234 protein-coding genes, 3 pseudogenes and 1 other annotated feature (1 of these 238 cut by a window edge) are annotated in these 230,686 nt (G+C 40.9%); of the genes and pseudogenes, 64 read left to right on the forward strand and 173 right to left on the reverse strand.

The window, feature by feature from the left end; genetic code table 11:
• The 6 genes from JNG37_RS04985 to JNG37_RS05010 form a co-directional block, all read left to right on the forward strand.
• On the forward strand, nucleotides 1-191 hold a 191-nt coding region (locus JNG37_RS04985), incomplete at its 5' end, for an LPXTG cell wall anchor domain-containing protein (protein WP_202848238.1).
• Between the two features lie 113 nt (nucleotides 192-304).
• On the forward strand, nucleotides 305-460 hold the full coding sequence (locus tag JNG37_RS04990) for a hypothetical protein (protein ID WP_187321593.1): 156 nt from the start codon (nucleotides 305-307) through the stop codon (nucleotides 458-460).
• 97 nt (nucleotides 461-557) lie between these two features.
• On the forward strand, nucleotides 558-737 hold the full coding sequence (locus JNG37_RS04995) for a hypothetical protein (RefSeq protein ID WP_158454847.1): 180 nt from the start codon (nucleotides 558-560) through the stop codon (nucleotides 735-737).
• Between the two features lie 350 nt (nucleotides 738-1,087).
• On the forward strand, nucleotides 1,088-1,939 hold the full coding sequence (ylqF, locus tag JNG37_RS05000) for a ribosome biogenesis GTPase YlqF (protein ID WP_158454849.1): 852 nt from the start codon (nucleotides 1,088-1,090) through the stop codon (nucleotides 1,937-1,939).
• Complete coding sequence (locus JNG37_RS05005) at nucleotides 1,926-2,699, forward strand: ribonuclease HII (protein WP_158454851.1); 774 nt, start codon at nucleotides 1,926-1,928, stop codon at nucleotides 2,697-2,699. The genes ylqF and JNG37_RS05005 overlap by 14 nt, the downstream gene beginning before the upstream one ends.
• A gap of 2 nt (nucleotides 2,700-2,701) precedes the next feature.
• Nucleotides 2,702-3,712 (forward strand): YdcF family protein, encoded by a 1,011-nt coding sequence (locus JNG37_RS05010; protein WP_158454853.1) that lies wholly within the window; start codon nucleotides 2,702-2,704, stop codon nucleotides 3,710-3,712.
• A 37-nt stretch (nucleotides 3,713-3,749) separates the two neighbouring features.
• Here JNG37_RS05010 and JNG37_RS05015 read toward each other — a convergent pair whose 3' ends face one another.
• Nucleotides 3,750-4,061, reverse strand: a complete 312-nt coding sequence (locus tag JNG37_RS05015) for a rhodanese-like domain-containing protein (protein ID WP_158454855.1) — start codon at nucleotides 4,059-4,061, stop codon at nucleotides 3,750-3,752.
• A 135-nt stretch (nucleotides 4,062-4,196) separates the two neighbouring features.
• Between JNG37_RS05015 and JNG37_RS05020 the strand changes: the two genes are divergently transcribed.
• The 5 genes from JNG37_RS05020 (at nucleotide 4,197) to JNG37_RS05040 (ending at nucleotide 9,658) form a co-directional block, all read left to right on the forward strand.
• Entirely contained in the window at nucleotides 4,197-4,775 is a 579-nt protein-coding gene (locus JNG37_RS05020; RefSeq protein WP_158454857.1) for a sugar O-acetyltransferase, read from the forward strand.
• Nucleotides 4,753-5,703, forward strand: a complete 951-nt coding sequence (locus JNG37_RS05025) for an ROK family protein (protein ID WP_158454859.1) — start codon at nucleotides 4,753-4,755, stop codon at nucleotides 5,701-5,703. Before JNG37_RS05020 ends, JNG37_RS05025 begins: the two co-directional genes overlap by 23 nt.
• A 41-nt stretch (nucleotides 5,704-5,744) precedes the next feature.
• Nucleotides 5,745-6,587: a DNA-processing protein DprA gene (gene dprA / locus JNG37_RS05030; RefSeq protein WP_158454861.1), complete on the forward strand. Its 843-nt coding sequence runs from the start codon at nucleotides 5,745-5,747 to the stop codon at nucleotides 6,585-6,587.
• Between the two features lie 118 nt (nucleotides 6,588-6,705).
• A complete protein-coding gene (topA, locus tag JNG37_RS05035) occupies nucleotides 6,706-8,799 on the forward strand; it encodes a type I DNA topoisomerase (RefSeq protein ID WP_158454863.1) in 2,094 nt (697 codons plus the stop codon).
• 91 nt (nucleotides 8,800-8,890) lie between these two features.
• Nucleotides 8,891-9,658: an HAD family hydrolase gene (locus JNG37_RS05040; RefSeq protein WP_158454865.1), complete on the forward strand. Its 768-nt coding sequence runs from the start codon at nucleotides 8,891-8,893 to the stop codon at nucleotides 9,656-9,658.
• Between the two features lie 487 nt (nucleotides 9,659-10,145).
• On the opposite strand, the gene JNG37_RS05045 is transcribed toward JNG37_RS05040, so the two are convergent.
• Nucleotides 10,146-11,015: an acyltransferase gene (locus JNG37_RS05045; RefSeq protein ID WP_158454867.1), complete on the reverse strand. Its 870-nt coding sequence runs from the start codon at nucleotides 11,013-11,015 to the stop codon at nucleotides 10,146-10,148.
• Between the two features lie 268 nt (nucleotides 11,016-11,283).
• On the opposite strand from JNG37_RS05045, the gene trmFO reads away from it, so the two are divergent.
• From trmFO to JNG37_RS05115, 14 genes are all read left to right on the forward strand, one after another.
• Entirely contained in the window at nucleotides 11,284-12,618 is a 1,335-nt protein-coding gene (trmFO, locus tag JNG37_RS05050) for a methylenetetrahydrofolate--tRNA-(uracil(54)-C(5))-methyltransferase (FADH(2)-oxidizing) TrmFO (RefSeq protein WP_158454869.1), read from the forward strand.
• Between the two features lie 107 nt (nucleotides 12,619-12,725).
• Nucleotides 12,726-12,959: a type II toxin-antitoxin system RelB family antitoxin gene (gene relB, locus JNG37_RS05055; RefSeq protein WP_158454871.1), complete on the forward strand. Its 234-nt coding sequence runs from the start codon at nucleotides 12,726-12,728 to the stop codon at nucleotides 12,957-12,959.
• Nucleotides 12,952-13,230, forward strand: coding sequence for a type II toxin-antitoxin system RelE family toxin (locus JNG37_RS05060; protein ID WP_158454873.1), 279 nt, complete (start codon nucleotides 12,952-12,954; stop codon nucleotides 13,228-13,230). The genes relB and JNG37_RS05060 overlap by 8 nt, the downstream gene beginning before the upstream one ends.
• A 72-nt stretch (nucleotides 13,231-13,302) precedes the next feature.
• Nucleotides 13,303-14,319, forward strand: coding sequence for a DNA glycosylase AlkZ-like family protein (locus tag JNG37_RS05065; protein ID WP_158454875.1), 1,017 nt, complete (start codon nucleotides 13,303-13,305; stop codon nucleotides 14,317-14,319).
• 102 nt (nucleotides 14,320-14,421) lie between these two features.
• Nucleotides 14,422-15,246: an alpha/beta hydrolase gene (locus JNG37_RS05070; protein ID WP_158454877.1), complete on the forward strand. Its 825-nt coding sequence runs from the start codon at nucleotides 14,422-14,424 to the stop codon at nucleotides 15,244-15,246.
• Nucleotides 15,247-15,281: 35 nt separating this feature from the next.
• The gene (locus JNG37_RS05075) at nucleotides 15,282-16,028 is read left to right on the forward strand and encodes an esterase family protein (protein WP_158454879.1); all 747 of its coding nucleotides are present in this window, start codon (nucleotides 15,282-15,284) and stop codon (nucleotides 16,026-16,028) included.
• A gap of 12 nt (nucleotides 16,029-16,040) precedes the next feature.
• Entirely contained in the window at nucleotides 16,041-17,207 is a 1,167-nt protein-coding gene (locus tag JNG37_RS05080; protein WP_158454881.1) for an ATP-grasp domain-containing protein, read from the forward strand.
• A gap of 139 nt (nucleotides 17,208-17,346) precedes the next feature.
• Nucleotides 17,347-17,487: a hypothetical protein gene (locus tag JNG37_RS05085; protein WP_015646829.1), complete on the forward strand. Its 141-nt coding sequence runs from the start codon at nucleotides 17,347-17,349 to the stop codon at nucleotides 17,485-17,487.
• A gap of 12 nt (nucleotides 17,488-17,499) precedes the next feature.
• Entirely contained in the window at nucleotides 17,500-17,889 is a 390-nt protein-coding gene (locus tag JNG37_RS05090; protein WP_158454883.1) for a NisI/SpaI family lantibiotic immunity lipoprotein, read from the forward strand.
• 8 nt (nucleotides 17,890-17,897) lie between these two features.
• Nucleotides 17,898-18,650: an ABC transporter ATP-binding protein gene (locus tag JNG37_RS05095; RefSeq protein WP_024407069.1), complete on the forward strand. Its 753-nt coding sequence runs from the start codon at nucleotides 17,898-17,900 to the stop codon at nucleotides 18,648-18,650.
• Complete coding sequence (locus tag JNG37_RS05100; protein ID WP_158454885.1) at nucleotides 18,651-20,621, forward strand: FtsX-like permease family protein; 1,971 nt, start codon at nucleotides 18,651-18,653, stop codon at nucleotides 20,619-20,621.
• Nucleotides 20,622-20,715: 94 nt separating this feature from the next.
• Complete coding sequence (locus tag JNG37_RS05105; protein ID WP_158454887.1) at nucleotides 20,716-21,381, forward strand: response regulator transcription factor; 666 nt, start codon at nucleotides 20,716-20,718, stop codon at nucleotides 21,379-21,381.
• Entirely contained in the window at nucleotides 21,378-22,319 is a 942-nt protein-coding gene (locus tag JNG37_RS05110) for a sensor histidine kinase (protein WP_158454889.1), read from the forward strand. The genes JNG37_RS05105 and JNG37_RS05110 overlap by 4 nt, the downstream gene beginning before the upstream one ends.
• 75 nt (nucleotides 22,320-22,394) lie before the next feature.
• Nucleotides 22,395-23,903 (forward strand): phosphohexomutase domain-containing protein, encoded by a 1,509-nt coding sequence (locus JNG37_RS05115; RefSeq protein ID WP_158454891.1) that lies wholly within the window; start codon nucleotides 22,395-22,397, stop codon nucleotides 23,901-23,903.
• A gap of 62 nt (nucleotides 23,904-23,965) precedes the next feature.
• Here JNG37_RS05115 and xerS read toward each other — a convergent pair whose 3' ends face one another.
• The 7 genes from xerS to JNG37_RS05150 all read right to left on the reverse strand — a co-directional run bounded on the left by xerS (nucleotide 23,966) and on the right by JNG37_RS05150 (nucleotide 30,075).
• Nucleotides 23,966-25,036, reverse strand: a complete 1,071-nt coding sequence (gene xerS, locus JNG37_RS05120) for a tyrosine recombinase XerS (RefSeq protein WP_158454893.1) — start codon at nucleotides 25,034-25,036, stop codon at nucleotides 23,966-23,968.
• Nucleotides 25,037-25,180: 144 nt separating this feature from the next.
• On the reverse strand, nucleotides 25,181-25,702 hold the full coding sequence (locus JNG37_RS05125; RefSeq protein ID WP_158454895.1) for an AAA family ATPase: 522 nt from the start codon (nucleotides 25,700-25,702) through the stop codon (nucleotides 25,181-25,183).
• A gap of 64 nt (nucleotides 25,703-25,766) precedes the next feature.
• A complete protein-coding gene (locus tag JNG37_RS05130; protein ID WP_158454898.1) occupies nucleotides 25,767-26,507 on the reverse strand; it encodes a DUF3307 domain-containing protein in 741 nt (246 codons plus the stop codon).
• 3 nt (nucleotides 26,508-26,510) lie between these two features.
• Nucleotides 26,511-27,179, reverse strand: a complete 669-nt coding sequence (locus JNG37_RS05135; protein WP_158454900.1) for a SatD family protein — start codon at nucleotides 27,177-27,179, stop codon at nucleotides 26,511-26,513.
• A gap of 193 nt (nucleotides 27,180-27,372) precedes the next feature.
• Nucleotides 27,373-28,947: a signal recognition particle protein gene (gene ffh, locus JNG37_RS05140; protein ID WP_158454902.1), complete on the reverse strand. Its 1,575-nt coding sequence runs from the start codon at nucleotides 28,945-28,947 to the stop codon at nucleotides 27,373-27,375.
• Between the two features lie 10 nt (nucleotides 28,948-28,957).
• Complete coding sequence (locus tag JNG37_RS05145; RefSeq protein WP_158454904.1) at nucleotides 28,958-29,290, reverse strand: putative DNA-binding protein; 333 nt, start codon at nucleotides 29,288-29,290, stop codon at nucleotides 28,958-28,960.
• Nucleotides 29,291-29,376: 86 nt separating this feature from the next.
• Complete coding sequence (locus JNG37_RS05150; RefSeq protein WP_158454906.1) at nucleotides 29,377-30,075, reverse strand: GntR family transcriptional regulator; 699 nt, start codon at nucleotides 30,073-30,075, stop codon at nucleotides 29,377-29,379.
• 256 nt (nucleotides 30,076-30,331) lie between these two features.
• Here JNG37_RS05150 and guaA point away from each other — a divergent pair, with 256 nt between their 5' ends.
• Nucleotides 30,332-31,882, forward strand: a complete 1,551-nt coding sequence (guaA, locus tag JNG37_RS05155; RefSeq protein ID WP_158454908.1) for a glutamine-hydrolyzing GMP synthase — start codon at nucleotides 30,332-30,334, stop codon at nucleotides 31,880-31,882.
• 310 nt (nucleotides 31,883-32,192) lie between these two features.
• Entirely contained in the window at nucleotides 32,193-32,951 is a 759-nt protein-coding gene (locus JNG37_RS05160) for a hypothetical protein (RefSeq protein WP_158454910.1), read from the forward strand.
• A gap of 390 nt (nucleotides 32,952-33,341) precedes the next feature.
• Here JNG37_RS05160 and JNG37_RS05165 read toward each other — a convergent pair whose 3' ends face one another.
• The 10 genes from JNG37_RS05165 to JNG37_RS05210 form a co-directional block, all read right to left on the reverse strand.
• Complete coding sequence (locus tag JNG37_RS05165; RefSeq protein ID WP_158454912.1) at nucleotides 33,342-34,133, reverse strand: DUF6287 domain-containing protein; 792 nt, start codon at nucleotides 34,131-34,133, stop codon at nucleotides 33,342-33,344.
• On the reverse strand, nucleotides 34,126-34,905 hold the full coding sequence (locus JNG37_RS05170; protein ID WP_158454914.1) for an SDR family NAD(P)-dependent oxidoreductase: 780 nt from the start codon (nucleotides 34,903-34,905) through the stop codon (nucleotides 34,126-34,128). Before JNG37_RS05170 ends, JNG37_RS05165 begins: the two co-directional genes overlap by 8 nt.
• 67 nt (nucleotides 34,906-34,972) lie before the next feature.
• A complete protein-coding gene (locus tag JNG37_RS05175) occupies nucleotides 34,973-35,578 on the reverse strand; it encodes a lysozyme family protein (protein WP_187321599.1) in 606 nt (201 codons plus the stop codon).
• Nucleotides 35,575-36,549, reverse strand: a complete 975-nt coding sequence (locus JNG37_RS05180; protein WP_158454918.1) for a nucleoid-associated protein — start codon at nucleotides 36,547-36,549, stop codon at nucleotides 35,575-35,577. The genes JNG37_RS05175 and JNG37_RS05180 overlap by 4 nt, the downstream gene beginning before the upstream one ends.
• On the reverse strand, nucleotides 36,549-37,808 hold the full coding sequence (gene glyA / locus JNG37_RS05185) for a serine hydroxymethyltransferase (RefSeq protein ID WP_158454920.1): 1,260 nt from the start codon (nucleotides 37,806-37,808) through the stop codon (nucleotides 36,549-36,551). The genes JNG37_RS05180 and glyA overlap by 1 nt, the downstream gene beginning before the upstream one ends.
• A 118-nt stretch (nucleotides 37,809-37,926) precedes the next feature.
• Nucleotides 37,927-38,529 (reverse strand): L-threonylcarbamoyladenylate synthase, encoded by a 603-nt coding sequence (locus JNG37_RS05190; RefSeq protein WP_158454922.1) that lies wholly within the window; start codon nucleotides 38,527-38,529, stop codon nucleotides 37,927-37,929.
• Nucleotides 38,516-39,349, reverse strand: coding sequence for a peptide chain release factor N(5)-glutamine methyltransferase (prmC, locus tag JNG37_RS05195; RefSeq protein ID WP_158454924.1), 834 nt, complete (start codon nucleotides 39,347-39,349; stop codon nucleotides 38,516-38,518). Before prmC ends, JNG37_RS05190 begins: the two co-directional genes overlap by 14 nt.
• Nucleotides 39,349-40,428 carry a peptide chain release factor 1 gene (prfA, locus tag JNG37_RS05200; protein WP_015646857.1) on the reverse strand — a complete coding sequence of 360 codons (1,080 nt, stop codon included), beginning with the start codon at nucleotides 40,426-40,428 and terminating at the stop codon, nucleotides 39,349-39,351. The genes prmC and prfA overlap by 1 nt, the downstream gene beginning before the upstream one ends.
• 504 nt (nucleotides 40,429-40,932) lie before the next feature.
• Nucleotides 40,933-41,508, reverse strand: a complete 576-nt coding sequence (locus JNG37_RS05205; protein ID WP_158454926.1) for a thymidine kinase — start codon at nucleotides 41,506-41,508, stop codon at nucleotides 40,933-40,935.
• A 384-nt stretch (nucleotides 41,509-41,892) separates the two neighbouring features.
• Complete coding sequence (locus JNG37_RS05210; protein WP_238336268.1) at nucleotides 41,893-43,197, reverse strand: excalibur calcium-binding domain-containing protein; 1,305 nt, start codon at nucleotides 43,195-43,197, stop codon at nucleotides 41,893-41,895.
• Nucleotides 43,198-43,313: 116 nt separating this feature from the next.
• On the opposite strand from JNG37_RS05210, the gene JNG37_RS05215 reads away from it, so the two are divergent.
• A complete protein-coding gene (locus JNG37_RS05215; RefSeq protein ID WP_002934978.1) occupies nucleotides 43,314-43,496 on the forward strand; it encodes a 4-oxalocrotonate tautomerase in 183 nt (60 codons plus the stop codon).
• 28 nt (nucleotides 43,497-43,524) lie between these two features.
• On the opposite strand, the gene JNG37_RS05220 is transcribed toward JNG37_RS05215, so the two are convergent.
• The 13 genes and pseudogenes from JNG37_RS05220 to JNG37_RS05275 all read right to left on the reverse strand — a co-directional run bounded on the left by JNG37_RS05220 (nucleotide 43,525) and on the right by JNG37_RS05275 (nucleotide 59,410).
• The gene (locus tag JNG37_RS05220) at nucleotides 43,525-43,896 is read right to left on the reverse strand and encodes a hypothetical protein (RefSeq protein WP_187321594.1); all 372 of its coding nucleotides are present in this window, start codon (nucleotides 43,894-43,896) and stop codon (nucleotides 43,525-43,527) included.
• Nucleotides 43,893-45,236 (reverse strand): MATE family efflux transporter, encoded by a 1,344-nt coding sequence (locus tag JNG37_RS05225; protein ID WP_158454932.1) that lies wholly within the window; start codon nucleotides 45,234-45,236, stop codon nucleotides 43,893-43,895. The genes JNG37_RS05220 and JNG37_RS05225 overlap by 4 nt, the downstream gene beginning before the upstream one ends.
• Nucleotides 45,237-45,328: 92 nt before the next feature.
• Nucleotides 45,329-46,312, reverse strand: coding sequence for a GMP reductase (gene guaC / locus JNG37_RS05230; protein ID WP_158454934.1), 984 nt, complete (start codon nucleotides 46,310-46,312; stop codon nucleotides 45,329-45,331).
• Nucleotides 46,313-46,603: 291 nt separating this feature from the next.
• Nucleotides 46,604-47,227, reverse strand: a complete 624-nt coding sequence (gene nth, locus JNG37_RS05235) for an endonuclease III (RefSeq protein ID WP_158454936.1) — start codon at nucleotides 47,225-47,227, stop codon at nucleotides 46,604-46,606.
• A gap of 182 nt (nucleotides 47,228-47,409) precedes the next feature.
• Nucleotides 47,410-47,649: an LPXTG cell wall anchor domain-containing protein gene (locus JNG37_RS10075; protein ID WP_449276437.1), complete on the reverse strand. Its 240-nt coding sequence runs from the start codon at nucleotides 47,647-47,649 to the stop codon at nucleotides 47,410-47,412.
• Between the two features lie 131 nt (nucleotides 47,650-47,780).
• Nucleotides 47,781-52,254, reverse strand: a pseudogene (locus JNG37_RS05240) (S8 family serine peptidase); the annotation flags it as partial.
• A 177-nt stretch (nucleotides 52,255-52,431) separates the two neighbouring features.
• Nucleotides 52,432-53,502, reverse strand: a complete 1,071-nt coding sequence (locus JNG37_RS05245) for an ABC transporter substrate-binding protein (protein ID WP_158454938.1) — start codon at nucleotides 53,500-53,502, stop codon at nucleotides 52,432-52,434.
• Nucleotides 53,502-54,272 carry an ABC transporter permease gene (locus JNG37_RS05250; RefSeq protein ID WP_158454940.1) on the reverse strand — a complete coding sequence of 257 codons (771 nt, stop codon included), beginning with the start codon at nucleotides 54,270-54,272 and terminating at the stop codon, nucleotides 53,502-53,504. The genes JNG37_RS05245 and JNG37_RS05250 overlap by 1 nt, the downstream gene beginning before the upstream one ends.
• The gene (locus tag JNG37_RS05255; RefSeq protein ID WP_158454941.1) at nucleotides 54,272-55,072 is read right to left on the reverse strand and encodes an ABC transporter permease; all 801 of its coding nucleotides are present in this window, start codon (nucleotides 55,070-55,072) and stop codon (nucleotides 54,272-54,274) included. The genes JNG37_RS05250 and JNG37_RS05255 overlap by 1 nt, the downstream gene beginning before the upstream one ends.
• Nucleotides 55,056-56,210 (reverse strand): ABC transporter ATP-binding protein, encoded by a 1,155-nt coding sequence (locus tag JNG37_RS05260; RefSeq protein WP_158454943.1) that lies wholly within the window; start codon nucleotides 56,208-56,210, stop codon nucleotides 55,056-55,058. Before JNG37_RS05260 ends, JNG37_RS05255 begins: the two co-directional genes overlap by 17 nt.
• A gap of 17 nt (nucleotides 56,211-56,227) precedes the next feature.
• Complete coding sequence (gene murB / locus JNG37_RS05265; RefSeq protein WP_158454945.1) at nucleotides 56,228-57,136, reverse strand: UDP-N-acetylmuramate dehydrogenase; 909 nt, start codon at nucleotides 57,134-57,136, stop codon at nucleotides 56,228-56,230.
• Nucleotides 57,137-57,258: 122 nt separating this feature from the next.
• On the reverse strand, nucleotides 57,259-58,122 hold the full coding sequence (gene thrB / locus JNG37_RS05270) for a homoserine kinase (protein ID WP_158454947.1): 864 nt from the start codon (nucleotides 58,120-58,122) through the stop codon (nucleotides 57,259-57,261).
• A 1-nt stretch (nucleotide 58,123) separates the two neighbouring features.
• Nucleotides 58,124-59,410 (reverse strand): homoserine dehydrogenase, encoded by a 1,287-nt coding sequence (locus JNG37_RS05275; RefSeq protein ID WP_158454949.1) that lies wholly within the window; start codon nucleotides 59,408-59,410, stop codon nucleotides 58,124-58,126.
• A gap of 92 nt (nucleotides 59,411-59,502) precedes the next feature.
• Between JNG37_RS05275 and JNG37_RS05280 the strand changes: the two genes are divergently transcribed.
• The gene (locus tag JNG37_RS05280; protein WP_158454951.1) at nucleotides 59,503-60,456 is read left to right on the forward strand and encodes a polysaccharide deacetylase family protein; all 954 of its coding nucleotides are present in this window, start codon (nucleotides 59,503-59,505) and stop codon (nucleotides 60,454-60,456) included.
• Nucleotides 60,457-60,534: 78 nt separating this feature from the next.
• Here JNG37_RS05280 and JNG37_RS05285 read toward each other — a convergent pair whose 3' ends face one another.
• The 3 genes from JNG37_RS05285 to JNG37_RS05295 form a co-directional block, all read right to left on the reverse strand.
• Nucleotides 60,535-61,686, reverse strand: coding sequence for an iron-containing alcohol dehydrogenase (locus JNG37_RS05285; RefSeq protein WP_027971286.1), 1,152 nt, complete (start codon nucleotides 61,684-61,686; stop codon nucleotides 60,535-60,537).
• 164 nt (nucleotides 61,687-61,850) lie between these two features.
• Nucleotides 61,851-62,846, reverse strand: coding sequence for a YhdH/YhfP family quinone oxidoreductase (locus JNG37_RS05290; protein ID WP_158454953.1), 996 nt, complete (start codon nucleotides 62,844-62,846; stop codon nucleotides 61,851-61,853).
• Between the two features lie 186 nt (nucleotides 62,847-63,032).
• Complete coding sequence (locus tag JNG37_RS05295; protein ID WP_158454955.1) at nucleotides 63,033-63,371, reverse strand: ATP cone domain-containing protein; 339 nt, start codon at nucleotides 63,369-63,371, stop codon at nucleotides 63,033-63,035.
• A gap of 128 nt (nucleotides 63,372-63,499) precedes the next feature.
• Here JNG37_RS05295 and pepF point away from each other — a divergent pair, with 128 nt between their 5' ends.
• Nucleotides 63,500-65,290, forward strand: coding sequence for an oligoendopeptidase F (gene pepF, locus JNG37_RS05300; protein ID WP_158454957.1), 1,791 nt, complete (start codon nucleotides 63,500-63,502; stop codon nucleotides 65,288-65,290).
• Nucleotides 65,291-65,313: 23 nt separating this feature from the next.
• Here pepF and JNG37_RS05305 read toward each other — a convergent pair whose 3' ends face one another.
• The 15 genes from JNG37_RS05305 to JNG37_RS05375 all read right to left on the reverse strand — a co-directional run bounded on the left by JNG37_RS05305 (nucleotide 65,314) and on the right by JNG37_RS05375 (nucleotide 79,559).
• The gene (locus JNG37_RS05305; protein WP_158454959.1) at nucleotides 65,314-65,922 is read right to left on the reverse strand and encodes an alpha/beta hydrolase; all 609 of its coding nucleotides are present in this window, start codon (nucleotides 65,920-65,922) and stop codon (nucleotides 65,314-65,316) included.
• Complete coding sequence (locus JNG37_RS05310) at nucleotides 65,915-66,877, reverse strand: VOC family protein (RefSeq protein WP_238336269.1); 963 nt, start codon at nucleotides 66,875-66,877, stop codon at nucleotides 65,915-65,917. Before JNG37_RS05310 ends, JNG37_RS05305 begins: the two co-directional genes overlap by 8 nt.
• Before the next feature lie 131 nt (nucleotides 66,878-67,008).
• A complete protein-coding gene (locus JNG37_RS05315; protein WP_158454961.1) occupies nucleotides 67,009-67,344 on the reverse strand; it encodes a Lin0368 family putative glycerol transporter subunit in 336 nt (111 codons plus the stop codon).
• A 12-nt stretch (nucleotides 67,345-67,356) separates the two neighbouring features.
• Entirely contained in the window at nucleotides 67,357-67,710 is a 354-nt protein-coding gene (locus JNG37_RS05320; RefSeq protein WP_158454963.1) for a Lin0368 family putative glycerol transporter subunit, read from the reverse strand.
• A 94-nt stretch (nucleotides 67,711-67,804) separates the two neighbouring features.
• On the reverse strand, nucleotides 67,805-69,634 hold the full coding sequence (glpO, locus tag JNG37_RS05325) for a type 1 glycerol-3-phosphate oxidase (protein WP_158454965.1): 1,830 nt from the start codon (nucleotides 69,632-69,634) through the stop codon (nucleotides 67,805-67,807).
• Between the two features lie 21 nt (nucleotides 69,635-69,655).
• The gene (gene glpK / locus JNG37_RS05330; RefSeq protein WP_158454967.1) at nucleotides 69,656-71,167 is read right to left on the reverse strand and encodes a glycerol kinase GlpK; all 1,512 of its coding nucleotides are present in this window, start codon (nucleotides 71,165-71,167) and stop codon (nucleotides 69,656-69,658) included.
• 207 nt (nucleotides 71,168-71,374) lie between these two features.
• Nucleotides 71,375-72,847 carry a helix-turn-helix domain-containing protein gene (locus JNG37_RS05335; protein ID WP_158454969.1) on the reverse strand — a complete coding sequence of 491 codons (1,473 nt, stop codon included), beginning with the start codon at nucleotides 72,845-72,847 and terminating at the stop codon, nucleotides 71,375-71,377.
• Entirely contained in the window at nucleotides 72,847-74,181 is a 1,335-nt protein-coding gene (locus JNG37_RS05340; RefSeq protein WP_158454971.1) for an FAD-dependent oxidoreductase, read from the reverse strand. The genes JNG37_RS05335 and JNG37_RS05340 overlap by 1 nt, the downstream gene beginning before the upstream one ends.
• Nucleotides 74,182-74,733: 552 nt before the next feature.
• Complete coding sequence (gene dapA / locus JNG37_RS05345; RefSeq protein ID WP_158454973.1) at nucleotides 74,734-75,669, reverse strand: 4-hydroxy-tetrahydrodipicolinate synthase; 936 nt, start codon at nucleotides 75,667-75,669, stop codon at nucleotides 74,734-74,736.
• Nucleotides 75,670-75,677: 8 nt separating this feature from the next.
• Nucleotides 75,678-76,046, reverse strand: coding sequence for an ACT domain-containing protein (locus JNG37_RS05350; protein WP_158454975.1), 369 nt, complete (start codon nucleotides 76,044-76,046; stop codon nucleotides 75,678-75,680).
• A gap of 88 nt (nucleotides 76,047-76,134) precedes the next feature.
• Nucleotides 76,135-77,211: an aspartate-semialdehyde dehydrogenase gene (locus JNG37_RS05355; protein WP_105209030.1), complete on the reverse strand. Its 1,077-nt coding sequence runs from the start codon at nucleotides 77,209-77,211 to the stop codon at nucleotides 76,135-76,137.
• 281 nt (nucleotides 77,212-77,492) lie between these two features.
• Nucleotides 77,493-77,780, reverse strand: coding sequence for a DUF1905 domain-containing protein (locus tag JNG37_RS05360; protein WP_158454977.1), 288 nt, complete (start codon nucleotides 77,778-77,780; stop codon nucleotides 77,493-77,495).
• Nucleotides 77,781-77,788: 8 nt separating this feature from the next.
• Nucleotides 77,789-78,442, reverse strand: a complete 654-nt coding sequence (locus JNG37_RS05365) for a DNA alkylation repair protein (RefSeq protein WP_158454979.1) — start codon at nucleotides 78,440-78,442, stop codon at nucleotides 77,789-77,791.
• A complete protein-coding gene (locus tag JNG37_RS05370; protein WP_158454981.1) occupies nucleotides 78,432-78,941 on the reverse strand; it encodes a GNAT family N-acetyltransferase in 510 nt (169 codons plus the stop codon). Before JNG37_RS05370 ends, JNG37_RS05365 begins: the two co-directional genes overlap by 11 nt.
• On the reverse strand, nucleotides 78,942-79,559 hold the full coding sequence (locus JNG37_RS05375) for a DUF5052 family protein (RefSeq protein WP_158454983.1): 618 nt from the start codon (nucleotides 79,557-79,559) through the stop codon (nucleotides 78,942-78,944).
• A 351-nt stretch (nucleotides 79,560-79,910) separates the two neighbouring features.
• Between JNG37_RS05375 and JNG37_RS05380 the strand changes: the two genes are divergently transcribed.
• The gene (locus tag JNG37_RS05380) at nucleotides 79,911-80,687 is read left to right on the forward strand and encodes a DUF6261 family protein (RefSeq protein WP_158454985.1); all 777 of its coding nucleotides are present in this window, start codon (nucleotides 79,911-79,913) and stop codon (nucleotides 80,685-80,687) included.
• A 66-nt stretch (nucleotides 80,688-80,753) separates the two neighbouring features.
• Here JNG37_RS05380 and JNG37_RS05385 read toward each other — a convergent pair whose 3' ends face one another.
• Nucleotides 80,754-82,070, reverse strand: a complete 1,317-nt coding sequence (locus JNG37_RS05385) for an FAD-containing oxidoreductase (RefSeq protein WP_158454987.1) — start codon at nucleotides 82,068-82,070, stop codon at nucleotides 80,754-80,756.
• Nucleotides 82,071-82,252: 182 nt separating this feature from the next.
• Here JNG37_RS05385 and JNG37_RS05390 point away from each other — a divergent pair, with 182 nt between their 5' ends.
• On the forward strand, nucleotides 82,253-83,062 hold the full coding sequence (locus JNG37_RS05390) for a PrsW family glutamic-type intramembrane protease (RefSeq protein WP_158454989.1): 810 nt from the start codon (nucleotides 82,253-82,255) through the stop codon (nucleotides 83,060-83,062).
• A 44-nt stretch (nucleotides 83,063-83,106) separates the two neighbouring features.
• Here JNG37_RS05390 and JNG37_RS05395 read toward each other — a convergent pair whose 3' ends face one another.
• Nucleotides 83,107-84,777, reverse strand: coding sequence for a formate--tetrahydrofolate ligase (locus tag JNG37_RS05395; protein WP_158454991.1), 1,671 nt, complete (start codon nucleotides 84,775-84,777; stop codon nucleotides 83,107-83,109).
• Nucleotides 84,778-84,979: 202 nt separating this feature from the next.
• Here JNG37_RS05395 and JNG37_RS05400 point away from each other — a divergent pair, with 202 nt between their 5' ends.
• The 4 genes from JNG37_RS05400 to JNG37_RS05415 all read left to right on the forward strand — a co-directional run bounded on the left by JNG37_RS05400 (nucleotide 84,980) and on the right by JNG37_RS05415 (nucleotide 88,584).
• Nucleotides 84,980-85,666, forward strand: a complete 687-nt coding sequence (locus JNG37_RS05400) for a phosphopantothenate--cysteine ligase (RefSeq protein ID WP_158454993.1) — start codon at nucleotides 84,980-84,982, stop codon at nucleotides 85,664-85,666.
• Between the two features lie 4 nt (nucleotides 85,667-85,670).
• Nucleotides 85,671-86,216 carry a phosphopantothenoylcysteine decarboxylase gene (gene coaC / locus JNG37_RS05405; protein ID WP_158454995.1) on the forward strand — a complete coding sequence of 182 codons (546 nt, stop codon included), beginning with the start codon at nucleotides 85,671-85,673 and terminating at the stop codon, nucleotides 86,214-86,216.
• Nucleotides 86,206-86,775: an ECF transporter S component gene (locus tag JNG37_RS05410; RefSeq protein WP_158454997.1), complete on the forward strand. Its 570-nt coding sequence runs from the start codon at nucleotides 86,206-86,208 to the stop codon at nucleotides 86,773-86,775. The genes coaC and JNG37_RS05410 overlap by 11 nt, the downstream gene beginning before the upstream one ends.
• Before the next feature lie 90 nt (nucleotides 86,776-86,865).
• Nucleotides 86,866-88,584 (forward strand): phospho-sugar mutase, encoded by a 1,719-nt coding sequence (locus tag JNG37_RS05415; protein WP_158454999.1) that lies wholly within the window; start codon nucleotides 86,866-86,868, stop codon nucleotides 88,582-88,584.
• Between the two features lie 596 nt (nucleotides 88,585-89,180).
• Here the strand turns inward: JNG37_RS05415 and mutY are convergent.
• From mutY to JNG37_RS05455, 8 genes are all read right to left on the reverse strand, one after another.
• Nucleotides 89,181-90,335, reverse strand: a complete 1,155-nt coding sequence (mutY, locus tag JNG37_RS05420) for an A/G-specific adenine glycosylase (RefSeq protein ID WP_187321596.1) — start codon at nucleotides 90,333-90,335, stop codon at nucleotides 89,181-89,183.
• A 102-nt stretch (nucleotides 90,336-90,437) separates the two neighbouring features.
• The gene (locus JNG37_RS05425; protein ID WP_158455001.1) at nucleotides 90,438-90,854 is read right to left on the reverse strand and encodes a PaaI family thioesterase; all 417 of its coding nucleotides are present in this window, start codon (nucleotides 90,852-90,854) and stop codon (nucleotides 90,438-90,440) included.
• A complete protein-coding gene (locus JNG37_RS05430) occupies nucleotides 90,847-92,571 on the reverse strand; it encodes an ABC transporter ATP-binding protein (protein ID WP_158455003.1) in 1,725 nt (574 codons plus the stop codon). Before JNG37_RS05430 ends, JNG37_RS05425 begins: the two co-directional genes overlap by 8 nt.
• Nucleotides 92,568-94,292 (reverse strand): ABC transporter ATP-binding protein, encoded by a 1,725-nt coding sequence (locus JNG37_RS05435; protein ID WP_158455005.1) that lies wholly within the window; start codon nucleotides 94,290-94,292, stop codon nucleotides 92,568-92,570. Before JNG37_RS05435 ends, JNG37_RS05430 begins: the two co-directional genes overlap by 4 nt.
• Before the next feature lies 1 nt (nucleotide 94,293).
• A complete protein-coding gene (gene pta / locus JNG37_RS05440; RefSeq protein WP_158455007.1) occupies nucleotides 94,294-95,280 on the reverse strand; it encodes a phosphate acetyltransferase in 987 nt (328 codons plus the stop codon).
• Nucleotides 95,281-95,300: 20 nt separating this feature from the next.
• Nucleotides 95,301-96,194 (reverse strand): RluA family pseudouridine synthase, encoded by an 894-nt coding sequence (locus JNG37_RS05445; protein WP_158455009.1) that lies wholly within the window; start codon nucleotides 96,192-96,194, stop codon nucleotides 95,301-95,303.
• Nucleotides 96,195-97,013, reverse strand: coding sequence for an NAD kinase (locus JNG37_RS05450; RefSeq protein WP_158455011.1), 819 nt, complete (start codon nucleotides 97,011-97,013; stop codon nucleotides 96,195-96,197).
• The gene (locus tag JNG37_RS05455; protein ID WP_158455013.1) at nucleotides 96,997-97,668 is read right to left on the reverse strand and encodes a GTP pyrophosphokinase; all 672 of its coding nucleotides are present in this window, start codon (nucleotides 97,666-97,668) and stop codon (nucleotides 96,997-96,999) included. Before JNG37_RS05455 ends, JNG37_RS05450 begins: the two co-directional genes overlap by 17 nt.
• 186 nt (nucleotides 97,669-97,854) lie before the next feature.
• Between JNG37_RS05455 and JNG37_RS05460 the strand changes: the two genes are divergently transcribed.
• The 6 genes from JNG37_RS05460 (at nucleotide 97,855) to JNG37_RS05485 (ending at nucleotide 101,977) form a co-directional block, all read left to right on the forward strand.
• Nucleotides 97,855-98,433, forward strand: a complete 579-nt coding sequence (locus tag JNG37_RS05460; RefSeq protein WP_158455016.1) for a CYTH domain-containing protein — start codon at nucleotides 97,855-97,857, stop codon at nucleotides 98,431-98,433.
• A 109-nt stretch (nucleotides 98,434-98,542) separates the two neighbouring features.
• Nucleotides 98,543-99,520, forward strand: coding sequence for a ribose-phosphate diphosphokinase (locus JNG37_RS05465; protein ID WP_158455019.1), 978 nt, complete (start codon nucleotides 98,543-98,545; stop codon nucleotides 99,518-99,520).
• A gap of 8 nt (nucleotides 99,521-99,528) precedes the next feature.
• A complete protein-coding gene (locus JNG37_RS05470) occupies nucleotides 99,529-100,644 on the forward strand; it encodes a cysteine desulfurase family protein (RefSeq protein WP_158455022.1) in 1,116 nt (371 codons plus the stop codon).
• A gap of 1 nt (nucleotide 100,645) precedes the next feature.
• Nucleotides 100,646-100,993: a DUF1831 domain-containing protein gene (locus tag JNG37_RS05475; protein WP_158455025.1), complete on the forward strand. Its 348-nt coding sequence runs from the start codon at nucleotides 100,646-100,648 to the stop codon at nucleotides 100,991-100,993.
• A 2-nt stretch (nucleotides 100,994-100,995) separates the two neighbouring features.
• Nucleotides 100,996-101,196 carry a DUF4649 family protein gene (locus JNG37_RS05480; protein WP_158455028.1) on the forward strand — a complete coding sequence of 67 codons (201 nt, stop codon included), beginning with the start codon at nucleotides 100,996-100,998 and terminating at the stop codon, nucleotides 101,194-101,196.
• Between the two features lie 145 nt (nucleotides 101,197-101,341).
• Nucleotides 101,342-101,977, forward strand: coding sequence for a redox-sensing transcriptional repressor Rex (locus tag JNG37_RS05485; RefSeq protein ID WP_158455031.1), 636 nt, complete (start codon nucleotides 101,342-101,344; stop codon nucleotides 101,975-101,977).
• Here JNG37_RS05485 and radC read toward each other — a convergent pair.
• The 3 genes from radC to gyrA are packed head-to-tail and all read right to left on the reverse strand — an operon-like array spanning nucleotide 101,974 to nucleotide 105,912.
• The gene (radC, locus tag JNG37_RS05490) at nucleotides 101,974-102,666 is read right to left on the reverse strand and encodes a RadC family protein (RefSeq protein ID WP_158455034.1); all 693 of its coding nucleotides are present in this window, start codon (nucleotides 102,664-102,666) and stop codon (nucleotides 101,974-101,976) included. The two genes, JNG37_RS05485 and radC, sit on opposite strands and share 4 nt — an antisense overlap.
• 56 nt (nucleotides 102,667-102,722) lie before the next feature.
• Nucleotides 102,723-103,466, reverse strand: a complete 744-nt coding sequence (locus JNG37_RS05495) for a class A sortase (protein WP_158455342.1) — start codon at nucleotides 103,464-103,466, stop codon at nucleotides 102,723-102,725.
• A 1-nt stretch (nucleotide 103,467) separates the two neighbouring features.
• Nucleotides 103,468-105,912 carry a DNA gyrase subunit A gene (gene gyrA, locus JNG37_RS05500; protein WP_158455037.1) on the reverse strand — a complete coding sequence of 815 codons (2,445 nt, stop codon included), beginning with the start codon at nucleotides 105,910-105,912 and terminating at the stop codon, nucleotides 103,468-103,470.
• A gap of 190 nt (nucleotides 105,913-106,102) precedes the next feature.
• Here gyrA and JNG37_RS05505 point away from each other — a divergent pair, with 190 nt between their 5' ends.
• Nucleotides 106,103-107,086 carry an L-lactate dehydrogenase gene (locus tag JNG37_RS05505; protein ID WP_158455040.1) on the forward strand — a complete coding sequence of 328 codons (984 nt, stop codon included), beginning with the start codon at nucleotides 106,103-106,105 and terminating at the stop codon, nucleotides 107,084-107,086.
• A 34-nt stretch (nucleotides 107,087-107,120) separates the two neighbouring features.
• On the opposite strand, the gene JNG37_RS05510 is transcribed toward JNG37_RS05505, so the two are convergent.
• The 9 genes from JNG37_RS05510 to JNG37_RS05550 form a co-directional block, all read right to left on the reverse strand.
• Complete coding sequence (locus JNG37_RS05510) at nucleotides 107,121-107,654, reverse strand: dihydrofolate reductase family protein (RefSeq protein WP_158455043.1); 534 nt, start codon at nucleotides 107,652-107,654, stop codon at nucleotides 107,121-107,123.
• 621 nt (nucleotides 107,655-108,275) lie between these two features.
• Nucleotides 108,276-109,229, reverse strand: a complete 954-nt coding sequence (locus JNG37_RS05515; RefSeq protein WP_158455046.1) for an ABC transporter permease — start codon at nucleotides 109,227-109,229, stop codon at nucleotides 108,276-108,278.
• A 1-nt stretch (nucleotide 109,230) separates the two neighbouring features.
• Nucleotides 109,231-110,292 carry an ABC transporter permease gene (locus tag JNG37_RS05520; RefSeq protein ID WP_158455049.1) on the reverse strand — a complete coding sequence of 354 codons (1,062 nt, stop codon included), beginning with the start codon at nucleotides 110,290-110,292 and terminating at the stop codon, nucleotides 109,231-109,233.
• Nucleotides 110,285-111,820, reverse strand: a complete 1,536-nt coding sequence (locus JNG37_RS05525) for an ABC transporter ATP-binding protein (RefSeq protein WP_158455052.1) — start codon at nucleotides 111,818-111,820, stop codon at nucleotides 110,285-110,287. The genes JNG37_RS05520 and JNG37_RS05525 overlap by 8 nt, the downstream gene beginning before the upstream one ends.
• Nucleotides 111,821-111,954: 134 nt before the next feature.
• Complete coding sequence (locus JNG37_RS05530; RefSeq protein ID WP_158455055.1) at nucleotides 111,955-113,016, reverse strand: BMP family lipoprotein; 1,062 nt, start codon at nucleotides 113,014-113,016, stop codon at nucleotides 111,955-111,957.
• Nucleotides 113,017-113,099: 83 nt separating this feature from the next.
• A complete protein-coding gene (locus JNG37_RS05535; RefSeq protein WP_158455058.1) occupies nucleotides 113,100-113,489 on the reverse strand; it encodes a cytidine deaminase in 390 nt (129 codons plus the stop codon).
• On the reverse strand, nucleotides 113,476-114,138 hold the full coding sequence (gene deoC / locus JNG37_RS05540) for a deoxyribose-phosphate aldolase (protein ID WP_158455061.1): 663 nt from the start codon (nucleotides 114,136-114,138) through the stop codon (nucleotides 113,476-113,478). The genes JNG37_RS05535 and deoC overlap by 14 nt, the downstream gene beginning before the upstream one ends.
• A 15-nt stretch (nucleotides 114,139-114,153) precedes the next feature.
• Nucleotides 114,154-115,431: a pyrimidine-nucleoside phosphorylase gene (locus JNG37_RS05545; protein ID WP_158455064.1), complete on the reverse strand. Its 1,278-nt coding sequence runs from the start codon at nucleotides 115,429-115,431 to the stop codon at nucleotides 114,154-114,156.
• A complete protein-coding gene (locus JNG37_RS05550; protein WP_158455067.1) occupies nucleotides 115,428-116,018 on the reverse strand; it encodes a class I SAM-dependent methyltransferase in 591 nt (196 codons plus the stop codon). The genes JNG37_RS05545 and JNG37_RS05550 overlap by 4 nt, the downstream gene beginning before the upstream one ends.
• Nucleotides 116,019-116,126: 108 nt before the next feature.
• Here JNG37_RS05550 and coaA point away from each other — a divergent pair, with 108 nt between their 5' ends.
• Both coaA and rpsT read left to right on the forward strand, forming a co-directional pair.
• Entirely contained in the window at nucleotides 116,127-117,047 is a 921-nt protein-coding gene (gene coaA, locus JNG37_RS05555) for a type I pantothenate kinase (protein WP_158455069.1), read from the forward strand.
• Nucleotides 117,048-117,105: 58 nt separating this feature from the next.
• Entirely contained in the window at nucleotides 117,106-117,354 is a 249-nt protein-coding gene (rpsT, locus tag JNG37_RS05560) for a 30S ribosomal protein S20 (RefSeq protein ID WP_187321597.1), read from the forward strand.
• 103 nt (nucleotides 117,355-117,457) lie between these two features.
• Here the strand turns inward: rpsT and JNG37_RS05565 are convergent, their stop codons facing one another.
• The 65 genes from JNG37_RS05565 to JNG37_RS05885 all read right to left on the reverse strand — a co-directional run bounded on the left by JNG37_RS05565 (nucleotide 117,458) and on the right by JNG37_RS05885 (nucleotide 176,599).
• On the reverse strand, nucleotides 117,458-118,855 hold the full coding sequence (locus JNG37_RS05565) for a sensor histidine kinase (protein WP_158455075.1): 1,398 nt from the start codon (nucleotides 118,853-118,855) through the stop codon (nucleotides 117,458-117,460).
• Entirely contained in the window at nucleotides 118,845-119,519 is a 675-nt protein-coding gene (locus JNG37_RS05570) for a response regulator transcription factor (protein ID WP_158455078.1), read from the reverse strand. The genes JNG37_RS05565 and JNG37_RS05570 overlap by 11 nt, the downstream gene beginning before the upstream one ends.
• A gap of 121 nt (nucleotides 119,520-119,640) precedes the next feature.
• Complete coding sequence (locus tag JNG37_RS05575) at nucleotides 119,641-119,994, reverse strand: hypothetical protein (protein ID WP_158455081.1); 354 nt, start codon at nucleotides 119,992-119,994, stop codon at nucleotides 119,641-119,643.
• 245 nt (nucleotides 119,995-120,239) lie between these two features.
• Nucleotides 120,240-120,896 (reverse strand): phosphate signaling complex protein PhoU, encoded by a 657-nt coding sequence (gene phoU / locus JNG37_RS05580; RefSeq protein ID WP_158455084.1) that lies wholly within the window; start codon nucleotides 120,894-120,896, stop codon nucleotides 120,240-120,242.
• A 44-nt stretch (nucleotides 120,897-120,940) separates the two neighbouring features.
• Nucleotides 120,941-121,699, reverse strand: coding sequence for a phosphate ABC transporter ATP-binding protein PstB (pstB, locus tag JNG37_RS05585; RefSeq protein ID WP_158455087.1), 759 nt, complete (start codon nucleotides 121,697-121,699; stop codon nucleotides 120,941-120,943).
• A gap of 11 nt (nucleotides 121,700-121,710) precedes the next feature.
• Nucleotides 121,711-122,514, reverse strand: coding sequence for a phosphate ABC transporter ATP-binding protein PstB (pstB, locus tag JNG37_RS05590; RefSeq protein WP_158455090.1), 804 nt, complete (start codon nucleotides 122,512-122,514; stop codon nucleotides 121,711-121,713).
• Nucleotides 122,515-122,539: 25 nt separating this feature from the next.
• On the reverse strand, nucleotides 122,540-123,424 hold the full coding sequence (gene pstA / locus JNG37_RS05595) for a phosphate ABC transporter permease PstA (protein WP_158455092.1): 885 nt from the start codon (nucleotides 123,422-123,424) through the stop codon (nucleotides 122,540-122,542).
• Complete coding sequence (pstC, locus tag JNG37_RS05600) at nucleotides 123,414-124,331, reverse strand: phosphate ABC transporter permease subunit PstC (protein ID WP_158455095.1); 918 nt, start codon at nucleotides 124,329-124,331, stop codon at nucleotides 123,414-123,416. The genes pstA and pstC overlap by 11 nt, the downstream gene beginning before the upstream one ends.
• Nucleotides 124,332-124,333: 2 nt before the next feature.
• A complete protein-coding gene (locus JNG37_RS05605) occupies nucleotides 124,334-125,203 on the reverse strand; it encodes a phosphate ABC transporter substrate-binding protein PstS family protein (protein ID WP_158455098.1) in 870 nt (289 codons plus the stop codon).
• A 136-nt stretch (nucleotides 125,204-125,339) separates the two neighbouring features.
• Entirely contained in the window at nucleotides 125,340-126,644 is a 1,305-nt protein-coding gene (locus JNG37_RS05610) for an RsmF rRNA methyltransferase first C-terminal domain-containing protein (RefSeq protein ID WP_158455101.1), read from the reverse strand.
• Nucleotides 126,629-127,402, reverse strand: coding sequence for an inositol monophosphatase family protein (locus JNG37_RS05615; protein ID WP_158455104.1), 774 nt, complete (start codon nucleotides 127,400-127,402; stop codon nucleotides 126,629-126,631). Before JNG37_RS05615 ends, JNG37_RS05610 begins: the two co-directional genes overlap by 16 nt.
• The gene (locus tag JNG37_RS05620; protein WP_158455107.1) at nucleotides 127,392-127,670 is read right to left on the reverse strand and encodes a UPF0223 family protein; all 279 of its coding nucleotides are present in this window, start codon (nucleotides 127,668-127,670) and stop codon (nucleotides 127,392-127,394) included. The genes JNG37_RS05615 and JNG37_RS05620 overlap by 11 nt, the downstream gene beginning before the upstream one ends.
• An 8-nt stretch (nucleotides 127,671-127,678) precedes the next feature.
• Entirely contained in the window at nucleotides 127,679-128,080 is a 402-nt protein-coding gene (locus tag JNG37_RS05625) for a Spx/MgsR family RNA polymerase-binding regulatory protein (protein WP_158455110.1), read from the reverse strand.
• Between the two features lie 88 nt (nucleotides 128,081-128,168).
• Nucleotides 128,169-128,903 (reverse strand): potassium channel family protein, encoded by a 735-nt coding sequence (locus JNG37_RS05630; RefSeq protein ID WP_158455113.1) that lies wholly within the window; start codon nucleotides 128,901-128,903, stop codon nucleotides 128,169-128,171.
• The gene (locus tag JNG37_RS05635) at nucleotides 128,900-129,820 is read right to left on the reverse strand and encodes a bifunctional riboflavin kinase/FAD synthetase (protein WP_158455116.1); all 921 of its coding nucleotides are present in this window, start codon (nucleotides 129,818-129,820) and stop codon (nucleotides 128,900-128,902) included. The genes JNG37_RS05630 and JNG37_RS05635 overlap by 4 nt, the downstream gene beginning before the upstream one ends.
• Before the next feature lie 35 nt (nucleotides 129,821-129,855).
• Nucleotides 129,856-130,731 (reverse strand): tRNA pseudouridine(55) synthase TruB, encoded by an 876-nt coding sequence (truB, locus tag JNG37_RS05640; protein ID WP_187321600.1) that lies wholly within the window; start codon nucleotides 130,729-130,731, stop codon nucleotides 129,856-129,858.
• 93 nt (nucleotides 130,732-130,824) lie between these two features.
• Nucleotides 130,825-132,078, reverse strand: a complete 1,254-nt coding sequence (locus JNG37_RS05645; RefSeq protein WP_158455121.1) for a DUF2130 domain-containing protein — start codon at nucleotides 132,076-132,078, stop codon at nucleotides 130,825-130,827.
• 23 nt (nucleotides 132,079-132,101) lie between these two features.
• Nucleotides 132,102-132,557 (reverse strand): SRPBCC family protein, encoded by a 456-nt coding sequence (locus JNG37_RS05650; RefSeq protein ID WP_158455124.1) that lies wholly within the window; start codon nucleotides 132,555-132,557, stop codon nucleotides 132,102-132,104.
• 76 nt (nucleotides 132,558-132,633) lie between these two features.
• Nucleotides 132,634-133,083 carry a VOC family protein gene (locus JNG37_RS05655; RefSeq protein ID WP_158455127.1) on the reverse strand — a complete coding sequence of 150 codons (450 nt, stop codon included), beginning with the start codon at nucleotides 133,081-133,083 and terminating at the stop codon, nucleotides 132,634-132,636.
• 71 nt (nucleotides 133,084-133,154) lie between these two features.
• The gene (ldcB, locus tag JNG37_RS05660) at nucleotides 133,155-133,922 is read right to left on the reverse strand and encodes an LD-carboxypeptidase LdcB/DacB (protein ID WP_158455130.1); all 768 of its coding nucleotides are present in this window, start codon (nucleotides 133,920-133,922) and stop codon (nucleotides 133,155-133,157) included.
• Between the two features lie 10 nt (nucleotides 133,923-133,932).
• Nucleotides 133,933-134,628, reverse strand: a complete 696-nt coding sequence (locus JNG37_RS05665; RefSeq protein WP_158455133.1) for a YjjG family noncanonical pyrimidine nucleotidase — start codon at nucleotides 134,626-134,628, stop codon at nucleotides 133,933-133,935.
• A gap of 65 nt (nucleotides 134,629-134,693) precedes the next feature.
• Nucleotides 134,694-136,058: an AAA family ATPase gene (locus tag JNG37_RS05670; RefSeq protein ID WP_158455136.1), complete on the reverse strand. Its 1,365-nt coding sequence runs from the start codon at nucleotides 136,056-136,058 to the stop codon at nucleotides 134,694-134,696.
• 15 nt (nucleotides 136,059-136,073) lie between these two features.
• Nucleotides 136,074-137,105, reverse strand: a complete 1,032-nt coding sequence (locus tag JNG37_RS05675) for a hypothetical protein (RefSeq protein ID WP_158455139.1) — start codon at nucleotides 137,103-137,105, stop codon at nucleotides 136,074-136,076.
• 2 nt (nucleotides 137,106-137,107) lie between these two features.
• Complete coding sequence (locus JNG37_RS05680) at nucleotides 137,108-137,746, reverse strand: hypothetical protein (protein ID WP_158455142.1); 639 nt, start codon at nucleotides 137,744-137,746, stop codon at nucleotides 137,108-137,110.
• A 64-nt stretch (nucleotides 137,747-137,810) separates the two neighbouring features.
• Nucleotides 137,811-138,587 carry a nucleotidyltransferase domain-containing protein gene (locus tag JNG37_RS05685; protein WP_158455145.1) on the reverse strand — a complete coding sequence of 259 codons (777 nt, stop codon included), beginning with the start codon at nucleotides 138,585-138,587 and terminating at the stop codon, nucleotides 137,811-137,813.
• 527 nt (nucleotides 138,588-139,114) lie between these two features.
• Nucleotides 139,115-139,717, reverse strand: coding sequence for a hypothetical protein (locus JNG37_RS05690; RefSeq protein ID WP_024411247.1), 603 nt, complete (start codon nucleotides 139,715-139,717; stop codon nucleotides 139,115-139,117).
• A gap of 225 nt (nucleotides 139,718-139,942) precedes the next feature.
• A complete protein-coding gene (locus JNG37_RS05695) occupies nucleotides 139,943-140,842 on the reverse strand; it encodes an AraC family transcriptional regulator (RefSeq protein ID WP_024412812.1) in 900 nt (299 codons plus the stop codon).
• 525 nt (nucleotides 140,843-141,367) lie between these two features.
• Nucleotides 141,368-141,982: a relaxase family protein gene (locus JNG37_RS05700; RefSeq protein WP_202848239.1), complete on the reverse strand. Its 615-nt coding sequence runs from the start codon at nucleotides 141,980-141,982 to the stop codon at nucleotides 141,368-141,370.
• A gap of 251 nt (nucleotides 141,983-142,233) precedes the next feature.
• Nucleotides 142,234-142,407, reverse strand: coding sequence for a cysteine-rich KTR domain-containing protein (locus JNG37_RS05705; RefSeq protein WP_002779755.1), 174 nt, complete (start codon nucleotides 142,405-142,407; stop codon nucleotides 142,234-142,236).
• 51 nt (nucleotides 142,408-142,458) lie between these two features.
• Nucleotides 142,459-144,378: a tetracycline resistance ribosomal protection protein Tet(O) gene (gene tet(O) / locus JNG37_RS05710; RefSeq protein WP_014636291.1), complete on the reverse strand. Its 1,920-nt coding sequence runs from the start codon at nucleotides 144,376-144,378 to the stop codon at nucleotides 142,459-142,461.
• A 366-nt stretch (nucleotides 144,379-144,744) separates the two neighbouring features.
• Nucleotides 144,745-145,119: a TnpV protein gene (locus JNG37_RS05715; protein WP_001140406.1), complete on the reverse strand. Its 375-nt coding sequence runs from the start codon at nucleotides 145,117-145,119 to the stop codon at nucleotides 144,745-144,747.
• 51 nt (nucleotides 145,120-145,170) lie between these two features.
• Nucleotides 145,171-145,368: a relaxase/mobilization nuclease domain-containing protein gene (locus tag JNG37_RS10080; protein WP_024407616.1), complete on the reverse strand. Its 198-nt coding sequence runs from the start codon at nucleotides 145,366-145,368 to the stop codon at nucleotides 145,171-145,173.
• An 18-nt stretch (nucleotides 145,369-145,386) separates the two neighbouring features.
• The gene (locus JNG37_RS05725) at nucleotides 145,387-146,739 is read right to left on the reverse strand and encodes a recombinase family protein (RefSeq protein ID WP_158455344.1); all 1,353 of its coding nucleotides are present in this window, start codon (nucleotides 146,737-146,739) and stop codon (nucleotides 145,387-145,389) included.
• Complete coding sequence (locus tag JNG37_RS05730; RefSeq protein WP_024412678.1) at nucleotides 146,642-147,883, reverse strand: recombinase family protein; 1,242 nt, start codon at nucleotides 147,881-147,883, stop codon at nucleotides 146,642-146,644. Before JNG37_RS05730 ends, JNG37_RS05725 begins: the two co-directional genes overlap by 98 nt.
• Before the next feature lie 224 nt (nucleotides 147,884-148,107).
• Complete coding sequence (locus tag JNG37_RS05735) at nucleotides 148,108-149,577, reverse strand: LysM peptidoglycan-binding domain-containing protein (RefSeq protein WP_024412679.1); 1,470 nt, start codon at nucleotides 149,575-149,577, stop codon at nucleotides 148,108-148,110.
• A 6-nt stretch (nucleotides 149,578-149,583) separates the two neighbouring features.
• Nucleotides 149,584-149,979 carry a phage holin family protein gene (locus JNG37_RS05740; RefSeq protein WP_014636353.1) on the reverse strand — a complete coding sequence of 132 codons (396 nt, stop codon included), beginning with the start codon at nucleotides 149,977-149,979 and terminating at the stop codon, nucleotides 149,584-149,586.
• Nucleotides 149,957-150,325, reverse strand: coding sequence for a hypothetical protein (locus tag JNG37_RS05745; protein WP_024412680.1), 369 nt, complete (start codon nucleotides 150,323-150,325; stop codon nucleotides 149,957-149,959). The genes JNG37_RS05740 and JNG37_RS05745 overlap by 23 nt, the downstream gene beginning before the upstream one ends.
• 5 nt (nucleotides 150,326-150,330) lie before the next feature.
• Nucleotides 150,331-150,537, reverse strand: a complete 207-nt coding sequence (locus JNG37_RS05750; RefSeq protein ID WP_024412681.1) for a hypothetical protein — start codon at nucleotides 150,535-150,537, stop codon at nucleotides 150,331-150,333.
• Between the two features lie 12 nt (nucleotides 150,538-150,549).
• On the reverse strand, nucleotides 150,550-155,031 hold the full coding sequence (locus JNG37_RS05755) for a phage tail spike protein (RefSeq protein ID WP_029180493.1): 4,482 nt from the start codon (nucleotides 155,029-155,031) through the stop codon (nucleotides 150,550-150,552).
• The gene (locus tag JNG37_RS05760; protein WP_029180492.1) at nucleotides 155,031-155,753 is read right to left on the reverse strand and encodes a phage tail protein; all 723 of its coding nucleotides are present in this window, start codon (nucleotides 155,751-155,753) and stop codon (nucleotides 155,031-155,033) included. Before JNG37_RS05760 ends, JNG37_RS05755 begins: the two co-directional genes overlap by 1 nt.
• Entirely contained in the window at nucleotides 155,750-158,608 is a 2,859-nt protein-coding gene (locus JNG37_RS05765) for a phage tail tape measure protein (protein WP_099809780.1), read from the reverse strand. Before JNG37_RS05765 ends, JNG37_RS05760 begins: the two co-directional genes overlap by 4 nt.
• A 182-nt stretch (nucleotides 158,609-158,790) precedes the next feature.
• On the reverse strand, nucleotides 158,791-159,210 hold the full coding sequence (locus tag JNG37_RS05770) for a hypothetical protein (RefSeq protein ID WP_024407624.1): 420 nt from the start codon (nucleotides 159,208-159,210) through the stop codon (nucleotides 158,791-158,793).
• Nucleotides 159,211-159,220: 10 nt separating this feature from the next.
• On the reverse strand, nucleotides 159,221-159,790 hold the full coding sequence (locus JNG37_RS05775) for a major tail protein (protein WP_024376948.1): 570 nt from the start codon (nucleotides 159,788-159,790) through the stop codon (nucleotides 159,221-159,223).
• Between the two features lies 1 nt (nucleotide 159,791).
• On the reverse strand, nucleotides 159,792-160,118 hold the full coding sequence (locus JNG37_RS05780; protein ID WP_044688770.1) for a hypothetical protein: 327 nt from the start codon (nucleotides 160,116-160,118) through the stop codon (nucleotides 159,792-159,794).
• A gap of 6 nt (nucleotides 160,119-160,124) precedes the next feature.
• Nucleotides 160,125-160,493: an HK97 gp10 family phage protein gene (locus tag JNG37_RS05785; RefSeq protein WP_044688771.1), complete on the reverse strand. Its 369-nt coding sequence runs from the start codon at nucleotides 160,491-160,493 to the stop codon at nucleotides 160,125-160,127.
• The gene (locus tag JNG37_RS05790) at nucleotides 160,486-160,824 is read right to left on the reverse strand and encodes a head-tail adaptor protein (RefSeq protein ID WP_099809781.1); all 339 of its coding nucleotides are present in this window, start codon (nucleotides 160,822-160,824) and stop codon (nucleotides 160,486-160,488) included. Before JNG37_RS05790 ends, JNG37_RS05785 begins: the two co-directional genes overlap by 8 nt.
• Nucleotides 160,824-161,081, reverse strand: coding sequence for a head-tail connector protein (locus tag JNG37_RS05795; protein WP_044688773.1), 258 nt, complete (start codon nucleotides 161,079-161,081; stop codon nucleotides 160,824-160,826). The genes JNG37_RS05790 and JNG37_RS05795 overlap by 1 nt, the downstream gene beginning before the upstream one ends.
• Nucleotides 161,082-161,083: 2 nt before the next feature.
• A complete protein-coding gene (locus JNG37_RS05800) occupies nucleotides 161,084-162,289 on the reverse strand; it encodes a phage major capsid protein (protein ID WP_158455148.1) in 1,206 nt (401 codons plus the stop codon).
• An 18-nt stretch (nucleotides 162,290-162,307) separates the two neighbouring features.
• On the reverse strand, nucleotides 162,308-163,003 hold the full coding sequence (locus JNG37_RS05805) for a head maturation protease, ClpP-related (RefSeq protein ID WP_158455151.1): 696 nt from the start codon (nucleotides 163,001-163,003) through the stop codon (nucleotides 162,308-162,310).
• Nucleotides 162,996-164,279 (reverse strand): phage portal protein, encoded by a 1,284-nt coding sequence (locus JNG37_RS05810; protein WP_158455153.1) that lies wholly within the window; start codon nucleotides 164,277-164,279, stop codon nucleotides 162,996-162,998. The genes JNG37_RS05805 and JNG37_RS05810 overlap by 8 nt, the downstream gene beginning before the upstream one ends.
• A 57-nt stretch (nucleotides 164,280-164,336) precedes the next feature.
• Nucleotides 164,337-164,714, reverse strand: coding sequence for a hypothetical protein (locus JNG37_RS05815; protein WP_238336271.1), 378 nt, complete (start codon nucleotides 164,712-164,714; stop codon nucleotides 164,337-164,339).
• Nucleotides 164,715-164,775: 61 nt separating this feature from the next.
• Nucleotides 164,776-166,368, reverse strand: coding sequence for a terminase large subunit (locus tag JNG37_RS05820; RefSeq protein ID WP_099832204.1), 1,593 nt, complete (start codon nucleotides 166,366-166,368; stop codon nucleotides 164,776-164,778).
• A complete protein-coding gene (locus JNG37_RS05825; RefSeq protein WP_024414194.1) occupies nucleotides 166,365-166,838 on the reverse strand; it encodes a phage terminase small subunit P27 family in 474 nt (157 codons plus the stop codon). Before JNG37_RS05825 ends, JNG37_RS05820 begins: the two co-directional genes overlap by 4 nt.
• A 282-nt stretch (nucleotides 166,839-167,120) precedes the next feature.
• Complete coding sequence (locus tag JNG37_RS05830) at nucleotides 167,121-167,333, reverse strand: DUF4314 domain-containing protein (RefSeq protein WP_063077092.1); 213 nt, start codon at nucleotides 167,331-167,333, stop codon at nucleotides 167,121-167,123.
• A gap of 1 nt (nucleotide 167,334) precedes the next feature.
• Nucleotides 167,335-167,583 carry an Nmad4 family putative nucleotide modification protein gene (locus tag JNG37_RS05835; protein WP_158455348.1) on the reverse strand — a complete coding sequence of 83 codons (249 nt, stop codon included), beginning with the start codon at nucleotides 167,581-167,583 and terminating at the stop codon, nucleotides 167,335-167,337.
• A gap of 96 nt (nucleotides 167,584-167,679) precedes the next feature.
• Nucleotides 167,680-168,933, reverse strand: a complete 1,254-nt coding sequence (locus JNG37_RS05840; protein ID WP_158455156.1) for a site-specific DNA-methyltransferase — start codon at nucleotides 168,931-168,933, stop codon at nucleotides 167,680-167,682.
• Nucleotides 168,905-169,366: a helix-turn-helix domain-containing protein gene (locus JNG37_RS05845; RefSeq protein ID WP_158455159.1), complete on the reverse strand. Its 462-nt coding sequence runs from the start codon at nucleotides 169,364-169,366 to the stop codon at nucleotides 168,905-168,907. Before JNG37_RS05845 ends, JNG37_RS05840 begins: the two co-directional genes overlap by 29 nt.
• 299 nt (nucleotides 169,367-169,665) lie before the next feature.
• Nucleotides 169,666-170,031 carry an HNH endonuclease gene (locus JNG37_RS05850; RefSeq protein WP_158455162.1) on the reverse strand — a complete coding sequence of 122 codons (366 nt, stop codon included), beginning with the start codon at nucleotides 170,029-170,031 and terminating at the stop codon, nucleotides 169,666-169,668.
• A gap of 24 nt (nucleotides 170,032-170,055) precedes the next feature.
• Nucleotides 170,056-170,427, reverse strand: a complete 372-nt coding sequence (locus JNG37_RS05855; RefSeq protein ID WP_158455165.1) for a hypothetical protein — start codon at nucleotides 170,425-170,427, stop codon at nucleotides 170,056-170,058.
• A 32-nt stretch (nucleotides 170,428-170,459) separates the two neighbouring features.
• Nucleotides 170,460-171,497: a methionine adenosyltransferase gene (metK, locus tag JNG37_RS05860; protein ID WP_158455168.1), complete on the reverse strand. Its 1,038-nt coding sequence runs from the start codon at nucleotides 171,495-171,497 to the stop codon at nucleotides 170,460-170,462.
• A 47-nt stretch (nucleotides 171,498-171,544) separates the two neighbouring features.
• Entirely contained in the window at nucleotides 171,545-171,727 is a 183-nt protein-coding gene (locus JNG37_RS05865) for a DUF6900 domain-containing protein (RefSeq protein WP_024412697.1), read from the reverse strand.
• A 194-nt stretch (nucleotides 171,728-171,921) separates the two neighbouring features.
• Complete coding sequence (locus tag JNG37_RS05870; protein ID WP_158455170.1) at nucleotides 171,922-172,398, reverse strand: hypothetical protein; 477 nt, start codon at nucleotides 172,396-172,398, stop codon at nucleotides 171,922-171,924.
• Complete coding sequence (locus tag JNG37_RS05875; RefSeq protein ID WP_024412699.1) at nucleotides 172,391-173,767, reverse strand: SNF2-related protein; 1,377 nt, start codon at nucleotides 173,765-173,767, stop codon at nucleotides 172,391-172,393. Before JNG37_RS05875 ends, JNG37_RS05870 begins: the two co-directional genes overlap by 8 nt.
• Nucleotides 173,748-174,029, reverse strand: coding sequence for a VRR-NUC domain-containing protein (locus JNG37_RS05880; protein WP_024412700.1), 282 nt, complete (start codon nucleotides 174,027-174,029; stop codon nucleotides 173,748-173,750). Before JNG37_RS05880 ends, JNG37_RS05875 begins: the two co-directional genes overlap by 20 nt.
• Nucleotides 174,030-174,313: 284 nt before the next feature.
• Complete coding sequence (locus JNG37_RS05885) at nucleotides 174,314-176,599, reverse strand: phage/plasmid primase, P4 family (RefSeq protein WP_158455172.1); 2,286 nt, start codon at nucleotides 176,597-176,599, stop codon at nucleotides 174,314-174,316.
• Nucleotides 176,600-176,876: 277 nt separating this feature from the next.
• Between JNG37_RS05885 and JNG37_RS09985 the strand changes: the two genes are divergently transcribed.
• The 5 genes from JNG37_RS09985 (at nucleotide 176,877) to JNG37_RS05905 (ending at nucleotide 181,165) form a co-directional block, all read left to right on the forward strand.
• Nucleotides 176,877-177,011 carry a hypothetical protein gene (locus JNG37_RS09985; RefSeq protein ID WP_257209395.1) on the forward strand — a complete coding sequence of 45 codons (135 nt, stop codon included), beginning with the start codon at nucleotides 176,877-176,879 and terminating at the stop codon, nucleotides 177,009-177,011.
• Nucleotides 176,986-177,309: a hypothetical protein gene (locus JNG37_RS05890; protein WP_024376924.1), complete on the forward strand. Its 324-nt coding sequence runs from the start codon at nucleotides 176,986-176,988 to the stop codon at nucleotides 177,307-177,309. Before JNG37_RS09985 ends, JNG37_RS05890 begins: the two co-directional genes overlap by 26 nt.
• Nucleotides 177,302-178,423 carry a DUF2800 domain-containing protein gene (locus tag JNG37_RS05895; RefSeq protein ID WP_099832214.1) on the forward strand — a complete coding sequence of 374 codons (1,122 nt, stop codon included), beginning with the start codon at nucleotides 177,302-177,304 and terminating at the stop codon, nucleotides 178,421-178,423. Before JNG37_RS05890 ends, JNG37_RS05895 begins: the two co-directional genes overlap by 8 nt.
• Nucleotides 178,424-178,427: 4 nt before the next feature.
• On the forward strand, nucleotides 178,428-178,976 hold the full coding sequence (locus tag JNG37_RS05900) for a DUF2815 family protein (protein ID WP_024376922.1): 549 nt from the start codon (nucleotides 178,428-178,430) through the stop codon (nucleotides 178,974-178,976).
• 233 nt (nucleotides 178,977-179,209) lie between these two features.
• Complete coding sequence (locus JNG37_RS05905; protein WP_158455174.1) at nucleotides 179,210-181,165, forward strand: DNA polymerase; 1,956 nt, start codon at nucleotides 179,210-179,212, stop codon at nucleotides 181,163-181,165.
• A 35-nt stretch (nucleotides 181,166-181,200) separates the two neighbouring features.
• Here JNG37_RS05905 and JNG37_RS05910 read toward each other — a convergent pair whose 3' ends face one another.
• Together JNG37_RS05910 and JNG37_RS05915 are read right to left on the reverse strand one after the other, a co-directional pair.
• Nucleotides 181,201-181,770, reverse strand: a complete 570-nt coding sequence (locus JNG37_RS05910) for a hypothetical protein (RefSeq protein WP_024412704.1) — start codon at nucleotides 181,768-181,770, stop codon at nucleotides 181,201-181,203.
• A 333-nt stretch (nucleotides 181,771-182,103) separates the two neighbouring features.
• Nucleotides 182,104-183,927 carry a hypothetical protein gene (locus JNG37_RS05915; protein WP_024412705.1) on the reverse strand — a complete coding sequence of 608 codons (1,824 nt, stop codon included), beginning with the start codon at nucleotides 183,925-183,927 and terminating at the stop codon, nucleotides 182,104-182,106.
• A gap of 275 nt (nucleotides 183,928-184,202) precedes the next feature.
• Between JNG37_RS05915 and JNG37_RS05920 the strand changes: the two genes are divergently transcribed.
• From JNG37_RS05920 to JNG37_RS05940, 6 genes are read left to right on the forward strand one after another with little or no spacing between them, the layout of a single operon-like run.
• Nucleotides 184,203-184,892 (forward strand): helix-turn-helix domain-containing protein, encoded by a 690-nt coding sequence (locus JNG37_RS05920; RefSeq protein WP_014636311.1) that lies wholly within the window; start codon nucleotides 184,203-184,205, stop codon nucleotides 184,890-184,892.
• 2 nt (nucleotides 184,893-184,894) lie between these two features.
• Nucleotides 184,895-185,122 (forward strand): hypothetical protein, encoded by a 228-nt coding sequence (locus JNG37_RS05925; RefSeq protein ID WP_014636310.1) that lies wholly within the window; start codon nucleotides 184,895-184,897, stop codon nucleotides 185,120-185,122.
• On the forward strand, nucleotides 185,112-185,240 hold the full coding sequence (locus JNG37_RS09990) for a hypothetical protein (RefSeq protein ID WP_014636309.1): 129 nt from the start codon (nucleotides 185,112-185,114) through the stop codon (nucleotides 185,238-185,240). Before JNG37_RS05925 ends, JNG37_RS09990 begins: the two co-directional genes overlap by 11 nt.
• 4 nt (nucleotides 185,241-185,244) lie before the next feature.
• Nucleotides 185,245-186,660 carry a Y-family DNA polymerase gene (locus tag JNG37_RS05930; protein WP_014636308.1) on the forward strand — a complete coding sequence of 472 codons (1,416 nt, stop codon included), beginning with the start codon at nucleotides 185,245-185,247 and terminating at the stop codon, nucleotides 186,658-186,660.
• The gene (locus JNG37_RS05935) at nucleotides 186,657-187,025 is read left to right on the forward strand and encodes a hypothetical protein (protein WP_014636307.1); all 369 of its coding nucleotides are present in this window, start codon (nucleotides 186,657-186,659) and stop codon (nucleotides 187,023-187,025) included. Before JNG37_RS05930 ends, JNG37_RS05935 begins: the two co-directional genes overlap by 4 nt.
• A complete protein-coding gene (locus JNG37_RS05940) occupies nucleotides 187,012-187,311 on the forward strand; it encodes a DUF5960 family protein (protein WP_014636306.1) in 300 nt (99 codons plus the stop codon). The genes JNG37_RS05935 and JNG37_RS05940 overlap by 14 nt, the downstream gene beginning before the upstream one ends.
• 117 nt (nucleotides 187,312-187,428) lie before the next feature.
• Here JNG37_RS05940 and msr(D) read toward each other — a convergent pair whose 3' ends face one another.
• The 11 genes and pseudogenes from msr(D) to JNG37_RS05995 form a co-directional block, all read right to left on the reverse strand.
• Entirely contained in the window at nucleotides 187,429-188,892 is a 1,464-nt protein-coding gene (msr(D), locus tag JNG37_RS05945) for an ABC-F type ribosomal protection protein Msr(D) (protein WP_014636305.1), read from the reverse strand.
• 119 nt (nucleotides 188,893-189,011) lie between these two features.
• Nucleotides 189,012-190,229 carry a macrolide efflux MFS transporter Mef(A) gene (mef(A), locus tag JNG37_RS05950; RefSeq protein WP_014636304.1) on the reverse strand — a complete coding sequence of 406 codons (1,218 nt, stop codon included), beginning with the start codon at nucleotides 190,227-190,229 and terminating at the stop codon, nucleotides 189,012-189,014.
• A 386-nt stretch (nucleotides 190,230-190,615) separates the two neighbouring features.
• Nucleotides 190,616-190,786 (reverse strand): hypothetical protein, encoded by a 171-nt coding sequence (locus tag JNG37_RS05955; RefSeq protein WP_002941306.1) that lies wholly within the window; start codon nucleotides 190,784-190,786, stop codon nucleotides 190,616-190,618.
• 390 nt (nucleotides 190,787-191,176) lie between these two features.
• Entirely contained in the window at nucleotides 191,177-192,850 is a 1,674-nt protein-coding gene (locus JNG37_RS05960; protein WP_158455176.1) for a recombinase family protein, read from the reverse strand.
• Between the two features lie 503 nt (nucleotides 192,851-193,353).
• Nucleotides 193,354-193,788, reverse strand: a complete 435-nt coding sequence (locus tag JNG37_RS05965) for a hypothetical protein (protein WP_105120727.1) — start codon at nucleotides 193,786-193,788, stop codon at nucleotides 193,354-193,356.
• A 222-nt stretch (nucleotides 193,789-194,010) separates the two neighbouring features.
• Complete coding sequence (locus JNG37_RS05970; RefSeq protein ID WP_029177191.1) at nucleotides 194,011-196,149, reverse strand: heavy metal translocating P-type ATPase; 2,139 nt, start codon at nucleotides 196,147-196,149, stop codon at nucleotides 194,011-194,013.
• A gap of 19 nt (nucleotides 196,150-196,168) precedes the next feature.
• Nucleotides 196,169-196,306: pseudogene (locus JNG37_RS10085) on the reverse strand (CopY/TcrY family copper transport repressor); the annotation flags it as partial.
• A gap of 8 nt (nucleotides 196,307-196,314) precedes the next feature.
• A complete protein-coding gene (locus tag JNG37_RS10090; protein WP_018381136.1) occupies nucleotides 196,315-197,757 on the reverse strand; it encodes a multicopper oxidase family protein in 1,443 nt (480 codons plus the stop codon).
• 17 nt (nucleotides 197,758-197,774) lie between these two features.
• Nucleotides 197,775-198,224 (reverse strand): CopY/TcrY family copper transport repressor, encoded by a 450-nt coding sequence (locus JNG37_RS05985; RefSeq protein ID WP_018381135.1) that lies wholly within the window; start codon nucleotides 198,222-198,224, stop codon nucleotides 197,775-197,777.
• A 457-nt stretch (nucleotides 198,225-198,681) separates the two neighbouring features.
• Entirely contained in the window at nucleotides 198,682-199,020 is a 339-nt protein-coding gene (cadX, locus tag JNG37_RS05990; RefSeq protein ID WP_000711078.1) for a Cd(II)/Zn(II)-sensing metalloregulatory transcriptional regulator CadX, read from the reverse strand.
• Between the two features lie 12 nt (nucleotides 199,021-199,032).
• Nucleotides 199,033-199,647 (reverse strand): CadD family cadmium resistance transporter, encoded by a 615-nt coding sequence (locus tag JNG37_RS05995; protein WP_024389446.1) that lies wholly within the window; start codon nucleotides 199,645-199,647, stop codon nucleotides 199,033-199,035.
• Between the two features lie 110 nt (nucleotides 199,648-199,757).
• Between JNG37_RS05995 and JNG37_RS06000 the strand changes: the two are divergent.
• A pseudogene (locus tag JNG37_RS06000) lies at nucleotides 199,758-199,871 on the forward strand (IS3 family transposase); the annotation flags it as partial.
• Nucleotides 199,872-201,111: 1,240 nt separating this feature from the next.
• Nucleotides 201,112-202,584 (forward strand): plasmid recombination protein, encoded by a 1,473-nt coding sequence (locus tag JNG37_RS09890; RefSeq protein ID WP_024378623.1) that lies wholly within the window; start codon nucleotides 201,112-201,114, stop codon nucleotides 202,582-202,584.
• Between the two features lie 38 nt (nucleotides 202,585-202,622).
• Here JNG37_RS09890 and rlmD read toward each other — a convergent pair whose 3' ends face one another.
• The 5 genes from rlmD to aroA all read right to left on the reverse strand — a co-directional run bounded on the left by rlmD (nucleotide 202,623) and on the right by aroA (nucleotide 208,324).
• Nucleotides 202,623-204,257 carry a 23S rRNA (uracil(1939)-C(5))-methyltransferase RlmD gene (rlmD, locus tag JNG37_RS06010; RefSeq protein WP_158455178.1) on the reverse strand — a complete coding sequence of 545 codons (1,635 nt, stop codon included), beginning with the start codon at nucleotides 204,255-204,257 and terminating at the stop codon, nucleotides 202,623-202,625.
• A gap of 85 nt (nucleotides 204,258-204,342) precedes the next feature.
• Nucleotides 204,343-205,710 carry an LCP family protein gene (locus JNG37_RS06015; RefSeq protein ID WP_158455180.1) on the reverse strand — a complete coding sequence of 456 codons (1,368 nt, stop codon included), beginning with the start codon at nucleotides 205,708-205,710 and terminating at the stop codon, nucleotides 204,343-204,345.
• Between the two features lie 15 nt (nucleotides 205,711-205,725).
• Nucleotides 205,726-206,553, reverse strand: a complete 828-nt coding sequence (gene pheA, locus JNG37_RS06020; protein ID WP_158455182.1) for a prephenate dehydratase — start codon at nucleotides 206,551-206,553, stop codon at nucleotides 205,726-205,728.
• Complete coding sequence (locus tag JNG37_RS06025; protein ID WP_158455184.1) at nucleotides 206,544-207,035, reverse strand: shikimate kinase; 492 nt, start codon at nucleotides 207,033-207,035, stop codon at nucleotides 206,544-206,546. The genes pheA and JNG37_RS06025 overlap by 10 nt, the downstream gene beginning before the upstream one ends.
• 8 nt (nucleotides 207,036-207,043) lie before the next feature.
• Nucleotides 207,044-208,324 carry a 3-phosphoshikimate 1-carboxyvinyltransferase gene (aroA, locus tag JNG37_RS06030; protein WP_158455186.1) on the reverse strand — a complete coding sequence of 427 codons (1,281 nt, stop codon included), beginning with the start codon at nucleotides 208,322-208,324 and terminating at the stop codon, nucleotides 207,044-207,046.
• Between the two features lie 260 nt (nucleotides 208,325-208,584).
• Here aroA and JNG37_RS06035 point away from each other — a divergent pair, with 260 nt between their 5' ends.
• Genes JNG37_RS06035 through aroB form a run of 4 tightly spaced genes read left to right on the forward strand, consistent with a single transcriptional unit; the run spans nucleotide 208,585 to nucleotide 212,634 of the window.
• Complete coding sequence (locus JNG37_RS06035) at nucleotides 208,585-209,607, forward strand: 3-deoxy-7-phosphoheptulonate synthase (protein ID WP_158455188.1); 1,023 nt, start codon at nucleotides 208,585-208,587, stop codon at nucleotides 209,605-209,607.
• Nucleotides 209,608-209,616: 9 nt separating this feature from the next.
• Entirely contained in the window at nucleotides 209,617-210,642 is a 1,026-nt protein-coding gene (locus JNG37_RS06040; RefSeq protein ID WP_158455190.1) for a 3-deoxy-7-phosphoheptulonate synthase, read from the forward strand.
• 42 nt (nucleotides 210,643-210,684) lie between these two features.
• A complete protein-coding gene (locus JNG37_RS06045) occupies nucleotides 210,685-211,554 on the forward strand; it encodes a shikimate dehydrogenase (protein ID WP_158455192.1) in 870 nt (289 codons plus the stop codon).
• Between the two features lie 12 nt (nucleotides 211,555-211,566).
• Complete coding sequence (gene aroB, locus JNG37_RS06050) at nucleotides 211,567-212,634, forward strand: 3-dehydroquinate synthase (RefSeq protein WP_158455195.1); 1,068 nt, start codon at nucleotides 211,567-211,569, stop codon at nucleotides 212,632-212,634.
• 141 nt (nucleotides 212,635-212,775) lie between these two features.
• On the opposite strand, the gene JNG37_RS06055 is transcribed toward aroB, so the two are convergent.
• The 9 genes from JNG37_RS06055 to JNG37_RS06095 form a co-directional block, all read right to left on the reverse strand.
• Nucleotides 212,776-213,576, reverse strand: coding sequence for an ABC transporter ATP-binding protein (locus tag JNG37_RS06055; protein ID WP_158455197.1), 801 nt, complete (start codon nucleotides 213,574-213,576; stop codon nucleotides 212,776-212,778).
• Between the two features lie 9 nt (nucleotides 213,577-213,585).
• Nucleotides 213,586-214,479, reverse strand: coding sequence for an ABC transporter permease (locus tag JNG37_RS06060; protein ID WP_158455199.1), 894 nt, complete (start codon nucleotides 214,477-214,479; stop codon nucleotides 213,586-213,588).
• Between the two features lie 50 nt (nucleotides 214,480-214,529).
• On the reverse strand, nucleotides 214,530-215,504 hold the full coding sequence (locus JNG37_RS06065) for an ABC transporter substrate-binding protein (protein WP_158455201.1): 975 nt from the start codon (nucleotides 215,502-215,504) through the stop codon (nucleotides 214,530-214,532).
• A gap of 24 nt (nucleotides 215,505-215,528) precedes the next feature.
• Nucleotides 215,529-216,488, reverse strand: coding sequence for an ABC transporter substrate-binding protein (locus JNG37_RS06070; protein WP_158455203.1), 960 nt, complete (start codon nucleotides 216,486-216,488; stop codon nucleotides 215,529-215,531).
• A 464-nt stretch (nucleotides 216,489-216,952) separates the two neighbouring features.
• Nucleotides 216,953-217,291 carry a YlbF/YmcA family competence regulator gene (locus JNG37_RS06075; protein WP_158455205.1) on the reverse strand — a complete coding sequence of 113 codons (339 nt, stop codon included), beginning with the start codon at nucleotides 217,289-217,291 and terminating at the stop codon, nucleotides 216,953-216,955.
• 9 nt (nucleotides 217,292-217,300) lie between these two features.
• Nucleotides 217,301-218,404: a prephenate dehydrogenase gene (locus tag JNG37_RS06080; protein WP_158455207.1), complete on the reverse strand. Its 1,104-nt coding sequence runs from the start codon at nucleotides 218,402-218,404 to the stop codon at nucleotides 217,301-217,303.
• Between the two features lie 8 nt (nucleotides 218,405-218,412).
• A complete protein-coding gene (gene aroC, locus JNG37_RS06085) occupies nucleotides 218,413-219,579 on the reverse strand; it encodes a chorismate synthase (RefSeq protein WP_158455209.1) in 1,167 nt (388 codons plus the stop codon).
• Nucleotides 219,580-220,254, reverse strand: a complete 675-nt coding sequence (gene aroD / locus JNG37_RS06090) for a type I 3-dehydroquinate dehydratase (protein WP_158455211.1) — start codon at nucleotides 220,252-220,254, stop codon at nucleotides 219,580-219,582. It lies immediately after the preceding gene.
• A complete protein-coding gene (locus tag JNG37_RS06095; RefSeq protein WP_158455213.1) occupies nucleotides 220,251-221,414 on the reverse strand; it encodes a class I SAM-dependent rRNA methyltransferase in 1,164 nt (387 codons plus the stop codon). Before JNG37_RS06095 ends, aroD begins: the two co-directional genes overlap by 4 nt.
• A gap of 120 nt (nucleotides 221,415-221,534) precedes the next feature.
• Here JNG37_RS06095 and JNG37_RS06100 point away from each other — a divergent pair, with 120 nt between their 5' ends.
• Nucleotides 221,535-223,715 carry an LTA synthase family protein gene (locus JNG37_RS06100; protein WP_158455215.1) on the forward strand — a complete coding sequence of 727 codons (2,181 nt, stop codon included), beginning with the start codon at nucleotides 221,535-221,537 and terminating at the stop codon, nucleotides 223,713-223,715.
• Nucleotides 223,716-223,854: 139 nt separating this feature from the next.
• Here JNG37_RS06100 and rplT read toward each other — a convergent pair whose 3' ends face one another.
• From rplT to JNG37_RS06125, 5 genes are all read right to left on the reverse strand, one after another.
• The gene (gene rplT, locus JNG37_RS06105) at nucleotides 223,855-224,214 is read right to left on the reverse strand and encodes a 50S ribosomal protein L20 (protein WP_024531755.1); all 360 of its coding nucleotides are present in this window, start codon (nucleotides 224,212-224,214) and stop codon (nucleotides 223,855-223,857) included.
• Between the two features lie 42 nt (nucleotides 224,215-224,256).
• Entirely contained in the window at nucleotides 224,257-224,457 is a 201-nt protein-coding gene (gene rpmI / locus JNG37_RS06110; protein WP_012027223.1) for a 50S ribosomal protein L35, read from the reverse strand.
• Between the two features lie 24 nt (nucleotides 224,458-224,481).
• Complete coding sequence (gene infC, locus JNG37_RS06115) at nucleotides 224,482-225,003, reverse strand: translation initiation factor IF-3 (protein ID WP_158455217.1); 522 nt, start codon at nucleotides 225,001-225,003, stop codon at nucleotides 224,482-224,484.
• A 25-nt stretch (nucleotides 225,004-225,028) separates the two neighbouring features.
• Nucleotides 225,029-225,158: a sequence feature (ribosomal protein L20 leader region), on the reverse strand.
• A 26-nt stretch (nucleotides 225,159-225,184) separates the two neighbouring features.
• Nucleotides 225,185-225,862 (reverse strand): (d)CMP kinase, encoded by a 678-nt coding sequence (gene cmk, locus JNG37_RS06120; RefSeq protein WP_158455219.1) that lies wholly within the window; start codon nucleotides 225,860-225,862, stop codon nucleotides 225,185-225,187.
• A 9-nt stretch (nucleotides 225,863-225,871) separates the two neighbouring features.
• The gene (locus JNG37_RS06125; protein ID WP_158455221.1) at nucleotides 225,872-226,384 is read right to left on the reverse strand and encodes an SAG1386/EF1546 family surface-associated protein; all 513 of its coding nucleotides are present in this window, start codon (nucleotides 226,382-226,384) and stop codon (nucleotides 225,872-225,874) included.
• Between the two features lie 46 nt (nucleotides 226,385-226,430).
• On the opposite strand from JNG37_RS06125, the gene JNG37_RS06130 reads away from it, so the two are divergent.
• Complete coding sequence (locus tag JNG37_RS06130; RefSeq protein WP_158455223.1) at nucleotides 226,431-226,628, forward strand: ferredoxin; 198 nt, start codon at nucleotides 226,431-226,433, stop codon at nucleotides 226,626-226,628.
• Here the strand turns inward: JNG37_RS06130 and JNG37_RS06135 are convergent.
• From JNG37_RS06135 to JNG37_RS06150, 4 genes are all read right to left on the reverse strand, one after another.
• Nucleotides 226,617-227,105 (reverse strand): EbsA family protein, encoded by a 489-nt coding sequence (locus tag JNG37_RS06135; protein ID WP_158455225.1) that lies wholly within the window; start codon nucleotides 227,103-227,105, stop codon nucleotides 226,617-226,619. The two genes, JNG37_RS06130 and JNG37_RS06135, sit on opposite strands and share 12 nt — an antisense overlap.
• Nucleotides 227,106-228,438: 1,333 nt before the next feature.
• On the reverse strand, nucleotides 228,439-229,584 hold the full coding sequence (locus tag JNG37_RS06140) for a glycosyltransferase family 4 protein (RefSeq protein WP_158455227.1): 1,146 nt from the start codon (nucleotides 229,582-229,584) through the stop codon (nucleotides 228,439-228,441).
• Nucleotides 229,577-230,407 carry a glycosyltransferase gene (locus JNG37_RS06145; RefSeq protein ID WP_158455229.1) on the reverse strand — a complete coding sequence of 277 codons (831 nt, stop codon included), beginning with the start codon at nucleotides 230,405-230,407 and terminating at the stop codon, nucleotides 229,577-229,579. The genes JNG37_RS06140 and JNG37_RS06145 overlap by 8 nt, the downstream gene beginning before the upstream one ends.
• Nucleotides 230,404-230,686 carry the end of an oligosaccharide flippase family protein gene (locus JNG37_RS06150; protein ID WP_158455231.1) on the reverse strand. Its footprint extends 1,130 nt past the window's final position, so only the last 283 of its 1,413 coding nucleotides appear in the window; the start codon falls outside the window, past its right edge — the gene reads right to left on this strand; the stop codon is at nucleotides 230,404-230,406. Before JNG37_RS06150 ends, JNG37_RS06145 begins: the two co-directional genes overlap by 4 nt.

Consider the following 230,686-nt stretch of genomic DNA (forward strand, 5'->3'; position numbering starts at 1 on the left):
CAAACCAAGCGCCTAAACAGGTAGCCTTGCCAGCAGCTAGCTTACCAACCAGTCAAAAAGAAAGCAGTAAGTCTGATGCCAAAACACTTCCAAACACAGGAAGTCAGGAACAGATGGCGATGACTGTCTTAGGAACTGTTGGACTATTAGCAGGTCTAGGTCTAGCAAGTCGACGCAGACAAAAGAAATAGACAGAAAGAGAAGGAATTTCCTTCTCTTTTTACTTGAATAAGGCAGTGACTCTTGTTATACTATTTTTAGAAAGGTGATGTAAATATGAAAAAGAAGATGAAATAGGATTGGTTTGCCAGGTTATCGCTCAGCAAGTGATGGCGGCATTGTTTATACTCCAAAGGGGAACTATATTGTATCAATTATGTCCAATGCAGACGGGCGACTAGGCTTACTAAACCCAACTGTTTCAGCCCTTCATGCTATTCACCAACAAATCAAACCCTAATTTTGTTTTTGAAAAAATAATGTAACAATTCTGAAAAGCATAAATTCTTTACAACTTATTTGCGGTATGTTAATATATAAACGTATGGAGATAAGTTATGAAAAAAGAAGATAGTAAAGAATTAAAGTACATTGATAACCGAAGAATGGAGCTGGAAGCACGTTTATCTGCCTTGAGAAATCAACGAGGCTACTTGGGCAAGGAAATTGCTAAGCTTGCAGCAGATTTGAACTCACTTAGCCAGAGAGCCGATTCACTTAGAAAGAGAAGTGGTTAATTGTCTCAGAAGAAGCTCTTCTTGCTTACCTTGAGAAGATTGAAAAGATCGATTTAGAAGCTCCTATTCGGCAAATAACAGAAGATGAAACGTTATTAGAACAGGTAAAAGCACTTGGAAACGGAACCTATCCAGTTTCAAGCGGAGCTTTTCGAGTGGTCGTAAAAGATAACATCGTCATCAATATATTGTTAAATGAAACAGAGTCATAGGAATTGTTACATACTAAGCCGCAATTTGCGGCTTTTTTGTATTGGATAAACATATTTTCTTTTCACTTTTGAACATGGTATAATAGTAAGATAAGGAAAAAGTATGTAAATACAAGTGAAAGAGGAGGAAAACGTTACATGGCAATTATTCAATGGTTTCCGGGCCACATGTCAAAAGCTCGCAGGCAGGTGCAGGAGAACATCAAGCACGTTGATTTCGTGACTATTTTGGTCGATGCCCGCTTGCCCCTATCCAGCCAAAACCCTATGCTGACCAAGATTGTTGGCAACAAGCCCAAGCTAATGATTCTCAACAAGGTCGATTTGGCAGACCCTGTTCGTACCAAAGAATGGCAGAGCTACTTTGAAGGTCAGGGCATTCGTACCCTTGCTATCAACTCAAAAGAGCAAGCGACGGTGAAAAAAGTGACCGACGCAGCCAAGAGTTTGATGAAAGACAAGATTGAACGCCTCCGCGAAAGAGGGATTCAAAAGGAGACCCTGCGAACCATGATTATCGGTATTCCAAACGCTGGAAAATCCACCCTCATGAACCGTCTGGCTGGAAAGAAAATCGCCGTAGTCGGCAACAAACCAGGTGTGACCAAAGGCCAACAGTGGCTCAAGTCCAACAAGGACCTTGAAATCCTTGATACACCAGGTATTCTCTGGCCTAAATTTGAGGACCAGGAAGTTGGACTTAAGTTGGCTCTGACTGGTGCGATTAAGGACCAGCTCTTGCCTATGGACGAGGTCACTATTTTTGGTTTGGACTATTTCAAGGCCAACTATCCAGAACGCCTGCAAGAACGGTTTAAGGGTATGGATTTGGAGCAGGAAACGCCTGAACTCATTATGGACTGGACCAAGAAATTGGGCTTCCGTGATGATTATGACCGTTTCTATAGTCTATTTGTCAAGGACGTTCGAGACGGGCGTTTGGGCACCTATACATTGGATAAGGTGAGTGACTTAGATGGCAACGATTAAGGAAGTGTCTGCTCTGCTGGCTCAGGTGGACAGTCTAGACAACCCTGTCTGGGCGGAACTAGCTCAGGATGAGCGAGCAGGTGTCCAGTCTGCTATCAAGAAACGCCGTAAGGAGCTGGAAAAAGAAGCAGCTGAAGACGCTCGCTTAGAAGCTATGCTATGCTACGAAAAAGCCCTTTATGAAAATGGGGTAGAGTTAATCGCTGGTATCGACGAAGTCGGCCGGGGGCCTTTAGCAGGTCCTGTGGTGGCAGCTGCGGTTATCTTGCCCAAAGGGTGCAAAATCCGCTACCTCAACGACTCCAAGAAAATCCCCAAGTCCAAGCACGAGTCAATCTACCAAGAAGTCATGGAGCGGGCGCTGGCAGTCGGTGTAGGTGTCAAAAATGCAGCTGTCATCGACCAGGTAAACATCTACGAGGCGACCAAGTTAGCTATGTTAGAGGCTTTGGGAAAGCTGAACCAAGAGCCTGAACATCTCTTGATAGATGCAATGAAGTTGGATACCTCCATACCGCAAACCTCTATCATCAAGGGGGATGCCAACAGCCTTTCTATCGCAGCGGCCTCTATCGTGGCCAAGGTGACGCGGGATAAGATGATGGCGGATTATGACAAGGAGTTCTCAGGCTACGGCTTCGCCAAAAATGCAGGCTATGGAACGGCAGAGCATTTGGAAGGCTTGAACAAGCAAGGCATCACGCCCATTCACCGCAAAACCTTTGAGCCCATTAAGTCTATGGTAGCAGGGGGAAACTAGTCTTGACGGTCTTTTTCTGCTTATTTTTAGCGGCTATCGGTTTGTTTGCTCTCATCTATTTCTGGGAGCGGCGGTCGATTTTTATCTCACTGTTTGCCTTGAACATCCTCGTCTGGGCCTTGGCATGGATTATCTCGACAGGCATTCTCGAAAACAATGAAATCTTGCGCTTGCTGGCTATAGCCGTGGCGATGGTGCTTTTTTTAGCCTTATTAAGTGGTCCATTTGTCCTGCTTTTCACGCTTTATCTAAATGGCTTTCAGATTTTGAAGAGAGAAGGGGTTCGCTTCCATAATTTCCTATCCATGGGACTGGCGGTCGCCCTGACTTTCTATCTCTTCATCGCTCCCTTTGTGGTTCAATCCCTTTCAGGTATCAGCTTTTTCAACATGCTGTTCGTCTACGTTGGTTTTTTGGTGTCCTATGCCATTATTATCAGCATGCTCTATACCACGTCTAGCTTTGTCAATTTGGTCAATCTCTTCCCAGGAAAGCTTGATTATGTCGTGGTCTTAGGTGCTGGCTTAATTGGTGACAAGGTAACGCCACTCTTGGCTTCGCGGATTGAAAAAGGCATAGCGATCTACCAGAAACATCCTGGCAGCAAGCTTATCATGTCAGGCGGACAGGGTCCTGATGAACTCCTGGCAGAGGGGCAGGCTATGGCTAATTATGCCTTGGAACAGGGGATTCCTGCGGAAGATATTGTGATAGAAAACCAATCAACCAATACCGAGGAAAACTTGAAATTTTCCTATGCCCTGATGAAACCTGGTTGTCGCTTTGCCCTTGTAACCAATTACTATCACGTTTTCAGAGCTCTGCTATTGGCACGACAATTGAAAATCAAATGTATCGGATACGGCGCAAAAACCAGATTTTATTTTAGCCTTAATGCCTTCATTCGGGAATTTGTAGGCTATGTGGTCATGAGCCGAAAGGCGCATTTGGTATTTTTGAGCATCGTGTCAGCCCTTTATCTGATTGGAGTGATCATCAGTTTAATGCATTAAAAAACAGCCTCTAGCTACATGTCTAGAGGCTATCATTTTATTTAGAGATAGGGCCTTGCCATGCTTCCATACCTTGAGAGAAGGAGTAGGCTGAGTAACCTTGCTCCAACAGGATGTTGTTGGCTTGCTGGCTTCTCTTCCCAGTCTTGCAGATTAGGTAATAGGTCCTAGACTTGTCAGCCTGAAATTTGTCCAAACTTGTAAGTGGGCAATTGATGGCTTGAGGATGGTGACCTCTTACAAATTCATCTGGATCTCGAACATCTAGCAGAACAGCTTGTGGATTTTCAAGCACGTCTGTTAAGCTCTCTAGGGGAAGGGAGTGCAGTTCTGGTGAGAATACTGTCATGGAATGCTTGTCCTTTACATCTTGAAATTAGAAAAAGAATACCAAATTGAGATGTTACTTGTCAAGTTGAGACTTGACAGGCATTGGGGGAGTGTGTAGGATAGATGTAAATCAATAGCTTTAAAGGATGGAGATATGGTAACAGAAAAAGAAAAGATGATTGCAGGAGAATTTTATATTGCAGCTGATGCGGAGTTGAGAGAAATGCGCTCCTTTGCCCGCCAACAGATGAAGCAATTTAACGCTGAACTTGATGGTCAAGTCCGTTCAGAGCAATTGAAAAGCTGGTTGGGGACTACGGGTAAGCGCATCTATATGGAGCCGAATTTCTATTGTGACTACGGCAGCAATATCCATGTGGGTGAGGATTTTTACGCAAATTTTAACTGTACTATGCTAGATGTTTGTCCCATTACCATCGGGAAAAATGCTATGTTAGGTCCCAATGTGCAGCTGCTGACACCCTTGCATCCCTTGGACCCTATTGAACGTAATTCAGGAGTGGAATATGGCGCCCCAATTACCATTGGAGATAACTTCTGGGCTGGTGGCGGTGTGACAATTTTGCCTGGCGTGACCTTGGGAAATAACGTTGTCGTTGGTGCAGGTAGTGTCGTTACCAAATCATTCGGAGATAATGTTGTTTTAGCAGGTAATCCAGCAAGGATTTTGAAGGAGATTAGGAGCAAGAATGAACCATTGTCTAGCCATTGATATTGGTGGAACATTCATCAAATACGGACTTATCGACCAAACTGGACTGATTCTGGAACAAGGAAAGGAGAAGACCCCTCCAACTATTGAGGAATTTTGGCAGATGCTTGAAAACATCATAAGTTCTTATCAGGATTCCGTCAGCGGGCTTGCGATTGCTTGCCCAGGTAATATCGACACTCAAAACGATAGTGTCAAAACAGGGGGCTTAATCCCTTATCTGAGAAATATTCCCTTGGGTCAACGCCTGATGGAAACTTTTGCGTTACCTGTTGAAGTTCTGAATGATGCGGATGCCGCTGGTCTGGCAGAGGCAAAGAGTGGCGTTTTGAAAGATTGTCATTGTGGTGCTGTGCTTGTTCTGGGGACAGGTGTCGGTCTTGCTTTGGTATCAGATGGGCAATTAGTCAATCTTGCCCAGTTACCAGGAAAGGACTTTTTTCATGGGCCCTTGGCAACTGTTGAAGCGAAGGAAACGAGCAAGCCTTTGCAAGATTTAGGGCAAATTCTGGGCCTTCATTGGCGTGGGATCAAAAGCTTGGTAGCCAATTCAGGATCTGCAGTTCAGTTTATTCGCCAAGCCAGTCACCAATTGGCATTGGAGCAGGAAGACGGTAAAGAAGTTTTCCATCAGTTAGAGTCGGGACAGGATTCGTTGTTGCAAGAAAGTTTTACAAACTACTGCAAGGAAATTGCATACTTAATTGTCAATCTCTGTCTTTTGTTGCAGCTGGAAACCCTGGCCATTGGTGGAGGAATCAGTCAGCAAGAACGTTTGATTGAAGGGATTAACCAGGCTTTTGATGAGATTGTAGCAACAGAGCAATTGAGCTTTCAAAGGCAGCCGAATTTTACGATTCAAGCCTGCCGTTACCAAAATGAAGCAAATTTACTGGGAGCATTCTATCATTTTCAAGAGACAGTTTAACTGTTTCTTTTTTTATTGCGAATTAAAAGATAGGAGGTCATATGAACAATTTCGAACTATTTAAACTAAAGATGGCTGGTCTCAGCAATTTGCAACTCAACCGCCTCTTGGCTGCTTACCAAGATTCTACTAAAAAGATCAGTTTAAAAGCAATCTGTCACATTTTAGACTTGAAGAAACCCAGTCTTTTCATGGAAAACTACCATTCTTTGGATAGCAAGGAATGCCGCAAGCTGTTTCAACGTTTTCCTTCCTTTTCAATTCTTGACGATACTTATCCCTTAGAATTGAAACAGATCTACAATCCCCCTGTCTTGTTGTTTTATCAAGGAGATTTGAGTTTGTTGAACCGTTCTAAGATTGGTATTGTCGGCTCTCGAAAAGCCAGCCCAGAAGGGGTCAAGTCAACTGAAAAAATCATAAAAGAACTCCAAAATCAATTTGTGGTAGTCAGTGGATTGGCTCGAGGGATTGATACGGCGGCCCATATGGCTTGTTTGAAGAATGGTGGCAAGACCATCGCAGTGATTGGTTCTGGTTTGGACCAGTATTATCCCAAGGAAAACAAGGCCTTACAGGACTATCTATCCAAGCACCATTTGGTTTTGTCAGAATATCCCGCAGGAACCCAGCCCTTGAAATTTCATTTTCCTGAGCGCAACCGAATCATCGCAGGGCTATCTATGGGGGTGATAGTTGCAGAAGCTCGCTTACGGTCTGGAAGTTTGATTACCTGTGAACGAGCCTTGGAAGAAGGTCGGGAAGTATTTGCTATTCCTGGTAGTATTTTAGAGCAAAATTGGCTTGGATGTTTGCAATTGATAAAAGAAGGGGCAAACTGCATTACATCAGGCATTGACGTGATCAATGAACTAAAAAAATAAAACAAGTTCTCCTATAGGAAAATAAAAATCTTGACAGGCTAGAAAAAATAGTTTATTCTTTTTGAGGTCCTAGAGTTTTATAAGAAGGTATTCTAGAAATTAGTCAAAAGGAATTAAAATGGCAACGAAAACAGCAACTAAGAAAAAAGCAAGCCCTAAAAAGAATTTGGTCATCGTAGAGTCGCCTGCCAAGGCAAAAACGATTGAGAAGTATTTGGGACGGAACTACAAAGTAGTGGCATCTGTTGGACATATTCGTGACTTGAAAAAATCCAGCATGTCGATTGATTTTGAAAATAATTATGCCCCAGAGTATATCAATATTCGAGGAAAGGGTCCTCTAATTAATTCCCTGAAAAAAGAAGCTAAGAATGCCAAACAAGTCTTTCTGGCGAGTGACCCGGACCGTGAAGGAGAAGCAATTTCCTGGCATTTGGCTCATATCTTGGGCTTGGACGAGGCAGACAAAAACCGTGTAGTCTTCAATGAAATTACCAAAGATGCTGTAAAAAATGCCTTCAAGGAACCACGCGCTATTAACCATGATTTGGTTGATGCTCAACAAGCGCGCCGTGTCTTAGACCGTATCGTAGGCTATTCTATTTCACCTATTTTATGGAAAAAAGTTAAGAAAGGTTTGTCAGCTGGCCGTGTGCAATCCGTGGCTCTGAAGTTGATTATCGATCGTGAAAATGAAATCAACCAGTTTAAGCCTGAAGAATACTGGACAATTGATGTAACCTTTAAGAAGGGCAGCAAGAAATTCCAAGCATCCTTCTATGGGTTAGATGGTAAAAAAGTTAAGGTTGAAAACAATGAGCAAGTGAAGGAAATCTTGGCTCGCATACAAGGGAATGATTTCTTGGTAGAGCAGGTTGAGCGTAAGGAACGCAAACGAAATGCTCCGTTGCCTTATACCACATCAACCTTACAGATGGATGCGGCAAATAAGATTAATTTCCGAACCCGTAAAACCATGATGATTGCCCAGCAACTTTATGAAGGAGTTAGCCTTGGAACAGGTGGTTCGCAGGGTCTGATAACCTATATGCGTACCGATTCGACCCGTATCAGCCCAATTGCCCAGAGTCAGGCAGCTGAGTTTATTACAGAACGATTTGGTGCTACCTATTCCAAACATGGCAGTAAGGTGAAAAATGCTTCTGGTGCCCAGGATGCGCACGAAGCCATTCGTCCATCTAATGTTTACCTAACACCAGAATCTGTTGCCAAATACTTGGACAAGGACCAAATTCGTCTGTACACCTTGATTTGGAACCGCTTTGTAGCTAGCCAAATGGCAGCGGCCGTTTTTGATACCATGAGTGTTCGTTTAGGTCAAAATGGTGTGCTCTTCGCAGCGAATGGTAGCCAGATTAAGTTTGACGGCTACATGGCAGTTTATAACGATGCAGATAAAAACAAGATGTTGCCAGATATGGAAGCTGGTGATACTGTCGTACGGACTACAACAAATCCAGAGCAGCACTTTACACAACCACCAGCTCGTTATTCAGAGGCAACCTTGATCAAGACCTTGGAAGAAAATGGAGTTGGTCGTCCATCAACCTATGCACCAACCATTGAAACCATTCAGAAACGCTACTATGTCAAACTGGCAGCCAAGCGCTTTGAACCAACCGAATTGGGAGAAATTGTCAATAAATTAATTGTTGAGTTTTTCCCTGACATCGTCAATGTGACCTTTACAGCTGAAATGGAACAGAAATTGGATGATGTCGAAATCGGCAAGGAAGAATGGCAAAAAATTATTGATGGCTTTTACCAATCCTTTAAAGTGGAGCTTGAGAAGGCAGAAGCTGAGATGGAAAAAATCCAGATCAAGGATGAGCCAGCTGGTTTTGATTGTGAGGTTTGTGGACATGAAATGGTCATCAAGCTAGGTAAATACGGTAAATTTTATGCTTGTAGTAATTTCCCTGACTGCCGTAATACCAAACAAATCACCAAAGAAATCGGCGTAACCTGTCCAGACTGTCAAAAAGGTCAGGTTATCGAGCGCAAGAGCAAACGTAATCGTCTCTTCTACGGTTGCGACCGTTATCCTGAATGTGAATTCACTTCTTGGGACAAGCCAGTTGGTCGTTCCTGTCCAAAATGTGACCATTATCTCGTAGAGAAGAAGGTCCGTGGCGGAGGCAAACAGGTTGTCTGTCCCAATGGAGATTACGAAGAAGAAAAAGTAAAATAAACTATTTAACTGCTCCTAAAAAGGGGCAGTTTTTGTTGAAATTTTCTTGAAAGATAGTATAATAACAATTGTAAAGAAGAGGTGATAAGATATGAAAGCTTATAAACATTATATTTTTGATTTCTATGGAACCTTAGTCGATATTGAAACGGATGAGGGAAAACTGGAACTCTGGGAAAAGATTGCAGCTCTTTACCAAGCCTTTGGCGCTTCCTATCGTCCACGACAGTTGCGCTCTGCCTTTCAACGATTGGCGGCTGAGCAAGAAGAAAGACTCTTGCAGACAGGTCCTTATCAGCATGTCGAAATTGATCTAGAAGAGGTATTTCAAAATTTGCTAACGGTATCGGACACCGATGGTCTCTCTAATCTTAGACCCCAAGACTTAACAACTTTTGGTCAAACAGTTGGAGCCATGTTTCGTATACTTTCTCGAGAGAAATTGGAGGCATATCCCAATACTCTCAGCAGTTTGAATGCCTTGAAAAAAGTAGGAGCCAAGCTCTATATTTTATCCAATGCCCAACGTGTCTTCAGTCAGGCTGAAATGGAGTTGACAGGTTGTGCTAGCTTGATGGAAAAAATCTATATGTCATCAGACTTTCGTATAAAAAAACCAGAGCCTGCTTTTTTGGAATTACTTTTGGAAGAGCAACAAGTCAAGATGGATGAGGCGGTCCTTGTTGGCAATGATTTGACGACGGACATTGCTATTGCACAGGAGCTTGGGATGGATGCAATTCTCTTGAATACCTTTCCTTACTCGCAAGAGGAGATTCAAGCTTTTCGAGATTTAGGCTGGAAATTTGAAGTCGTCGAGGATATTTCTGAACTTGTCTCTTCTCATGGGCAAGAGTAACAGTTACAGCTTTTAATTGCTGCAAGATAGATAAAACTGCTTTCCGATGAACTGAATCTTAGTAGGAAGACTACAGGAGACTGGTCATTTAAATTTTATAATAAAATGGGATGTATTTTTGACAATATTGGCTATACTAACCTTAGTACGGTAGAAAGTGGAGCGTTTGATATCAAAAACATTCTGAAAAGATGGATATTGTGAACCGCCCCCCAAAAGTTAGTTTTTTCTGTCTAACTTTTGGGGGGCGGTTCAATTTCGTCACTATTCAATATTATTTATAACAAAAAATGATGGTGTTGGTCTTGAACTTTGATAAAAAATTATCTCTAATTGGGATACTTGAGATAATCAACTTGTCTTTACACAACATTTCCTCATTTTATGGTTAATCTGAGTTTAAGATATGAAATGTTTTGGGTTTAGCATGTATTAATTAGAACAATGTGTAAAGCTAAAAAAAATATCAGAGATAAATGCTAGTAAGTTATTCATTGAATTTAAGACCAAAAGTTTCTTTTATGGCCTCTACCATCTTTTCAGGAGAATCACTTGAAAAATATTTGATACGAGAATCGGATTGATGCGCTACCGTATCAAATGCAAAAACCGGTTTAGATAGAGATAGAGCTTGCTGAACAATATTATCAACCTCGGCTCCCTCGTTGATATCTAAATAACAACCGACTTGTTGTAAAAGAGAAACTGTACGCTCTGGACCACTAAAACGTGTATAGAGATGACAGTTAGCAAACCGATTATAAGCCATAAGTGTTTCAGATATATTTGTTGGAGCAGCGATATGAAAATCAACTTCCGGTAATTCTTCTAATAAGTATGATAAATGTTCAATTTTATCTGAAAAAGTGAGAATCGCAACTTGATAAGGAGACTGATAACGAGTCTTTATGATATTGCCAGTTCCGTGTATTGTACTATTGGAAGGAATATCTTTAGTGACTACTGTCCCTGCACCAATAATTACATTGTCCCCAATTGTCACTCCCTTCGTAATGACTGCATTAGCTCCTATCCAACAATCTTTTCCAATACTTACATTGGCTTTTGTGATTCCCCAGTGATCAATATGGTAACTAGAATAAAGATGATCTTGATCATAGATTCGAGCACCATCTCCGATCATTGTTCCGCTACCAATACTAATGGAATGAGCACAACGAATGGTACAATGTTCATTGATAAAGACACTATCTCCTAATTTTAATTGTGCACCAGGAAAGACATCTAAACTCGAAAAACTTCGCATTTCTACCCATCGTCCAATCTCCAATTTGGCGCTAGGATGAATAGTTATTGAATGAAAATTTCCCACAAAACGAATTGAATTTTCTGACATGTTGTTTTTCCTATCGAATGTTATTTTTAAAAATTAAAGCAGCGATGGTCATTTATTATTAAGTCGATATTCTAGACGTAAGCTACATTTAAATCATATCATATTACTGATACTTTGACAAACTGGTAAAACAGGAACGAGATGGATTTTAATGATAACATTTTTCTCTATTTTCTGATATACTAGATAGGTTAAAAAATTTAGAAAGGTTCTGTTTTGGGTCATTCCCAATCAGTAGTCAGATTTTCTGGCTAGAGGTATTAGTTTCATGTCTCAAACCCACATTAACGTTATCGGAGCTGGCTTAGCTGGCTCAGAAGCTGCTTATCAGATTGCCAAACGTGGCATTCCTGTCAAACTCTATGAGATGCGTGGTGTCAAGCCGACTCCTCAGCACAAGACCGACAAGTTCGCCGAGTTGGTTTGTTCCAACTCTTTCCGAGGCGATAGTTTGACCAATGCTGTCGGTCTGCTCAAGGAAGAAATGCGTCGCTTGGATTCCATTATCATGCGAGCTGGTGAGGCCCACCGTGTGCCTGCTGGCGGTGCTATGGCTATGGACCGTGAGAATTTCTCTCAAGCAGTCACAGATGAAATTCACAATCACCCGCTGATTGAAGTCATTCGTGGCGAGATTACAGAGATTCCTGAAGATGCCATTACAGTTATTGCGACGGGGCCTTTGACGTCTGACGCCTTGGCGGAGAAGATTCACGCCCTCAACGGTGGCGATGGTTTTTACTTCTACGATGCGGCAGCACCGATTGTCGACAGCTCGACCATTAACATGGACTTGGTTTATCTTAAGTCCCGTTATGATAAGGGAGAGGCTGCCTATCTCAATGCTCCGATGAACAAGGAGCAGTTCACCGCTTTCTATGAAGCCTTGATTTCAGCCGAGGAAGCACCTCTTAACTCCTTTGAAAAAGAAAAATACTTTGAAGGCTGTATGCCCATTGAGGTCATGGCCAAACGTGGTATCAAAACCATGCTCTATGGCCCGATGAAGCCAGTTGGTCTGGAATACCCAGAAGATTACAAGGGCCCACGTGATGGCGAATACAAGACACCTTACGCAGTTGTGCAACTCCGTCAGGACAACGCAGCAGGTAGCCTTTACAACATTGTTGGCTTCCAAACTCATCTCAAGTGGGGCGAGCAGAAGCGGGTCTTCCAGATGATTCCAGGACTTGAAAATGCGGATTTTGTCCGCTACGGCGTAATGCACCGCAATTCCTACATGGATTCGCCAAACTTATTGGAACAGACCTTTGCGACCAAGAAAAATCCTAATCTTTTCTTTGCAGGTCAAATGACAGGAGTAGAAGGCTATGTCGAGTCTGCTGCCTCTGGCTTAGTGGCTGGTATCAACGCTGTTCGCCGTTTCCGTGGTGAAGAGCCGGTCATCTTCCCGCAAACAACAGCCATCGGAGCTCTGCCATTCTACATCACCCACACCGAAAGCAAGCACTTCCAGCCTATGAATGTCAACTTTGGTATCATCAAGGAGCTGGACGGACCGCGTATCCGCGACAAGAAGGAGCGTTACGAGGCAATAGCAGAGCGTTCCCTCAAGGACTTGGAAGAGTTTTTGGCTTACTAAGATATTTAGACTACCATCAGACACCTTCGGGTGTCTTTTTGCTAATATTGACATTTTGGGGAGTTCAGGTTATACTGTTTACAGAGTAAACATTCGGAGGTGTCAATATGCATACTCTTTCAAAACCTATTGCAGTGCGATTTGATGAAGATTTGGTCCAGTTGATTGAAGAAGTGTCTGCTGGTCAGCACATGACCAAGACGGACTTCATTCGAGAAGCTGTTTTAGAGAAATTAGAAGATATGTACGATCTTGCCAAGGCAGAAAAAACCTACAAAGAGTGGGCTGACAGCAGTAAGAAAACCTATAGTCACGAAGAAATGATGAAGCGCTATGGCTAAGTATCGCGTGGACTATGCCCCAAGTTTCTTTGAAGATATGGATAAGCTCGACAAGGGAACCAGTCGGCAGATTGCTAGGTGGATTGATAAACATTTAGTGGATGTGGTCTTTCCGCGTTCTCCTGGAAAGTATCTGACGGGTCATTTAGCGGGCTATGTCCGCTTCCGTGTTGGGAACTATCGTATCATTGCTGTGGTTGATGAAGGAGAATTGGTCTTGCTCAATCTCCATGTCGGACATCGCTCCGATATTTATAAGAAGTTGAAATGAGAGAATTTCATAGCAGACACCTTCGGGTGTCTTTTGTGTTATACTGGGATTAGAAAAGCGAAGGAGAAATGAATGAATCACCATACTTGGAAGGGGATTATCCTGAAGAAACAGGGCTTATTAAAACCTCAATCTGTTCAGCAAATCTGCCAAAACCTCAATGGTTTGCAGGCTCAGTTTCAGCCCTATGTTCATGTCGGATTTCGCAACCGTATGACAGCGGAGGATTTCCATGAGGGTAGCTGGCAGGAGGAGCTGACTCGTCAGTGGTCCATTCGGCGAACGGTCCATGCCTATCTCAAGTCGGAAATTCCCCTCTATATCCACGAGGGGCGGCTGGCCAGCACTGAATACTTAAAGACAGAAGGACGGGACGGGTTTAGCCCACAGACCAAGCAGAAATATCACCAGCTGATTTTAGAAGCCCTTGAGGAAGGTCCTATGACCCGCGAGGAGCTCAAGGCCCTTTGCCGTGCGAAAAAGATGACGCAGGAAGAGGAGAAGCAGGTCTTTAGTGCCTGGGGCGGCCTCTTTCGCTACATGGTCGAGCGTGGGGAAGTCTACCAAGAGTACGGAGCCAAGCGTTTTCATCGTCTGACAGACTTTCAGCCTCTTTCTCGGGAAAAAGCAGAGCTGGAAATCGCTCGACGGTATTTTGCAGGTTTTGGACCTGTCAGCCTAGCCGATGCCCGTTACTATTTCAAGGAAAATAAATCGACAGTCCTAAATTGGATGAAGCAATTAGACTTGAAAACCCTTGAAGTGGCTGGGGAAGAACGTTTTTATCTGGGAGAGTTGAAAGAAGCTCAACTGCCTGACTGCCTCTTCATAGCAGGATTTGACCAACTCTTACTAGGCTATGAAAAGAAAGCCAATCCCTTTTTTGACCCCAAGTATATCCGCCAGATTTATACACTGACAGGCATTGTCAAACCCGTTGTTTTCTACAAGGGACGCTTGGTTGCGACCTGGCGACGAGATAAGGACAGGATTGAACTGGCAATCTTTGAAAATCTGACCAGTCGTGAACAGAAAGAACTGGAATGTTACCGTCAAGTCAACGAGGAACGCTTAAAAACGGAGCATTAATTGTTCGGAAAATCCGAAAATTGCAAATAAATAACTAAATTTTCTGAATATTTCATAAAAACTATGATATAATACTGGAAATACAGTGAGAAAGAGCTAGAAATGAACAAATCTTACTTTTATTTAGATATGAAAACCCATGAATTGCAGGTCCCTTATCTCAAGCAAAATCGCCGTGTTCGTGTCCTTTTGCCAAAGAACTACGAAGAAGATACAGACAAACGCTATCCTGTCGTTTATTTTCATGATGGACAAAATGTTTTGTATAGCAAGGAGGCCTTTTCAGGCCATTCTTGGAAGGTGATTCCAGCCATCAAGAGAAACCCAGACATTAGCCGCATGATTGTGGTGGCCATTGATAACGACGGCTACAACCGTATGCATGAGTATTCCGCTTGGAAATACAGTGAAACTAGCATTCCTGGTGTCCAGTTTGGCGGCAAGGGAACGGAGTATGCGGAGTTTGTCATGGATGTAGTCAAGCCCTTCATTGATCAAAATTACCGTACCAAGTCTGACAAGGCCCACACAGCTATGATCGGCTCATCCTTGGGAGGCAATATCACCCAGTTTATGGGCCTAGCCTATCAGGACCAGATTGGTTGTCTGGGAGTCTTTTCATCAGCTAACTGGCTTCACCAAGAAGCTTTTGATCGTTACATTGAGCGTCAAAACTTGGACAGGGACCAAAGGGTTTATATCTATGTTGGGACAGAGGAAGCAGATGACACTGATAAAACGCTCATGGCTGGCAATATTAAACAAGCTTACATCGATTCTTCTCTGACCTATTATCGACAGTTGGTTGCAGGAGGTGTTGATTTGGACAATTTAGCCCTTGAAATTATCTCAGGTGCCATTCACAATGAAGAAGCCTGGGCCCAATACCTACCAGATTGCCTGCGTTTTTTGAGCGAGAAATGGTAAAAAGTAGAAATTAGAAATTAGTTAGGAGAAATGCTATGCATGTTGAATTTTTAAGTCATTGGTCAGGTAATCTTGGCAGAGAAATGAATCTAAATCGTTATGGTCACGCAGGGATTCCTGTTGTTGTCTTTGCTTCATCAGGCGGATCTTACAACGAATATGCTGATTTTGGGATGATTGAAGCTTGTCGTGGCTCGATTGAAGCTGGTCAAGTTCAGTTCTTTACTTTAACCAGTTTTGATACAGAAAGCTGGTTGGCAGATTGGAAATCTATTCACGATAAGGCTGAGGCTCACCGTGCCTATGAACGATATGTGATTGAAGAGGCTGTACCATTTATCAAGCATAAAACTGGCTGGTTCGATGGTATGATGACAACTGGTTGCTCAATGGGGGCCTACCATGCCTTAAACTTCTTCCTGCAACATCCAGATGTTTTCACAAAAGTTATCGCCCTTTCAGGTGTCTATGATGCTCGTTTCTTCAACAACAATCAAGACTATGGCAATGATGATGTCGTTTATCAGAACTCACCATCTGACTATATCTGGAACCAAAACGACGGTTGGTTTATTGATAAATACCGACAGGCTGATATTATCGTCTGCACAGGTTTGGGCGATTGGGAACAAGACGGTCTGGACTCATTCTACAACCTAAAACGTGCCTTTGAAGAGAAGAATATCCCAGCTTGGTTTGATACTTGGGGAACAGATGTGGCCCACGATTGGGTTTGGTGGAGAAAGCAAATGCCATTCTTCCTTCATTCTATCGGACTATAAGGAGTTTTGCCTATGAATTATCTTGTAATTTCACCTTTTTATCCAGAAAATTTTCAACCATTCACCATTGAATTGGCTAAAAAAGAAGGCGTTACGGTTCTAGGTATCGGGCAAGAACCATACGATCAATTGCCTGAAGAACTTCGTAATGCCTTAACAGAATACTTCCGTGTTGAAAATCTTGAAAACTTGGATGAAGTCAAGCGTGCAGCAGCCTTTCTTATTTACAAGCATGGTCCAATCGATCGAGTGGAATCACACAATGAGCACTGGTTGGAAAATGACGCCGCACTCCGTGAACAATTTAATATCTTTGGAGCTAAGCCAAAACACCTGAAGAAGACAAAGTTCAAGTCTGAGATGAAAAAATATTTCAAAAAAGCAGGTGTTCCTGTTGTGCCAGGTATGGTTGTCAAATCGGAGAAAGACATTGATAAGGCTGTTAAGACAATTGGCTTTCCAATGATTGCCAAGCCTGACAATGGTGTTGGAGCATCAGGTACCTTTAAATTGACCAAAAAAGCTGATTTGGAGACCTTTAAAGAGGCTTGGGATGGACAAACAGCCTATTTCTTTGAGAAATTTGTCAACTCAAGCATTATCACAACCTACGACGGATTGGTGGACAGCAAGGGAAATGTTGTTTTCGAAACAGGTTTGACCTATGTTCATACTCCTCTGGAACTGATGTTGTCTAGAAAGGACAATGCTTACTTCATCGAAAAAGAACTAGATCCAAAATTAGTAAAATATGGTCGCGCGATTATCAAAGCCTTCGGTATGAAAGAGCGCTTCTTCCACATCGAATTCTTCAAGAACGGTAAAGATTATATCGCGATTGAATACAACAATCGTATGGCAGGTGGCTTCACTGTAGAAGCTTACAACTATGCGCATTCTATCGACCTTTTCCGTGATTATGCCAATGTAGTGACAGGTGGAACAGTTGAAGAGCGTAGATTTGAACCTCAATACTGCTTAGTAGCAACTCGCCGAGATACGACCGAATATGTTCATTCAGCAGATGACATTCATCAACGATTTGCTGGCAAGATTAAAACCGTCAAACGCATGCCAGATGCCTTTGCAGAGCTGCAAGGAAATGATGCTTATCTACTTGTGACGGAAAGCAAGGAAGAATTAGACGATATGATTGCCTTTATTGGTAAAACAAAATAGACTAGATTAGAAGACGCCAGAAATGGTGTCTTTTTTTCTTTCCTTACAAAGCTGTAAGTTTTTTAATCAGAACTGTAAGAGAGCGCAGGTGGAATATTTCCTATAATAGACTCATAAGAAATAGAAAGAAGGAAATAACATGTCATTCAAATTTTTACAAGCAAAGAGAATCGAAGAAAAGGTATTCTCAGAAAAAGAGAAAGCTGAACTCATGGAACAAGCCTTGTTCTTAGAAGAGCTCGCCCATGATTTGCAAAGTATAAGATTTATGGCATACTAGAGGGAAGAAACTATGAAACAGAAAGTATTTGGCATGCTGGCTTTTGGCAGTATAATGCTAACCGCTTGTTCTTCCTCTTCAGCAGGCCTTAGCTTTGACGAGAGTTATCAAACCTTTCATTACAAGGGAAAAGACTATGCCGTTAGCAAACAGGAAGTTGCCGAAGATAGTGTTCAAGGAACAGAAGTTCAGTTTATGGAATGGCCTGTTGTCAAAGAAGAAGGGGCAGTGAAAAAGACAGTATCCTTGAATAATCTCTATATAACCACTAGCAATGACTGGGCCATCGGTGTCCAGGATGGTTATTATAAGGTGGTTTTAGAAGATAATATTGCTGAATCAGACCGAATCGACTATCAAGCATTACTTGATGCAGTTGATTTATCCAAAGAAAACAATTAGGAGTTTGTATGTTATTAGAAATCAATCATTTAGAAAAAGTTTACCGCACGCGCTTTTCAAAAGAGGAAACTCGTGCCTTGCAAGATGTGGATTTTAAGGTAGAGGAAGGCGAGTTTATCGCCATCATGGGTGAAAGTGGTTCTGGTAAGACGACTTTGCTCAATATTCTAGCAACCCTGGACAAGCCGACGAGGGGTTCTGTTATTTTAAACAATCAGGATATTACGAAAATCAAGGAAAGCAAGTTGGCAGATTTCCGTTTGCGTAACCTAGGTTTTGTCTTCCAAGATTTTAATCTCTTGGACACCTTGTCCATCCAAGACAATATCTTTTTACCTCTGGTATTGGCCCGTACCAGCCATGAGGAAATGGAAAAACGGTTGAAAGTTTTGGCACCAAAACTGCGGATTCAGGATTTGCTGAAAAAACGTCCTTTTGAACTATCTGGTGGACAAAAGCAGCGCGTGGCCATTGCCCGTAGTTTGATTACTCAGCCACAGATTGTCCTAGCGGATGAGCCGACGGCTGCCCTAGATTACCGCAATTCGGAAGACTTGCTGAATTTGTTTGAGGACATCAACTTAGATGGACAAACCATTCTCATGGTAACCCACTCAGCCAACGCAGCCAGCCATGCCAAACGGGTTCTTTTTATCAAGGACGGTCGGATTTTCCACCAATTGTACAAGGCAGGTAAGAGCAATCAAGACTTTGCCAAGGAAATTTCGCTCAATATGTCTGCACTTTTAGGGGGTGAGTAGATGTTTTACCTCAAACTTGCTGGACAAAATATCCGAAAATCTATGGGTGTGTTTGCTCCCTTTGTTTTAGCCAGTCTGGTCCTCTTTACCTTGATTTGTTCTATGTTCTTGCTTATGCTGAGTCCAGTCATGAAAACCATGGGAACAGGTGCCGTGTCTATCGGGCTGGGTGTCGTTGTATTGACCATTTTCTCGCTGATTATGGAAATATATAGCTTTAATTTCCTCATGCAACAACGGACTAGAGAGTTCGGTCTCTACAATATGCTGGGGATGAACAAGAAGAAGGTGGCCTTGGTTGCCAGTATTGAATTGTTTTTCATCTTCCTCTTGGTTATTGTGCTAGGTTCTGCATTAGCAGGTGTATTTTCAAATGTTCTCTACTTGATTTTTGTGAATTTGACCAATTATAGTGACTTACACTTTAGTATTTCACCTCTGGCATTTGTCCTCACGGCCTTGCTCTTTGCAGGCATCTTCTTCATCTTGGAATTGCTGGCTATTCGGACTATTGGCAAGACCAGTCCGCTGATTTTATTCCGAGCTAGTGAAAAAGGTGAGAAGGAGCCACGTGGGAATCTCCTCTTGGCTGCTCTCGGTGTCCTTAGCCTAGGTGTTGGATACTACCTGTCAGTTTCTTCTCAATCGGCAGGTCTGGCTGTTATTTATCGTTTCTTTATCGCTGTACTCTTTGTCATTGCGGGGACCTATCTGTTCTACATTAGCTTTATGACTTGGTATTTGAAGGCTCGGCGGAAAAACAAACGCTATTTCTACACGCCAGAGCATTTTATTACTACATCGCAGATGATTTTTCGGATGAAGCAACACGCAACGGGTTTGGCTAATATCACACTACTTGCGGTCATGGCCTTTGTGACCATTGCGACAACGACATCCCTCTATACAGGTATGGCAAATATGACCAGTGGACTTTATCCAAAGGAAACATCCATTACCTATCCTGTTGCGGATAGGAGTCAGGGTGAAATGGCCTTCCAGCAATCGGTGCTCAGCCATTTTCCGGAAAAAGCGGAAGATAGCCTGACCTATATGACCTACCAAGCTGGTCTGGTCTATGATGGTGGGAGTGAGATTGTCATCAATCCAGAAACTATTGCCAATCCAGACTTTAGCAAGATGGCCGTTACCTACTTCATCAGCCAAGATGATTTCAGGAAGTTGGGCAATGACTTGCCAGAGCTGGCTGCCAATCAAGTTGCCTTTATGCGTCCGAGTGAAATGCCGTCGTTAGAGAAAGTCACTTTGGGAGATAGTACTTTCGAGAATGTAGGCAATCTTGATACAGCTATTTTCCCTGATATTACTAATACGCTCAATGCTGCTGTTATGGTGGTTAGTGATGATAGTGTTCTTGAAACCATTCGCAGTTACTATGAAGCAAATAATCCACAAGGTTATCAAGTCAGCATGGATTACCGTGTCTTTACCGACTTGACCAATGAGGAAGTTGCCTCTCTTGGAGAGCAGTCTGGGGATATCTATCATATTCTGGATGAAAATGGGGAATATCTTGGAAATGTTATGCAAAAAACAGACTTTAATAATATGCTCATGGGCTTCACAGGTGGGTTCCTCTTTACAGGCTTCTTGTTGGGTATTAGTTTCTTGCTAGGTGCTGCCTTGATTATCTACTATAAGCAGTATTCAGAAGGTCATGGGGACAAGAAATCCTACAAGATTTTACAGGAAGTGGGTATGAGCCAGCAGGCTGTCAAGAAAACTATCAACTCTCAAACGCTTTTGGTCTTCTTCATGCCACTGGCTATGGCGACCCTGCACTTTGTCGTCGCCCTGGTCATGCTCAAACAAATGTTGATGATGTTCGGTGTGGTTTCTTCCAGCATGATTTACACGGTTAGTGGTATTACATTGCTTGCAGTTGCCTTGATCTACTTTGTCATCTACAAGTGGACCAGTCGAACCTATTATCGTATTATTGAACGATAGCAGAAGTCTCGCTTATGCGGGATTTCTTGCTTTTTATAACTGCATCAGTAAGGGCAATTAGGACAAGTAATGATGTATTTGGTACAATATTAGTATGAAAAAAGAGAAGATTTACATTGTTGAAGATGATGAGATGATTGTCCAGCTCTTGAAACAGCATTTGGGAAAATCTTATCAGGTAGAAAGTGTGCAGAATTTCCGAGCTGTCAGTCAGGAAGTGGCGGAACTCAAACCAGACTTGGTGCTGATGGACATTAGCTTACCCTATTACAACGGTTTTTACTGGACGACGGAAATCCGTAAAACCATGACTATGCCAATTATTTTTATCTCCTCTAGCGATGATGAGATGAATGCGGTCATGGCTATGAACATGGGAGGCGATGATTTTGTTTCCAAGCCTTTTTCACTAGGGATTTTGGATGCCAAAATCGGTGCCTTCCTGCGTCGAGTCAATCAATTCAGCAAAACAACTGACTTGTCTATTGACCAATTCCAGCTTAGTTTGGATGGGCGTTTTTCACGCGAATCGGAACAGGTTCAATTGTCTCCTACAGAAACCAAGATTTTATCCACCTTACTAGAAAGACAAGGGCAGATTGTCAGCAAGGAAGAACTCTTGGAAAAACTCTGGGAAAATGAAGAATTTATTGACCAGAATACCCTCAATGTCAACATGACTCGTCTGCGTAAGAAGGTGAGTGAAGTGGGATTTGACCGTATTCATACTGTTCGTGGCGTGGGGTACCTGGTCAAATGATAGCAAAATTTATCCGAGAATACCGTAGTTTTTACTTCACCTATCTGGTCTTGGCTGGTAGTTTTATCTTGCTCTTTTTACTTTACAAACTGCCCTCCGAATTTCTGCAAAACGCTCTGCTATTGTCCCTAACCCTCTTGATCCTACTGACTGCAGGGCTTTTCTGGAAGTTTCGCAACCGCATGAGAGCCTTGGAAGACTACGTCCATGAAGAAGCTCTGCCCCTGCTTAATAAGCCTGTGGACCTTGCCTATCTCAACTTGATTGAAGCGGATAAGGAGGCGACGCGGGAGCAGCTCTTGGATTATAAGTCGCGGGAAGAGGACCTGCAAGCCATGGTCAAGCTGTGGTCCCATCAGATGAAAGTGCCTTTGGCTGCCCTGTCTTTGATGAGCCAGACTGATAATCTCAACCAGCAGGATGTCAATCACCAGCTCTTACGCTTGGACAATTATATGGCAAATCTACTCAATTACCTCAAACTAACCAACCATGCCAGCGATTTTCGTTTTGAGCAGGTGGAAGTGAGAGAAGTGGTGGTCGATTTGGTCAAAAAATACCGCAATCAGTTCTTGCAAAAAGACATTTCAGTGACTATCGATGGAAATTGGCTACTGAAAACCGACAGAAAGTGGCTCAGTTTTGCCCTATCACAGATCATAGACAACGCCCTCAAGTACAATAAGACTGGTGGTAAGGTGGCCATTGAATTGAATGGGGGAATTTCCATTTCCGATACGGGAATTGGGATTCTGGCAGAAGACCTTCCACGCCTATTTGATGAGGGATTTACAGGTTTTAATGGCCGTGAACACCAAAAAGCGACAGGTTTTGGGCTCTATCTGACCAAGCGGGTCTTGAATCAGTTGGAACTAGCTATTTCCGTGGAAAGTCAACTGGAAGTTGGTACAACTGTAAGCATCACTAAAGTACAGTAAAAGCTGTGCTTTTTTCGTTTTGAAACCGCTTCGAAAATATGATATACTAAATTCAGTTTGAATTAGGAGGTTACTATGTCCCACCATCACGTCTTGCAAAATGGATCAGATATTCGTGGCATTGCTATCGCTACAGACGAATATGCTGTCAATCTCACTCCACAAGCCACCAAGGAAGTGGTTCGCGGACTTATTCATTGGCTAACTCAGAAGCCAGAACTGGCGCAGGCCTATCAAAAAGGGCAATTGACCATCGGTATCGGTCGAGATAGCCGCCTCAGCGGTCCAGACTTGGTTTCAGCCTTTACAGAAGAAGCCGTTCGTCTGGGGGTTCAGCTGATTGACTTTGGCATGGCCACTACGCCAGCTCTCTTCATGAGCACCCAGTATCCTCAGTTCAAGTGCCACGCTGGCGTCATGATTACCGCTAGCCACCTGCCCTATTATTTCAACGGCATTAAGATTTTTTCGGAAAATGGCGGAGCGGAGCACGAAGATATTGACTTCATCCTCTCGCATAGTGAAGACTTGCCAGCTTCCTCCCTTGGAAGTGTCACCAGTGCTGACCTGATTACGCCTTATGCCCAAGACTTGGTTGGTAAAATTCGTACCGCCTGTGGTGGACAAGAAAAACCACTGACAGGTCTTAATATCATCGTCGATGCTGGAAACGGTGCAGGCGGATTTTTTGCTGAGAAAGTTTTGGCAGAATTGGGAGCAGATACCACAGGCTCGCAATTCCTAGACCCAGACGGAACCTTCCCAAACCATGTTCCAAACCCAGACAACAAGGAAGCGATGGAAAGCATTCGTCAGGCCGTCTTGAAGCAAGGGGCAGATCTAGGCATTATCTTTGATACCGACGTTGACCGTGCCGCCCTGGTCACCAAGTCAGGAGAAATTCTCAACCGTAACAACCTGATTGCCGTTCTCAGCCAGATTGTCCTAGCTGAACATCCAGGAACCAGCATTGTGACCAATTCCCCGACAACTGAACACCTGAAAGTCTTTATAGAAAGCCTGGGCGGCAAACAAATTCGCTATATTTCAGGCTACCGTAATGTCATCAACCGTGCTATTTTAGCCAACCAAGAGGGAATTGATTGCCAGTTGGCTATCGAAACTTCTGGACACGCTGCCTTTAAGGAAAATTACTTCCTTGATGACGGAACCTATGTGGCGGCTAAGATCCTCATGCTCTTACCAAAACTGCAAGTGGAAGGCAAGTCCTTGGACGACTTGATTGCCCAGCTTAAACAACCGCTGGAAACCCAAGAAGTGCGTTTCAAACTAGAAGCGGTAGACTATCGAGCACTGGGTGAACAGGTTATTGCTGACCTCCGCCAAACCAGTCTCGAAGGCTTTGCTTTTAACCCAGAGAATGAAGAAGGAGTGCGGTTTGACCTGACTGAGCCTTATGGTGACGGCTGGCTCTTGCTCCGCATGAGCCTCCACGAGCCACTCTTGGTCTTGCAGGTGGAGAATGACCAGGCTGGCTATATTCCTGCTGTTCTGCGTACACTCTCAACATTTTTGGAACAGTACCCAGCAGTCAATCAGGACAAATTGAAAGCATTGCTATGATTGAAAACACGAGTAAGCTCAAACTTACTCGTGTTATTTTACATAATTTGTTTTACGTAACATCACAATTGATCCAGTGCATTTTTCTGCTCATCTTTGACGATATGGGTATAGAGGTCGGTGACCTGGGTATTGGCGTGACCCAGCTGGTGACTGACCAGAACTTGCGACTTGGTGGCGTCGTAGAGCCGTGTTGCCAAGGTATGACGGAGTTTGTGGGGTGTCACACGTATCTTGAAATCCGCAGAGTACTTAGCCACCATTTTTTCAATAGAAGAAGCGTCGATACGATTAGGCAGACCACGGTATTCAGACAAGAAGAAGGCTGTATCCGTTTTTTCAGCCTTGTAGCGTTGCTGACGGATGCTTATATAGGCTTCCAGATAGGGTTTGGCAAAGCCAGCTACATTGACCGAGTCCCGTTTGCCCCCCTTACGCGTCACCTCGATGATCATCATATTGAGGTTTACATCTCGAAGGTCCAAATTCACCGCCTCTGACAGACGGACTCCAGAAGCCAAGAGAAGTGCCAGAATCGCCAAATCCCGCTCCTTATTTTTCTGGAAGGATGAGAGGGCACGTTTGGATAACTTTACCTGGTATTCTTTATCAACATAGTCCAAGAACTCCATCGTTTCATCTCCCAAAAAGAGCTTTTGCTTGATATTCTCCGCCCGCGCTGCCAAGGTTTCCTTCTTCTTCTTGGTGGACACCTTCTTCATGACATTGCGATAGAAGTAGGGCTCGCCCTGCTCATTTTCCACTTCTTCGGTTAAATACTTGAAGAGACTAGAAAGGGCCGAGAGGGTACGGTTAATGGTGGTCTGCGACACACCATTCTGCGTGGTATTGGCGTTCAGCAAGGGACGCTCTCGCAGATATAGAATAAAGGCCTCCATATCTTTCTTGGTCAGATGTTCCAGAATATCCAGCGGAATGTCAGCAATCCGTTCAACAGCGACTAAATCTGAATCCTGTAACCACTCAAAAAAACGACGGTATTCTTTTAGATATTCGTACAAGGTTGTAAAACTGTAGGGCACAGACATCTTGGACTGATAATATTCCAAGACATACCAAGGCATGATTTCCTTCAGTTGCTCAATTTTTTCCAATAATAATTCGCGACGCATGATGTTCTCCTGATTTTAGCTATATGAGTAGTATAGCATAATCTTTTATAAGTTTCAAGAAAATTATAGTTTTTCGGAAAGATGTATATAGGATATTTGTACTATATAACCAAAAAAATTTTAATAACATTTCAAAAATCTACATTATTTCAAGGTAAACTCACTGAGCATTAGAATCTCCTTCGCAACCTCTTCTGGCTTCAAACTGTCTGTGTTTAACCTTTGCCCCGGAATATGACTTTCAAAAGCTTTTAAACAAACATCAAGATGCCTTTTGGCCCAGATGTTGTCTTCATTGACTCGATTATCTAAACGTTCTAAAATGGTTGTTTTGTCAGCTAACAAAATATAATGTTTCAAAGGAATCTTATCCTTTATCAATTGCTGAATAATCTCATGATAATATTCTTTCTTATAGATTGTCATGGGAATAATAATAATCTTATCAGTTTTAGACGCTAAATCAAATACTATTTTATAAGTAATCTGTCGCCAAACGGAATAATCTTGAAAATCTTCAGGACATACAGTCTGAGGTAATTGATGTTGTAAGAAATCACCTAGTAACTCGGGATCATAGAGATATGAGTTTTCTATTCGTTTGTGTAATATATTTGCTAAAGTAGTCTTTCCGACACCGAATGGGCCGTTTAACCAAATAATCATATAGTTTTCCTTTCTATTTTTACAAAAAAAGTTTACACAAAATAAATTATGTAAACTTTTTCTTTTATAAAATCAATAAAACATATAATACTAGGACACTAATGATACTAAATAGCGAACCAATTAAATAGTATTCAGCAAAGGCTTGGCTTTTGGATATTTTATCATAGCGTGCGATGGACTTTGCTGTAAATACCAGTCCGATAGCTGTGTATTGGCCTAGAAGCAGAAAAATTCCCATTATGAGGCGCTCCAATTGACCAATCAAGGCTCCTGCACCTGTCACTGTCTGCTCTTCTTCTCCTTCCACTACCTGATATTTGCTAAAGTAGAGTTTGAAAAGAATATTGACGGGCTTGCTGATCAGGAGGATAAAAAGGATTTGCAGGAGGATATAATTTGGTTCAATCCAGAGTGAGTGTGAAGCGACATTGACACTGATAGTGTGATAAAGAATGATGATAGAGATGATATGTAGCAATTGATCAGCTAAGAATGCTCCAGCTTCCCAGGAGTCCTTTATCCAATGGTGTTTGTTGAGAAAATATTTGACATAGTCTATCGCAAGATGGCTCAGCCAAACTTGAAAAAATAAATCTCCGTTTTGAACGGGGGTAAGTAAGGCTAGAATAAGAAGAGGGATAGCAACAATGAAAAGATGCATGAAAAGAGCTTTCAACTGAAGCTTTTTAGCATCTGCCAGTGCTTGACTTTGGAAGGTGAAATCACTTAAAAAGTGAGCAATAAGCAAGGCGGTTAAAACTGGATGTTGAATAAGATAGCTAGAAATAACTGAAAATGACATGCTTTACCCTTCTTTCTGACTGAGCTGGAGAATCAAATTCATGGCAGTTTGACGATTACGCAGGTAGAGTTTGATTCCACTGGATTTCAAACGTTTGGTAAAGGCGCTTTGAGTGAGTTTCATTTTCTCAGCAATTGGCTTTTGTGTGAAATCTTCTTGATAGATTTTTTGGGAGATTAAGGTTTCAAACAGATCCGTTTGTGAACGATTCCAGGCAGCTTTGATGAAATCGCTAGAAGTTAGCAAGGGGTTGATCACACGATCGATTTGCTTGTATTCAGATGAAAATGCAATTTTGCTGGTGCCATAGTCATGGTTGTCGTGGATAAAGTCAATAGCCTTGCGTGCTTCCCAATAAGCTGGACCATCTGCTCCAATGCTTAGCTTGGGATCGATAGCTGTTAGAATCTCACCCAAACCAATTCCAAATCGAATCTCCACCTCATCACGAAAGGCTAATTGGATTTGGTCAATCATCAAAAAGATATAAGGGTTAGGCTTGCATAAAGCTTGAAATTCATCTCCCTTTGTAATGGTAAAAGGTGATGCGAAGTCCGGAGCGAAGGAATGATTGATTCTATTCAGCTGTTGTTTTAGCCGCTCTTGAATACTAGAGCGGTTGGAAGTCTGTTTTGAATTGACAATATCTCCTATTATTGCGATATAATTCATAACTTGTCCTCCGTTTTCTATTATATTTCCATTATAACGGACAATGTAAATATTGTCCACCGAAAGGGACATTTTTAATTATTTCCGTTATAACGGAAAGTAATTGGGCTCGAAAATGATTTTTTCTGCTTTGCTACTCCTATTTTATATTGCTGTATCTTACTTCTTCGAATAAAAAGTAAAAAAGAAGAGATTATTTTCTCTTCTTTTTTGCTTTCTTGATTTTATTGGCTTGGCGTTTCATGGCTTGTTTCATAGCAAACTCGCCGATTCTACCTTTCAGACCGCCTCCAAACATTTGGGACATGTCAGGCATACCAGCCCCTCCCATCAGTTGGCTCATATCCGGCATGCCTGCACCGCCCATCATATCTTCAAGAGCAGACATATCCATACCGTTCATGTTTGGCATGTTTTTAGGGAGATTATTTGGGTTGATTCCCATTTGTTTCATCATTTTGTTCATGTCGCCTGACATGACACCCTGCATCATGGTTTTCGCTTGGTTGAAATCCTTGATAAATTTATTGACTTCGACAAAGCTATTTCCAGAACCGTTAGCAATACGACGGCGACGGCTAGGTGTCAACAAATCAGGATTTTCTCGTTCAGCTGGTGTCATAGAAGATACGATAGCTCGTTTTCGTGCAATTTCACGCTCATCAACTTTCAAGTTGGCAAGGGCCGGATTACCAGCCATACCTGGAATCATCTTCAACAAGTCTTCCATTGGTCCCATATTCTGAACTTGGTCCAATTGATCGATGAAATCGTTGAAATCAAAGGTATTTTCACGCATTTTTTCAGCGAGTTCCAATAATTTTTTCTCATCGTATTCTTTGCTGGCTTTTTCAATCAAGGTCAGCATGTCACCCATGCCCAGAATACGCGAAGACATACGGTCTGGGTGGAAGGTTTCGATGTCTGTGATTTTTTCACCAGTACCGGTGAATTTGATTGGCTGACCAGTAATGTGACGGACAGACAAGGCTGCACCACCACGTGTATCGCCGTCAATCTTGGTCAAAATCACACCAGTAATAGCCAGTTGATCATTGAATTCACGCGCAACGTTGGCAGCTTCCTGACCAATCATGGCATCGACGACTAAGAGGATTTCATTTGGCTGAGCAAACTCTTTGATTTCTCTCAATTCGGCCATAAGGGCTTGGTCAATCTGCAAACGGCCGGCCGTATCAATCAAGACATAGTCATTGTGATTGGCTTTAGCTTGCTCCAGACCTTGACGAACGATTTCTAGGGCAGGGACTTGATTGCCCAACTCGAATACAGGTACATCAATTTGTTGACCAAGGGTCTTCAACTGGTCAATGGCAGCTGGACGATAAATATCGGCAGCAATCAAGAGTGGACGGGCATTCTCTTCCTGCTTGAGTTTATTAGCCAACTTACCTGTGAAGGTCGTTTTACCAGCACCCTGTAGACCCGCCATCATAATGATAGTTGGAATTTTTGGTGATTTGATAATTTCTGAAGTTTCAGAGCCTAATACAGCCGTCAGTTCTTCATCAACGATTTTGATGATTTGTTGAGCAGGGTTCAGAGTGTCAATGACTTCATGACCAATAGCACGTTCACGTACTTTCTTGATGAAATCTTTTACAACTGGCAAGGCAACGTCGGCTTCTAGCAAGGCCAGACGAATTTCCTTGGTTGCTTCCTGAATATCACTCTCAGAAATTTTTCCCTTACGGCGAAGGTTTTTAAAGACGGATTGTAGACGCTCCGTTAAGCTTTCAAATGCCATTTTCTTCTCCTTAATCGCGATTATCTATACTGGACAAAATCAATAATTTTTCTTTTAAAGCCTCATCATCTGAGTAAGCTTCTAAAAGTTCATCCAAAATTTGACTCCGGACTACATAATCAGAGTACATATGCAGTTTCATTTCATAATCCTCTAATAACTTTTCGGTCCGTTTGATATTGTCATAAACAGCTTGACGGCTTACTTGAAATTCTTCTGCGATCTCAGCTAAACTATAATCATCCGCATAGTAGAGCTCGATGTAATTCATCTGCTTGTCTGTTAGTAAGGCAGCATAGAATTCAAATAAGGCGTTCATTCGGTTGGTTTTTTCAATTTCCATAAGATTTATTATACCAAAAATCTCTTCTCTTGATAACTTTTCAAATCAGTTTCTTATTTTGTTTACATAATTTTTGTTATGCAACATCAATTGTTCTCCAGGTAGAACTCAAAACGCTCCCCGACATACTGACTATTGACAAATTCAAAAGCCTGACCATTTTCCAAATAGGAAACTTGGCGCAATGCTAGGATAGGATGGTTTTTTGAAATGTGCAACAGCTTGGCAATTTTGTCATTTGCAAGGCGGGCATAAATGGTTTGCTGAGTTTTCCCAAGTTTAAAGCCGTTTTTGGTTAGGGTTTTATAGAACTGATTGGTGACCTCTTCTTTTTTCATGTCTTGGATAAGCCGAGCGGGAATACTAGCTACTTCATAGACAACCGGAACCGCATCCGCAAACCGCACGCGCTCCATTCGTATCACAAACTCTCCTTTTTCCAAGCCCAATAAGTCAATCTCTTTTTCATTCGGTTTTGTTTTAACGAAAGACAGGACACGACTTGAAGGTTCTTTTCCCTGAAGTTGGACAATTTCAGAAAAAGAGGTCGTTCCGCGCATCTTTTCTTGAACACGGGTATTGGCAACATAGGTTCCTGATCCAACTTTTCGTTGCAACACACCTTCTTCTACTAAGAGGGTAATTCCCTGGCGCAAGGTCATACGGGAAACACCAAATTCTTCTGCCAAATCTCGTTCACTCGGCAGTCTTTGGCCGATGGCCCAAATGCCCTGATCAATTTGTTCCTTAATTTTATCGTGAATCGTTATATAAGCTGCTTTCATCCTGGCTCCTTTATCTCTTCTATTTTATCAAAAAAAATACATTTTAACTAGAATTTCCCAAAATCATCCTCAAATAGAGTTGTCGAAAACTTTCTTAAAATATTTTGTGATACAACCGCAATTTCCGAACAAATAAAAAACATATTTCCTACTTCGATAGGATTTACATGTTTTATAGCTTCTTGTGGAAAATAGTCTGGATTTATGTTAGAATAAAAAACATACATTTAAAATTTTCAAAAGGAATGAGGACAGAATGACTAAACAAGATGTTCAAAAGATTATTGTTCTGGATTACGGTAGCCAGTACAATCAACTCATTTCACGTCGTATTCGTGAATTTGGGGTCTTTTCAGAATTGAAAAACCATAAAATTACAGCTGAGGAAGTCCGTGCCATCAATCCAATTGGTATCGTTCTTTCAGGTGGACCAAACTCTGTGTACGCAGAAAATGCCTTTGATATTGATCCAGAAATCTTCGAATTAGGTATTCCTATCTTAGGGATTTGCTACGGTATGCAGTTAATTACCCATAAATTGGGAGGTAAGGTTGTTCCTGCTGGTGAGGCTGGAAATCGTGAATATGGTCAATCAAATCTTCAACTGAAGACTGAATCAGCGCTTTTTGCTGGAACACCAGAAGAGCAACTTGTACTCATGAGCCACGGTGATGCAGTAACTGAAATCCCTGCTGACTTCCACTTGGTTGGTCTTTCTGCTGACTGTCCTTTTGCTGCTATTGAAAACACAGAACGCCGTATCTACGGTATTCAGTTCCACCCAGAAGTTCGTCATTCGGTTTATGGAAATGATATTTTGAAAAACTTCGCATTTGGTATCTGTGGTGCTAAGGGCGACTGGACAATGGAAAACTTCATTGAAACAGAAATCGAAAAAATCCGTCAAACAGTCGGTGACAAGAAAGTCTTGCTCGGTTTGTCAGGCGGTGTAGATTCATCAGTTGTTGGTGTCCTTCTTCAACGTGCCATTGGTGACCAGTTGACTTGTATCTTCGTTGACCACGGACTTCTTCGTAAGAATGAAGGCGATCAGGTTATGGAGATGTTGGGTGGCAAGTTTGGTCTCAATATTATTCGCGTTGACGCTGCTAAGCGTTTCCTAGACCTGCTTGCTGGCGTATCTGACCCTGAGAAGAAACGTAAAATCATCGGTAATGAATTTGTTTACGTCTTCGACGATGAGGCGAGCAAGTTGACTGATGTTGAATTCTTAGCGCAAGGAACACTTTATACCGATATTATCGAGTCAGGAACGGATACTGCTGAGACAATCAAATCTCACCACAACGTTGGTGGACTGCCAGAAGATATGCAGTTCAAGTTGATTGAACCGCTCAATACTCTCTTTAAGGATGAAGTTCGTGCCCTCGGTACCGCTCTTGGTATGCCAGATGAGGTCGTGTGGCGCCAACCATTCCCAGGACCAGGCCTTGCCATTCGTGTCATGGGTGAAATCACTGAGGAAAAACTTCAAACCGTTCGCGAATCTGACGCTATCTTGCGTGAAGAAATTGCCAAAGCGGGTCTTGACCGCGATGTTTGGCAGTATTTTACGGTCAATACTGGCGTTCGCTCCGTAGGTGTCATGGGTGACGGTCGTACCTACGACTACACCATCGCCATCCGTGCGATCACTTCTGTTGACGGAATGACTGCTGACTTTGCCAAACTACCATGGGAAGTCCTTCAGAAAATCTCTGTCCGTATCGTAAACGAAGTCGACCACGTCAACCGCATCGTCTATGATATCACAAGTAAACCACCAGCAACAGTTGAGTGGGAGTAAAACAGTCTGGGGATAGACTGTTTTACCCGACGCCTGAAAACAAGAAAGTGTCGCAAGCCTGGGGAGAGGCTCTATCAGCCGGTCCATCAAGACTGTTTTACCCGATGCCTAAAAATGAAAAAGCATCGTTGCCTGGGGAGAGGCTCTATCAGCCAGTCCATCAAGACTAATTTACCCAATGCTTAAAAAGTTGTAAGCCGATAGAAAGTCTATTTTCTATGGGCTTATTTTTTATAAAAACTGATTTATATCTACTTGTCTCCTTTATTTTCATATGATAATATATAAGTGTAGAAAGGTAGGGGTTCTTATGCAAAAAAATTGGAAAAAGCTTGCTTTAGGATTTCTTATCATTGGTTTAGCTGGTTTTGGTCTTCACTGGTTCGGCCAAGAACAAAATCGGTTACTAAATGAGCAGTTTGTTCCCTTGAATCTACGGATTATTGATGACTTGGGGACTAAGATTGATGCTATTGGTGGTCCGCAAAATCCGAGAATTATTGAATTTCTACAGCGAGATGACCAGACTGCGATTAGCCAACGAATCAGTGCTGCTTCTGACGAAACACGGAAAACAGCTAAGGCTGATAGTCTGACTCAGAAAGAATGGATTGTTCTCTATCCGCAAACTCGTACTAGCCCTTTTGAAAATGCGACTTCTTACGCAGTTATGAGAACAAATATCAAGGCAGACGGTCTCCAAGTGACGACAAGCCAAGAGGAGGAATTGGAAATCTTTTATGAAAAGACTGATGAGAGCTTACTGACCCTTGAGGATTTGATTGCAGACAAGGATATTTTTCGTGCTCAATTAGAGAAGGTTTTGGTATCATCTTCTACTGCAAGTGTTGCTGCTCAAAAAGTCAATGAGGAACTCATCAAAACATTTGCAGCAGATGATTGGTCTGATATTTCCTTTCGATATGAACAACAAAGCCTTGTGTTACCAACAGCTATTATCTCTATGTCTGCTTTTGTAGAGAGTTTGAATGACACCTATTTTTCAGAGCAGACTTTGGCAGTATTTCGATCCCAAACTTCTTCTGCAACTATAATTGATTATCCATAAACTCTTTTTCGGTAGGTCTTTCTTAATTGCCGTCTCGACTATCTCCGTGGACATTTATCTGGTAGTCTTGGAGCGGGACGGATATTTTCTAGATAGCTGGAAGGCAATTGCTATCCAATATGCTGGCTCGTCTGGATTTTGTAGTCCACGACCACACCGCAATCAAAGCAATCTCAGGTTTTAACTGATGCAGTCTGACTCTAGCATTTTCTTGGTCTGCTACACGGTCAAAACTCCGAAAAATAGGAACAGTACAATCTGCAATTGTTTGGGAGACTTATATGTAAAATAGGACGATATTTACTTGAAAGAACTAAAAAAGACGATGCTCTCTGAATGTGAGAACATCGTCTTTTATCTACACCAGTCTTTCTAGCAATATTAGAAAGCTCAAGGTGTATAAAGTAGTTGGTTGTTGTCTCCGTAAATCACACCGTTTTGATAGACCCAGATTAGACTACCATCGGAACCTTGTAGGAGATTGTATGGAACTGATTCTGTGCGAGTGTAGTTTCCTTCTAACACGATCCAAGCCTTGTCACCGATTTTCTCAGTCGCATAATCAATGCTGACCTGTCCACTTTCAAGTGTCACACCGGTTTCCAGGTTGCTTTGAGAATGGGGGAGAGCGGTTGGTACACGATAAAATGGATCAAAGTTTTCAGTTGAGAGAACGTTTTGCGCTCCAAAAAGTCGGTCTTTTGTTTGGTCAGAAGGATCAGAACCATCTGCAAAAAATTCAGACGGGATAGCCATCCCTTTAGGGACTAGTACCAAAGCATAGCCTCCAACGCCAGAACTAGCTTGCACACTGGTTGTCAATAAACCATTTGACCATACAAACTCACCTGACCAAAATGAATCTTCAGATACAAGGCCAGTTTGGTCAAATACCAATACGTTTCCTTGGCTGTTCATCCATGTTCCCGCCAGACTAGAAAAATCTCCAGCGGCAATTGCATCTAAATCTAATGCCGTATCCATTTGAGTTTCTGAGCTACTAGATGACGTTAATGAGCTAGTCGTAGAAGTCGCTTCAGTACTGCTAGTAGTTGTTTGTGAACTTGTTTGGCTGGTTGAAGAACTGCTGCCACTTTCTTGCTTGGAAGTCATGCTGCAGGCAGTTAAAAAGAGACTAGCCAGTAGAGACAGACTCAAAGTTTTTACAAAGGGTTTATTCATACTTGTTCTCCTTCTCTTCACGATGGATTAAAAAACCAGTAGCTTGTTGGCGCGCCATAATGGTCATATCAGAAATTTGTACATGTGCCGGTTGATTGACGACAAAAAGAGCACAATTTGCGATATCCTCTGCCTGTAAGGCCTCGACACCTGCATAAACTGACTTTGCCCTTTCTTGATCACCTTTGAAACGAACTTGGCTAAAATCTGTCTCAACAATGCCAGGTTGTAATGTCGTCACCTTGATATTGGAGGCCATGGTATCAATCCGAATCCCATCACTAATAAAACGTACAGCTGCCTTGGTGGCCGTATAAACAGCAGCACCAGCGTAGGCGTAAATCCCCGCTGTTGAACCGATATTGATGATATGTCCCTGATTTTTCTCCACCATTTTTGGTAAAAACTGGCGTGTCACAGCTAATAGCCCACGAACATTGGTGTCGATCATGATCAGACTATCGTCCAAACTACTATCCTGATAGGGTTCTAGGCCAAGAGCTAAGCCGGCATTGTTTATCAGAATGTCAATTGACCCATGTTGAGCTAAAATAAGAGATGAAACCTCTTTAACAGCTTCAATCTGAGTGACATCGAGCTGGTAAACCCAAACATCATTTGAAAATTGCGCTTCTAACTCTGATTTTAAGGCCTCTAACAGTTCTAAGCGGCGTCCTAGTAAAATCAATTTGTCACCATTTGCGGCAAAGGTTTGAGCCATCGCTCTTCCAATACCACTAGATGCACCTGTAATGAGCACTGTCCGATTCATTCAATCACCTCTTTCATTAGTATTATAGCACATTCCACAAAAAAGCGGGATAATCCCGCTAATCAAGTTATATAAACAACTTCATAAACCGAATGAGGTACTGGTTGAATTCAACTTGTCGAGAATAGTAGATATTTCCGCCATTCACATACAACTTTCCCCCATTTAGCACCGCTATCGGGTGGTAATAGGTATAGGTCTCACCATCAGAATTTCCTAGACTAGGAGCAACGATGGTAAGGGAATAGTTCTTTGATAATTCGATAGTATTTTCACCACCATTTGCAGCAACATAAGAAATATAGCCTGGACCATAATTATAGGCTTGCACCGCTGTCCAACTGTCCACATTAGCAGCTTCTGCTGCTGCAATCATCTGATTGAGATAAGCTACTCCTACTTGGATACTTTCTCTACTATCTGTAATGGTATTTGTCGTCCCTGTTTCAGCTTCACTAGACTGCATGACATCTGCCTTCAGCCCCTTTGTTTCTGTATATATCATTGCCAGAATCAAGTCTTCACTTGCCGGACTTTGGCTTGAAATCAATACTTCTTGTACAGTGCTTTGAAAGCTCAGAACCTGTTTCACGTTTGTACGAATCACATAAAACTGATAGGCTAAGAAAACAAGGACGACAAGAAAAATCGTTCTTGTTATTTTTTTCATTATTTTGTTTGAATATCCTCTATATTTTTAATTAGGATGGAGTAGGTTCCATTATCATTTTGAATGAACTCAACCGCTTCTGCATCCTGGTAAACAGCATTTGGTACTAAGAGTTCTATACCATTTGACAAGGAGAGTTTTTGATTTTCAAATTTTTTGAGTTGACGGCTAGAGTCAATCTCTTCGAACGTAATAGGCTCTGGCACTACTTCCTTTAGTTCATCGACAAAAGACAGTCGAGCTGTTAAATTTTGATCAAACAACTGGTCTGCCAATTTTTCAGGTGAAAGTGCATTTTCTTCCTCTAAATGATTGAAAATAGCAGCCTTAACCTTGGATTGAAATTGAAAATCATCCTGATTGAACTTTTCAGCGATTTTTTGGGCTGTTTGCTCTACTGCTTTAATAGATTTTTTAGCAGAAATACGAGGATTATCCTGTAACAAATTATCTGAAAAATAGTGAAGAAAGGCACCGTTGTATTTAATACGTTTTTCAATCAAATGGTATTTGAGTGTTAAACGGTTCAAAATAAATGCCTCGTCTGGAGCGGATCCAGCACTAGGCAAATTATTTTGAGTGAGCGTATAAGGATTTTGGCTGTCAGTTTGCGAATGTACCAGATTCTCTCGTAAGGCAATGCGCATAAATGCCAGGTGTTCTTGACCATTTTTCTCAAAATGAACAAAAATCAAATCATTTGTTTTGAGATTTTCAGATACAGAAAACTCTTCTTTCCAGACTTGGGCAATTTTTCTCGAACTTTCCAATAAATCATCAGTCAATAAGTCCAAGAAAGGACTTTCAGCTCCAAGTTGGCCAGTTTTAGCTTCATCTGAATAAACACGTTCAATTTTCTTGCGAAGATACTCCTCAATTTTTGGAGTAATTTGTACAAAATCGTCTGCCAAATTAAGCTCTGTATCATCAGGGGAAAATTGGTGTATAATCGCTTGTTTAATATAAATATCCATTAATCCAATTCATATAGAGGGAAGCGGTCTGTCAAAGCACGAACTTCTTGACGAACTTCTTCTAGAACGGCTTCATTTTCTGCATTTTCAAGGGCTTTGATTGTCAACTCAGCAACCTTGCGAGCCTCCTCTACTCCAAAACCGCGAGCAGTAATGGCTGCAGAGCCAACACGGATACCACTTGTTTTGAATGGTGAGAGTTTTTCGTAAGGAATTGAGTTTTTGTTGAGAGTGATGTTCACTTCATCCAAGAGATGTTGTGCAACCTTACCGTTCTCAACAACTTTTGTCACATCTACCAAGAAGAGATGGTTGTCTGTGCCGCCTGTGATGACCTTGAAATTAGGGTTGGCAAGGAAGACTTCTGCCATGGCCTTACTGTTGTCAATAATTTTTTGAGCATAATCTTTAAAGGCTGGGTCCAATACTTCCTTGAAGGACACAGCTTTTGCAGCAATAACATGCTCAAGTGGACCACCTTGGATACCAGGGAAGATAGCTGAATTGATTTTCTTGATAAGGGCTTCATCGTTGGTCAAAATCAAACCACCACGAGGTCCACGAAGAGTTTTGTGGGTTGTTGTTGTTGTGATATGAGCGTGAGGAACTGGGTTTGGATGGAGACCAGCAGCTACAAGACCTGCAATATGGGCCATATCAACCATCAATTTTGCACCAACAGCATCAGCAATTTCACGGAATTTAGCGAAATCAATGGTACGGGCATAAGCTGAAGCACCTGCAACAATCAATTTTGGCTGCACTTCTTTTGCCTGCTCTAGAATTGCATCGTAATCCAGCAAACCTGTCTCTTCGTCTACATTGTAAGCAACGAAGTTATAGGTTTGACCAGAGAAGCTAACCGCAGCACCGTGAGTCAAGTGACCACCTGCTGACAAGTCCATCCCCATAACTGTATCGCCTGGTTCAATCAAGGCCATGTAAGCGGCACAGTTGGCTTGGCTACCTGAGTGTGGCTGAACGTTGGCATACTGAGCACCAAAGATTTCCTTTGCACGTTCAATGGCAAGGCTTTCGATGACATCAACGCATTCTGTACCACCATAGTAACGGCGGCCTGGATATCCTTCAGCGTATTTGTTGGTCAAAATAGAACCTTGAGCAGCCATAACTGCTTTTGAAACAACGTTTTCAGACGCGATCAACTCGATATTATATTGTTGGCGTTTTTCTTCAGCTTGAATAGCATCCCAAACTTCTTTGTCGAAATCTTTGAAGTCAACTTTGTCAAAAATCATGTGCGGTACTCCTTTGTAAGTGCTTGATAAAGCGATATTGTAATTTGTCAGATTCATATCCCAAATGCTTGTAAAAACGATGGGTTTGTTTACGGTGTTCAGCTGGAAGTAAGTAAATTCAATCCTCAAATTCTATTTCAGGGATAGCAGCTTGGATTTCTTCCTGGCTAATACTGCCTTGACGGAGAATTCTAGCTTTTGGTCCTGAAAGATCTAAGATGGTTGAATCAATTCCAGTCAAGGCCTTGTCATCGGCTATCCCTTCCAATTTTTCGGAGAATTGTGATAGAAGTTTAGTAAACTCCTTACCACTTTCTTGTCCTGAAACATTAGCTGATGGTCCAATTAAGGGACCCGTTTCTGCAATCAAACGTAAAGTTTTTTCGTGCTTTGGAAGACGAAATCCAACGGTATCCAGACCAGAATTAACCCAAAAAGGAACCTTTTTGTTCGCTTTCAGGATAATCGTTAGTGGTCCTGGCATAAACCTATTATACAGTTTCTCCAGAAAATGGGGTGGATTTTGACTGAAAAAATAGATATCGTTCAGATTTGAGACATTTAAGTTCATTGCCTTGTCCCTAGGGCGCTGTTTCAACTGATAGACACGATTGACCGCCTCTTCATTTAAGGCTTGAGCAAAGAGTCCGTAGACTGTCTCAGTCGGCAAAACCACGGCTCCACCATTTTCAAGGATTGTTCGGAGTTTATCCATTGTCATCCGCGACGACCTTTCTATCCTGTCCAAATTGGTCTTTGAGGACTCGAATTCGCTTTTTGGGGAAATGCAGAGCGAGTAAGTCAGTTAGGTCTTGCCCTTGCTTGTAGCCAATTTCAAAGTAGAGTTTCCCATCCTCTTTCAAAAAAGCCCCTGCTTGCTCCGCAATTTGTCTATAGATAGCCAGACCATCTTCTTCCGCAAATAAGGCTAGATGTGGCTCAGAAGTCAATACATTGAGTCCAACTTCATCTGTGTCACCTGGTGAGATGTAGGGCGGATTGGAAACAATGATGTCAAATTGCCCTGTCACTGCTTGCAAGACATCCGATTCTAGAAAGTGAACAGAGACTTGGTTGGTTCTTGCATTTTCCTGAGCCACTGCTAGGGCATCCTTTGAAATATCAACCGCAACCACTTCCCAATCAGGTCTAGCTTTTGCAAGGGAAATAGCTATGGCACCGCTTCCTGTACCGATGTCTAAGATACGCAAACCTGCTCTACTATTTTCCTGCAAAATCAAATCAACTAATTCTTCCGTTTCAGGTCTTGGAATCAAGACTCGCTCATCCACCGCAAACTCCAAGCCATGAAAATCAGCCTTGCCGATAATGTACTGGGCAGGTCGGTGTTGGGAAAGTTGCTGAAAAATCGCATCAATCTCTTCTTTGTCAGTCGGTGTGACTTCCTGACGGAGCAGGAGGAGAAATTCCGTAAAGTTCAGTCCCTTTAAGCCACGAAAGGTGAAGGACAGGGATTCTGCCTCTTCACCGATTGCGACTAATTGTTCTTCGTATGCTGCAAATAATTGAGCGTAATTCATTATTTGTTAAGCTCTTCTAGTTTTTGCGTCTGATCGTAAAGTACAAGAGCATCTACGACTTCGTCCATCTTACCTGACAAGATAGTATCCAGCTTTTGCAAGGTCAAGCCGATACGGTGGTCTGTCACACGGTTTTGTGGGAAGTTGTAAGTACGGATACGCTCTGAACGGTCACCAGTACCAATGGTTGATTTACGCTCTGCATCCTGCTCATCTTGGGCAATCTGTGCAAAGTGGTCTGCAACACGGGCACGGATGATCTTCATGGCCTTTTCACGGTTTTTCTGCTGGGTCCGTTCTTCCTGCATCTCTACTTTAATGTTGGTTGGCAAGTGAACGATACGCACGGCAGTTGCAACCTTGTTGACGTTCTGTCCACCAGCACCAGATGCGTGGTAAATATCGACACGAAGATCTTTTGGATCGATGTCGTATTCCACTTCTTCCACTTCTGGCATGATGAGAACGGTTGCTGTTGAGGTGTGGACACGACCTTGGCTTTCTGTCACAGGGACACGTTGGACACGGTGAGCTCCTGATTCATACTTGAGTTTTGAATAAACGGATTGACCAGAGACCATGGCCACCACTTCCTTGATACCACCGACACCATTATAAGAAGCCTCCATGACTTCAAATCGCCAACCTTGACCTTCTGCATACTTTTGGTACATGGTCAAAAGGTCGCCAGCGAAGAGGGCGGCTTCATCACCACCTGCGGCACCACGGATTTCCAAGATGATGTTTTTGTCATCATTAGGGTCTTTTGGTAAAAGAAGGATTTTGAGCTTTTCTTCGTAAGCCTCTTTATCAGCCTTAGCTTGTTTGAGTTCTTCCTTAGCCATTTCCTCCAAATCAGCATCTCCAGAAGATTCTTTAATCATCTCTTCTGCATCGACAATGTTTTGAAGTACAGTCTTATATTCGCGGTAGGCTGTTACTGTATCACGAGTTGCAGCTTCTTCCTTAGACAACTCCATAAAACGCTTGGTATCGCTGACCACATCAGGGTCAGACAACAATTCACCAAGTTCCTCGTAGCGATCTTCCACCGCTTGTAATTGATCGTAGATGTTCATAATTATAAGATATTAAGGGCGTTAAACGAACAAAGCAAAAATAGGAGTTTTGATGAAGGACGAAAGCGTCCTAGGAAAAACTATCTTTTTTGCACAGTTCGTAGCCCGTATTCAGTTCCTTTCTAAATATTTGACCGAACACACTTCTAGTTAGCTTGTAGGGCGTGTTCATTTCCTTTCTGTAATATGTAGGTCATGAAACAGGCACAGTTCGTAGCCTGTATTCAATTCCTTTCTAAATATTTGACCGAACACACTTCCGGTTAGCTTGTAGGGCGTGTTCAGTTCCATTAAGATATTAATGCCGTTAAGCGACTCAAAGGAAATTAGGAATTCTGTCGCAGAAACATTGGTTTCTAGGCAGAATTATCTATTTCCACAGAGTCGTAGGCATATTCAGTTCTGTTCTAATTGTCACAGGAATCAGCTAGAACTGGCACAGTTCCTAGCCCGTATGCAATTATTCCAAAATCGTGTCTTCAACAATCGATTTATAACCTTGGGTTACAATTCAATCTCCGGTGAAAAGTAATGTTTGCGGCAAACTGGAATGTAGGTTTCATTTCCACCGATTTGAATCTGGGCACCTTCATAGGTTGGCTTGCCGTCTTGTGTTCGCAACACCATAGTCGCTTTTTTGGAACAATACTGGCAGATTGTTTTAATCTCATCCAATTTATCAGCCAAAAGCAACAAATGTTTAGAGCCTTCAAAAAGCTCATTGCGGAAATCATTTTTCAAACCAAACGCCATGACTGGTACACCTAGTTCATCCACCACTCGTGCCAAGTCATAGACATGATGACGGCGGAGAAATTGCGCTTCATCAATCAAGACACAATAGGGACGTGGCTCCATCTTTTCGATATAGCCAAAAATATCCATCTCATCGTCAATGGCCACAGCCTCTCTTCTCATACCGATACGGCTGGAAACAACGCCAAAGGCATCACGAGTGTCCAAGGCAGAGGTCATGATGACAACAGGCTTGCCTTGCTCTTCGTAGTTATGGGCTACTTTAAGAATTTCAATGGTTTTTCCAGAATTCATCGTCCCATATTTATAGTATAATTGAGCCACTTTTCACTTTCCAATCTTAAAATTTCACTCCTTCCATTTTATCATAATTTGACCATTTAGGAAACAGAAAAACAAGCTCGTTTTGAGCTTGTTTGATATTAAGACCAGGGTAATGATAAGAAATTTCCGACACACTCAAAAATGATTTTTGCTGCCTTTGGTTTCCACTTATAGAGCATGACACATCCATAGATTAAGCTGAGGAAGGAAAAGGTGATTAATAAAGGTCCTTCCCATATAGTTTGGTAAAAAACAGTTATCACTAGATACAAAAATAATACAGCCAGTAAGAAGGATAAAATCATACGATATTTATAGGCCATGAGTAATCCCTCCTTATAAGGATAGTATAACAAATGATGTGAGCGCTGACAACGCATTTTCCTATTCGCAACCAATCCCGTCACCATCTCGGTCCAGATGGGGCGCATAACCAGGATCACCGATTCGAACTGGCGCTGCTCCTGCATTTCGAGCAGCTGTACAGTTTTTATAATAAACACTTTGAGAAGGGGCTTGGGCAAACTGTTGAATCTGGCTAGCTTGTTGACTTGCTACTGCGGCTTGTTTAGCCTCCTCAGCAAGTCTAGCTTCTTCCTTTTTGCGGGCTTCTTCAGCAATTGCTTTTTCCGCAGAATAATAGCGAATTGTCACCTTGCTTTCTTTCTTAAATACCGTTTCGGTAGTCTCAGATAGGACTTGGCCATCTATCGTAATAGAAGATAGAGTATCGTGTCTGGAAATATCAGCTGTTTCTTCTTTTTCAAGTTGAATTTTTGAAAAACCAGCTTCTTCCAGTTGCTTTTTGACATCGGAACCTTTTGCAGCTGGTGCTATAGTTGGTAGTTTGGCAAAGCTAGATGAGTCAGAAAAACGTAGTTTGACCAGACTGTTATTTTTGAGAACCAGTTCTGCTTGGTTTTCGAAATCATAGTCAATACCATCTAAGGTAATAGAGAGAATTTGACCATGCTTTGAAAGATCCTTCTCTTCCACGCCTTCAAACTGAAGATTGTTGAATCCTGCATCTTTGAGAATTTTCTCCGCGTCCTTTTTTTGTTGTTTTAATTGCAGAGTTTTAGGAACAACTTTATTGTCTTCACTGACATCATAATAGCGTATAAAGACAGGCAAAGAACTGGAATAAAAATAGTCTGAGTTATAGGTATAATTACCGATTGTAATGGATTCCACCAAGTCAATCTTTTCTTCATTTCCATTTTTTGGAAGTAAGATGGCTTCAAGCTCCAAATCTGTAAACCCTTCGTTTTTAAAAGTTTGTTCAATTTGCTGGACTTTTTTGTCAAATGAAATGGCTATTTCTTTGGCATCGCCTTTGGCGACATGGTAAAAAATGGTAATCGGAGTAGATTTAAAAACAGTCCCCTCTTGCCAGATGGTATCTTCACTAACAACCCTATCGACAACTTCACTCTCAAAATATTGCCCGTATTCTAAATCTGGCATTTCTATTTTCTGAATGTTTGTGAAACCAGCATCTTCATACAGTTGAATAGCAGACTCAATCTGTTGACCATAGACTAGATCTCTCTTTGGCAATTCTGCAAAAAAGAAGGCATTTCCAGCCATAGCTGTGACAGCAACTGCTCCTATGCCTAGACCGGTTTTCTTATTGACTACTTTTTTCAACAAGCTTTTTTTCTGAGTATATCTAAATTCTTGTTCCATATAACCACCTCTGTTACATTAATATTATAACTTAAAAAAGTCCTAGACGCTATCCTTTCTACCATTTTTTTGAATTCCATGTTATACTATGCTTATCTTATTCAAAGGAGTAACTTATGCCATTTGTACGAATTGATTTATTTGAAGGACGCACGGAAGAACAAAAAATTGCTCTGGCGCGTGAAGTGACCGAAGTTGTATCTCGTAATACCAACGCACCCAAAGAAGCAATCCATGTTTTTATCAATGATATGCCTGAAGGAACCTACTACCCACAAGGCGAAATGAAACGAAAATAAGAAAATCCAGAAAGAAATTTCTGGATTTTTAGTTTGTTAAGATGGTATCTAAGTTGGATGGTAATTCAAGGGTGTATTGGTAAGGTTTCATCAAAAATGTTTTTTGATTTTTTTCATACAAATAGTAAGTCTCTTCCTCCACTTCCAACACCAGCAGTCGGTCAGGATTACTTGGCTGATCAGTTGCACTGGCATTATTGAAGAAATAGGGTTTGGTAGATTCCAACTGAAGCAAAAAGAGCTGGGCATCTTTTCCAGATAGTTCCTTAACAAGCTGGTTATTTTCTGTCAAGACAAGAGATTGGGAATTGGGTAGATCAACCGACCATTTGACTTGGCTAAAAATCAGCAGGGTTACAAGAATGATGAGACATAAATAGAAAGTGAATGATTTTTTCATAAACCAGACTCCTTTTGAATCCATTTTAATCGTAAGCTAAGACTAATACCGCAACAGAAAATACCGGTTATCAGACCAATCCAAAAAGCTTTTGGACCAAGTTTTAGCCAGGCATCTAGGAACCAAGCAAGGGGAAAGGTGATGGACCAGTAAGAGACCAATCCTAAAACGAAAGGAACGCTAGTATCCTTGTAGCCACGCAGGATTCCTTGAATAGGTGCCGTGAAGGCATCTGCTAATTGGAAAAAGAGAGCAAAAGTGAGGAAATTAGCCGTTAACTGGATAAAGTCCGCTTCTTGACCATAGAGGCTGGCCACCCATTGACGATTGAAATACAAAAAGGACAGGGTTAAACAAGCGAACATCAAGGCAGTCAACCGTCCAATCCGAGTATAGGAACGCACCGATTCACCATCACTTGCACCGATTTCATACGAAATGACAATCGGCAATGTCATAGACACACTCAAAGGAAAGGCATAGAGCAAAGTCGCAAAATTCATGGCTGCCTGGTGAGCAGCAATGGTCAAAGATGAATAGTTTGACATGTAAAGACCGACAACTGCAAAAATCGCAACTTCTGCAAAAACTTGTAAACCAATCGGTAAGCCAATACTCAGGCCTTCTTTAATCCATTTTTTATGGATAGGCGTCCATTTCCAAATCGAAAATGATTGAATGGTCGAGTGAAACTTGGTCACTAAGAGAATGATGATCAATAGACACCAGTAAGCAAGACTTGTACCCAGACCAGCACCTGCTCCACCGAGGGCTGGAAGCCCCATTTTCCCATAAATCAACAAATAGTTAAAAAGAGAATTCAAAGGCACCAGCAGCAACATTAGGTACATGGACAGTTTTGTAAGGCCTATGCTATCAAAAAAAGAGCGACAGATACTGAACAACAGAAAGGGAGGCAGTCCAAATGCCATGTAAAAAAGATAGGTCTCTGCTACCTGTCTAACTGCTGTTTCTAGTTGCAGATTGGCTAAAAACGGCCGAGCCAAAAAGAGCAGACAGGTTAAGAAGAAAATGGACAGCCCAATTCCGATATAAACAAAGGAATGAAAAATCGTCCGAACCTTTTCCTTATCTCCCTTACCCAATTCTTGCCCAACCATAGGAATCAGGGCAGAGACAATTCCGGTTAAGAAGGAAAAAAGTGGATTCCAAAGACTGGTTGCCATAGAAACACCTGCTAAATCGGTCGTGCTAAAACGGCCCGTCATCATGGTGTCTATAAATGAGGCAGAAAAATTTGCAAATTGATAGATTAAGATTGGAATAAAGAGTTTGAGAAAGAGGCCCCAACGCTCTCTAGTATTGCCAGTTTTATACATAATATCTCCTTATTTTATCGTTTCTATTGTAACAAGCCTAGAAAAAAAGTGCAAATCAAAGACGGACTCTTTTGGGTCCGTCTTCACCTATATTAAATAGAATCACCATTCCAGATTGAATTTTTCACGATGACATAGTCCACGTGTTTCAAGCTGGTAATATCACGACCACCTGCATAGGAAATAGAGGATTGCAAGTCCTGTTCCATTTCTACTAGAGTGTCTTTCAAGTGTCCCTTAGCTGGCAAGAGAATTTTCTTTCCTTCAACGTTTTTGTAGGCACCTTTTTGATATTCAGATGCGGAACCGTAGTATTCCTTGAACTGTTTGCCATCCACTTCTACCGTTTTACCTGGACTCTCGATATGACCTGCAAAGAGCGAGCCAATCATGACCATGCTAGCGCCGAAACGGATCGATTTGGCAATATCTCCGTGGGTACGAATACCGCCATCCGCAATAATTGGCTTACGAGCAGCTTTTGAACACCAACGAAGGGCAGCCAGCTGCCAACCGCCAGTACCAAAACCAGTCTTGACCTTGGTAATACATACCTTACCAGGCCCAATACCAACTTTTGTTGCATCTGCACCAGCATTTTCTAGTTCACGAACTGCTTCTGGAGTACCGACATTACCAGCAATGACAAATGTCTCAGGCAATTCTTTCTTGATATGCTTGATCATCTTAATGACACTATCAGCGTGCCCATGCGCAATATCAATGGTAATAAACTCAGGTGCGTCAGCTTTTAAACTAGAAACAAAGTCGTACTCATAGTCTTTTACACCAACCGAAATGGAGGCAATTAAACCTTGGTCATGCATGCGCTTAATGAAGGGAATTCGTCCCTCTTCGTCGAAACGGTGCATGATGTAAAAGTAGCCATCTTTCGCCAACATCTCTGCCACATCTTCATCCAAAATCGTCTGCATGTTGGCAGGGACAACTGGCAATTTAAAGCTGTATTTTCCAAGAGTTACAGATGTATCTGCCTCCGCACGGCTATTGATGATGCATTTATTAGGAATCAACTGGATATCTTCGTAGTCAAAAACAGGTGTTTCATTAAACATGGCTTTCTCCTCAGTTCGTTTTTTAATGATTTTCTACATAAGAAAGGCATATTTGTTCGCCTTTCCTAAACCAACATCTAGAATTATATCTTATTGTTTGTGTTTTGTCAATATCAAAGACTATTTGTGATGTAATATTCGTTTTTATGAAAAATATTCAAATAGAATCAAACCAAACATTCGTATAGTTTCGTTTTGATAGTATTTTTCTAGAAAAATTTAAAAAATGTTCTGATTTAGCTAGTCATTTCTTACAAGAAAACGAAAAAAATCTTCAAAAACTGAAGATTTTTAATCAAATTCATATAATTGTGGAAATTTATCACAGTCAGGATTTTTTGGATGGCAGACTTCTCGTCCAAAATAAATCATAGCCTGATGGGCTGGGAGCCACAATTCTGGTGGCAAGACTTCCATGACCCGCTTCTCAGTTTCCAAAGGAGTCGCTGACTTTTTGACAATGTCGTGGTGTTTACAAATGCGTCCCACATGGGTATCAACTGCGAAGGCAGGAATGCCAAATCCAACACTCAACACTACGTTAGCCGTTTTTCTACCAACTCCAGCCAAGGCTTCTAATTCCTCACGAGTTTGAGGTACAATGCCATCATGTCGATCCAATAACTGCTGAGCACATTCTTTCAAAAATTTGGCTTTATTACGATACAAGCCCAAACGAGAAATGTAGGGCTCGATGTCCTTTACTTCTGCTGCTGCCATAGCCTGGGGTGTTGGGAAAGCTGCAAATAAACCAGGGGTGGCCTTGTTAACGGCAGCATCCGTTGTTTGAGCAGACAAGAGCACTGCACAGACTAATTCAAAATGATTGCGGAAATCCAAACTTGGTTGGGCATCGGGATAGAGTGCGATAATTTCTTCAATAACTTTTCTAGCTCGTTTCTTTGATAATACCATGTCATACTCTTTCTAGTTTTTTACTATTATATCATGAATTCCTAGTGAGAAAGTTCCTTAGTGTTTGTATTTTCAATAGAATCTGCATGACTTGTTTTTTCAAATCCTAGAAAAAACCTAGCCAGACTTGTGACTAGGTTTCTCCAAGGAAATATTCAAATTTCTCATTGATAAACTTGATTTTATTTCATTTCTTTTTTCTTTGCAAAACTAAATCCGATGACGAACAATCCAGCAAGACCAAACAGACTCCATGAGATTGTCTGGGTTTGACCTGTCCTTGGCAATTGAGCTTTGGACTCACTTGAAAGATCTGGAGTTGCTGCCACTTTCCCAGCCCTTGGCACTACTGGTGTCTGAGGTACAGAACCTTGCTCTTTTTGGTTGGTTGGGAGAGGTTGTGGTTTAGTCTCAGGAGTCACTGGCGGACTAGTTGGTGCATCAACTGGAGCTGTTGGTTGTTTAGTCGTATTGGTCGTTACGACATCTTCAGGTGGTGTTTGAACACCTGTCGTTGGTTTTGTTGGTGTTTCAACTGGTGCTTGATTGCCGCTGTTGTTTGAACTTGCAACACCATCCAAAGCATCCTGAGCCGCTTTAAGACTTGCAAGAGCTTGATCGACCGCACTTTGTGTCGCCGTCGCATCTGCTAAGACTGCTTGAGCAGCTTCAACAGCCTGATCATAAGCTGTTTTGCGTAGGTCAGTAGCATTGAGATACTTGGCATCTGTTGCTTTCAAGACTGATGCTACTGCAACTAGATTACGCAAGTTTGTATAATCAGTTGCTTGACCGTCTAAATTAGATTTTGCCTGATTCAAGTCAGCTAATGCTTGATCGACAATTTCTTGGGTTACGTTTTCACTTGCTACTACCAATTGTGCAGCACGCAAGAGGGTATCATAGGCAACTTGTTTGGCTGGGTCTGCATTATAGTAAACAGCTTCCTTACGAACTTCATCATAGCGAGTGATTTCTGCAACCAAGGCGCTTGTGTCTGTTGCAAGACCATTTAGTGCAGCTTTAGCTGCCAAAAGATTTGCGAGCGCAGCATCTACTTCTGACTGATTGTGTTTTGCAGCAACAACTGCTTGGGCATTTGCGAGGGCTGTGTTATAGGCATCTTGTAAAGTAGTATCTGCATTGTAGTAAGCTGCTGTTTTCTCGATGCCTTCTAGCAAGGCGATATTGGATAATAAGCCTGTTTTGTTGATCAAGGTCAATGTTTTTACATTGCGTTTGTTATCAAGGACAGTTACACTCAAGTCTTCCAAAAATTCATAGCCAGTTGGAAGATTTGCTGCCAGTGTGTAAGAGCCAACAGGGACAAATTTTCCAAAGTCTGTTGTAGAGTATTTCGCATTTGGAAGTGCAATTAGTTGACCTGTTTCAGTTACCAAAGCAAGACTTGTTCCAGCTGGTAAGTTTTGGTCCACATCGACAAAAAGACTAGCTTTTTCCAACAAGTTAACGTAGAAATTCACAGCCGCAGTGCTATTTTCTTCAGAAATTGTAACCGTTACGCTAGTTTCCCCTGCCACAGTTGACCATTCTGTATCATAAAGGAAGAGGTCAAAGGTGTATGTACCAAATGGCAATTTCAGGATAGTATCATCACCTGCATAGCGAGGTAGTTCTGTCACAATTTTACCTGTTTCATCCTTGACAGAGTAAGAATAGGTAATCGGTGTTGGAGCATTGGTTGCTTGGTCTAGGAGGTTGACAGTGACCAACCCAAGATTGTTTCCAATGCTAATCAAATCCGCTACTTTTGCAGATACAAGGTTGCCAGCAAAATCTTCAACGGTGTAGTAGAATTTGGAAATATCAGCCAAGTCAAGTGGCAAGGTAAAGGTGCCATCTGCATTTTGGGCAACAAACACCTTGTTGTCTGTGACAACAACCTGACCATTTTCGTCCAGATCAATAGCCATTGTTAAACCAGCATCATTGGTTGAAAGGTAGAAAACTTGCTCTCTAAAAATGCCAGACAGACCATTTTCAACTGCTTGACGTGGATCAAACACTTGACTTGTTTCATCGTATGTTGCAGTTGTAATTACTGGCGCCTGACGGTCAATGATGACATCAAATGCCATTGTTTGAACATCTGCACCTGGAACTTCTGAATAGTAGGTTAAAACGTACTGATAGCGTCCGTCTTCTAAATCATTCCCCTCTTGGTCTGTTCCAGCCCACTCTGTCGGATAGACAATCGTTGATTTTGGATTTTTTGGATCCCCACTAAAGTAGTTTTTCTCTCCATAGTCAGGTTCACTTGTCCAAAGAGGTGTTTTACGTTCAGTATCATCTGCAGCATAAACAGAAGCTACTAATTCCGTATAGTTTCGAAGAAAGACACCTTTAAAAGCCAAGGAATCCTGGTTATTGTCTCCGTTTGGAGAAATTGCCAAATGCGGTTTCCCGTTTTCATCTAACTCAAGAACAAAATAGCCAGCTTCATTCTTAAAGGTTCCAAGTGTCTTAATGGCAAGATCTGTGCGTTCATCGGTTGAATAAATCAGTTCTGAACTACTTGTGACAAGACCTGTATAATGATGAGTGCTATCAACTGTTAATGGCTCTTCAGCAACTGGCTCAAAATAGAAACCACCTTTTCCATCTGCGATGAGGTTATAGATTGGTTCTTCAAGTACAGGAAGGTTTTGGAAAGCTCCTTTAAAGCCGACATAAGGGATGCTGACAACATCGACGCCATCAACTTGATCTGTGAAACGAACAAAGCCTTCTAGGTAGTAACCATTTGGCATTAATTGAGACAATTCTTGTGCAAAAGCACTAGCGTCCAAGGAAATAGTGACAGTAGTTGAACTATTTGCTTTTACTGTAACAGTCTGGCCTGCAGTTCTTTCCAGCAATCGCGGTGTCAAACTAAAGGAACCATTCGCTACCGTATCTGTGTTCAAATCCGTTACATAGGTAAAGCTCTTATCTTGGTCTGTGATATTGTGCAAGGTCACTTCAAAACTGAAACTATCTGCTACATTTCCAAGCGTAATACTGCTGTAGCCGTCAGTCCCTGTCAAATAGACACCATTCGAAATGGCTGCGGCCGTATCAAGAATACCTGCACCTTGCTGTCTTGGAGAAGTGTAGGCTTGAGTCTCAGTGTTGAAATGTGCTTTGGCAGTAGACATAAGCAAATGTTTGACCAAGGCTTCAATTTCCTGAGCAGACTTTTCTGGATAGGCTTGCAAGAGGTATTGTTTAACAAGAACTGCCGCACCAGCAACGTGAGGAGCCGCCATACTAGTTCCGTTCATGCTACTGTATTCATTGTCATTGATGGCTGCATAGATTGAACCACCTGGAGCCGCTAAATCAGGTTTCAACTCACCATCAGCAGACAAGCCCCAGCTTGAAAAATCAGACAAGATCCCTGCCTCTGGGTTTGGTTTCTTATCAGATTGATTGTTAAATTGAATTTGGTACTGATTCGCAGCAAGTGCTTCTCCGAATTCATATGGAATAAAGATCGATGGAATTGCAATGGCAGTATCATCAAGGGACATGCTGACATTTGCTTCTCCTGGTCTGCTGTTGTAAATAACAACACCGATTGCTCCTGCTGCTGTTGCATTGGCAATTTTTTCAGAGAAGGTGATGGAACCTCGTTTTATCAGGGCCAATTTACCAGTTAAGTCTAGTCCGTTGAAGTCATCAGCTTGACCCAAACCAGCAAAAACATAATCATATGATTTACCAATTTCGAACTTAACCGGGCTCATTTCAGGGTTGTTGAAGGAACTTTTGCCGTTGTTTAATTCTGCATTGTTTTCAAGACCGATGATATTGATGACTTGGCTGCTCACGGTTGTATTGTTATAAGATGCAACTGAAATCGCATCACGAGCAGTAGATGGGTTACCAACCAAACCATAGTCAGGATTTTCAACTGCTGGATTGGCATGTCCAGAACCAAATGTCCCGTCATTACCAGCCGCAATGACAACTGTCACACCTGCTTTTCGAGCGGCAGCAATGGCAGCATCAACAGTTGCATCCATGTTGACCACGGAACCATTTGCACCACCAAGACTGAGGTTGATACTGTCAGCACCTAATTTGACGGCATCTTCAATCGCTTTTACATAAAGTGCTGGACCTGTTGTTGACTTAAGATCAGAGAAAACACGCATGAACATCACTTGTGCTTCAGGAGCAACACCATAAATTAATTCCCCGCCATTTGGGATAGTTGGGTTTCCTGCAGCAATACTGGTTACGTGCATACCGTGTGATGTTTTATCAGCTTCTTTCAATACTGCGTTGACATCCACATAGTTGTAACCAAAGATGACTTTTTCACTAAACCATTCACCATAGTTAATGCCTGCGGCTGCTTTAGCAGCTTCTAGTTCTTCTTTTGTGCTATATTTTGCCTTGCTAGCATCTGTCAAATGCAGCACATCATGTTCGACATCCAAGCCAGAATCGATAATTGCAACGACAGTTCCTTCTCCCTTGTAGCCATTGTTCCAAACTTCAGGTACGGTGATAATGGTGTTACTGTCGATATTTTGTGGCTTTTCAGTTGACGGATTAGATACAGCAGAATCTGTTGCTGTATCAACAGAACTAGAGACTGATTCTGGAGTAACTTCATTACTTTCAGCAGTCGCAACAAGTGCTGTTGTTTCTTCAGCGGTTTCTGTTACAGCTGTTTGAACGACAGTTGTTTCAGTAGAGACAGGACTAGTTACTGTTTCTGTTGCTACTTCTTCAGCAGGAGTAACATCTGTTGAGGCGTTTGCCTCTTCAAGAACAGGTAGAGTGTTAATTTCAGTCGACTCAGTAACAGTCGTTGTTGTCCCAGTTGTAGTTTCAGTAACTGCTTGGCTCTCCGTTCCTGGTGAAAGACTAGTTACCGTTGCTTCAGATGAGGAAATTTGACCTTGTTCTGCCGCCAAAACGCTTGGCCCTCCAAACAAAAATACCGCACCCAAAAGAACGGACACAGCCCCTATTTTATATTTACGAAGTGAGAATCTCTCTTTCTTTTTCATGTAATCTCCTCCTATAATTCTCCTTTTTTATTGGCTGAACCAATATATATAGTTAAACATAAAATAGAAGGTATTTCAAGTATTTTCTGAATATTCAGCATTATCCAACATTTAGAACGTTCCATAGTTTTTAACTATACCCTAACACCAAAAAAAGAACCAATACTGGTTCTTCTCCTATTTGCGATACATTTTAAACTGAAGGAAGAGGTCATTATAGGCTCCTAGGAGCTTGGCTCCAAGGTTATCGTAGACTTCCATATTCTTCATGGTTTCTTCCGAAGGATAGAAGGCTTCATCATTTTGTGTTTCCTCATCCAGCATGGCTTTAGCCTCAGGAATCGGTGTTGAATAGCCTACATACTCCGCATTACGGTAGGCATTTTCTGGACGAAGCATAAAGGAGATAAAGGCATGTGCCCCATCAATGTTCTTGGCTGTTTTTGGTATAACCATATTGTCAAACCAAAGGTTAGAACCTTTTGATGGAACAACGTAACGTAGGTTTTCATTTCCATCGAGCATCTCGCTAGCCTCTCCAGAGAAGCTAACGGCAACGGCTGCTGCATCTTGGATCATGTAACCTTTGATTTCATCGGCTACGATTGCCTTAACATTTGGAGTTAAGTTATAGAGATGATTAGCAGCTTCTTCTAGATCGGATAGACTTTTTGAATTCAGACTATATCCCAAGGATTGGAGTCCAAAACCCATCACCTCGCGCACGCCATCAATTAGCATGATATTATCACGGTATTCCTCTGACCAGAGATCCTCCCATTCTTCAGGGGCATTTTCCACCATGGTTTCATTATAAACAATCCCCAAGGTTCCCCAGAAGTAAGGGACAGAGTAGTCATTTTTCTCATCAAAGCTGAGTCCCATAAATTGCGGATCAATGTTTTCCATGCCAGTGATTTTCGACTTGTCTAATGGAATCAACATGTCTTCTTCAATCATTTTAGAAATCATATACTCTGATGGAACAGCTAAATCATAGGTTGTGCCACCTTGCTTAATCTTAGTATACATGGCTTCGTTGGAATCAAAGGTTTGGTAGTCAACCTGGATTCCTGTCTCGGCTGTAAATTCTTCCAAAAGAGTAGGATCAATGTAATCACCCCAATTATAAATCACCAACTTGTCAGTTGTGCCTTGTGTTGATTGCTCCTCTAAGTTTTGACTAATTGCCCACAAAGCAAGAATAATCACCACTACGCCTGCTAGGAATGAATAAAGTCGTTTCATTATTCCGCCTCCTTTTCACGCGAGATAAAATAATAGCCCACCACTAACAAGATTGAAAAGAGGAAGACAAGAGTTGACAGGGCATTGATTTCCAAAGAAATCCCCTGACGAGCTCGGGAGTAAATCTCAACAGAAAGGTTTGAATAGCCATTTCCCGTCACAAAAAAGGTAACGGCAAAGTCATCCAAGGAATAGGTAAAGGCCATAAAGTATCCTGCAATAATAGCTGGGGTTAGATACGGCAACATGATTTCTCGCAGCATCTGAAACTGGGTAGCTCCCAAATCATAGGCAGCAGATACCATATCCGCATTCATTTCTTTTAGACGAGGCAAGACCATCAACACCACAATCGGAATGGAAAAAGCGATATGGCTGAGTAAAACAGACACAAAGCCCAATTGGAAGCCAATCATAGTAAAGAGAATCAAGAAACTGGCACCAATCATAACATCGGGCGCTACCATCAGGATATTATTGATAGACAAAAGAGCATTTTGAAAACGAGGACGAGCCTGATGGATATAAATTGCTCCAAAAGTACCAATAATCGTCGCAATCAAGGAACTAGTGAAAGCTAGGAAAAAGGTTTGTGCAAGGATAAGCATCAAACGCTTATCCCCCAGCATGGAAGAAAAATAATCCAAGGTAAAACCAGTAAACCCGTTCATGTCACCGCCTTCGTTGAAGGCATAAGCTATCAAGTAAAAAATAGGAAGATAGAGGACAAGAAAGGCTACCGTGAGATAAATTTTTGCAAATTTCTTCATTATTTTTTCCTCTCTTTCGTTAACCACATGGTAAAGAGCATGGCCACAATTAAGACGACACCAATTGTAGAGCCCATTCCCCAGTTTTGTGTTGTGAGGAAGTGTTGCTCAATAGCCGTTCCCAAGGTAATTACGCGGTTTCCTCCAATCAAGCGTGTCAGCATAAACAAACTTAAACTTGGAATAAAAACTGCCTGCACACCTGAACGAACGCCATTCATAGAAAGAGGGAAAATCACTTTAGTAAAGGTTTGCCAAGAAGTCGCACCTAAATCCCGACTGGCATTGATAAGATTTGGGTCCAAATCATCTAGCGCATTAAAAATCGGTAAAATCATAAAGGGAATTTCAATGTAGGCTGCTACTGCTATGAAAGAAAAATCTGTAAAGAGAATCTGCTGGGCACCAATGCCGACAAACTCCAAGAAGGAATTTATCGAGCCATTTTGACCAAAAATCCCGATGAAGGCATAGGCTTTCAACAAGAGATTGACCCAGGTCGGTAAAATAATCAACATCAGCCACAACTGCTTATGCTTGAGTTGCGTCAAAAAATATGCAGTTGGGTATGAAACAAGCAAGGTGACCAAGGTGATAATGCCTGCATAGAAAATCGAGTTGAAACTCATACGCAAGTAAGTCATGTTTGGAGAGTTGAAATAACTCGCGTAGTTAGCCAGGGTCAAATTTCCATCCAAGTCAAAAAATGACTTGTAGATGATTAAGACAACTGGAGCTAAGACAAAGAGGAAAACCCATAGAGCATAGGGAATAGCAAACAGTCTAGAGGTTTTCTTCATTTCTCTCCTCCTCGATGGCATTGATCAAGCCATCTTCGACTTCTTCAATTTCCACATACTCTTCAATACGAGCATCAAATTCTTCTTCCGTTTCGTTGAGACGCATGATATGGATATCTTCTGGCTCGAAGTCAAGCCCGATTACTTCTCCGACAATGGCCTTACGAGTCGAGTGAATCATCCATTCATTGCCTAAATCGTCATAAGCGATGATCTCATAGTGAACGCCACGGAAAAGCTGGGTATCCACTTTTACCTGCAACTTCCCTTCTTCTGGTAGAGTAATCTGCAAATCTTCTGGACGAATGACCACTTCGACCTCTTCATTTGGTCGCATACCACCATCGACCGCCTCAAAGCGTTTGCCATTGAATTCTACGAGGTAGTCTTCAATCATACGACCAGGCAAAATATTGGATTCTCCAATAAAGGTTGCAACAAAGTGGTTGATCGGTTCGTCATAAATATCAACTGGTGTCCCAGATTGGACAATCTCACCTTCATTCATGACAAAAATCCAGTCACTCATGGCAAGGGCTTCTTCCTGATCATGGGTAACAAAGACAAAAGTAATGCCTAATCGTTGTTGGAGTTCACGCAATTCATACTGCATTTCCGTACGCAATTTCAAATCCAAGGCAGACAAGGGCTCATCTAGTAAGACAAGACGTGGTTGATTAATGATGGCACGAGCAATAGCCACACGTTGACGTTGACCACCCGACAGTTTCTGAATCGAACGCTTCTCGTAACCCGAAAGACGGACCATTTGCAAGGCTTCCGTAACTCGGCGTTCAATTTCTGACTTATCTACCTTTCGCAACTTCAAAGGAAAGGCCACATTTTCAAATACTGACATATGTGGGAAAAGGGCATAAGACTGAAAAACGGTATGCACATCACGTTTATTGGTTGGAAGATCGTTGATACGTTGACCATCTAGGAAAATATCGCCAGAACTCGCATCCAACAAGCCAGCAATAATGTTCAAAATGGTTGATTTTCCAGAACCAGACGCACCCAATAAGGTATAAAATTTTCCTTCTTCTAATTCAAAGTTAATATCCTTGAGAACGGTTGTGCCGCTATCTTCAAAAACTTTTGAGACATTTTTAAATTCAATAATTGGTTTTTTCAATTTTCATCAATTCCTTCTTAATTGGCCGACGAATCCTCACCGATGATGCGGACTTCTCTTTCTAACACGATGCCAGATTCTTTTTCAACAACAGAAATCACGTGGGCGATCAAGTCTTCATAATCTTTGGCAGTACCATTGTCCACATTGACCATAAATCCGGCATGTTTTTCAGATACTTCAACACCACCGATTCGGTAACCTTTTAGACCGGCCTCCATAATCAATTGACCAGCAAAATGACCAAGCGGACGCTTGAAGACAGAACCGCAAGATGGCCATTCCAATGGTTGTTTTAACTCACGTAAATGCGTTAGACGATCCATTTCTTGTTTAATAACCGTGTGATTACCTGGTTTCAAAGCAAACTTGGCAGATAAAACAATGGCACCATTTTCTTGTAAAATAGACGAACGGTAGCCAAAACGCAAATCACGTCCATCCAAAGTTTCAACATATCCAGCTGGAGTCAAAACTTGGGCGGAAACCAAGATATGCGCAATCTCCCCACCATAGGCACCTGCGTTCATATAAACAGCACCACCGACGCTTCCTGGGATACCACAAGCAAACTCAAAACCTGAAAGCGAATGGAACAAGGCTACTTTAGTTGTTTCGATCAAATTAGCTCCTGCTTCTGCTTCAATTGTATAACCAGAAACGGTCACAGACTTGAGTTCATCCATTCGGATGACAAAACCACGAATGCCCCCATCTTTTACAATGATGTTGCTGGAATTTCCCAAAACCATCCAGGGGATCTGTTCACGATTAGCAAATTCCACGATCCGTACAATCTCATAGCGATTGCGTGGAAATGCTAAGTAATCTACTGCTCCCCCTACTTTAGTATAGGTGTAGTCTTTCAACGGCTCGTCGAAACGAATATCGATTCCTTCAAGTTCTTGCCTGATTTTATCTTTCATATTACATCTCTTTTCAAAAAATAGAATATCTAACACATTATACCAAACTTTGGTATGAATTTCCATCCTATTTCCCTCCTTTCTCATTAGACCAAAAGAAAAATCCACCGAGGTGGACTTTCTTATGCTTGGATCTGGATGCCTTCTTGGTCAACTTCAAGGACATGGAGGCTACCATCTAGTTGTAGAGCAGTAATTTTCTCCGAAATACTCTCCAGTTTTTCTTTGGCTGCAAGGACCATGACAGTTGGGCCTGCACCAGAAAGATAGGTCGCATAGGCCCCTTCTTCATGACCAATTTGTTTAATTGGGTAGAATTCTTGAACCAATTTTTGACGAAAAGGCTCATGGAACATATCGGATTCAATAGCCTTACCAGCCGTTTCAATATCCCCTTTTAAAAGGGCTGCAACTGCCACGTTTGCAATACTACTGGCAGCAACGGCTTTCTTGGCTGATAATTGACTAGGCAAGACACCGCGACTTTCACTTGTGCGCAAGGGGTAATTTGGAATGAAGGCAAGAAAACCTGTCTCAGGAAAATCTGCCACAACTGCTGCTACCTTTTTATTGACATAACTTGAAATCACCAAATTTCCATAAATAGCTGGCGCTACGTTGTCAGGATGGCCTTCTATTTCAGTCGCAATGATTAACTTTTCTTCATTTGTCAGTTGTAGATTTCCAAGTTGATTTGCCAGTTCAATACCAGCAACAATGACAGAACTAGATGAACCAAGTCCTCGAGCTAGAGGAATATCACTGGTCATCTTGAGCCGATGGGGTTGCAAATTTTTACAAACCTTCAAAGCGGTTTTTATCAATAAATTGTTTTGGTCATTTGGCACGTATTCCAAGTTGTGTTCGATTGCCCATTGGTCTGCCGGTTCAAGGATGTCGATATGCAGATACTTGCTCAAGGCAACACCTACTGAGTCAAAACCAGGACCAATATTGGCACTGGTTGCAGGTACCGTAATTCTCATATTAATCCCCCAAAACTTTGAAGGTATTTTGAACTTCAACAGCTTCTGCTGTAGCTAGTTTAGCTTGCACATTTTCCAACTGAGTTTTACTCATTGCGTGAGTAACAATGACTACACGTGCCTGGTCTCCAAGTGAAGCAGCTTGCAAGATTTGTTTAAAGGAAATGGATTCGCTATTGAAGATTTCAGCCAAGCGAAGCAAGGTACCTGTCTTATCAGGCGCTAAGATGGAGAAATAGTATTCACTTACGACATCTTCAGGTTTGGCCAACTGAAGAGGACGGCTGTATTCATTAAAGGCTTTGCCGACGGTCTTATCATTCAAACGACGAACGATTCGAACGATATCTGCCACAACACTTGTTGCGGTTGGCTTTTGACCTGCTCCCGGTCCGTAGTACATGGACTCGCCAATTCCGATTGATTCCACAAAGACGGCGTTCATAACCCCGTTGACACTTGCAAGAGGGTGTGATTTTGGTAAGAAGGTTGGAGATACTTCGGCAGCAATACCTGAGGTGGTTTCTTGAATATCACCCACGAGTTTAATAACGTAGCCCAGCTCTTGCGCTACTGCTACATCTTCTGGTGTGATTCCTGAGATGCCCTTGTGTGCAACTTGTTCAAAATCAATGGTCATACCAAATGCAAATTGACTCAAAATCACAGCCTTATAAGCCGCATCAATTCCTTCAACGTCATTGGTTGGGTCTGACTCTGCATAACCCAATTCCTGAGCTGTTTTTAAGGCTTCATCATAGGTCCATCCTTCGTCGACCATTTTAGTCATCATGAAGTTTGAAGTACCATTCAATACTCCAAGAACGCGAGTAACCTTATCAGAAGTAAGCGAATTTGCCAAGGTCCGCAAAATTGGAATACCGCCAGCGACTGCTGCTTCATAATAAAGAGCTACCCCATTATTTACTGCCAATTCGCGCAATTCACTACCATGAACAGCTAACAAGTCCTTGTTTGCAGTAACAACATGTTTCCCTGCTTCTAATGCTCGGCTAATGAAGGTTTTAGCAGGCTCGATACGGCCCATTAATTCTACAACGATTTGAATTGTATCATCAGATAGAATATCATCAATATTGGTTACAAAATGATAATCATGTCCAGCTGCAAGCAATCGCTCTTTTTCCGCTTGGTCTTTCACCAAAACCTTTGCAACTTGAATGTTTTCTTGAGCAGCTTGTTGAATTTTCTCAGTATTTTCCTTCAACAAATACGGAACGCCACTCGCTACCGTTCCAAAGCCTAAAAGGGCAATATTAATTGTCATAAATACTCCTTAAAATCTATTTTTCCCATTATAGCACAAATTTTTAGAAAATTCTGCTACAATAGATTTAAGAATAAATATAGGAGGAAAAAATGACCGCACCGCACACACGATCCAGTCGCAGACGCAGGAGGAAAAGCAGCCCCAAACTTGGCCTTTGGTTTAGCATGCTCCTCAGTCTTTTATTTATCCTTGGAACCATGATTCTTTTTATCAAAGGTATCAGCCTTTTCAGGCAGGATAGTCAAGCAAGCACACCCATCTCTAGTTTTTTAACGAGCTCAACCACAAGTGAATCCCAAGCGAGTACTAGTCAAGATGACAGCACAAACTCTTCTGATATTCCTTGGGAGCAACAAGCAGAGCCGGTTAAAGTTCCCATTCTTATGTATCATGCCATTCATGTCATGTCTCCTGAAGAAAGTGCCAATGCAAATTTGATAGTGGATCCAACTACTTTTGAAACCCATCTCCAAGCTTTGCAGGAAGCTGGTTATTATAGTTTGTCTCCCGAAGAAGCCTATAAAGTGTTGACGGAAAATGTCTTGCCTGCTGGAAAAAAAGTGGTTTGGTTGACCTTTGATGACAGCCTCTGGGATTTTTATGATATTGCCTATCCGATTTTGAAAAAAAATAAAATGAAGGCTACCAATAATGTCATTACAGGTCGGACAGAAAGTGGTATGGCCGGACACCTCACACTTGACCAATTGAAAGAGATGCAAGCAAATGGCATGTCCTTCCAAGGACACACCGTGACACATCCTGATTTGGAATACTCGAGTTTAGAGGACCAGACTAGAGAACTTCAACTTTCCAAGACCTACCTAGACACCAATCTCAATCAAGATACCCTTGCAGTGGCCTATCCAGCTGGACGATATTCAACTGACACCTTATCCATCGCTGAAAGTATAGGTTACAAGTTGGGCGTCACTACCAATGAAGGGCTTGCTTCGGCTGCTGATGGCTTACTCAGTCTCAACCGTGTCCGCATCCTACCAACCACCACTCCTGAGACACTCCTACAAACAATTGCACAGTAAGATGAATAAACAAAAATAGCACCCCAATTTTGAGAGTTGGGGTGCTTTTTTTCATCAAAATCTATAACAAATAGTCATCTAGAAGAGTTCTTTATAGAAGGCAATAGTTTCTTCCAGTGTCGGCATAAATGGATTGCCTGGTGCGCAGGCATCGATCAAGGCATTCTTGGAGAGGTATTCAAAGTCGAAGTCTTCTTCTTTGATATCCAACTCAGTCAGTTTTTTCGGAATACCGACTTTGGCAGACAGTTCTTCAATTTGAGCGATTGCATAGTCTGCACATTCCTCATCAGATTTGCCTGCGATGTCTAGACCCAAAGCTTTTGCGACATCACGGAAAGCTGCTGGAACACGTTTGGCATTTTCACGCTCGATGATTGGCAAAATCATAGCACAGCAGACACCATGTGGTAAATCATATACAGCCCCCAACTGGTGAGCCATAGAGTGAACATAGCCTAGACCAGCATTGTTAAAGCTCATACCTCCAAGGAAAATTGCATGAACCATAGCCTCACGGGCTTCGATATCCTGACCGTTTTCAACAGCACGAGGCAAATATTCCTTGATCAGTTCAATAGCACCCATAGACAGTTTCTTAGTCACACCATATGCTCCTGGAGTTACTAGAGCTTCAATTGCATGGGTCAAGGCATCCATACCCGTTGCTGCAGTTAAAGCTGCTGGCTTGGACAACATGAGTTCAGGGTCATTGACAGACATGACAGCCAAGCTGTTTTTATCCACCATAACCATTTTAACCTTGCGGTCTTCATCGGTGATGACATAGTTAATGGTGATTTCAGCTGAAGTACCTGCTGTCGTGTTGATTGCTACTACAGGCAGACCTTTTTTCTCGGACTTATGCAAACCTTCGTAGTCCTGAGGCTTACCACCGTTTGTTGCCATAATGGAAATACAGCTTGCCGCATCCTGTGGAGAGCCGCCACCAACCGAGATAATAAAATCACAGTCATTTTCCTGCAGAACAGCTAGTCCGTCGTAGACATTTTTACAGGTTGGGTTTGGGTCCACATGGCTGAAGACCACATAATCTACACCTGCTTCATCAAGCGGCTTGGTTACTTTGGGTAGAATGTCGCTTGTCAACAAAAATTCATCCGTTACAAGCAAGGCTTTTTTGTAGCCCAGTTCTTTGACATAGCCACCAATTTCATTGACACAACCACGACCAATTAAGTTGACCGCTGGAACATAAAAAGTTGCCATAGCAAAACCTCCATTTAATATATATTATTATGTTTTTCTACACTATTAGCATACACCTTTTTCCTAGTTTTATCAATTAATATGTGAAATTTTTCTCATTTGTTTTTTCCAAAAAAAGAAAGAAGGCAAACAGCTCCTTCTTTCTCTTGCTTAATAGAAAACAACTAGAATACCACAATGGTACGCCCCAAATGTCTACCTTCTTTTAGTTCTTGAATAACATTTGGCAATTCTTCCAAACGGATTTCATTATAGGTTAAATTGTCACAAATGTTCCATTCAGAAGCAAATTTCTCCCAGACCTTACAGCGTTTTTCATGACTGATTTGAACAGAATCAATACCCAAAGCCTGGACACCTCGTAAGATAAATGGAAGAACGTTGGTTGCAACTTTTACGCCAGCAGCATTTCCACATAGACTAATTGCCCCATCATAGTCAATTTGCGGAATGAGATGCGAAACAACATCTCCTCCAACTGTATCCAATACGTAATCATAGATTCCTTTTAAGAGGAGAGGATTTTCTTTTAAGAAGATCTGCTCTGGTTTGATAATATCCGTTGCCCCAAGTTTTCGAACCAACTCATCCTGGTTATCTTTACGTGTTAAAGCTGTTATTTGTGGATAGCCAAGGTGCTTCAAAATAGCCAAGGCCACACTTCCAACTCCACCACTTGCACCTGTCACTAAGAGCCGAGGTGCATTTTGGGGCTTCATACCAGCATTTTCCAAAGCCAATACAGATAGGCCAGCTGTCAATCCTGCAGTCCCAATAATCATTGCATCCTTCATACTAAGGCCAGCTGGCAAGGGAACTACCCATTCATGAGGAATTCGAGCGTATTGAGCAAAACCACCCGTGTGAGACATCCCCATCTCATAGCCTGTAACCAATACTTCTTGTCCAACTGAAAAATCAGGAGAATCGGACGAAACAACCACTCCAGCTAGATCAATACCTGGAATCATAGGATAGTTTCGAATAACACCAGCATTTTTCTGAACAGCAAGCATGTCTTTGTAATTGACTGAACTATAAGCAACTTTTATAAGGATATCACCTTGATGTAAATCATCCAAACCGATGGTTTTTGGGCCAAAAACCAAGGTATCTCCTTGCTCTTCTACGACCATTGCTGTAAAAGTATCTTGCTTCATTTTACTGTCCTCCATTAAAGTTGTTACCTGACTTAATTGGTATTTTCAACCAAAAACTCTATACTATCATTATAAAAGGAAAATGATGATATTTCCATATGCTAAACTCCAAGAATTCCTTATAGAAATCCATTAGCCCAACTTATAGAAAAAACGACCAACTATCCGTTGGACGTCTTCTATGAATTAACGAATTTGCTCAAAACTCAAGTGAACAATAATTTTATCAGCATAGCCATTGCGTTCCAAATCACGCTGCAATCGATAGGAAATATAATGTTCCGCAATCGTGATATAACCCGCATCCAAGAGACGATGCTCCACCAATGATTGCACCATACTAATGGTTGGACGTTCAGTATGAGCCTCTTCCAAGTCTAGTACAACTTTTTTGGTGACTTGGGCAAGGTTTTTACGCCAGTTATCATCGATAACGTAGACTGTTTGAGCAGCCTTGATGATGGCTTGATAAATCTTATCTGGATTAAATTCTACAACTTCGCCACTTCGTTTAATGACTTGCATAAGGAGCTCCTTTCTGGTTTTCAGTAAACCCTTTCACACTTCTATTATCTAGGTTTTCTGAATTTTTGTCAAGTTTATTTTCATAAATATGATATAATAATGGAGAATACATGAAAAAGGAGAAACATATGACATCTGCAATGCCAAAACGTCAAGAAATTGATGTTCAATTAACTTGGAATACAGATTTGCTCTTTCCAAGCCCTGAAAATTACAAAGAAAACTTGGTAGCTTATGCGGAACAAGTTGCTGCTTTTGAAACTAACTTCAAAGGAAAATTAGCGGACAAGGAAATCATTGTTGCTGCTCTGGCGGAATACGAAAAATTGGTTATTCTTGATAGCAGACTTTCCCACTATGCCTTTTTACCACTTGAAGTTGATAAAATGAATACGGACCTAGCCAGTCTTGCCAACGAATATGACCTCGTATCTGCCAAAGCTCGTCCTAAACAAGAATTTCTCTATTCAGAACTGGGGCAATTAGATGAGACTGTTCTACTTGAATTAAAAGAGGAACAACCAAAATGGGCAGCATTCTTTGACAGCGTTCTTCGTGACAAACCTCATCAACTCCACCCGCTTCAAGAAGAATTGCTAGCAAACTTCGCCCCAACTTTTGGTCAGCCATATAATAACTACGGTGTGACCAAGTTTGAAGATATGACCTTTGATAACTTCGAGGCAAATGGTGAAACACTTGGGAACAGCTATGTACTTTTTGAAAATGATTATGAAATCAGTCACGATACCGAAATCCGTCGCAATTCTGCCGCTGGTTTCTATTCTACCTTGAAAAAATACAAGAACACCACTGCCGCAACCTATTTGTCTCATATCAAAAATGAACAAATCGAAGCTCGCTTGCGTGGTTTTGACAGCACTATCGACTTCCTCTTACATCGTCAAAACGTATCACGTGATCTCTTTGACCGTCAAATTGATGTTATCATGAAGGAATTGGCTCCTCACATGCGTCGCTATGTCAAACTGGTTGCCAAAGCTCATGGCTTGGACAAGATCACACACGCTGACTTGAAAATCAGTTTGCCTTCTGAATACAATCAACGCATTACTCCAGAAGAATCCAAACAATTCTTGATTGACTGCTTGGGCCTTCTTGGAGAAGATTATGTGAAAATGATTGAACAATCATTTGATGAGCGTTGGATTGACTTTGCTCAAAACGAAGGTAAGGCTACTGGTGGCTTCTGTGCTACTCTTTATGATGGACCATCTTACATCTTACTTTCATGGACAGGTTTGATGAACGAAGTCTTGGTGTTAGCTCACGAATTGGGACATGCTGGTCATTTCCAATTAGCTAAGAAACAAAGCGTCCTCTGCTATGATCCATCCCTCTACTTCATCGAGGCACCTTCTACTGCAAATGAAGTCTTGACATGTAACACCCTTTTGAAAAACAACCAAGACCCTGGCTTCCAGGCTTACTTGATTAGCGAGTTGATCAGCCGTACTTACTTCCACAACATGGTCACTCACTTGCTTGAAGCAGCCTTCCAACGTGAAGTCTACACTCGTTTGGACAATGAAGAATACCTCAATGGTGATATTCTCTGCCAAATCAAGTTGGATGTCATCAAGGAATTCTGGGGTGAAGACTTTGAAATCGGTGACGATGCAGGTCTTATCTGGATGCGTCAACCGCACTACTACATTGGCTTGTATCCATATACCTACTCAGCTGGTTTGACCATCGGTACGGCTATGGCTAAACAGCTAGAAGAAAATCCTGAAGAAGTTGTTGAAAAATGGTTGGAGACCCTCTCACTCGGTGCAAGTCTTTCTGCCCAAGACCTTGCTAAACACGCAGGTGTCGACGTTTCGACTGACCAACCACTCAAAGAAACCATCGCCTATGTTGGTTCGCTAGTTGACAAACTTGAACAACTGATCTAAAACAAATCACCTAGTCTTTCTGACTAGGTGATTTGTTCGTCCCTGTACCATTGAATGAGAACTTCTTTTTCAGGCTCTGTCAAAAAATGCCCGCCATTAAATTGCCGTAAGGTCAAGTTTTCAAAAGCATGTATCTTCCAAGCCTCACAAAGCTTTTCCAACTCTTTCAGATTCATCATCTCATCATTTCGACCTGCTGTCATTAGAATAGGAAGCTGGGAAGAAATGATTGGAAGCGGATAAGAGAGGGCAGATGGATGGAGCAAGAGAACTTGATTGACTGATTCAATCCCCTTTGCCAACAAGCCCATGACAAAATTGGCTCCATTTGAAAAGCCAATCAAACTGATTTTATCATAGCTCGTCAAATCTCTTTCCCGCCAGTTTTGAAAAAAATCCTGGATGCGCTCTTCAAAATCCTCTTGATCGAGCTGACCATTGATAAGCGGTTTGAAAAAGCGTCTCATTCTTCCCTGGTCTGACCAGGTTCCTTGAAACGATAGGATACTGGCAGATGGGTCCAAAAGCTTCCTCATAAAAAGCAAAGAGGTTTCATCGCCACCAGTCCCATGAAAAAAGACCAATAAATGACGATTTTCCCCCTGAAGATAATATTCTTTCATTTTATTCATACCGTTCTGCCAAGCTACTTTCAATATCTGCCCGATTTTCTTCAAGAAAAGTCGGTAGAAAAAGCGGTATCTGATCTAAGAGCTCCTTTTGCTGAGGAATAGGAGCTTCACGGTGACCAAATGCAGTCGCTATTTCAAACATCAGGTAGTTTGGGGCACGATAATAGAGCGAATGCATGAAATCACGGTTGATAATCCCCGTGTGAGGACGCTCCATCAGATTTAAACGTGTTACTAAATCTTCTAAATCAGAATGATCCTCTACCCCAAATGCAATATGATGGATACTTCCCACCCCCATCACACTGATAGGTGCCTCGAGATCCAAAATCAAATCAAGTCTATGGTGAAAATCATTATCAAAACCGACTGTCAAAACCTGTTGTCCCTGATAAACAAAAGACTCTTCCTCTTTAAATCCATATAATTCTACAAGCTGTTTTCTTAAGGATTCAACTTCTCGAATTCGCATTTGTAAACCAGCAATACCAAGAATAGCATGTTCTTGTGGCACTTCTGATTCTTTAGAAGGAAACATCCTCTCTATTGCTACTTCATGATAGGTAAAACCTAGTTCTTGTCCATCACCATCTTGGAAAAACAAGATCTCTCTTTTTCCAAATACCTGTATTCCAGAATGCTCGACACCAAAAGAGTCCAATCGCTCCATCCAATAAATAAGACTGGCTTGGTCTGGAACTAAAAAAACGGTTCGTTCTAAGGCGTTCGAACCAGGCCGTCTAGCAGGACTATTGGGCATATCAAAAATGGTAAACTCTGTGCCAATTCTCCCCTTTTGGTCACCAAAAAAGAGATGGTACATGTTAGAATCTTCCTGATTGACTGTTTTGAGGATCAAATCCATTCCCAAAATACGGTGATAAAAGTCATAGGCTTGGTAGATATTTCCAACCAAACTAGAGATATGATGAATACCTGTATTGTTCATGTTCATTCCTTCTTTCTGAAATCATTTTATCACTAGCTAAAGACAAAGGGAACAAAAACGCTCAAAAAAGCCTGGATCTAGTCCAGACTTCTATACTATTCATTTCCACAATTGAAAGGATTCAGCTACTTATAGGCCTATAAAATGAATGAGAGGAGCAAACCGCCAATCAAACCACCAACAACTGCTGCTAGAATGTTTCCTTTGGCTTTTCCAATTTTTCCACCTCTTGCAACCGATGCCACAAAGACGCCAACACCAGCTGCAAGTCCCATATCGACCCAAGCATCACCAGATTGGGTCATTAAACCAACTCCATGATTCAAGGTCCAGATAGTACCAACAATCATGGCTGCTGCTACCCAACCACCGATCGGTCCCCAGCTATCCACCATTTTTCCCCACATCATTCGAATGACGAAGGGAAAGATAAATGCACCAACAACTGTTGCAATTGCTTGTTGAATTGTCATCACAGCTCCTCCTTAATCTTTTTCCATATCTTCTTCAACTTTTGCTGCTACCAATCCACCCAAAACTGCTCCGACTAGGACCAAAAGGATGGTTGGTAGTGAATCTACCACACTGCCAAAACCATGCAGAAAGGCATCACGGAAAATTCCGCACAAGGCAATTCCTAATCCCATATCAACAAATGCTGAATCTGGATCATGTTTGATTAAGCCAAGATAATGGTTCATAAACCACATAGGACCTATAATAATAAATGCAGCAAAGTAGCCACCTGCGATACCATAGGCATTTGCAAAAGCACCCCATACACTCATAACAATCATACCGGCAATCATATAGCCGATTGTAGAACGTAAAAATTTCATTCTTCCTCCTCCAACTTCTATTCGTCAGCTAGGCTAACAATTTCTTTGACCTTGATTTCCTAGCGGATTCGAAATCACTTCCTTTTCCAGTATATTATTTTTCTTTTAGATAGGTCAAATCATTCTTATTTAGAGTAGCTATAAGCAAAGCTTCTTGTTGTGCTACTTCTTCTGTCGTCCAACCGTAGTAAGCTGCCATTTCTTTCAAAATGTCTGGTGCTACCGCATCCAGTTGTTCCCGCATAAAGAGCATGTAGTTGGTGCGACGAAGAAGATAGTCAACTGCAGTCAAGGTCATCTCTTCTTTCATGGCATAATGAAGAGAAAGCAAATCACGTTGATTAAGGTCAGACACAGCCTCTACTTTATGGTTCAAGGCAAATACTTTTGGCGCATTTGAACCGTACAAGTTAGCAAGATAGAAGGCATCGTCGTAGTCCAATCCTTTTTTTACCCCTAATTGTGCCAAGTGTTCAATCTCTTCTGCTACGTTTGCAGGGTTCAATTCTCCACCAGAAACAGGATAGGTCTTAGAATTGATGAGTTTGAAACTGCGACCATGTTCTTCTTTAAGAATATCTGCTACTTTTTCCAAGGCACCTTCTGCCATCTTTCGGAAGTCTGTGATTTTACCACCAGCAAGAGTCAGCAAACCATTGTCATCACGGTCAAGGGCAGAACCGCGTGATACAGCAGACGGATCCAAGTGTTTTTCAGAAACACTGCCTTCGAGATGGGTCAAATCATGCTCCACATCGTCCCGTGTCTTTTCATTGTTCAAATAAGCTTTAACTGTTTCAATCAAGCTATTGAAACTAGCATCACTAAGTTTACCATTATTTCCACCATTGTAATCAGAAGCACCATTTCCAGACAAGAGCGGACGAAGTCCTGCCCAACCACTTTCGATATCATCAATGATCAGATTAGCTTCTGGGAAGCGATTGTTGACAATATCAAGAAGATAGTCAACATCTTCTTGGGTTACCATTGGATTCGCCAAATCGCCAGTATAGTCCGTATCTGTCGTACCAAAGTAGGTTTTATTTTCACGTGGAAGGACAAAGACCATGCGACCATCTGCGTGACCTGTATCAAAATAAGTCGGCTGTGGCACAGACAAGCGAGAACTATCGACAACTAGGTGTACACCCTTGGTTGGACGCATTTGAAGGACTCCCGAACCTTCGCCACCCAGATTACGCACTTCATCACTCCATGGTCCTGTTGTATTGATGACCAGTCGCGCACGAATTTCAAAAGTGCTGTCTGTCAGTAAGTCACGCGCGACGATACCGACAACTTTTCCAGCCTCATCTTTGATGAATTTCTCCGCTTTGACACGGCTAGCAATTAAGGCACCATCTTTAGCTGCACGTTTGATATTTTCAATTACTAGGCGAGCATCATTGTTACGGAAGTCAAGGTAAACACCGCCTCCAAGCAAACCCTCTTTTTTCAGGTGAGGTGCCCGCTCTAAGACTTCTTCTCTCGTCAAAACCTTATTGGCAAGGTCTGTATTGTTGACACCAGCCAAGAGGTCATAGAGGTCCATAGCCACTTTCAAGCGAAAGAGACTAAAGGTCGAACCTTCTTCATCATAGACTGGAAGCAACATTGGGTCTGGCTTGGGAATGTGAGGCGCAATATTTTGTACAACCGCACGTTCTGAAACTGTATCGGAAACCACTTCTACATCAAATTGTTTGAGATAGCGGAGTCCACCGTGAACCAATTTGGTTGAACGGCTGGATGTCCCTTCGGCAAAGTCTTGCATTTCAATCAAGGCTGTCTCCATGCCACTAGCAGCAGCTTGGAGGGCTACTCCAGCCCCCGTAATACCGCCACCAATAATCAAGAGATCCAACTGTCTATCTTGCATTTTTTCAATCGCTAAGCGGCGTGTTTCTTTTGAAAATTCCATATTTTCACACTTTCTACTTCTTTACTCTTCATCCAATTGTGCAAATAATTGCGTTGCGGCAACTGCTTTTTTCCATCCTTTATAAAGCTGTTCTTTACGAGCTTCATTCATAGCTGGCTGGAAGGATTGGCCAACTGCATTCAATTCTTTCAATTCATCCAGGTCTTTCCAGAAACCAACCGCTAAACCAGCTAGGAAGGCTGCACCAAGAGCAGTTGTTTCCAAGTTTTTCGCACGGGCAATCTCAATGCCAAGAATATCAGCCTGGAATTGCATGAGAAGACTGTTCATAGCCGCGCCACCATCTACTTTCAAAACAGAGATATCAATACCTGAATCAATCTGCATGGTATCAATAACATCTCGTACCTGGTAGGCAATAGATTGAAGAGTTGCCTTCACAAAATCTTCCTTAGTTGTTCCACGCGTCAATCCAAAAACAGATCCACGCGCATCTGAATTCCAGTAAGGAGCTCCCAAGCCAGTAAAGGCTGGTACAACATAGACTTCATCATTGCTAGTGGACTTACGAGCCAACTCTTCCGATTCAGGTGACTCTTTGACCATCCGCATTCCGTCACGAAGCCATTGCACAGCTGATCCTGCTATAAAGATTGAACCTTCTAGCGCATAATAGACCTTGCCATTGATACCATAACCGATAGTGGTCAAGAGGCTATTATCAGAAAGCTGCATTTCCTCTCCCGTATTCATAACGATAAAAGAACCTGTTCCATAGGTATTTTTCACCATACCTGGTTCAAAGGCCAACTGACCAAATAGGGCTGCTTGTTGGTCACCTGCCATACCAGAGATTGGTACTTCTGCTCCGTAGAAATGGAATGGAGCTGTCGTTCCGTAGATTTCTGAGTTGGAACGAACTTCAGGCAACATAGCTTTTGGAATATTGAGCAATTCAAGGATTTCATCATCCCACTTGAGCTCTTTGATATTGTATAACATGGTACGTGCCGCGTTTGAGTAGTCCGTCACATGGCACTTGCCGTTTGTCAATTTCCATACCAACCACGTATCAATTGTTCCAAAGAGGATTTCACCTTTTTCTGCACGCTCTTGAGCTCCAGGAACTTGATCCAAAATCCAACGAACCTTGGTTGCTGAAAAGTAGGCATCAATAACCAAACCTGTCTTTTTATGGAAGAGATCTGCATGCCCATCTTGTTTTAACTGATCTGCAATGTGAGCTGTTTGGCGAGATTGCCAGACAATGGCATTGTAAATTGGAAGTCCTGTTTCCTTGTCCCAAACAACTGTCGTTTCACGTTGGTTAGTAATCCCAATCCCTTCAATCTGGTCTGGACGAACACCACTTTCAATAAAGGACCCCGCAATGACAGACTGAACGGAATTCCAAATTTCATTGGCGTTGTGTTCTACCCAACCTGGTTTAGGGAAAATTTGCGTAAATTCTTTTTGGTAACTACCCACTTTTTCACCTTTTTTGTTAAAGATGATGGCGCGTGAGCTCGTTGTACCTTGGTCAATGGCCATAATGTATTTTTCTGCAGACATATCCTGTCCTCCCTATTTTTGTTTTCTTGAAAACGCTTCCGTTTTCCTTGTGACTTTATTGTAAACTATTTTGTGAATTTTTCCTTATCATTTTTTTTACATTTTACAAAAAATCTGATAAAACATCCTTCTATCAAGGATTAAACCAACTTATGAATCATACAAAACATGCAAAAACTTCCTAGATTTTTCTAGGAAGCTGATTGATTATCGGCGCTCAATCTTATAATACTCTCCTTCCAACAATCGCTTGGCTTGGTCAAGTTTTTGAAGATGTAGAGAGGAAATAATCTTTTTTAGAGCGAGAATATCATGTTGATGTGGATAGGAAAAAAGCTGATAGGTATGAGAGCTGGTCAGAGGGTAATCCAAGCATATAATCAGGTCATAGTCTTTTCCTTCTTCGAAGAATTCAAACTGTAGTGCACCATTTCCATCTAATTCCTGTTGCAAGTATTGGAACAAGGGAAGATTCCTTACTTTGGAATAACTAGAAGCCAAAGCAAGGCGAACCTTTGTTCTCTCAACTTGTAAGAGATAAACAATGAGTTGAACCATGGCTTGAAACTGCTGGTCAGCAATTGGTTTTGTCACATGCTGAAACCAATTTTCTTGAACTGAAATCAATATTTGCTTGGCTAAATCCTGTAGGGCTGTCGGACAGGAAGGGCATTCTTCAAAGCCTGTTTCAATCCAAGATTGAAAAAAATAGAGCTGACTAAAGACTTGATTGAGTTGATAAAGGCTCTCTTCTTCCATCATCAACTCCATCTGCATTGAAGTTTTTAGTTCCTGAAAACTCCAACTTGTCGCTTCCATGATTGGGCCACCAAAACCTAGTAATTGCTCTAATTGATGGGCAGCCAAGATACCTTGACTAAATAGAAAAGCAAAAATCGTCATGGCATCTCCTTCTTGAAAGGAGCTTGATTTTTGTTGACTCATGGTGAGAAAAAGGCTGCGCAATTGACGGTAAAATTTATGCTGATGATAGGGCTTCATTATTTCATAAGTCGACTGGAAATCCAGATCCTTTAAGCGCATGCGTTTTTGCACCAAGGTCAACCACAGAGCCAATTGGTGGGCTTGACGAGGATTAAAGGATGATTGATACTGTCTTTCAAAAATAGGTAAGTAGGCCAATTGTTCCTGGTAAACCCGATCTTGTTCAAAATCAGAAGCTGGCTGGGTTAGCCACAGCAAATTAAAATAGAAGTAGCGTATCTGTAGTTCACTCCCTTTTAATTTCCCACCCTTGATTCCAATTTGAAATTCCTTTAGCAGTTTATTGAGACTGGCTAATTGACGGCTAATCGTTGCTTCGCTAACCAACAATTCTTGAGCCAATAGTGGAATTGACACATCATTGCGATCGAGTAAACAAAGTAAAAGCTGGTAGCGTAAGCTCGGACGACAGAGATAGCCCAACAATTCCTGACTAGACAAACTTGCAGACCGTTTCAAAGTAAGATTTTCGTCTTCTAAGGAAAATTCCAAGCCTAATTCATCTACGCCCGCATCTTCATTAAAAGTTGTAATATAGCGAAGAAGAGTTGATCGTGACACATCAAGACGTCGGCATGCATCTTTCAAACTAAGAGCATGCCCCATTCTTTGCAAATCTAGGATCAGATGAAGAATGGCATTTTCACGCTTTTCTAATAAGTGAGCAATATGCACTACAAGCCCCCCTCCCTTCTCCGTCTTTCATGGTAATAATGGTTGGCAGCTTCTATTAAAATTGGAACCAGAGCAGTCTGTTGTGGTAGATAAAGCCAAGATTGTTGCAATAAATCCTCAATCCTTAAACCTTGCTGAATAGCAAAAGCTAGCTGATTCATTTGTGCCAGATGATCCGATTTTGAAATCAATTGCCCACCCAAAAGACGTCCATCGGTCTGGCTCAAAACCAGCTTGAAATCCAATTTTTCCTTATCCCACTGACTATAAGGTTGCTGGATACGAACCACGTCTGTGTCCAGCCACAATTGCGCCTCTTTTTCTGTCAAACCAACACTTGTCATATTCACCCCAAAAATCCGACTGGAGACAATACGCACAACGTCTTTTAAGGGGCGCTTCTTCTCTTGTAAATTTGCAACCGCTAGTCGACCTGTTAAAATTGCATGGTTGATCATTGGAAGATAGGCTTGACCAAAAAAAGCAAATGGAAGTCGTATAAGGTCGCCAACCGCAAAAACTCCTGGTCGACTGGTTTCCAGGAAGGCATCAACAACCAAGCAACCATCTGGATCCAGTTCCAATTGCCCTTGCAAGAACTGACTATTGGGTCTAAAATTCGTTGCTAGGAGGCCAAAATCCGCCTGAATGCTCTCTTCATAAGTTTCACAGACAAGACTACCATCCTCAAGTCCTAGCCTATTAACTGTTTGACCGAAATAGGTTTTGATATTTCGTCTGTCTAATTCCTCTAGGATAAACTCAGTCATCTCTTGATCAAAATACTTTGCCAGCGGCCACTCTTGTGACTCAATCAACTGCAATTCAATGGGATACTCCGATAAAGCATCAATGGTTTCCAAGCCAATTTGCCCTGCGCCAATAACTGAAATCTTTTTGGCAGTAGCGACTTTTTCAAATGCTGCTAAAGCCTCTCGTTTCGATTTACAAGACAGCATTCTTTCCCTGCTATCCTGACTTTGGTATTCCCAGACCTGACAGGAGCCCATAGCAAGAATCAAATAATCAAAAGAAAGACTCTTTACTTGACCATTTTGACTGATTTGGATTACATTTTTCTCCTGAGATAAGCTTAAGAATCGCGTTTCCAAGAGTAGCTCAATGTCCGAAGCAACAACTTCCTCATAGAGTTGACAAGTAGCTTCTTCCCAAGTCGAAATACGATTTTTCATTCGCCAATTAAAAGCATTTGGAAAAAAACCAACTTCTTTTTCCTGGTCAATCAGACAAATATTAGCCTGAGGATAGGTTTTTCTTGCCTCTACTGCTGCAGCTAATCCAGCAAAAGAAGCTCCAATAATAATAATTTCCATACAAGATCCTTATTTGTTTTTTGCTATTATAACAAGAATTACCCGAAATTGAAAAGGCTTGCAACTAAAAAACACACCAGAGATCTGATGTGTTTGGATAAACTTAAATAAAACGTCTAAAATGGAAGTTAACACCTTGGTTTGGATCGAGTGAAAATGGTGTCTTATGAATTAAAATAAAGCCTTTTTTTCATAACACTGTCCTTGCTTTCGTATTTTCGGGCTCGGGTTAAAAACGTCCACTGGACTAGCTCGCTTTCATATATTTAGGCTCGCGTTAAAACAGTCACTTCCCTGACTATCCTCGCTTTCGGGTTTTTGAGCTCGGGTTAAAAACGTCCACTGGACTAGCTCGCTTTCATATTTTTGGGCTCGCGTTAAAACAGTCACTTCCCTGACTATCCTCGCTTTCGGGTTTTTGAGCTCGGGTTAAAAACGTCCACTGGACTAGCTCGCTTTCATATTTTTGGGCTCGCGTTAAAACAGTCACTTCCCTGACTATCCTCGCTTTCGGGTTTTTGAGCTCGGGTTAAAAACGTCCACTGGACGTTTTTAATAATCTGGTCGTACGACTCCTGTTACTGTGGCTTTGGTTGCTTCGTAGTCGCCGTCCACTACAACTTTGATAATGCGTTTGGCATCTTCTTCTGGGCATGGTACCAATGGTAAGCGGAGCGGGCCAACTTCAAATCCCATATAATTAAGAACAGCCTTAACCGGTGCAGGACTTGGGTAAGAGAAGAGGGCATTGACTTTTGGAATGAATTTACGTTGAATAGCGGCTGCTGTTCGGATATCTTGTTGCTCAATGGCTGTGAACATCTCATACATCTCATCACCATTTGTATGGGAAGCCACTGAAATTACACCGTCTGCTCCCAAATTCATAGCATGGAAGGCATCTCCATCCTCGCCTGTATAAATCAAGAAATCTTCTGGCTTGTTTTCAATCAAGTAAGCCATATTGGCAAGGCTAGTACACTCTTTGACCCCAATGATATTGGGATGTTCTGCCAAACGCAACATGGTTTCTGGCGTCATTTCAACTACGACGCGACCTGGGATATTATAGATAATGATTGGCAAATCTGAAGCATCTGCAATAGCCTTAAAGTGCTGATACATTCCTTCTTGAGAAGGCTTGTTGTAATAAGGCACGATGGCAAGACCTGCCGCAAAACCTCCGAATGCCGCTACTTCCTTGGCAAACTCAATCGAATCGCGCGTATCGTTGGTACCGATACCTGCAATCAAGGGAACACGACCGTTGACAATTTTTTGCACGGCAGCAAATAATTCTAATTCTTCCGCGTGAGTAAGGGTTGGACTTTCAGCAGTTGTTCCTGCCAACAAAATCCCTTCCGTATGGTGAGCCAATAGATACTCAACCAACTCTGGTAAGACTGCATAATTTATCGAACCATCCTCATTGAATGGTGTAATCATGGCTGTAATAATTTTTACATCTCGTAACTCTTGAATAGACATGGAACCTCCTAGTCAATAATTTCATATCCAGCTTTCTGAAGAACTTCGATAGCCGCTGGGAAATCCTTAGCTTTAGTTAATATGTAGTCAGTATTGAAAGTAGATACTGCAAAAATACTAATTTTTGCTTCTGCTAGTAATTGACTAATTTGTGAAAGGATACCCACTAATGAGAAGTCAAGTACCCCCTCAACACGAAATGCTAGCCATCCTTTATCCTCTTCAATAACATTACTTGGAACTTCTTGGCTCAGACAAACTAGTGAGTTTTCTTCATCTGTCTTACCGATAAATACATAGGAGCTCGCCAAATTAACCTTTGTAAAATCTTCAAGTTTACAAACTGAAAAATCACCTTTAATAATTTTAAGTTTCATATATTTACGTATACTTTCTAATTACTTACTAGAATTTGACTGATTCATATAGAATATTTAATAGTTTAAAAAGAGGTTAAAAATAAACTTATTTCAATTCAAATTTCAATTCTGCAGTTGGACGAACTAGACCACGTTCATGAAGGGTTTCAGCAATTTGCACAGAGTTCCATGCAGCACCCTTGAGCAAGTTATCAGAAACAACCCACATGTGGATACCGTTTTCCTTATCCAAATCTTTACGGATACGACCGACAAAGGTATCACGGCTACCAACAGCGTTAATGGCTTGCGGATATACTTGGTTTGCCACATCATCTTCCAAAACAGCACCTGGGAAGGCTGCAATGGCTGCTTTTACCTCATCAATCGGAGCAATTTCTTTGGTTTCAATGTAAACAGACTCAGAGTGAGCTGACAAGACTGGGATACGGACGCAGGTTGCAGAGACGGCAATACTATCATCTTCCATGATTTTCTTAGTCTCTTTTGTCATCTTCATCTCTTCATAAGTGTAGTCATTGTCTGTGAAGAGATCGATTTGCGGAATCGCATTGAAACCGATTGGGTAGTGCTTCTTATCGCCTCCAGAAGGAAGAATGTTCGCTTCTACCGCTTTTGGTTCCACACCATCATTCAAGACAGAACGAAGCTGAGCTTGCGTTTCCAAGATAGCTCCCATACCTGCACCAGAAACTGCCTGATAAGTAGATACAATGATCCGCTCTAAGCCCCATTTCTGACGAACAGGCTCCAAGGCAACCATCATTTGAATGGTTGAGCAGTTAGGGCAAGCAATGATACCATTGTGGGCATCAAGCGCGTGAGCATTTACCTCAGGAACAACCAAAGGCACATCTGGATTTTGACGGAAATACGAAGTATTGTCTACGACAACCGCTCCTGCTTTTACCGCATATGGAGCATACTTGGCAGATGTAGAGCCACCAGCTGAGAAGAGAGCAATATCTACTCCTTCAAAGGCTGTTTCTGTTGTTTCTTCAATGACAATGTCCTGTCCCTTAAACTGCAAAGTCTTGCCTGCTGAACGAGCAGAAGCCAAGAAACGCACTTTCTCGATTGGAAGTGTTGACTCTTCCAACATTTTAATCATTTGGGCACCGACTGCACCAGTTGCACCAACAACAGCTACTACATAAGCCATAGAAATCTCCTTTAGGTCAATTCTTCAAAATTTTCTAAAAATTTGTTATTTCATAATTATACCACAATTTCAATAAATGGAAAGTCTGAAATACAAAAAAGCCCACCTAGGTGGGCAAGGGCATCGTTTCCGATGAGAATAGAAGGTTCACACAACTATTCAAGGTCCGCTCCTGCGTTTCAATTTAATGAAGACCTCCCTAGCGTCGAATGTGACAAAGTCACTACTCGGCTCATCGCATGAATCTATTCTACCATAATCTCAAGGATTTGCAAGCCTGATTACTCCATTCGTTCTTGAATGGTTACTTGTACTCTATCACCAGCCTGTTTTCCAATAGCCGCTCGAATAGCCTTTTGAACGCCAATAATGTAACAGATATTGCCTGCTTCATCCTTAACTCCCATATTGACAATGGAGCCAGCATAGGGATGACCATCAAATCTGGCATGCACCTTTACCCTCCTCTTGCCAAACTCCTCTCGTATATCATTGGGAAATATGACATAAGCTCCGCCCTTGTCTGGTACTGGATGGATAAGGGCTTCAAATTCATAGACTTTAGACATGGCTCCTCCTAGATGTATTTACTTGCCTCGCGAATGGACAAGCCTGCCATTTGGGAACGGTATTTGTCAAGAAAAGTTCGGACCCAGTCAGGATTGGTCTTAGAATAATCCCGTAAGCTCCAGCCAATTGCCTTGTTGATGAAAAACTCTGTCTGATTGAGATTGTTGACCAGGATCTTCTCCAACAGCTCTGTATCTGTCTTTTCTTTCTGCAAGAGTTGGTGGTCAATGGCAATTCGTCTCAACCAGAAATCATCATCCAAACTCCATTCCAAAATGGTCTGCTTGGCCTCTGGATTATCCAATACAATCTTACCAACCAACTTGTCCAAGCCATCAATACTATCCCACCAAGACTTGGTCTGAGCCAGCTTCTTCAAGCGGGGTAGGTCAGCTAAGACTAGGTCTTTTTTCTTGGAGACCAGATAATCAATGGCAATATACTGAAACTCACGGTAGGGTTTGGCCCAGCAAGCCTCTACAAAATCCCAGTCAATTCCCTGAGCCTTAGATTCTTTGAAAAATTGCCTCGCAACTGTTCGACGGTCAGGTGTCCGAACACCTAGAAAGTCAAAGTGATTCTTCATATAGGCTTTCATGGGTTGAGCTTGACTGGCATCCGCCACAGACAACAAACGTTTTTCTAATTCTTCAATCTTCATTTTGCTTACCTACAAGAGATTTTTGAAGCCAAACAATATCATGCCATGTATCAAATTTATAACCAACTTTTTTGAAATGTGCCACCTGTTCATATCCTCTTTTTTCATGGAGGGTAAGAGAAGCAGGATTTGGCAAAGCAATGCAGGCTAAGAAATTTTTAAAACCACGCACTATCAATTCCTCTTCCAAGGCATCATAGAGCATGGAGCCGATTCCTTTTCCTCGAGCTTCTTGCTGGATATAGACAGATAATTCCACCGTCCAGTCATAGGCTGCCCGGGCATAATAGGTCGAAGCGTAGGCATAGCCAAGAAGTTTCCCTTCTTCTACTGCGACCAGATAGGGAAACTTCTCCAAAGTCTTCTCAATCCTACTTGCAAATTCACTTACAGTCGGTACTTGAGTCTCAAAGGTAATAGCGGTCTTTTCTACATAAGGAGCATAAATTGCCACAAGGTCTGCAGCATCCTCTATCCTAGCAGAACGAATGTCTATCATTTAGTTCTCCAATAATTCTCTATCATAAATGGTATAATCACAACGATAGATGATCAAACGCTTGCCATCAATCAAGAGTTCAGAAGTCTTAGGTGCATCAGATGCATAAAGAGATACACTGTCTCCAACATAGGTCGCAAGAGGTGTGCCATTTTGCGAACGAATCAAGACCACCTTGGCTTTGCCTGTAAAATCATTTTTCAGGCTAGAAACCATCCGATTGACAACTGGAATAGCATGATCATAATTGGACATGTCAACTGTAGTTTGATACTTGGCAAATAAATCCTCCAAGCCCTCTTCTGCCGCGATCAAGGATGAACCGACATGGTCAATTTCATAATTGCCAAGTGTGACTTTCAAAACAGACGAATCCGCATTGGAATAACCCTCGGCATCCACCGAGTCAAATTCCTGATTCCGCGAAATCGATAAGGACTTGCCAGACATTTCATCTATCAATTGAGAATTTTCATCGTATGTCCGTACCGTCATTTCCAAACCAATCCATTCTTCCTTGGTATTTTTCCACCAATTTGAAATTGATTGACAAGCAGACAAGGTGACTAGGCTGGTGGCTAATACAGCACCAAGTGCTAACTTTTTATTCCATTTCATATAAAACCTCCAATAGTTGATACCTTATTGTACCACGGAATTGCCTAAACTAAGAAAAATGTATGCAAGGTATTCAATAAACAAACTGAGATCATCTCTTTTCAATTTGAAAACAAGCCAAACCAATGATTTTGTCGCAAAAACAATTTTTAAATATGCAAATCAAACTGATTTGCTACTTTTAAACATTTATATCATTGTATTTCAATGTGATTTTTAAAAAATAAAATTGTATTATAGGAAAACCTAATGATTTGACAAGTTTTTTAAAAATTTTTTTCAATTTCTTTTTTTTCTGGTGGTTATTTACGAATAAATAGATGACCACAAAAAAGATAGTGAGGAACACAAATGAAAATCCGAATCCCTTTATACACACAACGATTGAATCAAGCAGAATTTACACAACTCATCACTAGTAGTGTAGATACCTTGAAACAGTATCGTTCATCTACCAATGATCCCATGGTAACTGACCTCATCAATCAGTTAGAAGAATCCTTGCCCATGTTGAAAAAAAGTCTCAAACAAAAACGCGGCTCTGACATGACTAGCGACCTAAATAAGGCCGTAAAAAATCGAAAAGCCGACTACTCTGCCTTTGTTAATGGATTAAAACTCTTTAAAAATACGCGAACACCAGAGAAATTTCAAGCCTATCATCGCCTTCAAGAACTCATCAAATTATACAAATATACACGATCTAGCAACATGCAAGAATCGTCTGCTTTGCTGGATTCACTGCTAGCTCGACTGGCAAAGTCGCCCTACTCAGAAGATGTTAGCCTACTGCTGTTGGATGAAGCTGTTGCCAATCTTCGAGAAAGTCATGAAAGTGCTTATCGTATCTATCTAAATAGAAGTCAAGACACCAGCACTCGTGAAAAGATAAACAGCCTTGAAGTCCGCAAAGCAGCTCTCAAACACTACACTCTACTCTATAGCCACTTGGTCAATAAAATAAGCTACGACCCAACAGCCCCTGAAAAAGTTATCTTGCAGGTCCTAAATGATATTCGACAAGATTTTTCAGAACGGACTCGACAAAAAAATCAAACAGTAACAAATACCGCTACCATAAACATTGTAACAACTTTACCGCAAGGAAAAGAGTTGGAGGCGAGATAGAAAACTCCCCCTAGTCGAAATGATTAGGGGGATATTATATTTCAACAAAATCATCCTAAAAAATGATTAAAAATTAAAAACATCATTCAAATTCTCAGCCATAGTCGGATGGGTGAAAATCTGTGTTTTGAAATAGGTATAAGGAATCTTATTGTCAATTGCCATAGCAATCAAGTTAATCAGCTCCTCTGAATTGCGGCCAAAGAGAGTCGCACCTAGAACTAGCTTACTTTCCTTATCCACGATAACCTTGAAAATACCTTTGAGGTCATTATTGACATGAGCACGAGGCATATTGGCAACAGGCAATTCATTTGCAATGTAGTCGTAACCTGCTTCCTTGGCTTCCTTCTCAGTCAAACCGACACGAGAAAGCACAGGCGTGATAAAGACACTGGTTGGAATAGACTTACGTTGGCTCAAGCTATAAGTTCCAGTCCCAGTCAACTTGCCGAAGACGATACGGAAGTCGTCTAAGGATGTGTAAGTGAATTGTGGACCGCCATTGACATCGCCCACTGCATAGACACCTGGAACGGTGGTTTCGCAGTAGTCATCCACCTTGACAGCACCATTTTCCAAAAGCTCAATCGCTGTATTTTCCAAGCCCAAGTCAGCAGTGTTTGGCACACGACCTGTCGCATAGAGGACAGCATCGAAGACTGCCGTTTCGCCATTGACCGTCACAGCTACTTGCTCGCCCGCAGCTGCTACTTGCTCGATTTTAGCACCCAAGACGAAGGTCACGCCAGCTTCTTCCATATACTCCTTGGCTAACTTAGCAACCACGTCCTCTTCTCTTGGTAAAATAGCAGAGCTGGCTTCATATACCGTCACCTGACTACCGAGTTTGCTGTAGAGCCCAGCAAATTCCAGACCGATGTTACCTCCGCCGATAATAGCCAACTTATCAGGACGAGTTTCCAAGTTCTGAATGCCAGTACTGTCATAAACGCGAGCTGTATCCAACAAACCTGGAATTGGAAGCACGCGCGACTTAGCACCTGTATTGATGACAATAGTTTCCGCAGTCAGTTGGATAGATTCCTCACCAGCTGACACTTCCACAACCTTATCCGCCACAAAACGCGCATGTCCTTGATACAAACTAACTCCGCTACCTTTCAAGACTGCTTCATTTTTGTTCCGCAAGCGAGTGGTGACTGTTTCCTTTTGCTCCATGACCTGCTCAAAAGACCAGTTTTTATCTGCTGCTACCAAGAGAGTCTTGGTTGGAATACAGCCGATATTGATACAAGTCCCTCCAAACATAGCAGGATTTTCCTCCACCAAGGCAACCTTTTTCCCAGCTGCTGACAGCTTACCTGCCAAGGTCTTACCAGCCTTTCCAAAACCAATGACTACTAAATCATATTGTTCCATAAGATACTCCTTCATTATTTTTCACCATTAGTCTATCAAAAAAGAAAATTTTTGGCACAATTCTGCTACGGCAGTGAAATTTTGCGGCTTTTTGGCAAAAAACAGATAAAAATTAGACAAAATGACACAATTTTTGCTACAATGTATCCATACACTAATTGATTAATACAAAGGAGTTTTCAATGCGAAACATATTACACTATTGTAAAACCTATTTCCCGATTCTTTTAGCCAGCTTTGGCTTTGTAAAAGGCTGTCAAATTATCTTTGAAGAATTGGCCAAACCAAATGGCATGGAAGCCAAGTATCCCTTATTTTTACTGACTATTTCTGTTGCTGCTCTTTATATCATTCCTCTGGTCTATTTTATCCGCCACTTGGAAAAACGCTATGCAATTTCTAAAAAAGTAAGTCATTTAAGTTGGATTTTGGGACTAACTGCCGGAGTGGCTTTTTCAGACTATGGACACACTGCTATCGGCTACTTTTTGCTAGAGATTGTTAAGGTCAGTGATGATTTTCGTTATGACTGGGGGGCTGCTGTTTCTGCCCCGTTTGCAGAAGAGTTTGGCAAAGCTCTAGTAGTTGTCTTAGTTTTACTAATTGCAAAAAAAATGACTCTAAAACATGCCTTGGTCAGTGGTATCATCGCTGGTCTTAGTTTCCAAATCGTTGAAGATATCATGTTCACTTTTCGTGATATGTTTATTGGTAAACTAGATGGATTTGAGACTATTATCGGTCGTGTGGGACAGGCTGGTTGGACTCACTGGGTATTTACCATGCTCTTTGCTATTGGTATGGTGGCACTTTTTACCAAACAAAAATCCATGTCAACAGTTCAAGGTCTATTTTGGATTGCGGCAAGTATCGGTCTACATTTCTTCTTCAACTCCCCATTGCATACAGGTATTTTGACAACCCTGCTTCCGATGGCTAGTGTCTTGCTGGGACTTCTTGCCTATCGAACAGTTGATCAGTTAACAGAGTAACAGAAAAAATCCGCTCTTTGGCGGATTTTTTCTGTTCAATCTGATTAGAACAAACCAATTGCTGTCCCATCTTCTGCCACGTCCATATTGAGGGCAGCAGGGGCTTTTGGAAGTCCTGGCATAGTCATGACATCACCTGTCAGAACGACAATGAAGCCTGCTCCCAATTTTGGCACAAATTCACGGACTGTAATGTCAAATCCTGTTGGTGCACCAAGGGCAAACTGATCATCTGAGAAGCTATACTGGGTCTTGGCCATGCAGACTGGCAACTTATCCCAGCCATTCTTAGCAAATTCAGCCAGCTGGTTACGAGCCTTCTTCTCAAAGACGACTCCTCTACCACCGTAGATTTGCGTAACAATCTTGGTCACTTTCTCTTCCAAGCTATCCTCAGCCTTGTAGAGACGTTGGTAGTTGGATACATTATTTTCAATAGTAGCAACAACTGTCTCAGCCAATTCAACACCACCATCAGCGCCATTTGCCCAAACACTTGCCAACTCGACAGGTACGCTAATTTCAGCGCAAAGCTCTTTCAAAGTAGCAATTTCATCAGCTGTATCTGAGACGAATTCGTTGATAGCAACGACTGCTGGAATACCATACTTCTGGATATTTTCCACATGACGTTTGAGGTTGGCAAAACCAGCTTTTACTGCCTCAACATTTTCAGCAGAAAGTTCTGTCTTAGCTACACCACCGTGCATTTTTAGCGCACGCAGGGTTGCTACAATCACCACAGCATCAGGAGCCTTAGGCAAGTTTGGCACCTTAATGTCGAGGAACTTCTCTGCTCCAAGGTCAGCCCCGAAGCCTGCTTCTGTTACGGTATAGTCGGTCAATCGCAGAGCGGTTGTAGTAGCGAGGACTGAGTTACAGCCATGAGCAATGTTAGCAAATGGACCGCCATGGACAAAGGCTGGCGTGCCATAGATGGTTTGGACAAGGTTTGGTTTGATAGCGTCCTTCAAAATGAGGGTCAAAGCACCTTCCACCGCCAAATCTCGTACATAAACAGGACTGCGATCGAAACGATAACCGATAACAATATTTGCCAACCGTTCTTTCAAGTCATTGATGTCTGTCGCCAAACACAAAATCGCCATTATTTCAGAAGCAACGGTAATATCGAATCCATCCTCTCGTGGAATACCATTGAGCGGACCTCCCAAGCCAACAGTTACTTTACGCAAAGCACGGTCGTTAAGATCCACAACACGTTTCCAGATGATACGGCGTTGGTCAATGCCGATTGTATTCCCTTGGTGGATATGGTTGTCAATCAAGGCAGACAGGGCATTATTAGCCGTAGTAATGGCGTGCATATCCCCTGTAAAATGCAGGTTGATGTCTTCCATTGGTAAGACCTGAGCAAAACCACCACCAGCAGCTCCACCTTTAATCCCCATGACAGGTCCCAAGGATGGTTCACGGAGGGCAATCATGGTTTTCTTGCCGATTTTTGAGAGTGCATCTGCCAAACCGATGGTAATGGTTGATTTACCTTCACCAGCAGGTGTTGGGTTGATAGCCGTCACCAAAATTAACTTGCCTGGTTCATTGTCCTTAACAGCATTGATCTTATCAAAAGATAATTTAGCCTTGTATTTTCCATAGAGTTCAATATCATCAAAGCTGATGCCAACTTTTTCTACGATTTCTGTGATGGGCTTTAATTCTACACTTTGAGCGATTTCAATATCGTTTTTCATTACTAACTCCATTCTTTTTGTTAGTTGTAGTATATCAAAAATTTTGATTTTTGCTTAATTTTGATGCATTTTTCTAAAGATCGTACGGATTTTTGAGGACTTTTCTCTGTATCACCTTGATTAATAACTTGTTTTAGTAATTCTAAACAGAACTTGGTCTTGAAAACTTTACGAAAAAAGTAATTTCTAGTACAATAGGACCATGAAAATCTTGATTACATCTGGCGGAACGAGCGAAGCCATCGACAGCGTTCGCTCCATCACCAACCATGCAACAGGTCACTTGGGAAAAGTAGTGGCCGAGACCTTTTTAAAAGCTGGGCATCAAGTCACATTGGTCACAACCAAAACTGCGGTAAAACCCTCGCCGACCTCTGGTTTAGTCATCCACGAAATTACCAATGTAGATAGCCTCAAAGCTTGTTTAGAAAAACTTGTTCCTCAGCACCAAGTCCTCATCCATAGTATGGCGGTTTCTGACTATACCCCTGTTTATATGACGGGCTTAGAAGAGGCTGAGCAAGCCGAGCATCTCTCAGACTTATTGACCAGAAGCAATACTGAAACAAAAATTTCTTCCAAGGATGACTATCAAGTTCTTTTTCTCAAGAAAACCCCAAAGGTTATTTCACTTGTAAAAGACTGGAATCCTGCTATCCAATTAATTGGCTTTAAACTCTTGGTCGATGTGTCAAAAGATCAGCTCTTTGCGGTTGCAAGACAAAGTCTTGATAAGAACAAAGCAGACTATATCGTGGCAAATGATTTGTTAGAAATTGGTCCCAATTATCACCATGCCTATCTGGTATCAAAAGACGATGCTGTTTTGGCAAAGACTAAAGAAGAAATTGCAGAATTGATTTTGACAAGTGTTCAGAAAGGAGAATAAAGTAATGGCGAACATCACTCTAGCTGTTTCTGGTTCCATATCTGCTTATAAGGCGGCAGATTTGACCAGCCAACTGACCAAACAAGGTCATAAAGTGACGGTTTTGATGACGGAATCAGCTACACAGTTTATTACTCCCTTAACCTTGCAAGCTTTGTCGAAAAATATAGTTCACACTAATGTTATGCAAGAAGAGGAGCCCCGTTCCATCAAGCACATCGATATCGCAAAGGGAACGGATTTGTTTTTGCTAGCTCCAGCTTCTGCTAATAGTATTGCTAAACTAGCCCATGGCTTAGCTGACGATCCTGTCTCAGCTGTTGCCTTGGCTCTACCTATTGGAGTACCTAAACTTCTTGCTCCTGCAATGAATACCAACATGTATCTGAATCCAGCTACCCAACGCAATCTCCATTTACTTGAGGAATTTGGTTTTCAAGAAATCAAACCTCGAGAAGCCTTGCTGGCTTGTGGTGATTTTGGGACTGGCGCCCTCGCCGAAATTGATATTATTTTAGAGAAAGTGAGTCAAACGCTTCGTGAAAAATAAAAAATCCAATCAAGTTGCAACCCTAGCTATTTTTATTGCCATTATGATTGTTCTTGAATCCATCAGTCAAGCTATCTTTTCAGCTTTCGTTCTCCCTATTAAACCAACCATTACCCATATTCCAGTCATCGTTGCCAGTATCATCTATGGTCCAAAGATTGGAGCACAGTTGGGAGGCTTCATGGGGGTTATGAGTATGATTCGCAACACTATCTTGCTGGGTCCCATGAGTTATATTTTCTCTCCATTTGTAGAAAATGGTAATTTCTATTCCATTCTCATCGCAGTTCTTCCTCGTATCCTCATCGGGATTACCCCATTCTATGTCTATAAAGCCATGTCAAACCGCACGGGATTGGCTTTGGCTGCTGCAACTGGAACTTTGACAAATACCTTGTTTGTTCTTTCAGGTATCTTCTTCCTGTTCGGATCCGTCTATGCTGGCAATATTCAAGCTCTCCTAGCTTCAATTGTTTCCTTCAATACCTTGGCAGAGTTGATTATTTCTATCAGTCTTGTTTTGGCCATTGTTCCGGTTTTACAGAAAGTTAAAAAATAAATATCAGAAAATCACGTGAAAGCGTGATTTTTCTTTTCAAACATGGTATAATGAAAGCGTTTAATAGAAAAATTTTTAAGGAGATATGCGATGACTTATCAAGAAACCTATCAAACATGGCTCGACTTTGCGGACCTTCCAGATTACTTGCGTAAAGAATTAGTCGCAATGGATGAAAAAACAAAAGAAGACGCCTTCTATACAAATCTTGAATTTGGTACAGCTGGTATGCGTGGCTATATTGGCGCTGGTACCAACCGTATCAACGTATTCGTAGTCCGTCAAGCTACTGAAGGTTTGGCAAAGTTGGTAGAATCAAAAGGTGAAGAAGCTAAAAAACGTGGTGTTGCCATCGCTTACGACTCACGTCACTTCTCTCCAGAATTTGCCTTTGAATCAGCTCAAGTTTTGGCAGCACATGGTATCAAATCCTATGTATTTGAAAGCCTACGTCCAACTCCTGAGTTGTCATTCGCTGTACGACATTACAATGCCATCGCAGGTATCATGGTAACTGCCAGCCACAACCCGAAAGAATTCAACGGCTACAAGGTTTATGGTGAAGACGGCGGACAAATGCCACCAGCTGATGCAGATGCTCTTACTAACTTCATCCGTGCCATCGACAATCCATTTGCAGTTGAATTGGCTGACCTTGAAGCAAGTAAGGAAAACGGCTTGATTACAGTTCTTGGCGAAGAAACTGACGTTAAATATCTTGAAGAACTCAAAGACCTCAACATCAACCCTGAATTGATTGCTGAATACGGTAAAGACATGAAGATTGTCTACACACCGCTTCATGGTACTGGTGAAATGTTGGCTCGTCGTGCACTTGCACAAGCTGGTTTTGAGTCTGTTCAAGTTGTTGAAGCGCAGGCAACTGCTGACCCTGACTTCTCTACTGTCGCTTCACCAAACCCAGAAAGCCAAGCTGCATTTGCCCTTGCAGAAGAACTCGGCCGTGAAGTCGGTGCAGATGTCCTTCTTGCAACTGACCCAGATGCTGACCGTGTTGGTGTTGAAGTTCGTCAAGCTGACGGTTCATACTGGAACCTCTCTGGTAACCAAATCGGCGCTATCATTGCTAAGTACATCCTTGAAGCCCACAAGCAAGCAGGCACACTTCCTGCAAACGCTGCCCTTGCTAAGTCAATCGTATCCACTGAGTTGGTAACTAAGATTGCTGAAAGCTACGGCGCTACCATGTTCAACGTCTTGACTGGTTTCAAATTCATCGCTGAGAAAATCCAAGAGTTCGAAGAAAAACACAACCATACTTACATGTTTGGTTTTGAAGAAAGCTTTGGTTATCTCATCAAACCATTCGTGCGTGACAAGGATGCTATCCAGGCTGTGCTTATGGTTGCTGAAATTGCTGCCTACTACCGTTCACGTGGTATGACCTTGGCCGACGGTATCGATGAAATCTTCAAAGAATATGGCTACTTTGCTGAGAAAACAATCTCTGTTACTCTTTCTGGTAAAGACGGTGCAGAACAAATCAAGGCAATAATGGCTAAATTCCGCGATAACTCACCTGCACAATTCAACGCAACGGACATCGCAGTCTTTGAAGACTTTGCCCTTCAAACTAAAACAGATAAAGATGGAAACGTTGAAAAACTCACTACTCCTCCATCAGATGTCTTGAAATACACCTTGGTAGATGATTCTTGGTTCGCAGTTCGTCCTTCAGGAACAGAACCAAAAATCAAATTCTACATCGCAACCGTTGGCGAAACCCTAGCTGAAGCAGAAGAAAAAATCGCTAATATCGAAAAAGAAATCAACGAATTCGTTGGCTAAACCTTTAGGTTCAACAAAAGACAAACAATTCATTGTTTGTCTTTTTTGTTATTTAAACATAGCCGATCATCAAGCGTGGCGTTTATTTATCAGGCACCTTTCGGAACCTTCTGGGCAGAAATTCAATAAAAAATGGAGGCGAAAGCCTCCACTTTATTTCATAAATCGGAAAAGTCCATTGCTGCTAATTACTTTTTTATTTAGTCGTTTCCTACCATTTACAAAGAGGTATCATACTACTTGTCATAAAGTGTGGAGTTTGCATGTTAAAGTTTTATAATGATTCTATCCTTATCTCGGACAGTCCAACCCCTCTTGAACTCAATATTTTCTGAATCCAAGATAAGAATGGTGGCAAATTTTTTCAGACAGCTAGCTCAGGAGCGTGAGTTATATATGTGAAATGTATGTGAGAATGGAACAACAGACTTTTCCTCTATTGATTTCCCTTCTGGAAATCAGTAGTCATATTTTATCGGATTGCTAAACCCTTCCCTCCTTCTTATCATTTAGCAACCGCTTTCCTTATCTAAGTCTATCTTACCACCTTTAAAAAAATAAATCAAAAAATTATATGCTCTAAACAAAGAAATTTTTTATTTCTTATTTTTAGTTGCCAAATAGGATTCCCACATCTTTTGTTGGGGCTTCGCGAATGGGTAGGAATGAAAATCAACTACTGCTACCCATTTGAGTTCGCGGTCGGCGGGGAGACTGCCTGTGCTGGCGATCCCTTCTGTCAAGTCAATCAGCCATTTGCGGTGGCTGAATATGTGTTGAACGGGGGAAAATTCTTCATCCTGCCAGTCGACTATCAGTCCATACTGGTCTGTAAAGCTCTGCCTTGTATCTGGCTGAACAGGCTCTTCTGCAACTTCAAAGAGGGAGACTTGTTTGTCTAGGACCGCCCCTTTTTCCAAAAGTGGAAAGGACCAGAAACCTGCAAGCAGTTGGCTGCTTTGATTTTTTTCTAGGAGAAATTCATTGTGCTGGTTGCGGATAATCATGCCTTGATAGGCAACGGGGACTGGCTTTTTCTTGGGTGCCTTAATCGGATACTTGCCCATGGTGCCGTTGAGGTAGGCGGCGCTAAAGGCTTTGACGGGACTATCTTCTGGTCGTGGATTGACAGGTGCCTCAATGTCTGATCCCAGATCCATGAGGGCTTGGTTAAAGTCGCCTGGTCTGTCTGGGTCAATCAGGATGTCCATCATGCCTTGGAAAATCTTGCGATTGGCAGGCACTCCGATATCGTGATTGACTTCAAAAAGTCGGCTCAAGACTCGCATGACATTGCCGTCAACAGCTGGCTCAGGCAGGTCAAAGGCAATACTGGCAATGGCTCCCGCGGTGTAGGGTCCAATTCCCTTGAGGCTTGCAATCTCATCGTAGGTATGTGGAAACTGACCATCGAACTGCTCCACCATTTGCTGAGCTGCCTTTTGCATATTGCGGACGCGAGAATAATAGCCCAGACCTTCCCAGAGTTTGAGAATGACCTCCTCTTCTGCCACCGCCAAATCTCGAATGGTTGGTAAATGGTGCAAAAAGCGTTCGTAGTAAGGAATGACGGTATCAACCCGTGTCTGTTGCAACATGATTTCCGACACCCAGATTGCATAGGGATCTCGTGTGCGACGCCAAGGCAAATCACGCTTGTTGGCATCATACCAATCTAAAAGCGCCTTGCGGAAGTATTTGATTTTCTCCTCCTCCCACATGGTCACTCCGTATTTTTTCAAATCTAACATAGGTCTAGTATAACAAAAAATGAGAGGCTGGGCAAAAAGCCCAACCTCTATTCTAAAACAAGGAAACTGAGTCTTATAACAAGGGGCGATTTCTCAACCTTACTAGTTCTTTTTGCTTCCTACTTCTCTGGTAACAAACATTGTAAAACTGGCTTTAATGATGGATTCAGCATCCTGATTTTGAATCAGGACATCAATAACCTTTGTAGTCCGTCCATCATGTTGGCATTTGCCACTTATTGTTAAGCAATCCCCTAGCTTGGCAGCTTTCATATAGTTAATATTTGATTGAAGGGTAACTGCATAGGAACCCAAGCTATACACTGTCAAGCCTGCAACTGAATCAGCAAGTGTAAAAAGATAGCCTCCATGTGCCATTTGGTATGGATTTAAGGAATCATTTTTAACTGTCGTCTCCATGACAACCTTTCCTGGCTGAACATCGACTATGCTATATTCATCTAAAACCTGAATAGGTTTTAATCGAAAACCCTGCAGTTCTTTTTTTATATCATTCATAATTACTCCCTTGACTACTTTGCATTTGATAATAGACCCCTTTTGCCGTCATGAGTTGGTGGTGATTCCCCTGCTCTACGATTTGTCCATCAACCATCACCAAAATGATATCTGCAGACTGAATGGTGGAAAGGCGGTGGGCGATGATAAAGCTGGTACGCCCCTGCATGAGTTTGGCAAAAGCTTCTTGCACTAAAATCTCCGTTCGCGTATCGATTGAAGAGGTTGCTTCATCTAAGATTAAGATTTTTGGTAATTTAACAAAAACTCGAGCGATTGCCAAAAGTTGTCGTTGTCCTTGGGATAATGAGGCTCCTCCGTCTGTCAGAATCGTATCATATCCCTCTGGTAACTGTCGGATAAAGAAATCTGCATTAGCTGCCTGAGCTGCTTCTATCACCAATTCTCGAGTAGCATTGGGATAGCCGTAGGCAATATTATCATGAATACTGGCTGACTTAATCCAGGTTTCCTGCAAGACCATGCCAATTTGCTGACGCAGGTCTTCTCGACTATACTTGGTCACAGGCTGACCATCTAGCAAAATCTGCCCTTGATTAACTTCATAAAAACGCATGAGTAGATTGATGAGGGTAGACTTACCAGCTCCGGTCGGTCCCACAATAGCCACTTTGGCACCTGCTGGTACGGATAGATTGAGATTTTGAATGAGGGGCTTGCTGGGATCGTAGGAAAAATCAACCTCTTGGAAATCAATCTTCCCCTGAACTTCACGCATTTCCAGGCTCTGCCCTTCTTCCACATCATCCTGGTCAAGAATTGCAAAAAGCCTCTCGGCACAGGCTAAAGCGCTCTGCAATTCTGACAAAACCGAAGATATATCGTTGAAAGGCTTGGTGTATTGGCTTGCGTAGTTGAGGAAGGTCGTTAATTCACCAACCGTGAAGCTACCAGCCATAATCCGCAGAGCTCCTAAGCCAGCCAAAAGCGCATAAATCAAGGCATTGATGAATCGGGTGCTAGGGTTTATAGTTGAAGAGACAAAGATAGCAGCTTGTGAATAATGAGCATATTGAGAATTTTCTTTGACAAAATCTTTCTGAAACTGCTCTTGAGCATTAAAGCTCTGAATCAAGCTCAGTTGGCTAATACTTTCCTCCAGAAAGCGGCTTTGACGGCCACGCGCAGCGGTTTGCTGCTGATAATAATTATAACTTTTTCGAGCAATAGTTCGAGTCACCAAGAGGCTCAAAGGTGTCAAAGCCACTACGACAAGCATCATAATCCAATCCAAACGTGCCATAGTAACAATTGTCAATAAGATTGTTAAAATACCAAGGAAAAATTGGTTAAAAATCATCAATAGTCCATTGGTCAACTGCTCGCTATCTGTCGAAATCCTTGCAACCAGATCTCCGACTGATTGCCTATCAAGAAAAGATAAAGGCAAGCGATGCAATTTATCATAAACTTGCTGGCGTAGTTCCGCCATCAGACCGTAAATCAAACGATTGCTTGCCAAAGGGAGATACCATTGGACCAGAGTATTGGTAAATACCACCACCCCCATCTGAACCAAGACGCCAAATAAAGCTTGTCCATCTCCGTCCAGAATCAAATCTAAGGCCCGTCCCATCAAAATCGGCAGATAAACAGTTAACAAAACCTGGCAAAGCGTTCCAGCTATCAAGGATAGCAAAAATATGGGTTTACGTCCTAACAGAGCCACTAAAGAGTTGAATGTACTTTTTCTCATGACTCTACCTCCTGACTCTGTTGCGATCGATCGATTTCTCGGAAAATAGCAGAGCTTTCTAACAGGTCTTGGTGACAGCCTAGTCCTACTTGTTTCCCCTTGTCCAGCACTAAAATCTGATTGGCATCCTTGATACTCTTAGTTCGTTGGCTAATGACAATCAAGGTCTGCTGAGGTAGTTCCCTACGGATCGCAGCAAATAAACGACTTTCGGTCAGATAGTCCAAAGCTGAAGTCGCATCATCCAAAATCAAAATTGAAGCCTCTTGTACCAAAGCTCTTGCAATGGTCAACCGTTGGCGTTGGCCACCAGAAAAATTGCGACCAAAGGCTTCAACTACTGTGTCTAAGCCATCTTTTTCTAAGAGAAAATCCTTGGCCTGAGCCATTTCCAGCGCCTTCCATAAAGCCTGTTCTGAGTAAACCTTTCCGAGTGTCAGATTGCTGCGAACCGTTCCTGAAAACAGCTGAGCTTGTTGAGGAACCAGAGCGAACTGACCACGCCAGTTTGCCAGTGTCTGTGGACTATGTCCCTCTATATAAACTTGCACCTTATTATCATCAGATGGATACAAGCCCAAGAGCAAATCAATCAAGGTCGATTTACCAGAACCCGTTCCACCAATAATCCCCATAAACTGCCCTTTCTCTAGCTGAAAACTGAGATTTTCCAAGGCTGGCCGAGATGATCTGGGATAGGTAAAGGTCAAATTTTGGACAGATAAGACGAGATTCATTTGATCCGTTTGAGTTGTTGATAGAGGCGCTTCTACATCTTCTGACTGCTGGTCAAAGATTTCCTGGACACGTTTAGCAGCGATGAAACTTTGGTTCAAACTGGAGATAACCATGACCATTTTGACCAATTCTACCAAAATTTGCAAGAGATAGTTGATAAGGGCAATCAGCATTCCTTGTTCCAATTGATTAAAGGTAATTGCAAAACTCCCCTGCCAAATGAGGAAAATCAAGGTCAGATTGACAATCAGATAGGTCAAGGGAGACAGACTTGACGACCATCTTCCTGCTCGCACTAACTGACCAAGATAGGCTTGATTTCCTTTTTCAAATGCTTCTTTTTCACGCAGATTTTGCCCAAAAGCCCGAATAACTCGCATGCCAGTCACCGTTTCACGCACCTGGCCAACCAAACTATCCAAGAACTTACGAATACTCTGGTAATGACGACTTGTAACCCAACTGATGACTGTAACTACTAGAAAAAGCAGAATAATCATATTAACAAAATAGGTTGCCAAGCTTGGACTAATTAGGTAAGCCATTAGCAGGGAACCGAAGACGACAATCGGAGCCCTCAGAAAGAGACGAAGAAAAATGTTAATTCCAGACTGAATCTGTAAAGTATCGCTAGTCAGTCTAGTAAAGAGACTTGAAGAAGACAAACTGTCTCGAGAAGCCTTGGGAAGAGATAATATTTTTTGATACAGATCCTGAGTCAAATCCTTGGTAAAGCCAACTGCTGCCTTGGCTGCAAAATACTGAGCTGTCAAGGAAACCACTACGCCAACAATTGCCAAAGCAACCAGATATAAAATCATAGCAACCAAGTTTCCTTGGTTGCTATTGGGTATTACCTGGTCAATAATCATGGCGATAATAAGCGGAACCACCAATTCAAAACTGGCTTCCAGTAGTTTGAAGAGGGGAGCTAAGATCGCCTCTTTGAGATATGCATGAAAATAGCCAACCAGTTCTTTCATATTACAAAGCTGCTACTGCTTGTGCAGCTGTGATAATACCAAGTTTGTAGACATCTTCTGAACTACATCCACGTGAAAGGTCATTAACTGGCTTATTCAAACCTTGCAAAACAGGACCAACCGCTTCGTAGCCACCAAGTCGCTCAACAACCTTGTAAGTGATATTTCCTGCCTCAATAGCTGGGAAAACAAAGACATTGGCTTGACCAGCTACTGGACTTCCAGGCGCCTTCAAACGAGCTGTATCTGGAACCAAGGCAGCATCCATCTGCAATTCGCCATCAATCAAAAGATCTGGACGAAGTTCTTGAGCAATACGAGTAGCTTCAACAACCTTATCTACACGAGGTCCAGAACCAGATCCCTTAGTTGAATAAGAAATCATAGCCACTTTTGGATCGATACCAAATGTTTTAGCTGTTTCTGCTGATTGAATTGCAATCTCAGCCAGGGTTTCTGCATCTGGCTCAATGTTGATAGCACAGTCACCAAAAACAAACTTATGCTGGTCTTTTACCATCAAGAAGACACCTGACGTACGTTTTACACCTGGTTTTGTCTTAATGATTTGAAGAGCAGGACGAACAGTATCAGCAGTTGAGTGAATTGCTCCTGAAACCATACCTTCTGCCAAACCAAGTTGAACCAACATCACACCAAAGTAGTTGACGTCACGCAAGATTTCATCAGCCTGTGCTTCATCCACCTTGCCCTTACGAAGCGTCACAAACTCCTGCTTCATAGCATCAAAGTTAGCATAGTTATTTGGATCAATCACTGTGATACCTGGGTTAGAGAAACCAAAGTCTGTCAACAAATTGTGGACTTCTTCCGGCACGCCAAGGATAATTGGCTCTGCCAAACCTTCAAACTTCAAACGAGCAGCTGCACGGACCACACGCTCATCCGTTCCTTCTGGGAAAACGATACGTAGTTTTTTACCTACGATTTTTTGCTTCATTTCACCAAATAAACTCCGAATTTCCATGAAAATTCTCCTTTAAAATATTATTTATTATTTAACAAATTGATAACAGCCTGAAAATCGTCTGGCAAGATTGACTCTAAATCAATCCTTTCGGCTGTAAAAGGATTGTCAAAGGCCAAGTTATGACAATGCAAGGCCTGTCGTTCAATGCCTAATTCTAAACTCCCCCCATACAGATCATCTCCCAGTAAAGGAAAACCGATATGGGAAAAATGCACCCGAATCTGGTGGGTTCGACCAGTATGAAGTTGAATATCCACTAGATGAACATCTCCCCAAGACTGAACGACACGATAGGAAGTATGAGCATACTTGCCATCCTTTGTCACACAGCGCGTGATGATGCTATCTGTCGGACGACCAATTGGAGCAATAATTTCTCCAACTGTATCAAGTTGGCCCGAACCTTGAACCAAGGCAAAATACCGTTTGAGAATGGTCTTAGCTTGTAGCTGTTTGTCCAAGCGAGCATGCGCATAGCCATGTTTTGCAAACAACATGATGCCGGAAGTATCCCGATCTAAGCGCGTGACAATATGCACCTGCTTGTTCTCATAGTTTTGCTTGACTAAATAGCCCTTGACAAAGTTGGCTATGGTCGAAGAATGAATGGAACTAGGGATCGATGCATAACCAACTGGCTTGTTTATAGCTAAGAAATTCTCATCTTCGTAGAGAATCTCTAGTGGAAAATCAATTGGCTCCAGTTGGCCTGTTACATCTTCCTCTGCCGGTATATCAATTGTAACCTTGTCACCGATATCAAGCAAGTAGGTCGCTTTTTCTTCTCTGCCATTTACTAAAATCAAACCACCTGTATATTTGATTTTGGCAAGCAAACTCTTTGAAACCCCATGTTTTTTCAAGAAAACCTTGATTTTGACATGTTGGTCCGCAACAAATTCAAACCGCATCTATTCAACCTCTCCAATAAAGGCATCCTTGACCCGATTCCAAAAACTGGTGTGACTTGGACTGGCTACAAAATGTATCTTTTTCTGATCAATCTGGTAATCAATCTGCTGGATCTTGTCATAAGTGTAGTTTTTGTTGTCAATGGAGATAGAATAACGATCATCATGCTTGGGCTCAATGACAATCTTATCTTTCTTTGGAACAACAATCGACGATCCAAGAGTTCGATAAACACGATTATTCAAACTAGCTACTTCTGCAATCTGAAGCGCTTCGATAGTCGGATGCAGGACTGCTCCTCCTAAAGATTTATTGTAAGCCGTAGATCCAGTTGGTGTCGAAACCGAAATCCCGTCACCACGAAAACGCTCAAAAGCTACACCATTAATAAAAATATCGGCAACCATGGTTTTCGACAGACGCTTAACGGTTGCTTCATTCAAGGCACGCATGGTCAATACCCGACCATCCATCAATTTCACCTTCACATTTAAAATAGGGTAGGACACCCGCGCTCCAGTATCGAGTGCAAGATTATCCACCAGTTTATCGACTTCAAAATCACGGTAATCTGTATAGAAACCCAGGTGACCAGTATGAATCCCTACAAATCGAACATGGTCAATCAATTTTTCGTACTTGTGAAAAGCAGAAAGCAACATTCCATCCCCACCTATCGAGATGACAACATCTGGATTTTTAGGAGTTAGAATGAATTTTTTTTCTTTTAACTTCGTCCAAAGACTTTGCAAGACTTCTTGACTCTTCGGATTGCGGCTGGCCATCAAGGCTACTTTTAGTCTATCTGTATTCTTCATCAGTATCGTCGCTGTTTCCGACACCATCGTTTACCTTACGATTTGGTGGATTAAAAAGCACCTGGGCTTCTTGTATATCATCTCGGATTTGCCGCATCTCCTCATCTAATTGGTAAGCAATTTTTGCTGTAATTTCCAAGCGTTTCTTGATTTCTTCAGGGAACTTACCCTTGTACTTATAATTCAATGAATGTTCAATGGTTGCCCAAAAATTCATTGATAAGGTCCTGATTTGAATTTCTGCTAAAACAGTTTCATTGCCATTTATGGTATCAACAGGATAAGAGATAACAACGTGATAGGAACGGTAGCCGGAAGACTTCATATTGTTGATGTAATCTCTTTCATGGAGAATCTGCATGTCCTTGCGTTTTCTCAAGATAGCTAGGACTTCTTCGATATCATCAACGAATTGGACCATTATCCGAACTCCCGCAATATCTTGCATGTCTTGCGCTAGCTGCTCGTAAGAAATATGGCGTAGGGCCATCTTCTCTTTAATGGACTCAACAGGCTTCACTCGACCTGTCACGAATTCAATCGGTGAGTGACGGTTGGCCTTATGGTACTGTTTGCGAATACCTCGCAACTTGATTTTCAATTCTCCAACTGTTTGGATATAGGGATCTAAAAAATTTTCCCAGTTAAATTCCATCCGCACCTCCTAAAAATGATTGATACGCACAAGGAATATTATACCACATATACTAGATTTTAGTATATAAATAGCCTGAAATCACAGCTATGATTTTTCCTTTTCCAGTGCATCTTTCTAGCTTATAAACTAGTCAGAATCATTTTTTTGGTGTATAATATTTTGAAATAAATTGAGGAAAAAAGAATGGACAAGACAAATTTAGAAATTGAGTTTAAAACACTGCTTTCACCAGCGGATTATCAGGCACTCCTGCCCTTATTTCAGAATGTTCCTTTGGTCAAGCAGACTAATCACTACATTGATAGTCCAGATTTTCAATTGAGAACCAACAGATGCTCTCTCCGTATTCGTACCTTTGTTGAGCAGGCAGAATTGACTTTAAAAATTCCACAGGAAATCGGCAATTTGGAAATCAACCAAGTACTGGAACTAAAAGAGGCTAAAGGACTTCTTGAAAATTTTCAGTTGCCGGACGGCCCCGTCAAAGCCTGCCTTGAACAAAAACATCTGAATCACCTCCCCTTATCTGTCTGGGGCTCCCTTACCACCCAACGAAAGGAAATGGAATCTGACATTGGCTTGATGGCCTTAGACAAAAATACTTATGGTGATCAGATTGATTTTGAACTAGAACTTGAAGTTCAACAAGCTAGCAAAGGGGAAAAAGATTTCCAAGACTTTCTGGCCAAACATGACATTCCATTTCGCTATGCTCAGAGCAAAGTAGCGCGAACAGCAAAAAATCTATTGTCCGCAAAATAAAGGACAATAGATTTTTTTACTGAAAAATATGGATTTTTTTGATAAAATAGAAAACAGTTAGAGTCCAAAAGGCTTGGACAGAGTTGAAAACAAAAAAGGAGTTTATTTCATGGTACAGCCATACGGTGACAAGCAAATCAAACTATTTACTCTTAACGGAAATCCTCAGATTGCAGAAAAAATTGCTCAGTCTGCTGGCATTCCACTTGGAAAGGTCTCGTCACGTCAATTCTCTGATGGAGAGATCCAAATCAACATTGAAGAAAGTGTTCGTGGTGTTGACGTTTATATCATCCAATCTACTAGCTACCCAGTAAATAACCACCTCTGGGAACTACTCATCATGGTTGATGCCTGCAAACGTGCATCAGCTAACACCGTTACCGTTGTTATGCCTTACTTTGGCTACGCTCGTCAAGATCGTACAGCTTCTCCTCGTGAACCAATCACAGCAAAATTGGTAGCCAACATGCTGGTGAAAGCTGGCGTGGACCGCGTTTTGACACTTGACCTTCATGCAGTTCAAGTTCAAGGTTTCTTCGACATTCCAGTCGACAACCTCTTTACTGTACCTCTTTTTGCAAGCCACTACTTGGAAAAAGGGCTGTGTGGTGAAGATGTTGTTATCGTCAGTCCAAAAAATTCTGGAATCAAGCGTGCGCGTGGATTAGCTGAGCATTTGGACTCTCCAATTGCCATTATCGACTACGCTCAAGATGATTCTGATCGTGCAGAAGGGTATATTATCGGCGATGTTGCCGGTAAACGTGCGATTTTAATTGATGATATCCTAAATACAGGTAAAACCTTCTCAGAAGCCGCTAAAATTGTTCAAGAAGGTGGAGCTACTGAAATTTATGCAGTTGCTAGCCATGGCTTATTCGCTGGAACTGCTGCTCAACTCTTAGATCAAGCACCTATCAAAGAAATTTTAGTAACAGACTCTGTTGCAAGCAAAGAACAACATCCAAAAAATATTGCTTTCCTTACTGCAAGTGACTTGATTGCGGATGCCATTATTCGTATCCAAGAACGCCGTCCTATCAGCCCGCTCTTCAATGTCGCTCATCCTGAAAAAAACAACTAGGAGATTGTTTGATTTATTTCGACCATGCTGCAACGACTCCCATGTCATCAGCAGCCTTAAAAACTTATTTATCCATCGCCCAAACAGTTTATGGCAATCCATCCAGTATTCATAGTGCGGGCAGATTGGCTCATAAAGAATTGCGTCAAGCACGACAAACTATCGCAACTGCTATTGGTGTTCATGCTGATCAGATTATCTTTACATCTGGAGGGTCTGAAGCCAACAATCTCGCCATTAAAGGCTATGCCTTAGCTAACCAAAGTAAGGGAAAACACCTGATAACCACTGCTATCGAACACCATTCCGTTTTGGAAACCATGGACTATTTAGCAACACAACACGGTTTTGAGGTAACCTATCTTCAACCAGTAGAGGGTAGCATATCGGCTCAACAAGTGAAAGATGCACTAAGAGCTGATACCATTCTCGTTTCAATCATGTATGTAAATAATGAAACTGGTATGATTCTTCCCATCGAAGAGATTGCCACAGTTCTTGCTGATCACCCAGCTCGCTTCCACGTGGATGCCGTCCAGGCTATCGGCAAACTACCGATTCAGCTAACAAATCTAGCTGTTGATTTTCTTTCAGCATCGGCCCATAAATTTCATGGACCTAGAGGGGTCGGTTTTCTCTTTGCCGCTGACATGCATTTCCATGCCTTGATACACGGAGGCAAGCAGGAGGGACAACGTCGAGCCGGAACTGAAAACCTTGCAGGTATTGCTGCTATGGCAACAGCCTTGACACAGCAGTTAGAAAACATGGAGAGCAATACGAAGCTTGTCCAAGATTTAAAAGACTATTTGCTTGAACAGCTGAGTCCACTCCCCCATTATCTAAATTTACCAAAGAATCATCTTCCATATGTCTTGAATGTTGGTTTACCAGATACGCTTAATGAACAGGTACTTATGCGGCTTGATTTAGCAGGTATTGCCCTCTCTAGTGGCTCTGCCTGTACCTCTGGTGTCATCCAAACCAGTCACGTTTTAGAAGCGCTATACGGTAAGAAGTCGCATCGTTTGAAAGAATCCCTCCGGATTAGCTTGGCGGAATCCAACACCAAGGAAGAAATTGATCAATTAATTCACCAACTATCACTTATATTAGGAGTTTAATATGGCTTTTGAAACATCCGTCAGCTTGAAAGACTGTTTATATACCTACGAGATCAGTCCTCAGATTAAAAAATATACTTTAAAGGACACCACTTTCGAAGAAACCAAGGCAGGGCATTTTCAATTAACTCGCCTTCTTGAAGAAATTCCAAATTCAAAAAAAGGATTTCTGTTGAAAATCATTATTAATAAAGATTTGACTGCCTTTAAAATCAATATTACAGACCAATCCGGTTTGCGTATTGTCAATATCTTCAAAGAAAATAGCAACCCCGTTATTCAAGAAAAATTTTACTTTTTGCTAGAAAGTCTTGTTGATCGAAATATCTTCAACAAGATTGAGAGATAAATATGATTAAAATTACCTATAAAGATGCCTATCAGCAAGTTCGAAGTCAAGAGTTTCCTGATTTGGCAGCTGCTCAGCTAGCATTTTCTGGCTGCCTTACCTTACCCGATTACTATCCTGTTCTGTCACTGACAAAAGACAGTGAGGACTTGGGCTTTACTGGTTCGATTGGTCAAGTTTACCACTTTTTACAAAGTCTATAATCAACTATCTGGTTTTCTTAGCAACGATTTCACAAATCCTCTGCTTTTGGAAAACCAGATTTTTCTTGTCATTTTCCAAGCTAATCTGTTGCAATATTCACAAACTTACTCTAAAATATTTTTAGAAACTGAAGGAGAATATCGAGTGAAGAACGAAAAATCGTCTATCCCAAGAGCAACAGCCAAGCGTCTGTCGCTCTACTACCGTATTTTTAAACGCTTTAATGCAGAAAATATTGAAAAAGCTAGTTCCAAAGAAATCGCTGAAGCCATTGGTATTGATGCCGCAACTGTCAGAAGGGACTTTTCTTATTTCGGTGAATTAGGTCGCCGTGGTTTCGGTTATGATGTGAAAAAACTAATGGAATTTTTCGCAGACATCCTAAACGATAATTCCATTACTAATGTTATGCTTGTCGGAGTTGGTAATATGGGACGAGCCCTACTTCACTATCGCTTCCATGAGCGCAATAAAATGAAAATCGTGATGGCCTTTGAAGCAGATGAAAATCCTGCAGTTGGAACTGTGGATGCAGGAATTCCTATCTATGCGATTTCTGAAATTGAAGAAAAAATCAAGGAAGCCAAGTCACAAACTGCCATCTTAACTGTCCCAAGTAATAAGGCACAAGAGGTTGCAAATATCTTAGTGGCTGCTGGTGTAAAAGGCATTCTGAGCTTTTCACCTGTCAATCTCTCTGTTCCAAAAGATGTTGTAGTCCAGTACGTTGATTTGACAAGTGAACTACAAACCTTGCTCTACTTTATGAGAAAAGACTAGTTGAAGGCATCAACCAATTCCCCCTCTTCTCGAAAACTAAAATAACGCGACTTTCCAACAATTAGATGGTCCAAAAGCACAAGTCCTAGCATATTGCAGGACTTTTTTAATGCCTGCGTAAACAAGAGGTCATTCTTACTTGGCTGAACAGAGCCAGATGGATGATTATGAACAATAATCACACTTGTTGCCATGTTTTTGACAGCATAGTAGAGGATCTCTCTTGGTTCTGCGATGGACTTATTGACACTTCCGATGAAAATCGTTTTCTGCTGAATAATGCGGTTTTGGGTATCCAAATAAATAGCTACCAGATGCTCTTGCTTTTTATCTCCCAACTCCTGCATCATGCGAGAAGCTAGTTTTTCGCTGCCTAAAACTTTTTGTTGGAGAGTGATTTCAGACTGGTGAATTCTACGCCCCAATTCAATCATGGCTTGAATTTCAATTGCTTTGACGCGACCAATTCCGCAGATCGCTTGTAATTCTTCGATGGACATTCCCTTCAAATTTGCCAGATGATCCACCTCTTTTAGGATTTTTGTAGCCAATTCCTGGACTGGATGCTGCTTGGTGCCGGTTCGAATAAAAATAGACAGCAATTCTTGATTACTAAGTCCTTCAGGTCCTACTTCCAGAAGTCGCTCTCTTGGTAATAATGAATTCTGTTGAAATGAAATACTATACATTATTTCTCCTCCTCCTACTTCTTCTATTCGAAAAAAAAGAGAGCAAGGCTCTCTTTTTAAATTTGAATTTGATTGTAAGAAATTTCAAATGAATCTAAAATCTCTGCATCTGTCTCATCAAAAGCTGTTACCGTCTCAAGCTCTCCTTTGACAATGGTTCGCATAGTGGCTGCTGCATCTTCACAAGTTACAAGCGTTACTTGGTTCTTCCCTTCAACATCATCAATCACATAGACGCTTTCTGGTGTCACAACTTCAACACTAGTTACAACATAGGCATAAACATTTGTTTTGTCCGTCAAGTAGATTTTCATCCCCTCTTTTGCATGTTCCAGAGGTGAAAATAAGGTTTCACTAGCTCCAGCCATTCCAAATATATGGTGGCTAGCAAGAGCGTAATTGCCTTTCCCCATAACCTGGTTCTCTTTCATGGTACCGGCTCCGTACATAAGCGCTACATTGTCCAAACCTTTAAAAATCGGCAGGTTAATTTTTAAATCTGGAATCGCAATTCCACCAATTACAGGCAAGTTTTGAGCTTCCCACTGGGCCTTCAAAACTGCTTCAGTTGAAATAGATTCTACTTGTTCGAAATCAAAAGTAGAGCTTGCTTGTTTGTTTTGCTCAATTTCCTCTTCAGACACCTGTGTCACCTGATAACGATTACTGTTCCAGGCGATAATCATATTTCGAATAGAGCTATTAAAAATCAAGCAGAGCGCAAGAATAATCAAAATTCCCGATAGAATATTTCTCCAAAGAGAGGAGCGCTTCTTTTTTGTTGTTTGGTCTTTTCCCATCTTATTCCTCAGTTTCCTTTTCATCAGCTGCGTCTACCAAAGCAAATGTCACAATGTGTGCATCTTGGTCTAAGCGCATGACTTTAACACCCATAGTCGAACGACCTGTTTGCGAAATATTGGCAATACTGGTTCGGATAATGACACCTGTATCTGTAATGACCATAATATCCTCATCACCATTAACTGTAGTTAGACCAGCAAGGTAGCCATTTTTCTCTGCCACTTTGAGAGTCTTCATCCCTTTACCGCCACGGCCTTTTGTAGGGTATTCGCTGGCAGGGGTTCGTTTCCCGTAACCATTTTCAGTCAAGACCAGAACTTCTTGATCTTCTGAAACGACGGTTGCATTAACAACATGGTCTTGGTCACGTAAGGTAATACCTCGAACCCCCGTTGCTGTTCGTCCCATATTTCGAACGGCAGTTTCCGTAAAGCGTACCGAATAGCCAAACTTGGTTCCCATGATGATATCTGCTTGACCATCTGTTAAGAAAACATTAATCAGCTCATCATCATCTTTCAAGTTCAAAGCTTTCAGACCATTTTGACGGATATTGCCAAATTCTGACACACTTGTTCGTTTGACCAAACCTTGACGCGTTGCAAAGAAGAGATAGTGGTCTGCTTCTTGATCCTTAGTAACGTTAATGATGGTCTGAATAGACTCGTTTTCTTCTAGTTTTAAGAGGTTGACAATTGGCAAACCTTTAGCAGTACGGCCATACTCTGGAATTTCATAGCCTTTGAGTCGGTAAACACGGCCTTTATTGGTGAAGAACAAGAGACGGTCATGGGTGCTGGTCGATACCAATTCACGGACAAAGTCATCATCTTTGACACCTGTCCCTTGTACGCCACGGCCTCCACGTCTTTGTGCTTGGAATTCATCTTGCGCAAGACGTTTGATATAGCCTTGATTTGACAAGGTAATCAATACGTCCGCTTCTTCGATTAAATCTTCATCTTCTAGCGAGAGAACTTCGCCAACCATCAATTCTGTTCGGCGTGGATCTGCATACTTACGTTTGACTTCTTCCAATTCTTCCTTGATAATCAAAACGACACGTTCTGGTTTCGCAAGAATATCTGCCAAATCAGCAATCAATGCCACCAAATCATCGTACTCTGACTGAATCTTATCACGTTCCAATCCTGTCAAACGACGCAGACGCATGTCCAGAATAGCTTGACTTTGACGCTCAGATAGGTTGAATTTTTCCATCAATTCTGCCTGGGCAATGGCATCCGTTTCTGAATTACGGATAATGCGAATCACTTCGTCGATGTGGTCAAGGGCAATCAGCAAGCCTTCCAAAATATGAGCACGTGCCTCTGCTTTTTCCTTATCAAATTGTGTCCGACGAGTTACGACTTCTTTTTGGTGCTCAATATAGGCTCCTAAAATCTGGCGAACAGAGAGAATTTTAGGAACACCATTTTGAATAGCCAACATATTGAAACTAAAGTTGGTCTGCAACTGAGTCAACTTGAAGAGGTTGTTCAAAATGACATTGGCAGAAGCATCTCGGCGAACTTCGATAACAAAACGGACACCCTCGCGGTTTGACTCATCTCGAACAGCTGTAATACCATCAATCCGCTTTTCTTGGACCAAACGGACAATGTGCTCTTGCACCTTGGACTTGTTGACCATATATGGAAATTCAGTTACTACAATTCGCTCACGACCATTTCCATATTCTTCGATTTCTGTACGTGAACGAAGGGTAATGGAACCCTTACCTGTATCATAGGCACGATGGATACCCGATTTACCCATCACCAATGCACCTGTTGGGAAGTCAGGCCCAGGCAATACCTCCATGATTTCTCTCGTTGTGGCTTCAGGATTGTCCATCAACAAGTGAACTGCATCAATGGTCTCACCTAAGTTATGTGGCGGAATATTGGTCGCCATACCAACTGCAATACCTGTTGTACCATTGACCAAAAGGTTTGGAAAACGTGCTGGCAGAACCTCTGGTTCCCGCTCGCTTGCATCGTAGTTGTCAGCAAAGTTAACAGTATTTTTGTTAATATCACGAAGCATCTCCAAAGCAATCTTGCTCATGCGGGCTTCGGTATAACGTTGAGCAGCGGCACCGTCACCGTCCATGGAACCGAAGTTCCCATGCCCATCAACTAGCATATGGCGATAGCTCCACCACTGCGCCATACGGACCATAGCTTCATAAATAGCCCCATCCCCGTGAGGGTGGTATTTACCCATTACATCCCCTGTAATACGGGCAGATTTCTTATGAGGCTTATCTGGTGTAATGCCCAACTCGTTCATTCCATACAAAATGCGACGATGAACTGGTTTGAGTCCATCCCTAACATCTGGCAGGGCACGTGAAACGATGACACTCATCGCATAGTCAATGAATGATGTCTTCATTTCACTGGTTAAATTTACATTTACTAGGTTTTTATCCTGCATTCAATCAGTCTCTTTTCCACAGTATTTATCTAGTCTATTATATCACAAATAGGCTTAAATTTCTTGCCAATGAATAGCAATGTAAACATTTTCAAAGACCGATTAACAAGTGACAAAAGGCACAAAAAGTGCTAGAATGTTATCTGTTAGGGATTTACTCCCACAATAAAACTAAGGAGATGTTTAGAACATGACTGCAACTAAACAACACAAAAAAGTAATCCTTGTCGGTGACGGTGCCGTAGGTTCTGCTTATGCTTACGCTCTTGTTAACCAAGGTATTGGTCAAGAATTGGGTATCATCGATATCAACAAAGACCGTACACAAGGTGACGCAGAAGATTTGAGCCACGCATTAGCCTTCACTTCACCTAAAAAAATCTACTCTGCTGAGTACTCTGACGCTCACGATGCAGACTTGGTTGTATTGACAGCAGGTTTGCCACAAAAACCAGGTGAAACTCGTCTTGAGTTGGTAGAGAAAAACCTCCGTATCAACCAACAAATCGTTACAGAAATCGTTAAATCAGGTTTCAACGGTATCTTCCTCGTTGCTGCTAACCCAGTTGACGTTTTGACTTACTCAACTTGGAAATTCTCAGGTTTCCCTAAAGAACGCGTTATCGGTTCAGGTACTTCACTTGACTCAGCTCGTTTCCGTCAAGCCTTGGCTGACAAAATTGGCATCGATGCACGTTCTGTTCACGCCTACATCATGGGTGAGCACGGTGACTCTGAATTTGCAGTTTGGTCACACGCTAACGTTGCGGGTGTGAAATTGTACGACTGGTTGCAAGACAACCGCGACATCGACGAGCAAGGCCTTGTTGACTTGTTTGTATCTGTTCGTGATGCAGCTTATTCTATCATCAACAAAAAAGGTGCAACTTACTACGGTATCGGTGTAGCTCTTGCCCGTATCACTAAAGCAATCTTTGACGATGAAAAAGCAGTACTTCCATTGTCAGTTTACCAAGCTGGTCAATACGAAGGTGTTGAAGATGTCTTCATCGGTCAACCAGCTATCATCGGTGCACACGGTATCGTTCGTCCAGTAAACATCCCATTGAACGAATCAGAATTGCAAAAAATGCAAGCATCTGCTAAACAATTGAAAGACATCATTGACGATGCTTTCGCTAACCCAGAAATTGCTGCTGGCGTTAAAAACTAAAAATGAAAAGGTGAACCTCAGGTTCACCTTTTTTCTATGCTCGTACGTCATAACGCAACATAGCAATTCCGTCTGTAACTGTTGACTCTACCAAGGTCAACCTCTGCTCCTCTGGTAGTTTGTCAAAAAGGGAAATCCCTTCTCCTAAGATTGTTGGAATAATGCCGATGATGAAATGGTCAATCAATTTGGCTTCCAAACAGGTCTGTACAAGCCCTGCTCCTCCGAAAAGCCAAATGTCACTACCTTCTTCTGCCCGAAGTCGTTCAATCTCCGCAACAATATCCTGTACAAATCGAACATTCTCATAATCAGCCTGTTCAACACGACTGGCAATGATAAACTCTTTATCCTGATAGCCCTCAATCATCTCCAAGGGGCAGTCTTCCAGTGATTTTCGCCCCATGATGACCGTATCGCAACCGCTGAAAAATGCAGGATTATCGAATTGCAGTGCAGTGTCATACTGAGCAGTTCCATGCCCTTCTATCCAATCATAAGTCCCGTCTGTTCGAGCGATAAAACCGTCCAAACTCATGGCAATATTCAACACCAAACTTCTAGCCATAATAGTCCTCCGAATAAATAAACAGTAACCTAGTATATCATAAAAAATATCGACCGTCAGAAGTAGAAACTAGCAATGCATCAATTAAAGCTCTAGTCGTACCACTCCTTCTTCATTCAAATATAAAACTGAAACAGTTCACTGAACTGTACCTCGCTTTTACGTTTCTTGGCTCAGGTTGAAACAGTTCACTGAACTGTACCGCGCTTTTTCATTTCTTGGCTCAGGTTGAAACAGTACACTGAACTGTACTTCGCTTTTTCATTTCTTGGCTCAGGTTGAAACAGTTCACTGAACTGTACTTCGCTTTTTCATTTCTTGGCTCAGGTTGAAACAGTTCACTGAACTGTACTTCGCTTTTTCATTTCTTGGCTCAGGTTGAAACAGTTCACTGAACTGTACTTCGCTTTTTCATTTCTTGGCTCAGGTTGAAACAGTTCACTGAACTGTTTCAATCCACCAGACCTTTACTCGCTCCCTGTTTTCATGCTCGTGAAAAAACAACCAACAGGGTTGTTATTCGCTCTTGGTTCTCAAGCTCATGATAAAAAGGTCCACTGGACCTTTACTCACCTTCCTATTTTCATGCTCGTGAAAAAACAACCCAACAGGGTTGTTTTTTTACTTCGATTTGATATAGTTGACGCCGTCGGCTTTAGGTGCGACTGCTTTTCCAAAGAAAGCTGAGAGAGCAACTACTGTAATGAGATATGGTGCGATTTGAAGATAAACAGTTGGAATATCTTTCAAACCTGGTAACTGGCTTCCGATAACTGCCAAACTTTGTGACAAACCAAAGAAGAGGCTGGCTAACATAGCACCAATTGGGTTCCATTTACCAAAGATTACCGCTGCCAGAGCAATGAAACCTGAACCAACGATTGTCGTTGCTGAGAAGTTGATGTTTACAGATTGTGCACTAACAGCACCACCTACACCACCTAAGAATCCGGCAATAATAACGCCAGAAAAACGCATGAGGTAAACATTGATACCAAGAGTATCAGCTGCTTGTGGGTGCTCACCAACCGAACGCAAACGCAATCCAAATTTTGTCTTATACAAGATAAACCAAGCAAGGAAAGCTGTTGCAATAGCCACATACCCCATCAAACTCGTATTTTTGAAGAAAATATCTCCAATCAGAGGAATATCTGCCAAGACTGGGAAAGAGAATTTACCAAATGACTCGCGAATGCTGTCTGTTTGACCCTTATTATAAATAACTTTGACAAGGAATACTCCTAAAGCTGGCGCCAAAAGGTTTAGTACCGTACCAGAAACAACGTGGTCTGCACGGAAATAAATAGTTGCTGTTGCATGAATGATAGAAAACAGCAAACCAGCAAGTCCACCGACCAAAATAGCCAAAAGTGGAGTGGATTTACCAAAAACTTCTGCAAACTCGATGTTGAAAACAACGCCTGCAAAAGCACCAATTACCATGATCCCTTCCAGACCGACGTTAACAATACCGGCTCTTTCAGAGAAGACACCACCCAGACTTGTGAAAATCAATGGTGCAGAATAAATGAGCATTTGCGAAACGAGTAAAGCAAGTATAGTTGTATTCATCTTATTTCGCTCCTTTCGCTTTGTTTCTTGGTTTCAATAATTGTTCGAAAATGAATTTGACACCAATGAAGAAAATGATGGAAGCTGTCACAACGTTGATTAACTCTGAAGGAATTTGTGCACGAACCATACCTGGAGCACCGATCGAAAGGACACCAAATAGGAAAGCTGCAAATGGAATACCAAGCGGTGAGTTAGAAGCTAGCAAGGCAACTGCCATACCATCAAAACCAATATCCAAACTTCCACCTTGAATATAGACATTTTGGAAAGTTCCCAAACCTTGAACTGCTCCTCCTAACCCTGCAAGAGCACCTGAGATAATCATCGATAGGATGATTGTACGTTTTGCTGACATACCAGCATAATCCGAAGCCGTTGGGTTCAAACCAACCGAACGAATTTCAAATCCGAGAGTTGTTTTAGTTAATAGGAACCAAATCACAAGAACCGCGATAATAGCAAAGAAAATACCAAGGTTCATCCGTGAGTTATCTGTAAGAGCACGCAACCATTCTGTTTGGTAGGAAGCATTAACTGAAACGTTGACACTTGAGTCAGTATTTTTCATTAAATTTTCTGCAAAGACATCACGAATCAAATAGTTACATGAGTACAGAAGAATATAGTTCATCATAATGGTCACAATGACTTCACTGGTTCCAAGATAAGCACGAAGAATGCCTGGAATTGCTCCAGCAATACCTCCAGCAACCATTGAGATTACAACTGTTGCAAGAATCAAAACTGGACGTGACATTTCAGGATTTTCTAGAGCAAACCATCCAGCAAATACCCAGCCAACAAGAGCTTGACCAGAAAGACCAACGTTGAAGAAACCTGCTCGGCTAGCGACTGCAAAACCAAGGGCCGTGAAAACAAGTGGTGCCATAGCACGGAATATTTCACCGATAGATTTTACAGAACCAAATGCAGAATAGAATAACTCTTCATAACCCCAAATTGGATCGTAACCAAACACAAGCATGATAATGGCCCCAAGCAAGAGTCCTGAAAGAACGGCTAGTAAAGGTAGGGCAACATTTTGAAATTTCTTAGGCATGACCTTCTCCCTTCTCTAATTTTCCGCCTGCCATCAAGACACCTAACTCCTGCTTATTGGTTGTAGCAGGATCTACAATGCCATGAATTGAACCATCATGGATAACAGCAATTCTATCAGAAACATCTAGAATTTCGTCCAATTCAAAGCTGACTACAAGGACAGCTTTTCCTTTATCACGTTCTCCAATCAAGCGTTTACGGATATATTCAATTGCACCAACGTCCAAACCACGTGTTGGCTGGCTGACGATGAGCAAATCAGGGTTTCGGTCGATTTCTCGAGCGATAATAGCTTTCTGCTGGTTACCACCAGACAAAGCTTTAGAAGGGACCAATTCACTTGCACCGCGAACATCAAACTCCTCCATCAATTGACGGGCTTTTTCATTGATTTTCGCATAGTTCAAGATACCATTTTTCGAATTTGGTTCTTTGTAGTAGGTTTGCAAAGCAATATTCTCTGCAACTGACATTTGAAGGACTAATCCATCGCGATGGCGGTCTTCAGGAACATGGCTGACTTGCATCTCTGTGATCTTACGAGGCGTTTTTCCGACAATATTTTCTCCTTTGATGAGAATTTCGCCAGATTTAACTTTACGTAAGCCTGTGATAGCTTGGATCAATTCACTTTGACCATTTCCGTCAATACCTGCAATACCGACAACTTCACCTGCTCGCACTTGAAGATTCAAACCTTTAACTGCAGGAACTCCACGGTTTTCATTTACCACCAAGTCTTTAATATCCAGAATCACTTCTTTTGGATTTGAAGCTACTTTTTCTGTTTTAAAAGAAACGGTACGGCCTACCATCCATTCAGCCAAATCCTGGTTTGTAGCACCAGCAACCTCAACTGTTTCGATAGACTTACCACGGCGAATGACCGTTACACGGTCCGCAACGGCACGAATTTCATCCAATTTGTGGGTAATCAAGATGATGGATTTGCCTTCTTCAATCAATTTCTTCATGATCTTAAGAAGCTCTGCAATTTCCGCAGGAGTCAGTACAGCCGTCGGTTCATCGAAAATCAAGAGGTCTGCACCACGGTAAAGTGTTTTGAGGATTTCGACACGCTGTTGAGCCCCGACAGAAATATCTGCAACTTTTGCCGTAGGATCAACTTCCAAGCCATAACGCTCAGACAATTCTTTAATGTCTTCGATTGCCTTTTTGATATCAATCACACCACCCTTAGTCGTTTCAGAACCAAGAATGATATTTTCTGCAACTGTAAATGCCTCAACCAACATAAAGTGCTGGTGAACCATCCCAATTCCCAGGTGGGCAGCTTTTGAAGGGGAATCAATTGAAACCACTTGTCCATTAATTGCAATTTCGCCACTTGTTGGTTCCAACAAACCTGCAAGCATATTCATCAATGTTGATTTGCCGGCACCATTCTCACCAAGAAGGGCATGGATTTCACCACGTTTGACATTCAAATTGATGTGGTCATTTGCGACGAATTCACCAAATATTTTTGTGATTTCGCGCATTTCAATGACGTAATCCTTAGTCATAATCTTCTTCCTTTCTGACTATCATTTTTGTCAGTAAAACCTACCACAGAGTGATAAGCTTTACTGAGAAAAATTCTCAGTCCGAAAAGGGCGACCGAGTTCGGCCGCCGATTCGGAATTCGTTTAATAAAAGATTATGGAGCTTCTGGAACAGTTACAGAACCATCCAAGATTGCTTTTTTAGCAGCTGCAACTGCTTCTGATGCTTCAGTTGAAAGGTTAGTTTCAGCCAATTCTACACCACCGTCAGCAAGAGTGAATTGAAGAACTTCTCCTCCAGGGAATTCACCAGCAAGCGCTTTGTTTGCGATATCTTTAACAGATGTACCAACTTGTTTCAAAGTTGAAGCCAATACGAAGTTAGAAGATTTGCCATCTTTAGATGTGTATTCACCTTCTGCAGATTGGTCACGGTCAACACCGATAACCCAAACTTTGTCTGCTTCATTACGAGTTTCGTTTTCTGATTTAGCTGCGGCAAATACACCGTTACCAGTACCACCTGAAGCGTGGAAGATTACGTCAGCACCTGCTGCGTATTGAGCAGCAGCAAGTGTTTGACCTTTAGCTGCGTCAGCAAATGAACCTGCATAGTCAACAGTTACCTTAATGTCTGGGTTAACTGATTTTGCACCGGCTACGAAACCAGCTTCAAAACGGTCAATAATCACACCTTCCATACCACCGATGAAACCAATGTGGTTAGTCTTAGTTGATTTAGCTGCAGCAACACCAGCAAGGTAAGAAGCTTCATGGTCAGCAAATCCTACGCTAACAACGTTATCTTGGTCAGGAACAACTGAGTCAACGATAACATAGTGAGTGTCTGGGTTGTTTGGAGCAACTTCAGCAATCGCACTTTCCAAAGCGAAACCAATACCAAAGATCAAGTTGTATCCACCTGAAACTGCTGAATCAAGGTTTGTTACGTAATCTGATTCGCTAGCTGATTGGAAGTAAGTATAGTCTGTGTTTTCAGTCAAACTATTTTCTTTACCCCAAGCTGTCATACCTTCCCAAGCTGACTGGTTAAATGAACGGTCATCAACACCACCAACGTCAGTAACAATAGCAGCTTTTACTGCTGAGTCTGAAGATGATTCGCTTGATGAGCTATTAGAAGTACGGCTACCGCAAGCAGCAAGCGTAAGCGCAGCGAGTGATACAACACCCAAACCAACAAGTTTCTTGTTCATTTCTGAACCCTCCTAAAAAAATTTCTTTTTCGCAACACGAGTTGCAGTGCAATGGTTTCTCAGTCATAAGACTGCTTACAAATCTATTTAAGATCTGTAAAAGAGTATGGAAGTAATTCCCCGACTGTCGTCTCGACTGTCGATTTATCTTTAGCGACCAAGGTCACTTTGAGATCAGGATTAAAAAATTCTACCATCACTTGACGACAAGCGCCACAAGGTGAAATCGGCTGCTCTGTTTCACCATAAATCAAAATTTCAGTGAAATCAAGAACACCTTCTGAAACGGCTTTGAAGATGGCAGTACGTTCGGCACAATTGGTCAATCCAAAACTAGCATTTTCTATATTAACACCAGTATAGATTTCACCAGACTTTGTCACAAGAAGTGCACTAACTGGAAAATGCGAATAAGGGACATAGGCAAACTGACTATTTTCGACAAGTTTGTCAATTAAATTAGTAGTCGCCATCCGCCTTTTCTCCCTTCATAATCGCAACACCAGATGAAGCACCGATACGGCTTGCACCTGCTTCGATAAAGGCAATAGCATCTTCGTATGAACGTGCACCTCCTGATGCTTTAACCCCCATATCAGGTCCAACAGTTTTTCTCATAAGTGCAACATCTTCAACAGTTGCACCTCCAGTTGAAAAGCCAGTTGAAGTCTTCACAAAATCAGCACCAGCTTCTTTTGACAATTCACAAGCTTTTACCTTTTCTTCATCAGTTAATAGACAAGCTTCAATGATGACTTTGACAAGTTTGTCTCCGCTCGCTTCTACTACTGCCTTGATATCTTCTAAAACAAGGTCGTAATTCTTATCTTTCAGAGCGCCGATATTGATCACCATATCGATTTCATCAGCACCATTTGCAATAGCATCTTTGGTTTCAAATGCCTTCACAGCTGGGGTACTCGCACCCAGAGGGAAGCCGATAACAGTACATACTTTTACATCGCTATCTTTTAAACCTTTAGCTGCAAAAGCCACCCAAGTTGGATTGATGCAGACACTTGCAAAGTCGTACTCTTTTGCCTCTGCTAAAACCTGTTCAACTTGGACTTGACTCGTCTCAGGCTTCAAAACGGTGTGGTCAATATATTTATTTAATTTCATGTGATTCTCCGTACATTACGAAATAATTTCTAGAATTTCTTTCGTATTTACTCTTTCTGCTTCTATTTTAACATTTTTTCGGAAATTTGTAAGCATATTTTCCGAAATATTTTCATTAGCATAAATTGTTGCAATCGCTTGTCCAGGACTTACGGCTTCCCCAACTTTTTTATGGAAGACAATACCTGTTTCATAGTCTAGTTCATCCGTTTTAACAGCACGTCCTGCACCCAGTTTCATAGCGAACAAACCAAATTCCAAGGCTGGAAGGGCTGCGATATACCCTTCTTCTTCCGCCAGGACATCTACTTGGTGACTAACTTGAACGGCACGATAGAGATCGTCCAAATCACCTCCTTGAGCAACAACCATTTCCTCAAATTTCTTCAAGGCAGCACCGTTAACAAGGTGTTGGTGAACTTCTTCAAGTGATTTCTCTACATTTGCAAGACTGAGCATAATCTGAGCCAGTTCACAAATAAACTCAGAAACATCTTCTTGCCCCTTCCCTTGAAGAATCTCAAGAGCTTCTAAGATTTCAAGACGGTTACCAATTGCCCGACCTACAGGTTGAGACATATCTGTCAATACTGCAACTGTTTTACGACCGACTGCCTTACCTAGATCCACCATTGTTTGTGCGAGAATACGAGCATCTTCAATATTTTTCATGAAGGCACCTTCTCCAACTGTCACATCTAAGAGAATGGCGTCTGCTCCAGCAGCGATTTTCTTAGACATAACAGAACTTGCAATCAATGGAATAATATCTACTGTTGCCGTCACATCTCGAAGAGCATAAAGAAGTTTATCAGCCTTTACTAAGTTATCAGATTGGCCAATAACTGCAATACCTGTTTCCTGAACTTGTTTGATAAAATCTTCTTGGTTGACTTCGATTTTGTAGCCTTTGATAGACTCCAATTTATCCAAGGTTCCGCCAGTATGACCCAAACCACGGCCACTCATTTTTGCGACTGGCACACCAAAACTTGCAACAAGTGGGGCTAAAATCAAGGTCACCTTGTCTCCCACACCACCTGTCGAATGCTTATCTACTTTGATACCTGGGATAGCGGATAAGTCAATCTCATCACCTGAATGAACCATAGCCATTGTCAAATCTGAAATCTCTCGAGTTGACATACCACGGAAATAAATCGCCATCGCCAATGCTGACATTTGATAATCTGGAACACTTCCATCAACGTAGCCATCGATCAACCATTGAATTTCTTCCGTACTTAATTCCAAGCCATCACGTTTTTTTTGAATTAAATCAACTGTTCTCATTCTTTCACACTTTCGAGGATATAGTATCCTTTGTCTTTTTTGATAATTTCACAATTGCCATACGTTTCTTCCATTTTAGCTTTGGCACTTGGTGCTCCCTGCTTTTTCTGGATGACAATTGTCAGTCGTCCACCTGATTTCAAGTGCTCTTTTGCTCCTGTGATAACCTGGTGAACTACAGTTTTACCTGCTCGAATCGGTGGATTAGAAATAACAGCATCAAATTGCCCTTGAACAGCTTGATATAGATCAGATTGGAAGATGGTTACTTGAATTCCATTTGTTTCTGCGTTCCATTTTGCCAATTCAATCGCACGGTTATTAATATCCACCATAGTGACTTCCAGTTGGTAGGCCTGTGCCAAACTGAGTCCCAATGGACCATAGCCACATCCAACGTCTAATAATCGTGCTCCCTCATCAACTTCAAGGGCGCTTAAAAGCACCTGACTTCCATAATCAACCATTTTCTTACTAAAGACACCTGCATCAGTTCGTAATCTGAAGTTGTGTCCCAGCAATTGGACCTGGAGTTCATGAATATCATGTGCTAAATCGGGATTATTTTCGAAATACATATTAGACATGTTCCTATTATAACATTTACTAAAAACGTTTACAAGAGTTTTACCCCTATTTACTAAAAACGGTTACATGCGTTTTACTTGACAGAAAAATCGTGCTACAATAAGGCTATGAAAAACGAATTTATGAATTTTGAGAAAATCAGCCGTAAAACTTGGCAACAACTCCACCGCAATACAACCGTGCCTTTAACAGAGGAAGAATTGAATTCGATTAAAAGTTTTAACGATAAAATTAGCCTCCAAGAAGTCTTGGACGTTTATCTTCCGCTTATTAATCTAATCCGTATTCATAAGAAAGCAAGTGAAGACCTATCCTTTTCAAAAAGTCTCTTCCTGCAGAAAAAAATCAAATCTCAGCCATTCATCATTGGCATTTCAGGAAGCGTTGCTGTTGGAAAATCAACTACAAGTCGCCTTTTGCAAATTCTCTTAACCCGCACCTTTAAACATGCCAAAGTTGAAATGGTTACAACAGATGGTTTCCTTTATCCTAACGCCATCTTAGAAGAGCGAGGCATTTTGAACCGAAAAGGGTTTCCAGAATCCTATAATATGGAGCTGCTGCTTGATTTTTTAGATCATATAAAAAATGGAGACGATGTTCAAATACCTGTCTATTCCCATGAGGTCTATGATATCGTAAGCGACCAAGGTCAATTGATTTCCAATCCCGATTTCTTAATCGTTGAAGGTATCAATGTCTTCCAAAATCCACAAAACCAGCGCCTTTATGTTAGCGATTATTTTGATTTATCTATCTATGTTGATGCTGATGTCAAGGATATTGAAAATTGGTACATCGAACGATTCCAAAAACTACTCTCTCGAGCGAAGAACGATCCAAACAACTACTATCATCGCTTTACCCGCCTATCCTTTACCCAGATTTTAGCTGTTGCTCATGACACTTGGACCAATATCAACTTAGCCAATTTGGTACGTTACATCGAACCGACTCGAAATCGTGCAGACATTATCCTTCATAAGGGGCAAAATCATGAAATCGATGAAATTTTCTTAAAAAAATAAATTTCTCTTGTCAAACAGGATATTTTCAGATATAATGGTATAGTTAGTACAGAAAAGGGTGGAGGTGAAACCATTGGCAAACATTAAATCAGCTATCAAACGCGCTGAATTGAACGTTAAACAAAACGAGAAAAACTCAGCTCAAAAATCAGCTATGCGTACTGCAATCAAAGCATTCGAAGCTAACCCTTCTGAAGAGCTTTACCGCGCTGCAAGTTCAGCTATCGATAAAGCAGAAACAAAAGGTTTGATTCACAAAAACAAAGCGAGCCGCGATAAAGCACGTCTTGCATCAAAACTTGCTTAATAGAAAGAGCCCTTGGGCTTTTTTTATTTTTCAAAAAAAGTGCTCAACTGCTCTACCGTCACATAATCAAAAGAAATCAGCCAGTATACTATACTGGCTGATTTTATCTTGGCAATTTCACTTCAAAAACAGTTCCTTTTGGTTGGTTGTTTTTTACTTGAATATCGCCATTTAAAGACTGTACAATTTGTTTGGCGAGAGATAAGCCCAATCCAAACCCACCTTTTTGGCGTGTACGCGCCTTATCAACTCGATAAAAACGATCAAAGATTTTCTTCTTATCTTCTGCACTAATACCGATTCCATTATCAGAGACAAGCAAGTGTAGATTGCGGTCTTTAATAAAGACTGTCAATTCAATCTTCCCATCTTCATCGGAATATTTCATGGCATTATCAAATAAAATGGTCATCAGTTGTTTTAAAAGAACCTTATCCGTTTTCACCAATTGATGAACATGATTGGTAACGGTCAATTCCTTGCCATTTTCTTCAGCAATAATGCCATAATTTTCAAAAACATCTTCAAAAAATTCTGGACCAACTTCAGTTAAATCAGGCTTCAGACCATCTTCCCTACGCGCAAGATTGAGTAAATTTGTTGTCAATAGGCGCATATTTCGTACTTCTTCCAAACTGGAGGCAATATTTTCACTACTCTCTAGAATGGTTGCCTCTGGATGACGGAAAAGACTTTCCAAGCGATTCTGCAACACAGCCAAGGGTGTACGTAATTCATGGCTAGCATTTTCCACAAAATCCTTCTGCTTTTGAAAGCTAATCAAAATAGGACGCATGCTCAGATTGGCTAGATAAAAACTAGCAAATATCGAAATTAACCAGAAACTGATCATCACAACCACTACTGTTGTTTCATAGGATGCAATCGAAGACTTGATTTGACTCGTATTGAATAAAATCGTCGCATACTCCACTCCTAAATCGGAATAGGCCGCATAGGTTGAACTGTCCAATTGAATCGTCATCGTCCGATAGTACTCCACATCCTCAAATGCCGTAGTCACTTCTATTTCTTCGATCTGATTCAAATCCTTGGTATTCAGTGAAACATCAGCAAGACCTGAGACATCATCAACCGCATTCAAACGATTACCTTCTCCATCAAAAAGAATGATATGGTAATTGGTATTGAGACGAATTTTTGTCTGTGGCTGATAGGGAGGCATAAAATTCTGCTTTGAAGAAGAACTAGTCGTTTCAAATGACTCCGTCTCTGATGAGGTAGTCGATTCTTGATTGGATTGCTCAAAGACCACATCGACATCCGGTGAAAGCCCCCTCGCCATGGCAAATCCCATAATCATGCCAGGGTCACTGGCAATTAGTTGAAAATTTTCATCTGATGAGCGATACATGGTCGCGCGCATGACTTGGAAAATCATGATGGTCATCGAGACAAAAATCAATGTAAAAACAGCAAAATAACGGATAAAATACGAAAAATTATCCGTTGAAAAAAGTTTTTTTGATTTAGTCAACATTTTTCAAAATGTAACCAACACTTCGGAGAGTCTGTAGATTCTCACCAAATGCTGAACCTTTCAATTTTTTACGAATTTTCGACACATATACTTCGACAACTGAGATGGTTGTGTCACTATCGAATCCCCAAATACGGTCAAAAATTTGTGTTTTTGGTAAGATAACGTTTTGATTTTGCAAGAAATAGACCAATAAATCAAACTCCTTCCCTAGAAGTTCAACCTCTTTCCCATCTACATGCGTAGAATTGGTCGCAAGATCCACTGTCATATCTCCATAAGTCAGAATGTTTTCGTTAAATTTTCCAGAGCGTTTTAGCAAGGCTTGAATCCGCATTTTTAGCTCTTCTAAGTAGAATGGTTTTGTCAGATAATCATCTGCCCCCAATTCAAAACCATGTCCCTTATCATCCAAACTTTCCTTTGCAGTCGTAATCAGTACTGGAGTCGTCACTCCTTTTTCACGCAGTTCTTTCAAGACTTGGAAACCATCTTTTTCTGGTAACATCAAGTCAAGGAGAATTAAATCGTAAACACCTGATTCGGCTTCATACAAGCCTTCATCACCATCAAAAACTTGCATCACATCTGCAAAATCATCTAAAAAATCAAATACTGAATTAGATAAACTAAGATCGTCCTCTACAAGCAAAATCTTTATCATACCTTTTCCCCTTTGTATAATCCGTTCAATCAACTTTGAGTTGGTTGGCTTCAACATTGTGATTGGAATTATTGTGCCAATTCATTATATCATGGAATTGACATTTCATAAATAGATTTACTTACTGATTACTGCTTTCAATCTGGGCCTTGATTTCCTGGTTTTTTTCTTTTAAAGCATTTACTGCATCGGAAGAATTAGGGTTGGTTGTTGTGGATGATGCTGTCACCCCACTTGTCACATCTGGTGGAGTCATACCTCTTCCAGCACGATCCGGAGGTATCATCCCTTGCTCTGTTCCAGTTGGTGGAACAGTTCCTTGTTGCAATGCTTGGTTAGCCAAGGCTGATTGGGCAGTTGCAGTTGACAGTTTCCCAATACCCATTCCACCGGCAAAGCCAGCTGTCAAACTTGCAATCGCAACAGTAGCTAACAATGTTTTCGGATGAGCCTTGGCTTTTTCAATGATTGACATGAATGAGTATACCTCTTTTCTTATGAATATAGTTGACCAAAAAAGTCGGCTAAGCTTGGATGAGTGATGATAAAAAGAGCTACTAAGAGAAATTTACATCCTGATAAAAGCAGGAAGGCACGAATATAATTTGATTTTAGTTGTTGCATTTTGTCATCTCCTTTCTTTGCTTATGGGAAAATTATACTGCCCTTAACTTAAATCAATCTAAAATTATTGGTAAAAAAAGAGCCTTTCGGCTCTTTTTAAAGTTCAGTAATATGACCTGTTTTAAGGTAAACAACCCATTCACAGATATTTTTAGCATAGTCTCCAATACGTTCCAAATACGAAATCACTTGGAAATAATCTCGACCAGCAATCAACGCATCCGGATTCTTCTTGATTTCTTCTGTTGCCAAATCACGAATACGATCATAGTGAGCATTGATCAATTCATCATGAGCAGCAATTTCATAAGCTTGCTCCACATCAGCATCGTTCAAGTACAAATCAAGCGCTGCTTCTACCAATTTACGAGCTTCGCGCCCCATTTTATTGATTTCTTCCTCAACAATCTGGCTGCGTACTTCGCCCTTCATACGAATAGTCGCCTCTGCAATCGACACCGCATGGTCGCCCATACGCTCCATGTCGCTGGTTGCCTTCAAAACGGTGATAACTGTACGAAGGTCAGTTGATACAGGTTGCTGAAGGGCAATAATCTCAAGTGATTTCTTCTCCAACTTGATTTCAAACTCGTTGATTTTCTTGTCAGCTTCGATGACTTCTTTTGCCAATTCACGGTCATGAGTGATAAAAGCGCGGACGGCATTGTTGATCTGTACAACCACTTCATTGCCCATTGCATAGAATTGATTGTGCAATTTGTCCAATTCGGTTTCAAATTGTGTTCTTAACATATCTTTTCTCCTTTTTACAGTCCAGTCGGACGCGGAATACAGGCTTATCCAAATTTACCTGTGATGTAGTCTTCAGTTTCTTTGTGGGCAGGATTCAAGAACATTTCCTTGGTTTTGTTGTACTCAATCAAGTCACCATCTAGGAAGAAACCTGTTCGATCTGAAATCCGTGAGGCTTGTTGCATCGAACGTGTTACCAATACCATAGTATATTTGTCCTTCAAGCCATACAAGGTATCTTCGATTTTCCCTGCGGAAATTGGGTCAAGAGCTGATGTCGGCTCATCCAAAAGGATAATCTTTGGACTTGTGGCCAAAACACGAGCTACACAGACACGCTGTTGCTGACCTCCAGATAAACCAATGGCAGAATCATGCAAACGATCTTTCACTTCGTTCCAGATGGAAGCACCAATCAAGGATTTCTCAACTGCTTCATCTAAGATAGCCTTATCTTTTACCCCATTAATCCGCAAACCATAGACCACATTCTCATAGATAGACATTGGGAATGGGTTTGGCTGCTGGAAAACCATCCCAATTTCCTTACGGAGATCAACTGTATCCGTACGTGGGCTATAAATATTTTTGCCGTTGTAGTCAATGGCGCCTGTCAAGGTCACTTCTGGGTTCAAATCACCCATGCGGTTAATGGAACGCAATAGAGTCGATTTTCCTGAACCAGAAGGACCAATCAAGGCAGTGATTTCATTTGGATAAAACTCCATAGAAACGTTGTTTAAGGCCTTCTTTTTGTTATAGTAAACAGACAAATCTTTTACTTGTAAAATAGGTGATGTCATTTTTTACCTCTCTAACCAAAGTGACCTGAAACGTAATCGTTGGTGGATTTCAACTTAGCATTCTGGAAGATATTGGTCGTTTTATCATACTCAATCAAATCCCCAAGGTAGAAGAATGCTGTGTAATCACTAGCACGGGCAGCTTGTTGCATATTGTGCGTCACAATGATAATGGTATAGTTTTTCTTGAGCTCGAACATAGTTTCTTCCAACTGCATCGTTGCAATCGGATCCAAGGCTGAAGCAGGTTCATCCATGAGCAAAATCTCTGGTTTAACCGAAATAGCACGAGCGATACAAAGACGTTGCTGCTGACCACCTGATAGGGTCAAGGCTGATTTATGCAAATCATCTTTGACCTGATCCCAAAGTGCAGCTTGCTTAAGTGATGTTTCAACAATTTCATCCAAGACTTTCTTGTCTTTTACGCCAGCGCGCTCATGTGGGAAGGTGATATTGTTGTAAATTGATTTCGCAAATGGGTTGGGACGTTGGAACACCATACCAATATGCTTACGAATTTCATAAACATTCATTTCTGGTTTGTTGATGTCGATTCCCTCATAGAGGATTTGACCTGTAACTTTTGCAATATCAATGGTGTCATTCATGCGGTTCAAACTACGTAAGTAAGTCGATTTACCGCAACCAGACGGCCCAATAAGGGCTGTAATTTTATTTTTTTCGAACTGCATATCAATTCCCTTGATTGCTTCATTCTTTCCATAATAGACATGTAAGTCTTTGGTTGAAAGAGCCAAGTTCTCTTCAGGGAAGGTAATGATATGGCGTTCATTCCAGTTATAATCTGCCATTTTATCTCCTTAACTGATTGACTTCTTAGGCAGAGGTCATTTTTGAATGCAATTTCTTACCGATGTAACGGGCAGAAAGGTTAAATATCAAGATAAAGATGAGGAGGATTGCTGCACTACCTGCCGCTACTTCCGTTCCATCAGGAATGGTTCCCTCACTGTTTACTTTCCAGATATGCACTGCCAGCGTTTCAGACTGACGGAAAATAGAGATCGGACTAGTAACACTGAGTGGGTTCCAGTTTGACCAATCCAGAGCTGGTGCAGATTGACCTGCAGTATAGATAAGAGCTGCTGCCTCACCGAAGATACGACCAGAAGCCAAAACAATACCCGTAACGATACCTGGAAGAGCTTCAGGAATTACCACGTGAAGAACTGTTTCCCAACGAGACAAACCAAGGGCAAGTCCTGCTTCACGTTGCGTGTGGTGAACGTGGCGCAAACTATCTTCAACGTTCCGTGTCATTTGCGGCAAGTTGAAGACTGTTAAAGCTAGGGCACCAGATAAAATCGAGAAGCCGTATTCAAATTGCACAACGAAAATCAAGTAACCAAACAAACCAACTACGACAGATGGAAGAGAAGACAAGATCTCGATACAGGTACGGATAAAGTTTGTCAAAGGACCTTTCTTAGCATATTCTGCCAAGTAGATACCAGCTCCAGTAGAAAGTGGAATTGAAATCAACAACGTAACAACCAATAGGAAGAATGAGTTGTAAAGCTGAATCCCAATCCCTCCTCCTGCTTTATAAGAAGAAGATTTGCTTGTTAGGAAAGACCAACTGATATGTGGTAAACCACGAACCAGAATAAAGAGAATAAGTGCTGTCAAAATGACAACGATAATGCCTGCAATCGAGTAAAGTGTCGCTGTTGCAAGCTTGTCCATTTTTTTAGCGTGCATAGTTTTTCTTACCCTCTCTTGTAATAAATTTCATAACCATATTGAATACCAGACTCATCACCAAGAGTACCAAGGCAAGAGACCAAAGAACGTTGTTTTGAACTGTACCCATGACAGTGTTACCAATACCCATTGTCAAAACAGATGTTAGGGTCGCCGCAGGGGTTGTCAATGACGTCGGGATCACAGCCGAGTTCCCCACCACCATTTGAATAGCCAAAGCTTCACCAAAGGCACGAGCCATACCAAAGATAACTGCTGTAAAAATACCTGGTTTGGCAGCGTTTAGGATAACCCGCCAAATTGTTTGCCAGCGAGTTGCTCCCATAGCCAAACTAGCTTCACGATAGTGACGTGGTACTGCACGCAAACTATCAACTGTCATAAAGGTTACTGTCGGCAAAATCATAACAAAGAGTACGAATACACCTGACAAGATACCAAAACCAGTTCCACCAAAGATAGAACGAACGAATGGCACGACGATTTGCAAGCCAATAAACCCATAAACAACAGATGGAATCCCTACAAGCAATTCAATAACTGGCTGTAGAATCTTTGCTCCATGTTTGGGTGAAATTTCTGTCATAAAGACAGCTGCACCAATTGCAATCGGTGTAGCAATAACTGCCGAAAGAATGGTAACGATGAAGGAACCTGAAATCATTGGGAGGGCACCAAAGATCTTGGAACTTGGTTCCCATTTTGTGCCAAATAAGAAGTCTGTAATGCTCACGCCATCCACAAAGAAAGTGGATAGACCACGTTGTGCAACGAAGAGCAAAATCATTGCAACGATAAACACAATAAGTGATAAGCAAAGGAAGGTGAGAACCTTACCAAATTTCTCTAAGCGAGAGTTTTTAGAAGGCGAACTCAATTCTTTTGCAAGTTTTTGATTGTTCATTTCTACTCCTTAACTGTGACTGTACCATCAACAGATTTCTCTACCTTCATATCATGTATAGAGATGTATCCCATACTCTCAACGATACCATACTGCACTTCATCCGACATCATGTAATCCAAGAACTCTTTAGTCAAGTCCGTAGGTTCACCCTTGGTGTACATGTGCTCGTATGACCAGATTGGCCAATCATTGGTTGTAACACTTTCAGTGGTTGGTTCAAATCCGTTTAATTTAATGGTTTGAACGCTGTCATCAACATATGCAAATGATAGATAGGAAATTGCTCCTGGCGTTTGACTAACGATGGATTTTACCATCCCGTTTGAATCTTGTTCCTGACTTTGAATAGCAGATTCACCATTCATGATAATGTTGTCAAATGTCGCGCGCGATCCTGAACTTGCTGCCCGGTTGATAATGGAAATCTCCAAATCCTTTCCACCGAGTTCCTTCCAGTTAGTAATCTCACCTGTGAAGATTTTACGCAACTCCTCAGTCGTCAAATCATCAACAGTTACTTCTTCGTTGACAATTACAGCAAGACCTGCAACAGCGACTTGGTGATCTACTAAAGCAGTGGCATCAATACCATCTTTCTCTTCTGCAAATACGTCAGAGTTACCAATCTGTACAGCTCCTGACTGCACCTGTGAAAGTCCAGTACCCGAACCACCACCTTGGACATTGACAGACTTACCAAGATTAGTTGAGCCAAATTCATCTGCTGCAGCTTCTACCAAGGGTTGCAAGGCAGTTGAGCCAACTGCAGTAATGGATTCACCTCGGTCAATCCAAGCTGAACAGGCAGACAATGAGAGACTTGCTGTCAATAAGAGAGCAGCAAGACCAAGCTTATGCTTTTTTTTCATTTCTATGTTTCCTTTACATTTTTCAGTGAAAATTTTACTGTAATTTTATTCTATTTTTCAGGTTATTTTACAATAAATTTCCACAAAACCAATATAACATATAACCAACTAACATGCAAAATATTTCTGCTCATTCTTACGAAAAACGAAGCCCTTTTGGAAAGTTATTTTTAAGGGTTCCTGAGACGATTTTTGCAAAACCGAGCCCGTTTCCATGAATGACAACTTGGTACCATCCGTTGGGCAATTCTTTAGAGACAGCTAATGGCTGTCCTGCAACATAGTCAACAAAGGATTCCTGGCTGATTTCGACCCTATTTTTCACCTCATGCGGCAACAATGCAAGCCCCAAAGCAAAAGAAGGTTCAAATCGTTTGGTTTTAAAAACACCTAGATGCAAACCATTTCTTGCCAGTTTGAGCTTGGACAAATCTGGCAATCCATCTGGTAACAGATACAGATGGTCTCCAAAGACTTGCAAGGTCCCGGTTAGGTCAACTGCCAGATGTTTTTTCGCAAAATCCAGCCACAACTGTTTCTGTTCTGGCTTTAGATTTGACTTACTAGCTTTTATTTTCTTTGTTTTTCCTTCTTGATCTAATTGGAACTTGGCAACAAATTGTCCCTCTCCCTTAAAGTGATGGGGATACATACGTGCCGTTTCTGGAAAGGAAATCCCTTCCACCATGCCATTGATTTTCTCAACGGGAAGCAAACTCAAGGGATATTCTTCTAACAACCAGGCAACCACATCTTCGTTTTCTTCAGGCGCCCAGGTACATGTCGAATAGACCAATTGACCGCCAGGAGCTAACATTTCGAGTGCCGATTCTAAAATTTCCTTTTGTAAGACAGCACACTGACTTGGATAGTCACTATCCCAATACTGTATAGCTGCAGGATCCTTACGGAACATGCCCTCTCCTGAACATGGCGCATCCAGAACAATCAGGTCAAAGAACTTGGGAAATACCCGAGCCAGTCGGTCAGCGGATTCATTGGTCACAACGACGTTACGAGCGCCAAATCGTTCAATATTTTCGACCAATATTTTGGACCGTTTCTGAGAAATTTCATTGCTTACAAGCAGACCTGTATTTTTCAGATAAGAAAGGAGATGGGTAGACTTGCCACCAGGTGCAGCAGCTAAGTCCAAGACCTTCATACCTGGTTGAGGTTGAGCCATTTGACCAACAATTTGTGCAGCTGGCTCTTGTGAATAGACTAAACCAGCTACATGCTCCCAGCTTTTGCCACTCACTTTTCCATAATAAGACCATTCCAAATGCGGAATCTTTTCCGAATAGTCTGGAAGCTGCGCTTTCAGTGGATTGATCCGAAATGCTGAAACAGCTGGCTCATCGAAACTTTGGAAAAATTTTTCTGAGTCAGCCCCTAACAAGGTTTCATACTTTTTTCTAAATTCTACTGGTAATTCCATTCGTCTAAATATCCTGTGATCTCATCTTTCAGAAGACTGGGAAGAAAAAGTACATACTCTCTTCCTTCAAATCTTGGTTTGCCATTTTCCAAACTCAACAATTCATAACCGAGCTTGGGTCCTAAAATAGCGGCAACTGCATAGTCCCATGGGTATAAATAGGAAGCATGGGCAACTAACCGCCCTTCTAAAACATAGGCGAAACTAATGCCAGCACTACCATAGGATCGTGTCCCCAAACAGTGATTAGCCAATCGGACCAATCCGAAGGCATTTGATGCAAAGAGTCCAGCATTCAAGCCCAGTAAGGAACGCTTAAGTTCCCCTTTTTGATAGCCTAAAAGAGGCTGATCATTTAGGAAAACTGGAAATTCTCCCCCACCCCAAATAAGCTGGTCTGCCATGACATTGTAAAGCAGGGCAAACTGACCTACCCCTTGTTCAAAATAGGCAAGCAAGATACAAAAATCAGTCTGCTGGGCAATAAAATTTGTCGTGCCATCAATCGGATCTAAGACCCAGACACAACCTTTGGAAATAGAGATATGTTCTTGTGACTCCTCCCCTAAAATGGCATCCAAAGGATAAGCTTGTAAGATGTCCTGACTCAATTGATCCTGAATAGACTGATCAAAGTTTGTCACCAAATCTTTAAAATCTGCTTTTTCAGCAATTTCCACTTGCTGGTTCATATGCTCACGTAGCCATTGCCCAGCCTTTAAGACTATTTGTTGGGCAAATCTTAGCTTAGTTTCCAAGTCGAACAACTCCTCTCCCTTTCTCCTTGGCCATTTTCACAGCTTGATAGGTTGAGTAACCAGATGACTCTTGAAATTCTCGATCGATTTGTTTTTCCTGTGCCTTGCCTGGCACTACTTTTTTAAAAACTGAGTAGCTAGTCAGCAGGGCTTCTGCTTGAGTGCCACCCTCATAGGCTGCCTCCACTTGATTCAAAAAAGAAAGCACGGAGGAAATCTCCTCGGTGCTCCACATCATATCAAGCGGATATGAATATTGTTTGTTCATATCGTTCCTTATCCAATTTCTGCTCGCAAAGTAGCATTTTTTAACTCTTGTTTTCGGTAATTACGCGGTAAGAAGGCACGAATCTCATCTTCGTTAAATCCAATCTGCATCCGCTTATCATCCAAAATAATCGGACGACGAAGAAGACTTGGATAGGTTTCAATCAAATGAATCAGTTCTGAAACAGATAACTCTTCAACATCGATATTTAGTTTTTGGAAAACCTTAGAGCGCGTCGAAATAAGGTCATCCGTCCCGTTTTCTGTCAAAGACAAGATTGTTTTTAGTTCAGTCGCAGTCAGGGGACTGGTCATAATATTATGCTCAGTAAACGGAACTTGATGATTGGTTAACCAGGCGCGCGCTTTTCGACAGCTCGTACAACTTGGCGATAAAAACAAAGTAATCATCAATATTCACCCCTTTCCACATACTCGTTCCCACATATCATTATACCCCATATTTCTAGAAAATTCAATAAAAACCGAGTAATATTCACTAATTTCCGTCGATTTCTGTCATTTTATCCAACTTATCTGACAGTTCTTTCAAGACTTGTTCCTGGTTTTCTAATTTTTCTAATAATAGATCAATCTTGGTATCTTTTTCATTTTCTGTAAAAAAACGTGTGATGGTCGAAGTGACCATACCAAAGGTACAGATACCTACCAACATCAAAATGATTGCAATAGCTTTTGAAATCGCATCTTGCGGTACAATATCGCCATAACCAACGGTTGTCATCGTTACAATGGACCACCAAAGTGAGTCGAAAATCGATTTTTTCTCCAAGATAGACAAGAGAAGGCTTGAAATCAGGACAGCTGAAATATTCAAGATCAAAACCTTGTACAAACCATTGGTATGTAGAAGTTTTTTGATAGTATCCCAAAATCGATTGGACAAGGCGATAACCCTGGTTAGCCGCAAAAGACGGAACAAACGTGCAATTCTGCCTAATTGCAAGAAGCCAAAGAGTTGATCAAAAGGCAAAATGGCAATTAGATCAAAAATATGACTTTTTGCATATTCTTTCCGATCCCTGGCGTAAAAGAGATTGGCTAGATAATCAAATACAAAAATCCCCCAGAAAATCAGATCCAAGCCCTTATAGAAAAAACTAGTCGCTGAAAACCAGGAAAAAAATTCACCGACTAAGAGCAAGATATAACAGATGGCGAAAAAGGTCACCATCGGTTCATAACGCGGATGAGATATCAAGCGCTTGATCATGTTCCCTCCCAATGCAGAGCTACTTTCTCATCTTCTTTCATCTGCTCCATCAAACTATCTATGCCGTCAAATTTTACCATATCTCTGATTTTATCCAGCCAGTAAATTGTCATCTTTTCACCATATATATAGCGATTGAACTGGAAGATATGGGCTTCGATTCGCATTTCAGTACCATCAAATGTCACATTTTTTCCCACGCTTGCCATGGCACGAAAACGCTCACCATCTACTTCTACATCAGCAACATAAACACCTGCTGGTGGTAAATGCACGCGGTCAAAAGGAGTTAAGTTAGCAGTTGGATAGCCGATGGTACGACCTCTGGCATCCCCATGCACCACAATTCCCTCCGTAGAAAATGAATAGCCTAGAAGCCGATTGACAAGGGACATATTGCCAGCTTGGATTTCCTGGCGGATGCGCGAGGAGGATACTTTGAGTCCATCAACCTGCACTTCTTCAACAATCTCGACTTGCCCCTCAAACAAGGCGGTCAAATCAGACACGTCTGCTCTGCAATTTCCAAAATGATAGTCAAAACCAGCCACCAAAACTCGAGCATTGATTCCTTTAATGTAGCGATCGATAAACTCCTGAGGACTGTTTGCTGCAAACTCACTCGTAAAATCCGTCAAAACCAATTGATCAACGCCATATTGTTCCATCAATTGAAACCGTCTTTCCTGGGTGGTCAAATGCAGCAACAAATCTGGACTGAAACGAGCAAATGCTAATCGTGGTGTTTCAGGAAAAGTTAAAACCGAAACGGTAAGACCTTGCTCATCTGCTACTTTCCTAGCCCTGTCCAAAAGCGCCTTGTGGCCTAGATGGAGACCATCAAAATACCCCAAGACCAAAACAGTTGGTACCTGATTCATCAGGTCCTTATAATTTTTTATATACTTAATTTCCATATCACTTTATTGTATCATAGGTTTCTACTCCATCACTAGAGAAAAACCTTTCTGGGCTTATAATAGTCTTCCCTTTGTTCTAAAATAGCGATTAATCGTCCCTGGTGGAAACCTGCAAGCAGGGCTTCTTGATGTTCTACGTTCAAAAATCTCCCGAATCGAGCTTCTTCTACCTGCGAGCTTGTTAATTCAACGACCGGTAGGTCTCCAATTCCTTGTTCAATGGGACGAAGGAAGGAATAGTCTTCTTGAGATACCTTATCAGCAATTTCCTCGATTGTCAGGGCGTCAGCAAGGGTCATGCCTGCTGAGCCTGTTCGCTCTAGCTTGGACATATGACTAGCGTAGCCTAGCTTAGAGCCCAAGTCAACAGACAGGGTGCGAACATAGGTGCCCTTTCCACAGCGAACTCGAAAAGTGAATCGTGCACAGTCATCCGCCAACTCGATCGGGCTGGTCCGTTCAAAACTGTAAATATCAATTTGACGTTGAGGACGTTCGACTTCTTCGCCCGCCCTTGCGTACTCATAAAGTTTGCGGCCCTTTACTTTGACAGCAGAATACATAGGCGGAATCTGGGTAATAGTACCAACAAAGCTAGCCATGGCCTCATCAACTGCCTGCTCTGCTATTTCCAAAACCGGTGTCCGCTCTATGATATCGCCCGATGCATCTTCGGTCGTGGTCGAATAGCCGAGGGTAATCTCCCCCTCATAAATTTTTCCCTCTTCCTGCATATACTCAATCATGCGCGTGGCCTTGCCGACTGCAATGGGCAGAACCCCTGTCACATCTGGATCCAAGGTCCCACCATGCCCAATCTTCTTCTCCTGCAAAATCTTGCGTAATTTAAATACCACATCGTGGGAGGTCATTCCCGCTTCTTTTTTCACATTAATAATTCCTGAAATCATGTTTTCATTATAACATAAAGGACCGCTCTTTTGGGCGGTCCCTCGTCGATTCTACTTATTTCCTAATTATAGTCTGTATAACAGGGACTTCTAGTCCCCCTTCAAAGCCTCAAACTTCGCCTTCATCGTAGGGTTGTCGCGGGTTAATTTTTTGACAGAGACATCGTCTAGTTTATTATTTGCAAGGCGGAGCTGGTTCTCGCTAGTTGTTAGGAAGCGTTTGACTTCTTCCATCCGCTTGATGGACTTGTCAATTTCATCAATAGCTTTTTTAAAGTTGTTACTTGCCGAGTTGTAGTTCTTGGCAAAGGCTGTTTTAAAGGCATCTAGCTCCTTTTCGAATTGGGTGATGTCGTCATTTTGCTTTTTAATCATTGCCAACTCCTGCTTGTACTGCAAACTGTTCAGCGCAGCATTTCGCAAAAGCCCAATTAGCTGAATAAAGAACTGAGGACGGACCACGTACATCTTGTCATACTCATGGCTGACATCGACAATCCCTGTATTGTAATAATCGTTGTCCGCTTCCAACATAGTCACTAGAACGGCATATTCGCATTCCTTTTCTCGACGGTCCTTATCCAATTCTTTGAAGAAATCTGCGTTTTTATGCTTGGTTTTGGTTGTATCCGCCTCATTCTTCATCTCAAACATGATGGAGATGATTTCCACGCCGTTCTCATCCAACTCCCGATAGATGTAGTCCCCCTTGGAACCAGAAGCGGAAACCACATTGTCCTTGCCAAATTTTGCCCGTGGAAAGGCATAGGAACGAACCTTGTTGAACTCTGCCTCGGCATAAAGTTCCAAACTTTCACCAATTGCCTTGGTGGACTGCTGAGCTTTGAAGTTCTTGTAAAACTCCACCTGCTCATCTGCTGCCTTGAGCCGCACCTCGTACTCCTGACGAGTGGTCGCAAGCGCCAACTCCTGCTTCTGCTCCTGCAAAGCCAAGGCATTTTGAGCCGCATCTCGCTCTTTTTCCACCTGAGCGACAGCCTGTTGCAACTCCAAATCCTTAGCCAAGCCGATCTGCTCCAATTTGGCTTTCAACTCTTGGATTTCTTGGTCTTTTTTGGAAAGGGCAGAGCTGATTTCTAGCTCCGTCTGACTAGACAACTTGTCCAAACGTGCGGTCAGTTCAAAGATTTCCTTGTCTTTATCACCCAGTTTAGCTTGTAAGTCATTTTCTGCTTTCTGGGACAATAATTCCCGTTCCCGCTCCAAACGGTCGTGGATTTCCTTTTCAAACTCCGCACCACGTACCTGGGCTAAGAGTTGACTATACTCAGTTTCATTGACAGTAAAAATAGTAGAGCAATGCGGACAAGTAATTTGATGCATAAGTGATTCCTTTCCAATTTCAACTAAATATTCAATTCTTTTTCCAAATAGGCCGACCATTTTTCTCTAAGAGCGGCTCTATCTGGCAGTTTCTTAGCATTCAATAGGGCCATGATGCAGTCATTTTGTACCAACCAGCCAGTCATATCTTTTTTAGCATCTGCAAATTCATTCCCAAAATCAAATGGAATGATTTCTTCAAAAATAATCTGCTGGTTCTTAATGTGAAAACTAACCTGCGCCCTGTCCCATTCGTAAGCAAGGTGCGATTCTGGTTGGTAACTAAGCAGGGGCATAACCTCTCGAAAATCTTCCATCTCAAAAACCAAATGGTCTGTCTCCACTCTTAACTGAGGAAACCACTTTTCTAATCCTTGGTTGGTGGCAAGGAGGTCCCAACTATCAGAGGGACTGGCTTGGACCTCATAGTTCAGGCGTAAGATATATTGATTTTCAGCTTGTTTGATTTCTACTTCCATGGCAGCTCCTTTTGTGGCTTATATTATAGCAAATTTCTTCTGAGCAATCAAAAAACCAGGAGACCCTGGTTTATGATTAATTTTGTTCTGCGTAGTATTCTTGACCAAAGCCAGCAACTTCCGCATTGACTTGCCAATGGATACCGAATTTGTCCTGCAATGATCCATAAGCTGGTGACCAAGGTACTGCTTGTAAGTCCATTGTGATTTGTTTTGCATCTTCAGACAATTTAGCAAATAGGTCTTTGGCTGTTGCCTCGTCATCGGTAATCAAAGCAACTGTAATGTTGTCGCCCACCGCATAAGGCAACTCTGGGTTGTTGTCTGACAACATAAAACGTTGACCTGTACTCAGACGGAACTGGGCATTCATTACATGATTTTCCATCTCTACTGGGCAATCTGGCAAGAAATCTTTGAACAAATTCACTTGTTCAACTTCTGCGCCTAGCGCTTTCTTGTAAAATTCAATTGCTTCTAATCCGTTACCATTCGTAACCAAATAGACTTCCATTGCTTTTAGCATGTGTATTTCCTCCTTGCCAATTTAGGCTCCTCATTATACCATGGGAAAATGGTCCGTACAACTAATTAGTGCTATTGAGCGTAATCCCCGCCTTCAACCCCATAATACTCTTCCAGAGTCAAGCCAGATTGGTAGATCTCTGTCGCTTCTTGACCTACATAACGGATATGCCAAGATTCTGGCATGTAGCCTGTTGACGCTTCTTTTCCTTCCAAATAGCGAACCACAAAGCCATATTCATGGGCATGCTGAGCCAACCACTGACAAGCTGTCGGTTCCGTTAAAAGGTTGCCCGCAGTATCAATCAGATCAAAGGCCAGTCCAGTTTGGTGTTCTGAATAACCTGGTCTAGCTGAGTAGCGATCGGCATTTGCTTGACCGTCTTGGTTGACATAGTTTTGGTAGAGCGAAGCCTGTGTTTCATAGGAACGAAAACCCGAGTATTGATTGGATACCGCAAAGCCTTGCGCCTGCATATTGGCTAGTAACTCCAAGAAGGAAGCAAGGGCAGTTGGGTCCTCTCCAGGTGCATAAGAGCTTGCTAGAGGATGTTTTTTATTGACAATAATGACTGGCCCATACTTGCCTTCAACATAGTAATAAGACCCATTATAGGCAGCATCTTGGCTGGCCTGACCTGTTTGGCTTGCTTCTGAAGAACTACTTGTCTCAGACTCAGCTTGAGTCGAACTGGCAACTATCTCCTGGGAACTGTTTGAGCTAGCTGCAGTCTGGCTACTTTGACTGTTACTTTCGCTAGTTTGCTTTTCTTGAGAATTTCCGCAAGCAGCCAGCATTATTAAACTAATACCTAACAATATCCAATATCTCTGTTTCATATCCCTTCTCCTATTCTTTGATGGATAAAATATCAAAAAGTTCACTATAACGTGAAATGGTGTAGGTTGGTTGAGCAGGACCTTGATTGATTTGCTTAGTTGGATTATACCAAACAGAATCGATTCCTGCATTATTGGCACCTTGAATATCTGCAGTCAAGCTGTCCCCTACCATCAAAAGACTGGTCTTATCACCACCTGAAACCTGCTCTGCTATTTTATCAAAAAAAGCAGCCGCAGGCTTCTGGGTCCCCATCCTTTCTGAAATGAAGACATCTGTAAAATACTGCTGGATGGGAGAATGGTGCAGGCGGTTCTCCTGGATGTAGGTGATACCGTTTGTGGCCGCATACAGCTGGTAGCCGTTTTGGGTCAACTGGCGTAACAGTTGGTCTGCCCCTGTAAAAATTTGTCCCTGCTTACCGATAAATTCCTGATAGGTCAGTGCCATCTGGCGGCCATCCACTTGGCGGCCAAACTGGGCAAAGGTTTTGGAAAAACGTGTGTCAATCAACTCCTGCTTGCTAATCAAACCCTTTTCCAACTCCTTCCACATGGCTTGGTTAATTGGACGATAGACATCCTTGAAGGCCTGAATATCAGTCACATCCATAGCCTGCAAAAACTGGGTTAAAGCGAGTTCTTCCCCACGCGCAAAATCCAGCAAAGTATGGTCTAAATCAAATAAAATATGTTTGTAATGCAATTCGGTTCCTTTCTTAAATAAGCTATTTATAGGTTATTCTAAAAATTTAATTCATTATTAAACACTCACATGTCTGGCAAATTAAGGCAAAGGTCCTTCTCCATGAGCATGGTCAAGTCTTCATTTCCAATAGCTTCTTTTTCTGCTAGACGATTTGCTTGGAGCGACAATGAAGCTTCAAAAAGATTTCGAACTGCTCGTCCATTTGAAAAATTTGATGGTTTCTTATTACAGAGCTTTTGTAAGTAATCTTTCAACGAAAGGCTTGCATCAGTTGTTAGCTGCATCTCATAATTTTGGCAATATAGGTTGAAGATATCAAACAGTTCTTCTGCTGTATAATCAGGAAAGTGGATGGATTTGTTAAATCTTGATTCCAATCCAGGATTTGAAGCCAGAAAGTCATTCATTGGTCCAGAATATCCAGCAACAATCACGACAAAATCATCACGCTTATCTTCCATAGCTTTTAGAATCGTATCAATTGCTTCTTGCCCAAAATCAGATCCACCTTTAGCAAGAGTATAAGCTTCATCAATAAACAAGATGCCACCCATTGCCTTGTCAATCACCTCTCTAGTCTTTATCGCAGTTTGACCGACATAACCCGCTACCAAATCAGACCGATCGACTTCAACCAATTGCCCCTCCGACAGAATTCCCAATGCTTTGTATATCTTTGCGATTAATCGAGCAATGGTCGTCTTACCAGTTCCGGGATTTCCTAGAAAAACCAAATGATTGGAAGTTTTTATTTGCTTATAACCTCGTTCTTTTCTGATTTTATTGAGTCTTAGCAAGTTTATTAAATTACGAACCTCACTCTTTACATTTTGCAATCCTATCAATCGGTCAATCTGCTCTAACACTTCCTCAATTGTTTCAGCTTGAGAAGAAGAAATCGAAGAACTTTCTTCTGATATACTAATTGGTTCAGTGTTAGTGTTGACTGATGTTTTTTCAAACTCATGTCCAAATTCTTTATCTAAATCTGGAACATTCTTCACATACTCTTTCAGATTTTTTACATAGTCGATAAATCCTTGTACATTTATCGATTTTTTATGTTTTTTACTTAAACTATAGTGCTGCCCAATCACAATGATTGATTTTATATAGAGGTCAGAGAGTATGAAGCCGTTACTTTTCTCCTTGACTTGATCAATTTGACAAAGCATCTTGAAGGAAGAAGGAATATTCCCATTTTCATCTCCTATGCATTCAACTTGAATCTCTGAGAAATAGGTCATCATAAAAAGATTGATGCGTTCTTCGCTATCTTTAAGAGATATTTTTTGAATAAAGGTTAGGAGATCTTGACAGACCAGCTGCTTCAAGGAAATTGGTCCTTGTTTCGATAAGTGTTTTGTATCAACACTATCACAAGCATATAGAAGTCTGTCTATAGCATTTTTGATTTCTAAATCCATTTTCAAACCTCAAATTTAAAGCAGAGCGACTTGATCCATAATCGTATGATAGACTTGACGCGAGGCTGCCGAATCTTGAACTAAGGTTTCTTCCAAACTGGATACAATAGTTTCTTTTAATTCAGCTGTATTAACTTGATTTAAAGTTTGGAAAGTTTGTTGATCATCTAAAGCAAGAATTAAGTTTTGATTATCTTCAATCACTTCTTTCTGCGAGAAAACTTCTTCCATTAATTCTGCACAGTAGATATCCATTTCAACTGTTGTCATATTGGACTCCAAAAAAGCATAGTCTTGTAATCTTTCAAGAAACCAACCTGATTGCAAAATATCATATACACTCATCCATCTATCATGAGAAGAATGCCATACACTTCCACTATTTAATTTTGCCTTGTTATTAAAATAGTAGAGCTCGTCATAAAACCGTAATGACATGGTTAACATAGAAAGAAGCGAGAAAATTGACAAAATGATTGAACTTTTATCTGTTGCAATTTCCTTCTTAAAAACAGCAATTAATAACTGTAAGACATTGTATAGTTGATCAACTAGTTCACGCATTTTTTCTTCAGAATATGGATTTTGACGTCTTCTAGCATCCAACATGTCTGTATATGAAGAAAGAACTTTATTAAATTCATAGCCAGTCTGAATATCATGTCCCTGTTTTACAGTTTGATGGAGATGTTGAATTTGTTGAGCGATTTCCTCACTCATTTGTTCGAGTTTAGCATATAAAATTGCAAAGCCTGCACAGGTTGCAACCAGATTCAAACAATTCAACGCAAGGGTTATATTTTGTAAAACAGTAACATTTTGAAGCAATTGAAGCCCATTATTGGTTAATTGTAAATTTTTATGTATTGCTTGAAAGACCTGGTTTACCAATTGAGCAGCCTCTTTATTTTGAACTTGATTAATCGCAACTTTCTGAATCGCTCGTATTTGTTTATTATTCCCTCTCAATACTATCTCAAGGACACCTTTTTCATTAAGAAAACTATACAGTTCATGCAGACTATGAATATTTATTACGTTAGACATTGTTAATCTCCTTGAATTTTACTCTCCATAAGCTTACAATATACGATAATGGTCATGATCAGATAGAATACTTCACTTGAATAGATTCCATTCATTGAGAAAAATTCTGCTACTTGAAAATTCAATTTTTTAGCTTGTTCCTGCTTCATATTGAGAATAATTTGTTCAATAGAAAGAGCATCAATAGATAAATCAAAATTTTCAAATTGCTTTGAATCAGATTGGAGAGCAGAATTGTAAAGACAAAACATAACCCTGCAATAATCAATTAATTGATGGACAGAATGGAATTGTTTTTTTCCAACTACCTTAGCTTTATCATAATACCGTCTAGCTCGTGGTATGAGCGGGGGATCCATGACCTTCTTATTCCCTTTTGGTGCTTTGGCAATTTTATTAGAAACCAATTTATCTAAGAAAATGCTGTAATAAACCAAGTGTTTTTGAAAAGGTATCTTGGTCTTCAATTCCAATTTTTCTAAATAATCATACAATTTTTCAGAAAAAATCAACTTATCAATCTGATTGTTTTCTAAAAAGTTAAACTGTAAATACTCACCAATTAGTAATTTTTTAACATTCTGAAACTCTTTGGTACTGAAATCCATTATCGTGTTGTTTATAAAGTCTTTAAAATTCATTCATTCTACCTTTTTTCACAAAATTTATACATTCTACTCATCATATTTTTATATAAAAATTGCCCTAACTCTCCATCCCTAATTCATCCAAAAAGAAGCGATTCAGTGGTAAGATATCCTGTCTCTCATCCTGAACAGTTTGGATATAGACTTCAATTTCTCGAATGCTTTCTTCCACATAGTTTTGAATCGGAAGTAAGGGGGAAATGAGTGTTTCTTCTGGATGGTTGATTTTCAAGTCCAGCAATGCTGCGACATGGGTTTTCATTTCCTCTGGAAGCAAATCCTGAACAAGGTCATCAAACAAAATAGGGGGAATGGTATGATACTTCTCAATCCAACGACAGGCCAAAATAGGGCGCAAAGCATAAAAATATTTTTTAGGTTTGACCTGTTCACCAAGTAGGTATTTTTGCATCTGGCCTTTTGCAGTGTTGAGATAATGATGGAGCATCTTTTTCTCAGAAAAATAGGTCTGAGCATACTGGCGAATTCGCTCAATAAAATCTGTCTGATGATAGACAATCGGCGACTGCAACCATTCAAATAAGGTTGGGTTTGACTTAAACAATAGTTTCAAGGTTTTGTCTAGATCCCACCCACTCACATCCCAGGTTTCATCAATCGGCAATTCAATCACATCTCGGCCTTTATCCAAAGCTAAATAAAAACCTGGCTTATGTTTGTAGATAAAACGAACATCGAAATCACTGTCTGGTGATTCAAAACCCCAAGCACGACTACCTGATTCGATTGCCCACAAGACCTCAACATCAAATTCCTTCTCAATCTCCCGCAATTTTTGGGGGACTAAACGATTCATCTCTTCTTGACTGTGCATACTAATCTCCTCTTTCTCTTTATTATATCATCTATCTCTCCCAGACAGCAAAAAAACTACAACTTTATGGTTGTAGTTTGAAAAATTGCTGATACGATGCTTTAGTTTGATCGTTCATATTTACCTCAATTCTAAAAAATTATAACATCTCTAACAGTTTATATTCAATTGTTACCACCAATTCCAGAGGCAACCATTTAGGCGATTTTGCAAGGTGGATATGTTTCTATTCCCTCAAACTCCTAGTCAACGGAAACAAATACGTACCCACAGGGTAAACGGAAATAGACTTTGATAATTTCTAACTATCACTTCCACTCACTCCAAAAATTACTTACTCTAATACTTACCCACCACAAAGCAAAAAGCCTTGCAATCAAGGCTTTTTGCTATCACTTTCGTTTCAAATCTTCTAGGCTTTCACCAGCAGAGCAACACACTCCACGTGTGCTGAGAGCTTTCTTCTATACTAATAGACGAAAGGGATTGAAAGTTATTTTAGAATGATACTGTGGAACGGAATTTATTTACTCTTCTTTATAGTAATTACAGCAGCTATCACATAAAAATGGATAGTCATAATCACTAGGTGTACCAAAATCATAGCCGCCACAACGCTCACAGCCTGTCACCTCATTTATTTCTCCACAGTTCAAACACTTTCCTCTGTCAGTAAAAGCTTCGTCAATACATATCCAATACTCTCCACACTCTTGACATGGTAAATCTAAAATTGGATAAGAACCACCGTCTTTAATAATGGAATATTCGGAACTTCCCACCAAATCCTTATAGTCTATAAAATCACTATTTATTATATCAACCATTTTACTACCTAATCTAGACAGTTCGTGCTCTGAAACACCATCCATCTGGACCGGCATATAAGTACCTTGAAACTCATCGAATTCAACCTCTCCATTAGTATAGGACACTCTTCCAATTGATTCTGAACTTGAACTTCCATCTTTTTTATACTTTAAATATAGGAAACTTTCGGATCCTTCATAGGCGTTAATATCTGTATCAGCCTCAAAACTAATTAACTGACCATCTATTTTGTTTTCAATTTCGAATACAACACTATTTGAATTAAAATTCTTTAGTTCAGTATAATCGCTGAAATTCAAATACTCACTGAATCGGAAGGATTCTTCAATCGAATCATAAAGTCGACTAATATCTTATGACCTCCAAATTGTTCTACAATTTGATTCTACCACAAAAACGCAAAAAAGGCTGTAACCACAGTGGGTTCCCACTGTCGTCACAGCCTTTCTTTACTCTATAAATCTACCTCAGTTCCTTGCAGGAAGCGAACCGCGATTTCGCCTTTAAGTCCTATCGAGATATCGTTAAAAGGTATCAGATAGATTAACTGGTATTTTTTTAGCTTTAGTTATCGGAATCCAAAGCTCCATTTTATAATCTTTACTATCCATATCACCTTCATAATAATATTCAAAGTCAGGTTTTCCTGAATGAACATAACCATGCTCAGGGAAGAAAACTTCCAACGCATATTTCCATCCGTTATGAATACAATCCGGAACAGATCCTATTAATTCTACAACAGCATACTCCGCTTCTTCCACTTCCAAAACATCTAAGCCTATGCTTCTTGCTTTATCCACATCATTAACAATATAGCCTGCCATATAGCTAATTGTATTGGATTCTAAAACATCATGATTATCAAGGTTTAATATATCGTGGCAAACCCCAACAGATTCTCCTGTCCCAAATTTTGAGATTTCTTCATGGCTAACCTTAGAAAACAATTTCCCCCATATACCTGAACATAATGATGAATTGATGCTATTTTCATTGATCCCTGCAACTGTAAATGCTTTTTTCTTTTGAATTGTAATATTCATACTTCTTCCTCCTCTTACACTGAGTGATAATTGCACTCGTGATACTAATTTGAATGGTTTCCCGTTTCTTACCTCTGAAGGAGTAAATCCATGAAAATTCTTAAAAGCTGTTCCAAACGAATCCGATGACTCATATCCGAATTTGAAGGCAACATCAATAATCTTTTCGTCCGTATCTCTTAAAATAACGGCTGCTTCCGTCAATCTTCTGCTTCTTAAATATTCTGAGAGCGTTGTTTCGGTCAGAATAGAAAACAAGCGACTAAACATCGAGTACGAATATCCGGATAGCTGTGCTACTTTCTTTTCGTCAATTTCATCATCAAGAACTGTTTCAAGATAATCAATCGTATTGTTAAACGACTTGATAATATTCACTTCGATCCCCCTTTTCATTCGGTTTATTTTAGTATAGAGGAAGATTTCTTTTCCTACCCTACAATATCCGTACAAGTTTTATAGGTTTTATCTCTTAGAAACTTATAGTTTGCTAAGTTCGATAAACTTAGATTTTTCATAGTCCTATTTCAGCGTAAATTTTCTCTATGAATGGTGCTTTATAAGCAATATAGCTTTCTATATCGTTTGGGTAAAATTTTGCCGATAACGATTTGATACTGTTCATTCATCATTTTACCACAAAAACGCAAAAAAGGCTGTAACCACAATGGTTTCCCCCTGTAGTTACAGCCTTTGCAGACCATACCGCCCCAAAACAGGTACAACTTCAAGCCCTCATATCTAAAAAAACTGTTCTTACTTTCCTCAAGCTCCCGGATCTTCTGCTTCATCACGCTCGTAAGTGTATCAGACTGCTTCTCAAGAAGCTTTGTAGCCCTCTGTATAGCCTCTATATTCGCCTGTAACGCCTTTCTAACCTCTTGGACGGTGTTTTCCTTAACCTCATCTTTCAGGCTCCCAATCTCGCCCGATATAGCGTCTTGAAGCAATTCGTTGCTGTTCTTCAGCAGCTCTACGCTCTGCTTCAGCTCGCTGATGAGCTTCCTGTTCTGCTCTGCGTCTCTCTGCCTGTTCTGCTCTGCCCTCACTTGTTCTTGATTTGACTGCTTCATCAATTCCTCGCAGTTCTCGCTCGACATCGCCAACGCTTCTTTGAGCAGACTGTTTTCCAGCTCTGTCCGGCTCTGTCGGTTTAACTCTTGAAGCTGCTCTCTTGGACTGCTCTGCTTCTGCTGTTCGTGCATTTCTCTCAAACTCATGCTCCATACTCTCCTTTCCAAAATCCATATTGTAGTATTTTTCCAGCTTGTTATCCCTGATTTTACAAGCCTTTTCTCCTGCCTGTTCCCTGGCTAAGTCGGTATATGTGATGTACTTGTGGCTGTCCTGCCAGTCCACCCCGTACCCTCTTTCATTCATCAGCCGGATAAAGGTTTCCCGGCTGGTCGCTGTTTCCTTACAATCCAGCACCGCAAGGGCAATATCCTGCACATAGCTTTTGACCTTTCCCTGCTCTGCCTGTTTCAAAAGCTGGTAGGTGTCTTTGCTCCATGCCACCGTTTCTTCCCGGACTTCTCCAGCAAATGTCTTTCCTTTCTCCGGCACATGCAAGCCCTGTTCCCAGCTCTGCTCGTTGCACCGTTCCTTTAAGTCTTTAAGGTCGTGCTTACTCAGAGGGTAATTTAGGGTATAACAAAATAACCCACCCGAATATCGTTTTTTTTATTTGGTGAGTTTGTTCTTTCAAATACGAAACAAAAAGAGCCGATGATTCGTGAATTGTTCCACAATTTCATCGGCTCTGCGTCTTAAGCGTCTGGCTCTTTGATGACAGTTATCTTCAAGTTGTCAACTTTAATCAATCTTTCTTGTCTGCATTTTGGACAATAAAGGGGATAATTCTCCAAAACAGTGTCCTTCCTAATTTTATTACGGGTTTTGCTCCCACAAACAGGACACAATATCCATTCGCATTTCATCATAATTAGTCTCTAATCCTTTCAAATCTCATTTTATATGACTTTTGCAAGCTGTTAAGCTAACTTGTGGAACATATGCCGAACCTTATCTATACGGCTATTCGGGCGGCGGGGTTGGCAAATAAATTTACCAATAGCTGGCTGGTATCCTTTTAACTCTGTCAAGCAGACTCCCTGCCCATTTGTGAAATAAGTTAAATCGTTCCTGTATTCTTGAATACATCTAGCAGGGATTTCTCCTTTCAGAATGACCTCGTCATTCTTTATCTGAGTACTTACAATATCTGCACAATACCTTGGAGCATCATGATACGCCCGTGAGAGATATTCCTGCGGTGCATAAATTTCAAAGTGGAGATATGGCTCTAATAGTTCTGTCCCTGCTTTTTTTAAAGCCTGCTCCAATACGATAGGGGAAAGCAGCCGAAAGTCTGCGGGGGTACTTACAGGACTATAATACAATCCATATTCAAAACAGATTTTACAGTCTGTCACTTTCCATCCATACAGCCCCTGCTCGCAGCCATAAAGAACCCCCTCCATAACCGCATTTTGGAACGATTGATTTAAATATCCAAGTGAAACTCTGCTTTCATACTGCACTCCGCTTCCAATAGGGAGCGGCTCTATGGACAACCCGACAGAAGCCCAGAAAGGATTTGGCGGGACTTCTATGTGGATGGTATATTCTGCTTTTCTAAGCGGTCTTTCCATATATATAACAGTAGGCTCTTTTATTTCTGCCTCCACATGATATTTTTCCTCAAGGATGGCACAAATGACTTCCATCTGCACATTCCCCAAAAAAGAAAGTATAATCTCATGCGTTGTAGTATCCACATAATATTTTAAAAGAGGGTCGCCATCTGAAATTTCTGTAAGTGCCCCAAGCAATATTTCCCGCTGTTCAGATTTCTTTACTGCAATCGTTGTTTGGAGCATAGGGAGAGGATTTTCAATAAATTTTCTCTGCGGCAACAGCATTTCGTTCCCCAAAATACTGTTTAGCTGCAAAACATCATTTGGTAAAATTACAATATCACCAGAGCAGGCTGTATCGGATGAATATAATTCACCGTTTGTCGGAACACACATCTCTGTGATTTTTATTTTCTCTTTTTCAGATATTTTAATAACATCCCTCAAATGCAATGTTCCGCTATATATACGCACATAAACAAAACGCCGCCTTTTCTCTGAATATTCAATCTTAAAAACCTGCCCGCATAGTTCAGATTGACCTTCAGGCGTTGATGAATAAAACTTACTGGCAATCACTTCTATAAGCTGCCGAATCCCCAGATTGTTTTTAGCACTTCCGTGATAAACGGGAAATAACGTTCCGTTTTGGAATCTCCTGTTTTCTTCCTGTTCCAGTTCTGACATTTTAAACGGTTTCCCTGACATATATTTCTCTAATAGTTCATCGTTTCCCATAATTACCGCATCCCACTGTTCCATATCGTCATTGTCCGTTACATTTATATGGGGATGCTGCCCAACCTTTTGCTTCACTATAATTTCCGAAGAAAGCTTTGCTTTCATTTCTTGATATACCATTGGCAAATCAATCCCCTCTTGGTCAATTTTATTGATGAAAAAAATTGTCGGAATCTTCATTGTCTGTAGTGCATGAAACAGTATACGGGTCTGTGCCTGTATGCCATCCTTTGCAGAAACTAATAATACTGCTCCGTCTAATACGGATAAAGAACGGTATACTTCCGCCAAAAAATCCATATGGCCTGGCGTATCTATAATGTTGACTTTTACATCCTCCCACTGAAAAGATGTCACTGCTGTCTGGATAGTGATTCCCCTTTGACGCTCCAAATTCATTGTATCTGTCCTTGTTGTGCCTTTATCTACGCTCCCTGGTTCTGCAATTGCACCACTGGTATACAATAAACTCTCCGTTAATGTTGTCTTTCCTGCGTCAACGTGAGCCAGAATGCCTAAGTTAATTATTTTCATGTGATTTTCCTCCTATCAACACCCAAAAAAGGGCATAAAAATACCCAGTGATAAATACTCCTATCACTGGGTAAATAACTCCAATAGCCCCAAAACACTTATATGTTTTCGGGCATATAAAATTACATGATAAAAGTATTCTTAAACTGGGTACAAAAAACTAAGCCCCATATTAAAAGTGAAACGGGACTGCTACTTTTTGTTCCCACTATCAAATTGACAGTTTATTTAAGAATACCTTGCCGCATATTTATTAACTCCTTGTATAATACTGAATCTAATTATATTCCTTAACCCTTTATTTGTCAAGCTGACAAACTAAAGCAGAAAAAGCGGCAGGATTTCCCCCTGCCACTAATCATCTGTTTATGCAAAAATAATTTCCTTTTCCACAATCTCCCTCGCACAAGCCCTTATGTTATTGAGGCATCCTGTCCATTCTAAGGCGTTTTCTGCCTTTAGCTGTTCCGTTATGCCCTGTGCCTGTTTCATACCCTCTATGAGCCTTTCAAAGCGTTCCTGTGCCTGTCTGTCAATGTCGGCAAGGTAAGCGTTAAGTCTGCCGCTTGTAAGAAGATTGGTGTATGTAACTTTGCAGTGATGCTTCAGATAATCCAAATGCCGCTGTCCCCAGATGCCTATCGGCTGTTCTTCTTCGGCGGGTACAGTTAAGCACGGTATTAAATAATCGCCTTGCCTTTCGTATTTGCCGCCCATTTCCTCAAAAATTGTCTTTGCCATTGTCTGTTACCTCCACATTCTTTTTTATTTTGAATGTCCGCAAAATCCGTCCTACATCCATTGGAGCTTATGACCGTTCTCATAATTTACGGAATTGACAATAAAGTGCGTGTGTATATGCCCCTTGTCTATATGCGTGGCTATCAGAACTTCATGCCCTTTCCATGCCTTTGTATGCTCTGCCAGCTCGACAGCGTTCTTGTGAGCCTGCTCCGGGGTTATTTCCTCGTCCTCATGGTAGGATTGCACATAATGCTTACGTTTGCTTTATAAATCTACCTCAGTTCCTTCCAGTAAACAAACGGTTATTTCACCATCAAGTCCTATCCTGATATGGTCTAGCACTCGGCACATATCTGAGGGGTTGAAGTCTATCTGCTCCTGCCTAAGCAGGTCACTCAATGCCATGCTGTAGTGCTTATCCAGTAGGCGATTCTCTGCTAAGATTTTCTCCCACTTGCCATCAAGCAAATCAATGTTCTCGCTCAGTAGCTCTAATGCCTTTAGGAAAATCTGCTCAAGTGTCGCTTCATCCAAATGGCTACTGTAACACCCTTCCACTCCCTTAATGCGATAGCGGTTGTTACATTGCCAAACTTTACGTTTCCCTCGGCTGGTTGCCCAATTCTTTCGTCCAAAAGCAGATCCGCAAGCTCCGCAGAACACCTTGGTGGTAAAGGGGTTATCCTTACTCTGCATGATATAGGATTTGAGTTGATGCTCATCTCGGTAGGTTTTGCGTCTAGCCATTTCCAGTTGAACAGTCTTCCAAGTCTCCTCATCAATAATGGCCTCATGGCTATTTTCTACATAGTATTGGTTAACCTGACCGTCATTTTGAACTCGTTTCTTAGTCAGAAAATCAACGGTAAAAGTCTTTTGCAATAAGGCATCACCCTTGTACTTTTCATTTTGAAGCATTTTCTGTATAGCACTTGGATACCAATTTGCCTTTCCTGTCCAACCAGGTATTTCATTGTCATTCAAATACTTAGCAATGGATTCAGGACTGTACCCCTCTAAGAATTTCTCGTATATGAATTTAACAGTTTCAGCTTGCTGAGGGTTAATGATAAGCCTACCATTCTCATCCTTGTCATAACCCATGAACTTTGTGGTATTCACGCGCACCTCACCACGTTCAAACTTTTTACGAATTCCCCACGTCGCATTCTCTGAGATCGAGCGTGACTCATCCTGTGCTAAGGAAGAAAGGATTGTAAGGAGAACTTCACCTTTGGAATCTAGGCTGTCAATATTCTCCTTCTCAAAAGTCACACCAACACCAAGTTCTTTCAACTCTCGGACGTATTTTATACAATCAAGGGTGTTTCTTGCAAAGCGACTGATCGACTTTACCAAAATCCTATCCACCTTACCAGCCCTACAATCTTGTATCAAGCGGTTAAAAGCATCACGTTTTTTGGTATTAGTTGCTGAGATGCCCTCATCCGCATAGATGTCAACTAACTCATAGTCCTCGTGTTTGGAGATATAATCTCGGTAATAATTAACTTGGTTTTCATAACTTGATAGCTGTTCGTCTTGGTCGGTGGACACTCGGCAATATGCGGCTACATTGACTTTCTTTCTGACCTGATGTTGAACGCTGGTCTGCACTTTCTTGGCCGGAATAACTGTAATACTTTTCCCCATCTCTATCCCTTTCTATCACTTTTACTGGCGAGGTTACTGTCCAATTTGAGATATCTACTTCTGGCACACGCATCCCTTGACAAGCTGCTTTTCCTTCCTTAATGTATTTGGAACAGCACCAAACAATTTTTTTCTTGTAAGAAACTTGTCTCTTTAGAGTCGAACCACAATGCTGACACTTTAATAACCCCGTAAATTTATAGGTTTTGTTTCTACCTTGTTGCCATCTTCTACTGTTTAGTTTTACCTGGACTGCTTGCCAATCTTCCATTGAAATAATAGCTTCATGATTATCCTCTATCAGGTATTGTTCGAGTTCCCCCTGATTCAATTTTTTAGGACCATTCACACCATCGTGAAAATACTTCTGCAATAAGACCGAACCGTTGTATTTTTCATTGCTTAACATTTGACGGATTGTGGTGTCATGCCATTTAGCACCTGTAACCGTCGCAACTCCCTTTTCATTTAACAGTTTGGCAATACGATGAGTACCATACCCTTCAAGGTAAAGTGCAAATATTTTTCTGACTATCAAAGCTTCTTCTGGATTGATAATCAACTCACCATTCTCGTCTATATCATATCCTAAGAATCGCTTGGTGTTAATGACTAGCTCTCCTCGTTGAAACTTCTTTTGAAATGCCCAACGTTGATTGCCACTCATACTCCTCAACTCGTCCTCAGCAATACTAGCTAATACTGAAAGCATCACTTCCCCTTCACTAGAAAGGGTATGAATGTTTTGTTCCTCAAAGAAAATGTCTACTCCTATTGCCTTCAGTTCACGACTAATTTCAAGAACTGTAACCGTGTTTCTAGCAAATCGAGCAATTGACTTGGTATGAATAATATCAATCATACCTTTACGACAATTTTCAATCATGGCTTGAAAATTTGGACGATTATCCTTAGAACCAGATATACCTCTGTCATGATAAACACCTACAAAATCAATATCGTCTCTATTGGAATACAGGTTTTCAAAATAATGTTTCTGATTTTCTAACGATTCTAACTGACTTCCATTAGTCGTCGAAACTCGAATGTAGGCACAGATCCTCTGCTTGTGTTTTTGTTTATTGACTCTAATCTTTTTTACGGACATTTACTCTCCTTCCTATGTAATGGCACACTATATATCACTCTAAAGGGAAAATAAGTCAAGTTATCAGACAAACTAATTCGACCTGATAAATTTATGCCAAAGTTCATGGAATACAAATATTCCTCCTACCTTACTAGGTAGGTTTGGGAGTAATTTTTCCGCACTTATTGAAAAAAAAAAGCAAAAAAATAAAGCCTGATGTTCCCACCAGGCTTAAGACTTAATTATGATATTCTAAACCAACCTACAACTTTACCGAGTTTAACTGTTCCAGTAGAATCGTAGAGTGAGCCATCCGCCATCCATTGCCGTTTCACACGACGAGTAATTCCACCGCCACCAATTTCTAATTGGTCATTGATACCGTTCTTATTATAGTCAGAATATCCATCAATATTCTGTTCCACACCATCAATACTTTTTCCGTCAGAATCTGTCACACAGACACCAATATGCCCATAGACCAAACCATCTGTCTCAATGACATAAAAATCACCTGCTTTAGGATTCACACCCCAAGCATCGTAGATTACTTGGAAACCATTTGATTTTGCTTTCTTCAAACAATCAATGGCATTTGTATAGGACATATTCTTGTCCGTAAGCTCTTGAACAATCTTATCCACCAAGGCAACACACTGTCCACCATAAGGGTTAGATGGAACGGTCACCTTTTGACCGACCTTGGATAATGCTGACGCAACCACACGACTGGCAACACTGGTTGGAATAGCGGTTGTTGTCCTTGAAGCTGTGTTAACCTTGAGTGTTTGCCCAACTTTCAGGATATCCGACTTCTTCAAACCATTCACCGCAAGTAGGGCATCTACTGTTAAACCAAACTTCCGAGCGATTCCATAATACGTATCGCCTTTCTGTGCTTGATAGGTCTGCTCACTATGGCCTTTAGTTGTTCCTTCTACATCCTGCTCAAGCACCCATGACTTGATTCCATCAAGTAGATAAGCTCTCTTACTGTTGGACTGGTGAATATTCTTCACTTGAAGGATTTTGTAGGTGCGCCCCTTGACCCAGTTGGCGATTTTCTGACCAGTCTGATAATGAGTCGCATGAGGCAACACCCTAAGACTATCACCAACAAGATAGACTGGTTTTGAAGGAGTTCCTGAACTCCCAACGGTTGAACTGGGTGTCGAGGGAACTATGGTCTTGACCTCAACTCCTGTTATTGCTGACACAAGACCTCTCGCAATATCCTCTTTCTTGTTCTCAAAAATCGCCATATCTTGTTCATTATCGATGAAAGCAATCTCCACCAAACGATAGGTGTATCCACGACTTGCTGCTTGATTGGCATTATATAGCCAATCTACCTTCTTAATGCCACGATTTTGGAAATAGTGTGAAAGGAGAGACAGGATAGCCATATCTTCCTTATCTGCTTCTAAGGAAGATTGAATCAAGACTTCTGTACCTTTAGCACTTCCATTAAAGGCATTGAAGTGCAATTCAGTAATCGAGTCGTATCCCTTACCAATACTAGTAATACTCCGATAATCATAAACATTTTGTTCGGTAATAAAATCAATTCGCTGTCCACTGTACTTAGACATTAACTTGGCTAATTCTCGAACCTTTCCTGCTTCTGTGATACCTAGTTTGGCATTCACTGCTCCAGGATCATAGCTTGTTCGCCCTTGGCCATGACCACAAATGACTAGATGTTTTCCCATATCTTCTCACCTCTCGTTGATTTGTTTTAAGATTGCTTGTAGTTTCTCAGGTATTGGTAAACCAATTCGAACGGTATTTTCTAGAATACTTAACCCCTCATTACTGAGATAAAAGAAAATGACCATGGTTCGAATTGTTCCACCCTGCTTGATGATTGCAGTATCAATCAGATGACCTAGTGAAACTAAAAATAAAATGGCTATCTTTTTAAAGATGCCACGAAAACCGATACTACTTGACAATTGTTTCTCTACAACTGCCGCAAAAATTCCTGTTAGATAGTCAATAATAATGAAGACAAGTAGGGCATATAAGATACCATCCAACTCTCCAAATAGACTACCAATCAAGCCTCCAATCATGGAAAATAAAATCTTATTAAGAGTTAACAGTTCCTTCATCGGTCACCTCACTTTCTACTGGGCCTTCCTGCACAATGGTAGGGTCTGACCAATCCGGTTGACCGTTCTCATCAAACCGCATCAGATAAAAACATTCATGAAATAAATCAGAAAGATTCAGAGTTAATGTGGTACTACCCCACTGATTAAACGCCCAAACTGTTTCTGTTGTAACCAACTGCCGCCTTCCATTTTTAATGGCAGGTCGCCTTACTTCTTCAAGATACATGTAAAAATCCTGCTCTGCTGTCTTACAACGAATGAACTCTCCATTCTTACGCATGTAAGCGAGAGCTGTCTCCAAATCAAATGGTTCTGTTACTTTGTCAATATTGAGAAGTGCCATGATAACTATTCTCCTTTCCTTTCTTCAGGTTTTGTCTGAACTTCTAATAGCTCAGTCAATTCCTGTTTTTCTTTACGCAATAGGCTAAGTTCCTCATCCCTTTCCACCAATTGGATGGCAATGAGGTTCTTAGCGGTAATCTCATCAGATAGCTTGGAGACAAGCTCCTGGATGGTTAATTTTAATGATTGGTTGATTTGTTCTAGATTCATCTGTGAACTCCTTTATTTAATCGTATCCCATGTCAAGATGACGTCACCTCGACCTGTGATGTTTACTAAGTGTTTAAAATTGTGATTGAATTGATGAAGTACGTCTTTCAAGCTGACATAGGTTGTCCCATTTCGATAGATGCGGATATCTCCGATATTCAAAATAGAACTTGGTCGGTCAGATGCTTTAAAAGCATCAATACTCAGTCGGTTAGGCAACGTTACAATCTCCCACCCATCTGGATTGGTATATGGAGCACTAGCTAAACGTACTTTATCACCTACCACATCAATTTGGTCAGTATCAGTACCGTTCCATGCTCTAATCCCTACAAAGCCACCGTCATTGGCATTCCAGTTGTTCCATCGATTGGAACCGATAATGGTTACACCACATGGCTTGCCGTTTGAGGTACCTGTTTCAAATGAAACCCACTGGTGAGGATAACCACTAACCTCACGAGAAATGGATGGAGAGTTTGTAAAGAACTTGATGTTTCCAAGTGACAGATTGATTTTCATGGCTCCGTTGATTGCTGACAAGATACCACCAGAAATGTTGTTGGCAGATAGTGTTACTGACTGCACTTGGGTTATAAAGGCTGATTTGGCAAATAACTGCTTAAGATAGGCTTCTGTTGCCATAAACTTGGTAAAGAAAGCTTGGTCAACCTTTAACTTATCCGCAGTGATTGCTTCTGCTCCAATTCGAGCTGCAGAGATAATACCTGTCGTAATCTTTCCTGCATCAAGACTGGCAATCTTACCGCTCGCAATTACTCCATCTTGGATATAGGTTGTGCCTGTAATTTGGACGAGTTTTCCATCAATCTTGACTGTGCCATCCTTATTGAGATTGAGCTGACTCAGGACTGTTCCTGCACTGGTCAGATTTCGAACCGACCACGCCCCTGCAAGTGTTGAAACCTGAGTTTGAATGGCATTAACTGCCGCCGTTGTCGCTCGACTTGTTTCTAGATTGCCCACTCGTGTCACAATCCCATTAGCCGTTTGGACAACCTGACTGATTTGATTGGTGTGATCTCCAATTGTTCGAGTATGACTACTTACAGTATCCCGCACTTCATGAAAGGCGGTTACCGTCGTAAAGTCGTCTAATGACGGTGTCCAGTAGTCTGGAAAAATATCACCAGTTGATACCATTAAGGCTCTCACATGGAACTTACCAGTTTTAACCCCATCAACTCTGACTTGAAGTTCAAATCCTTTAGAGTGTTGGTACATCTCTTGAGTGACGGTGGCGGTCAGTTTTATCAAGCGATAGTTGTTACCCGTTGTCAGATTGCTACTCCATTTATTATAGAAAGGGTGATACAAATTCCAGTTGGTCCATGTCCAGGCATTTTGACTATCCAAGATTGGACCTTGAAGTTTCATAGTACGAGACGTTACAGCGGGGTCAAAGGTAATCTCATCCGCTGAGACATGAACATATAAATGAACTTTTGATCCAACATAAATTCCACTACTATCCCCAAATTGCACTCTTCCTAAAGAGGCTATCCAGTTACTATTGGTATTTATCGTCTGATAAGCACTCCATCTGTCTGAAGTACCAGCTATTAAGTTGCGATGCGAAACTGAGGTAGGGATTCTGCTTTCCGTTTGACTGATTCGCTGGGTAAAACTATCATAGGTGGTTCTAACCAAATTCTGCACACTAGTTGTCGTCGCATAGGGCTGGAGAGAACTGCTGGTTAGATAGCCACGACCCATAATATTTGAATCGACCTGTGACTTGGTTTGGTAGCCTTTTGAGTTAATTGCAGATTCAACTTGCGTACTCGTCAGTCGTTGTTCGATTTGCCCAGCCTGTGTTCGGATAGTGGTTTCCGCACTTGCTACTCGACCGCTCAAATTATTAAAATCCGTCTTTGCGACTTTCTGTGAGATGGCATCATTGGCAATAGTTAGCTCAGACTTGGTCTGACTAATCATTGTCGCATTGCTAGTTGCTTTTGAAAGGGCTGCTTCTGCCGTAGATTTCACACCGTCCACAAAGGTCTTGTCAGCTTTAAGTAAAATGGACTGGGTCGTTTGATTAATACTTGTCGTATGATTCTCAACTGTACTCTTGAGATTGTCATAGTCCATTTTAGATACTTTACTAGCCACATCACCCAACAATTGCCTGATTTGGGTTTCAGCATTCATCATTTTATTCTCAGTATGAGTAAGCTTTGTAGACAGCTGAGTTTGGCCCTCAGCTGTCTGAGTAATTAGTGTTCTGGTTTGACTGAGATCTGTGATTAAGTCTTCAGGAGCAGGTGACCAGTCAGTAGGCATAGAAGAAAGTTCAAACTTTGGTCTTCCAGCTAAGGCATTTCCTCTGACTTGCACAAAAAGATTGAGCTTTGCTACACTAACAACCGATACACCATCAGGAATACGAACCGTTCGGTATATTCGCTCGCGAGGTTGGGTTGCTGAAACAACTTTATAGCAGTTTAGATAGAGAGGATTGCCATTGGATAAAGTCAAGCGTAGCTCGCATCCTATCCTAGACTGTCCTCTTTCATCAGGCGACAGATTTTCCCCCTTGATATCAACGCTGATCGTCACAAACTTTCCTGCCTGAGCATAGTCGATAAAGTCCGAAGCACTATCTAGAAACTTACTCCCGGATGTAATATAAGTATCACTTTTTAGTATGTAATTTCGACCACCAAAATCAACTGGAATCTTAGCTACGGTCTCTCGAATCTCAGTTGTTATCCGATTCCCCAATTGCGTAATCGTTGACTCTGCAGTTTCGATTCTCTGTTTTGCTTGGTTAAAATCGCTAGTCTTAACACGCTGGGAAATTTGGTCTGCTTGCGTTTGAATCATGGATTCTGCACTAATTACTCGACCAGTCAGACCATCCACCAGTTGCTTACTCGCAAGTAGTTTTATATCCTCCTTGGTTTGTGTGAGATTGGTAGTGACAGTTGCCAACTGTCCACCTATCAGTGATTTTGCTACATCAACCAATCGACTCGCCTCAGAGATAGCTTGTGATTTTGCTGTCGCAATTTTTAACTCTGTTTGACTACGCTCCGTCGAAGTCAAGCGGTTAGCTTCTTGAATCGCATCGAGCTTGGCTTGTTCTGCCCTTCTGAGAGCTTCAGTTGCCCCAGTTTGAGCCTGTACTGCCTTTTGTTTGGCTTCTGTGGCTAGGTTGGTATTTACCCCAGCCTTTGCCAATAAATCACGAGTTGTGCGTTGCTGTTCCTCTTCTTGTTGCAGCATCTGTTGGTGAATAGAAGAAAGCTCACTATCAATGCTAGCCTTTAATCGATCCGCATAGACCTCCCCATGACTTTGAGCCTGAAGGATTGCATTATCAATGGCTACTTGACGTTTCTCAAATTCTGCATCAAAGGCTCTGTTGGCATTCTCAATGGCAATTTCAACGGCAACATCCTCACTCCGCTTATTCCCTTCAAGGAGATTATTTGCTAGGGTAGTCAAGCTTCCGCCAGTTTTACCTGTACCGATACTTGCCTTATCATCAAACGTGATAGAGCGGTAATTCTTAGCTAGAGGATCATAATCATAAGCAAGGGCTTTCTTCCTCACATCAATGCCGTGTAGCTTGCTTTTTAAAGTCACTGTATCGCCTAGATGAACTGTTTGACCATCTAATTCAAATGCCTCAATGATGATGGCATCTTTGGGCTTATCAATACCCTCTAAGCGAAACTTGCTACTAGCCCACTCTATTAACTCTTGACGAGTTCTGACACTATTATTTGTATAGGTCACTTCATTGATGAAAGGATAAGAGTTTATCAACGGACTGTCTACAGTTACTTGAAGGACAGCTTCCCTATCCTGACCCTCTTGTTTAAAGCTTGAAGTGGCATGGATACGAGTGATAATCTGTGAACTTTCTTTCGTTCGCTGATACTTTTTCAAATTGTAGTGAGTAGAGATAACAACTCCACGGTCCTGTCCTCGCTCACTCTTAATTGATAAGGCAAGGTTATCTCGAACCAGTTCTCCCTCCCAAGTTCCAAGGATAGAGTGTTTACCATCCATCAGGCTGGAGTACAGCGTCTGTTCCTTGTCCGTTGTATAGGTTCTATTCTTGACAATGTCACTGGTAAAAGAAAAATCTCCAAGTGGAGACTTGCTTGCCATGACCATGCTTGATAGTGCTGTTGCACAAGGTACCTGTTCACACCTAAATGGAGATACCAACCTAGTCATGACGTCATCTGATATGTGATAGGCCACAACTTCAAGACTGGTGTCTCCTTCAATGACTTTCTTAATCCTAAACAACTGGTGTCCCAATACTGGAACTGGGCTACGAACGAGGTAGTCCTCTTTTAACTCTCGAAATAGTCCGCTGTCTGTGATTGGATAGGTAAAATTTAGGACAAAATCCCCATTCAAGGTTTCTTTAACGCTTGCCTTTATGGTCTCTGGGAGTGGTTTCCCATGCCATTTTGCCGTTCGAACGGTTTTGTCTAATAAAGATAGCACTAAGCCCACCCCCAATTCATTTCTATTGTTAATGATGTAATGCCAGCACCTAAGACAACTCCAACCGAGTCATTTCTGGCCGCATCAATGGAAATAAAATCGCCAGACCATTTTACAGGCTGACCTCTTTGTGTCTTAAAACTTGGCTGACTAGGATTATTATCCATAATGAGTGTTTCTTGTAATCGCTCCAAGCGGATGACATCATCCCCAATCGTAAAGCTAGTTTCACTAGTCGAGTTGCCACTTATGGTAATCTTTGGAAAAGCAATGGCTGAACCTTGACTTCTAAAAGTACCACTAGTCCTAAACACCTGCGAGGTCGTCGTTTTGAACCACTTGGTTGGGTGACAAGAAAATGTAACCTTAAACTCATACACCCCCAGCTTATCCTTTTGAACTGGAGTATGGTGTACCTTGTAACACCAAAAGCGTATGGTCTTGAAACTAGCGTTCTCAAGCCAAAATCCTTCTTTCAAAAATAGCTTCAAAAAGGATAATAACTGTTCTTCACTAGGTTTTACAAGATAGAGGGTGTAGCTCAGTTCCATGACACTTCTGCGAGGATTGGTTTGAAGAACCGCTCCTGACAGGCCTTGGTGTTCTATCAATTGCGTCTTACTTTCACTTACTGTGATTGAAGGACTATCTTCCACGATTACCTTAAAAGGAAAAGAACTCGTGGACACTCCACCAATGGTTAATGCATTATGTTTAATCATGGTTTCACTCCTCTCAATCCTTGTTGACGTTCTAATTCATACACTAGTTTTTCTCCAACCATCTCCGCTAGTCGGTGAAGGTCAGTTTCTTCTCTTATCGTATTTCCAGTAATGGTGATGTGAATGGTTGGTAAATTGCTTGTCATGGTCTTTGCGATTCCTCGACCAATTGCACCCAATGTTTGTTCATTCAAGGGCAAGACTGCTTCTTTTCCAGCCTCACCTCCAACCATTAGGCTATTGCCATTCATTCCAAATGCAGTGGGCTTGGTTAAAATTCCACCTTTGGCATACCAATCAATGGAGATTCTCGGAATACCGCCCTTCAACCAATCGAGTGGATTGGCAGAACCTGATACTCGAAAATGAGGAAGGGGAATATGTGGCCATCTGATTTGGAAGTTAAAAAGATTTTTAATGGCATTGATGGCATTACTCACGGCATCTCTTGCACCATTGATAGCACTTGAAATGGTATTTTTCACACCGTTCCAAACAGATGAAACTGTATTGGATATCCCATTCAGAATATTGGATACGGTACTACTGATACCATTCCATATGGTTGATACTGTTGAACCAATCGCAGACATAACACTGGAAATTGTCGACTGAATAGCTGACCAGATAGATGAAATGACAGAACTAATGGCAGATAGTACATTTGAGATGGTATGCTTGATACCTGTCCAAGCAGTTGAGATGTACTGGGCGATGAAATTGAGGGCTAAGGAAATAAGGGACTTGATGCCCTCCCATGCTATCGACAAGACCTGTTTGATGGTTTCCCAAGCGCCAGTCCAATCACCAGTGATAACCTGCATGACTGCCTTGATGATACCAAGTACCACATTGATAGCAGTCTCGACCACAATCTTTATCATCTCCCAAGCGGCTGTGATGATGAGTTTGATATTCTCCCAACTTGCTTGGATGAGCGGTCCAAGAATAGTCATCACCGTTTGAATAACCGTATTGATGGCATTCCATACCGTGGTTGCAGCATTTAGAATCAATTGCTGGTTTTCAGTCCACCATGTGGTTAGCGTTCCCCAGATGGACATAACAAAACTAGAAATCTGCTGGATGATCATGGACAGAAAGGCATAGATACTATTCCAGATTTCCGTCACAGCCGTTCGAAAGCCTTCGTGATTCGTCCAGAGTTCTTTTAACCCAACAATCAGTAAGGTAATGGCAGCTACAATACCAACAATAATCCCCACAATCGGCAAAAATGCCGTTATCATTCCAACAACGGTTGTCCCCATAGCGGCTGCCGCAACCTGTAAGCCCAAGAAAATAGGAAGTAACATACCTACCACGGCTAAAATACCTGTGAAGATAATGACGACTTCCTTGATGGGACTGGATAAGTTGGTAAACCAAGTCGCTAGTTGACTAATAATGTCTGCCAAACTTTGGAAGACTGGAATAAGGATCTCCAGAATCGGTTGACCGATTGCTGCTAGAGCATTAGTTCCAGACTGTCTTAAGTTACCCAGAACGTTTTCCAGTCCATCTGATTCCCTTGCAGCTTGTCCCAAGGCTCCAGAGAGTTCATTGCCGTCCTCTACCATTTGAAGGAGGGTTAACTGCTTCTGAGCTTCTGATAGTTCATTGAAGGACTTTCCATAGAGCTTGTTCGCCGCTGCATTACGAGTGGTTTCTGTCGCAGAAATACCTAGAGCTGCGTCATTTTCATAGTTTCCTTTGAGGAAGGACTGCAGGTTTTCGGTGACTTCTTCGATGGATTTGTCGTAAAATGCTGCCCCATCAGCCGCTGCTCTGGTGGCACGAGTGGTCAGATCCAAAGCCTGAGCCGTATCCATTCCAGAGGTTTTGGCAAAGGAAGCCATCTGAGTGAAGGAGCCTTGAAGACGCTCTGGAACAATGTCCATCTCTTCCCCAATCTTATTGAGGGCATCCTTAGCAGCATTCTCCATATCCCCAAATACTGTAGAGAATTGGGCATTGCTGGCTTGAAGTTGAGCTGCCGCAGACATGGACTCTGTTCCGACTTCGAAGATTTTCTGAGAGATGTCTGCTAGCTTCTCACTGGTTGCTTGAAGTGCCTCAGCCCGAATGGTGTCAGACATGGCTTTCATACCATCTTGAGCACCATCGGCAGAGGATTTGGTCTCATCCATCTCGTTGTTCAAGTTATTGAGAGCGGTCTTTGCTTGGTTCAACTCAGCCTCCATCTTATTGGCTTCAATGGAATTCTCACCATATTCACTCTTTGTCAGGGCTAGTTGCTTTTCGAGATTGGAAATTTGTTTAGAAACAATTTCTGACTGTGCTCCGATCTTTTGTTGGGCTATGGCATTGCGTTCTGCTTCGGAACTATTGGATGACAAAGCACTTTCTTGTAACTCAAATTGAGACGTGACCTTGTTCATCTCACTTGCTAACTGCCCCTGCTCCACTTGGAGTTTATCTAATTGTTGAGCCGCTGAACTACTTGCTCGACCGTGATTCTCAAGTGTTGATGACACATCAGCTAACTTAGTTTCATAGGACGTTAGCAGCCTTTGAGTAGTTTCCACCTCACGTTGAAAGGCACGGTACTGGTCTGCCCCAATATCCCCAGCCTTAAATTGAGCTTCCACCTGTGATTGGGCTTGACGGAGCGTTGCCAATTTTTCTTTGGTTGTCTCGACTTGTTTTGCCAAGACTTCCTGCTTTTGAGTAAGGAGGGTGACATTGCCTGTATCAAACTTGAGAGCCTTATCAATTTGTCTTAGTTCTTTGGTAGCTTCAGATGCTTGTTTGTTCACACCCTTTAGGGCATCTTGTAAGGGTTGGGTATCGCCACCAATTTCAATTGTAATCCCCTTTATGTTTCCAGCCATAGTCCCTCCTTTCTACCATCAGAAATTATCAAAATCAGCTTGAGTTGCCGGGCGTGTTTGAGAAGTTTCTCGAGTACGCATCTCCACATAGTCCGTTTGATAGTCAAGTGCCATTCCAATAGAGATATGTTTTAAATCGTCAATGGTCAGACCAGTCTCCTTACAACAGGAGAAATAACTCTCTACTGTGAAGATTTCTTCACTCGCTGTTTCTGTTTCATCTGCTTTTTTCTGGTTGACATCCCTTGGTTCAACATATTCATCAAGACAGGGGCTACTTCCTGAACTGGAAATTCCTCCAATTCCATGAAGAAATCCACAAAAGGTTTCACACGAGGATTGGCAGATTTGGCAAAAACCCAAAAAAGACGATGGAAAAAGGTCATATCAAAGTCAGATAAGATAGACACATCAACCTGACTTGCCTTGAGTTCTTCCCCTTCCTCCAGCTGGTCTAGCTTATCCAAGATAGCTTGACTATTGACCATAGAAAAGAGATCTTGGAAATAGTCCTTACCAAACTGCTCTTTATAAGCAATTGGTGTGTAGGCATTGGTTGCTAACTCGTAGGTTGTTCCTGCTATGGTAATACTTTCTCTCATTGCCTACTCCTTACTTACGAGGTTCAAAAACTGCCTTGAACCAGTTTTGACGAATCTCATCACTCGTTTCCTCCGTTGTTCGTCGACGTACAACCTTATCAAGAGGGCGAGGACTGGCAGTAAAGGTCAACTCTACCTCATTGATATCTGAACCAGACTTGGTTTTTGAACCAACTGTCGGTCGAGATGCGTAACAATAATACAAAACGTGTAATGTTTCTTTTTTATCCCCTTCAAAACGGAACATCAACGCAAAATTTTTCTTTTCGCTGTTTGCGATTTCTGAAATGGTATTTGTCGTCGCATCCAACTGTTCTCCAAGGACTCGAGTCAAAAATTCTTGCGTTAGAAGAGCAACTTTTAGCGTTCCTTCATAACCATCGTTTGACTCAGTAGTATAAAAATTGATATTGTCTGCCTTATAAGAACCCTTGTCGCCTGTTGGTTCTAGGGTTAATTCTGCAGCACCACGAAGGCGTTCTACATTGCCGTATGTCAACGCACCATCAGAACCTTCGCTTGTAACTTCTGCCCAATGGACATCTTGTAGTCCAAAGGTGACCTTATTCTTTTCAGCCATATTATCCTCCATGTAATGTGATGTAATAGGTTATTTGATAGAGTTTCTCAGATGAGATATAGGTCTCTACTTTTTCAAAATAAATAAGGTGGCTGTCAAATAATGACTCCACCTTTTGTTCAGTTGCTAAATCTTTCTTAGTAGTATAGAGTTCCACTTGCAGATTATTCTGCTTATGATAGGTCCAATTGTCTGCACCATGATTTTCTGATTCAGTCACTAAATAAACCAGATACGGTGGTCTTGGACGACTCCCTTCTTCAAAATGATGGTAAGCGAGGGGGAGCTGTAATTCTTTGAGAATGGAGTACATTTCGCTCAGTAACATGTCTTATCACACTCGCTTTCTCAGCTTTTCTTCTAAGGTTCGTATCGCTTGTTTCTCAACGGGAGCGATATGCTTAATTCCCTCAACTCGCCCGCCAGAGCTTTTTGCATGACCATTTTCTAATAGATGCGTCAGGCCTGGCGTTCGATTATGAATGGTTTTGGTTAAACCTGTACTGGTATCAATCGTTGCTTTACTCTTCCACCCTTTGGCATAGGAACCACTCTTTCTAGGTGACATTGCTTTCAAGGTTTCAATGGATTCATCTGTGACTTCCTCTACAACTTCACGCATCACCTCTGTTGTATCCTCAACAAATTCTGCCAGCTCATTTGCGATGGCAGTTTCTAGTGCATCTAGTTCAATTCTAGTCATAACTCTCCTCCCTAATGGCGACGATGTAAATTAGTTGTCGTGGCACTGTATCTCCATCAATCGACTCAATCTCATAGGTTTGACCACGAAATTGAATGCGAGTCGTTAAGGAATGAAGTCCAAGAATTGCCTTTTCATACCTGAGGGTGAACTGGACTTTCTCTTGATCCAGTTTCGTCACACTACCGTCCCTTTCGGTCAAGGTGAGAGGACGACAAGAGCACCACCGTTCAAATAAAGGGAGCCATGTCGAAGTTTCATTACCAATCTCATCTTGAACAATCTGTCGAACATGAAATGACAAGCGTTCTCTCAGAGGTGCAATCTTCATCAGAACACATCCTTTCGTTCAGCCAACAACAAGTGATAGAGAGTCTCCTTCAACTCCTTATGATTTGCATCTTCTCTATGTTCATAAAGATAGGCAACCCCATATAGGATTGCCGTCTTTAGAACATCTGAATAGGTCGATTGACGCAGAATATCTTCACAGAGTTGTTGACAGGTTTCAAGCAACTGCTCAATCAGCCCATCCTCATCCTCGTGTTCCACTTTAAGATACTGTTTTGCTTCTGCTAAACTAACCATGACTACTTAGCCTTTACTGTTAGTGTCTTCACGGCTTCAGGTAGGACTAACTTGCCATCAACACGTTGTGAAGCAAGAAAACCAATCTGTCCATTATTGGCATAGAGTTCGTTCAGACGTTTGAAGGTACGTCCCTGACGGTCCGCAATCCAATAATATGAGAAATCACCAAATGCAATGGCCTTGTTTCCTACTTCAGGAAGTGGAGCAAAGGTTGATGTATAGTATGGACGATTTAGAATCAAATCTGGTTGTCCAGCTTGAGTGGATGGCTGCCAAATGTAATTGCCATTATTATCTTTGAGTTTACGGATAGCTTTGACAGTCGTATCATGTAAAATCCAAACTGCGTTCTTACGATATGGTGCTGGTAGAGAATGATACAATTCAATCATGTCATCAAAGGTAATATCCTTTGTAGCAGTCGTTGGACCTGTAACTTCTGCCTGAGTAAAGATACCTGTCGGTTTCTTAGAACCATCACCAATCAAGAATGCCTTTTCTTCTTCCGTTCCAATACGACGAGCAAATTCAGCTGTCATATAGGACTCAAGGTCAAAGACTGAATCGTTAAGCAACTCTTCTGAAATACGAATGGCAGTACCAATCTTATGAGAGTCGAGTGTCACCTGACCAAAGGTTTCTTCTGTTTCTGGATATAAACCATTTTCATCCATCCATGAGGCTGATCCATGTCCAGTCACAACAGGAATCTTTCGCTCACCACTAGATGTTTTGATAACAGTCGCAAGGCTACGGAAGAAATTCTCTTCTTGTAATCCTTGAACTAGTTTCTTCTCATACTCATCAGGAACCAGATGACCACCTTCGGTATCCTCCCCAACTCGAAGGACATCCTTGACATCAAAGAAGTGACGCTTACGTACACTTGTCCAGAATGTCTTGGCATAGCTATCTGAAGCCACACCTTGCTTTTCCTCCTCAGTAGTCTTGTCATTCAAAACTGTAGTGGGCTGCCCAATTAGAGCCTGTGATGCTGGTTGAGATAGTTCAAGGTCAATCTTTTCTTGACGCTCCAACCGAGCAATCTCTTGATTGTAGAGGTTGATTTTTGCTTCCATGTCATCATAGCGTTTGGAATCTTCCTCTGATACCAGTCCGTCCTCTGAGCGAACAGAATCAAGGAAGGTTTTTGCTTGTTGCCAAGCTTGGTTACGTTTTTCTTTCAATTCAAGTAATTTAGACATCAGTTCATATTCCTTTCGTTATTTGAGCAAATTCAATCGTTTTTCCAACTGATTGATAGGGATTGTTTTCTTTGGTTGTTGGACTTCAAGTTTCGCCTGCATTTTTACAAGTAAATCTTGTTGGGCAGCATTTCGACTGAAAGAATAACTCTCAGTCTCCATTCCATGTTCCTCTTGTTTGTCAAAGAGAATCTTGTCCGCAAAGCCTAGTTCAACAGCCTTTTTGGCATTGAACCAAGACTCTGAGTCCATGAGGTGCGAGAGTTTGGTTCTTGAAAGTCCTGTTCTCAGTTCATAGGCATTGATGATGGATTCCTTAATTTCTCCCAACATTTCAATGACCTTCTGCATGTCCTTGGCTTCACCTTGTGCCACAGTCCAAGGGTTGTGAATCATCATCATGGCAACTGGACTCATAGAAACCGTTGTACCTGCCATGGCAATGACACTAGCAGCACTTGCGGCCAATCCATCAATCACTACATGGACATCACCTTTGTAATCCATCAGCATGTTATAGATTTGAGCAGCCGCAAAAACATCACCCCCTGGACTATTAATCCAGAGGGTGATGTCTCCTTTCCCTGCATGTAAATCATTTTTAAATACCTGTGGCGTGACTTCATCGCCAAACCACGTCTCATCAGCAATCTGCCCCTCTATTCGAAGAGTTCGACCGCTATCATCTTCTGTAAAATTCCAAAACTTATGCATCCATATACTCCTCGGGTTTAGTTTCTTGTTCTGGCGGTGCTTGTTTCATAAAGCCGCCTGCATCCTTCAGTTTCGTCATGTTTCCGTTTATCAAGTAGAGATTGCCTCCTTCCTCATCTGAAAGGAGGTTCAAGTCCTCAAGTTCACGAATATCATTTGTCGATAGCCAGCCATTTTGTCTCCCAATCGCATAGCCATTCATTCGACTCTGATAGTCTCCACGAAGAAGACCATCCACATTAAACTTCACAAAGTAGGTTTTCTTTTCTTCAGGTAAAAAAAGAGACCTCTTGAAAGCCTGTTCGAGACGAACTACCCAAGGGTCTAAGGTATATTTAACAAATTCTAGAGATTGTTGCTCAATGTTTGAAAATGAGGATTTCTCCAAGTCGCCAACCATATGTGGCGGAATGCGATATAGCCTTGCAATTTCATTGATTTGGAATTTTCTTGTCTGAAGAAACTGAGCTTCTTCAGGTGGTATGCCTACTTGAGTGTATTTCATCCCTTCCTCAAGAACTGCCACTTTATGGGCATTGGTTACCCCATTATAGACTGCATTCCATGAATCTCTCACTCGTTTGGGATCTTTGAGAATACCTGGGTGTTCCAAAACGCCACCCGGATTTGCACCATTCTTAAAGAATGAAGCTCCATAGTTTTCTGTAGCCAAGGTCATACCGATAGCATTTTTTGCAAGAGCGATTGGAGAATAACCTATCAAGCCATCAAACCCCAGACCAGGAACATGGAGAACATCTTCTGCTTTCAATATAGCATCTCCCTTTTCCTTAAAGTTTGGGTTTTCTTCTGTCTGACGCTTGTATTTGTAATAGAGCTTTCCACTTTCGTCCCGATGTACAGACATTTTATCTGGCAATAGCGGATAAAGACTTATAACCTGTCCACTCCTATCTCGGATAATCTGGACATAGGCATTGCCCCATATCAGTAGATGGGTCATCAAGGTTTCTCTAAAAACAAAGGATGACATCTCAGGATTAGGTTCATCATGCAAGAGAAAATATAGGGGATGTTCCGCCTTTCTCTCCTTTCCAGTTGCCGTTCTCTCATAAACATGAATGGGTAGTGAGGCAACTGCTTCAGCTAAGATACGGACACAAGCATAAACAGCTGTCGTCTGCATGGCTTTGAACTCATCCACGTTTTCACCGCTGGTTGTTCGACCAAAGAGGTAAGAAAAATCTTGACCTTCATAACTATTTCGTGGTTTATCCCTAGCTCGCTTACGTCCCAGTAAATCTAGTAGTCCCATAGTTCCTCCTTTTGAGTACGAAAAAAGCACCTCAATTGAAGTGCTTATCGTTTGTTCTTAGATGTTTTTCATCTCTCCTTCTTCAAGAAGATACCATGTTCTATCACTTTCTTGAAAAAGATAAATGTAACCTGCCAGGGTATCCTCTGCCAATTGACTGATGTCACCGATGAAACGATGTTGCTGGGCATTCCCCTGTAAGTCATCGTGTTCAATTTTATCAAGACTATCTTCAAGCTGAATGATATCACCTTTCTGAAGTAATGCACGAATTTCTTTGCTTGATTTAAAGTGTTTCTTTAGAAGTTCCCCTGTGTATTCTGGATATCCTTCATACGCTACCTCGATTGTTTGTGCTGTATGGTTTTTAGTCAATAATCCAATCCGTGCTTTTGTTGCCATTGTTTTGTTCCCCTCTTCTTTTGTTGTGTACATATTAACTCTAAAGAGAAGTATTATCCAGTCATTTCTGCATTATTTTTGAATAAATTTTTAGCTAAAAACTCAATATTCCACGTTCATCATACACGCTTCCTTCATCAGTTTGATGACGAATACAACGGTCCAGTCCCATTATGAGTGCTACAATACCGTCAATTTTCTCGACTGACTTTTCCTTATCTGGCTTGATATTGCCAGCGGGGTCTTGTCTCATGACTACGTTTTGTCCCATCCATTTCAGAACAGGATGCCCACCATGTTGAATCTTGCCTTCCATCATTAGTTTATAGAGTTCCTTAGATGGTGGACTCATATCCTTGTATCCCTGACCAAAAGGCACCATGGTCAAGCCCATCCCTTCTAGATTCTGAACCATCTGCGTCGCATTCCAACGGTCATAGGCTATCTCCTTGATATGATAGATTTCCGATAAGTCTTCTATAAATTTTTCGATAAAACCATAGTGAACAACATTTCCCTCCGTAGTTTTGATGTAGCCCTGACGCTCCCAAACATCATACAGAACATGGTCACGTCGACATCTCAGTTCCAGTGTATCCTCAGGTAGCCAAAAGTATGGCAGTACGATATAATTTTCCTCTTCAAATCTAGGAGGAAATACCAAGACAAAAGCTGTTATATCGGACGTACTAGAAAGGTCTAGCCCTGCATAGCAACTACGACCCTTGAGGTTTTCATATTGAATAGGAGCATTTCCCTTAGCATAAACATGTTCTGGAATCCAAGCAACACTGGAACTTGTCCACATATTTAGACGGAGCTGCTTAAAGACATTTTCTTCAGCAGGATTGTCAAGTGCCTGTTGGTACGCTTCTCTAACACGGTCAATCCCAATAGTATGCCCTAGTGAAGGGTTGGCTCTTCTCCAGTTTGCTTCATCATTCCAATCATCTTCATCGGATAATCCATAAACCACTGGATAGAATGATGTGTCCTTCTTTCTACCATTCAGAATATCCAATGCTTTAGTATGCAATTCATAACAGATGGAGTTCCTATCCGTTCCAGCTGTTGTGATAATAAAAAAGAGAGGTTGTTCCCTTGCGTCTCCTGATCCCTTGGTTAATACATCATACAAATGTCGATTTGGCTGAGCATGGATTTCATCAAAGACCAAGCCAGATACGTTTAGTCCATGTTTTGTCCCAGTCTCTGCTGAAAGAACTTGGTAAAACCCAGCGTTAGAATAATTTACAATACGCTTGGTAGCACCCATTATCTTAGAACGCTTTTCCAAGGGGCGACTCATCTGCACCATCTGCTTGGCTACATCAAATACGATTGACGCTTGGTTTCGGTCACAAGCCGCACCATAAACTTCTGCACTGGCTTCATTATCAGCATAAAGCAGATAAAGAGCGATAGCTGCTGCTAGCTCAGACTTGCCATTCTTCTTTGGAATTTCTATATAGGCTGTTAGGAATTGACGGTTGCCATCCTCCTTGACAATTCCAAATAGGTCACGGACAATCTGTTCCTGCCACGGTAACAAATCAAATCGCTTTCCTGCCCACTTGCCTTTGGTATGGGAGAGGTTATTGATAAATGTTACTGCCCTATCAGCCTTTGCCTTATCATAGTGTGAGGTTGGAAGCATGAATGGACTTGGTTCATAATGATAGCTCATAAAATTCCTCCTAACAAATCTTCCATTTCATCACCTGTACCAACTTCCGCATCCATCGTTGCTAGACGGTTTCGTGCTGAAGGTGTCAAACCAAATTGTTCACAGAATTTAAGCATGATTTTGAGGTTGGTCTGGCTGATAGAGACTTGAGGGACTTGTTGGAGATAGCCATTTGGAGTTTTGATAATAGAGCCATGCTTGGAAAGGAACTCTTCCGCCTCTTTCCAGCGAGCGTAGGCTTGACAATATCCTGCAAATGCAGTCATGTCCATTTCGGTTAAAATTCCCATCTGTTCGAGAATTTTTCCCATCCGTTTCCACTCCTTCTTTGCATCATCCTCAAGCCACTGTGGGCAACGTGGGGCTTTTTGTTTGGGTTTGACTTCATTCGTAGGGAGTGGTCGCTTACCAGGGTTTCCCTCAAGTATTTTCATATTCGTAGGCTTTGGTTTTCGCCCCCTGATTGCCACAATCTCACCTCCTTTAGAGCAAGAAAAAAGAACTCAATTCGAGTTCATTCTTAAAGTTCATTAAAGTTATCAAGTACAGCCTGTCAGACAGTTCTGTCAATATCGTCCATGTTATCTATTTTGTGTCCATATCTATATTAGTAGATATATTTACCATCTCGCTTGTCAGTCAGTATTGGATTTCTAGCACCGTATATGTTTCTTGGGTCCGTTGTACTTTCACGGAGAAACTCACAAACGTAATGTCTGTCTCCAACCGTTCGAGTCATAATTTCCCACATCTCACATTACCTTTTCTACGATATCAATTCCATACAAAACATTTAGGCAACTGCCGTTTTCCCACTTAACTAAGAGTGAACCAATGTCATCCACTCCAATCACAGTTCCAAGTGTGCCTTTAGGAACTGGATGTGGGTCATCCATTCTAACTAATCTAACCTTAGTCCCAACAGGATAGGTTGTCTTTAGATTATTGAAAATTTTTGCGTCCATGTTATTCTCCAATCTTTTCAAATGCCCACTTAACGGCATGTCCAAAGTCTTCGAATGTTCCTGCTTCTTGGTAAATGCGGTCAAATCTGCGTTCGAAGTTTTCAAACTCTTCAAGACTATCAGCCGTTTCGTAAATCTCAACTTCTGTTCCTTTATATCCATTCGATGCAATGATGACCCAATCTTTGTAAGGAATGATGCTTGCGGTAGCTGGGTAGATGTCGTAAAGTTTTTCAAGTGTTGTTGTCATGGATTTGTTCTCCTCTTCTTTTGTTGTGTACATATTACCTCTAAAGGAGTCATATATCCAGTCATTTCTCGATTTTTTTAAAGAAATATTTGATTATTATTCGCTTGTTAAAATGGAAGTTGCTTCATCAAGCGTCAATTTCCGTCCATCTCGCAATACCGTCACGTTGTCATTTCCTGTTGACTCTATATAACGTTTGACAATGACATCCACAAACTTTTCATCCAACTCAATGCCGTAACAAATACGACCAGTTTGATCTGCGGCCATTAGGGTTGAACCAGAACCAAGGAATGGATCAAGAACAATCGTCCCACGCATGGATGAATTTTGAATAGGATAGGCCATGAGCGGAATGGGTTTCATCGTTGGGTGGTCTTTACTGGATTTAGGGCGGTCATATTCCCAAATAGTTGTTTGTTTACGGTCACTGAACCACTGGTGTTTTCCCTTTTGTTTCCAGCCAAATAGGCAAGGTTCGTGTTGCCACTGATAGGGACTGCGTCCGAGAACAAGTGAATTCTTCTTCCAAATGCAACACCCACTGAGATAGAAACCTGCATCTTTAAATGCCTTTCGGAAGTTCAGTCCTTCCGTATCCGCATGGAAAACATAGATGGAGGCATCAGCTTCTATATGTTTTTCTACCTGAGTAAACATGGTAAAGAGAAACTGGTAAAAGTCACTATCAGGCATATTGTCATTGAGAATCTTTCCAGCTGTTTCTTCCACATCAACATTATAGGGAGGGTCTGTCACAACCAAATTTGCCTTTTTATCACCTAAAAGTTTGTCATAAGTTTCAGCTTTCGTAGAGTCTCCACAAATCACTCGGTGCTTACCAAGTTGCCAAATGTCCCCTCGTTTTGAAAAGGTGGGTTTCTTTAATTCCTCTTCTACATCAAAGTCATCATCTGATAGGTCTTTATCATGGACATTTGATAGAATATCGTCAATTTCTGGTGTTTCAAAACCAGTCAGGTCGAGATTGAAATCTGACTCTTGTAAATCCAAAAGCAAGTCCGCCAAAAGCTGGTCATCCCATTGACCTGTGATTTTATTAAGGGCAATGTTTAAAGCCTTTTCATCTTCCTTGGATAAATCGACAATGACACATTTGGCAGTTTCATAGTCTAAGTCCTTCAATACAGTTAATCGTTGATGGCCACCAATAACCGTCAAATCTTTATTGACAATGATGGGGTCAACGTAGCCAAACTTGAGTAGGCTTTGCTTAATCTTTTCATACTCCTTGTCACCCTTTTTGAGTTTTTTGCGAGGATTGTAAGAGGCTGGGTGTAGTTCAGACAATCGAATCTCTCTAATTTCCATTGTTGGTTGACTTGTCATTGGTTTCTCCTTTATAAAAGCGTGATTGAATGTAACACGGATGGCTACAATATTTTCTATTCGGATTGGCATAAGATAAAAATGACCTGCCACATTGTTGGCAAGTCAATTCTTCATAAGCGGTTTTTGATTTATCGTGTTCGTCAGAATGAGTGGTCCACCAAACCTTACGACATTTATCCGAACAGAACTTCTTCGGTCTACCTATTTTGTGAGTTTTAAGTGCTTGATAACACTGTGGGCAACGAAGTCCATCATTCTGGTCGGCTTTTGCCATCTGCTTAGTAACAGCACCATGACCAAGCAATGCTGGATTTCGTTTACAGTATTTCTTAACGGAATCTCTAGACAGTCCTGTAGCCTTACCGATTAAGCCATAGCCAAGACCTTCTCCTCGCATTTTCCAGATTTGTTTGCGTTGACTTTCGTCCATTTGTTTTCCTTTCAAACAAAAAAGGACTAAAAACAACTATTTTCACCATTGTTTCTAGCCTTTTTCACTATTATTATTACCAAAATTACATACTAGGGAACGCTACATCCCCACACTGGAAACGTGATAACGGTGGGAAGGAACGTCAAAATGAAGCGATTTTAATGTACCCGCTTGCGAATTTTGCGAAATTGCACGTTTGAGGGGGCGTCGGTCTTAGTCTCCCAAGGGTTTAGAGATTTTATCCCCCCTCCCCCAATGGGTGAAAAATGAGATACTTTTGTAACGAAACTCCAAGACTAAAATCGATACGTATACTCCACATATCGGTCAGTCGTCTTGGTCTTTCTATCATGACAAGACTTACAAAGTGCTTGCCAGTTAGTTTGATTCCAAAAGCGTTCTTGGTCACCTCGGTGGGGTGTAATATGGTCAACTACAGTTGCCTTGGTCAGTCGACCTTTGGCTTTGCATTGAACACAGAGTGGATGAACTTTTAAGTAACGAAGTCGTGCTTTGGTCCACTGGCCATTGTATCCTTTGGCTTTGGTTGACTTGGCCTCCAGTTGCAGGTTTGATTTATGGTTGTCACAATACTTGTGACCATAAGGTACTAAGTTAGGACAACCATTTTGTTTACAAGGTGTACTTGGTCTTCTTGGCATTTTTCCTCCATAGAAAAAGTACAATTAATCTAAGTAATTGCACTTTGCTAATCTATTGATCGCCCTACAAAACAACATCCATTCTCGTGGATAATTATTATCACCCGAGCAATCGTAGGTTCTTCCATTCATGACAAACGATACATGCCACTGTGTACCATCTAATATCTCCATTTCATTCGGATAATATTCCTTCCATTCAGACAGTTTCACACGTTTTAATTGATTTAAGAATACAAATAATCGGAGATCTGAAATTGTTTTTATCTCTGCTTCTGTCTCTGGAAATTTTTTAATACTTACCAATTTTTCTTCAATGTTAATGTCAATTGAAATCATCGGCAACATGAATCCAAAAAGTGATACGGTTATAGAGGATACTTGAGGTTTGGACATTTGAACACTCCTTTACTCTATCAATTATATCACTATTTCTCCCAAGGTAGATGGTCTTTCGTGAAATGCCCGAAGCAAGATGTTTTGGTATAGTCTACATTCAAGAGATTCAGTTTCTTAATGATACCTCGTGGTGTTAAATCATACCGCTCACGAACCATTCCTTCCAGTTGTTTTGTGGTGTAGCGACTGGTTCCAAAGGTTTCTACATGCACCGACACAGGTTCTGCAACTCCAATGGCGTAGGCTAATTGTACTTCACATCGTTTCGCATACCCTTCTCGAACAATATCCTTGGCAATCTTTCGTGCCATGTATGCTGCGGAGCGGTCAACCTTGCTTGGGTCTTTTCCAGAGAAAGCCCCGCCACCATGACGTGCGAAACCTCCGTAGGTATCTGCCACAATCTTTCTACCAGTAACTCCTGCATCCGCAAATGAGCCACCAAGTACAAAACGACCTGTTGGATTGACTAGAACTTTGAAATCTAGATTCTGACGGTAACGAAGTGCTACTGCCATCATGGCTTCTGTCACAATTCGTTTTACTTTGGCAAGGTCAGCCGTTTCGGTATGTTGGATGGAAACTAAGAAAGTATCAATCCGTTTCTTCTCATAGTCGTAGGATACCTGTGCCTTAGCATCCTTTCCAAGTAAAGGGTGACCAAGTGACATCAGTTTCTCAAGGACTCGAGTTGCTAAGACATAAGGAAGTGGCAGGTACTCAGGTGTTTCATCTGTCGCATAACCAAACATCATTCCTTGGTCACCAGCACCACCATTATCAACACCTTGGGCAATATCAGAACTTTGGAGTCCAAGTAGGTTAGTTACCCGAACATTCTTCATACCAAGTGGCTCGACAACCTGTCGTACAATGTTCTCGAGATTAAAGTTATGTCTTGTCGAAATTTCACCAGCTACTATAACCTGGTTATCCTTGATTAAGGTCTCAACTGCCACTCGACTTGATTTGTCAAACTTGAGACACTCCGTCAAAATGGCATCTGAAATCTGATCACAGATTTTATCTGGGTGTCCAACCGACACCTGTTCACTAGAAATAATCATAATTCCTCCACGCAAAAAGCCCAACCTTTATGAGGCTAGGCTTTACTTTATTTTACTGATTGTTGTCCTGCTTCGTAGGCTCGTTCGAGTGCTTTTTTAATTCCCCAAACTGGAATGTCGTAGAAATCAAGGTTATCGCTCCAGCGTTGTTCCAAGGTTTCAACTTGTAATTCCTCTTGAGCAATCCTTGTAAAAATCGCATCCAGTTTTTCTTGTTGGCGTTTTGTCATGGTATTGTTCTCCTCTTCTTTTGTTGTGTACATATTAACTCTAAAAAGGAGATATATCCAGTCATTTCTGAGTATTTTTTATCTTTTTTGACACTTACAATTCTACCACAAATTTTGACAAAGTGAGGTCAATGTTAGGTCACACTTAGTGCAGGGGGAGGTTACTGGTAGGTCAAGGGTAGGTCAGGGGGAGGTTACTTTTCCAAAGAAAATCCCATTTTCAGATAAACTTCCCTAACATGGTCTAAGACCTTACGTCGCCAATTTCTAACAGTACTTCGGCTAATATGAAACTCTCTCATCAAGCTATCCCAATTACTATCTGTCTTAAGCATGGATTGAGCAAAATCATATAAATCTCCCTTTAGAAATTTTAAAGCCATCTCAAAATTATCAAGGTCATTAGCCAATCGGATATACCGTTGCGATAAATCTGCCAATTGTTCCTCGTTTTCCTGAATCATCTTCTCACGAAAATTCAGTGCAATCATCTCTGACCGTTGATTAGTAGGTGTACTTTTAACTCTAGGTTCATCAGATTTTTCAAAAACGAGTGAACCAATAACCTCATTTTCTGTCACTGGTTTGAAATGTTCCAAACGATACTTTAACATCTCCAAGTCACTTTTGAGTTCATTGTAATTCGTCAGTATGTGCTCTGCCTTATCCATCTGCCCCTCCTACTTGTGCTTTAACAGCTGCAATCAGCCGTTCTTGTTGCGCATCTTTGTTTTCTAGTGCCTTCAGGATTTCCTCATCAATCGTTCCCTCAGTCACAATGTGTTGGATAATAACAGTCTCAGACTCTTGTCCCTGTCGCCAAAGCCGTGCATTCGTTTGTTGGTATAGTTCCAACGACCATGTTAAACCAAACCAGACCAAGTGGTGACCGCCTTTTTGGAGGTTCAAACCATGACCTGCTCCAGCTGGATGAAGTAAGCCAACTGAAACATTACCTTTATTCCATTCACGAATATCTTCTTCTGTTTTCAACACCCGACTCTTTACCTTGAGTTTTTCTAAACGACCCAGAATCCGAGCCAAGTCATGTTTGAACCAATAGGCAACTAAGACAGGTTCTCCATTCGCGGATTCGAGGATATCCTCAAGGGCATCTAGTTTCTGTTCATGTAATGCCACAACCGAATGATCATCAGAATATACGGCTCCATTGGACAACTGAACTAACTTGCTCGTAAGGCTTGCAGCATTGGCAGCAGTTACTTCTAGTCCATCTAACTCTGACAATACATACTCTTTCTTAAACTGAATGTATTTTTCTTTTTCCTTTTCTGTCATGCGCACCAGTTTCTTGGTAGAGATCAATTCAGGCATATCCAGATAATCTAGGGCTTTCATGGAAATGGTAATATCACTAATCTTGTCTTGAATTTGACACTCCGCATAATCCATGGGGATGTATTCATAGACAATGTTTCCGTTGCGACGACCTTCTTCAAAGTAGCGACTACGAAACTCACCGATGAAGCGACCAAGACGTTCTCCTCCATCAATGACTTTAAACTCTGCGAACAAGTCCATCAGTCCATTAGAACTCGGTGTTCCAGTTAGTCCAACAATACGTTTCATGTAAGGACGCATTGCCATAAAGGCTTTGAAACGCTTGGACTGCCAAGACTTGAAAGAACTCAATTCATCAATCACTACCATATCCCACTTGAAATAGGGACTACATTGTTCCACCAGCCAAGGTAGGTTTTCACGATTGACGATATAGATATCCGCATCTTTCTGTAGAGCTACCATTCGTTGCTTGGGAGTACCAACTATTTTCGAATACCGTAAGTGACGCAACTCAGACCATTGCTCAATCTCATCACTCCATACTGTATTTGCGACTCGAAGCGGGGCAATAACCAAAACCTTTGTGACTTCAAATCGGTCAAACATCAATTCATTCACTGCAGACAAGGTTGTAGCCGTCTTTCCCATCCCCATGTCTAGGATGACTGCTGCATGAGGGTGACCCATGATGAAGTCCTTGGCGACTACCTGATAGTTATGTAATGTCAATTTCATCTAGCACTTCTCCAATCATCTCAATGCGGTCAATGACATAGACCTTAAAGCCTAATCGCTCGAATAGTTTATGTCTTGACCCTTGTAACTTCCTTGGCTTTTGGTCAGGAGCCTTCACTTCCGCCAAGCCAAACTTGCCATTGGGTAAAAACACCAACCTGTCTGGCACACCAGAAAAAGATGGAGATACCCACTTAGGACAAATCCCTCCTCGAGCTTTCACAGACTTCACCAAAGCTTGCTCAACGTACTTTTCTCTCATCGTTCTAAATCCTTTCGTCAAATTGAAGTGTGTAGGTCTAGTGCAGTCATTTCCAAAACTCCCCTTATAGGCTTTTTTTATAGTAATTTTTGCTTATAGGATAGTTTTAGAAAAGACCATAATAGACCTACACAAAATCAAAAAATGTCACTCATGTTGGTCGTTTTAAGCATTTATCTGAAACCTCATTCAAAATAAGTTCCAACCTTTCAGTCAACGACCTACACACCTAAAATAATCAAATACCTCTATTGTGGAAGTAAGTTGGCTAAAAATGTTGGTCATTAATCTAAGAAATCATAGCCATCATCAACCAATTTCAAACCAAGAATGAAGTTACCTTTACTTGTCCGTTTTCGTTTAAAACCTGCCTGATCAAGAGCAGAATAAAAATCGGTCGTACTGCGTGTGTACTCCATGTTTTTGGCGCAATAGGCACGATACTGACTGTAAAGTTCTCCTGATTTTTCTGACAACTGATCACCAACTTGACAACAATCGCTAAGAAAATGTCCCAACCAGTCATTGGCTTCTCGGTAAGCTTTGACGGAAGCTGATACGGCAGTTGGTACTTTTGTTTTGAAGTTCGCTTTGATGGCTTTTTCTGCACCTTCTATAATCCAAGACATGATTGCTGGTGCTGCATTGTCGTACAGATAATCCGCAAAGTTTTTGATGTCAGAGCGACCAGTGATTTTGGCGTTAAACGGGATAACAACCAAACGTCGCCAAGTTCCATCATCGTTCGCCCCTACTTTAGGCAGATGGTTAGTGTAAAGAACCAGCGTGTGTGAGGGCACGAAGTGGAATGGATCCTTGTACTTCTTCTCTGCTTGGATTTCATCTGTTGAGGTAATCTGCTTAACAACCGCAGTATTGAGTCGCATCCCTTCTGCCATTTCAGAAGCAATGACCAGACGTTTCCCTTTAAGCTCAGCAAGCTCAGGACTGACATTACGCTTGTTTGACATAGTTAAGGCATCCGCAGATAATTTACCTGAATAGCTCCCTAGCACACGAGCGATGGTATTCCAAAAAGTAGACTTGCCGTTCGCTCCGCCTCCATAGGCAATAATCATGTGTTCCTGATAGACCTTACCGATAGCTGCCATACCAATAATTTCTTGAACATAGTCAATCAATTCTTGGTCATTACAGAAAAAGGTGGCTAAAGTTTCCTGCCATAATCCCATTCCCTGATCACTAGGGGAGACTGCGGTTATTTTTGTTATGTAATCTTCAGGATTGTGTTCTTGTTGCCCATTTATTCCTTTTCGTAAATCATAGGTAGCCTCTGGGGTATTGAGTAATAAGTCATCACTATCTAATTCTGACAATTCTACTGAAAGCATTGGTTTAGCTGTATTATAGACAGCCATCAAATTCTTATAGTCACGATGTTTCATGACAAATTTATGAAACTCTTTGGCAGCTAGATAGGCTTTTAAATACTTCAATTGAAGTGGAGTTTCAACTGCTTTTTCTAGATGTTTTCCTCCAGCCTTAATGGTCAATTCATCAATACCTGAAGACTGAAGTTGTTTTTCTGCAGTTTCCAAGAATGCATTCGCTTCAGCAAGTTGTTCATCGGTAAAGTGTACAACTGCACCTAATGCCAACTGTTTATTCTCACGCCAGTGAGTTCCGTCATAGTAAAGATAGTCCGTTGCATTGGTATATGCGAGCCTGTTCGCATACTCTCTAGCAAGAACTCCCGCTTCCCCAACATCAGAGTAATCATCTGGTTTTAATGTTTCTCTATTGAAAGCGTCGGGAGCCACGTAGCCTTTAGATGTTTTTATAGTTCTATTGTAGAATCGCACAGCACTACCCCAGATGGTATCTAACTCTGCTTTATCAAGTGGCGGTACACATTTCTGAGCCTGTTCATCAAAGCCATCTCTTGATTCTTGCGTTACTCCTAAACGTTTTAGAATTTTTGCTGCAAAGACTGACATGGTAGAGTTACGACTGCCTTGCTGGATTGGTCCACTTGGAGGCGTATAGAAGTCTGCATCGAAATCTTCCTCGTCTTCAATAGACACAGCTTGAAACAAATCTTCATCAATAGTTAGCCATGAATCATGCCATATAACCTGTGCATTGGGATTTCCAAAGAAGAATCGTGCCGCATCCTTGGCATTATCATCAAAAAACTTGTATTGATTACAAAGTTCTTCCTTCATTGCTACATAGATGTCTTTATCCGCTACCTCTTCAATCTGAAAATAGATGTGAAACTTCGGTCGAGGTGCTTTGCCACCTTTAGCCTTCAAATGACTTCTACTGGTGACCAAGGCAAAATTGTAATCCGCAAAGATTTCTTTTAATCGTTCTACAGTTATCCATTCATCAGGATTTTCTGTGTGATCATTATCAATATCCATGACTAACACATCTGACTTGATAAAGTTGACATTGGAGCGAGTATTTTGGACAAAAAGACCTGCCACATGGTCGAATTGAGCTACGTTTTGTAAGATAGCTTTATCAGTGATAGTTACCATATTTGGATAGACCGTAGTTGTTTGTATTCCTGTCTGTCCAGAATGAGATAGGGTAAATTTCATTTGATATGCCTCCGTCTTTAGTTTTTAAATTAGGAAACTTGCTTCCTACCTTACTAAGTAAGAAACAGAGATGATTTTCCGCACTTCCGAAAATTTTATTAGAAAAATAAAAGTTTCCTATTAAATGCACAGGAAACTTTTTTATGTTCAAAAAATTATAGTGAGAAGCGGAAAAACATCTCTTAGATCTACTTAGTAAGATGTAAGGGATAAAAATATTCCTTACAAAACGGAAAAATCATTCGAAACCTTACTTAGTAAGATAGGAGGACCCAATATGGCAAACGAACCATACATCGAACCTGATGATGATGTTGCTGATACTCTCATCGCTATCAGCGTCATCTCAAAACTACTCGCTCGTAAAATAAAGGAGGAAGAAATCAATGCGCAAAATGAAAGAACTGAATAGACTGATTCATGATATGGAAGAAACCGCAAAGTACTACCTTCGATTGGTAGATGAATTCAAGAAACTCCTCTCTTCTGAGGAAGAAACGATAACAAAACCTGATCAATCTAAACCAGAATCACAAAAGGAAATTCAATTGGAGGATGTCCGTGCTGTACTTGCCACGAAAGCAAAAGATGGCTATAAGGAAGACGTCCGTGCTCTTCTAAATGCTTACGGTGCTTCTTCACTCTCAGCACTTGACCCAAAACACTTTGCGGCTGTTCTTGAAGAAGCTGGAGGAATTGGTAATGACTAACCACGCCATTCTATCCGCATCTGCATCACATCGTTGGTTGAACTGCCCACCATCTGTTCGTCTTACAGAGGAACTTCCAGACACAACATCTGATTTTGCTCTTGAAGGTACGGATGCTCACGAGTTATGTGCTTATCTAGTCGAGAAAGCTTTAGGGAGGAATGCGCGTGATCCAACAGAAGATTTAGCATTTTACAACGATGAAATGCAGAATTGCGCAGAAGAATACCGCAACTATGTGATGGATCAAGTTGAGAAAGCCAAAGGCTACTCTCGTGACCCTACAGTTCTTGTCGAACAACGACTTGACTTTTCCAAATGGGTACCTGAGGGCTTTGGAACTGGGGATTGCATCATCGTGGCAGACGGACTTCTACAGGTTATTGATTATAAGCACGGACTTGGTGTTCTAGTAGATGCAAACTACAACCCGCAAATGATGTGTTATGCCTTGGGTAGCATTGAAATGTTTGATGGACTTTATGATTTTGATAAAGTCACCATGACCATCTTTCAACCACGAAAATATAACATTTCTACCTTTGAGATGGAAAAGACTGAGTTGCTTGAATGGGCTGAAAACGTGCTCGCTCCAAAAGCTGAACTTGCATTCAAAGGTGAGGGGGAGATACAATCTGGTAAACACTGCCAATTCTGTAAACTCAGGAATGTCTGTCGAAAACGTGCTGAGGATAATTTGGCACTAGCCAAGATGGAGTTTGCGGATCCAGCTTCCCTTAATAACGAGGACATTGCTGATATTTTGCCTAAACTAGATTTGTTGATTTCATGGGCAAACGACATCAAAGCTTATGCTTTAAATCAAGCAACAGATGGACATCCTATCCCAGGATACAAACTGGTTGAAGGTCGCTCTGTTCGTAAATTCTCAGATGAGTCAGCCGTTAGCCAAGCAGTGATTGAAGCAGGCTATGACCCTTATGAGAAGAAACTGCTCACTATCACGGCCATGACTAAGTTACTTGGCAAGAAAACTTTTAACGACCTACTTGGTGGTCTCGTAATAAAACCAAGTGGTAAACCAACACTCGTTCCAATTGACGACAGCCGTCAAGAGATGAACCTAGCAAAAAATGAATTTAAAGAGGAATAAATATATGACAACTAAAGTAATTACAGGACCAAACACTCGCTTCAGCTACTTAAATGCCAACGAGCCAAAATCTATCAATGGTAGCACTCCCAAGTACAGTGCCTCACTCATCATCCCAAAAGTGGATACAGTCACCATTAACAAAATCAAAGCTGCTATTGAGCAAGCATACAAAGAAGGCGAATCAAAGCTCAAGGGCAACGGTAAATCTGTACCTGCATTATCTACTCTGAAAACTCCCCTACGTGATGGTGACCTTGAACGACCTGATGATGAAGCATACAAAAATGCTTACTTTGTAAATGCCAACTCTCCACACAAACCTGGAGTTGTTGATGGCAATCGTCAAGAAATCATTGATACTTCAGAATTGTACTCTGGTATCTATGGTCGTGCTTCTATTACCTTCTATGCTTTCAATTCAAATGGTAATAAAGGTATTGCTTGCGGTTTGAATAACTTACAAAAATTGCGCGATGGTGAGCCACTCGGAGGACGTACTCGTGCTGAGGATGATTTTGCGACTGAAGATGATGATGACTTTTTGAACTAGAAAGAGAGAATTAGATCGATGATGTATACTATTTTAACTTGTACTATTATGGGACTCTGGGTGCTTATCGGACTATACTTCGGGTACATGACCATTAGAGATGACATTCGAAATGAAATAGAACGAAAGGCAAAGCAAAATAAAGAAAAACTTAGCCAAACACCACTCAGTCGAAAAAACAAATAGAACTTTAGGTGGCAGTACTTCTGTCACCTTTTTAGGAAGGACAAACTATGCCGATAAAAGAACTCAGCATTGACATCGAAACCTATTGTGAAATTGACTTACGAAAATCTGGTGTATATCGCTATGCAGAAGATGACAGTTTTGAACTCCTTCTGTTTGCGGTTTCTGTCGATAATGGACCAGTAACTGTTTACGACTTACCTAAAGAGAAATTACCCCAAGATATCCTTGAGAACTTGGTGGATGATAGTGTCATTAAATGGGCATTCAACGCTTCATTTGAGCGAATTTGTCTATCAAACTGGCTCAAGAAACATCATCCTGAGTTCTTATCAGATGGATTTCTCTCCCCAGTTTCGTGGCGGTGTAGCATGATTTGGTCCGCATATTTAGGACTCCCACTTTCCTTAGAAGGGGTTGGAACAGTTCTCAAACTCAAAGACCAGAAGATGAGAGAGGGGGCTGACCTCATTCGCTACTTCTGCTTGCCTTGTAAGCCAACCAAAGTCAATGGGGGACGAATTCGTAACTTTCCTCATCACGCACCTAACAAGTGGTCTACATTTATCGACTACAACAGACGTGATGTTGAGGTCGAATTGGCCATCAAGGAACGGGTGAAAAACTTCCCAGTACCTAGCTTTGTTTGGAATGAGTACCACCAGGATCAGATTATTAATGACCGTGGTATTGGCATTGATTTGGATTTTGTCAAAGCTGCTATCAATCTTGATGCCAATAGCAAAGCCAAAATTCAAGAAGAGTTAAAAGCATTAACAGGTCTTGAAAATCCCAACTCTGTTCTGCAGATGATTGGCTGGTTACGTGAACATGGAGTAACTACTGATTCTCTAGATAAAAAAGCTGTGAAAGGACTCCTCAAAACGGTTGATGAAACAACTGCTCAAGTTCTCAAACTTCGTCAGCAAGCTGCTAAATCAAGTGTGTCTAAATACCAGGCCATGATGAACTGTGTTTGTAAAGACGGTCGAGCAAGGGGAATGTTTCAATTCTATGGAGCAAACCGAACTGGTCGATGGGCTGGCCGTTTGGTACAGCTTCAGAATTTACCTCAGAACCATCTTCCTGACCTTGAGGAAGCTAGAGAACTTTTCGGAACAGGTGACTTAGAAGCTACTGAGCTAATCTACGACACACAAGATACCTTATCTCAACTTATCCGAACAGCCTTTGTCCCTAGTAAAGGAAAGAAATTCATTGTTTGCGACTTCTCTGCCATCGAAGCTCGAGTACTCTCTCACCTGGCTGGAGAGAGATGGCGGAGTAAGGTATTTGAACAAGGGAAAGACATCTACTGTATGTCCGCTTCTCAGATGTTTGGAGTACCAGTTGAAAAACATGGACAAAATTCCGAACTCAGGCAAAAAGGAAAAATTGCGGAGCTTGCTTGTGGCTATGGTGGATCAGTTGGTGCACTCAAAGCCATGGGCGCCATTGATATGGGACTATCAGAGGACGAACTCCAACCACTTGTTAACTCATGGCGACAAGCAAATCCAAATATCGTTCTCTTCTGGTGGGATGTCGATAAAGCGGTTAAGATTGCTGTAGAGGAACTACTTCCTACATCTACTCAAAATATTCAATTTGAAGTCAAAAGTGGCATATTGTTCATCACCCTTCCTTCTGGTCGTCAACTCGCCTACGTCAAACCTAAAATTGGTGAGAACCAATTCGGAGGGGAATCTGTCACCTACGAAGGGACTGGAACTGCCAAACGTTGGGAGAGACTAGCAAGTTATGGTCCAAAATTTGTGGAGAACATTGTCCAGGCTATCAGTCGTGATATTCTTGCTTACTCTTTGGAGCAACTGAAAGAGTTTAAAATTGTAGGACATGTACATGATGAAGTAATAATCGAATGCCCAATGGAACAAAAACTTGATAAGATTGCATCATTGATGGGTATTGCACCAGACTGGATGTCTGATATTAACCTTCGTGCCGACGGATACGAATGTTCCTTTTACCAAAAAGACTAAAAAATCGCCACCTCGCAATTGAGATGGCGATTCTGTTATTTATTTAATTCTTTGTAAAGCTCAATTCCTTCTTTCTTAGTATTATTGACTTTTTTATAGCCTGCAGATTTCTGTACTCCTAGTTTTTCAAAGATTTCCTTATTTTCATAACCATCAAATAGCATTTCCAATATTTCTGGTGCTTGAAAGTTTGATTCTGCAAGTTTTGATTTCAAAAACTCAAATTGATCCATGAATAGATAAAGTTCAATCCCATCATCGATAACTGGTAAATCTTGTTTCTCTGTGAATGCTTCCAATGATGAAATCTTAGGGGAATTTTTACTAGGCTTACGAAAATCTTTGAGATAATCATTAACTGAGTTATTATACCACCAGACCATCTGTTCATAGTCCTCTTCTGAGACAGGAACAAATGCAGTGAGTATTGGAATACCCATAATTCGACATTGACGAAACGTGCCACGTAGCAAACCTGAATGGCGTGAAGTCATGTAATAATCCTGCACGAACATAGGTGCTAATACTTCACTTTCAGTTGGTTGTACTCCAGTTGATGAAGATTGAGCTTGGCAGTAGTTGAAGAAGTTGACATTGATTGTCATGATAAATTGGCTTCCCAGTTAATACCGAAAGCACACATGACAAATCAAGGCATGCAAAAAATATTCTTGACCGCATAGTTACTTTCCTCTATGTTATCGGTCAGCTAACCTCACAGACTGACTGTGCACTCTCACACCATGACTTTGAGGTTCGCTATGATCAGTAGCAAATCATGGTATGAGATTACTTTTAGTCTAGTATCTCATGGAAAATAAAAAAGAAAATAGCAAGATTCTGACACGGTCAAAACCTTGCTATTATGCAATTTTCTCCCTAAAACACAGAAAATATCACAGAAATAATATAAAAATCGTGTCAACATTGTGACACGATTACTTGATAGATATTCCCCTTTTTGTTAAAAATTGTTTTGCAGCCGCTACAGATTGTCCTTGGAAATGGTTAAGTAGGTATTGGTAAGCCATATCTTCTTTATCACCATTTTTTATTTTAAAGTTTGAGAGCGATAACAGATGCTGATTAATAAAATCAGGTAGCTCAAGATACACCAATACCAATACAAAGAGCTGTAAACTACCACCCGTTCCTTTAAACAGTCGTTTAATCGTTGATTCACTGGAATCTACTGCTTCTGCGATTTGGGGGAAAGTTTCTTCTTGATAATCTTTTACTTTATTCATTGCTTCAGTGAAGTCATTTGGCAATTGTTTAAACAATGTAAATTCACGATTTCGTTGCTCCGTTTCAACTTCAAGCTTTCTTTCATCTATAGAATATTCAATCCCATGTTTGTATGAAATCTCAAATTTATACGAGCTAGGATGTAAAAGATATAATGTAAAATCTTCTTCAAAACCCATTTCCTCATATTCTTTACGCTTAATGTCAAAAATAATCGCATACTCATCTAATTTCTCAAGAGCTGCTGGCGATATCAAAGGATACTTAATAAAGTACCAAACTACTTCTGGACTATTAATAACCACATGTCCGTCAACATAGATATAACGTTTAGAATCAATCAATTCTCGAAAATTACTATCGGAGGCATATAAATCAAACATTTGTTGTTCTGAAATAGTTAGAGTCTGATTGTGATTTACTTTTAGTTTATTAAAAGCATAATTGTTAACATATCGACCATCTACAAATTCCAAAACCCCACGAACTTCATCAAATCCTAATTCAATCAATCTTACTCTTGCTGACTGTTTTGAGACATGGAAAAAATCTGCCAACTCTTCAATAGTAATTTGAAGAATATCTAGCATTCCAGTACGTTTGTTATGTTCTGCAATCTCAGTAATTAATTCTAATGCTTTTTTACAAAATGTACTTCTTGGCATCAAAATTCTAGGTGGAACAACCTTCGCTTGTTTTTCTATCCACATTCTAGCATTCTTAAAATCTTTATCTCTACTCTTATAATCATCTTGCGAAAGTAAAAATTCCTTCATCATTATGTGTGGTCTGTGTCTATATTGATGATATGCCTCATGAATGAGTGTTAGGTTTTTATTCCCTTTCACAAATTTACTTGCATCATAAATCACCGTTCCTTCAGAAACAACCAAACTCTTGTAAGAATTGTAAGTATGGTCATATACCCTAGCTATTTCTGACCTAAAATGACTTTGACCACGAATGCTACCATCAGGACTTAAGGGGCTTTCCAGCAATGTCAGTCCAAGACTATTTATTGCAATTAGAGGGTCAATAGGTTGCGGTAGCTTCAATGCAGAACTATAAAAAGTATTCAAAAATTGTTCTGCTTCTTCCTCGTATTTTGTTTGATACATATAGGGAAGTAACGTAGAATCTAGCTGTGTTTCACTATCAAACTTTACTTTTCGATGTTCACCAATTTCTACTAGCGACATTATAACTTCATCATCAAAGAATAACAGATATTCAATCGTATGTTTTCTTTGGATATCTCTTATCTCTGTCTTATCTTTACAAACAAACTCGAAATGTGTTTCTGAGGTCACATTAACTAATAATCGAATAGTTCGATAATCTTTTTGAAACGGAGTAACTTTAATATACTTTATGTTTGGAAGTTCTTTTGAAAACACTTGCCAGCTCTCAACAGTGGTTTCTATCTTAGCTTTAATATCCAATAAAATATTACTATGAATATCTGATTTAATTTGATTTGTAAATTTTCTTTTAATATATTCTGTAATCGGCATCTTACAACCTCAATTCCGTTGCTTTATAATGCAACATGATATTGGGAATATTATATCAAAAATTGTTAAAAAAATCAGCACATTATTCTATTACAAGAAAATTTGTGCTAATGTTACTTTAGATATGATTCAACTACTAAAACCAGAAAAACGATATATTTTACATATAGAATGAATGAATACTAAGCAGATTTTGCATCTGAATAATCTTTTGTTGCAAAGTTTGATATTTTTGATATAATCGTTGCATAATAAAGCAACAAAGGTGGTGCGTCATGTTTTCTGGAATTCGTCTTAAAGAAAAAAGAATTGAGAGAAAATTTAATCAGTCTGAAATTGCCTATAAATTAGGTATCAATAGAGCTTCTTACAGTAAGTGGGAATCAGGTAAATCAATCCCAAATCAGAAAAATCTCTCAGCTATAGCAAAAATCCTAGATGTCCCCGTCACCTATTTCGAATCAGAATACAATATTGTCAATAATTATCTTCAGTTAACTCCCGGTAACCAGCTAAAGGCAGAGGACTATGTTGAGGAGCTTCTTCTATCCCAACAAACTTCAAACGTCATTCCACTCTTCTCAGTACAGGTACTATCAGATATTCAATTATCTGCTGGCCTGGGAGAAGGATTCTTTGACGAGTTTGAAACTGAAACTGTCTACTCCGATGAGGAACAATACGGCTACGATATTGCAGCATGGATCGAGGGAGATTCCATGGAGCCTGTCTATAAGAGCGGTGAAGTCGCACTTATACGCTCGAACGGTTTCGACTATGACGGGGCTGTTTATGCATTATCATGGAATGACTCAGTTTATATCAAAAAACTCTACCGTGATGAGGATGGATTTAGAATGGTTTCACTGAATAAGAACTATCCAGAGAAGTTCATCCCTTATGAGGATGAACCAAAAATTGTTGGTCTAGTTGTAGGCCACTTCATGCCTGTAGAGGGAGTATAGTCATGAAGCTAAAGGATATTTTAGAACTTGGGACGTATGGTTTCAATCCGGACTGTAAAGTCGAAATTTTCAATATGGACAACTTTGAAGAGCGACTAGAAAATGAAGGATTCGATGAAATTCTTATTCCTCAAAATGATGACGTAACAATCTATCCCTACGCATTTTTGATTGAGGATTCTATTTTGATTGCTATGACCGAGGAGGATGACAATACCAATGAATGTTAAAGAAATGATTTACATCAAAGACGAACGTATTATCTTCACCCCTGACAAATTTGAATACGACATCACAGATTACATCGGTGAACTTATCGAAGAGCTAGAAAAACTTAAAAGGAGATAATCCTATGGGCTATATCGACTATTCTTTTGAACCTCAAAGTGACATAGCCTTCCTCGATATGAAGTCCTTCTACGCTTCGGTAGAATGTGTGGATAGAGGTTTGCATCCGCTCTACACATCACTGTGTGTCATGAGCCGTGCAGACAACTCGGCAGGATTGATTCTCGCTTCTTCTCCTATGTTTAAGAAAGTCTTCGGTAAAGCAAATGTAGGTCGTTCCTACGACTTGCCATTTGATATCAACACTCGAAAATTCAGCTATCAAAATGCATGGAAACAGGGAATTGAGGTAACACCAAAGTATAAATCGTTTATTGAACACTGGGCAAAACGTACACTCATCGTTCCTCCTCGAATGGACAGATATATTGAGAAGAATCTAGAGATTCAGCATATCTTTCAAGACTATGCTGCTCCAGATGACATTCTCCCCTATTCAATCGATGAAGGCTTTATTGACCTTACTAGCTCACTCTCTTACTTTATTTCTGATAAGTCAATGTCAAGGAAAGATATGTTGGATAATGTTTCGGCTATGATTCAAAGGGATATTTATCGCAAAACAGGTATTATCTCAACTGTGGGAATGAGTAATTCCAACCCTCTTCTAGCTAAACTAGCTCTTGATAATGAAGCTAAGAAAACTGCTACAATGAGATCTAACTGGTCATACGAAGATGTAGAAACCAAGGTATGGGCCATTCCAAAATTAACAGACTTTTGGGGGATCGGTAGTAAAACCGAGATTCATTTACAAAAACTTGGTATTCATTCAATCAAAGAATTAGCCAATTTCAATCCTGATATTCTCAAAAAAGAATTCGGTAAAGTCGGTGTTCAACTTTGGTTTCACGCCAATGGAGTTGACGAGAGCAACGTCCATGAACCCTATAAACCAAAATCACGAGGATTGGGTAACTCACAAGTACTTCCTAGAGATTACAGAACCCAAAGAGAAATTGAAATCGTATTAGCTGAAATGGCTGATCAGGTTGCTAATCGACTGCGTTCGGCCCATAAGAAAGCAACTGTTGTTTCAATCCATATTGGCTATTCTAGGACTGAGATGAAAAAATCTATAAATGCACAGAAAAAAATAGAACCAGCAAATCTCCCAAAAACAATGGTAAGTCATGTACTTGAATTATTCCGAAAGAAATACACCTCTGGTGCAGTGAGACAAATTGGTGTATCTTATAGTGGCTTTGTAGATGAAAGCTATACTCTACTATCTCTCTTTGATGATGTAGAACAAATTGAAAAAGAAAATAGACTTCAGACAGCTATTGATGTTGTCAGAGAACAGTTTGGCTTTTTAGCCATACAAAAAGGAACCGTCCTAACTGAAGGTTCCAGAAATATTGAACGTAGTAAACTTATCGGCGGTCATTCCGCTGGTGGATTGGAGGGATTAAAATGATTGACCGTTCATACTTACCATTTCAGTCAGCAAGAGAGTACCAAGATACTAAGATGCAAAAATGGATGGGCTTTTTTCTATCTGAGCATACATCAGCACTCACTGACGATGCAAACAAAGTAACGTATATGTCAGATTTGTCACTGGAGAAGAAATTATTACTCCTCAGTCAGGTGTATGCTGGGCAACTGAACACGCGCATTCATGTAGTTGAAAAAAACAATCGAGTTTCCTATACTGGAACAATACCAAGTCTGACCAAAGATTTCATATTAATAAAAACTACAACAGGTCACATTAATTTGAAATTAAAAGACATTGTTAGTATTGAACTTGTAGAGGAGGTGCTCTATGAATCAGCTTGAATTTCAGCGTAATCACCTGCAAATGGACTATTATAGCGAGAGCTACCAAGATTTTGAACGTGACTTCTACCGCTACTCCAACATGAATATTCCATTGACCTTCCTGACTGATGATATCCTCAAAACAATGGCGACTTCTCGTAAGAATTACTTTGTCCTAAATAAGGAAAAAGCTAGAGATAATCGTGATCACTTCTTCATATTTGAAGTAAGTACCGTAGATGAGAATCCGCTAATCTATCATTATACATATAAGAAAACTACAATATATTTAGCAGAAAAATAGGAGCAGTTCAATTGACTGTTCCTATTTTTAATATTCATAAAATCTAAAGTCTTTATACTCTTTAACAATGGAGTCGCCAACCAGAACAGACTATACTGACCAGCGACTACCTTAAATTTAATGTTTCAGATTTATTTTCTTATCTCTAATTTCATAAACTACATCTGCTACATTTTCGAGTAATCGTTTATCGTGGGTGATAAACACGATAGTTCCGGTGTACTCCTTCATTAGTATTTCCAAAGCCTCTAAACTTGGTATGTCAAGGAAGTTACTGGGTTCATCCATTATTAGGATGTTATATCTACCCATGAGCATTTTAGCAAGCAACAATTTTATAATTTCTCCACCGCTTAAAACAGATAAACTTTTTCCAATATCGTTCTGTTTGAACCCCATAGATGCTAGCACTGAACGAATTTCTGATATATTGTAGTCACAATCCTTCTGCATAAACTCCATAACATTCTGATTACTGTTGTACTTGTAACCATTCTGTGCAAAGTAACCTATTTTTGCCTTAGGCGAAATAGAAATTCCTTCTTCATGGTTTAAGATCATTTGGATTAAAGTTGTTTTTCCGATTCCATTACCACCAGTTAACGCCACTTTTGCTCCTAACGGAATTTGAAAAGATGCATTTTCAAAAAGAGCCTTATCCCCAAATACTTTATTAATTTCTGCACCGACTATAGGGTATGGATTATGGAGCTCCAATGCTTTACTTTGCCTGAAACGAATTCTGCGAATGCCTTCCGGAGCTTCTACTTTTCCTAAGGCCGCAATCCTGTGCTCTAGGGTTTTAGCAGCATTATACATCTTTTTTTCCTTACTTCCTATTGATTTTTGATGAGCTAAACGCCCTCCGCCTTCAGTACTTTTTTTCTTTGAAGAACCTTTTGCCTTCTGTTCTATTTTACGAGCCTGTTTTCGCTTTTCCTCCGCAGCCCTTTCCAATCGAGCACGTTCCGCAATAAATTGTTCGTATTCTGCAGCTTGTCTCTTACGTTCTTCCTCTTTCTGACGAAGATAATCAGAATAGTTTCCCCAATACTCAGTGATTTTGCCATCTTTCAGTTCCCATATTTTATCTACTATTTCATCAAGAAAATAGCGGTCATGGCTAATAACTAACAGTGCACCTGTAAAATATTTTAGCTGTCCTATTAGAAAATCAATTCCTTCACGGTCTAAATGGCTCGTAGGTTCATCCGCTAAAATACCATGAACCTGTGCCGATAAGGCCTGTGCTATTTTAAGCCTTGTTTCTTCACCACCGCTCATGGTCTGTATATTTAATTGCTCAACACCTAGCTTGCCTACAAGCGCAAAATCTTTTTCCTCCTGCAGAGTTACTTCGTCCAACTGGGGAATATAGGCAAGTTCACCCAGATGATTCATTTTACATCCTGGGGGAATTAATTCTCCTAAAAGTACCTTGAATAAAGTGCTTTTTCCTGCACCATTTGCTCCTACTAAACCAATACGGTCATAATCATATACTTCTAATTCATTTATATCTAAAACATCGTGTCCTTTGAATTCCACACGAATGTCTTTTGCTTTTAATATTAATTCCATAACATTTCCTCCTGTCTATAATCGCATGCTTTCATTTGCTTGTACGCAGGAAAAACCCTGCGATTTTAGCAGGAAGAATTACATGAAAATAAGATACATAAATATCCCTCCAATATTGTTTATTTTAAATCTAATTTTCTAATCTCATTTATCATTGGGCAAACTATTGCAATGCAAATAATTAAAATACCTGATAGTAAAAACCAATGATTTACACCGATTCTATCAGCAAAGAGTGCAGAAAGAATTAACCCAATTGGCATAGCAAGTGACATGATACTTCCGGTCAAAGAAAATACACGTCCTAAATATTCAGGCTTAATTTTCTCCTGAAAAAGAGCTGTTTGCACACCGCTATAAAATGGCACCGAAAGCCCCATTATTGCACAGCAAACTACGAATATTACAAATCCATTTGGAGGAAGTATTCCCGAAACGGCTAAACTGGTCCCCATTATAAAAAATGAACTTGTTATTAGTAATACATGCTTTTCGAAGCCCCCTAATCTTCCTAATAATAAGCCTCCTGCTAGCATCCCAAATGCAAAGGAAATTTCCGTAATAGAAATATGCACAGGCGTTCCATTAAAGTGTTCCATGCTTATTAAAGGAAATAGTGCATTGATTGGCATATAAACAAAAGTATATAGTGTTCCTAAGAGTAATAAGGCAAACAATCCTTTGTTTTGTCTCAGAACCACAACTCCTTCTTTCATCTCTCTTATGAAATTTGGTTCTAAACTTTGCACTTGATTACCCAGCTTAGGTATACGTACAATTGCTACCGTAATAGATGCAATCACAGCACCCAATACATCGATGGCAATAATAGCATTTAGTTCCCAAACGGAGTATAAGAGTGCTGCAACCGCCGGACTAACAATATAGCTTATAGACTGCAAAGACTGACTATAGCCTGCACATTTCGTAAGCTGTTCTTCTGGTACTAAAAGTGGCGTAACCGCATTGAGAGCCGGGGTGTGAAAAGCTGTTCCAATGCTACGGATAAACAATACTATCATAACCATCCAGACAGGTAGCTCCATATAGAATGCAACAATAGTAAGCACCGAACCAGCTGCTGCGATAATTAAATCAGCACCAATCATTATCTTCTTCCTATCATGACGATCCACTAGCACACCAATTGCAGGTCCAAAGACCGCATAGGGTAAAAAACCTAATAGTGAAGCCATAGACAAGACCATCGCGGATCCAGTTTTTTCTGTAAGGTAAAAAATAATCGCCATTTGCAAGATGGCACTAGTGATTAATGATACTGCTTGCCCTGCCCATATTGTATAAAACTTAAGTTTCCAATTGTTGTATTTTTCCATTTATATTATCTCCTGCATATTATTTTGCTTAAATTTCTATTTTGAATAGCATTATAGGCAATAAAAAAATGCAGGCCTAAATCCACAATGTGGCTTTTGGTCTGCATACATACAATTTGGAAACATTCATATTAAAGACATAGTTAAATAAAGGTATAGTTAAATAACCAATATCCTCACCGTAACTAATGAATGCTCAATATCGTATAAATAAGCACAACAAAAAAGCCTATCATCGGGTATAGATTCTGCTTTTCTTATTGCCAGCTTATCTTAAACGCATTGAGGCTGTCATAGTTTCGGTTCCTCCTACATCTTTGTTTATATCAATTTATAGTATAACACAACAAGATGATATGTTCAATATAAAAGTTATGGAATGAGTCTCATACTTCCAATTCGATGCCAGATTTAAAGGATATGACGAAGTGTTCTTCATAGACTGTAACGCTCTGGATTATCTTCCTTAGTAGCAAGCGATTAGCTTTCACAAAATCTTCTGTTTGTAGTTTTAAAAATTCATCAGGATTTTCTAACTCAACCTCAAAATATTTCATTTTACATTCCCTCATTTCATTTATTGATAAATTGAGTTTACAAAAAAGAGTGGACAATTTTTGTCTACTCTTAACCTTTAAAATAGTTTTTTTTAATCGATTTGAAGTTGCCTAAATTATTACTTATTCGGTAAAATGAAGTATTGCTTTCAACAGATTTCCTTCAACTACACTTCACTTGATTCAAACAAGGTGGGTACATTTCTATTCCCACAAACTCCTTGTCAATGGAAACAATCACGTACCCACAGGGTAAATGGAAATAGAAACTGATAATTTCTAGCTATCACTTCTACTCATTCCAAAAATTTTCTCACTCTGATACTTACCCACCATAAAGCAAAAAGCCTTGCAATCAAGGCTTTCATTATCCCTTTCGTTCAAAGGTTTCTAAGCTTTTACAAGCAGAGCAACACACTCAACCGGTGTACTATTGTCCAAACTAATTTCTAAGTCTTCCTCAATGATTGGAAGCTTGAAATGAATGGCTTTTACCCAACGTCCTGCTTTATTTTTGTCATCATAAATTTCGACTTTTTCAATCAACATCTGACACAATCGCTTCTTGTCGATATCTTCCATGACGTCCATAAATGATGCAAAGTTAACTAATATTTTATAAATATTATCAGCGGTCATTTTATCTTTTAGGATTACCTCTCGTTTAGATTCACTTGTCTCAATTAGCCTTTCTACATCTGCTAATTTATCATAAATAGTATTTAATCTCATATCTAAATCAATTGACTTTTGCTGAAAATGAGGATCTTCAAAATTTAAGGAGTCAATCTGTTGGATTAAATTCATTTTAGTTGCACTTAATTGGCGAAAGAGACTTTTATATTGTTCAATTTCACTGTCTATCCTACTTGTATCAACCTGAATATTTATTTTCTCTTGCAGTTTTCGTGCAAAATCAGGTCTTGAAACTAACTTACTAATGATTGATAATACTTCATGGTCTAAATTTCCTGTTTTAAGCTGTTTATTAAATGTGCACTTATGACCATCTACATGTTTTCTATGTTTACAAGCATAGTAGTAATAGTTTTTATAGTATTCATCTTTCTTATTTTTATTTCGCTTGATACTTTTATTTCCATAAAGCCCAGCATGGCATAATGGACATTTTATCAACCCTGAAAGTATATAGATAGAATCGCCCTTGTTTGGATTCTCACGTTTATACTTATGGGCATTAGCTTCTCGTTTTTTCCTCACTTTTTTCCAAGTCTCATCGTCAATAATGGCTTCATGGATTCCGTCTGTTAGAATATAATTTTCAGACTGCGTGACTTTCGTTTCACCAGAAATTTTATCTCGAGTGCTTTCACGCCGTCCAAAAGCAATTTTTCCATTGTAAACTGGATTGTCTAAGATTCTTGCAATGCCACTTGATGAAAAATATGGAAGCGTACTATTGTGTCGAATTGGTTTCTTTATATCTAGGTTGGCTAAATGCTTGGCAATAGCTATAGTGCCCATATCACTGTTGGCAAATAAATCAAAAATCATCTTTACGGATTCAGCTTCTTCATGATTTACTTGTAATTGACCATTAACAAGGGAATATCCTACAGGCGCAAATCCACCATTCCATTGACCAGCTCTCGCTTTTTGTCTACGACCTTCCATAGCTTGAGAAATAATATTCTCTCTTTCCATTTCAGCAACTGCCGACAAGATCGTAATAACTAACTTTCCTGAATCCTTTGAACTATCCAGTCCATCATCAACGCAAATCAGATTTACACCATGAGATTCCATAATAGCTAGAGATTTTAAAGTATCCGCAGCATTCCGACCAAAACGTGATAATTTGAATACAAGTACATAGTCCACCTTATCTTTCTCTGCTTCGATGTCTGATATCATGTTCATAAATTCCGTTCGTCCTAGCATGGTTTTACCAGATTTCCCAGCGTCTTGATAGGTTTTCACAATCTCAATATCAAAAGCATTGGCATATTGCTGAATTTTTGCTTCTTGAGCATCTAATGAAAATCCTTGAACCTGCATAGTCGTAGATACCCTTGTATAGATATAGGCTTTCTTTCGCTTCATTTAATTTCTCCTTGAAAAGTTTGACCAAAAAATACCCTTATAATCTTAAGGGTATTTTAACTCTTTTTAGAAAAGAATACAAGCAACTACTCATCAGTATACAGGTTTTCTTCCTTGATTGGTAAATTTGAGCAATCAATGTTGTCTCCATATTTCAGAAGCATTTCTTCCAAAAATCTCACTAGTTCATCCATAGATGACCTCCAAGTGAAATTATTTGACTCTGATTCCTCATTACAAAAGGCAGAAGTAGTTGCTTGTAGAAATGTAAATCATGTAAGTTCATGATAAACTCCTTCTATAACTCAACTATATTCTGCCATTTTTTGGAAATTATAAAAAAACCGTTAATGAATTTGATATTAGTTTTAATTCCATGCAAAAATCTTCTTACAGAAGGTAAGAAGATTTTAGTTTTAAAACATTGTTAGATGTGTACTAGAAGTATATATACAGTACGATTAAACACAACTCTTGTCAACATTTTAAAAATTATTATCCACTTAAAAAATTGCCTCATTCATCAACTTCATTTCATAAGGAATTAGCTTTGAACTTATTTGCGAAATATTATCCTTTAGATATTGGATAATATTAGGATAACCAGTTAACTCCTCTGGTAATTTTACTTTCTTGACTGCTGAACAAGGTACCCCATAATCAATTAAGAATTGTAATCTTTCATCAACTTGTTCATTTTCTAATAAAGCAGCAAACACGCTATAGTCCCCGCACTTCATTTTTGATTGGCTAAAAACATATTTTTGAATAGAATCAACAACAGCAAGAAGCTTGGGAATCTCAAAATTTGCATCAGTTCTCTGAAATTTCAGCATATAATCGATAGCCCGATCCAAAGGATCTTTCTTATTTTTTTTAACATAGTAATCGTATTGTTCATAAATCAATTCTTTGAATGATAGATTTATATATTTCAAGGCTGTTACTGCTTTATTTTGACTATAGCCATACTCATCTCTATGCTTCAGGTACTTATATCCTAAAAATAATCAGTTCTATAATAAATTAAAAATCGTGTTGGTAGAAAAATCGTCTACTTCTACCAACACGATTTTACAAAGAGCCAGTACTTACATCTCTTTTTCTCCTGTAAAACTATTGTATCTTGATACTTTAAGGAGTTTCAATCATTCGATCTGTTAACCGTTATTTTTTGGATCTAAACTTAATAACATAGCATTAATGGCGACGATGACTGTTGACACAGACATTAGGATTCCTCCTAATGCAGGGCTTAATGTGATACCAATAGGAGCCAAAATTCCTGCAGCTAGAGGGATAGCTATAAAGTTATAACCAGCTCCCCAAAATAGGTTTTGTTTCATTTTACGAGTTGTTTTGTGTGCTAATTCAATGAATGATTCAATATCTCCTGGATCGGATTGAGTCAATATGACATCAGCTGAATCCAATGCAACTTGAGTTCCAGCACCTACAGCTATACCAACATCTGCTAAGGCAAGAGAAGGAGCATCATTTACACCATCACCTACCATGATAACTTTCTTTCCTTCATCTTTAAGTGTTTTAACTAACTCATATTTGTCTTGTGGAGATTGATTTGATCTATACTCAATCCCTAAAACTTCTGCCGCGCCTTGAGCCGCTTTTTCATTATCACCTGTTGCCATAATTGGTTGAATATTGTTCTTTTTAAGAGCTTTAATTAACTCTTTACTCGTTGGTTTTAATTCGTCCCCTAAAGCTACAGCACCAATGGCATCATCGTTTTCTACTAAGACACTAAGAGTTGCTCCTTTTGGAATATCCATATCAAGATTACGTCCATAGGCTTTTTGACTGATTAATTGGTAACGGTGCCCACCTGCTTTACCCTCTACTCCAGAACCGGAAATCACATCAATCGAATCAAAAGATGCTGGACGTATATCTTGCTGCTCGGCGAACCTTATAATTGATTGAGCAATTGGGTGGCTAGATCCTCCTTCAATACCTGCCAATAAGGCAATGATTTCCTCTTTTGTATATTTGTCATTAAGAAGTTTTACATCTAATACTTTAAATTCACCAGTTGTTAAAGTACCCGTTTTATCTAAAATTATCACATCTGCATCTTGAGCTATTTCTAAGGCTTGGCGGTCTTTTACTAGTAAGCCACGGCTAGCCCCTAAGCTTGTGCTTCGGGCGGTTACCAATGGAATAGCCAGACCCAATGCGTGCGGACAAGCAATAACTAATGTAGTAATAGTAAATATAACTGCCGTTGGGATATCTCCAATAATCATCCACACTACAAAAGCAATTAGCGCGACAATAACAGCAATATAGAAGAGCCACCCTGCAACCTTTTGCGCAATATTTTCTGCCCTGGAAGGCTGACTTTGAGCTTGGCTAATTAAAGTCTGTACTTGAGAGATAAAGGATTGATCACCTGTCTCATTCACTTTAATATAAAGAACCCCTTCTCCATTTGTTGAGCCTCCGATTACTTCATCGCCAGGACCTTTTTTAACTGCTTTTGATTCTCCAGTCAAAAGAGCTTCATTTACACGTGATTCGCCACGCTCGATAGTTCCGTCTGCTGGCACATTTTCTCCGGCTTGAACACGAATTAAATCGCCTACCTGTAAGTCAGCAACTGGACGTATTTCAATTGAATCATCTTCTAACACAACGTGAGCATCTTTTGGTACCAACTTAGCCAATGCTGCTTGTGCGTCTCCTGCTTCTCCAATAGCTTTCATCTCAATCCAGTGACCTAATAACATGATTAATAATAATGAAGCAAATTCAAAGAAAAAGTCCATCACGTGTCCACCCGTTACGTAGGTAATGATAACAGCATAAATACTGTATAAATATGAAACACTTATACCTAAAGAAACTAGAGCCATCATTCCAGGTTCTTTTTGTTTAAATTCGTCAACTGCGCCTTGATAGAATGGACGTCCACCATAAATAATTAATATAGTAGATAAAATAGCTACTACAATATCAGAATATGGAAAAGTAAACTGGAATGGTAGGTCAAACCCAGCCATAGGGGATAAGAGCATAATAATGATTCCTAGTGGCAATGATTTTAAGAAAAGTTCCTTAAAGTTACCGTGATGATGGTGTTCATGCCCTCCGTGATGCCCACTGTGGTCATGCCCACTGTGCCCGCTGTGCCCGCTGTGATCATGCTCAGCATGATGTTCTTGATGTTGATTCTTATGGTCTCCATGTTCTTCCGTGCTTACGTGCTCATGTTTTGAATGATCCATGTCGCCATGATTATGGTGACAGTGGGATAAATGTTTGTTGTTATTGTTCATTTTAAATTCCTCCTTATTCTTAATGATGATGTAAATGACACTCGCATTGTCTTTCTGGACAATTGCAATCCACTTCTTCTACTGCGAAAGATTTTTTTATCTCTAATATTTTTTCTAGTCGATCTATATCATCGAAGCTTAAGACATGATCTTCAATATTATTTATTATTCTACTTTAATTTGTCCCATCATACCTGCTTCTTCATGTTCAAGAATGTGACAGTGGTACATATAACTACCCTTCTTATTAAACTTAACTATAAGTCTTACTTTTTCGTTAGGCTCAATATATACAGTATCTTTCCATCCGCTCTCCTCTGGAGAAGGCGCATTACCGTTTCTTGATAGAATTTGAACCTGGGTGCCATGAATATGGAATGGGTGTCCCATTTCATGCATCATAGATCCTGGGTTTGTAATTTCCCAAATCTCTGTATCTCCAAGCCTCACTGTTTCATCAATTCTATTCATATCAAACTTTTTACCGTTTATTGATACCATGTGACCCATACCTTGAAGCTCAAAACTTCTTATCTTAGTAGCTTGTGCTTCTGACATTCTTTCTATATTCGTTAAAGTGCTAGGTACTTCAGTATCATCTTTCCCATCGCCTTTAACATTAAAGGTCATAATGGCTTCCTTATTACTCATAAGTGATAGCTGCGTTCCCTTTTCATACTTTGAAAAGTCCACTATTATCTCTGCTCTTTCCCCAGGTGATAACATAATATTTCTCTGGCTAACCGGTTTTTCTAAAAATCCACCATCAGATGCTATTTGATAGAATCCATCTCTATTATCTAACTTCAAATTAAAGTTACTTGCATTAGCACCATTAACTATTCTAAATCTCATCTTGACTCTATTAACCTCTAAATTAGGTTTAATAGCTCCGTTAACTATGATAGTATCCCCTGTTGCTCCATCCATCATATTTGTATTATAAATAAAACTGCCGTCCTTGCCAAAGCTTCTATCTTGAATTACTAAAGGTATATCATTTACTCCATATTCCTTAGGAATATTTAAGCTTTTTGATACTTCATCATCCACATAGAATAGTCCTGCTAAACCTTTATAAACTTGGGTAGCAGTATTTCCTCCAAAGTGCGGATGATACCACAATGTTGCAGCCTGTTGATTTACTGTAAAACTAGGCTCCCAAGTTGTTCCTGGTTCAATTCCTTGATGAGGGCCCCCATCCTTTTCTCCTTCTACCTCTAGTCCATGCCAGTGAACTGTAGTTGCTTCTTTTAGCTTGTTATTTACGTGCACATTTACTTGCTCACCTTTACTTACTCTGATGACAGGGCCTAAGAAACTTCCGTTGTAACCCATAGTTCGTGTCTTGGTATTTGGTAAAAATGAAGTTTCTCTTTCTTGAGGTTCTAAAGTAAAATCCGCAATATTAGGATCTGGATTTTTATCCTCTAATAGTGGTGGTATAGGAAGTGTACTTTTTGTTTTACTTGTTTGAATATCTATATTAACTGCACTCTGGTTTATTTTAAAATAACTAATCATTGGTTCTAAAAGTGTAATATATCCAACTGCAGTTAATACGACTGTAAGTCCAATACCTAATAACATATGTTTATTCTTACTCATTTTTATTCCTCCTTATGTTAATGATGATGTAAATGACACTCGCATTGTCCTTCTGGACAATTGCAAGCCACTTCTTCTACTGCGAAAGATTTTTTTATCTCTAATATTTTCTCTAGTCGATCTATATCATCGAAGCTTAAGACATGATTTTCAATGATGCTTCCTATTACATTTCCAACTTTCTTATTGCAAATACGGTTAAAAATATCTTCTGCATAATCCCTTACGGCTTCTTTCTCTACAATATTGGCAGTGTAAATAAACTTTCTACCTTCTTGCTCTGTATTTAGTACGCCTTTTTCAACTAATCGACCTAAGATCGTTTTGATAGTGGATTCTGTCCAGTCCATTTTTTCTTTCAATACAGAGATGACTGTTTTACTAGTTACTCGATCATTTGCCCAAACTACACGCATTACTTCCCATTCAGCATCTGTGATAGAAGTATTAAGTTCTATTGTGCTCATTTTCCTTTCCTCCTTGTCGTTTACAAATGTAAACGAATGTGTTCAAAATAAGTCTACTATTGTAAACGAAATTTGTCAAGTCTTTTTATTAAATTCTCACTTTTTGGGGTCAGTCCCTTAAAACTGAAAGTTTTAAAATGAAATTAGCCATCTACCTATACTGTGAGATGAAGGCTACGACTCATTCTGATAAGTCATCGATTTCATTTGATGACAGGTTTGGAGCTGTTAGGCAAATTTGCCAAGGCTAATCATAGCCTTGCTTTAGCCCAAAAAAGACATCCAAGAGATTTCTCTTGAATGTCTGTAAACGCTGATATAATCGTAGGTCGCTTTGCTTTAAATTATACTTTTTTCTTAAACATTTGATACGAGTAGGTATTTCTTGTGAGTAATTTTCATCAAAAATTTCATATATAATCTCCCTATAATCATGGAAAAGTAGTAAAAATAGTTGTTATCCTAGTTGATTAAAAAAATCTCTGATTTCCTCATCTTTTATAAAATAATATATAATTTTCCCCTCTCTTCTAGTGTCCAAGATGTTTTGATTGGCTAGTTTACGAAGATGGTGGGAGGCAGATGCCATACTGAGATTTAATAAACAGGCTATATCGCAGACACAGAGTTCTTCGACGGCAAGGAGATAAAAGATGATATTTATCTGTTTATTATCGGTAAATTTTGATAAAATGCGAAGTGATTTTTGGACTTTTTCCTTTTCAAGGTAGTTCGTTGCGGTTGTAACATTTTGTTGATTTATAACATCCACTTGACAGATACTATCTTTTTTCATAATTTTTTTCTCCTAGCCTAACACAGCCCATAGCATGTCAAAGCTGTTGTTTTCAATCAGGATATACATCCCCAATCCTAAATAGACAACGGCAATAAACCATCTGCTATATTTTTCCAAAGTTTCTCCAACAGAAGGGACTTGTGACAATTTTTGGGCAGAAAAAACCAAGAGATAAATCATGACTAGAAAGGTCAGTAAAGCCACTATCAAATTCGCTAAATTTAAGGTAGTAAAATATGGGACAAAGACACCAATATTGTCAGCACCACAACTTGCAAAAGTAATCATAGCGACTAGAAAAATCAGGTTTTTATTATCTTTGCTCAAACCTTCTTTGGCAATAGCTTCTCCATCAGAATCTCCTAAAAGCAAAACTTTGAGGCCTAGGAAAATTGGAATCAAACCGAGCAAACCTAAAATCTCTTTACTAGGAATATAATCTAAGACAAATGCAAAAAGCAAACTTAGCAATATTAGACTAACAGAGCCTAGAAATTGTCCTAAATAGATGTTAATGATGTCTTTTCTGCTTTTTCTTTTGGCAAAAAATAACATTAGGATAATAAGTAAGTCTACGGCTGTCCCAGAATACAGGATTATTGAAGTAACAATATTTTGAATCATAAAACACCTCATTCAAATATATTTTTGAATGTATTCTAACATTAAACTTTATAGATGTCAACTTAAAATCCACCAATTAATAATTGCATGTCAATATTTGTATTGTGTAGTTTCAGAAATATATTGTAATTCAAATTGTAGAAAATTACATCAAATATTATAATGAAAAAAGAATCCAACAAAAATTGGACTACCTGTCTCCGGTTGAATACCGGAGACGGTAGCCCTAGGGTGTTTTTATTAAATTCTCACTTTTTTGGGGTCAGTCCCACGACCGTTGATTGAGCTTAAAACTATTTCGATTTATGAGCCATTGGAAATCTCGTATGATGAATATATGTCTAATTGCAAACATTAACTAGAGTAATAGCCTAGTTAATAAGCATGGGAGGGAGTTATAAGCTCTCTCTTTTTTGTCTGCGCTGTTCGCGGACAAATCGCACGTTGATTCGTGCGACGGGCGAAGACCATTTTTTGCTGATAATTTTAGCGCAGCTGAAATTATTTTGTTAGCAAAAGATGGGCAAGCAAAAATTGCGTGAAGCAATTTTTTCGGTGCGTAGTTCGCGCCGATTTTTTCGAGGCCACTTTTGTGGGCCGAAAAAGCAGTGAATTTTTTGAACCGTGAGGGTCAAAAAAGGGGTGCAACCCATAGCCCTCGGCAGAGCGTTTGTAGTTTTGATGAACCGTAGGGTTGTCAAAACTACAAAAACGTTACTTTTTGACAAAAAGTAACAAAAACCTCTGTTACTTGCTTCTCAAATTTTTTAATGAAAATCATTGAGTCTAATTTATTTGGCGAGGAATAGCGGAGCGCCTCGCCGTTGTTCGCTATTCGAGCAATCATAACACAAAATTTTAAGATATTGATAATTTAGAAATTAAGATACCAATCTTAAATAATCACTTTTCTACAAAAATAATGGGGTCATTTATCTATCCATTTTTTAAGTCATAATGGGTAACTTTATAAAACCATTATCTGTTAAAGAATGGATTACTTTATTGGTCCGCTATTTTTGAAAATATGGGCTTCTTTAATTAGTCCATTAATTTAGAGAATATGGACTAGTTTATTCAGCCATATATTATACAATTATGGACTACTTTACTTGGCCTTTTATTTTACAAACATGGATTACTTTATTAGCCAATGTTTTTCAATCATGGAGTAATTTATGAATCCATTATTACAGCCAAAATGGTCAACTATACAAAACCATTAATCGCTTAAATATGGATTACTTAAATAGTCAATACATTTTTCTATAATGGACTCGTTAAGGTGTCAATTTCATTCTAATAGTAAGAGATTGGTCTCCATAGATTTCAGTCCTAAAGAATAAAACATCAGTAATTAATTACTTGGTTCAGGGATAGTTCCCAATAAATTCATTCTCAAATTTTTAAAATGAGTTTTTAAGGCATACTGTATTAAAGAAAAATTTTTAAGGAGTATACGTGATGCCAAAATTAACTATTTCATTTAAAACAAATCCGAGAATGACAAACATTCGACATAATAATAGAGATTTAACAGAAAAAGAATGGAAGAGCCCAGAACATTCACATATTCTTAGAGATAAAAGTCATCAAAATATTGTAGTTAAACAATTAGATATTCGAGAGCTATATGAAAAGGAATTTGGACCTTCTTTGCAGGAATACAATGAAAAGCAGATAAGAAATGATCGAAAAATCAAGGATTATTATAAACATGTTGGTAAACTTGATACCTTAGATCAACAAAGAGAGTTTATCATTGGTATTGGATCAAAAGCGGATTGGGATGAATTACCAGAAGGATATAAACTCAACATAGGGATATATTTAGCTAAATATGCACAAGATTTCGAAAAACGTCATCCACATTTCCGTGTTTATAATGCAGTAGTGCATCTGGATGAAAAAGGTGCTCCGCATTTACATTTAAATGTAGTTCCCATCGCAGACGGTTATAAAAATGGTCTCTCTAAACAGCCCAGCTTTTCAAAAGCATTGAAGCAAGAGGGATTTACAGAAAAAGGAAAATTTCAACTTATGGCTTTTCGCAACAACGAAATTAAAGTCCTTGAGACAATGTTGAAAGAAATGGCAGTCGAACGTAAAAAAGTAGGTACGAACAAGATTAAAGACATGCGTGAATATAAAGAAATGATGGCTGAACTTGAGGAGGAAAAAGGAAAGAAACTGAATGAGATTAAAGCTGAAATCACTTCTGAGGTCTCAAAAGTAGAAAAAGAATTTGCAAAAAAGAAAGAGAAGTTGAATACACTTGAAAAAGAGATTGATAGAAAAACACAATCAATTGAACAATATGATAATGTCATCCATTCAAAGCAAGAGTCTGTTAATAAGTTAGATGAAAAGTTTGAAGCTAAAGCTGATAAACTAGAATTACTATTAGCTCAAGAAAAAGCTATAAATGCTATCAACGAACAATTATTAAAGGATATTGGAATTAAAGAGGATAAGAATTACCTATTTACCAAGGACTTTAAAGTAGAGGAACGTGGACTAATTGGAAAAAAAGAAAAATTTGCAGTTGTACCTTTAAAAATTTTTGAAAAAATGTTATACCAAGTAAATACCAAACCTATGAAACAAATTTTAGACGATTTTATTGATAAAGTCTTTAACAATAGTATTGTCAAAGGATTAAAAAAGAAAATTAGCCAATTGACTGGTGAATTGAAAAGAGCTAGAGTACAACTTCAACATGAGAGGTCAGTACGCATTGCTGAACAAAAAGAAGCGGAGAAAAAAATGGATTCGCTATTGAAGGAAGTGCAGCCTGCAATGAACCTATACGAAGATTTTCAAAACTATCTCACTGAAAATGATAAGAAAAAAGTATTTGAACGCATCGAAAAACACAAAAAATTACACCAAAAACAAATAAGTAAAAATCGCAATACAAATGATTATGAACGTTAAAAAGTGCAAATCAATTCTGCACTTTTTAATTTATTTAATTACTCAATCATTCCAAACCAAGTTAACGCATCGATGATAGCTTGTTCTTTTTTGGGTGGACAATTTGGAACTCTTTGATTTTCTTTCTTAGAGTGATTATAGTTCTCTCGCTCGATTATCCCAAGTTTCCTTTTTACTTGTGCAATGTTAAGGGTAGATACTTTTAATTCAAATTTTCTAAAGACATAATCTTTGATTTCTGAATAAGTGGCATCCTTCTTGACAGAAATATCTTTGAGATCTTCTTCATTGATTTCAAGATCAATATGATGGTTGATATCTCGTTTGGACAATTTCACAACCGCCTCAACGTGGTGCGTATTCGGAAAAAGATCCACCGGCTGTACCTTGGTCAGTTTGTAGCCCAATTCTTCGTAGAGCTTGATATCACGCGCCATGGTGGCTACGTTGCAGGAGATATAGACAAGCTTGTCTGGCTGGACAGAGGCACTGGCTTTGATGAAGCTGTCTGTCAGGCCTTTCCGTGGTGGATCTACGACGAAGACAGTTGGTTGAATACCTTCCTTGACCCAATTTTGCATGGCAGCTTCTGCACTATCGCAAACATAGGTTACATTGGAAATGCCATTTCGCTCGGCATTTTTCAGGGAATCAGCCACCGCTTCTGGAATGACCTCTACGCCGTAGACATGCTTGACTTGCTTGGCAAAGGAGAGGCCAATAGTGCCGATTCCAGAGTAGGCATCGATGACAATATCCTCAGAATCGACCGCCGCAAAGTCAATGGCCACTTGGTAAAGATGCTCTGCCATTTCCGTATTGACCTGATAGAAAGATGGGGCAGAGATCTCAAATTCATTGCCCAACATGGTATCGACAATGGTTTCAGAGCCATGCAAAAGACGAAATTCCTGGCCAAGAATCGCATTAGTGTTCTGATCATTGATGTTTTGGATAATGGACACCAGATTTGGAAAGGCGGTTGTCAAGCGTTCCACCAAGGTTTCTACACGGAAAATCTTTGGACGTGTCGTCACCAAAACCAGCATGAGCTGACCAGAATAATGCCCACGGCGGACGATGATATTGCGAATCAGGCCTGTCTGCTCTTTTTCATCATAGGGCTTGAGATCCAGTTTACGTAGCTGATCACGGGTAAATGCGATGACCTGATCAATCTCTGGGTGCTGGATATAAAAATCTTCAATAGGAATCAAATCATGAGAATTCTTTCTGAAAAAACCTGTTTCTAGCTGTCCATTGACACGACGGACAGGAACGGCAGCCTTATTACGATAGGCAAAGGGACTATCCATACCAATCGTATCTGCAACAGTTATATCTGTCAGACCTGCAATTTTCCGCAGACTGGTTTCCACCTGTTTCTTCTTAAAAGCCAGTTGTGCAGGGTAGTTCAAGTGCCCCAAATCAGCAATCCCCGTTCTTAGATAGGTTAAATCCAAGTCCTGATTGCGGTCAGCTGAGATACTCAACCATTCTTCCACCTTACCAAAACCGATATTCTTTTTGAGCTTGAGAATTTTCATCTTGATACGCTCACCTGGTAGGGCATTGTCCACGAAAAAGACAAAGCCGTCTAACTTGGCAACCCCTTGGCCCTCGTGGGTCAAGTCAATAATATCTACTTCAACAATTTGATTTTTTTCTAACATAGTTCTACTTTCTAAATGAGGTCACGAAAAAAGTGACCGAAGTCACTTTCTAGTATATCATATTTACGGCCAAAGAGCCTCTCTTCTACCGTAAACCAAGTGCTGCAAGCTTTTCTTGGTATTTATAGAAATCAATTTTCAAACCTAGTCCACCATAAACATCATACTCATCTATCCAATCCCCATATTCTGGAATTGTGGTTTGCTCAATCCCATTAGCACCATCTAAGACAGTGGCAATTCCGTCTGTAAAGACAAAACTACCCGGGATATTGGTAGATGTGAGAGCATAGACTTTACCGATTGCCTCCGCACCTGTAAAGAGTTTGCTTGGATTTTTAACCTGTGACAAAATGGCTGCCATAACCTGTTGTTGTCGTCGTGTTCGACCAAAGTCATTCTCATCATCTTTACGGAATCGAGCATAGTTGAGCAGGGTACGGCCATCCATTTGCTGTACACCTTCTTGAATGGTCTGACTTGGCACAACACCATTTTCCATATTGAGATCATCAGGGACATCAACCTCTGTGACATCGTAGCCATTTACGGTTCCAAACTGTGCGTCAATAGTGACTCCGTTTGGAAAAAGTGTATCTATAGCTGTCGCAAAGGTTGAAAAGTCAATCATGGCATAATATTTAATATCAATATCAAAATTCTCTTTTAATACCTGACGAACATTTTCAGCTCCTTGCTGGTTATTTTGCTCACCAAAGGTATAGGCAACATTTAGCTTATAGTCATAGCCACCAATGTCAATCAAAGTATCCCGCATAAAGCTAACCATTTTCACCTTGTTGTCACTGTTATTGACATTCAAGACCATGATAGAGTCTGTTCGGGTAGCGTCTGATGTTTCTCCGACTCGACCATCCGTTCCTAGAATCAAAATATTGACACCATTACTGGTATTTTCACCATAAAAGACCTCACTAGTAGCTTTATTCTCAACAGAAGTATAGCCTTTGAAGGCCATAAAGCCCATGGCCAACAAGACCAAACCGATAGCCATTAAAAACCATTTAAAATAGGTTTTGATGCCTCGCTTTTTCTTTTTAGGCTTAGCTACTGGTTCTTTTTTGGCAAAGAAGGGTTTGCGCATCCGCTCTTTTTTGGGGTATGTTGGCAACTCCTCCTCACCATTTTCCTCCCAGTCGGTCACCACCTGAGCAGATTTCTTCCACTTATCCTTTCCATGGTCTTCATTCCAATCTGGGAGAAGATCCTCATCCTCTTCGACAGGTAAACTACGAGACCGAGATTTTCGTCTGGAAGGTCTCGATTCCTGAACAGGACTAGTTTGCGAACCATAGGTCTGACGCAACTCTAGTTTTTGTTGCAGATAAGCTAACTCTCGCTTTTCCTTGTCGTTTAAATAGTGGATATTTTTTTGTAAATAATCAATTCGTAATTCCTCATGATGACTGAGGATTCCCTTGTATTTGGTCATCACTTTTCCCCTGACTTATTTGATCTGATAGACCATATAGTTCCCTAAAATTTTATAAGAAATCCCCAAACTTGTCAATTCTTTTAAGGCATAGCTGAGCAGTTCATCCTGCTGGTTCTCCGCGTCAATGATAAAGAAGTACTCACCAAGTGCCGTTTTGAGAGGCCGACTTTCAATCTTGGTCAGGTCAATCCCCCGCCAAGCAAAAACAGACATTGCCTTATAAAGAGCACCTGGTAAATTATCTGGCAGAGTTAGCGCCAAAGATACTTTCTTCTCTCCAGCTGGCAATGAAAGCCTCGGTTTGTCCTGCCCCAATAGCCAAAAACGGGTAAAGTTTTGGCTAATTTCCTGAATATCCTGAGCCACAACTTCCAAGCCATACTCATCCGCCGCCGCATGAGGTGCGATTGCGGCGAAGGGGTGTTCGGGATGCTCCGCTACAAACCGTGCCGCGTAGGCAGTACTAGCTGTCATTTCAAGTCGTGCCTGCGGATAATGCTCCTGGACGTACTTCTTGCCTTGAGCTATGGCCTGCGGGTGCGAATAGATAACCTCAATCGGCTTATCTGCACTGGTTGCCAAGAGTTGTTGGGCGATGGGCTGCACAACCTCTGCAACTGCATGAATTTCCGCCTGATGGAAAAGATAATCAATGGTCTCATGAACACTGCCCTCAATGGAATTTTCAACAGGAACAACTGAATACTCTACTTGCCCTGATTCAAAGGCCTTGATGACTTCCGTTATAGTCCCATAAGCCAGCAAATCAGCCTCTGGAAAGGCTTGCTGGGCAACGTGGTGAGTAAAGGACCCGCGAGGGCCTAAGTAAGCTACTTGCATAGAATTTTCCTTGCTACATGTTCTGGACTTAAATCATCCGTATCAATGACGGTATCAGCCAATCCTTGATAGAGAGACATTCGCTCTTGATAGATTGTTTCAAAGTCATCCTTACTATTTTCTAAAAAGAGGGGACGCTGGGATTGACTATCTTGGCTAATTCGCTCATAGGCAACATCAAATGATGCCGTCAATAAGACATTATTTTCCTTATTCTTTTGCAATAACTGACGATTGAACTCTGATTTGACTACACCGCCACCTGTCGACACAAGGCAGTCAGCTGACAAGGCCAACAATTCTTTCAAGACTTCCGTTTCAACTTGACGAAAGGCGGCTTCACCTTTAAGTCTGAAATAATCTGCGATAGACATGCCAATTCGTTCTTCAATGATTTGGTCCATATCGTAAACAGGTAAATTTAGCAAATTTGCAGTAGTGGTTTTTCCTACTCCCATAAATCCAAGTAAAACGATTGGCATAATTTCTCCTAGTCTATCAAACTATTTAAGTGGTCAAAGAAGGCTGGATAGCTGGTATTGATCGCTTCCGCTCTTTCCAAGTCCACTTCTCCATCCTGAGTCAAAAGGGCCGCAATAGCTGCCATCATCCCGATACGGTGGTCGCCAAAGGTATTGACAGTCGCACCGTGCAAGCTAGTTTTTCCATGGATAATCATACCATCTGCGGTCGGATCAATGTTTGCTCCCATACTATTCAGGGCATCTGCTACCACTTGAATACGGTCTGTTTCCTTAACTTTCAGCTCCTCCGCATCCCGAATGACCGTTGTGCCATTGGCTTGGGTGGCTAGGAGAGCAATAATCGGCAATTCATCAATCAAGCGTGGAATGAGGTCGCCAGCAATCTCTGTCCCTTGCAAGTCAGAAGTTTCCACTGTAATGGTCGCAGATTTTGCCAGCTCATCCACATGGGACAGGCTAATCTTGCCTCCCATTGCCTTGATAACATCTAAAATCCCAATCCGTGTTTCATTGATACCGACATTTTCCAGAACGATCTTGGAATTTGGCACCACCAGACCAGCTACTAACCAAAAGGCCGCACTTGAAATATCCCCCGGAACCGTAATCTCCTGACCAGTAAATTCCTGACCACCTCTGATACGAATTTCCTTACCATTGACATCCAACTGACCGCCAAACTGGACAATCATATCCTCCGTGTGATTACGGGTCAACTCTTTCTCGATGATGATACTCTCCCCTTCAGCCTGTAAGGCTGCAAATAGCAGAGCAGACTTGACTTGGGCTGATGCTACAGGGAGTTTGTAGTGGATAGCTTGTAAATTCTTGCTACCCTTGATGACCAGAGGTGGCAAATCACGCTCGGTCTGTCCAGCGATTTCGACACCCATTTGACTAAGAGGAATGGTCACACGGTCCATTGGTCGCTTAGAAAGGGAATCATCACCAAACATGGTCGCTTCAAAGTCCTGACCAGCCAAAACACCTGAAATCAAGCGAATAGAGGTGCCTGAATTTCCCATATCTAGGTGATTTTTAGGAGCTTGTAAGCCTTCAAAACCAACACCATGTACTTCAACCACATCACCTTTATCTTCTATTTTCACACCCAAATCACGAAAAACCTGCATGGTGGACAAAACATCCTCACCACGCAAGATATCATAGACCTTGGTAACACCTTTAGCGATGGAACCAAAGATAATAGAACGGTGACTAATCGATTTGTCTCCCGGTACTCGGATAGTTCCTTTTAATGCTTGAACATTCGTTTTTAATTTCATTTCATTGTACCTCAGAACAGTTTCAGTTCTATTCTAGCATATTTTCAAAGAGTTTTCAGATTTTTTTGACAATTTCAGATTAATTTCTATAAGAAAATTCCTCTTGAAGCATAAAAATATATGTGAAGTTCAGATTGTATCATATCAATCTCAGAATTTCCAGAATTTACTGAAAATTTTATCAAAATGAATTTATTTTAGTTTAAAAATCTTAAAAATAATGGTAAAATTAAGGAATATACCAATGAAAGAGGACTTCTATATTGTTTACAGCAATCAGTAAAAAAATTGACATCAATCAAGTGCGAGAGCATTCTAAACTCTCTCCAGAAACACTTGCTAAAAAACAAGCTCGTGACCGTGAACTTGAAGCCATCTTAAAAGGTGAAGATGATCGTCTTCTCCTAGTAATTGGCCCATGTTCATCAGACAATGAAGAGGCCGTCTTGGACTACGCACACCGTTTGGCCAAACTTCAAGAAGAAGTCAAAGATAAAATTTTCATGGTCATGCGGGTCTACACTGCCAAGCCACGTACAAATGGTGACGGCTACAAGGGCCTCATGCACCAACCTGATACAGATGCCGCACCAAGCTTAATCAACGGTATCAAGGCTGTGCGTAATTTGCACTACCGCGTCATTACCGAAACTGGATTAACAACTGCAGATGAAATGCTTTATCCAGAAAACCTGCCATTGGTAGACGACTTGGTTTCCTACATCGCTATCGGAGCACGTTCGGTGGAAAACCAACAACACCGCTTTGTTGCATCAGGCATCGACGTTCCAACTGGCCTCAAAAACCCAACATCAGGTAACCTCAAAGTCATGTTCAATGGTCTTTTTGCCGCTCAGAAGAAACAATCATTCCTCTTCAATAATACGGAAGTTGAAACATCTGGTAACCCACTTGCTCACGTTATCCTTCGTGGCGCAGTCAATGAAAATGGCAAATATGTACCAAACTACTACTACGATAATCTCTTGGAAACCATTGAACTCTATGGCCAATTTGGCTTGAAAAATCCATTCATCATCATTGATACCAACCATGACAATTCTGGGAAAAATTATTTGGAACAAATCCGTATCGTCCGTCAAACCTTAATCAACCGTGACTGGAACGAATCCATTCGTAACTACGTTCGCGGCTTCATGATTGAATCCTACATTGAAGACGGTCGCCAAGACAATCCAGATGTCTATGGAAAATCCATCACAGACCCTTGCTTAGGCTGGGAAAAAACACAAGAACTCATCCGAGAAATTTACAAGAGATAGGAAAATACTATGGGAATCCACAAACGTAGCATCAGTTTAGACATTGATAAAGTAAAAGAGCTTTCAAAGCTCGAAGGAGACTTTCTGGCTGCAAAAAATCAGCGTGATGAAGAACTGAAAGGCATTATCCGAGGCGAAGATGACCGTTTGCTCTTGGTTATCGGCCCTTGCTCTTCTGATAATGAAGAGGCCGTTTTGGAATACGCACGTCGTCTCTCCAAACTTCAAGAGGAAGTCAAGGATAAAATCTTCATGGTCATGCGGGTTTACACAGCTAAGCCACGTACCAATGGGGAAGGCTATAAAGGACTGGTTCATCAGCCAGATACTTCTAAATTACCAGACCTCATTAACGGAATTGCAGCCGTTCGTAATTTGCATTACCGTGTCATTACTGAGACCGGACTCACAACTGCTGATGAAATGCTCTACTCTGCCAACTACCCACTGGTAGAGGATTTGGTTTCCTACCATGCCATCGGAGCTCGTTCGGTTGAAGACCAAGAACACCGCTTTGTTGCCTCAGGCATCGACATGCCAACAGGTATGAAAAACCCAACTTCTGGTAACTTGACTGTCATGTTCAACGGTATCTACGCAGCACAAAACAAGCAGAATTTTATCTACCGTGATGCCGAAGTTGATACAGATGGCAACCCTCTAGCTCATGCTATCCTTCGTGGTGCCAATACTGAAAAGGGCGGATATGAGCCAAACTACTACTACGATATTCTCTTGAAAACTATCAAACAGTATGAACAATTTGGTCTTAAAAATCCATTTATCGTCATTGATACCAACCACGACAATTCTGGTAAAAACTACCTGGAACAAATCCGTATCGTCCGTCAGACCCTCATCAACCGTGATTGGAATGAAGCGATTCGCAAATATGTCCGTGGTTTCATGATTGAATCCTACTTAGAAGACGGCCGTCAAGATAGCCCTGAGGTATTCGGCAAATCCATTACAGACCCTTGTTTGGGCTGGGATAAAACGGAAGCCCTTATCCGTGAAATCCACCAAACTTTATAAACTCGACTATTAAAAAAATCAGATGAAAAATGGAGGAGACCTGTGACTATTGATGGATATACTCGCTTAGCTGCTGTTGTAGCCAAGCCAATCAAACACTCAATTTCCCCTTTTATTCATAATCTGGCTTTTCAAGATACAGGTGTAAATGGAGTATATGTTGCTTGGGAAATTCCAGAGGAAGACTTGGCTGTTACGCTAGAAAATATCAAACGCTATGATATGTTTGGAATCAATCTTTCTATGCCCTATAAGCAAGCTGTCATCCCTTATCTAGATGATTTAACAGCGTCTGCACGCCTGATTGGCGCTGTCAATACCGTTATTCATCAGGATGGAAAGCTAATTGGGCACAATACTGACGGTATTGGCTTTTTCAAAAGCTTGGAAAATTTAAGAGGATTTCAAGTAGACAACAAATGCCTGACCATTCTAGGTGGTGGTGGTGCTTCTACTGCTATCATAGCTCAGGCTGCACTGGACGATGCCAAAGAAATCACCATTTTCTGTCGGAAACAAAGCTTGGAAAGAACAAAGGCAAGCATTGCACCAATTACACAAGCTACTGGAGTGCCCATGAAGGTTCTAGTCAACGATGATAGCCAGTTGATGCAAGAAGAAATTACCAAGTCAGACCTGTTGGTCAACGGCACTAGTGTCGGAATGGACGGAGTTTCTTTACCTGTCCCTACCAGCCTAGAATTCCCAGAACAGCTCTTGGTTGCAGATATCATATACCAACCTTTTGAAACACCTTTAATGAAGCTTGCCCAGTCACAAGGCAACCCAACTATCAATGGTTTGGGCATGCTACTCTTTCAAGCAGCTGAAGCCTTCCAAGCCTGGACTGGTAAGGAAATGCCGACTGACTTGATTTGGGACCAATTAGTCCAGAAATACGACATCAAATAGAGAGGAAATCTGATGAAACTGACCGTCAATATTCCCTACAATCCCTACGACATCCTTATCCAAAGAGGAAGTTTAGCACAGACAGGTGCATGGGTCAAAGAACTTTGGAAACCTCAGAAAATCGCCATTATTACAGATGACCACGTTGGCTCACTCTACCGTGAAACAGTCCAGTCAAGCTTGGAACAAGCTGGTTTTGAAACCATTGCTTTTGAATTTTCAGAAGGCGAAGCATCAAAAAATCTTGACACTGTCAATCAAGCCTACGAATTTCTCGTAAAAAATGGCATGACACGCAGTGACGGAATCATTGCCCTGGGTGGTGGTGTCGTTGGTGATTTGGCAGGTTTTGTCGCTTCTACCTATATGCGTGGTATCCATTTCCTACAAATCCCAACCAGCCTAACTGCCCAAGTCGATTCTTCTATCGGGGGAAAAACTGGCGTGAACACCCCATTTGCCAAAAATATGGTGGGGACCTTCTGCCAACCAGACGGCGTTCTCATTGACCCTGATACCCTAAAAACACTCGGCAAACGTGAATTGATTGAAGGAATGGGCGAGGTTGTCAAATATGGCTTAATAGATGATGTGGAGCTCTGGGAAACCCTAGACCAATTAGACGGCTCTGTCGAGAGCATTCTGGAGCATGCTGACTATATCATCTACCACTCCTGTGAAGTTAAACGCAAGGTCGTTGTCGAAGATGAATTAGACAACGGTGTCAGACTCTACCTAAACTTCGGTCACACGATCGGACATGCTATTGAAGCGACCGCTGGCTACGGCCAGGTCATGCACGGTGAAGCTGTTGCCATCGGTATGGTACAAATCTCACGCGCAGCTGAGAAAAAAGGACTGATGCCAACCGGTATGACAGAAAAGATTATCGCCATGTGTGAAAAATTCGGCTTGCCGATTGCACATCAGCCTTGGAATGTAGATGAATTATACGCCGCCCTAACTCACGATAAAAAAGCACGTGGCAAGACCATCAAACTTGTCATCGTACCACAATTAGGCCAGGCAGCCATCCATCAAATTCCAATGGAAGAAATGCTGGAATATCTACAAGTCTAGTCAAATAAATTAGCTTTCAGACAAGAACTGAAGAGCAGGCAGTACTAGAGTACGGTAAGCTAAGAGTGACGATATAGCAAGGCTAATTCAAATGACGATATAAAAAAAGACTACTGATTTGAATAAATCAGTAGTTTTTTTTTACAAAATCATCTCATCATCAATGAGTTTTTCACCGCTATTTTTATGGAAGAGTTCCATAAGGTCTTGAACGGTTAAGTTTTTCTTTTCTTCACCACGAACATCGACAACGATTTGACCACGGTGCAACATGACCAAACGGTTTCCGTATTCAATGGCATTTTCCATGTTATGGGTAATCATAAGGGCTGTCAATTGATGACTTTCCACGATTTTCTTGGTCAATTCCATCACCATGTCACTGGTCTTTGGATCCAGCGCTGCAGTATGCTCATCTAGGAGGAGAACTTTGGGTTTCACAAGCGAAGCCATCATCAAGGTCAGTGCCTGACGCTGCCCCCCTGAAAGAAACTGCGTATCCACTTTCATACGCTCTTCCAAGCCCAAACCAAGTTCTTTCAAGGCCTCTTTGAAGATTGCACGTTCGCTGTCTTTCACACCCCAGCCTAGACCACGAGATAAACCACGACGGTAGGCAATGGCCATATTTTCTTCAATGGTCAAACGGGAAGCCGTGCCCATCTTAGGATCTTGGAAAACTCTACTAATGTCTTTTGAGCGTTTAGCAGCTGAAACATTTTTGATGGATTTTCCTTCAAGTAAAATATCACCTGAATCAACTGTCAGAGCACCTGCAAGTGAGTTCATAAAAGTTGATTTACCTGCACCATTACCACCGATAATAGAGATAAAATCACCTTCTTGTACATCTAAGTTTAAACCTCGAAGAACATGGTTCTCATTAACCGTTCCTGCTTCGAAGGTTTTATGAATATTTTGAATCGATAAAATAGTTGTCATTACTTCCTCCTAAGCATTTCCGTTCAACTTTGGACGACGAATGTTGAACTTTTTCTGCAATTCTGGCACATAGAGAACCGTTGCCAAGAGAATGGCAGAGAAGAGTTTCACAAGGTCAGCATCCATACCTGGAATTTCCAAGATAGTCAAGATAATCAAGCGGTAAATAACGGCTCCTAGTACGACAGATGCCAAGCGTTGTCCAATTTTCAAATTGCGCAATACCACTTCTGCGATAATCACAGAAGCCAAGCCGATAACAATGGTACCTGTACCAGAGTTCAAATCTGCATAACCATTGTTTTGTGTCAATAAGGCACCACAGAGGGCAATCAAGCCATTGGACAACATGTAACCATAGATTTTCATATTATCAACATTGATGCCGTTGGCTTCACTCATCGGGATATTGTCACCTGTTGAACGAATGGCCAAACCAATTTGCGTATTGAGCAAAAGAGTCAATAAAAGGATCACCACAATAACGAAGGCTGCTCCAATCAGCAAAACAGCATTTGTCTTCGTAAGGCCCAAATCTTGCAATTGTGTCACCAGTGTTTCCTGTTTTAGCAAGGCTACGTTTGCCTTTCCCAAAACCTTGAGGTTAATCGAGTAGAGGCCCGTCAAGGTTACGATACCTGTTAAAAGGGCTGGAATTTTCAACTTGGTATGAAGCAAGCCCGACACTAAACCAGCTAGCATCCCCGCGACAAAGCCTAGGAAGGTCGCAAGCAAAGGGTTCAGCCCATTAACAATTCCAGTTGCACAGACAGCGGCGCCAAGCGGGTAGGCACCTTCTGCTGTCAAGTCTGCGATATCTAAAATACGGAAGGTCAGGTAAACACCGATGGCCATAATTGACCAAAGGAGACCCTGAGAAATACTTGATAAAATCAAATCCACGATTTACTCCTTTTATTGCCCCGTCATCAATTGGGGTCTTCTAGTTTTTCTTATTCTGAAACGGTAAGGTTAGATACATCAATACCGAGTTTTTCTGCCATATCAGTATTGACATGCAATTCAACAGTTTCTGGATACTGAACAGCTGTTTCTGCTGGATCAGCACCTTCGAGAATTTCGATAGCAATCTTAGCAGTCTGACGCCCAAGCGCTTCGTAGTTAGTACCGTAAGTTAGGAGACCACCTTGATCTACCATGTCTGTCGAACCACCAATAACTGGCACTTTATATTCAACAGATAATTCACCAATCATTGACATCGTTGATGCAACAGTATTGTCCGTTGGAACAAAGACAGCATCTACATCTTGCATCAAGCTAGTTGCTGCGTCTTGAACTTCATTTGTCGAAGAAATGCCCTTAACAACAACTGTATAACCTGCATCTTCAAGTAATTTTTGCGCTTGCTCAACCTGTACTTCTGAATTTCGCTCACTGGTCGTATAGAGAATACCAACTGTTTTCGCATCTGGCACAGCCTGTCCCAATAATTCAACTTGTTTACCAATCGGTGCCTGGTCTGATGTACCTGTTAATAATCCGCCAGGTTGTTCAATTGATTCAACCAAGTCAGCTGAAAGTGGGTCCGTTACTGCAGTAAACAGAATCGGTGTTTCCGTCGAAACAGTTGCTAAACTTTGTGCTGCAGGTGTTGCAATCGCTAGGACAATATCATTATCACCGACCAATTGCTCCGAAATGGTCTGAAGGTTGGCTTGATCTCCTTGAGCATTTTGGTAGTCCAAGGTAATCTTGTCACCTTCTGTATAACCATTTGCAGCCAATTCTGCCACAAATCCTTCACGTGCTGCTGTCAAAGAATCATGCTCCATATACTGCAAAATACCAACAGCAACGGTTTCACTAGATGAACTGTTTGAAGATGTTGAGCATGCTGCTAAAGCCAAGGCGCTCAAACCGATAACTGAAATTCCTGTTAATTTTTTAACCAAATACGAATACATACATTTCTCCTAGCTATTTTTGATTTATTTCGCTAATGCTTCAATCGTTGCAGGATCAATTCCCACCGCACTAGCCATTTCTTCGTTCACTGCAATCGCTGCCGTTTCAGGTGTTTCAACTGCCAATTTTGCTGGATCAGCACCTTCAAGGATTTGGACAGCCAACTCACCAGCCTGAACACCGATAGCGTGGTAATCAACTCCGTAAGTGAAGAGGGCTGCATCTAGGACAGCGGCATCAGAACCCATTGCAGGGACTTTTGCTTCTTTCAAAATTTCACCGATTGTAGAAGCTGTTGAAGCTACTGTATTGTCTGTCGGAAGATAGATTGCATCAACCTGACCAGCAAGAGACGTCATCACTTGTTGTACATCATTGGTAGATGTAACTGTTTTGACAACAACGGAAACGCCAGCTGCTTCTAGGGCTTTCTTAGCGGTTTCAGCCTGAACTTCTGAGTTTACTTCGCTTGAGTTGTAGAAGATACCAACTGTTTTAGCTTCTGGTACAACTTTGAGCAACATGTCAATTTGACCTTCAACATCTGTCGCATCGACTGAACCTGTCATATTTCCACCAGGTGCTTCCATTGAATTCACTAAACCTGCTTCTACTGGATCCGTTACAGCAGTAAATACTGACGGTGTCTCCGAATCAACACTCAACAAGGCCTGGGCAGCTGGAGTCGCTATAGCAAAGTTCACATTGTTCTCTCCTGCCAACTGCTCCACCATAGTTTGGAGGTTTGCTTGATCACCCTGTGAATTTTGGTAATCAACTGTTAAGTTTTCACCTTCCACGTATCCTGCTTCTGCCAAGGCTTCTAAAAATCCTTCACGTGAAGCAGAAAGCGCATCGTGCTCAGCGTATTGGATAATACCAAGTTTTACAGATTCAGAATCGGAAGAGCTTGCCGAACAAGCCGCCAAAGTTACTGCTGACAATAGAGCTACTGAGCTCAATACAATTTTTTTAAACCCCATAAGTTTAATCTCCTTTAATTTTTTGAAATGATGCCATTTATCATCGGTCTGTAGCATGCAAGATACAAAAATGGGACCGTCCTAGATATATCTAAACGGTCCCAATTCTACTGTATAAGAAAAACAGAATGAGCGACTGGCCTATTTAGATATAACATCTATGTAGGCAACGTCAAAACAACCACAGCCACATAGATACAAACTTTACGTTCCCGTGTTTGTATCCATGAACTTCATGTCTACAAACACTATCTAAAATAGCTGTAGAAATACTTCTGATTGACTGATTGTGTTTGACAAGCTGTCTTCATACTGTGTCTCCTTTTCTCATTTCATTTAGGTTAGTAAAATAATAAAACTTTTTGATGGATTTGTCAAGCAATTTTATCCAGAATTGTCAGATTTTTTCAACTTTTTTGAAAATATTTCAAATATGAAAAAAAATATAGCCTTTCGGCCATATTTTACAGCAATTCATTTAATGGTTGGAAGATAATGCGTTCCAAATCCGCTACATAGGTTCCAAGAATTTGTTGTTTACTGAAATATTCAACAAGTAATGGATTGGCCTGAACTTGTTTATTAAACTCAACCATTTTTTTCTGAACATCCTCACCTGGAATTTGACCAGCCTGCAACTGTGCTTGGACATCTTTTTGGAAATTGACATAGTTTTCCAAGATTGTTTTGGCTTCCTTATTGCCATCGATTGAAACCTTAATCGCTTCGACTGCCTTGTATTCAGGTAAGTTTCGAATGGCGCGCTCCAATTGGTTGGCAATATCATAGATATTTGTTGACATAAGTTGCTCCTATTCTATCGAGATACGATAAGAAGTCTTCTCCTCCAATCGACGAAAAGCTTCTTGTTGATCTCGTTTATTTTTAAACGTTATTTGTAAAATACCATGAATATCTTCTCGATTTTCTTCATTAATACGAATATTGACGACTGAAATACCACGTAGAATTTCAAGTATGGCAAGAATGATGTCCTCTTGGTCTGGAACTGTGATAAACAGATCATAGAAGGAATCGACACCAGCTCGCTTATGGATTTCCATAGCTTTTCGGGTCTGCCGACCAGCTTCAAAGAACTGCCAGATTGCTTCTTCATCGCCTGCTTGAATCATGTGTGCAACTTGGTCTAGCCTAGCTTGAAATTCTTGCATTCTCTCTAAGATACTCTCACGGTTGGACAAAAGAATGCTAGTCCACATACCAGGCTCGCTCTCAGCGATCCGCGTCATATCCCGAAAACCACCTGCTGCAAAATTGTTGGTCAGCGGGTAGTCAGAAACGTAGGCCCCTGCTTGATTCATCAAACTGGAAGCCAAAACATGCGGAAAATGAGAAACTTGACTGGTAATGCGGTCATGGTCCTGGGCAGAAATCTCAATAAAGCGTGCTCGGAGTCCAGATAACAAATCTGTCATCCGGGCTATCGCGTCCTTTTTCGTTGCTAAAGAAGGCGTAAAAATATAATAAGCATTTTCAAACAAGTGGACATCTGCTGCCGCCGCCCCTGTCTTATGGCTACCAGCCATTGGATGACCACCGATAAAATTCACATTCTTAGGTGCCAAATAGGTATCTGCTGCTGCAACAATTTCTGCCTTGGTAGAACCTGCATCCGTAACCAAGACCTGTTCTTTCAAATCAAGAGTTGCCAGTTTTTTGATAAATTGAATGGTTTGCTTAATAGGAAGACATAAGATTATGACATCTGCCTCAGCCGCAAACTTTTCAAAACAATCCGTCGCAGCATCAATCATCCCAGCTTCAAGAGCGATAGTCCGTGATTCCTGACTTCGATTGTAACCTAACAAACGGTATTCCGGATGGTCACGTCGAATTCCAAGAGCAATGGAAGCTCCTATTAAGCCGAGCCCTGCGATATAAATCGTTTTTGTCATAGGCTCACCTAGAATTCTTTCGTAAACTGACGGTGTTTGTCAACCGCTTCTTTCAATTCCTCCATGTTATCAGAAGAGAATTTTTCTAAAATTTCAGTTGCAAGTACGGTTGCTACGACAGCTTCCATTACAACGCCTGCTGCAGGAAGAGCCGTAGGATCTGATCGTTCAACCGTTGCCTTATAAGGCTCGTGGGTTTCAATATCTACGGACATGAGTGGCTTATAGAGAGTCGGAATCGGCTTCATTACACCACGGATCACAATAGGTTCTCCGTTGGTCATCCCGCCTTCAAATCCTCCAAGGTTATTGGTACGACGCGTATAGCCTGCTTCTTCAGACCATACGATTTCGTCCATGACTTGACTGCCTTTTAAGTAACCCGCCTGGAACCCAACACCGAATTCAACCCCTTTAAAAGCATTGATGGAAACAACCGCTTGAGCTAGTTTGGCATCCAATTTCTTATCCCATTGTACATAGGAGCCCAGACCAACTGGCACTCCTCCAACGATGGTTTCAACAACGCCACCAATGGTATCCCCATCACGTTTGATTTGGTCGATATAGGCTTTGATCTCGTCTTCGCGCTCTTGGTTGACAATAGATACCTCCGATTGAGCAGCCAACTCCCGTACTTGGGCAACGCTAAGGCCATCTGGGATATCAATTTCTTTACCACCAAAGACGACTACGTGATTGGCAATTTCCATGTCCAATTCTGCTAAAATTCGTTTGGCAACAGCGCCAACTGCCACACGCATAGTGGTCTCGCGCGCACTTGATCGCTCGAGTGAATTGCGCAAATCATCAAATCGATATTTAATACCGCCAACTAGGTCAGCATGCCCAGGTCGTGGTCGCGTGATGCGGCGCTTACTTTTCAACTTATCATCAATATCTTCGACTGACATGATTTCCAACCATTTTTGATGGTCTTTATTAGTGACATTGAGTGTAATAGGAGCTCCTGTTGTTTTCCCATGTCGGACACCGGCAGTGATTTCCACCTGGTCGGTTTCAATTTGCATGCGAGCACCTCGACCGTATCCTCCCTGACGGCGTTTCAGGTCTTCATTAATCTGCTCTGCTGTTAAAGGTAGTCCAGCAGGAACTCCCTCAATAATGGCTGTTAATCGTGGTCCATGGGATTCTCCCGCTGTTAAATATCTCATCTAGTTCTCCAGTATTTCTAAAAATTTGCGTGTATTTGCTAGGGACATTTGGCCTGGTGCGCTAGCTTCGTCCAGGCTAGCAAAGGTCCAGCAAGAACCTGTTACAACTCCTGCTATACGCGACAGTTTTCCAAAACGCCCCATTGACATAGTCGCAAAAGCTTGGCCGGCGTGGAGGTTTTTAAAGGCACGTGTAAAGTTCATCACATCCAGTACATCCTGTTCGGTGTTAGCCATCACAGCCATCTTCACCACAGCAGGAGATAGACTAGTCAGCTCTGAAATGATCTCCATAAAATTATCAGGTGTTTCGATGAAGTTATGGTAGCTGAGAACCAAATTTGGAAATTCCAACATCTGATCAAAGACATCCCGATGACTATAGTATTCAAAGTCGATGTAATCAGGCTGATAAAGAGTTGCCACTTCCTTGATCAAGTGCACATAGTCCTGGTTCGATAGATCAATCAAACCACCTTCTTTGGTCGTTCGAAGAGTGAAAAGAATTTCACGGCCGACAAATTTCTCAAAAACAGCTGGCGCAACTGTCAAAATCTGTTCTTTTGGAAGATAATCTGCTCTCCATTCAATGATGTCGGCATCTGCCAAACGCTCAGCATCCAGTGCTAAGAGCTCTTCCATATTTTGGGGCATGATGGGGACGATAATTTTCATTTTTCTACCTGTATCGTAAATACCTTGAGGTAATTACTACTTTCATCAGATTGATTCACCGCAAAATCACTTGGGAGGCGGTAGGTGGCAAGGTATTTATGAGGAATACCTGCAAAACCTTTTTCAATTTGCGCTTTAAATTTTTCAATCGAAAGATTGGATGCGTTGGTCGAGGTAATCAATATCCCTTTGGGATTTAAAATCGTCAAGGCTTGCGAGACCAATTTGTGGTAATCTTTCACAACTGAAAAAGTTTGTTTTTTATTGCGAGCAAAGCTTGGTGGATCGATGACAATAACATCAAAACCAAGACCTTTTTTCTGAGCATACTTAAAGTATTCAAACACATCCATGACATGGAAGAAATGCTGCTCCAAGTCGATATGGTTGGCAACAAAATGCGCCTGAGACAATTCTCTTGATCGCTTAGCCAAGTCAACTGAACGGGTCTCAACTGCTCCACCAATGGCTGCTGCGGCAGAAAAAGCTGCCGTATATGAAAACATGTTGAGAACTGATTTTCCAGCGGCTAAACCATTCACTAGACTACCACGGACTTGGTGCTGATCCAAGAAAATCCCCGTCATCAATCCATCATTTAGAAAGACATGATAAGAGACACCATTTTCTAAAATGGTAAAGCTAGCAGGAGCTTCCTGACCGAAAAGATGGGCTGATTCATAGTCCAATCCCTTGAACCGAATTTTTTCATAACCACCAGCCAGCTCTGGATAGACGGACTGAAAAGCTGCTACAATCGTTTCTTTCTGTGAATAAACAAAGGCATTGTACCAAGAAAAGAGAGCGAAATCTCCATACAGATCGATGCTTAAACCGCCAAAACCATCTCCATCTTGGTTAAAAATCCGAAAAGCCGTTGTATGAGAATCCTCAAAATATGCCCGACGCTTGGACTTGGCAGCTTGAAATAGATTATGGTAGAAAACAGAGTCCAGTTTTCGTTTACCAGTTCCAATATACCAGCCGATTCCCTTGTTTTGCTGTGAAAGATAGGCTGTTCCGAGCAATTGACCGGACTGATCTTGCAATTCAACTACCGTTTCCATCTCCAAGGATTCAGGAAAATCTCCCGCATCCAACAATTGGATCCCTTTTCTTATTTTCTTGGCAACTTGTGCCCCAACTGTCAGTTTCTTCATATACTAATTATATCAGAAATTCTGAAATTAAATTTAAAAAAACTTCTATCTTTTATCCTAATTTTGAAAGTATGTTATAATGGACTGAGATTTTATTTTTACTCGAAGAGGAATAGATTTTTGAATAAACTTTTGAACTCCCTGAAAAAAGGGTTGAAAACACGACTGGGTTTTGTCCTACTATTGGTAGGCATTTATTGGCTAAAATCGATTTGGGCTTACTACATTGACTTTGACTTGGATATGAAGGGCTTCTACCAAAACATGCTGGCCTTCATAAATCCTATTCCATTTGGATTGCTGCTAATTGGCGCTTCCCTTTACATCCGTAAGACCAAGGTATTTTATGGATTTGCCTTTGCTATTTATTTTATTTTATTCTCTTGGCTGTTTTCAAATGCCATCTATTACAGGGAATTTTCTGATTTCATTACCATCTCGACTATGATGGCGACTTCAAGTGTCTCCGCAGGTTTGGGCGAAGCCGCTTTAAAACTCTTTCGGATCTGGGACCTAGTTTATCTGCTGGATTTCATCATCTTTGGTGTTCTACTCGTTAAGAAAATGGTGGTGTTGGATAAAAAGGCTTTCCCAATCCGCCAAAGCTTTGCCATCACAGCCTTATCTGTTATGCTTGCTTCAGCTAACCTCTTTCTGGCTGAAATCGATCGCCCAGAACTGCTGTCTCGCGGTTTTTCAAATACCTATATCGTCAGAGCTCTTGGATTACCAGCCTTTCTCGGCTATAATGCTAACCAGACCTATAAGGCCCATCAAGACCGTTCAGGAGCTACTGCTGAAGATCTGGTTCCTGTTCAAGAGTACATTTCTGAACACTATGCTGCACCAAACGACCAGTATTTTGGCATTGCCAAGGGTCGAAATGTTATCTATATCCACTTAGAAAGTTTGCAACAGTTCGTCATTGACTATAAGTTGAATGTCGATGGGGTTGACTACGAAGTGACTCCCTTCCTCAATTCCCTCTACCACTCTTCATCCACTCTCGCCTTTTCAAACTTCTTTAACCAGGTTAAGGCAGGTAAAACTTCTGATGCTGAGACCATGATTGAAACTTCTCTATTTGGACTCAACCAAGGGTCCTTTATGGTCCAATACGGTGGCACCAATACCCAACAAGCTGCCCCTCATATCTTAACTCAAAACGGAGGTTATAGCTCGGCTGTCTTCCATGGAAATGCAGGAAGTTTTTGGAACCGTAACAATACCTACAAACAGTGGGGCTACAATTACTTCTTTGATCAATCCTATTTCACTGAACAAACGGATGAAAACTCCTTCCAATACGGACTGAACGATAAAATCATGCTTGCTGACTCTATCGAATATCTAGAGCATATGCAACAACCTTTCTACGCCAAATACATCACTGTATCCAATCACTATCCTTATACAACCAGTTTGATTGGAGATGAGATCGGCTTCCCATTGGCCCAAACAGATGATGAAACTATCAATGGTTACTTTGCTACCGCTAACTACTTGGATTCTTCTATCGAAGCTTTCTTTAATTACTTAAAAGCCACTGGCTTGTATGAAAAATCCGTAATTGTTCTCTATGGAGATCATTACGGAATCTCAAATTCACGCAACCCTGACTTAGCACCTTTGATCGGCAAGGATTCTGAAACATGGTCTGATTATGACAATGCCATGTTGCAACGTGTACCTTACATGGTTGTTGTTCCTGGTATGACAACTGGCAAGATTATCGATACCTACGGAGGGGAAATCGATGCCCTTCCAACCCTTGAACATCTGCTTGGTATTGAGGCAAATAATTTCCTTCAGGTCGGCCAAGATCTCTTGTCTCCTGAAAATGACCAAGTTGTCGCCATGCGTACTTCTGGAACCTTTATTAGTCCGAAATACACCAGCTATGCAGGGAAATTGTACTATACAGAAACCGGTGAGGAAATCACCAATCCAGATGAAACAACAATTGCTGAAGTTGAGTTGCTCAAGGCTGCTGCTGCTGCACAATTAGCAGCGAGTGATGCCATTCAAACAGGTGACTTGATTCGCTTCTTTGACAATGGCCTCCCAATAGTGGATACCAGCCAGTTCTCCTACCTCAATTCTCTAGAGGCAGAATTGGCCATTGAAAAGGCTCTTGGCAATCAATCAACTAGCCTATTTAGTCAAAATGGCAACCAATCAACAGTGAACCTCTTTAAGGCGCCAAGCTATCAGGAACTACATAGTTCAACAAGTGCTTCTTCCTCTACTTCTACAAGTACAAGCACGACAACTTCAACCTCTTCGACAAGTGGAGAATAAATAAAAAAATGAGACTGGATTTCAATCGAGTCTCATTTTCTTATTGACAAATATATTTCACATTTTCAATTTTTGAATGATTTTCCCTTCTTCATACAAAAAAGACTGGTCAAGCCAGTCTTTTGAAAATATTCAAAGATTATTTTCCAAGTTTTGCTTTAGCAGCATCTGCAAGAGCTGTGAAAGCTGCTGCATCGTTAACTGCCAAGTCAGCAAGCATTTTGCGGTTTACTTCGATTTCTGCCAATTTCAAACCGTGCATCAATTGTGAGTATGACAAACCGTTCATGCGAGCAGCCGCGTTGATACGAGTGATCCACAATTTACGGAAATCACGTTTTTTCTGACGGCGGTCACGGTATGCATAGTAGTAAGAGTTCATTACTTGTTCTTTCGCAGTGCGGAACAAGAGATGCTTCGCTCCATAGTAACCTTTTGCTAATTTTAAAATACGTTTACGGCGTTTACGAGAAACAACGCCACCTTTAACACGTGCCATGTATATTTCCTCCGAATAATTCTCTAATTTCTAGTAATCGACTTATTTAAGTCCTGTAAGCATTGATTTGATACGCTTGAAGTCACCAGCATGTACCATACCTGCTTTACGAAGGTGACGACGTTGTTTTTTAGTTTTACCGTGGAAACGGTGTGAAGTATATGCGCGGAAGCGTTTCAAGCCACCAGAACCTGTACGTTTGAAACGTTTAGCTGATGCGCGGTGAGTTTTTTGTTTTGGCATGATATTCTCCTTTTGCTAAAAAGCTTATTTTTTGTCTGAAGCTGGGGCCAATTGCATAAACATTTGACGACCGTCCATCTTAGCACGCTGTTCGATAATAGCGATATCCTGAGTTGCTTCAGCAAACTCTGCTAGAACTTTTGCTCCAACTTCCTTATGGGTAATCATACGCCCCTTAAAGCGAATGGATACCTTGACCTTGTTTCCTTTTTCAAGGAATTTACGAGCATTACGAAGTTTTGTCTCAAAGTCGCCCTTATCAATAGTTGGGCTAAGACGTACTTCTTTTACAGTGACAACACTTTGTTTCTTGCGTTGTTCCTTCTGTTTTTTCTGGTACTCAAATTTGAACTTTCCATAGTCCATAATTTTTGCAACAGGTGGTTTCGCTTGCGGTTGAATTAACACAAGGTCAACGTTAGCAGCGTCAGCTAATGCTTGTGCTTCATTGAGTGGTTTAATACCCAACTGTTCACCCTCAAGGCCGATAAGACGAACTTCACGCACTCGAATTTCATCATTGATGAACAAATCTTGCTTTGCTATGGCTTTTCACCTCATTTTATTTTTTTCGAGAAAAACGAAACGGACTTGCTAAACAAGTCCGCACTACATCATTAGTCTTTCCGAAGAAATCTTGAACATGTAGGGCCAGACAACGTTAGTCGCAAGGCGAGAAGCTCTCACTTCTGCTTTTCTCAATACGACTATTCTAACATGTCTAAACTTACTTGTCAAGGATTTCTTTTGCTTTTTCTGAGATAAATGCTACAACGCCTTCGATAGAAACACCTGTTGTATCAAAGGTAATGGCATCATCTGCAGCTTTCAGGGGAGAAACTGCCCGATTAGAATCTTTATAGTCCCGAGCCGCAATCTCCTCTTTCAAGGTTTCCAAGTCTGTCTCGATACCACGTTCCGTATTTTCCTTAAAACGCCGAAGAGCACGCTCTTCAACAGAGGCAATAAGGAATATTTTGAGTTCCGCCTGTGGTAAAACAACTGTTCCAATATCGCGACCATCCATCACGATCCCACCAGCCTTTGCAATCTCCTGCTGCAAGGCAACTAGTTTCTCACGAACAGGCGCAAGCGCTGAAACCCAAGATACATTGTTGGTCACATCGTTGTCACGAATAGCCAAGCTAACATCTCGTTGACCGAGAAAGACGCGCTGTTGACCATCCTGATTCCGATCAAACGAAATCGGCTCCTGATCAACAAGTTCCAAGAGTTGACCAACCTGATCTTCTGCCAATTGGTGCTCCAATGCCAACAAAGTAACCGCACGGTACATGGCACCAGTATCAAGATAGGTATAACCAAACTGTTTGGCAATAATTTTCGCGACTGTTGACTTACCACTCGAAGCTGGTCCGTCAATTGCAATTTGAATCGATTTCATCGTACTCCTTTATTTGATCCGAACAACATCACCCGGATGAGCTAGCCAAGAACCAGTGGTCATCTTTTCAGGGTTCAAACTTTCTAACTGGGCAATCGAGATACCTGCACGTGCTGCAATAGATCCTACACCTTCGCCAGCTTGAACAGTCAATGTCGAACCATCTCCTGTATCTGTCAAAGTCGAGCTACTTGATGAAGCAGTTGTTTCCATGCTAGAAACTTCAGTCGACTCTTCTGTACTCGTACTTGATTCTATCGAAGTTGATGAAGAGCTGGACTCAGTTGTAGAACTTACTACTGCGCTACTTGCACTTGCATTATAAAATCCTTCTGTTGAGTTTGTATTGCTACCACCCATCGACAAATACAAGGCAGTGATTATAATGGCCAATACGATAATCGCGAAAATGACGGCTAAAATTGTAAAAATCTTCGAACTAGAATAGCCCTTCATCACGCGACTCTTACGACTGGTTTCAGTTGCTTCATAAATTTCTTCATTCCATGGTTCTTGAGACATAATGCTTCTCCTTGTCTTTTTTATTATAAATCGTTAAAATATAGGTATGAAAATTCAATTAATTCCAGAAAAATGTATCGCTTGCGGCCTCTGCCAAACCATCTCAAATGAATTTGACTACGACGATGACGGAATTGTCCTTTTAGCATCCGCCCCAGCATCCCTAGAAAAAGAATTTCCAAACCAAGCAGAATTATTACTTGCAGCCAAATCCTGTCCAACCAAAGCCATTTTAGCGGACTGATTTGGCTTTTTCTGAATAATACACTTCAAAATAGTCTTGTTTTTTCAAATGGTCAACCAACTCCACTTCCCCCCGGAAGTGAGTATGACGGGCCAAATCATTAATAAAATATTTCTTGGGCCATTTTCGCATACAGAAAGACAAGCCCGACGGATAATCACTAGAGTAGAGCGTGATCGAAAGAACCGATACCTCTACTTTTTCTATACTAGCAATCGCAATACGACTTTTCCGAAAAGTATTTGCAGAAGCAATTCTCAAATCTCCCTCTTCCAAGACGAAATAGCGATGAAAACCCACTCCAAACAAAACGATAAATATCAAGAAGAGGATAAAAATCACATTTGGAATCCGAGCTTTTTCATACAAAAGCGACAACCCAATAAATACTGGCGCCACAGCCATTGACCAATAAATCACAGCCCAGGCCAACTCCGGCTGCCAATGGTAGCGAACCTTACCAAAGATTTTAATCATAGTACCACCTTCATATTATTTTAGCATAAAAAGAAATATTTTCATACGAAAAATTCAGTCTTTTTATAGAACAATTGGATTTTTGGTAGAAAAAACTTTCTAAAGCATTCCTTCCCTCATAAAATTAATAACTTCAAATACCACTTTTGTACAGTTTACCAAATAAAAGCAATAGCCGCACAACAGAATTTTTTGAAAAATTTCCATATTTGTTATTTGTTGCTTTTTGAGAGTAAAAAACTCCCTCGCTAATATACTCACATTAGAAAAACTCCTATGGAGATAACACGAGAATCAAGGAGGTGAGTCTTGAACTTATTAATTGAAAAGCGAAGATTCTATCCAAAATTTCCTCAGAATTAGAGACAAAGAATCACCATTGATGAATATAGCATGAGCACTCATTCACTTGGATTACATTGACTATCACCTAGAATCCGCTAGCTTCGCGCTACTTATTCTCCTCCAAAAGCATCTATTCAAATGTAAAGAATGAAGAAAAATAAATTTAATTGTACAAGGTTTCAACTCCCTAGATATCATCAATCTCCCTGATAGAAGAGCCAAATTAATTAGCTGAAACCACTCTCTAAACCCTACTAAAAAGGTAAGAAATAGAGCAAAGTCAGAATTTTGCACCTACTACAAATTGGATAAATAACCATCACCTAACACTAAAGTTATTCTACACCGTTTCCACATCGTGTAGAATCTCAGTCACGTTAACCGTATTCGGATCAAAATCTTGAATCAATTCGATAAAAATCTCACGAATATAACACTTAAACTTTAATACAATGGGATTGCCACAAGCACAGTAATAGACAATTTTATCGTTCTATGTTGCGAGTGCACTTGAAATCCTAGAAAATCTCTACTCCTCTTCAGATGAGTTTCAATAGTATTAAGAACGTTGCCAGTTACACTTATTTCATTACCAAGAAAAGAAATCAAAACACTTCTTTTCCATCATCGAACAGAAAATGACCTTGGTTAATTCTATATTTCAGAAGATATTTAAGACATTTCTATCTATGGGATAAAGACAAGATTTAAAACTCCATTGAATTCCCTAATATCAACACAAAATTATATGCTACTAACAGCCTTATCAAAGTCTTTAAACACAATGCCTATAGTTTCAGTAAATTCCAAAAGTGTAAAAAACGGATTTTGATTGCCCCAACTATTAAAAAGAGAAGACCAAATGGGTCCTCTCAAAATGTTAAGTTTTGCTTATCTAATTACAGTTGATAGAGAGCGTTAATTGACTTTGGAATGTTTTTTCAATATACTTCATTATTTGGTTATTCCAGAACATCTTTTTATTCCTTCATCGCATACCTTTCAATATACTCTCCACGTGCTTAGCTGTTTGTGTCCAAGTAAAATTCTCTAAAATCCGTTTATGGATATTAACTTGTAAAGCTAGCCTTTTAGTCTCATCAGTTACCAAATCCTTCAAAGCCTCTGCTAAAGATTGCACATTTTCTTCAATGATAACTCCCAAATCATCGCAATTGATGACTTCGATAGTTCCACCCCTATCAGTAGCAATTATGGCAGAACTTAACATACCAGCTTCTAGGATAGAAGTCGGTAATCCTTCTGGATACATTGACGGATAGACAAAAATATCCGTCTGCGCCATCAAAGACATAGTGTCCTTAAAATCACATTTCCCAAGAAAACGAATACGGTCTGATTCATATTGTGCTATCAACTCCTCAAACAAGGGACCGTCTCCAGCGATATTCAACTTAACTGTATCCGGAAACTGATTAAGTTCGAAAGCTTCCAAAAGAACTTCTATTCCTTTTTCTTTAAGCAAGCGTCCAGCATAAGTGACAAAAATTTCATCCTCAGACTTGTCCAGCAAATAACTTTCTGAAAAATTAAGAGCAAGGTCAGCTGACACCGAATTATAAATCACCCCTTCAGCTTCTATCCCAAAATGCATCAACCATTGAGTAGAGCGCTCTGAAACTGCATAAAAATACTTGGTCAATTGTTTCACATAGGCAGTTAGCACATGCTCATAGATAGCACCAAAGAAATCAAGAAAACGGTTATTTACCGTAAAATGACTCGATCCATGTTCAATGACTAAGCTAGGAATACCGCTCTTTTTAGCAAAACGAAGTCCCGCAAGAGTTGTGAGGTGAAATCGGGTATTGCAGATAACATAGTCAATCTCTTCCTCTGACAAAGCAGTCATCAACTGGCGATAGGTAGCGTTAATATCTAAAATAGGATAACGTTGCTTGAAAAGTTTCTTAACAGGTAGGCGATAAATCACACGGCCGTCAAGCATTTCCTCCCTGTCAGCTAAACTCTCATCATGCTTACTAGTCACCATGATGATGCGGTATCCCATCTTTGTCAGTTCCTCCGTCAACTTATCAGTATAACGCTCAATACCTCCTAAAAAAGGCAGATAGTACCCTGAAAAAAAAACAATTGTTTTTTGGTTAGACATTTTTTTCAACCTTTACTTTTAAACCGTCAATCAAACCACGAACCATAGCTGACAATTTTTGCCATTTCTGATTTTCATAAAGAAAAATTTTAATAAACTCATCACGGCATTGAACTAAAAAAGATTTTGTTGTAGCATTTTTCCCATATTTTTTATATAAATAAACACTATTTCTAACGCGATAATATTTTCGAAGTGCAGAGTGATTAGAGGTATAGGCTGTTCTACCTAAGAAATTTATTTTCTTAGCTTCACCTATTTCATGGATAAATCCAATTTGATTGACCCTATAAACTTTATAACCAAGACGTTGAAACTCAAAGTTAATATCGTAATCCACCATATCAATAAACATCCATTCATCAAAACGCTTGGAGATTTCAAAAACTGACGTTTTCATCAAGGCAGCCGAGGTGATCACACATGAAACCTCCTCAAATTTATCACTATAGATTCTTGAATCTTCCTGATTCAAATCTCGATATAAACAGGATAATGTTCCTACTTGAGGTAAATCCAAATATGGCATATAAATCTGCATTAAATCATCATTAATAACCGTATCTTGATCCAAAGTCAAAAACCAATTGTAATGATTATCAATAGCATATTGACCGATAATATTTAAAGCAGCGGCAATCCCCTTGTTCGAGTGCAAAGGAATGACTTCCACTTCCGAAAAAGTAGTCTGGAGGAGTGATAGATTATCTGAACCATTATCGACAATAACTAATTTATCAACTTGAGAAATGACTGCTTCTACATTTTTTCTCAGACGCTCCATTTCAGGATTAAAGGTCACAATTCCTGCCAAAAATTTCATCGTTTAAAATCCTTTACTAACGTAATAACTGGTGCTTTTAATAGAAGCACCATACATATATAAATTGTAGCACCTAGAACCGCTTGTAAGGTATAGTGCAATAGATTGACAGACATATGACTATTCAAATAGTGAACAACACCCATTGTTACAAATGCGGATAGACTGTATTTCCACATACCATTTGTCAATTCTCTGAAACTAAAGACATCTCTGAGGGAATAAGCTTGATAACCAGACACAACTAACTCAGTGAGAACTGTTGAAATTACTGCACCC

It is taken from the genome of Streptococcus suis (assembly GCF_016775005.1).
GTDB classification, from domain to species: Bacteria; Bacillota; Bacilli; order Lactobacillales; family Streptococcaceae; genus Streptococcus; species Streptococcus suivaginalis.

Coding starts and splice junctions, on each gene's coding strand:
- JNG37_RS05760 (WP_029180492.1), bottom strand. CDS start 155,753: ATGATTAAACATAATGCATTAACCATTGGTGGAGTGTCCACGAGTTCT.
- JNG37_RS05705 (WP_002779755.1), bottom strand. CDS start 142,407: ATGATGAAATGCGAATGGATATTGTGTCCTGTTTGTGGGAGCAAAACC.
- JNG37_RS05835 (WP_158455348.1), bottom strand. CDS start 167,583: ATGACAACAACACTTGAAAAACTTTACGACATCTACCCAGCTACCGCA.
- JNG37_RS05745 (WP_024412680.1), bottom strand. CDS start 150,325: ATGGCACTTCTCAATATTGACAAAGTAACAGAACCATTTGATTTGGAG.
- JNG37_RS05525 (WP_158455052.1), bottom strand. CDS start 111,820: ATGACTAAGGATTACGTCATTGAAATGCGCGAAATCACAAAAATATTT.
- JNG37_RS05955 (WP_002941306.1), bottom strand. CDS start 190,786: ATGAAATATTTTGAGGTTGAGTTAGAAAATCCTGATGAATTTTTAAAA.
- JNG37_RS05820 (WP_099832204.1), bottom strand. CDS start 166,368: ATGAGCTATCATTATGAACCAAGTCCATTCATGCTTCCAACCTCACAC.
- murB (WP_158454945.1), bottom strand. CDS start 57,136: ATGAAAGATAAAATCAGGCAAGAACTTGAAGGAATCGATATTCGTTTC.
- guaA (WP_158454908.1), top strand. CDS start 30,332: ATGACTAAACAAGATGTTCAAAAGATTATTGTTCTGGATTACGGTAGC.
- JNG37_RS05800 (WP_158455148.1), bottom strand. CDS start 162,289: ATGTCTAAATTACTTGAATTGAAAGAAAAACGTAACCAAGCTTGGCAA.
- JNG37_RS05285 (WP_027971286.1), bottom strand. CDS start 61,686: ATGGCAACTTTTTATGTTCCAGCGGTCAACTTAATTGGTCGTGGTTGT.
- JNG37_RS06135 (WP_158455225.1), bottom strand. CDS start 227,105: ATGATTAAAATCTTTGGTAAGGTTCGCTACCATTGGCAGCCGGAGTTG.
- JNG37_RS05225 (WP_158454932.1), bottom strand. CDS start 45,236: ATGTATAAAACTGGCAATACTAGAGAGCGTTGGGGCCTCTTTCTCAAA.
- pstA (WP_158455092.1), bottom strand. CDS start 123,424: ATGCACGCTAAAAAAATGGACAAGCTTGCAACAGCGACACTTTACTCG.
- JNG37_RS05380 (WP_158454985.1), top strand. CDS start 79,911: ATGAAAATCCGAATCCCTTTATACACACAACGATTGAATCAAGCAGAA.
- JNG37_RS05880 (WP_024412700.1), bottom strand. CDS start 174,029: ATGAGAGAAAAGTACGTTGAGCAAGCTTTGGTGAAGTCTGTGAAAGCT.
- JNG37_RS05210 (WP_238336268.1), bottom strand. CDS start 43,197: ATGGAACAAGAATTTAGATATACTCAGAAAAAAAGCTTGTTGAAAAAA.
- JNG37_RS05165 (WP_158454912.1), bottom strand. CDS start 34,133: ATGAATAAACCCTTTGTAAAAACTTTGAGTCTGTCTCTACTGGCTAGT.
- rlmD (WP_158455178.1), bottom strand. CDS start 204,257: ATGTTAGAAAAAAATCAAATTGTTGAAGTAGATATTATTGACTTGACC.
- JNG37_RS05450 (WP_158455011.1), bottom strand. CDS start 97,013: ATGAAGAATACAGATAGACTAAAAGTAGCCTTGATGGCCAGCCGCAAT.
- JNG37_RS06080 (WP_158455207.1), bottom strand. CDS start 218,404: ATGACAAAAACGATTTATATCGCAGGGCTCGGCTTAATAGGAGCTTCC.
- JNG37_RS05355 (WP_105209030.1), bottom strand. CDS start 77,211: ATGGCTTATGTAGTAGCTGTTGTTGGTGCAACTGGTGCAGTCGGTGCC.
- JNG37_RS05795 (WP_044688773.1), bottom strand. CDS start 161,081: ATGGTTAGTTTAGCAGAAGCAAAACAGTATCTTAAAGTGGAACACGAG.
- JNG37_RS05110 (WP_158454889.1), top strand. CDS start 21,378: ATGATAGCAAAATTTATCCGAGAATACCGTAGTTTTTACTTCACCTAT.
- JNG37_RS06055 (WP_158455197.1), bottom strand. CDS start 213,576: ATGACAACTATTTTATCGATTCAAAATATTCATAAAACCTTCGAAGCA.
- JNG37_RS05675 (WP_158455139.1), bottom strand. CDS start 137,105: ATGTCTAACGTAATAAATATTCATAGTCTGCATGAACTGTATAGTTTT.
- xerS (WP_158454893.1), bottom strand. CDS start 25,036: ATGCGTCGCGAATTATTATTGGAAAAAATTGAGCAACTGAAGGAAATC.
- JNG37_RS05045 (WP_158454867.1), bottom strand. CDS start 11,015: ATGTCAGAAAATTCAATTCGTTTTGTGGGAAATTTTCATTCAATAACT.
- JNG37_RS05855 (WP_158455165.1), bottom strand. CDS start 170,427: ATGTCCAAACCTCAAGTATCCTCTATAACCGTATCACTTTTTGGATTC.
- JNG37_RS05730 (WP_024412678.1), bottom strand. CDS start 147,883: ATGTCCGTAAAAAAGATTAGAGTCAATAAACAAAAACACAAGCAGAGG.
- JNG37_RS05740 (WP_014636353.1), bottom strand. CDS start 149,979: ATGAAGGAACTGTTAACTCTTAATAAGATTTTATTTTCCATGATTGGA.
- JNG37_RS05115 (WP_158454891.1), top strand. CDS start 22,395: ATGTCCCACCATCACGTCTTGCAAAATGGATCAGATATTCGTGGCATT.
- gyrA (WP_158455037.1), bottom strand. CDS start 105,912: ATGCAGGATAAAAACCTAGTAAATGTAAATTTAACCAGTGAAATGAAG.
- JNG37_RS05080 (WP_158454881.1), top strand. CDS start 16,041: ATGAATTATCTTGTAATTTCACCTTTTTATCCAGAAAATTTTCAACCA.
- JNG37_RS05105 (WP_158454887.1), top strand. CDS start 20,716: ATGAAAAAAGAGAAGATTTACATTGTTGAAGATGATGAGATGATTGTC.
- JNG37_RS05920 (WP_014636311.1), top strand. CDS start 184,203: ATGTTTTCTGGAATTCGTCTTAAAGAAAAAAGAATTGAGAGAAAATTT.
- JNG37_RS05365 (WP_158454979.1), bottom strand. CDS start 78,442: ATGAAGATTGAAGAATTAGAAAAACGTTTGTTGTCTGTGGCGGATGCC.
- JNG37_RS04995 (WP_158454847.1), top strand. CDS start 558: ATGAAAAAAGAAGATAGTAAAGAATTAAAGTACATTGATAACCGAAGA.
- JNG37_RS05095 (WP_024407069.1), top strand. CDS start 17,898: ATGTTATTAGAAATCAATCATTTAGAAAAAGTTTACCGCACGCGCTTT.
- relB (WP_158454871.1), top strand. CDS start 12,726: ATGCATACTCTTTCAAAACCTATTGCAGTGCGATTTGATGAAGATTTG.
- JNG37_RS05785 (WP_044688771.1), bottom strand. CDS start 160,493: ATGACTAGAATTGAACTAGATGCACTAGAAACTGCCATCGCAAATGAG.
- JNG37_RS05790 (WP_099809781.1), bottom strand. CDS start 160,824: ATGAAGATTGCACCTCTGAGAGAACGCTTGTCATTTCATGTTCGACAG.
- JNG37_RS05255 (WP_158454941.1), bottom strand. CDS start 55,072: ATGAAGAAAACCTCTAGACTGTTTGCTATTCCCTATGCTCTATGGGTT.
- JNG37_RS05520 (WP_158455049.1), bottom strand. CDS start 110,292: ATGCCTAAGAAATTTCAAAATGTTGCCCTACCTTTACTAGCCGTTCTT.
- radC (WP_158455034.1), bottom strand. CDS start 102,666: ATGTATAGTATTTCATTTCAACAGAATTCATTATTACCAAGAGAGCGA.
- JNG37_RS05970 (WP_029177191.1), bottom strand. CDS start 196,149: ATGAACAATAACAACAAACATTTATCCCACTGTCACCATAATCATGGC.
- prfA (WP_015646857.1), bottom strand. CDS start 40,428: ATGAACATCTACGATCAATTACAAGCGGTGGAAGATCGCTACGAGGAA.
- JNG37_RS06075 (WP_158455205.1), bottom strand. CDS start 217,291: ATGTCAACAAATATCTATGATATTGCCAACCAATTGGAGCGCGCCATT.
- JNG37_RS05070 (WP_158454877.1), top strand. CDS start 14,422: ATGAACAAATCTTACTTTTATTTAGATATGAAAACCCATGAATTGCAG.
- JNG37_RS05460 (WP_158455016.1), top strand. CDS start 97,855: ATGGACAAGACAAATTTAGAAATTGAGTTTAAAACACTGCTTTCACCA.
- JNG37_RS05515 (WP_158455046.1), bottom strand. CDS start 109,229: ATGAATACAACTATACTTGCTTTACTCGTTTCGCAAATGCTCATTTAT.
- JNG37_RS05190 (WP_158454922.1), bottom strand. CDS start 38,529: ATGACAATGGATAAACTCCGAACAATCCTTGAAAATGGTGGAGCCGTG.
- JNG37_RS05445 (WP_158455009.1), bottom strand. CDS start 96,194: ATGCGGTTTGAATTTGTTGCGGACCAACATGTCAAAATCAAGGTTTTC.
- JNG37_RS05375 (WP_158454983.1), bottom strand. CDS start 79,559: ATGAAATGGAATAAAAAGTTAGCACTTGGTGCTGTATTAGCCACCAGC.
- JNG37_RS09985 (WP_257209395.1), top strand. CDS start 176,877: ATGGCAAACGAACCATACATCGAACCTGATGATGATGTTGCTGATACT.
- JNG37_RS05280 (WP_158454951.1), top strand. CDS start 59,503: ATGACCGCACCGCACACACGATCCAGTCGCAGACGCAGGAGGAAAAGC.
- JNG37_RS05815 (WP_238336271.1), bottom strand. CDS start 164,714: ATGTACACAACAAAAGAAGAGGGGAACAAAACAATGGCAACAAAAGCA.
- JNG37_RS05320 (WP_158454963.1), bottom strand. CDS start 67,710: ATGAAATTTTTACGTTCTACAATCGGCTATATGATTGCCGGTATGATT.
- aroC (WP_158455209.1), bottom strand. CDS start 219,579: ATGAGATATTTAACAGCGGGAGAATCCCATGGACCACGATTAACAGCC.
- JNG37_RS05400 (WP_158454993.1), top strand. CDS start 84,980: ATGAAAATCTTGATTACATCTGGCGGAACGAGCGAAGCCATCGACAGC.
- JNG37_RS06065 (WP_158455201.1), bottom strand. CDS start 215,504: ATGTATTCGTATTTGGTTAAAAAATTAACAGGAATTTCAGTTATCGGT.
- pta (WP_158455007.1), bottom strand. CDS start 95,280: ATGGAAATTCGGAGTTTATTTGGTGAAATGAAGCAAAAAATCGTAGGT.
- JNG37_RS05340 (WP_158454971.1), bottom strand. CDS start 74,181: ATGGAAATTATTATTATTGGAGCTTCTTTTGCTGGATTAGCTGCAGCA.
- JNG37_RS06145 (WP_158455229.1), bottom strand. CDS start 230,407: ATGAAATTTTTGGCAGGAATTGTGACCTTTAATCCTGAAATGGAGCGT.
- JNG37_RS05805 (WP_158455151.1), bottom strand. CDS start 163,003: ATGCATAAGTTTTGGAATTTTACAGAAGATGATAGCGGTCGAACTCTT.
- glyA (WP_158454920.1), bottom strand. CDS start 37,808: ATGATTTTTGACAAAGTTGACTTCAAAGATTTCGACAAAGAAGTTTGG.
- nth (WP_158454936.1), bottom strand. CDS start 47,227: ATGGTATTATCAAAGAAACGAGCTAGAAAAGTTATTGAAGAAATTATC.
- dapA (WP_158454973.1), bottom strand. CDS start 75,669: ATGTCTATTCAAGAGTTACGAGATGTAAAAATTATTACAGCCATGATT.
- JNG37_RS05620 (WP_158455107.1), bottom strand. CDS start 127,670: ATGAACAAACAATATTCATATCCGCTTGATATGATGTGGAGCACCGAG.
- JNG37_RS06040 (WP_158455190.1), top strand. CDS start 209,617: ATGGGAATCCACAAACGTAGCATCAGTTTAGACATTGATAAAGTAAAA.
- JNG37_RS05570 (WP_158455078.1), bottom strand. CDS start 119,519: ATGATAAAGATTTTGCTTGTAGAGGACGATCTTAGTTTATCTAATTCA.
- cadX (WP_000711078.1), bottom strand. CDS start 199,020: ATGAAAAAAGATAGTATCTGTCAAGTGGATGTTATAAATCAACAAAAT.
- JNG37_RS05895 (WP_099832214.1), top strand. CDS start 177,302: ATGACTAACCACGCCATTCTATCCGCATCTGCATCACATCGTTGGTTG.
- JNG37_RS06070 (WP_158455203.1), bottom strand. CDS start 216,488: ATGGGGTTTAAAAAAATTGTATTGAGCTCAGTAGCTCTATTGTCAGCA.
- JNG37_RS05020 (WP_158454857.1), top strand. CDS start 4,197: ATGGTAACAGAAAAAGAAAAGATGATTGCAGGAGAATTTTATATTGCA.
- JNG37_RS05455 (WP_158455013.1), bottom strand. CDS start 97,668: ATGGAATTTAACTGGGAAAATTTTTTAGATCCCTATATCCAAACAGTT.
- JNG37_RS05215 (WP_002934978.1), top strand. CDS start 43,314: ATGCCATTTGTACGAATTGATTTATTTGAAGGACGCACGGAAGAACAA.
- pstC (WP_158455095.1), bottom strand. CDS start 124,331: ATGAACAATCAAAAACTTGCAAAAGAATTGAGTTCGCCTTCTAAAAAC.
- JNG37_RS05635 (WP_158455116.1), bottom strand. CDS start 129,820: ATGGAAATTAAGTATATAAAAAATTATAAGGACCTGATGAATCAGGTA.
- JNG37_RS06140 (WP_158455227.1), bottom strand. CDS start 229,584: ATGTCTAACCAAAAAACAATTGTTTTTTTTTCAGGGTACTATCTGCCT.
- JNG37_RS05650 (WP_158455124.1), bottom strand. CDS start 132,557: ATGGAAGTAGAAATCAAACAAGCTGAAAATCAATATATCTTACGCCTG.
- pheA (WP_158455182.1), bottom strand. CDS start 206,553: ATGCAAGTAGCTTACTTAGGCCCTCGCGGGTCCTTTACTCACCACGTT.
- JNG37_RS10090 (WP_018381136.1), bottom strand. CDS start 197,757: ATGAGTAAGAATAAACATATGTTATTAGGTATTGGACTTACAGTCGTA.
- JNG37_RS05575 (WP_158455081.1), bottom strand. CDS start 119,994: ATGTCAATCATTGAAAAAGCCAAGGCTCATCCGAAAACATTGTTAGCT.
- JNG37_RS05060 (WP_158454873.1), top strand. CDS start 12,952: ATGGCTAAGTATCGCGTGGACTATGCCCCAAGTTTCTTTGAAGATATG.
- JNG37_RS05830 (WP_063077092.1), bottom strand. CDS start 167,333: ATGGACGCAAAAATTTTCAATAATCTAAAGACAACCTATCCTGTTGGG.
- JNG37_RS09890 (WP_024378623.1), top strand. CDS start 201,112: ATGCCAAAATTAACTATTTCATTTAAAACAAATCCGAGAATGACAAAC.
- coaA (WP_158455069.1), top strand. CDS start 116,127: ATGAAAAACGAATTTATGAATTTTGAGAAAATCAGCCGTAAAACTTGG.
- JNG37_RS05605 (WP_158455098.1), bottom strand. CDS start 125,203: ATGAAAAAAAAGCATAAGCTTGGTCTTGCTGCTCTCTTATTGACAGCA.
- JNG37_RS05565 (WP_158455075.1), bottom strand. CDS start 118,855: ATGTTGACTAAATCAAAAAAACTTTTTTCAACGGATAATTTTTCGTAT.
- JNG37_RS05910 (WP_024412704.1), bottom strand. CDS start 181,770: ATGACAATCAATGTCAACTTCTTCAACTACTGCCAAGCTCAATCTTCA.
- JNG37_RS05915 (WP_024412705.1), bottom strand. CDS start 183,927: ATGCCGATTACAGAATATATTAAAAGAAAATTTACAAATCAAATTAAA.
- pepF (WP_158454957.1), top strand. CDS start 63,500: ATGACATCTGCAATGCCAAAACGTCAAGAAATTGATGTTCAATTAACT.
- JNG37_RS05775 (WP_024376948.1), bottom strand. CDS start 159,790: ATGGCTGAAAAGAATAAGGTCACCTTTGGACTACAAGATGTCCATTGG.
- JNG37_RS05875 (WP_024412699.1), bottom strand. CDS start 173,767: ATGAAATTGACATTACATAACTATCAGGTAGTCGCCAAGGACTTCATC.
- JNG37_RS05395 (WP_158454991.1), bottom strand. CDS start 84,777: ATGAAAAACGATATTGAAATCGCTCAAAGTGTAGAATTAAAGCCCATC.
- JNG37_RS05385 (WP_158454987.1), bottom strand. CDS start 82,070: ATGGAACAATATGATTTAGTAGTCATTGGTTTTGGAAAGGCTGGTAAG.
- JNG37_RS05840 (WP_158455156.1), bottom strand. CDS start 168,933: ATGACAAGTCAACCAACAATGGAAATTAGAGAGATTCGATTGTCTGAA.
- JNG37_RS05505 (WP_158455040.1), top strand. CDS start 106,103: ATGACTGCAACTAAACAACACAAAAAAGTAATCCTTGTCGGTGACGGT.
- thrB (WP_158454947.1), bottom strand. CDS start 58,122: ATGAGAATTACGGTACCTGCAACCAGTGCCAATATTGGTCCTGGTTTT.
- JNG37_RS06130 (WP_158455223.1), top strand. CDS start 226,431: ATGAAAATTCAATTAATTCCAGAAAAATGTATCGCTTGCGGCCTCTGC.
- JNG37_RS05985 (WP_018381135.1), bottom strand. CDS start 198,224: ATGAGCACAATAGAACTTAATACTTCTATCACAGATGCTGAATGGGAA.
- JNG37_RS05685 (WP_158455145.1), bottom strand. CDS start 138,587: ATGCACAGTCAAGAAGAGATGAATCGTTTAGTCCCCCAAAAATTGCGG.
- JNG37_RS05810 (WP_158455153.1), bottom strand. CDS start 164,279: ATGGGACTACTAGATTTACTGGGACGTAAGCGAGCTAGGGATAAACCA.
- JNG37_RS05135 (WP_158454900.1), bottom strand. CDS start 27,179: ATGAATTATATCGCAATAATAGGAGATATTGTCAATTCAAAACAGACT.
- JNG37_RS05435 (WP_158455005.1), bottom strand. CDS start 94,292: ATGAAAGAACTGGTTGGCTATTTTCATGCATATCTCAAAGAGGCGATC.
- JNG37_RS05290 (WP_158454953.1), bottom strand. CDS start 62,846: ATGAAGCAAGATACTTTTACAGCAATGGTCGTAGAAGAGCAAGGAGAT.
- JNG37_RS05125 (WP_158454895.1), bottom strand. CDS start 25,702: ATGATTATTTGGTTAAACGGCCCATTCGGTGTCGGAAAGACTACTTTA.
- mutY (WP_187321596.1), bottom strand. CDS start 90,335: ATGTTAGATTTGAAAAAATACGGAGTGACCATGTGGGAGGAGGAGAAA.
- aroD (WP_158455211.1), bottom strand. CDS start 220,254: ATGAAAATTATCGTCCCCATCATGCCCCAAAATATGGAAGAGCTCTTA.
- JNG37_RS05715 (WP_001140406.1), bottom strand. CDS start 145,119: ATGGCAAAGACAATTTTTGAGGAAATGGGCGGCAAATACGAAAGGCAA.
- JNG37_RS05390 (WP_158454989.1), top strand. CDS start 82,253: ATGCGAAACATATTACACTATTGTAAAACCTATTTCCCGATTCTTTTA.
- JNG37_RS05160 (WP_158454910.1), top strand. CDS start 32,193: ATGCAAAAAAATTGGAAAAAGCTTGCTTTAGGATTTCTTATCATTGGT.
- dprA (WP_158454861.1), top strand. CDS start 5,745: ATGAACAATTTCGAACTATTTAAACTAAAGATGGCTGGTCTCAGCAAT.
- JNG37_RS05550 (WP_158455067.1), bottom strand. CDS start 116,018: ATGTCTAATATGTATTTCGAAAATAATCCCGATTTAGCACATGATATT.
- JNG37_RS05680 (WP_158455142.1), bottom strand. CDS start 137,746: ATGAATTTTAAAGACTTTATAAACAACACGATAATGGATTTCAGTACC.
- JNG37_RS05960 (WP_158455176.1), bottom strand. CDS start 192,850: ATGAAGCGAAAGAAAGCCTATATCTATACAAGGGTATCTACGACTATG.
- JNG37_RS05940 (WP_014636306.1), top strand. CDS start 187,012: ATGAATCAGCTTGAATTTCAGCGTAATCACCTGCAAATGGACTATTAT.
- pstB (WP_158455090.1), bottom strand. CDS start 122,514: ATGGCAGATTATAACTGGAATGAACGCCATATCATTACCTTCCCTGAA.
- JNG37_RS05015 (WP_158454855.1), bottom strand. CDS start 4,061: ATGACAGTATTCTCACCAGAACTGCACTCCCTTCCCCTAGAGAGCTTA.
- JNG37_RS05275 (WP_158454949.1), bottom strand. CDS start 59,410: ATGACAATTAATATTGCCCTTTTAGGCTTTGGAACGGTAGCGAGTGGC.
- coaC (WP_158454995.1), top strand. CDS start 85,671: ATGGCGAACATCACTCTAGCTGTTTCTGGTTCCATATCTGCTTATAAG.
- JNG37_RS05130 (WP_158454898.1), bottom strand. CDS start 26,507: ATGTCATTTTCAGTTATTTCTAGCTATCTTATTCAACATCCAGTTTTA.
- JNG37_RS05315 (WP_158454961.1), bottom strand. CDS start 67,344: ATGACAATTCAACAAGCAATTGCAACAGTTGTTGGTGCATTTATCTTT.
- ffh (WP_158454902.1), bottom strand. CDS start 28,947: ATGGCATTTGAAAGCTTAACGGAGCGTCTACAATCCGTCTTTAAAAAC.
- prmC (WP_158454924.1), bottom strand. CDS start 39,349: ATGAATTACGCTCAATTATTTGCAGCATACGAAGAACAATTAGTCGCA.
- JNG37_RS05220 (WP_187321594.1), bottom strand. CDS start 43,896: ATGAAAAAATCATTCACTTTCTATTTATGTCTCATCATTCTTGTAACC.
- trmFO (WP_158454869.1), top strand. CDS start 11,284: ATGTCTCAAACCCACATTAACGTTATCGGAGCTGGCTTAGCTGGCTCA.
- JNG37_RS05780 (WP_044688770.1), bottom strand. CDS start 160,118: ATGTTACTGAGCGAAATGTACTCCATTCTCAAAGAATTACAGCTCCCC.
- JNG37_RS06095 (WP_158455213.1), bottom strand. CDS start 221,414: ATGAAGAAACTGACAGTTGGGGCACAAGTTGCCAAGAAAATAAGAAAA.
- JNG37_RS05075 (WP_158454879.1), top strand. CDS start 15,282: ATGCATGTTGAATTTTTAAGTCATTGGTCAGGTAATCTTGGCAGAGAA.
- JNG37_RS05765 (WP_099809780.1), bottom strand. CDS start 158,608: ATGGCTGGAAACATAAAGGGGATTACAATTGAAATTGGTGGCGATACC.
- JNG37_RS05430 (WP_158455003.1), bottom strand. CDS start 92,571: ATGAGAAAAAGTACATTCAACTCTTTAGTGGCTCTGTTAGGACGTAAA.
- JNG37_RS05545 (WP_158455064.1), bottom strand. CDS start 115,431: ATGAGAACAGTTGATTTAATTCAAAAAAAACGTGATGGCTTGGAATTA.
- JNG37_RS05100 (WP_158454885.1), top strand. CDS start 18,651: ATGTTTTACCTCAAACTTGCTGGACAAAATATCCGAAAATCTATGGGT.
- JNG37_RS05770 (WP_024407624.1), bottom strand. CDS start 159,210: ATGAGAGAAAGTATTACCATAGCAGGAACAACCTACGAGTTAGCAACC.
- JNG37_RS05625 (WP_158455110.1), bottom strand. CDS start 128,080: ATGATTACTTTGTTTTTATCGCCAAGTTGTACGAGCTGTCGAAAAGCG.
- JNG37_RS05180 (WP_158454918.1), bottom strand. CDS start 36,549: ATGGATATTTATATTAAACAAGCGATTATACACCAATTTTCCCCTGAT.
- JNG37_RS05750 (WP_024412681.1), bottom strand. CDS start 150,537: ATGAATCTAGAACAAATCAACCAATCATTAAAATTAACCATCCAGGAG.
- JNG37_RS05005 (WP_158454851.1), top strand. CDS start 1,926: ATGGCAACGATTAAGGAAGTGTCTGCTCTGCTGGCTCAGGTGGACAGT.
- glpO (WP_158454965.1), bottom strand. CDS start 69,634: ATGGAATTTTCAAAAGAAACACGCCGCTTAGCGATTGAAAAAATGCAA.
- JNG37_RS05360 (WP_158454977.1), bottom strand. CDS start 77,780: ATGTCTAAAGTCTATGAATTTGAAGCCCTTATCCATCCAGTACCAGAC.
- JNG37_RS05295 (WP_158454955.1), bottom strand. CDS start 63,371: ATGCAAGTCATTAAACGAAGTGGCGAAGTTGTAGAATTTAATCCAGAT.
- JNG37_RS05610 (WP_158455101.1), bottom strand. CDS start 126,644: ATGGAATTACCAGTAGAATTTAGAAAAAAGTATGAAACCTTGTTAGGG.
- JNG37_RS05310 (WP_238336269.1), bottom strand. CDS start 66,877: ATGAACATGAACAATACAGGTATTCATCATATCTCTAGTTTGGTTGGA.
- JNG37_RS05845 (WP_158455159.1), bottom strand. CDS start 169,366: ATGGACGAAAGTCAACGCAAACAAATCTGGAAAATGCGAGGAGAAGGT.
- JNG37_RS05885 (WP_158455172.1), bottom strand. CDS start 176,599: ATGAAATTTACCCTATCTCATTCTGGACAGACAGGAATACAAACAACT.
- JNG37_RS05065 (WP_158454875.1), top strand. CDS start 13,303: ATGAATCACCATACTTGGAAGGGGATTATCCTGAAGAAACAGGGCTTA.
- JNG37_RS05250 (WP_158454940.1), bottom strand. CDS start 54,272: ATGAAGAAATTTGCAAAAATTTATCTCACGGTAGCCTTTCTTGTCCTC.
- JNG37_RS05170 (WP_158454914.1), bottom strand. CDS start 34,905: ATGAATCGGACAGTGCTCATTACAGGTGCATCTAGTGGTATTGGAAGA.
- aroB (WP_158455195.1), top strand. CDS start 211,567: ATGAAACTGACCGTCAATATTCCCTACAATCCCTACGACATCCTTATC.
- JNG37_RS05935 (WP_014636307.1), top strand. CDS start 186,657: ATGATTGACCGTTCATACTTACCATTTCAGTCAGCAAGAGAGTACCAA.
- JNG37_RS05465 (WP_158455019.1), top strand. CDS start 98,543: ATGGTACAGCCATACGGTGACAAGCAAATCAAACTATTTACTCTTAAC.
- JNG37_RS05495 (WP_158455342.1), bottom strand. CDS start 103,466: ATGGGAAAAGACCAAACAACAAAAAAGAAGCGCTCCTCTCTTTGGAGA.
- JNG37_RS05850 (WP_158455162.1), bottom strand. CDS start 170,031: ATGCCAAGAAGACCAAGTACACCTTGTAAACAAAATGGTTGTCCTAAC.
- JNG37_RS05630 (WP_158455113.1), bottom strand. CDS start 128,903: ATGATCAAGCGCTTGATATCTCATCCGCGTTATGAACCGATGGTGACC.
- JNG37_RS05900 (WP_024376922.1), top strand. CDS start 178,428: ATGACAACTAAAGTAATTACAGGACCAAACACTCGCTTCAGCTACTTA.
- JNG37_RS05865 (WP_024412697.1), bottom strand. CDS start 171,727: ATGACAAAACGCCAACAAGAAAAACTGGATGCGATTTTTACAAGGATT.
- phoU (WP_158455084.1), bottom strand. CDS start 120,896: ATGTTAAGAACACAATTTGAAACCGAATTGGACAAATTGCACAATCAA.
- JNG37_RS05025 (WP_158454859.1), top strand. CDS start 4,753: ATGAACCATTGTCTAGCCATTGATATTGGTGGAACATTCATCAAATAC.
- JNG37_RS05905 (WP_158455174.1), top strand. CDS start 179,210: ATGCCGATAAAAGAACTCAGCATTGACATCGAAACCTATTGTGAAATT.
- JNG37_RS05090 (WP_158454883.1), top strand. CDS start 17,500: ATGAAACAGAAAGTATTTGGCATGCTGGCTTTTGGCAGTATAATGCTA.
- JNG37_RS05145 (WP_158454904.1), bottom strand. CDS start 29,290: ATGGAAATTGAAAAAACCAACCGAATGAACGCCTTATTTGAATTCTAT.
- JNG37_RS06015 (WP_158455180.1), bottom strand. CDS start 205,710: ATGACCAAATACAAGGGAATCCTCAGTCATCATGAGGAATTACGAATT.
- pstB (WP_158455087.1), bottom strand. CDS start 121,699: ATGACATCACCTATTTTACAAGTAAAAGATTTGTCTGTTTACTATAAC.
- rpmI (WP_012027223.1), bottom strand. CDS start 224,457: ATGCCAAAACAAAAAACTCACCGCGCATCAGCTAAACGTTTCAAACGT.
- metK (WP_158455168.1), bottom strand. CDS start 171,497: ATGATTATTTCTAGTGAACAGGTGTCGGTTGGACACCCAGATAAAATC.
- glpK (WP_158454967.1), bottom strand. CDS start 71,167: ATGTCTGCAGAAAAATACATTATGGCCATTGACCAAGGTACAACGAGC.
- cmk (WP_158455219.1), bottom strand. CDS start 225,862: ATGAAATCGATTCAAATTGCAATTGACGGACCAGCTTCGAGTGGTAAG.
- topA (WP_158454863.1), top strand. CDS start 6,706: ATGGCAACGAAAACAGCAACTAAGAAAAAAGCAAGCCCTAAAAAGAAT.
- JNG37_RS05890 (WP_024376924.1), top strand. CDS start 176,986: ATGCGCAAAATGAAAGAACTGAATAGACTGATTCATGATATGGAAGAA.
- JNG37_RS05475 (WP_158455025.1), top strand. CDS start 100,646: ATGGCTTTTGAAACATCCGTCAGCTTGAAAGACTGTTTATATACCTAC.
- JNG37_RS09990 (WP_014636309.1), top strand. CDS start 185,112: ATGAATGTTAAAGAAATGATTTACATCAAAGACGAACGTATTATCTTC.
- JNG37_RS05655 (WP_158455127.1), bottom strand. CDS start 133,083: ATGCTAAAAGCAATGGAAGTCTATTTGGTTACGAATGGTAACGGATTA.
- JNG37_RS05370 (WP_158454981.1), bottom strand. CDS start 78,941: ATGATAGACATTCGTTCTGCTAGGATAGAGGATGCTGCAGACCTTGTG.
- JNG37_RS05670 (WP_158455136.1), bottom strand. CDS start 136,058: ATGGATTTAGAAATCAAAAATGCTATAGACAGACTTCTATATGCTTGT.
- JNG37_RS05510 (WP_158455043.1), bottom strand. CDS start 107,654: ATGGCTAGAAGTTTGGTGTTGAATATTGCCATGAGTTTGGACGGTTTT.
- JNG37_RS05350 (WP_158454975.1), bottom strand. CDS start 76,046: ATGAAACTTAAAATTATTAAAGGTGATTTTTCAGTTTGTAAACTTGAA.
- JNG37_RS05925 (WP_014636310.1), top strand. CDS start 184,895: ATGAAGCTAAAGGATATTTTAGAACTTGGGACGTATGGTTTCAATCCG.
- JNG37_RS05150 (WP_158454906.1), bottom strand. CDS start 30,075: ATGAAAGCAGCTTATATAACGATTCACGATAAAATTAAGGAACAAATT.
- rplT (WP_024531755.1), bottom strand. CDS start 224,214: ATGGCACGTGTTAAAGGTGGCGTTGTTTCTCGTAAACGCCGTAAACGT.
- JNG37_RS05535 (WP_158455058.1), bottom strand. CDS start 113,489: ATGGCGACTACTAATTTAATTGACAAACTTGTCGAAAATAGTCAGTTT.
- JNG37_RS05085 (WP_015646829.1), top strand. CDS start 17,347: ATGTCATTCAAATTTTTACAAGCAAAGAGAATCGAAGAAAAGGTATTC.
- JNG37_RS05480 (WP_158455028.1), top strand. CDS start 100,996: ATGATTAAAATTACCTATAAAGATGCCTATCAGCAAGTTCGAAGTCAA.
- JNG37_RS05735 (WP_024412679.1), bottom strand. CDS start 149,577: ATGGGAAAACATCTAGTCATTTGTGGTCATGGCCAAGGGCGAACAAGC.
- guaC (WP_158454934.1), bottom strand. CDS start 46,312: ATGTTTAATGAAACACCTGTTTTTGACTACGAAGATATCCAGTTGATT.
- ylqF (WP_158454849.1), top strand. CDS start 1,088: ATGGCAATTATTCAATGGTTTCCGGGCCACATGTCAAAAGCTCGCAGG.
- JNG37_RS06025 (WP_158455184.1), bottom strand. CDS start 207,035: ATGCCAATCGTTTTACTTGGATTTATGGGAGTAGGAAAAACCACTACT.
- JNG37_RS05995 (WP_024389446.1), bottom strand. CDS start 199,647: ATGATTCAAAATATTGTTACTTCAATAATCCTGTATTCTGGGACAGCC.
- JNG37_RS05930 (WP_014636308.1), top strand. CDS start 185,245: ATGGGCTATATCGACTATTCTTTTGAACCTCAAAGTGACATAGCCTTC.
- JNG37_RS05870 (WP_158455170.1), bottom strand. CDS start 172,398: ATGGATAAGGCAGAGCACATACTGACGAATTACAATGAACTCAAAAGT.
- JNG37_RS05245 (WP_158454938.1), bottom strand. CDS start 53,502: ATGAAACGACTTTATTCATTCCTAGCAGGCGTAGTGGTGATTATTCTT.
- ldcB (WP_158455130.1), bottom strand. CDS start 133,922: ATGAAACAGAGATATTGGATATTGTTAGGTATTAGTTTAATAATGCTG.
- JNG37_RS05425 (WP_158455001.1), bottom strand. CDS start 90,854: ATGAATGATATAAAAAAAGAACTGCAGGGTTTTCGATTAAAACCTATT.
- JNG37_RS05645 (WP_158455121.1), bottom strand. CDS start 132,078: ATGCATCAAATTACTTGTCCGCATTGCTCTACTATTTTTACTGTCAAT.
- JNG37_RS06125 (WP_158455221.1), bottom strand. CDS start 226,384: ATGTCTCAAGAACCATGGAATGAAGAAATTTATGAAGCAACTGAAACC.
- aroA (WP_158455186.1), bottom strand. CDS start 208,324: ATGAAATTAAAAACGAATGTTCAAGCATTAAAAGGAACTATCCGAGTA.
- JNG37_RS05305 (WP_158454959.1), bottom strand. CDS start 65,922: ATGAATAAAATGAAAGAATATTATCTTCAGGGGGAAAATCGTCATTTA.
- deoC (WP_158455061.1), bottom strand. CDS start 114,138: ATGAAATTAAATAAATATATTGACCACACCGTTTTGAAGCCTGAGACG.
- JNG37_RS05530 (WP_158455055.1), bottom strand. CDS start 113,016: ATGAACAAGAAACTTGTTGGTTTGGGTGTTGTATCACTCGCTGCGCTT.
- JNG37_RS05415 (WP_158454999.1), top strand. CDS start 86,866: ATGACTTATCAAGAAACCTATCAAACATGGCTCGACTTTGCGGACCTT.
- JNG37_RS05040 (WP_158454865.1), top strand. CDS start 8,891: ATGAAAGCTTATAAACATTATATTTTTGATTTCTATGGAACCTTAGTC.